Source organism: Actinocrispum wychmicini, from assembly GCF_004345645.1.
GTDB classification, from domain to species: Bacteria; Actinomycetota; Actinomycetes; order Mycobacteriales; family Pseudonocardiaceae; genus Kibdelosporangium; species Kibdelosporangium wychmicini.
In genome coordinates this window covers 1-229339 of record NZ_SLWS01000010.1, presented here as the reverse complement: position 1 = coordinate 229339, position 229339 = coordinate 1, and the positions used below count along the sequence as shown (strand labels likewise).

216 protein-coding genes, 2 tRNA genes, 3 pseudogenes and 1 other annotated feature (1 of these 222 cut by a window edge) are annotated in these 229339 nt (G+C 68.9%); of the genes and pseudogenes, 89 read left to right on the top strand and 132 right to left on the bottom strand.

From position 1 onward, the window contains the following. Positions 1-510 carry the 3' end of a cytochrome P450 family protein gene (locus EV192_RS38650; RefSeq protein WP_132123596.1) on the top strand. Its footprint begins 678 nt before the window's first position, so only the last 510 of its 1188 coding nucleotides appear in the window; its start codon lies off the left edge, out of view; the stop codon is at positions 508-510. A gap of 49 nt (positions 511-559) precedes the next feature. Here the strand turns inward: EV192_RS38650 and EV192_RS38645 are convergent, their stop codons facing one another. Continuing rightward, positions 560-1156 (bottom strand): phosphoribosylanthranilate isomerase, encoded by a 597-nt coding sequence (locus EV192_RS38645; RefSeq protein ID WP_132123595.1) that lies wholly within the window; start codon positions 1154-1156, stop codon positions 560-562. 62 nt (positions 1157-1218) lie between these two features. On the opposite strand from EV192_RS38645, the gene EV192_RS38640 reads away from it, so the two are divergent. Beyond that, positions 1219-1830 carry a LysE family translocator gene (locus EV192_RS38640; protein ID WP_132123594.1) on the top strand — a complete coding sequence of 204 codons (612 nt, stop codon included), beginning with the start codon at positions 1219-1221 and terminating at the stop codon, positions 1828-1830. On the opposite strand, the gene EV192_RS38635 is transcribed toward EV192_RS38640, so the two are convergent. Both EV192_RS38635 and EV192_RS38630 read right to left on the bottom strand, forming a co-directional pair. Further along, positions 1827-2150, bottom strand: a complete 324-nt coding sequence (locus EV192_RS38635; protein WP_132123593.1) for a putative quinol monooxygenase — start codon at positions 2148-2150, stop codon at positions 1827-1829. The genes EV192_RS38640 and EV192_RS38635 overlap by 4 nt on opposite strands. 4 nt (positions 2151-2154) lie before the next feature. Further along, the gene (locus EV192_RS38630) at positions 2155-3354 is read right to left on the bottom strand and encodes an MFS transporter (protein ID WP_132123592.1); all 1200 of its coding nucleotides are present in this window, start codon (positions 3352-3354) and stop codon (positions 2155-2157) included. A gap of 76 nt (positions 3355-3430) precedes the next feature. Between EV192_RS38630 and EV192_RS38625 the strand changes: the two genes are divergently transcribed. Beyond that, positions 3431-3979 carry a TetR/AcrR family transcriptional regulator gene (locus EV192_RS38625; RefSeq protein ID WP_132123591.1) on the top strand — a complete coding sequence of 183 codons (549 nt, stop codon included), beginning with the start codon at positions 3431-3433 and terminating at the stop codon, positions 3977-3979. A gap of 9 nt (positions 3980-3988) precedes the next feature. After that, positions 3989-4648: a peptidylprolyl isomerase gene (locus tag EV192_RS38620; RefSeq protein WP_132123590.1), complete on the top strand. Its 660-nt coding sequence runs from the start codon at positions 3989-3991 to the stop codon at positions 4646-4648. Here EV192_RS38620 and EV192_RS38615 read toward each other — a convergent pair. The 4 genes from EV192_RS38615 to EV192_RS38600 are packed head-to-tail and all read right to left on the bottom strand — an operon-like array spanning position 4638 to position 8070. Beyond that, positions 4638-5546: a ribonuclease Z gene (locus EV192_RS38615; RefSeq protein ID WP_132123589.1), complete on the bottom strand. Its 909-nt coding sequence runs from the start codon at positions 5544-5546 to the stop codon at positions 4638-4640. The genes EV192_RS38620 and EV192_RS38615 overlap by 11 nt on opposite strands. A 9-nt stretch (positions 5547-5555) precedes the next feature. After that, on the bottom strand, positions 5556-6173 hold the full coding sequence (locus EV192_RS38610) for a TetR/AcrR family transcriptional regulator (RefSeq protein WP_341770958.1): 618 nt from the start codon (positions 6171-6173) through the stop codon (positions 5556-5558). A gap of 11 nt (positions 6174-6184) precedes the next feature. Further along, positions 6185-7222: a PDR/VanB family oxidoreductase gene (locus tag EV192_RS38605; protein ID WP_132123588.1), complete on the bottom strand. Its 1038-nt coding sequence runs from the start codon at positions 7220-7222 to the stop codon at positions 6185-6187. Further along, positions 7222-8070 carry a metal-dependent hydrolase gene (locus tag EV192_RS38600; protein ID WP_132123587.1) on the bottom strand — a complete coding sequence of 283 codons (849 nt, stop codon included), beginning with the start codon at positions 8068-8070 and terminating at the stop codon, positions 7222-7224. Before EV192_RS38600 ends, EV192_RS38605 begins: the two co-directional genes overlap by 1 nt. 109 nt (positions 8071-8179) lie before the next feature. Here EV192_RS38600 and EV192_RS38595 point away from each other — a divergent pair, with 109 nt between their 5' ends. Further along, positions 8180-8545 (top strand): VOC family protein, encoded by a 366-nt coding sequence (locus EV192_RS38595; protein WP_132123586.1) that lies wholly within the window; start codon positions 8180-8182, stop codon positions 8543-8545. 134 nt (positions 8546-8679) lie between these two features. Beyond that, complete coding sequence (locus tag EV192_RS38590) at positions 8680-9513, top strand: alpha/beta fold hydrolase (RefSeq protein WP_132123585.1); 834 nt, start codon at positions 8680-8682, stop codon at positions 9511-9513. Between the two features lie 95 nt (positions 9514-9608). On the opposite strand, the gene EV192_RS38585 is transcribed toward EV192_RS38590, so the two are convergent. Beyond that, complete coding sequence (locus EV192_RS38585; RefSeq protein ID WP_132123584.1) at positions 9609-11819, bottom strand: SPFH domain-containing protein; 2211 nt, start codon at positions 11817-11819, stop codon at positions 9609-9611. Between the two features lie 131 nt (positions 11820-11950). Here EV192_RS38585 and EV192_RS38580 point away from each other — a divergent pair, with 131 nt between their 5' ends. Further along, a complete protein-coding gene (locus EV192_RS38580) occupies positions 11951-12364 on the top strand; it encodes a hypothetical protein (RefSeq protein ID WP_132123583.1) in 414 nt (137 codons plus the stop codon). Between the two features lie 13 nt (positions 12365-12377). Here EV192_RS38580 and EV192_RS38575 read toward each other — a convergent pair whose 3' ends face one another. Beyond that, positions 12378-13820: a PucR family transcriptional regulator gene (locus EV192_RS38575; RefSeq protein WP_132123582.1), complete on the bottom strand. Its 1443-nt coding sequence runs from the start codon at positions 13818-13820 to the stop codon at positions 12378-12380. A 145-nt stretch (positions 13821-13965) separates the two neighbouring features. Here EV192_RS38575 and pucL point away from each other — a divergent pair, with 145 nt between their 5' ends. The 8 genes from pucL to alc are packed head-to-tail and all read left to right on the top strand — an operon-like array spanning position 13966 to position 21715. After that, on the top strand, positions 13966-14790 hold the full coding sequence (gene pucL / locus EV192_RS38570; RefSeq protein ID WP_132123581.1) for a factor-independent urate hydroxylase: 825 nt from the start codon (positions 13966-13968) through the stop codon (positions 14788-14790). After that, complete coding sequence (locus EV192_RS38565) at positions 14791-15657, top strand: FAD binding domain-containing protein (RefSeq protein ID WP_132123580.1); 867 nt, start codon at positions 14791-14793, stop codon at positions 15655-15657. After that, positions 15648-16121: a (2Fe-2S)-binding protein gene (locus tag EV192_RS38560; protein WP_132123761.1), complete on the top strand. Its 474-nt coding sequence runs from the start codon at positions 15648-15650 to the stop codon at positions 16119-16121. The genes EV192_RS38565 and EV192_RS38560 overlap by 10 nt, the downstream gene beginning before the upstream one ends. Continuing rightward, on the top strand, positions 16118-18379 hold the full coding sequence (gene pucD, locus EV192_RS38555) for a xanthine dehydrogenase subunit D (RefSeq protein ID WP_132123579.1): 2262 nt from the start codon (positions 16118-16120) through the stop codon (positions 18377-18379). The genes EV192_RS38560 and pucD overlap by 4 nt, the downstream gene beginning before the upstream one ends. Before the next feature lie 5 nt (positions 18380-18384). Further along, positions 18385-18849, top strand: a complete 465-nt coding sequence (locus EV192_RS38550) for a nucleoside deaminase (RefSeq protein ID WP_132123578.1) — start codon at positions 18385-18387, stop codon at positions 18847-18849. A gap of 32 nt (positions 18850-18881) precedes the next feature. Further along, positions 18882-20300: an NCS2 family permease gene (locus tag EV192_RS38545; RefSeq protein ID WP_132123577.1), complete on the top strand. Its 1419-nt coding sequence runs from the start codon at positions 18882-18884 to the stop codon at positions 20298-20300. Positions 20301-20309: 9 nt separating this feature from the next. Further along, positions 20310-20720 (top strand): allophanate hydrolase-related protein, encoded by a 411-nt coding sequence (locus EV192_RS38540; protein ID WP_132123576.1) that lies wholly within the window; start codon positions 20310-20312, stop codon positions 20718-20720. After that, positions 20717-21715 (top strand): allantoicase, encoded by a 999-nt coding sequence (gene alc, locus EV192_RS38535; protein WP_132123575.1) that lies wholly within the window; start codon positions 20717-20719, stop codon positions 21713-21715. The genes EV192_RS38540 and alc overlap by 4 nt, the downstream gene beginning before the upstream one ends. Here alc and EV192_RS38530 read toward each other — a convergent pair. Both EV192_RS38530 and EV192_RS38525 read right to left on the bottom strand, forming a co-directional pair. After that, positions 21702-23861: an RICIN domain-containing protein gene (locus EV192_RS38530; protein WP_207926540.1), complete on the bottom strand. Its 2160-nt coding sequence runs from the start codon at positions 23859-23861 to the stop codon at positions 21702-21704. The genes alc and EV192_RS38530 overlap by 14 nt on opposite strands. 67 nt (positions 23862-23928) lie before the next feature. Further along, positions 23929-24816, bottom strand: coding sequence for an NAD(+)/NADH kinase (locus EV192_RS38525; RefSeq protein WP_132123573.1), 888 nt, complete (start codon positions 24814-24816; stop codon positions 23929-23931). 110 nt (positions 24817-24926) lie between these two features. Between EV192_RS38525 and EV192_RS38520 the strand changes: the two genes are divergently transcribed. Both EV192_RS38520 and EV192_RS38515 read left to right on the top strand, forming a co-directional pair. After that, on the top strand, positions 24927-25472 hold the full coding sequence (locus EV192_RS38520; RefSeq protein ID WP_132123572.1) for an ATP-binding protein: 546 nt from the start codon (positions 24927-24929) through the stop codon (positions 25470-25472). A 9-nt stretch (positions 25473-25481) separates the two neighbouring features. Beyond that, positions 25482-25838: an STAS domain-containing protein gene (locus tag EV192_RS38515; protein WP_243727346.1), complete on the top strand. Its 357-nt coding sequence runs from the start codon at positions 25482-25484 to the stop codon at positions 25836-25838. Here the strand turns inward: EV192_RS38515 and EV192_RS38510 are convergent. The 3 genes from EV192_RS38510 to EV192_RS38500 are packed head-to-tail and all read right to left on the bottom strand — an operon-like array spanning position 25835 to position 28014. Then, positions 25835-26572, bottom strand: a complete 738-nt coding sequence (locus EV192_RS38510) for an SIS domain-containing protein (protein WP_132123571.1) — start codon at positions 26570-26572, stop codon at positions 25835-25837. The genes EV192_RS38515 and EV192_RS38510 overlap by 4 nt on opposite strands. Positions 26573-26624: 52 nt before the next feature. Further along, positions 26625-27185 (bottom strand): nucleotidyltransferase family protein, encoded by a 561-nt coding sequence (locus EV192_RS38505; RefSeq protein ID WP_132123570.1) that lies wholly within the window; start codon positions 27183-27185, stop codon positions 26625-26627. Further along, positions 27178-28014: an alpha/beta fold hydrolase gene (locus tag EV192_RS38500; RefSeq protein ID WP_132123569.1), complete on the bottom strand. Its 837-nt coding sequence runs from the start codon at positions 28012-28014 to the stop codon at positions 27178-27180. The genes EV192_RS38505 and EV192_RS38500 overlap by 8 nt, the downstream gene beginning before the upstream one ends. A gap of 18 nt (positions 28015-28032) precedes the next feature. Between EV192_RS38500 and EV192_RS38495 the strand changes: the two genes are divergently transcribed. Next, positions 28033-28638: an alpha/beta hydrolase gene (locus EV192_RS38495; protein ID WP_207926539.1), complete on the top strand. Its 606-nt coding sequence runs from the start codon at positions 28033-28035 to the stop codon at positions 28636-28638. 91 nt (positions 28639-28729) lie between these two features. Next, complete coding sequence (locus EV192_RS38490) at positions 28730-29914, top strand: LCP family protein (protein ID WP_132123568.1); 1185 nt, start codon at positions 28730-28732, stop codon at positions 29912-29914. On the opposite strand, the gene EV192_RS38485 is transcribed toward EV192_RS38490, so the two are convergent. Beyond that, positions 29909-31780, bottom strand: a complete 1872-nt coding sequence (locus EV192_RS38485) for an ABC transporter ATP-binding protein (protein WP_132123567.1) — start codon at positions 31778-31780, stop codon at positions 29909-29911. The two genes, EV192_RS38490 and EV192_RS38485, sit on opposite strands and share 6 nt — an antisense overlap. Before the next feature lie 104 nt (positions 31781-31884). Between EV192_RS38485 and EV192_RS38480 the strand changes: the two genes are divergently transcribed. Further along, complete coding sequence (locus EV192_RS38480) at positions 31885-33156, top strand: glycosyltransferase 87 family protein (RefSeq protein ID WP_165960850.1); 1272 nt, start codon at positions 31885-31887, stop codon at positions 33154-33156. Positions 33157-33191: 35 nt separating this feature from the next. Here EV192_RS38480 and EV192_RS38475 read toward each other — a convergent pair whose 3' ends face one another. After that, positions 33192-33401 carry a helix-turn-helix domain-containing protein gene (locus EV192_RS38475; protein WP_033391619.1) on the bottom strand — a complete coding sequence of 70 codons (210 nt, stop codon included), beginning with the start codon at positions 33399-33401 and terminating at the stop codon, positions 33192-33194. Positions 33402-33575: 174 nt separating this feature from the next. Next, complete coding sequence (locus EV192_RS38470) at positions 33576-35204, bottom strand: ABC-F family ATP-binding cassette domain-containing protein (protein WP_132123566.1); 1629 nt, start codon at positions 35202-35204, stop codon at positions 33576-33578. A 344-nt stretch (positions 35205-35548) separates the two neighbouring features. Here EV192_RS38470 and EV192_RS38465 point away from each other — a divergent pair, with 344 nt between their 5' ends. Together EV192_RS38465 and EV192_RS55075 are read left to right on the top strand one after the other, a co-directional pair. Continuing rightward, positions 35549-37096: a serine/threonine-protein kinase gene (locus EV192_RS38465; protein WP_132123565.1), complete on the top strand. Its 1548-nt coding sequence runs from the start codon at positions 35549-35551 to the stop codon at positions 37094-37096. A 3-nt stretch (positions 37097-37099) separates the two neighbouring features. Continuing rightward, positions 37100-38683 carry a serine/threonine-protein kinase gene (locus tag EV192_RS55075; RefSeq protein WP_243727345.1) on the top strand — a complete coding sequence of 528 codons (1584 nt, stop codon included), beginning with the start codon at positions 37100-37102 and terminating at the stop codon, positions 38681-38683. A 46-nt stretch (positions 38684-38729) separates the two neighbouring features. Here EV192_RS55075 and EV192_RS38455 read toward each other — a convergent pair whose 3' ends face one another. Together EV192_RS38455 and EV192_RS38450 are read right to left on the bottom strand one after the other, a co-directional pair. Continuing rightward, positions 38730-41549, bottom strand: coding sequence for a S8 family serine peptidase (locus tag EV192_RS38455; protein WP_243727344.1), 2820 nt, complete (start codon positions 41547-41549; stop codon positions 38730-38732). A 150-nt stretch (positions 41550-41699) separates the two neighbouring features. Continuing rightward, positions 41700-43247 carry a deoxyguanosinetriphosphate triphosphohydrolase family protein gene (locus EV192_RS38450; protein WP_132123563.1) on the bottom strand — a complete coding sequence of 516 codons (1548 nt, stop codon included), beginning with the start codon at positions 43245-43247 and terminating at the stop codon, positions 41700-41702. A 34-nt stretch (positions 43248-43281) separates the two neighbouring features. Here EV192_RS38450 and EV192_RS38445 point away from each other — a divergent pair, with 34 nt between their 5' ends. From EV192_RS38445 to EV192_RS38435, 3 genes are all read left to right on the top strand, one after another. Beyond that, a complete protein-coding gene (locus tag EV192_RS38445; protein ID WP_132123562.1) occupies positions 43282-44376 on the top strand; it encodes a lycopene cyclase family protein in 1095 nt (364 codons plus the stop codon). A gap of 41 nt (positions 44377-44417) precedes the next feature. After that, a complete protein-coding gene (locus tag EV192_RS38440) occupies positions 44418-46109 on the top strand; it encodes a GGDEF domain-containing protein (RefSeq protein ID WP_132123561.1) in 1692 nt (563 codons plus the stop codon). A gap of 192 nt (positions 46110-46301) precedes the next feature. Continuing rightward, positions 46302-47738: an aminotransferase-like domain-containing protein gene (locus EV192_RS38435; RefSeq protein ID WP_243727343.1), complete on the top strand. Its 1437-nt coding sequence runs from the start codon at positions 46302-46304 to the stop codon at positions 47736-47738. Between the two features lie 3 nt (positions 47739-47741). Here EV192_RS38435 and EV192_RS38430 read toward each other — a convergent pair whose 3' ends face one another. Beyond that, the gene (locus EV192_RS38430) at positions 47742-48593 is read right to left on the bottom strand and encodes a LysR family transcriptional regulator (RefSeq protein ID WP_132123559.1); all 852 of its coding nucleotides are present in this window, start codon (positions 48591-48593) and stop codon (positions 47742-47744) included. An 82-nt stretch (positions 48594-48675) separates the two neighbouring features. On the opposite strand from EV192_RS38430, the gene EV192_RS38425 reads away from it, so the two are divergent. After that, a complete protein-coding gene (locus tag EV192_RS38425; protein WP_132123558.1) occupies positions 48676-49575 on the top strand; it encodes an MBL fold metallo-hydrolase in 900 nt (299 codons plus the stop codon). Here the strand turns inward: EV192_RS38425 and EV192_RS38420 are convergent. Continuing rightward, a complete protein-coding gene (locus tag EV192_RS38420) occupies positions 49562-50206 on the bottom strand; it encodes a response regulator transcription factor (protein ID WP_132123557.1) in 645 nt (214 codons plus the stop codon). The genes EV192_RS38425 and EV192_RS38420 overlap by 14 nt on opposite strands. A 3-nt stretch (positions 50207-50209) precedes the next feature. Then, complete coding sequence (locus EV192_RS38415; protein ID WP_243727342.1) at positions 50210-51469, bottom strand: sensor histidine kinase; 1260 nt, start codon at positions 51467-51469, stop codon at positions 50210-50212. Between the two features lie 116 nt (positions 51470-51585). On the opposite strand from EV192_RS38415, the gene EV192_RS38410 reads away from it, so the two are divergent. Continuing rightward, positions 51586-53547, top strand: coding sequence for an ABC1 kinase family protein (locus tag EV192_RS38410; protein WP_132123556.1), 1962 nt, complete (start codon positions 51586-51588; stop codon positions 53545-53547). A gap of 579 nt (positions 53548-54126) precedes the next feature. Here EV192_RS38410 and EV192_RS38405 read toward each other — a convergent pair. Both EV192_RS38405 and EV192_RS38400 read right to left on the bottom strand, forming a co-directional pair. Then, positions 54127-56808, bottom strand: coding sequence for an FAD-binding and (Fe-S)-binding domain-containing protein (locus EV192_RS38405; protein ID WP_132123555.1), 2682 nt, complete (start codon positions 56806-56808; stop codon positions 54127-54129). Between the two features lie 11 nt (positions 56809-56819). Beyond that, complete coding sequence (locus EV192_RS38400) at positions 56820-57797, bottom strand: LLM class flavin-dependent oxidoreductase (protein WP_132123554.1); 978 nt, start codon at positions 57795-57797, stop codon at positions 56820-56822. Between the two features lie 35 nt (positions 57798-57832). Here EV192_RS38400 and EV192_RS38395 point away from each other — a divergent pair, with 35 nt between their 5' ends. Beyond that, positions 57833-58507: a FadR/GntR family transcriptional regulator gene (locus EV192_RS38395; RefSeq protein WP_132123756.1), complete on the top strand. Its 675-nt coding sequence runs from the start codon at positions 57833-57835 to the stop codon at positions 58505-58507. On the opposite strand, the gene EV192_RS38390 is transcribed toward EV192_RS38395, so the two are convergent. Both EV192_RS38390 and EV192_RS38385 read right to left on the bottom strand, forming a co-directional pair. Next, positions 58508-59698: a cytochrome P450 gene (locus EV192_RS38390; protein ID WP_132123553.1), complete on the bottom strand. Its 1191-nt coding sequence runs from the start codon at positions 59696-59698 to the stop codon at positions 58508-58510. Then, entirely contained in the window at positions 59695-60903 is a 1209-nt protein-coding gene (locus EV192_RS38385) for a cytochrome P450 (RefSeq protein WP_132123552.1), read from the bottom strand. The genes EV192_RS38390 and EV192_RS38385 overlap by 4 nt, the downstream gene beginning before the upstream one ends. A gap of 225 nt (positions 60904-61128) precedes the next feature. Here EV192_RS38385 and EV192_RS38380 point away from each other — a divergent pair, with 225 nt between their 5' ends. Continuing rightward, complete coding sequence (locus EV192_RS38380; RefSeq protein ID WP_132123551.1) at positions 61129-63123, top strand: ATP-binding protein; 1995 nt, start codon at positions 61129-61131, stop codon at positions 63121-63123. A 1-nt stretch (position 63124) separates the two neighbouring features. Here the strand turns inward: EV192_RS38380 and EV192_RS38375 are convergent, their stop codons facing one another. Genes EV192_RS38375 through EV192_RS38365 form a run of 3 tightly spaced genes read right to left on the bottom strand, consistent with a single transcriptional unit; the run spans position 63125 to position 64770 of the window. After that, positions 63125-63616, bottom strand: a complete 492-nt coding sequence (locus EV192_RS38375) for a methylated-DNA--[protein]-cysteine S-methyltransferase (RefSeq protein ID WP_132123550.1) — start codon at positions 63614-63616, stop codon at positions 63125-63127. Between the two features lies 1 nt (position 63617). Beyond that, positions 63618-63971, bottom strand: a complete 354-nt coding sequence (locus EV192_RS38370; protein ID WP_132123549.1) for a VOC family protein — start codon at positions 63969-63971, stop codon at positions 63618-63620. A gap of 4 nt (positions 63972-63975) precedes the next feature. Then, the gene (locus EV192_RS38365) at positions 63976-64770 is read right to left on the bottom strand and encodes a helix-turn-helix domain-containing protein (RefSeq protein ID WP_132123548.1); all 795 of its coding nucleotides are present in this window, start codon (positions 64768-64770) and stop codon (positions 63976-63978) included. A gap of 557 nt (positions 64771-65327) precedes the next feature. Between EV192_RS38365 and EV192_RS38360 the strand changes: the two genes are divergently transcribed. Together EV192_RS38360 and EV192_RS38355 are read left to right on the top strand one after the other, a co-directional pair. After that, positions 65328-66824 carry a DUF7405 family protein gene (locus EV192_RS38360; RefSeq protein WP_207926537.1) on the top strand — a complete coding sequence of 499 codons (1497 nt, stop codon included), beginning with the start codon at positions 65328-65330 and terminating at the stop codon, positions 66822-66824. Between the two features lie 93 nt (positions 66825-66917). After that, positions 66918-67382: an NUDIX hydrolase gene (locus EV192_RS38355; protein WP_132123547.1), complete on the top strand. Its 465-nt coding sequence runs from the start codon at positions 66918-66920 to the stop codon at positions 67380-67382. A gap of 29 nt (positions 67383-67411) precedes the next feature. Here the strand turns inward: EV192_RS38355 and EV192_RS38350 are convergent, their stop codons facing one another. The 3 genes from EV192_RS38350 to EV192_RS38340 all read right to left on the bottom strand — a co-directional run bounded on the left by EV192_RS38350 (position 67412) and on the right by EV192_RS38340 (position 71145). Then, positions 67412-69244 carry a SpoIIE family protein phosphatase gene (locus EV192_RS38350; protein WP_132123546.1) on the bottom strand — a complete coding sequence of 611 codons (1833 nt, stop codon included), beginning with the start codon at positions 69242-69244 and terminating at the stop codon, positions 67412-67414. Positions 69245-69311: 67 nt separating this feature from the next. After that, positions 69312-69830 carry a metallophosphoesterase family protein gene (locus EV192_RS38345; RefSeq protein ID WP_132123545.1) on the bottom strand — a complete coding sequence of 173 codons (519 nt, stop codon included), beginning with the start codon at positions 69828-69830 and terminating at the stop codon, positions 69312-69314. A 13-nt stretch (positions 69831-69843) separates the two neighbouring features. Next, the gene (locus tag EV192_RS38340; RefSeq protein ID WP_132123544.1) at positions 69844-71145 is read right to left on the bottom strand and encodes an LVIVD repeat-containing protein; all 1302 of its coding nucleotides are present in this window, start codon (positions 71143-71145) and stop codon (positions 69844-69846) included. Between the two features lie 53 nt (positions 71146-71198). On the opposite strand from EV192_RS38340, the gene EV192_RS38335 reads away from it, so the two are divergent. Genes EV192_RS38335 through EV192_RS38325 form a run of 3 tightly spaced genes read left to right on the top strand, consistent with a single transcriptional unit; the run spans position 71199 to position 73848 of the window. Continuing rightward, positions 71199-72491, top strand: coding sequence for a peptide ABC transporter substrate-binding protein (locus tag EV192_RS38335; RefSeq protein ID WP_132123543.1), 1293 nt, complete (start codon positions 71199-71201; stop codon positions 72489-72491). 48 nt (positions 72492-72539) lie between these two features. Next, entirely contained in the window at positions 72540-73085 is a 546-nt protein-coding gene (locus tag EV192_RS38330) for a TetR/AcrR family transcriptional regulator (protein ID WP_132123542.1), read from the top strand. Positions 73086-73110: 25 nt separating this feature from the next. After that, a complete protein-coding gene (locus EV192_RS38325) occupies positions 73111-73848 on the top strand; it encodes a thioesterase II family protein (RefSeq protein ID WP_132123541.1) in 738 nt (245 codons plus the stop codon). Here the strand turns inward: EV192_RS38325 and EV192_RS38320 are convergent. After that, a complete protein-coding gene (locus EV192_RS38320; protein ID WP_132123540.1) occupies positions 73838-74437 on the bottom strand; it encodes a hypothetical protein in 600 nt (199 codons plus the stop codon). The two genes, EV192_RS38325 and EV192_RS38320, sit on opposite strands and share 11 nt — an antisense overlap. A gap of 262 nt (positions 74438-74699) precedes the next feature. Between EV192_RS38320 and EV192_RS38315 the strand changes: the two genes are divergently transcribed. Next, on the top strand, positions 74700-75791 hold the full coding sequence (locus tag EV192_RS38315; protein ID WP_243727341.1) for an XRE family transcriptional regulator: 1092 nt from the start codon (positions 74700-74702) through the stop codon (positions 75789-75791). An 8-nt stretch (positions 75792-75799) separates the two neighbouring features. Continuing rightward, positions 75800-76924 carry a hypothetical protein gene (locus EV192_RS38310; protein WP_132123539.1) on the top strand — a complete coding sequence of 375 codons (1125 nt, stop codon included), beginning with the start codon at positions 75800-75802 and terminating at the stop codon, positions 76922-76924. Here EV192_RS38310 and EV192_RS38305 read toward each other — a convergent pair. Continuing rightward, complete coding sequence (locus EV192_RS38305) at positions 76896-77408, bottom strand: GNAT family N-acetyltransferase (RefSeq protein WP_132123538.1); 513 nt, start codon at positions 77406-77408, stop codon at positions 76896-76898. The two genes, EV192_RS38310 and EV192_RS38305, sit on opposite strands and share 29 nt — an antisense overlap. An 80-nt stretch (positions 77409-77488) precedes the next feature. On the opposite strand from EV192_RS38305, the gene EV192_RS38300 reads away from it, so the two are divergent. Then, positions 77489-78559 (top strand): GDSL-type esterase/lipase family protein, encoded by a 1071-nt coding sequence (locus tag EV192_RS38300; protein WP_132123537.1) that lies wholly within the window; start codon positions 77489-77491, stop codon positions 78557-78559. Here EV192_RS38300 and EV192_RS38295 read toward each other — a convergent pair. The 4 genes from EV192_RS38295 to EV192_RS38280 are packed head-to-tail and all read right to left on the bottom strand — an operon-like array spanning position 78531 to position 82677. Further along, positions 78531-79844 (bottom strand): nucleobase:cation symporter-2 family protein, encoded by a 1314-nt coding sequence (locus tag EV192_RS38295; protein WP_243727340.1) that lies wholly within the window; start codon positions 79842-79844, stop codon positions 78531-78533. The genes EV192_RS38300 and EV192_RS38295 overlap by 29 nt on opposite strands. 10 nt (positions 79845-79854) lie before the next feature. Next, a complete protein-coding gene (locus EV192_RS38290; RefSeq protein WP_132123536.1) occupies positions 79855-80313 on the bottom strand; it encodes an Lrp/AsnC family transcriptional regulator in 459 nt (152 codons plus the stop codon). Continuing rightward, complete coding sequence (locus EV192_RS38285; protein WP_132123535.1) at positions 80310-81443, bottom strand: M24 family metallopeptidase; 1134 nt, start codon at positions 81441-81443, stop codon at positions 80310-80312. The genes EV192_RS38290 and EV192_RS38285 overlap by 4 nt, the downstream gene beginning before the upstream one ends. 10 nt (positions 81444-81453) lie before the next feature. Beyond that, positions 81454-82677 carry an MFS transporter gene (locus EV192_RS38280; RefSeq protein WP_132123534.1) on the bottom strand — a complete coding sequence of 408 codons (1224 nt, stop codon included), beginning with the start codon at positions 82675-82677 and terminating at the stop codon, positions 81454-81456. Positions 82678-82831: 154 nt separating this feature from the next. Here EV192_RS38280 and araD point away from each other — a divergent pair, with 154 nt between their 5' ends. Continuing rightward, a complete protein-coding gene (araD, locus tag EV192_RS38275; RefSeq protein WP_132123533.1) occupies positions 82832-84553 on the top strand; it encodes an L-arabinonate dehydratase in 1722 nt (573 codons plus the stop codon). 150 nt (positions 84554-84703) lie between these two features. Here the strand turns inward: araD and EV192_RS38270 are convergent, their stop codons facing one another. Then, positions 84704-85924, bottom strand: coding sequence for an HNH endonuclease signature motif containing protein (locus tag EV192_RS38270; RefSeq protein ID WP_207926535.1), 1221 nt, complete (start codon positions 85922-85924; stop codon positions 84704-84706). Between the two features lie 218 nt (positions 85925-86142). Between EV192_RS38270 and EV192_RS38265 the strand changes: the two genes are divergently transcribed. Continuing rightward, positions 86143-86565, top strand: coding sequence for a TOBE domain-containing protein (locus EV192_RS38265; RefSeq protein WP_132123531.1), 423 nt, complete (start codon positions 86143-86145; stop codon positions 86563-86565). Here the strand turns inward: EV192_RS38265 and EV192_RS38260 are convergent. Continuing rightward, a complete protein-coding gene (locus EV192_RS38260; protein WP_132123530.1) occupies positions 86548-87489 on the bottom strand; it encodes a 5'-3' exonuclease in 942 nt (313 codons plus the stop codon). The genes EV192_RS38265 and EV192_RS38260 overlap by 18 nt on opposite strands. Positions 87490-87499: 10 nt before the next feature. After that, on the bottom strand, positions 87500-88483 hold the full coding sequence (locus EV192_RS38255) for a LacI family DNA-binding transcriptional regulator (RefSeq protein WP_132123529.1): 984 nt from the start codon (positions 88481-88483) through the stop codon (positions 87500-87502). Positions 88484-88656: 173 nt separating this feature from the next. Here EV192_RS38255 and EV192_RS38250 point away from each other — a divergent pair, with 173 nt between their 5' ends. Continuing rightward, positions 88657-89556 carry a dihydrodipicolinate synthase family protein gene (locus tag EV192_RS38250; RefSeq protein ID WP_132123528.1) on the top strand — a complete coding sequence of 300 codons (900 nt, stop codon included), beginning with the start codon at positions 88657-88659 and terminating at the stop codon, positions 89554-89556. Between the two features lie 21 nt (positions 89557-89577). Here the strand turns inward: EV192_RS38250 and EV192_RS38245 are convergent, their stop codons facing one another. The 10 genes from EV192_RS38245 to EV192_RS38200 all read right to left on the bottom strand — a co-directional run bounded on the left by EV192_RS38245 (position 89578) and on the right by EV192_RS38200 (position 99796). Continuing rightward, positions 89578-90384 carry an SAM-dependent methyltransferase gene (locus EV192_RS38245; protein ID WP_132123527.1) on the bottom strand — a complete coding sequence of 269 codons (807 nt, stop codon included), beginning with the start codon at positions 90382-90384 and terminating at the stop codon, positions 89578-89580. A gap of 116 nt (positions 90385-90500) precedes the next feature. Then, on the bottom strand, positions 90501-91688 hold the full coding sequence (locus EV192_RS38240; RefSeq protein WP_132123526.1) for a GNAT family N-acetyltransferase: 1188 nt from the start codon (positions 91686-91688) through the stop codon (positions 90501-90503). 80 nt (positions 91689-91768) lie between these two features. After that, positions 91769-92458: a DUF4333 domain-containing protein gene (locus tag EV192_RS38235; RefSeq protein ID WP_132123525.1), complete on the bottom strand. Its 690-nt coding sequence runs from the start codon at positions 92456-92458 to the stop codon at positions 91769-91771. A gap of 142 nt (positions 92459-92600) precedes the next feature. Continuing rightward, positions 92601-95381 (bottom strand): DEAD/DEAH box helicase, encoded by a 2781-nt coding sequence (locus EV192_RS38230; protein ID WP_132123524.1) that lies wholly within the window; start codon positions 95379-95381, stop codon positions 92601-92603. 9 nt (positions 95382-95390) lie between these two features. Further along, entirely contained in the window at positions 95391-96278 is an 888-nt protein-coding gene (locus tag EV192_RS38225) for a diacylglycerol/lipid kinase family protein (RefSeq protein ID WP_132123523.1), read from the bottom strand. Further along, a complete protein-coding gene (gene tatC / locus EV192_RS38220) occupies positions 96278-97150 on the bottom strand; it encodes a twin-arginine translocase subunit TatC (protein ID WP_132123522.1) in 873 nt (290 codons plus the stop codon). The genes EV192_RS38225 and tatC overlap by 1 nt, the downstream gene beginning before the upstream one ends. A 92-nt stretch (positions 97151-97242) precedes the next feature. Then, a complete protein-coding gene (tatA, locus tag EV192_RS38215) occupies positions 97243-97575 on the bottom strand; it encodes a Sec-independent protein translocase subunit TatA (protein WP_132123521.1) in 333 nt (110 codons plus the stop codon). 47 nt (positions 97576-97622) lie between these two features. After that, the gene (locus tag EV192_RS38210) at positions 97623-97850 is read right to left on the bottom strand and encodes a bacteriophage holin (protein WP_132123520.1); all 228 of its coding nucleotides are present in this window, start codon (positions 97848-97850) and stop codon (positions 97623-97625) included. Positions 97851-97868: 18 nt separating this feature from the next. Then, entirely contained in the window at positions 97869-98831 is a 963-nt protein-coding gene (locus EV192_RS38205) for a helix-turn-helix transcriptional regulator (protein WP_132123519.1), read from the bottom strand. Beyond that, positions 98828-99796, bottom strand: a complete 969-nt coding sequence (locus tag EV192_RS38200; RefSeq protein WP_132123518.1) for a helix-turn-helix transcriptional regulator — start codon at positions 99794-99796, stop codon at positions 98828-98830. The genes EV192_RS38205 and EV192_RS38200 overlap by 4 nt, the downstream gene beginning before the upstream one ends. A 139-nt stretch (positions 99797-99935) precedes the next feature. Between EV192_RS38200 and EV192_RS38195 the strand changes: the two genes are divergently transcribed. Beyond that, positions 99936-100181 carry a hypothetical protein gene (locus EV192_RS38195; RefSeq protein WP_132123517.1) on the top strand — a complete coding sequence of 82 codons (246 nt, stop codon included), beginning with the start codon at positions 99936-99938 and terminating at the stop codon, positions 100179-100181. Beyond that, positions 100178-100567, top strand: a complete 390-nt coding sequence (locus EV192_RS38190) for a type II toxin-antitoxin system VapC family toxin (RefSeq protein ID WP_165960848.1) — start codon at positions 100178-100180, stop codon at positions 100565-100567. Before EV192_RS38195 ends, EV192_RS38190 begins: the two co-directional genes overlap by 4 nt. 350 nt (positions 100568-100917) lie before the next feature. Here the strand turns inward: EV192_RS38190 and pafA are convergent, their stop codons facing one another. Next, positions 100918-102276, bottom strand: a complete 1359-nt coding sequence (pafA, locus tag EV192_RS38185; protein ID WP_132123515.1) for a Pup--protein ligase — start codon at positions 102274-102276, stop codon at positions 100918-100920. 109 nt (positions 102277-102385) lie between these two features. Here pafA and EV192_RS38180 point away from each other — a divergent pair, with 109 nt between their 5' ends. After that, positions 102386-103852, top strand: coding sequence for a bifunctional phosphatase PAP2/diacylglycerol kinase family protein (locus tag EV192_RS38180; RefSeq protein ID WP_132123514.1), 1467 nt, complete (start codon positions 102386-102388; stop codon positions 103850-103852). Positions 103853-104067: 215 nt separating this feature from the next. Here EV192_RS38180 and prcA read toward each other — a convergent pair whose 3' ends face one another. The 7 genes from prcA to arc all read right to left on the bottom strand — a co-directional run bounded on the left by prcA (position 104068) and on the right by arc (position 111083). Beyond that, positions 104068-104838, bottom strand: a complete 771-nt coding sequence (gene prcA / locus EV192_RS38175) for a proteasome subunit alpha (protein WP_132123513.1) — start codon at positions 104836-104838, stop codon at positions 104068-104070. A gap of 39 nt (positions 104839-104877) precedes the next feature. Continuing rightward, positions 104878-105738, bottom strand: coding sequence for a proteasome subunit beta (gene prcB / locus EV192_RS38170; RefSeq protein ID WP_132123512.1), 861 nt, complete (start codon positions 105736-105738; stop codon positions 104878-104880). A 47-nt stretch (positions 105739-105785) separates the two neighbouring features. Beyond that, positions 105786-105980 (bottom strand): ubiquitin-like protein Pup, encoded by a 195-nt coding sequence (locus EV192_RS38165; RefSeq protein WP_132123511.1) that lies wholly within the window; start codon positions 105978-105980, stop codon positions 105786-105788. A gap of 95 nt (positions 105981-106075) precedes the next feature. Beyond that, positions 106076-107584 (bottom strand): depupylase/deamidase Dop, encoded by a 1509-nt coding sequence (dop, locus tag EV192_RS38160; RefSeq protein ID WP_132123510.1) that lies wholly within the window; start codon positions 107582-107584, stop codon positions 106076-106078. A 10-nt stretch (positions 107585-107594) separates the two neighbouring features. Next, positions 107595-108257, bottom strand: coding sequence for a hypothetical protein (locus tag EV192_RS38155; RefSeq protein ID WP_132123509.1), 663 nt, complete (start codon positions 108255-108257; stop codon positions 107595-107597). A 51-nt stretch (positions 108258-108308) separates the two neighbouring features. Beyond that, on the bottom strand, positions 108309-109214 hold the full coding sequence (locus EV192_RS38150) for an aldo/keto reductase (protein WP_243727339.1): 906 nt from the start codon (positions 109212-109214) through the stop codon (positions 108309-108311). A 63-nt stretch (positions 109215-109277) separates the two neighbouring features. Then, complete coding sequence (gene arc / locus EV192_RS38145; RefSeq protein ID WP_132123507.1) at positions 109278-111083, bottom strand: proteasome ATPase; 1806 nt, start codon at positions 111081-111083, stop codon at positions 109278-109280. Between the two features lie 250 nt (positions 111084-111333). On the opposite strand from arc, the gene EV192_RS38140 reads away from it, so the two are divergent. The 5 genes from EV192_RS38140 to EV192_RS38120 all read left to right on the top strand — a co-directional run bounded on the left by EV192_RS38140 (position 111334) and on the right by EV192_RS38120 (position 114581). Continuing rightward, positions 111334-112056 carry an Rv0361 family membrane protein gene (locus EV192_RS38140; protein ID WP_132123506.1) on the top strand — a complete coding sequence of 241 codons (723 nt, stop codon included), beginning with the start codon at positions 111334-111336 and terminating at the stop codon, positions 112054-112056. A 169-nt stretch (positions 112057-112225) separates the two neighbouring features. Continuing rightward, positions 112226-112927 carry a hypothetical protein gene (locus EV192_RS38135; protein WP_132123505.1) on the top strand — a complete coding sequence of 234 codons (702 nt, stop codon included), beginning with the start codon at positions 112226-112228 and terminating at the stop codon, positions 112925-112927. Positions 112928-112940: 13 nt separating this feature from the next. After that, positions 112941-113423, top strand: coding sequence for a hypothetical protein (locus EV192_RS38130; RefSeq protein WP_132123504.1), 483 nt, complete (start codon positions 112941-112943; stop codon positions 113421-113423). 34 nt (positions 113424-113457) lie between these two features. After that, positions 113458-114129 (top strand): Rv0361 family membrane protein, encoded by a 672-nt coding sequence (locus tag EV192_RS38125; protein WP_132123503.1) that lies wholly within the window; start codon positions 113458-113460, stop codon positions 114127-114129. Next, positions 114126-114581, top strand: coding sequence for an Rv0361 family membrane protein (locus EV192_RS38120; RefSeq protein ID WP_132123502.1), 456 nt, complete (start codon positions 114126-114128; stop codon positions 114579-114581). The genes EV192_RS38125 and EV192_RS38120 overlap by 4 nt, the downstream gene beginning before the upstream one ends. On the opposite strand, the gene EV192_RS38115 is transcribed toward EV192_RS38120, so the two are convergent. The 5 genes from EV192_RS38115 to EV192_RS38095 form a co-directional block, all read right to left on the bottom strand. Next, positions 114578-115405, bottom strand: coding sequence for a tRNA (adenine-N1)-methyltransferase (locus EV192_RS38115; protein WP_132123501.1), 828 nt, complete (start codon positions 115403-115405; stop codon positions 114578-114580). The genes EV192_RS38120 and EV192_RS38115 overlap by 4 nt on opposite strands. A gap of 64 nt (positions 115406-115469) precedes the next feature. Beyond that, positions 115470-116597: a site-2 protease family protein gene (locus EV192_RS38110; protein ID WP_132123500.1), complete on the bottom strand. Its 1128-nt coding sequence runs from the start codon at positions 116595-116597 to the stop codon at positions 115470-115472. Between the two features lie 49 nt (positions 116598-116646). Next, the gene (locus EV192_RS38105; protein ID WP_207926533.1) at positions 116647-117423 is read right to left on the bottom strand and encodes an MHYT domain-containing protein; all 777 of its coding nucleotides are present in this window, start codon (positions 117421-117423) and stop codon (positions 116647-116649) included. Positions 117424-117636: 213 nt separating this feature from the next. Then, entirely contained in the window at positions 117637-118197 is a 561-nt protein-coding gene (locus EV192_RS38100) for a TIGR03086 family metal-binding protein (RefSeq protein WP_207926531.1), read from the bottom strand. Between the two features lie 60 nt (positions 118198-118257). Continuing rightward, the gene (locus tag EV192_RS38095) at positions 118258-119139 is read right to left on the bottom strand and encodes a RecB family exonuclease (protein ID WP_207926530.1); all 882 of its coding nucleotides are present in this window, start codon (positions 119137-119139) and stop codon (positions 118258-118260) included. 358 nt (positions 119140-119497) lie between these two features. On the opposite strand from EV192_RS38095, the gene EV192_RS38090 reads away from it, so the two are divergent. Then, a complete protein-coding gene (locus EV192_RS38090) occupies positions 119498-120460 on the top strand; it encodes an AraC family transcriptional regulator (RefSeq protein ID WP_132123497.1) in 963 nt (320 codons plus the stop codon). A 205-nt stretch (positions 120461-120665) separates the two neighbouring features. Here the strand turns inward: EV192_RS38090 and hisG are convergent, their stop codons facing one another. After that, a complete protein-coding gene (gene hisG / locus EV192_RS38085; RefSeq protein ID WP_132123496.1) occupies positions 120666-121511 on the bottom strand; it encodes an ATP phosphoribosyltransferase in 846 nt (281 codons plus the stop codon). A 174-nt stretch (positions 121512-121685) separates the two neighbouring features. After that, on the bottom strand, positions 121686-121949 hold the full coding sequence (locus EV192_RS38080; protein ID WP_132123495.1) for a phosphoribosyl-ATP diphosphatase: 264 nt from the start codon (positions 121947-121949) through the stop codon (positions 121686-121688). A 308-nt stretch (positions 121950-122257) separates the two neighbouring features. Between EV192_RS38080 and EV192_RS38075 the strand changes: the two genes are divergently transcribed. Genes EV192_RS38075 through EV192_RS38065 form a run of 3 tightly spaced genes read left to right on the top strand, consistent with a single transcriptional unit; the run spans position 122258 to position 126200 of the window. Next, on the top strand, positions 122258-122974 hold the full coding sequence (locus EV192_RS38075; RefSeq protein WP_132123494.1) for a hypothetical protein: 717 nt from the start codon (positions 122258-122260) through the stop codon (positions 122972-122974). Then, entirely contained in the window at positions 122971-123906 is a 936-nt protein-coding gene (locus EV192_RS38070; protein ID WP_132123493.1) for a hypothetical protein, read from the top strand. The genes EV192_RS38075 and EV192_RS38070 overlap by 4 nt, the downstream gene beginning before the upstream one ends. Beyond that, positions 123903-126200 carry a hypothetical protein gene (locus EV192_RS38065; protein ID WP_132123492.1) on the top strand — a complete coding sequence of 766 codons (2298 nt, stop codon included), beginning with the start codon at positions 123903-123905 and terminating at the stop codon, positions 126198-126200. The genes EV192_RS38070 and EV192_RS38065 overlap by 4 nt, the downstream gene beginning before the upstream one ends. Here the strand turns inward: EV192_RS38065 and EV192_RS38060 are convergent. From EV192_RS38060 to fxsA, 4 genes are all read right to left on the bottom strand, one after another. Beyond that, entirely contained in the window at positions 126145-127293 is a 1149-nt protein-coding gene (locus EV192_RS38060) for a cation:proton antiporter (RefSeq protein WP_132123491.1), read from the bottom strand. The genes EV192_RS38065 and EV192_RS38060 overlap by 56 nt on opposite strands. A gap of 85 nt (positions 127294-127378) precedes the next feature. Beyond that, the gene (locus tag EV192_RS38055; protein ID WP_132123490.1) at positions 127379-128365 is read right to left on the bottom strand and encodes a hypothetical protein; all 987 of its coding nucleotides are present in this window, start codon (positions 128363-128365) and stop codon (positions 127379-127381) included. Next, positions 128343-132110, bottom strand: a complete 3768-nt coding sequence (gene fxsT / locus EV192_RS38050; RefSeq protein WP_132123489.1) for an FxSxx-COOH system tetratricopeptide repeat protein — start codon at positions 132108-132110, stop codon at positions 128343-128345. Before fxsT ends, EV192_RS38055 begins: the two co-directional genes overlap by 23 nt. A gap of 112 nt (positions 132111-132222) precedes the next feature. Next, positions 132223-132444, bottom strand: a complete 222-nt coding sequence (gene fxsA, locus EV192_RS38045; RefSeq protein WP_243727363.1) for an FxSxx-COOH cyclophane-containing RiPP peptide — start codon at positions 132442-132444, stop codon at positions 132223-132225. Between the two features lie 109 nt (positions 132445-132553). Here fxsA and EV192_RS38040 point away from each other — a divergent pair, with 109 nt between their 5' ends. Next, a complete protein-coding gene (locus tag EV192_RS38040) occupies positions 132554-133660 on the top strand; it encodes an FxsB family cyclophane-forming radical SAM/SPASM peptide maturase (protein ID WP_243727338.1) in 1107 nt (368 codons plus the stop codon). After that, a complete protein-coding gene (locus tag EV192_RS38035) occupies positions 133657-134835 on the top strand; it encodes an aKG-HExxH-type peptide beta-hydroxylase (RefSeq protein ID WP_132123487.1) in 1179 nt (392 codons plus the stop codon). The genes EV192_RS38040 and EV192_RS38035 overlap by 4 nt, the downstream gene beginning before the upstream one ends. Here EV192_RS38035 and EV192_RS38030 read toward each other — a convergent pair. Then, positions 134811-135470, bottom strand: coding sequence for an HAD family hydrolase (locus tag EV192_RS38030; RefSeq protein ID WP_132123486.1), 660 nt, complete (start codon positions 135468-135470; stop codon positions 134811-134813). The genes EV192_RS38035 and EV192_RS38030 overlap by 25 nt on opposite strands. A 133-nt stretch (positions 135471-135603) precedes the next feature. Here EV192_RS38030 and EV192_RS38025 point away from each other — a divergent pair, with 133 nt between their 5' ends. The 5 genes from EV192_RS38025 to EV192_RS38005 all read left to right on the top strand — a co-directional run bounded on the left by EV192_RS38025 (position 135604) and on the right by EV192_RS38005 (position 140596). Then, entirely contained in the window at positions 135604-136452 is an 849-nt protein-coding gene (locus EV192_RS38025) for a PAC2 family protein (protein WP_132123750.1), read from the top strand. A gap of 543 nt (positions 136453-136995) precedes the next feature. Beyond that, positions 136996-137535, top strand: a complete 540-nt coding sequence (locus EV192_RS38020; RefSeq protein WP_132123485.1) for a DUF222 domain-containing protein — start codon at positions 136996-136998, stop codon at positions 137533-137535. Positions 137536-138036: 501 nt separating this feature from the next. After that, positions 138037-139539, top strand: a complete 1503-nt coding sequence (locus tag EV192_RS38015) for a helix-turn-helix transcriptional regulator (RefSeq protein ID WP_132123484.1) — start codon at positions 138037-138039, stop codon at positions 139537-139539. Then, complete coding sequence (locus EV192_RS38010; RefSeq protein WP_132123483.1) at positions 139539-140009, top strand: NUDIX domain-containing protein; 471 nt, start codon at positions 139539-139541, stop codon at positions 140007-140009. The genes EV192_RS38015 and EV192_RS38010 overlap by 1 nt, the downstream gene beginning before the upstream one ends. 320 nt (positions 140010-140329) lie before the next feature. After that, the gene (locus EV192_RS38005) at positions 140330-140596 is read left to right on the top strand and encodes a hypothetical protein (protein WP_132123482.1); all 267 of its coding nucleotides are present in this window, start codon (positions 140330-140332) and stop codon (positions 140594-140596) included. A 485-nt stretch (positions 140597-141081) separates the two neighbouring features. On the opposite strand, the gene EV192_RS38000 is transcribed toward EV192_RS38005, so the two are convergent. Both EV192_RS38000 and mshC read right to left on the bottom strand, forming a co-directional pair. Beyond that, complete coding sequence (locus EV192_RS38000) at positions 141082-142614, bottom strand: recombinase family protein (RefSeq protein WP_132123481.1); 1533 nt, start codon at positions 142612-142614, stop codon at positions 141082-141084. A 542-nt stretch (positions 142615-143156) separates the two neighbouring features. Then, on the bottom strand, positions 143157-144395 hold the full coding sequence (gene mshC, locus EV192_RS37990; RefSeq protein ID WP_132123479.1) for a cysteine--1-D-myo-inosityl 2-amino-2-deoxy-alpha-D-glucopyranoside ligase: 1239 nt from the start codon (positions 144393-144395) through the stop codon (positions 143157-143159). Between the two features lie 103 nt (positions 144396-144498). On the opposite strand from mshC, the gene EV192_RS37985 reads away from it, so the two are divergent. Beyond that, a complete protein-coding gene (locus EV192_RS37985; RefSeq protein ID WP_207926527.1) occupies positions 144499-145167 on the top strand; it encodes a cytochrome P450 family protein in 669 nt (222 codons plus the stop codon). Here EV192_RS37985 and EV192_RS37980 read toward each other — a convergent pair. From EV192_RS37980 to EV192_RS37970, 3 genes are read right to left on the bottom strand one after another with little or no spacing between them, the layout of a single operon-like run. After that, positions 145148-145921, bottom strand: a complete 774-nt coding sequence (locus EV192_RS37980) for an alpha/beta fold hydrolase (protein WP_243727337.1) — start codon at positions 145919-145921, stop codon at positions 145148-145150. The two genes, EV192_RS37985 and EV192_RS37980, sit on opposite strands and share 20 nt — an antisense overlap. Positions 145922-145930: 9 nt before the next feature. Further along, positions 145931-147112, bottom strand: coding sequence for a cytochrome P450 (locus EV192_RS37975; RefSeq protein WP_132123478.1), 1182 nt, complete (start codon positions 147110-147112; stop codon positions 145931-145933). A gap of 48 nt (positions 147113-147160) precedes the next feature. Next, positions 147161-147859 carry a TetR/AcrR family transcriptional regulator gene (locus EV192_RS37970; RefSeq protein ID WP_132123477.1) on the bottom strand — a complete coding sequence of 233 codons (699 nt, stop codon included), beginning with the start codon at positions 147857-147859 and terminating at the stop codon, positions 147161-147163. A 132-nt stretch (positions 147860-147991) separates the two neighbouring features. Here EV192_RS37970 and EV192_RS37965 point away from each other — a divergent pair, with 132 nt between their 5' ends. After that, positions 147992-148441, top strand: a complete 450-nt coding sequence (locus EV192_RS37965) for a nitroreductase/quinone reductase family protein (RefSeq protein ID WP_132123476.1) — start codon at positions 147992-147994, stop codon at positions 148439-148441. On the opposite strand, the gene EV192_RS37960 is transcribed toward EV192_RS37965, so the two are convergent. The 3 genes from EV192_RS37960 to EV192_RS55070 are packed head-to-tail and all read right to left on the bottom strand — an operon-like array spanning position 148428 to position 149877. Next, positions 148428-148772, bottom strand: a complete 345-nt coding sequence (locus EV192_RS37960) for a hypothetical protein (protein WP_132123475.1) — start codon at positions 148770-148772, stop codon at positions 148428-148430. The genes EV192_RS37965 and EV192_RS37960 overlap by 14 nt on opposite strands. Continuing rightward, entirely contained in the window at positions 148769-149275 is a 507-nt protein-coding gene (locus tag EV192_RS37955) for a hypothetical protein (protein ID WP_132123474.1), read from the bottom strand. Before EV192_RS37955 ends, EV192_RS37960 begins: the two co-directional genes overlap by 4 nt. Continuing rightward, complete coding sequence (locus tag EV192_RS55070) at positions 149272-149877, bottom strand: class I SAM-dependent methyltransferase (RefSeq protein WP_207926525.1); 606 nt, start codon at positions 149875-149877, stop codon at positions 149272-149274. Before EV192_RS55070 ends, EV192_RS37955 begins: the two co-directional genes overlap by 4 nt. 72 nt (positions 149878-149949) lie before the next feature. On the opposite strand from EV192_RS55070, the gene EV192_RS37945 reads away from it, so the two are divergent. Further along, on the top strand, positions 149950-150417 hold the full coding sequence (locus EV192_RS37945; RefSeq protein ID WP_165960846.1) for a MarR family winged helix-turn-helix transcriptional regulator: 468 nt from the start codon (positions 149950-149952) through the stop codon (positions 150415-150417). A gap of 1 nt (position 150418) precedes the next feature. Here the strand turns inward: EV192_RS37945 and EV192_RS37940 are convergent, their stop codons facing one another. After that, positions 150419-150904: a GNAT family N-acetyltransferase gene (locus tag EV192_RS37940; protein ID WP_132123472.1), complete on the bottom strand. Its 486-nt coding sequence runs from the start codon at positions 150902-150904 to the stop codon at positions 150419-150421. A gap of 93 nt (positions 150905-150997) precedes the next feature. Between EV192_RS37940 and EV192_RS37935 the strand changes: the two genes are divergently transcribed. Then, a complete protein-coding gene (locus EV192_RS37935) occupies positions 150998-151228 on the top strand; it encodes a DUF6289 family protein (RefSeq protein WP_132123471.1) in 231 nt (76 codons plus the stop codon). Here the strand turns inward: EV192_RS37935 and EV192_RS37930 are convergent, their stop codons facing one another. Genes EV192_RS37930 through EV192_RS37920 form a run of 3 tightly spaced genes read right to left on the bottom strand, consistent with a single transcriptional unit; the run spans position 151229 to position 155454 of the window. Continuing rightward, a complete protein-coding gene (locus tag EV192_RS37930; RefSeq protein ID WP_132123470.1) occupies positions 151229-153169 on the bottom strand; it encodes a vWA domain-containing protein in 1941 nt (646 codons plus the stop codon). Then, positions 153166-154557, bottom strand: coding sequence for an ATP-binding protein (locus tag EV192_RS37925; RefSeq protein WP_132123469.1), 1392 nt, complete (start codon positions 154555-154557; stop codon positions 153166-153168). Before EV192_RS37925 ends, EV192_RS37930 begins: the two co-directional genes overlap by 4 nt. Before the next feature lie 48 nt (positions 154558-154605). Beyond that, positions 154606-155454, bottom strand: a complete 849-nt coding sequence (locus EV192_RS37920) for an oxidoreductase (RefSeq protein ID WP_132123468.1) — start codon at positions 155452-155454, stop codon at positions 154606-154608. A 37-nt stretch (positions 155455-155491) separates the two neighbouring features. Here EV192_RS37920 and EV192_RS37915 point away from each other — a divergent pair, with 37 nt between their 5' ends. Continuing rightward, positions 155492-156286, top strand: coding sequence for a hypothetical protein (locus EV192_RS37915; protein ID WP_132123467.1), 795 nt, complete (start codon positions 155492-155494; stop codon positions 156284-156286). Here the strand turns inward: EV192_RS37915 and EV192_RS37910 are convergent. The 10 genes from EV192_RS37910 to fabG form a co-directional block, all read right to left on the bottom strand. Further along, the gene (locus EV192_RS37910; RefSeq protein ID WP_132123466.1) at positions 156176-157261 is read right to left on the bottom strand and encodes an N-acetylglucosamine kinase; all 1086 of its coding nucleotides are present in this window, start codon (positions 157259-157261) and stop codon (positions 156176-156178) included. The two genes, EV192_RS37915 and EV192_RS37910, sit on opposite strands and share 111 nt — an antisense overlap. Beyond that, entirely contained in the window at positions 157258-158535 is a 1278-nt protein-coding gene (locus EV192_RS37905; RefSeq protein WP_132123465.1) for a 6-phospho-beta-glucosidase, read from the bottom strand. The genes EV192_RS37910 and EV192_RS37905 overlap by 4 nt, the downstream gene beginning before the upstream one ends. A 2-nt stretch (positions 158536-158537) precedes the next feature. Then, positions 158538-159311 carry a carbohydrate ABC transporter permease gene (locus EV192_RS37900; RefSeq protein ID WP_132123747.1) on the bottom strand — a complete coding sequence of 258 codons (774 nt, stop codon included), beginning with the start codon at positions 159309-159311 and terminating at the stop codon, positions 158538-158540. A 113-nt stretch (positions 159312-159424) separates the two neighbouring features. Beyond that, the gene (locus tag EV192_RS37895) at positions 159425-160411 is read right to left on the bottom strand and encodes a carbohydrate ABC transporter permease (RefSeq protein WP_132123464.1); all 987 of its coding nucleotides are present in this window, start codon (positions 160409-160411) and stop codon (positions 159425-159427) included. A gap of 11 nt (positions 160412-160422) precedes the next feature. Further along, the gene (locus EV192_RS37890) at positions 160423-161772 is read right to left on the bottom strand and encodes an ABC transporter substrate-binding protein (RefSeq protein WP_132123463.1); all 1350 of its coding nucleotides are present in this window, start codon (positions 161770-161772) and stop codon (positions 160423-160425) included. Positions 161773-161805: 33 nt separating this feature from the next. Next, a complete protein-coding gene (locus EV192_RS37885) occupies positions 161806-163038 on the bottom strand; it encodes an ROK family transcriptional regulator (RefSeq protein ID WP_424923420.1) in 1233 nt (410 codons plus the stop codon). Positions 163039-163183: 145 nt separating this feature from the next. Continuing rightward, on the bottom strand, positions 163184-163717 hold the full coding sequence (locus EV192_RS37880; RefSeq protein WP_132123462.1) for an AAA family ATPase: 534 nt from the start codon (positions 163715-163717) through the stop codon (positions 163184-163186). Next, a complete protein-coding gene (locus EV192_RS37875; protein ID WP_132123461.1) occupies positions 163714-164742 on the bottom strand; it encodes a ferrochelatase in 1029 nt (342 codons plus the stop codon). The genes EV192_RS37880 and EV192_RS37875 overlap by 4 nt, the downstream gene beginning before the upstream one ends. A gap of 20 nt (positions 164743-164762) precedes the next feature. Next, entirely contained in the window at positions 164763-165530 is a 768-nt protein-coding gene (gene fabI, locus EV192_RS37870) for an enoyl-ACP reductase FabI (protein WP_132123460.1), read from the bottom strand. Positions 165531-165554: 24 nt separating this feature from the next. Then, complete coding sequence (gene fabG / locus EV192_RS37865) at positions 165555-166259, bottom strand: 3-oxoacyl-[acyl-carrier-protein] reductase (RefSeq protein ID WP_132123459.1); 705 nt, start codon at positions 166257-166259, stop codon at positions 165555-165557. A 169-nt stretch (positions 166260-166428) separates the two neighbouring features. On the opposite strand from fabG, the gene EV192_RS37860 reads away from it, so the two are divergent. After that, on the top strand, positions 166429-168870 hold the full coding sequence (locus EV192_RS37860) for an FtsX-like permease family protein (protein WP_132123458.1): 2442 nt from the start codon (positions 166429-166431) through the stop codon (positions 168868-168870). Positions 168871-168918: 48 nt separating this feature from the next. On the opposite strand, the gene EV192_RS37855 is transcribed toward EV192_RS37860, so the two are convergent. From EV192_RS37855 to EV192_RS37790, 14 genes are all read right to left on the bottom strand, one after another. Beyond that, positions 168919-169194, bottom strand: coding sequence for a GlsB/YeaQ/YmgE family stress response membrane protein (locus EV192_RS37855; protein WP_132123457.1), 276 nt, complete (start codon positions 169192-169194; stop codon positions 168919-168921). A gap of 84 nt (positions 169195-169278) precedes the next feature. Continuing rightward, a complete protein-coding gene (locus EV192_RS37850) occupies positions 169279-170211 on the bottom strand; it encodes a TAXI family TRAP transporter solute-binding subunit (RefSeq protein ID WP_132123745.1) in 933 nt (310 codons plus the stop codon). 2 nt (positions 170212-170213) lie between these two features. Beyond that, on the bottom strand, positions 170214-171587 hold the full coding sequence (locus EV192_RS37845) for a sensor histidine kinase (RefSeq protein WP_132123456.1): 1374 nt from the start codon (positions 171585-171587) through the stop codon (positions 170214-170216). 1 nt (position 171588) lies between these two features. After that, a complete protein-coding gene (locus EV192_RS37840) occupies positions 171589-172251 on the bottom strand; it encodes a response regulator transcription factor (protein WP_132123455.1) in 663 nt (220 codons plus the stop codon). Then, a complete protein-coding gene (locus EV192_RS37835) occupies positions 172226-173530 on the bottom strand; it encodes an MFS transporter (protein ID WP_132123454.1) in 1305 nt (434 codons plus the stop codon). The genes EV192_RS37840 and EV192_RS37835 overlap by 26 nt, the downstream gene beginning before the upstream one ends. Positions 173531-173623: 93 nt before the next feature. Next, positions 173624-174586: a pentapeptide repeat-containing protein gene (locus tag EV192_RS37830; protein WP_132123453.1), complete on the bottom strand. Its 963-nt coding sequence runs from the start codon at positions 174584-174586 to the stop codon at positions 173624-173626. A 54-nt stretch (positions 174587-174640) separates the two neighbouring features. After that, a complete protein-coding gene (locus EV192_RS37825; protein ID WP_132123452.1) occupies positions 174641-175237 on the bottom strand; it encodes a DUF5655 domain-containing protein in 597 nt (198 codons plus the stop codon). Positions 175238-175252: 15 nt separating this feature from the next. Next, entirely contained in the window at positions 175253-176245 is a 993-nt protein-coding gene (locus tag EV192_RS37820) for a VWA domain-containing protein (RefSeq protein ID WP_132123451.1), read from the bottom strand. Next, entirely contained in the window at positions 176245-177129 is an 885-nt protein-coding gene (locus tag EV192_RS37815; protein ID WP_132123744.1) for a DUF58 domain-containing protein, read from the bottom strand. The genes EV192_RS37820 and EV192_RS37815 overlap by 1 nt, the downstream gene beginning before the upstream one ends. A 65-nt stretch (positions 177130-177194) precedes the next feature. Then, positions 177195-178271, bottom strand: a complete 1077-nt coding sequence (locus EV192_RS37810) for an AAA family ATPase (RefSeq protein ID WP_132123450.1) — start codon at positions 178269-178271, stop codon at positions 177195-177197. 103 nt (positions 178272-178374) lie between these two features. Next, positions 178375-178926, bottom strand: coding sequence for a molybdenum cofactor guanylyltransferase (mobA, locus tag EV192_RS37805; protein WP_132123449.1), 552 nt, complete (start codon positions 178924-178926; stop codon positions 178375-178377). A 16-nt stretch (positions 178927-178942) separates the two neighbouring features. Then, complete coding sequence (locus EV192_RS37800; RefSeq protein ID WP_132123448.1) at positions 178943-179218, bottom strand: YggT family protein; 276 nt, start codon at positions 179216-179218, stop codon at positions 178943-178945. Positions 179219-179296: 78 nt separating this feature from the next. Then, the gene (locus tag EV192_RS37795; RefSeq protein WP_132123447.1) at positions 179297-180196 is read right to left on the bottom strand and encodes a DUF4419 domain-containing protein; all 900 of its coding nucleotides are present in this window, start codon (positions 180194-180196) and stop codon (positions 179297-179299) included. Between the two features lie 21 nt (positions 180197-180217). Next, positions 180218-180799, bottom strand: coding sequence for a TetR/AcrR family transcriptional regulator (locus EV192_RS37790; protein ID WP_132123446.1), 582 nt, complete (start codon positions 180797-180799; stop codon positions 180218-180220). 29 nt (positions 180800-180828) lie between these two features. Between EV192_RS37790 and EV192_RS37785 the strand changes: the two genes are divergently transcribed. Beyond that, a complete protein-coding gene (locus EV192_RS37785; RefSeq protein WP_279495085.1) occupies positions 180829-182046 on the top strand; it encodes a saccharopine dehydrogenase family protein in 1218 nt (405 codons plus the stop codon). A gap of 2 nt (positions 182047-182048) precedes the next feature. On the opposite strand, the gene EV192_RS37780 is transcribed toward EV192_RS37785, so the two are convergent. The 4 genes from EV192_RS37780 to EV192_RS37765 form a co-directional block, all read right to left on the bottom strand. Further along, entirely contained in the window at positions 182049-183203 is a 1155-nt protein-coding gene (locus EV192_RS37780; protein ID WP_481730257.1) for an HNH endonuclease, read from the bottom strand. A 96-nt stretch (positions 183204-183299) separates the two neighbouring features. After that, positions 183300-184190, bottom strand: a complete 891-nt coding sequence (locus tag EV192_RS37775) for a hypothetical protein (protein WP_132123443.1) — start codon at positions 184188-184190, stop codon at positions 183300-183302. 67 nt (positions 184191-184257) lie between these two features. Beyond that, positions 184258-184707, bottom strand: coding sequence for a hypothetical protein (locus EV192_RS37770; RefSeq protein WP_132123442.1), 450 nt, complete (start codon positions 184705-184707; stop codon positions 184258-184260). 111 nt (positions 184708-184818) lie between these two features. After that, positions 184819-185271, bottom strand: a complete 453-nt coding sequence (locus EV192_RS37765; RefSeq protein ID WP_132123441.1) for an Lrp/AsnC family transcriptional regulator — start codon at positions 185269-185271, stop codon at positions 184819-184821. A 93-nt stretch (positions 185272-185364) separates the two neighbouring features. Between EV192_RS37765 and EV192_RS37760 the strand changes: the two genes are divergently transcribed. Beyond that, entirely contained in the window at positions 185365-186165 is an 801-nt protein-coding gene (locus tag EV192_RS37760) for an LLM class flavin-dependent oxidoreductase (RefSeq protein WP_132123440.1), read from the top strand. Then, positions 186165-186593: a nucleoside deaminase gene (locus tag EV192_RS37755; RefSeq protein WP_207926563.1), complete on the top strand. Its 429-nt coding sequence runs from the start codon at positions 186165-186167 to the stop codon at positions 186591-186593. Before EV192_RS37760 ends, EV192_RS37755 begins: the two co-directional genes overlap by 1 nt. Before the next feature lie 35 nt (positions 186594-186628). On the opposite strand, the gene EV192_RS37750 is transcribed toward EV192_RS37755, so the two are convergent. Next, positions 186629-187009, bottom strand: coding sequence for a cupin domain-containing protein (locus EV192_RS37750; protein ID WP_243727335.1), 381 nt, complete (start codon positions 187007-187009; stop codon positions 186629-186631). A 157-nt stretch (positions 187010-187166) separates the two neighbouring features. On the opposite strand from EV192_RS37750, the gene EV192_RS37745 reads away from it, so the two are divergent. Further along, the gene (locus tag EV192_RS37745; RefSeq protein ID WP_207926521.1) at positions 187167-187709 is read left to right on the top strand and encodes a ferredoxin; all 543 of its coding nucleotides are present in this window, start codon (positions 187167-187169) and stop codon (positions 187707-187709) included. 103 nt (positions 187710-187812) lie between these two features. Continuing rightward, positions 187813-188172 (top strand): hypothetical protein, encoded by a 360-nt coding sequence (locus EV192_RS37740; RefSeq protein WP_132123438.1) that lies wholly within the window; start codon positions 187813-187815, stop codon positions 188170-188172. Between the two features lie 228 nt (positions 188173-188400). On the opposite strand, the gene EV192_RS37735 is transcribed toward EV192_RS37740, so the two are convergent. After that, positions 188401-189222, bottom strand: a complete 822-nt coding sequence (locus tag EV192_RS37735; protein WP_243727334.1) for a TetR/AcrR family transcriptional regulator — start codon at positions 189220-189222, stop codon at positions 188401-188403. Positions 189223-189299: 77 nt separating this feature from the next. On the opposite strand from EV192_RS37735, the gene EV192_RS37730 reads away from it, so the two are divergent. Further along, entirely contained in the window at positions 189300-190049 is a 750-nt protein-coding gene (locus tag EV192_RS37730) for a DUF2306 domain-containing protein (RefSeq protein ID WP_132123437.1), read from the top strand. Between the two features lie 195 nt (positions 190050-190244). Here EV192_RS37730 and EV192_RS37725 read toward each other — a convergent pair whose 3' ends face one another. Together EV192_RS37725 and EV192_RS37720 are read right to left on the bottom strand one after the other, a co-directional pair. Next, positions 190245-190976, bottom strand: a complete 732-nt coding sequence (locus tag EV192_RS37725) for a MerR family transcriptional regulator (RefSeq protein ID WP_132123436.1) — start codon at positions 190974-190976, stop codon at positions 190245-190247. Between the two features lie 102 nt (positions 190977-191078). Next, a complete protein-coding gene (locus EV192_RS37720) occupies positions 191079-192392 on the bottom strand; it encodes an NlpC/P60 family protein (protein ID WP_132123435.1) in 1314 nt (437 codons plus the stop codon). A gap of 123 nt (positions 192393-192515) precedes the next feature. Between EV192_RS37720 and EV192_RS37715 the strand changes: the two genes are divergently transcribed. Together EV192_RS37715 and EV192_RS37710 are read left to right on the top strand one after the other, a co-directional pair. Continuing rightward, positions 192516-192956, top strand: coding sequence for a hypothetical protein (locus tag EV192_RS37715; RefSeq protein WP_132123434.1), 441 nt, complete (start codon positions 192516-192518; stop codon positions 192954-192956). After that, positions 192953-194413, top strand: coding sequence for a flagellar basal body protein FliL (locus EV192_RS37710; RefSeq protein WP_132123433.1), 1461 nt, complete (start codon positions 192953-192955; stop codon positions 194411-194413). The genes EV192_RS37715 and EV192_RS37710 overlap by 4 nt, the downstream gene beginning before the upstream one ends. On the opposite strand, the gene EV192_RS37705 is transcribed toward EV192_RS37710, so the two are convergent. After that, entirely contained in the window at positions 194410-194775 is a 366-nt protein-coding gene (locus EV192_RS37705) for a VOC family protein (RefSeq protein ID WP_132123432.1), read from the bottom strand. The genes EV192_RS37710 and EV192_RS37705 overlap by 4 nt on opposite strands. Positions 194776-194934: 159 nt before the next feature. Between EV192_RS37705 and EV192_RS37700 the strand changes: the two genes are divergently transcribed. Both EV192_RS37700 and EV192_RS37695 read left to right on the top strand, forming a co-directional pair. Then, a complete protein-coding gene (locus EV192_RS37700; RefSeq protein WP_132123431.1) occupies positions 194935-197763 on the top strand; it encodes an aconitate hydratase in 2829 nt (942 codons plus the stop codon). Positions 197764-197957: 194 nt separating this feature from the next. Then, positions 197958-198137, top strand: coding sequence for a hypothetical protein (locus tag EV192_RS37695; protein WP_132123430.1), 180 nt, complete (start codon positions 197958-197960; stop codon positions 198135-198137). Here EV192_RS37695 and EV192_RS37690 read toward each other — a convergent pair. Together EV192_RS37690 and EV192_RS37685 are read right to left on the bottom strand one after the other, a co-directional pair. Beyond that, the gene (locus EV192_RS37690) at positions 198126-199070 is read right to left on the bottom strand and encodes a DNA-3-methyladenine glycosylase family protein (RefSeq protein WP_132123429.1); all 945 of its coding nucleotides are present in this window, start codon (positions 199068-199070) and stop codon (positions 198126-198128) included. The two genes, EV192_RS37695 and EV192_RS37690, sit on opposite strands and share 12 nt — an antisense overlap. 66 nt (positions 199071-199136) lie before the next feature. Then, positions 199137-200468 (bottom strand): serine/threonine-protein kinase, encoded by a 1332-nt coding sequence (locus EV192_RS37685; RefSeq protein ID WP_132123428.1) that lies wholly within the window; start codon positions 200466-200468, stop codon positions 199137-199139. Positions 200469-200569: 101 nt separating this feature from the next. Between EV192_RS37685 and EV192_RS37680 the strand changes: the two genes are divergently transcribed. Next, positions 200570-201649 (top strand): hypothetical protein, encoded by a 1080-nt coding sequence (locus EV192_RS37680; RefSeq protein ID WP_132123427.1) that lies wholly within the window; start codon positions 200570-200572, stop codon positions 201647-201649. A gap of 3 nt (positions 201650-201652) precedes the next feature. On the opposite strand, the gene EV192_RS37675 is transcribed toward EV192_RS37680, so the two are convergent. The 6 genes and pseudogenes from EV192_RS37675 to EV192_RS57525 form a co-directional block, all read right to left on the bottom strand. After that, positions 201653-202234 carry a TetR/AcrR family transcriptional regulator gene (locus tag EV192_RS37675; RefSeq protein ID WP_165960844.1) on the bottom strand — a complete coding sequence of 194 codons (582 nt, stop codon included), beginning with the start codon at positions 202232-202234 and terminating at the stop codon, positions 201653-201655. A gap of 91 nt (positions 202235-202325) precedes the next feature. After that, complete coding sequence (gene egtD / locus EV192_RS37670) at positions 202326-203297, bottom strand: L-histidine N(alpha)-methyltransferase (RefSeq protein ID WP_132123425.1); 972 nt, start codon at positions 203295-203297, stop codon at positions 202326-202328. Next, positions 203290-204066: an ergothioneine biosynthesis protein EgtC gene (egtC, locus tag EV192_RS37665; RefSeq protein ID WP_132123424.1), complete on the bottom strand. Its 777-nt coding sequence runs from the start codon at positions 204064-204066 to the stop codon at positions 203290-203292. Before egtC ends, egtD begins: the two co-directional genes overlap by 8 nt. 3 nt (positions 204067-204069) lie before the next feature. Beyond that, positions 204070-205413 carry an ergothioneine biosynthesis protein EgtB gene (gene egtB, locus EV192_RS37660; protein WP_132123423.1) on the bottom strand — a complete coding sequence of 448 codons (1344 nt, stop codon included), beginning with the start codon at positions 205411-205413 and terminating at the stop codon, positions 204070-204072. After that, positions 205410-206651, bottom strand: coding sequence for an ergothioneine biosynthesis glutamate--cysteine ligase EgtA (gene egtA, locus EV192_RS37655; RefSeq protein ID WP_341770955.1), 1242 nt, complete (start codon positions 206649-206651; stop codon positions 205410-205412). The genes egtB and egtA overlap by 4 nt, the downstream gene beginning before the upstream one ends. Positions 206652-206820: 169 nt before the next feature. Beyond that, positions 206821-207168: pseudogene (locus EV192_RS57525) on the bottom strand (FAD-dependent monooxygenase); the annotation flags it as partial. A 152-nt stretch (positions 207169-207320) separates the two neighbouring features. On the opposite strand from EV192_RS57525, the gene EV192_RS37645 reads away from it, so the two are divergent. Continuing rightward, positions 207321-207881 (top strand): TetR/AcrR family transcriptional regulator, encoded by a 561-nt coding sequence (locus EV192_RS37645; protein ID WP_132123421.1) that lies wholly within the window; start codon positions 207321-207323, stop codon positions 207879-207881. Between the two features lie 320 nt (positions 207882-208201). On the opposite strand, the pseudogene EV192_RS37640 reads toward EV192_RS37645, so the two are convergent. Then, positions 208202-211021: pseudogene (locus tag EV192_RS37640) on the bottom strand (PQQ-dependent sugar dehydrogenase); the annotation flags it as partial. A gap of 306 nt (positions 211022-211327) precedes the next feature. Here EV192_RS37640 and EV192_RS37635 point away from each other — a divergent pair. Then, a complete protein-coding gene (locus EV192_RS37635; protein WP_132123420.1) occupies positions 211328-211909 on the top strand; it encodes a TetR/AcrR family transcriptional regulator in 582 nt (193 codons plus the stop codon). Here the strand turns inward: EV192_RS37635 and EV192_RS37630 are convergent. The 3 genes from EV192_RS37630 to EV192_RS37620 form a co-directional block, all read right to left on the bottom strand. Continuing rightward, a complete protein-coding gene (locus tag EV192_RS37630) occupies positions 211906-214113 on the bottom strand; it encodes a molybdopterin-dependent oxidoreductase (RefSeq protein ID WP_132123419.1) in 2208 nt (735 codons plus the stop codon). The genes EV192_RS37635 and EV192_RS37630 overlap by 4 nt on opposite strands. A 51-nt stretch (positions 214114-214164) precedes the next feature. Beyond that, positions 214165-214698, bottom strand: a complete 534-nt coding sequence (locus EV192_RS37625; RefSeq protein ID WP_132123418.1) for a DUF1707 SHOCT-like domain-containing protein — start codon at positions 214696-214698, stop codon at positions 214165-214167. Between the two features lie 63 nt (positions 214699-214761). Beyond that, positions 214762-215214, bottom strand: coding sequence for a MarR family winged helix-turn-helix transcriptional regulator (locus EV192_RS37620; protein WP_243727332.1), 453 nt, complete (start codon positions 215212-215214; stop codon positions 214762-214764). An 86-nt stretch (positions 215215-215300) separates the two neighbouring features. On the opposite strand from EV192_RS37620, the gene EV192_RS37615 reads away from it, so the two are divergent. The 6 genes from EV192_RS37615 to EV192_RS37590 all read left to right on the top strand — a co-directional run bounded on the left by EV192_RS37615 (position 215301) and on the right by EV192_RS37590 (position 221624). After that, a complete protein-coding gene (locus tag EV192_RS37615) occupies positions 215301-215675 on the top strand; it encodes a cupin domain-containing protein (protein WP_132123417.1) in 375 nt (124 codons plus the stop codon). 41 nt (positions 215676-215716) lie between these two features. Then, positions 215717-216280, top strand: coding sequence for a TIGR03086 family metal-binding protein (locus tag EV192_RS37610; protein WP_132123416.1), 564 nt, complete (start codon positions 215717-215719; stop codon positions 216278-216280). A gap of 171 nt (positions 216281-216451) precedes the next feature. Continuing rightward, positions 216452-217807: a hemolysin family protein gene (locus EV192_RS37605; RefSeq protein ID WP_207926519.1), complete on the top strand. Its 1356-nt coding sequence runs from the start codon at positions 216452-216454 to the stop codon at positions 217805-217807. Further along, complete coding sequence (locus EV192_RS37600) at positions 217807-218850, top strand: hemolysin family protein (RefSeq protein WP_132123415.1); 1044 nt, start codon at positions 217807-217809, stop codon at positions 218848-218850. The genes EV192_RS37605 and EV192_RS37600 overlap by 1 nt, the downstream gene beginning before the upstream one ends. Beyond that, positions 218850-219698, top strand: a complete 849-nt coding sequence (locus EV192_RS37595; RefSeq protein WP_132123414.1) for a 3-methyladenine DNA glycosylase — start codon at positions 218850-218852, stop codon at positions 219696-219698. The genes EV192_RS37600 and EV192_RS37595 overlap by 1 nt, the downstream gene beginning before the upstream one ends. Positions 219699-219857: 159 nt before the next feature. Next, positions 219858-221624 carry a substrate-binding domain-containing protein gene (locus tag EV192_RS37590; protein ID WP_132123413.1) on the top strand — a complete coding sequence of 589 codons (1767 nt, stop codon included), beginning with the start codon at positions 219858-219860 and terminating at the stop codon, positions 221622-221624. Between the two features lie 32 nt (positions 221625-221656). Here EV192_RS37590 and EV192_RS37585 read toward each other — a convergent pair whose 3' ends face one another. Beyond that, positions 221657-222424, bottom strand: a complete 768-nt coding sequence (locus tag EV192_RS37585) for an SGNH/GDSL hydrolase family protein (protein WP_132123412.1) — start codon at positions 222422-222424, stop codon at positions 221657-221659. A 234-nt stretch (positions 222425-222658) separates the two neighbouring features. Continuing rightward, on the bottom strand, positions 222659-222889 hold the full coding sequence (locus EV192_RS37580; RefSeq protein ID WP_132123411.1) for a hypothetical protein: 231 nt from the start codon (positions 222887-222889) through the stop codon (positions 222659-222661). Positions 222890-223078: 189 nt separating this feature from the next. On the opposite strand from EV192_RS37580, the gene EV192_RS37575 reads away from it, so the two are divergent. Continuing rightward, positions 223079-224584: a peptide deformylase gene (locus tag EV192_RS37575; RefSeq protein ID WP_132123410.1), complete on the top strand. Its 1506-nt coding sequence runs from the start codon at positions 223079-223081 to the stop codon at positions 224582-224584. A 193-nt stretch (positions 224585-224777) separates the two neighbouring features. Here the strand turns inward: EV192_RS37575 and EV192_RS37570 are convergent, their stop codons facing one another. Further along, positions 224778-225053, bottom strand: a complete 276-nt coding sequence (locus EV192_RS37570; protein ID WP_207926517.1) for a SemiSWEET family sugar transporter — start codon at positions 225051-225053, stop codon at positions 224778-224780. Positions 225054-225100: 47 nt separating this feature from the next. Between EV192_RS37570 and EV192_RS37565 the strand changes: the two genes are divergently transcribed. The 4 genes from EV192_RS37565 (at position 225101) to EV192_RS37550 (ending at position 228275) form a co-directional block, all read left to right on the top strand. Then, positions 225101-226261: an ROK family protein gene (locus tag EV192_RS37565; protein WP_132123409.1), complete on the top strand. Its 1161-nt coding sequence runs from the start codon at positions 225101-225103 to the stop codon at positions 226259-226261. A 25-nt stretch (positions 226262-226286) separates the two neighbouring features. Next, positions 226287-226496, top strand: a binding site (T-box leader). A 34-nt stretch (positions 226497-226530) separates the two neighbouring features. Continuing rightward, entirely contained in the window at positions 226531-227793 is a 1263-nt protein-coding gene (aspS, locus tag EV192_RS37560) for an aspartate--tRNA(Asn) ligase (RefSeq protein ID WP_132123408.1), read from the top strand. Positions 227794-228128: 335 nt separating this feature from the next. After that, positions 228129-228201: transfer RNA gene (locus EV192_RS37555), tRNA-Leu, on the top strand. A 1-nt stretch (position 228202) separates the two neighbouring features. Further along, a tRNA-Leu gene (locus EV192_RS37550) sits at positions 228203-228275 on the top strand. Here EV192_RS37550 and EV192_RS37545 read toward each other — a convergent pair. Then, positions 228257-229339: pseudogene (locus tag EV192_RS37545) on the bottom strand (recombinase family protein); the annotation flags it as partial. The gene EV192_RS37550 and the pseudogene EV192_RS37545 sit on opposite strands and share 19 nt — an antisense overlap.

The following is a 229339-nucleotide window of genomic DNA, read 5'->3' as shown; positions in this document are numbered from 1 at the left end:
TTCCTGTTGGTGGCGGCCGGCCACGAGACCACGGTCAACCTGATCACGACCGCCACGTACACCCTGCTGAAGTTCCCCGACCAGCTGGCCAAGCTCCGCGCGGATCTCACCCTGGTCCCGCGCGCGGTCGAGGAGGTCCTCCGGTACGACGGCCCGGCCATGGTCACCGTTCCGGCGCAGACAGCCGGGGACGTGCACGTCGGCGGGACCACCATCCCGGCGGGCCAGATCGTCGTGCCGGTGGTGTGGACCGCCAACCACGACCCGGCCCGGTTCGAGGGCGCCACGGACTTCGACATCACCCGCGCGGACACATCGCACCTGGGTTTCGGCCACGGCATCCACCACTGTCTCGGCGCCCCGCTGGCCCGTCTGGAGGCCCAGGTCGCGCTCGGCCACCTGGTCACCCGGTTCCCCGCGCTGCGGCTGGCCGACCCGGACAACGACCCGGAGCGGAGCGTCAGCCTGCTGCTCAACGGCATGAGCCAGTTGATGGTCCGGATCGACTGAGGCCGTTACCGATCCTCGACGCCGCGGTCCAGGACCGGTTCGATGACGATCAGGCCTGTTCCTTCGCGATCGCCACGAACTCACGGATCAGCCCGTGGTCCTTGACGCCCCGGCTGGACTCGACGCCACTGGACACGTCCACACCCCACGGCCGGGCGCCGGCGATGGCCGCGGCCACGTTGTCCGGGGTCAGTCCGCCGGACAGCAACCACTTGCCCCGCGGCCGTTCCCGCGCCAGCAACCCGAGGTCCCACCGCTCCCCCGACCCGGGCATCGGCGAGTCCAGCAGCAGCATCTCCTCGCCGTACGCGCCGACAGCCAGCTCGGTGTCGTCCCGCAACGCCGTGGCCCGGATCAGCCGCATCCCCGTCAGCTCGGCGAACGCCTCCGGCGGGTAGTCCCCGTGTAGCTGGACAGCGTCCACCCCGGCCGCCAGCGCGATCTCCCCCGCCTCCGCCGCCGGCACCCACGCGAACACCCCGACGCTCAACACGTGCGACGGAACGGCGGCGACCAGCCGCTTGGCGACGTCGACCTCAACCCGGCGGGCACTTTCGGCGAAGATGAACCCCACCGCGTCCGCGCCCGCGTCGACCGCCGCGGCGACGTCACCTTCGGTCCGCAGGCCGCAGACTTTGACGAACATGCCGTCGACAGTAACGGGTACCGTGCGGTGCACCACCGCGACCAGGCCTGGGGGTCCTTCCGATGAGTCTCGACTTCCTGCTGACATCCCTGATCATCGTGATCACCCCGGGCGCCGGCGTGGTCTACACGATCGCGGCCGGCCTGCAACGAGGCGCCCGCGCGGGCATGATCGCCTCAGTGGGGTGCACGCTCGGCATCGTGCCGCACATGGTCGCGGCCATCACCGGCGCCGCGGCCCTGCTGCACACCAGCGCGGTCGCCTTCCAGACCCTGAAGTACGCCGGCATCGCCTACCTGCTCTACATGGCCTGGGCGACCTGGCGCGACAAGAGCGAACTCACTGTGGACAGGACGAACACCCAACCGCGCCCGGCCCTCAAGGTGATCGTCTCGGGCATCGTGATGAACCTGCTCAACCCGAAGCTGACCATCTTCTTCTTCGCGTTCCTGCCCCAGTTCGTCAGCACCGCCGCGCCGGGCGCGGTTCTCAAGATGATCGAACTGAGCGCGGTCTTCATGCTGATGACGTTCGTGGTGTTCGTCGGCTACGGCGCCTTCGCGGCCGCGATCCGCAACCACGTCATCTCCCGTCCCAAGATCGTCGCCTGGATGCGCCGCGTGTTCGCCGGTGCTTTCGTCGGCCTGGCCGGGTATCTGGTGGCGGACAGCTAGTCGACGGCCATCTCGCCCAGCAGGGACCAGTCGTCCTGGTCGAGTGTGGTGTTCACGATTCGCGGGGTTTCCGCGAGGTGGGGCGGCAGGGTCTGGCGGGCGTTCTTGAAGTGGTCGGACTGGACGTGGGCGGCGCCCGCGTCGCCGTCCCGGAACGCCTCGACGAGGACGTACTCGGTGGGGTCGTCGAGGCTGCGGGACCAGTCGAACCAGAGGCAGCCGGGTTCGGCGCGGGTGGCCTCGGTGAAGGAGCGGGAGATCTCGGGCCAGCGGTCGGCGTCTTCCGGGCGGATCCGGAACTTGGCCGTGATGAAGATCATCCACTCATCGTAGTGCGAGCCGGCGTGCGCCCAGCAGGGCCATCAGGCCGAGCAGGATCACCGCCGCGCTGTACACGACGGTCGTCGAGTGCAGGCCGAAGGACGTGGTGGCGAGGCCCGCGACGACGGCCGGGACGCTGAACGCGACGTACGAGATCGTGTAGGCGACGGCGAACAGTTCGCCTCGTTCGGCGGGCGCGGCGATCCGGGCCAGGGTGGCGAAGCTCGCCAACGCGGACGCCCCGAACCCGATTCCGGCCACGGCCGTCCCCAGAATCCCAAGGGCGACAACGCTGGAAAGCACGCCGACCAGCGTGACGGCCGTCCCCAGGGCCAACAGCGAAGCGCCGAACCGGAGCACGAAGTCCATGGGCCGCTTGCGAAGCGCGTACGCGGTCGCCGCGCCCGTTCCGCACAGCAAGGTGACGACGAGACCGCCGATGAGGTGGTTGGTGAGTCCGAACTCGACGGCCGCCACCGACGGTCCCAGCGACAGGTACAGGCCGCCCAGGGCCCAACTGGCCACCAGGATCGGCACCAGCGCGACGAGTTCGGCCCGCAGCCGGGGCGGCACGCCGAGCTTGGGTGTGAGCGACGCCAGGCCACCCGGTCGGCGGACGGAGGTCTCCGGCATGACCACCACGACCACTGCCGCAAGGACCATGCCGGCCAGCAGCAGCGCCCAGACGAAGTGGGTCGGCGCGGGCGCGTACTGCACGAGGGCGCCGCAGCCGAGCGCGCCTACGGCGAGGCCGCTAAGCGGCACCACGCCGTTGACGACTCCCGCTCGGCCAGGCGCGTGCGGTGGGTTGAGGTCGACGAGGGTCGCGCCGAGCGTGGTCATCGCTGTGCCGGTCGCGACGCCTTGGATCAAGCGTGCGATGAACAGGGTCGACACGTCTCCGGCGGTGACGAACAGGACGAGGGCGACGGCTTCCAACGCGATCGCGGCGCCGAGCACGGGTCGCCTGCCGACGTGGTCGGACAGTGCGCCGAGGACCAGCAGCGCGGCGATCAGGCCCAGCACGTACACCGCGAAGATCCCGGTCAGCGTAGTCGCCGAGAACCCCCATTTCTGCTGGTAGACGACGTACAACGGCGATGGGGCGCTGGAGGCCGCGGCGAACAGCACGAAAATCACGGCGACGGCCACGAACGACGTCGCGTGCGACAGCCGCCTGGTACGGGCGGTGACGGAAACCATGACGCTCCTCTAATGCAAAGATCAGTGCTTTAGCGACCCTACCCCTAACGCAACGATCAATGCGATAAGATGAACTATGCCCGTCACCACACGACCTGGCGGCCGGTCCGCCCGAGTCCGCGCCGCGGTCCACCGCGCCGTGCAGGACCTCGTGGCCGACGGCCAGCCCGAAGCGTTGACGTTGCCCGCGATCGCGGCGCGCGCGGGCGTCCACCCGACGACGCTGTACCGCCGCTGGGGGTCGCTGGCCGACCTGCTCGGCGAGGTCGCCACCAGCCGGTTCAGCGGTGACGTGGTCGTGCCGGACACCGGCTCGCTGCGCGGCGACCTGGCACGCTGGGCCAACGACGTGGCCACCGACCTGGCCGACCCGGACGTCGTCGCCCTGATGCGCGCGAACGTCGGGGCGGGACCAGGCGGCGGATACGTGTGCGTCTCGGACCGGCAGGAGCAACTCGCGGCGATGCTGGAACGTGAACAGTCCCGCGGCGGCAGGGTGCCGACCGTGGACCGCGCCGCCGACGCCCTGCTCGGCCCGCTGTACTACCGGGCGGTGTTCACCGGCGGCCCGACCGGCCCCGAGTGGGTCCGTGACCTGGTCGACGGTTTGCTGTGCCGCCAGTAGTGTGCCCCCATGAAAACGCGCTGGGTGTTCGCCGCTGTCGCTTCCGTGTTCGTCGGGCTTTTCACCGCCGCGCCCGCGCAGGCGTCACCAAGCCTGCCGATTGTGCGCTGTGACTTCACGCCGACGCCGGAGAACCCGGCGGCACGGCCGGTTCTGCGGCCGCTGCCGTTCGCGTTGACGGTCGGGACCGCGCGGGTCACGTTCCGCACCAACTACGGTCCGGTCGTCATCGAGCTGAACCGGGCCGGCGCGGCCCCGTGCGCCGTGCACAACATGCTGAGCCTTGTGGTCCAACGGTTCTACAACCACAGCCAGTGCTGGCGGCTGACCAACTCGGCCCGGCTGGGCGTGCTGCAGTGCGGGGACATCTTCGAGGTGGAGAAGGGCGGGCCGGGCTACAAGTTCCCGGACGAGGTCAGCGGCAAGGAGACGTACGAGCGCGGCACGTTCGCCATGGGCAACCAGGGTCCGGGCACGAACGGCAGCGAGTGGTTCATCGTGCACTCCTTCGCGCACATCCCGGCGAACTACTCGGTGATGGGCAAGGTGGTGCGCGGCATGGACGTGCTGGACCGGATCGTCGCGGCCGGCATCATCCCGAGCGAGCGCGGACCGCTCGACGGCGCGCCCGCGAAGCCGGTGAAGATCCTGAGCGCCTTCATAGGCTGAGGCGTTTGGGCACCGGGATCCGCATCAGGTCCTCGGCCACGATGATCTCGCCGTCGAACACCTCGGCGGCCTCGGCGTGGAACCGGGACGGATCCCGGTAACGCTGGGAGAAGTGCGTCAACACGAGCTGTCGGACGCCGCACTCGGCCGCCACCCGCGCGGCCTGTGCGGCGGTGAGGTGTCCGTGTGCGACGGCCAGTTCGGTGTCCTCGGCCAGGAACGTCGACTCGATCACGAGCACGTCCACACCGTCGGCGAGGGCGAACACGCCGTCGCACAGCCGGGTGTCCATGACGAACGCGAACTTCTGCCCGCGCCGCACCACGCTCACGTCCGCCACTCGCACGTCCCCCAGGACGCCTTCGCGCAGCAGCGTTCCCACGTCCGGCCCGGCGATGCCGAACTCGCGGAGGCGTTCCTGGATCATCTGCCGACCGTCCGGCTCGACCAGCCGGTACCCGACCGCGTCGATCCCGTGGTCCAACGCGCGCGCTTCGAGCACGCCGAACGTGCCGGTGGCGACCGGACCGTCCGCGGACACGGGTTCCTGGCGGATCGTCGCCGTCTCGTAGAACGAGGACGCGTTGCGCAGCCGCTCGAAGAACTGTTGGCCGGAGGCCGGGTAGTGGGCGGCGACAGGGTGTCGCACGCGGTCGAGCGACAGGCGCTGCACGATGCCGGGCAGGCCAAGGCAGTGGTCGCCGTGGAAGTGGGTGACGCAGATCCGGGTGATGTCGGTGGCCGCCACCCCGGCCAGCAGCATCTGCCGCTGGGTGCCCTCGCCGGGGTCGAACAGGATCCCTTCCTGGTCCCAGCGCAGCAGGTACCCGTTGTGGTTGCGGTGCCGGGTGGGCACCTGGCTCGCGGTCCCCAGGACCACCAGTTCACGAAGTGACACAGGGTGACTCTAGAGAGACCGCAGCGTGCGGGCCACGTCTGGATCCCGGTTCGCGGTCACCGTCACCATCGCCACGAGCTGGTCCACCAACCAGTCCTCGAGTTCGTCGCGTGGGAGATCGCGTTCCTGCAGCCAGGTCAGCGTCGTGCCCTCCACGACCGCGGTCCAGCAGTTCAACGTCAGCAACGCGAGCGGCGACGGCTCGGTGACGCCGGTCCGTGTGAGGATCTCGGCGACGGCGTGCCGGCGGACGTCGTCCACCACCGCGCCCGTCTCGGCCGTCGCGACCACTGAACCGCCGCGCAGCAGGGCGATGAACGCGGCCGAGTGGGCCTCGGCGAACGCGATGAACTCGCCGATCAGGGACCGCAGCTGGGCCAGTAGCGGCCCCTCGGCCGGGGCGGCGAACTTGGCGATCAGCCCGTCCGCGGCGAACCGCAGCGCGGCCACGTAGATCTCGCTCGGGCCGGAGAAGTAGCGGTAGAACAACGGCCGGGACACGTCCGCGGCCGCCACGATGTCGTCGACCGACACCTGCTCGTAGGGACGCTGGCCGTACAGCGAGATGGCGGCTTCCAGTAGCTGTCGGCGCCGTTGCTCCGGCGTCATCCGGCGTGCGGTCCTCACCTGGGTCATCTTCACAGGTCCAGCACCAGGGTGCCGGTTGACCGGGACACGCAGATGGCCATCGAGTGCCGGCGTTCGTCGTCGGTGAGCACGCTGTCGTGATGCTGGACGTCACCACCGAGCAGCCCGACCCGGCACGTGCCGCAGAAGCCCTGCCGGCACGAGTACGCCACCGACGGGATCGCGTCCCGGATGACGTCCAGCGCGGACCGGTCGGCCGGGATGTCCAGGGTGCGTCCGCTGCGGCGGAGTTCGACCGTGAACGGCTTGCCGTCGCGGATCGGCGGCGGGGAGAACCGCTCGTAGTGCAGGCCCGAGGCGCGGTCGACGCGGACGCTCGCGATCATCGGCGGCGGGCCGCAGCAGTAGACCCGGGTGTCCGGCACAGCGTCGGTGAGCAGTTCCGCGCCGCTGACCGGGACGCCGAACTCGGTGTCCGGCCGGATCCACACCCGGTCGGCGTCGAGGTCGGCGATCTCGTCCAGGAACGGCATGGAATCCCGCGATCGTCCACAGTAGACGAGGTGCCAGTCGGCGCCGCGCGCGGCGGCCAGCCGGACCATCGGCAGGATCGGCGTGATCCCGATACCGCCGGCGACGAACAGGTACCGGGGCGCCCTGATGAACGGGAACGCGTTGCGCGGCCCGCGAATCCGGACCTCGTCCCCGACCGCGAGCCGGTGCACCTCCTGCGAGCCCGTGCCCAGCCGGCGGACCGCGATCCGGTACGTGAACGGGTCGCCTGGGTCGCCGCACAGCGAGTACTGCCGGACAGTGCCGGACGGCAGTTCCAGGTCGACGTGGCAGCCGGGCTGCCAGGTCGGCAGCGGCGAGGTGTCCGGGGCGGACAGGTGCAGGCTCACCACGTCCGTGGCCTGCGGAACGACCCGGCGGACAACCAGCGCGCACTTTCGGTCGTTCACCGGCCGGACGACCGGTTCGAGGGCGAAGCGGCCCATCACGACCTCGAACCCGGCCAGTGCCTTGGCGAACACGCGCCAGCTCCGGTCCAGGCGACGCCGGCCGTACAGGTCGGGCGGCAGGGTCATCAGCCGGCCGCCAACGCCGCGGGTGACGTGGCCAGGTAGGCGACGGCCTGGCTGGTCGACCCTTCCTGCGACGGATGGTACTTCCGCGAGAAGTACGCGACCGTCGACCGCGCGAGCCGCTTCGGGCTCGGCACGATGCCGGCCTTGCCGGCCCGGAAGAAGTCCCGCCAGCGCGCTTTCGCCGCGACGCGCGGGTCGTTGGCCATCAGGAACCGCACACCCCGGGTCCACTGCCACATCAGGAACGGCACCGCGATGGCCATCGCGACCACGCGGGTGCCGTACCGGCCGTTGATGTGCATGAACAGATCGAACGCTACGGAGCGGTGCTCCACTTCCTCGGCACCGTGCCAGCGCAGCAGGTCGAGCATGGTGGGATCGGCGCCGGCCTCGTCCAGGGCCGTCGAGTCGAGCACCCACTGGCCGAGGAACGCGGTCATGTGCTCGACCGCGGCGATCACCGCCAGCCGCGCCACCAGCCAGTCGTAGCCGCCGTCCGGGCGGTTCAGCCGATGCCGGAACAGCCACTCGAGTTGGTGCACGTACGGCCCCGGGTCGAGCCCCTGGCGCTCCAAGTGGTCCTGCGCGCCCTGATGGGCGGACGCGTGCATGGCCTCCTGGCCGATGAACCCGACGACCTCCTCCCGCAGCCGGTCGTCGGTGATCAGCGGCAGCGCCTCCTTGAAGACCTCGACGAACCAGCGTTCGCCCTCGGGCAGCAAGAGGTGCATCACGTTGAAGACGTGCGTGGCGAACGGCTCGCCGGGAATCCAGTGCGGCGGCAGCTCGGCCCAGTCGAACCGCACGTCACGCGGGCGAAGCACCAGGTTCTCGGGCTCATCACGCATGTCGACCTCCGCATGAAGAGACACAGGGACTCTCATCTTGATATATGCACTGTCATGATAGACAAAGTGTCAACAGCTGTCGCGCCCTGATCGGCAATAGGCTTCGATCATGGTCACACGCATCCGTAACATCGTTCTGGACACCCGAAAGCCCCTTGAGCTGGCCGAGTTCTGGGCCGCGGTGCTCGGCGGCACGATCTCCGTCAACGACGATACGTGGGTGGTGGTCACCGACCCCGCCGGTCGACGGCTGGTCTGCCAGCTCGCCCCGGACCACGAGCCGCCGGCGTTCCCCGACCCCAAAGGCTCCCAGCAGGTCCATCTCGACCTGGACGTGGACGACATCGACGAGGTCGAACGTCAGGTGCTGGCCCTGGGCGCCACCCGGGTGACCGCGCCACACGTGGAGACCGACTTCCGGGTGTTCCGCGACCCGGCCGGCCACCCTTTCTGTCTGATCGTCCCTGCGGTATAATTTCGACGAGGCCAAGCGTAGGCTATTTCAAGCCTACAATTTTCCAGCATTTCCGAGTACCTTTTCGGGCGATTTCCGCCGCCCTTTGGTGCGATTCGGCCAATTGTCGACGATGTCTGGCCATACTCGGCGACATGACACCGACATACGTTCTCGTCCACGGATCGACCTCGAATTCCCGCTCCTGGGCGCCGATGCAACGGGAATTGGCGTTCCGCGGGCACCGGTCGCTCGCGGTCGACCTGCCGGGTCGCGGCGCCGGCTTCTCCGCCGCCTACTACCAGCAGAATCTGGCGGTGTTCGCGGCGGAGCCGTCGCCGACGGCGGACATCACGGCCGCCGACACCATCGGCCATGTCGTGGACACGATCCGGCGGGTTCGCGAACACGGACCGGTGATCCTGGTCGGCCACAGCCTCGGCGGGATGGCGATTTCCGGTGCCGGCAACGAAATCCCGGAGCTGATCGACCGAATCGTCTACATCGCGGCCATCGTCCCGGTCCGACCGGCGACCGAATACCTGCCCGAATACCTGAAAGGCGGTTTCCTGCCGGCCGTCGCCCCGCTGCACGTCGGCGACCCGGCCAAGCAGGGCCACGTGCGGGTGAACTGGCGGGGCGCGACGCCGGACGTGCTCTTCGCACTGAAGGCGGTCGTCAATCCCGAGGCGTCCGACGCGGGCTGGCTGGCCACCATGGCCGGCAACCAGCCGGACGAGACGCTCGGCCAGTGGGACCCCGGCTACGGCACGGTCGGCGCGGACACCTGGGGCCGGATCCCCCGCACGTTCCTGAAAACCGTCGACGACAAGGCATGCCCGCCCGCGGTCCAGGACATGTTCATCGAGGAGGGCGACGCGCTCACGCCGGACAACCCGTGGGATGTGCGTCCGATCCGGAGCAGCCACGGGGGCTTCCTGACCAACAGCACCGAGGTCGCCGACATCCTCGCCGGCCTGGGCGTGTGACCACGGTCACATTCGCCTGAGGCGTGGCGGCCGGTATTCCGGCTGCTACGTCTCAGGCATGAACTTCGCCGCCATCATCACAGCCATCGCCCTGATCATTGTGGTGCGTTCGGGTCCGGCGCGTCGGTCAACGTGGGCCGTTGAGCGCCGGGCAGGTCCGGCACCTGGCCGTTCGCCGGTGGGTTGGCCATCTTCTCCAGGGCGTCGAGCACTTGCTCCGGGTCCTTCAGCACGGTCTGGTTCCGCCCCAGGAAGGCCATTTCCCGCGGCGTCAGGTTCCGTACCACGAGTCGTTGGCCCACTTTGATCAGGAACAGCGAGCCGACCTGGATGCACGCGTCGGACTGCTTGTCCAGCGCACCGATCAGGCGAGCCACCGCCTCGGCTTGTTTGGCGTCGATGTCGGCCTGCGGCTGGTCGAGCAGCCTGGCTTGCAGGGCGCGTTCGACCCGGGCGGTCACCTCCCCCGCCTCCGTGGCGGTGACATGCCGCCTGAACCGGCCGAGCCGCAGACCCAGCCACGAGCCCACAATGGCCGGCTTGCTCTCGGTGATGTCGATACCGGCCTCGTCGAGCAGATCCAGCACAGCGGCCTCGACCGCTTCGGCATCGACATCGGACGCGAGGTAGATCGAGACCGGGACGGCACGGAGGATCGCCGCGGCCGGATCGCCGTCCCCCGACAAGGTCAGGACGATGTGCGCCTGGCCGTTGATGTTCTGCCGGTATGCGGCGTCGAGCTCGACCGGTGCCGGATCCGGCCGTTTCGCTGGAACCGCGGACGCGAGCATTTCCCGGATCCGGGTCAGCGGCAGGGCCTGGAGTACCGCGTTCAGGGAACCTTCCGCCACCCGGTACGGGACCTGGATGTCGGCGGCCTGGCTGAGCGCCCGTTCCAGCACGACTTCGTTCGTGCCGAGCAGCTCCATCAGCACCTTCGCCTCGATGGCCTCGAGTTCCCGGCGTTCCTCGTCCACCTTCGCCTGCTGTTGCTCGATATCCACGCGGACTCGCGCGTTCGCTCGCTGCGCTTCCAGCTCCTGGAGCCGGGCCGCCGCCAGCTCGACTCGTTCCCGCTGGACAGCGATCTGGCGACGGATCATGTTGAACTCGGGCTCGTCGGCGGTGAACTCCAACAACGTCGTGGTGCGGGCGACAATCCCCAGCGACGCCAGCGACGCCTGTATCTCAGCCGCCAGGTCCAGGCGGATGTAGTCGTAGTCACGGATGAAGTCCCGAAAGGTGAAGGACGCCGAAACCCGCCGGAAATGGGCGTCGACGGTCGTGCCCAGCACCTGGGCGGCGAACCGCTGGATCGGGAGGGCCGGGTCGTTTCCGACACCGAACCGCTTGACCAGCCCGGGCGCCGCCGCCACCGGAATCTGCAGGGTCTGCAGCATGTCGAACCTGATGACATGCCCCTGCACGTCGATCACGATCTGGTCGAGACCGAAATCGAAGCTGTCGGCCGACTTGGTCGCCCTCGACCATTCGAAGATCAGCTCCCGGATGGGTACCAGCACCACCCGCGCGAACCAGGGGTTGATCGCGTATCGGCCACCTTCGGCCAGAGTTTCCCGCTGGACCCCGAGCTCGCCACCTGCCTCGAGGAACACCCAGGGCCGCTGGAAACTCTCGTGCCCGGCCACCCGTTCTCCCGGCATGGTGGCGTCGGCCGGGATGACTCCCAGGTGGGTGATCACGACGCCGGTCATGCCGACCGGGATCTCGACCTCGCGCAGATCGTCCGCGGTCAGGCCCACCTGTTCCATCGCGTGGGTCGTGAGCACGGTGATCACGTCGAACAGAGCGGGATTGATCGCGTAGAGCCCGCCGGTGAGCACCGCCAGCTGGCGCCCTTGCTCGCCACCCTCGCTCAGAAACCGCGTCCCGTCCCGGAAATGATCACAGTCGACGTGCCGGGCCATCGACTGCCCGGGAGGCAGCACCGCTCCCGCTCGCGCCACCACCAGTCCGATGGTCCCGCTCGGCACCCGAACCATCGGGAAGTACCGGACAAGGAACAAAACGCTGGGCCGCCACCACACCGTGTCCGGTGGCAATATCGCTGCCTGTGGCCCGGCCGAACCCGGGCGGCTCATCAGTGGATCGTCATCCTGGCGCCGAGGCCCGAATCGCTTGACGACGACGCCGACCATGTCAGGCGGGACAGACCGGATCCCCGTGCCCACCACAAGTGCGACGGCGGCGAGAACGATCAGCACGATCCCCCACCACACCATGTCGGCCACCTCGCTCGGCTGCTCGAACGGACGGCGCTCATAGTTGCCCCCTCCGGAGCACATCGGTACCGCCGCCCAGGGGCCTCAGGAATGGCCCTGCGCCAGGTAGACGGCCGATGATCTTTTTCCCGCACGTGTGTGTTCGCCGCTATCGTGGGCCGATCTGGGTGGCACAGAACGCACAGGGGGACGCCATGACTGATCCAATCCTGCTGACAATGGCCGCTGCGCTGGCCGGCGACGTGCAGGTCGGCGACGATGCCGCGTGGGCGGCGTTGTCGGACATCGTCGATACGAAGCCACAAATCGCCGCTGCCCTCGCTGAAGTGCGCGAACAGCGGAGTTCGGCGGAATCGATCGACTCGCTCGCCCAACGGCTACAGGAGGCGTCCACGGACGATGCCGACTTCGCCGGCCGGTTGTCGGACGCCTGGACGACGGCCGCCCGAGGGCCCCGGGTGGAGGAGCGGGGCAACTTCGTGGTCGGACCTGGGCCAATCGCCAACCTGGTCCAGGCCAATGAGATCACCGGTCTGACCCTTGGCCGAGACACGGAGCCAACCAGTTGGCTCGGGCGCTTTCGCCGAGGCTCCCCCGACCCGAAGTAGCGTCAGGACGCTCTTAGGAGTGGTCCAGCGCCAAATAGAGATCGACCCGGTCGGGGAACCGGGTGAGGTCGCGGCCGGTCAGCTCGGAGATCCGGCTTATCCGGTACCGCAACGTGTTCACGTGCACGTGCAGGGCCGCCGCCGTCTGCGCCCACGACCCCGAGTGCTCCAGGAACACCCGCAACGTCCGCAGAAGCTCCGACTTGTGGGCATGGTCGTAGGCGATCAACGGTCCCAGCACCCGGGCCCGGAACGACCGGCGGAGTTCGTCCGGGACAGCCGCGAGCAGCAAGAGGTGCGACGCGACCTCGTCGCCCACCACCACGGCGGTCCGCGCCGCCGACAACTCCGCCAACTTCCGCGCGTGCCGCGCCTCCTGCATGGCTGTCCGCAGGCTTGTCTCGTCCGCGCACTGGCTCATTCCCAAGGAGATCTCGGGCGACAGGATCCGGAGCGTCTCCTTGATCTCCCCCACCACCGCCGCCGGGTCGGGGATGCCGATCAGGCCGTGCACCTCGCCGCCCACCTCGGCCGTGAACGCGGGTCCGGGGAACGCCGCCAGGAGGTCCTTGACCACGGCCAACGACGCCCCGCCCGCGGACAGGACCACGACCGGCGGCGTCAGGTCCGTGGCCGCGAGCCGGGAGGTGATGTCCGCCTGGGTGGCGTCCTCGGACAGCAGGACGCGCAGCAAGGGCACGGCGGCGCGGCTTTCGATCCGGCGTGCTTCGTCCAGCCGGGACCGTTCCAGCCCCACCAAGGTCGCGAACTCGGCCGCCACGGCCTGCTGGTCCACGTCCCAGTGCCGGTGGTCGCCGTCGACCACCAGGTACCAGCCCCGGCTGAAGAACACCGAGTGCCGGGACACCACGATCGGCAGCCGGTCCGCCCGCAGCACCCGGCGCACCACGGCCGTCCGCAGGTCCGCCGGCAGCGCCGGCCCGGCGAGCACCCGCCCGGCCGCGGTGAGTACCCAGCACGACGCGTCCAGTTCCGCGGCGCCCGCGGCCACCAGGTCGGCCAGTCCGCCGCCGGACGTCACCGCCGCGACCAGGCGGCGATGCCGGTCCACACCCCGGGCCGACGCCAGCGCGAGGATCACCCACTCGCTGACGGTCGCGAACGACACGTCCACCGAGACCGACAACAACGGCACGCCATGGCGCCGGCAGGCAGCCACCACGTGGTCCGGGACCGGTCCGCCGCCCGCCTCGGCCGTCCCCGCGACCAGCGCCGTCACTCCCGCCGCGGCCAGGGCGGACACGAATCCGTCCGAGTCGTCCGGACCGCGCCACCACTCCATGCCGCTCAGCACCAGCTCGCCGCCGGTCAGGTAGCGACTGGGGTCCCGCAGCGTCGCGGTGAGCACCCGGGAAACGGTGCGGTCCAGCGCCTCGGCACCGACAAGGAGGGTCAGGCCGAGATCCGCGGTCTCTAACAGTGTTCGAAGGCGCACTGGGTCCCACCGTAGACCAGGTGTGTTTGGAGGAATCTACAAAATCCCCGGCCGGGTGAACATCGGGTTTCATCGATTTCGTCGCTGGTTCAGCCCGGTGACCCGGCTGTTTACTGCATCACATCCGCCGAAGTGAGGAGAACCGATGGCGATCGTGCTCGGGGCGAACCGGTACGGAAAGGCCGAGACCCGTCTCGTCCGCGTCGACCGGGACGGCGACATGCACCGGCTCGTCGACCTGAACGTCAGCACCGCCCTGTCCGGCGACATGGCCGACACGCACCTGACCGGGGCGAACGACAAGGTTCTCGCCACCGACACGCAGAAGAACACCGTGCTGGCGTTCGCCCGGGACGGCGTCGGCCAGATCGAGGACTTCGGGCTGCGGCTGGCCCGGCGGTTCGTCGACACGCAGGACGCCATCCACCACGCCAGGGTCGACATCGAGCAGTACCCGTGGACACGGCACGGCCCGCACTCGTTCAGCCGGTCCGGCGAGGGCACCCGGCTCGCGGTCGTCAAGTACGACGGCACGGACACCCAGATCACCGGCGGGATCAAGGACCTCACGGTCCTCAACACCACGGACTCCGAGTTCTGGGGCTTCCCGCGCGAGGAGTACACCACGCTCCCCGAGACCAAGGACCGCATTCTGGCCACCGCCGTCACCGCGAAGTGGAAGTTCAACGGCGAAGCGGACTGGGGCCGAGCGTACGAGACCGCGCGGGACAGTCTGCTGGAGGCGTTCGTGGACACGTACAGCTATTCGTTGCAGCAGACGCTGTACGCGATGGGTGAACGCGTGCTGAAGGCCGTGCCGGAGATCAAGGAGGTCCGGTTGAGCCTGCCGAACAAGCACCACTACCTCTGCGACCTGTCGCCGTTCGGACTGGACAACCCCGGCGAGGTGTTCCAGGTCGGTGACCGGCCGTACGGGCTGATCCAGGGCACTGTCGTGCGGGAGGACTGAGTGGACGTCATCAGCCCGGACACGTTCGCCGAGGCGCTCGACGCCAAGGCCGCCACCCCCGAGGCCGTGCCGATCGCGGGCGGCACGGACGTGATGGTGGAACTCAACTTCGACCGTCGTCGGCCGCACACCCTGCTCAACCTCAACCGGATCGCCGACCTGCACGACCACTCCGAAGTGGACGGTCGGATCAGGATCGGCGCGAGCATGCCGTACACCCGGATCATCGCGGACCTCGGCGACCGGCTGCCCGGCCTGGCGATGGCGTCGCGGACCGTGGGCTCGCCGCAGATCCGCAACCGGGGCAGTGTCGGCGGCAACCTCGGCGCCTCCTCCCCCGCCGGCGACGCGCACCCGGCGCTGCTCGCGGCCGATGCGGAGATCGAGATCGCGTCGGTCAGAGGTACCCGGATGGTCGCCGTACGCGACTTCTACACCGGGGTGAAACGCAACGTGCTCCAGCCGGACGAGCTGATCGCGGCGATCCACGTCCAACCGGCGACCGGGCCGCAACAGTTCAGCAAGGTCGGCACGCGCAACGCGATGGTGATCGCGGTATGTTCGTTCGCGATCGCACTGCACCCGCTGTCACGCCGCGTCGGCACTGGTTTCGGCTCCGCGGCAACGACTCCACGCCGCGCGTACGACGCCGAGGACTTCCTGGGCACCGAGCTGCCGTGGGGCGCGCCGGCGCCACTGAAGGACTCATTGGTGCGGCACTTCGGGCAACTGGTGGCGGACGCGGCGTCGCCGATCGATGATGTTCGGGGCAGTGCTGCCTATCGCAAGCACGCGCTGTCGGTGATGGCCCGGCGCGCGTTGGGGTGGGCGTGGAACGACTACAGGAGGTCATCACAGTGCGCGTGAACGTGACGGTCAACGGCGAGCAGCGTCAGGCCGACGACGTGTGGGCCGGTGAGAGCCTGCTGTACATGCTGCGCGAGCGCCTCGGCCTGCCGGGCTCGAAGAACGCCTGCGAACAGGGCGAATGCGGATCATGCACGGTGTACCTGGACGGTGTGCCGGTGTGTTCGTGCCTGGTCGCGGCCCCGCAGACCGAGGGACGCGAGGTCCGCACGGTCGAAGGCCTGGCCGACGGCGACGAGCTCGATCCGGTGCAGCAGGCGTTCGTCGAGCGCGGGGCCGTGCAGTGCGGCTTCTGCACCCCGGGGCTGATCGTGGCCGCGCACGACCTGATCGAGCGGGTCGAGAAGCCGAGCGACGCGCAGATCCGGGAGGCACTGGCCGGAAACCTGTGCCGGTGCACGGGGTACGAGAAGATCCTGGACGCCGTCCGGCTCGCGGCGGACCGCAAGGCTGGCCCGGTATGAGTGCCCCGGCCCGGTCGCCGCAGGACCTCAAGGACAGCATCGCCGGCGGGATCGGGGACAGTCCACTTCGGCCCGACGGGGTGCTCAAGGTCCGTGGCGAGTACGCGTACTCGTCGGACCTGTGGCTGGAGAACATGCTGTGGGGCGTGACCCTGCGCAGCCCGCACCCGTACGCGAGGGTCGTGTCGGTGGACTACGCGGAAGCGCTTGCGCATCCCGGGGTGTACGCCATCCTGACCTACAAGGACGTGCCCGGCGAGAACGTCTACGGCCTGAAGTACCAGGACACTCCGGTGTTGGCCGAGGATGTCGTGCGCTACCAGGGCGAACCCGTGGCGATCCTGGCCGCGGACCACCCGGAGACGGCCCGGCGGGCACGGCAGAAGATCAAGGTCGCCTACGACGTCCTCGAACCCGTCGTCGACCCGGAGCGCGCGGCGCACGACGACTCGCTGCCGAAGCTGCACCCGGACGGGAACTTGGTGCGGCACCAGCGAATCCTCAAGGGCGACCCGGACGCGACCGCGCCGGTGGTGGTCTCCGGCGTGTACGAGATCGGCATGCAGGACCAGGCTTTCCTCGGTCCGGAGTCCGGCCTGGCGGTTCCCGAGGAGGACGGCGGCGTCCACCTGTACCTGGCGACCCAGTGGTTGCACGTGGACCAGCGGCAGACCGCGAAGGCGCTGGGCCTGCCGCTGGAGAAGGTGAAGCTGACCCTGTCCGGCGTGGGCGGCGCGTTCGGCGGCCGGGAGGACCTGTCGATGCAGATCCACGCGTGCATGCTGGCGTTGCGCACGAACCGGCCGGTGAAGATGGTGTACGACCGGGAAGAGTCGTTCTTCGGACACGTCCACCGGCACCCGGCGAAGATGTACTACGAGCACGGCGCAGCCGAGGACGGCACGCTCATCTACGTGCGCGCCCGGCTGTACTTCGACGGGGGCGCGTACGCGTCGAAGACGCCGGTCGTGGTGGGCAACGGGACGACGTTGAGCGTGGGCCCGTACAACGTGCCGAACGCCAAGATCGAAGGCTGGGGTGTCTACACCAACAACCCGACCTGCGGCGCGATGCGCGGGCTGGGCGCCGTGCAGCCGACGTACGCCTACGAGTCCCAAATGGACAAACTGGCCACCGCGCTGCGGATGGACCCGGCGGAACTGCGGATCCACAACGCGCTGAGCGAGGGTTCGACGGTGGTCACCGGCCAGGTGGTCGATTTTCCGGCCCCGGTGGCGGATCTTGTGCGGCGTGTTCGAGACATCCCACTGCCGCCGGCCAGTACCAACCAGGACATCTTGCAACTGCCTGGCGGGGCGTCGAACACGACCCACGGCGAGGGTGTGGTCCGAGGCGTCGGCTACGGCGTGACCATCAAGAACATCTCGTACGCCGAGGGACTCGACGACTACTCGACCGCCCGGGTGACCTTGCAGAACATCGGCATGGAGCCGACCGCGACCGTGTACACCGCGGCCGCCGAGGTCGGCCAGGGCCTGGTGACGGTCGTCCAGCAGATCGCCCGCACCGAGCTCGGGGTCGAGCGGGTGGTGGTGCGGACCGCGGACACCGACATCGGCGACGCCGGCTCCAGCTCGGCCTCACGGCAGACGTACATCACCGGCGGCGCGGTGCGAAACGCTTGCGTGGCGGTGCGGGAACAGTTGCTGGCCAAGGCGGTCGACGTGCTCGGCTACGCGGTCGACGAGGTCTCACTCGGCGCGATGGTGTACGTGCTGGGCCATGACGTGATCGAGGAGACGCGGGAATACCACCACCGCAGGACGTATCCGCTGGACCCGGCGACCGGCCAGGGCAACGCCCATGTGCAGTACGGGTTCTCCGCGCACCGGGCGGTCGTCGACGTGGACCTGGACCTCGGCCTGGTGAAGGTCGTCCAGCTGGACTGCGCGCAGGACGTCGGCAAGGCCATCAACCCGGACGCGGTCGTCGGCCAGATCCACGGCGGCTCCGCGCAGGGCCTCGGGCTGGCGGTGATGGAGGAGATCCAGGTGACGAACGGGAAAGTGCGGAACCCGTCGTTCACCGACTACCTGATCCCGACCATCCTGGACATGCCGCCGATGACCGTGGACGTCATCGAACACGGCGACCCGCACGCCCCCTACGGCGTGCGTGGCGTGGGTGAGCCGCCGACGATCTCGTCGACGCCGGCCATCGCCAACGCGATCCGCGCCGCCACCGGACTGGAACTGCCCCGGGTGCCCATCCGCCCCGAACACATCACAGGAACGTGACCGCCATGGAACAGGACTGGCTCAGGCAGTGTGTCGACCTTGCCACGCGCAACGTCGCCGACGGCGGCGGACCGTTCGGCGCGCTCGTCGTCCGGGACGGGCAGGTCGTGGCCACCGGGGTGAACCAGGTGACACCGACGCTCGACCCGACCGCGCACGCCGAGGTCGTGGCGATTCGCAACGCCTGCAAGGCTTTGAACACCTTCAAGCTCGACGGCTGTGTGCTCGTCTCGTCGTGTGAGCCGTGTCCGATGTGCCTCGCGTCCGCGTTGTGGGCACGGGTCGACCGCATCGTGTACGCCGCTGACAGACATGACGCGGCCAAGGCGGGTTTCGACGACCGCGCGTTCTACGACCTGTTCGAACAACCTCGGGACTCCTGGCACGTACCCGTGCTCCAGCTGTCCGATGTGGATGGCTTCGGTCCGTTCACCGCCTGGCTCGAACGCCCTGACCGGGTCGAGTACTAGAAAACCCCTGCCCCATTCAAGGGATTTGGTCAATGACTCAAACGGACAATGACGCCCGTTTATCGTTCGATCGGTTCTTTTCCATCACCCGCAGGAATTCCACCGTAGGCCGGGAGGTCCGGGGCGGCGTCACCACGTTCTTCGCGATGGCCTATATCGTCCTGCTGAACCCGTTGATCCTCGGCGCGGCCGCCGACATCACCGGCGCCAAGCTCAACCCGGCGCAGGTCACGACCGCCACCGCGCTGGCCGCCGCGGTCATGACCATCCTCATGGGACTCGTCGGAAACGCCCCGCTGGCGCTGGCCGCCGGGCTGGGTGTGAATGGTGTCGTCGCCTTCCAGATGGCCCCGACCATGACGTGGCCGCAGGCTTTCGGGCTCGTTGTCCTGGAAGGCGTCTGCATTGTGCTGATGGCCGCCAGCGGGATCCGGGAACGGATCATGAACGCCATTCCGATGCCGTTGAAGACCGCCATCACGGTCGGGATCGGCCTGTACATCGCGTTGGTCGGCCTGGTGAGCGCGGGCTTCGTGACCCGGGTGCCGGACGCCGCCGGGTCGCCGGTGCCGGTTCGGTTGGGGGCGACCGGACACCTGTCGGGTTGGCCGATCGTGGTGTTCTGCCTCGGGTTGCTGCTGATGGTCGTGCTCGTGGCCCGCAAGGTGCCTGGGGCGCTGCTGATCAGCATCGTGGTGATGACCGTGGTGGCCGTCGTCCTGCATGACGGGTTCCATGTCGGCGGGTGGGGGCGGACCGATCCGACCCTGCCCGACCACGTGCTCAGCGCGCCTGATCTGGGATTGTTCGGGCACGTGTCGCTGTTCGGCGGGTTCGCGTCCGCCGGGCCGGTGGCGGCCACGGTCTTCCTGTTCACGTTGGTGCTGTCCGGGTTCTTCGACGCGATGGGCACGATCACCAGCGTCTCGGCCGAGGCCGGGTTGTTGTCCAAAGACGGCAAGGTGCCCGGAATGGGTCGGATCCTGCTGGTCGACGGCGCCGGAGCGGTGATGGGCGGGCTCGCCGGCTCGGCGCCGAACACGGTGTTCCTGGAGTCCGCGGCCGGGGTCGGCGAAGGCGCCCGGACCGGGTTGGCGAGCGTGGTCACCGGCGGGTTGTTCGCGGTGACGTTGCTGTTCACGCCGTTGACGACCGTGGTGCCTGCGCAGGCCGCCGCGCCCGCGCTCGTCGTGATCGGTGGGCTGATGATGGCCCAGTGCCGGGGAATTCCCTGGCAGGACAGCGACTACACGATCCCGGTGTTCCTGACCGCGGCGATCATCCCGTTCACCTACTCGATCACCAACGGGGTCGGCGCCGGGCTGATCTCGTTCGTGCTGCTCAAGACGTGCACCGGCCGGTGGCGCGAGGCCGGCTGGCTGCTGACGGTCCTGGCCGCGCTGTTCGCCGTGTACTTCGCCATCGACGGCGTGGAAGCGCTGCTGACGTAAGGAGATGTGATGGCCCTGATGTTCCTCAACGGCGGCGCGATGCGGGGCGGCCCCCTGCACCACCTGCTGGCCGGCGCACCCCTCGTCGCGACCACCACCACGGCCGCCAAGTACCGGTTCTACGCGATCGGGGACGTGTGCCCGGGGCTGTCGCCGGTCGCGCACGGCGGCGCCGCGATCGAAGGCGAGGTATACGACGTACACATGGACGTGCTGCGGGACCGGCTGCTGCCCGCCGAGCCGCCCGCACTGGAGCTCGGGGTGATCGAACTCGCCGACGGCAGCTCGTCGTTCGCGATGCTCCTGCGCCGGCCGCACGTGTCGTTTTCGCAGCTCAGGGACATCACCGAGTTCGGCTCGTGGGACGCCTTCGTTTCACGTGAATCCACAGTGGACGCACCGGCGGAGGTCACCCCATGATCGACATCGAGACTCTACCGGACCTCGCCGCGCGCCCCTTCGGCGGGACCGTCATGGCGGCGAGCGACGAGTTCTTCGCCGACAAGGAGAACCTGATCAAGCCCGAGCCGGCCACCTTCCAGCCGCACACGTTCACCCCGAAAGGCCAGCAGTACGACGGGTGGGAGACCCGGCGGCGGTACGGCCGCACGGACGGCCACGACTGGGTGGTGGTCCGGCTGGGCGCGCCGGCCATCGTCCGGGCGCTGGTCGTGGACACGTCGTTCTTCGTCGGCAACTTCCCGTCGCACTGCCGGATCGAAGGGCTGTTCGCCCCGGGTTACCCGTCGGCCGACGAGCTGACCGGCTGGTTCGAACTGCTGCCGGAAAGTCCCCTGGCCGGCGACAAAGCCAACGTGTTCACGGTGGACGTGCCGTGGCGGGTCACCCACGTCCGGCTGCACATCCTGCCGGACGGCGGGGTCGCACGACTTCGGGTGCACGGCGAGGCCGTGCCCGACCCGGCGGACCTGGTCGACCTGCCCGCCGACCTGGCGGCCACCCTGAACGGCGGGCTGGTCACCGGGTCGAGCGACGGCTTCTTCTCCCCGCCCAGCAATATCCTGCGGCCCGGCGAGTCCCAGGTGATGGCCGATGGCTGGGAGACCGCGCGCCGCCGGTCCCCCAGCCACGACTGGGTGACGATCCAACTCGCCTGCGAGTCCCGGTTGCGGGTCGCCGAGATCGCCACCACGCACTACCGCGGCAACAGTCCGGACCGGGTGGCGCTCTCGGGCAGCGCCGGCGGGGACTGGTTTCCCCTGCTGCCCGAGACCAAAGTCCAACCCGACACCACGCACCGCTTCCGGCTGCCGGCGGACCGGCCGGTCACGCACGTCCGGCTGGACAGCCACCCAGACGGCGGGATCGCCCGGCTACGGCTCTACGGCCGGCCCACCGACACGGGCCTCACCGCGGTCACCGAGCGTTGGACCAGTTCGGCTAGGGATAGCTGACGAGGTTCGCCACGTTGGAGCCGCTGTTGGACGGCCCGCCTGTGCTGTTGATGATGTGCGCGATGGTTCCGGTGCCGCCCAACGACACGGTCACCATGTCGTGGAACTTGACGCCGGCGGTGTTCGGGACCTCGAAGGAGCGGTCCGCGACCACACCGGGGTTGGCGTTGAAGAAGCAGTAGCTGCCCAGGCCCCACGCCTCGTGGCTGGTGACGTTGGCGCCGACCTTGTAGGCGGCCCAGCCGCGGGTCGAGCCGTTCATGTACGCGGCCTGGTTCGGCGGGTCGTAGGGCAGTTCGTTCTGGAAGAAGTACGTCCTGCCGCCGTTGCCGTTCCAGATCACGTTGTACTGCTGGAAATGCTCCACGAAGAGACCGTAGAACGTCACGTTGTCGCCGTTGACGACCAGGCCGTTCGCGGCGGTGTTCACGGTCCACCCGACGCCGTCGGTGTGGTCCGCCCGCCAGATCCAGGTGTGGTCGCCGATGACGTTGTCGCTGTTGATCACCAGGCTCTGGGTGGCCTTGCCGACGCCGTTGCCGCCGATCTGGAAGAACACGTCGTGCAGCGAGGTCGGGTCGGCGGAGTGGTCGGCGGTCGAGCCGGTCGGGCCGACCACCATCAGCGTCGGCGAGTTCACCGGACCTGCCTGGATCAGCAGCCCAGCGATCTGCACGCCGTCCACATCGGCCACGTTGACCGCGGTGATCCCGTTGTCCGGGACGAAGGTCGCCAGCCCGAGCCCGAGCACCACGGTGTCCGGCCGGGTGATGTTCAGGGGCTGGTTCAGGTGGTACACACCGGGTGTCACCAGCAGGTTCCTGCCCGCCGCCAGGGCGGCGTTGATCTGCGCGGCGGTCGCCCCTGGCCTGACCACGAAGAACTGGTCGATCGGCAGCGACGAACCCGGCTGCGTCCCGGCCCACGTGATGCCGCTGGAGTTGGTGCGCAGCGCGGGCACGAACACGTTGTAGGTGCCCCCGCCGTCCACGTACAGGAACGGCTTTTCCCGCACCACCGGTGTGGTCGCCACCCGGGTGTACGGCGGGCTCGGGAAGTTGCCGGACGGCGCGTTCTGCGCGCCTACGAACACCATGTTCCAGTTCGACCCGGTCCACGAGCCCCACTGGGTGTTGCGCGAGATCCACTGCTGCTGCGAACCGGACTGGACCTGACCGTCCACCTTGGTGTCCGACATCCAGCCGCCGGACGCCCAGCCGCCGTCGTCCAGCTTGAGGTTGCCGCGCACGTGCATCCGCCGGTACGGCGCCGCCTGGGACACCGCCCACTCGTCCGTGCCGCCGGCCGGGGTGACCGACAGGTTCTCCGCGGACCGCCAGAAGTTCTGGGTGGCGTTGTGCGGCGGGAACCAGTTCGCGTCGACGTGCACGCCGCCGTTGACCGTGACGTCGTCCGGGGACATGCCGAGGCCGGCGACCTGGGTGAAGAAGCCGACCTTGGCGGTCACGTTGTACGTGCCGGGCTTGAACAGCAGGGCGTACCGGTTGGTGCCGAACTGGTTGGTCTCCTGCTGGCCGAACACCGAGTCCAGCCGGCTCTGCACCGACGCGGACGACATCGACGGGTCGAACACGACCACGTTCGGCCCGAGGTCGACGCCGTTGCCCGGCGGGCTGCCCACCGCGGTCAGGGTGAACGACTGCGCCGCGGTGCCGTTGCACGCGAACTGCTGCAGCTGCTGACTGTCCGCTGTGGACGCTCCGGGCACGTCAAGGCACTTGCCGCTGTTGCGGCTGACGAAGTGGTACGCGCCGCTGGCCTCCTGGACGGGCATCCACTGCTGGTTGTCGCCGTTGCCGTAGGTCCACAGCTGGATCAGCCCGCCGTCCGCTGTGGACACGTTGGTGACGTCCCACGACAGCGCCGGGTTGTTGAACGTGTTGACCCGGTAGTACCCGCTGTCGGTGGGCTGCAGCTGCCACTGCTGCGAACCCGTGCCGTTGCACGTGAACTGCTGCACGACAGTGCCGTTCGCGGTGCCCGCGGCCCGCGCGTCCACACACTTGCCGCTGTTGGCGGCGGTGACGGTATACCAGGTGTTCGGATCGACGGACGCGGCCGCCGCCGGGGCCGGTACCACCACTGAGATCAGGATCGCGGACGCGACGACGACGCGCGGAATCATTGACATCCTCCCGTGCAGGGGTAGGAGGGACGCCCCAGATGCTACACGTATTAATTTAAGCTGCAAACTAACAGAGGCCCTCGATGTCCGGCTCGCTCGGCCGGGCCGAGCCGGTCAGCCGGAACTTGCGCTGGGTGCGCTGGTAGAAGGTGGTCCGGCCGAGCCGCACCACGCGGGCGGCGCCGGGCAACGCGGTGATGTCGATCATGGAGCCCGGGGCGACGGTGCCGATCAGCCGGCCGTCCGCCTCCACCGCCACCTCGCCGCTGGACGGCAGCACCTCCAGGGCCAGCTTCTCGCCGCTGGACAGGAACAGCGAGCGGTTGAAGGCCGAATGCGGGGCTGCCGGCGTCACCAGCAGGCCCTCGGCGCGTGGCGACACGATCGGCCCGCCCGCGGCGAAGTTGTACGCCGTGGAGCCCGTCGGGGTCGCCACGACCACCGCGTCCGCCGCGTAGTCCACGAACGGATGCCCCTCCACGTGCAGCAGCACCTCGGTCATCCCGTGGCCGGGCACCCGGACCAACGCGATGTCGTTGAACGCGATGGTTTCCTCGCCATTGATGACCGCGGCCAGGCCGGACCGGTTCTCCACGGTGAACCGGTGGTCGTCGATGGCGCTCAACGCGTCGCCGAGCTGCGGGATGTCCACCTCGGCCAGGAAGCCCAGCCGGCCGAGGTTGACGCCGAGCACCGGCGTCCGGTTGGCGACGCTGAGCCGGAACGCGCGCAGCATCGTGCCGTCGCCGCCGAGGCTGACCACCAGGTCGGCGCGCTTCGCCAGGTCGTCCGTGTCGACCGGCCGCACCAGCCCGTTCGCCCGGGTGGTGACCTCGTCGGCCAACCCGATCACATCGGTGTGCCTGGCCCGTGCCCACTCGGCGATCGTCTCGATCACCGCGACACAGTTGCGCTGCGGATGCAGCACCAGGCCGATCGCCCGAATCACGCCCATCACCTGACCTTTTCGCGGGCTGGCGCACTGCTCACCAAAGTCTGGCTACCGCTTGCCACATTATGTTGGCAAGATACGGCCGTTCGGGTGACGTGCGCAGGAGGTATCAGGTGGATCCGCAGACCACCCAGGTCGACGACCTACGGCTCGTCGCGTTACCCACGGCGGTGACCTGCGCCGACATGTTCGTCCGGTTCGCGCTGCGCGAATGGAACCTACGCCAGCTCCAGGACGAGACCAGCTTCGTGGCCCGTGAACTCGTGGCCAACGTTGTGGAACGCGACAGTGAGGTGGTGCCCGGCTTCCTGACCCTGCGGCTGCGCCTGCACGGCGACTGCCTGGTCGTGGAGGTCGAGGACACCGAGGTGCTGCCGCCGGTCGTGCCGGCGACGCTGGCCGGCCGGCAGGGCGGTGCGGTGGCCAACCCGTCCGGCGGGAACCTGATGTGGTGCGAGGTGGCGTTGCCGACGGGCGTGAACGCCTCGGCCGTGCCGCTGCCGCGCCGGGAGCGCCGCAAGCCGCCCACCACCGCCCCCAGCGGCTACCAGGACGAGACCGCGGACGTGGACGACGAGTTCTTCGAGCGGCTGCTGTCCAAGCTGCACCGCTCCCCCGAGCCACCCCCGGGCGGCGGCGACGTCCATGGCCTGATGTAGAACACGGTTGTGACTTCCGCGTCTGACCCGTTGCGCGTCTACCAGCGATTCGAAGGGCTGGCGGTGGTGCTGCGGACAACCGGCGAGATCGACATGAGCACAGCGCCCCTGCTGGCCGACGAGCTCACCCAGGCCATCACGGCCGCCACCGCGCCCGCCCCGGTCGTGGCCGACCTGTCCGACGTGACCTTCCTCAGTTCGGCCGGGCTCGCGGTCCTGCTGGACGCCCGCGAGAAATGCACCCGCGCCGGCTGTCCGCTGCGCCTGGTGGCCACCGGCCGCCCGGTCCTGCGCTCCCTGGAGGTCGCCGGCCTGCTGGAACTCCTGGACGTCTACCCGACCGTGACCGACGCCGTCACTCCCTAGAGCGGGGGGATCCTGGGCCCGTAGAGGTCGAAGTAGCGGTCGTTGGCCTCGTCGCCGCCGGGGACGTTCGAGCTGCGCCACAGCGGGACCTCGAAGGCCGCGGCGGTGGCCTTGTCGTGCAGACGGGCCAGGATCTGGTTCCACAGGAACGCGTTGGCCACAGTGGACAGCGCGGCGGTGACCGGGGCCGCCGCCGGATAGCTGGAGTCGCCCGGGGCCACCAGGGTGTCCAGGACATGGGTGCCGTTCTCGGCGAGGGTGGTGCCGGCGCGGCGGGGGGCGACCGCGTTGGCGGGGCTGGACGTGACCGCGACGACCGGGACACCGGCGGCGCGGGCGGTGACCGCCAGCTCGACCGGGTACGGGTTCACGCCGGAGGTGGAGAACACGACCAGCACGTCGTGGCCGCTCAGGCCGACCTTGCCGAACACCTCGGCGGCCAGCCCGGTCAGCCGTTCCGCGCTGGTGCTGGCCTTGGCGCCGTGCAACGGGAACACGTCCGGGTGGTACAGCGGGTAGACGCACGCCAGGCCGCCGGCCCGGTAGAAGGTCTCGGCGACGGCCGCGAGGGAGTGCCCCGCACCGGCGGTCAGCACCAGGCCGCCGGCCCGGATGCTCGCCAGGAACAGCTCGGCGACGTCGTCGACGGTGCTGCTGTTGTGCTGTTCCACCCGGGTGAGGTGGGCTCGGACCAGGTCTCCGTACTCGGACGTGGTCACGGCGTCGGCCGTCATGGTGGTGGTACCTCCTCGTTCCGGAATGGTCTATACCACTGTGCGGGAGCCGTCAAGAGGCCGGCAGGTCCCCCGGCACGTCCACGTCCCGGCCGTCGGAAACATCCCCACAGGGCACGATCTCCGGCGGGTGCCGCCGAAGGTAGTCCCGCGCGCCCGCGTCCCCCCTCGCCAGCTCGTACACCCCGGCCCAGTGGTCGTGGCCGATCAGCACCGGATGGCCCGGCTCGCCGTCGTATCCCGCCCGCAGCAACGCGTTGCGGGACGACAGGAGAATGAGCCGGCGGACCGCCTCGGCCGTGACGCCGGGCGTGTCGACCGGGAGCACCACCACGGACTCCTTGTCGGGCAACGCCTTCAGGCCGACCCGCAGCGAGGATCCCATCCCGGTCGGCCAATCCGGGTTGTCCACCGCGACCAGGTCCGGCAGTTCCTGACGAACCTCCGCCGCGCCCGCGCCGAGCACGGCGACGACCGGGGCGCAGCCGGCGTCCGCCAACACCCGCACCGCGCGGTCGACGAACAGCCGACCCTGGTAGCGGACCAACGCCTTGGGCATCCCGTACCGGCGGCCGGCGCCGGCCGCGAGGACCAGCCCGGCGACGTCAGGCATGCGCCGACAGGTGTTCCAGCAACAGCCGGCTCAGGCCCTCGTCGGCCTGCTCGGGCAGCCAGTGCGTGATGTCCTCGAACATCTCGAACCGGTATGGACCGGCCACCCACTCCTCGGTGGACAGTGCCGCCGTCGACCCGAAGGCGGTGTCCTCGGTGCCCCACACGTAAAGCGTCGGCACCGTCACCTTCCCGGTGTGGCCGCTGTATTTGATGCCCCGGTACCAGTTCAGCGCCGCGACCATCGCGCCCGGCTCGGACAGCCGCTCGACGTACTCCCGTACGTGACTGCGCGGCACCACGCCTTCGAACAACGCGCGCAACGCGCTCGCGTCGTCCGCCAGCAACCGTTTCTCCGCACCACGGACGTTCTGCAGGGTCGGGACGTACGACGACCGCTGCTGCTGGTCCTCGTCGGTCCGCACGGCACGTGCGTACGCGGCGGGATGCGGCGTGGAGACGGCGGTGAGCGTGCGTAGCCGTTCCGGGAACTCGGCCGCGACGTACCAGGCGACGCTGCCGCCCCAGTCGTGGCCGACCAGGTCGAACCTGGCCCAGCCGAACTCGTCCGCGATCGCCAGGACGTCGCCGGCCAGGTCCTCGATCCGGTAGTCCTCCGGGCGTTCCGGGCGTACCCCTGGGGAGTATCCGCGCTGGTCCGGGGCGACCGCGCGGTACCCGGCCGCGGACAGCGTGGCCAGCTGGTGCTCCCATTCGGTGGACGCCTGCGGGAAGCCGTGCAGCAGGAGCACCGGGCGGCCGTCGTCCGGCCCCGCGGCGAGTGCGTCGAACCGCCCGGCGGCGGTGCTGATCCCGATGTGCTCGATCACGAGGTTAGTGTGGCAAACGTGCCCGAACCTCATCTCCGCCAGCTCGGATCCCGCGCGCCCACCGCCGCCGCGCTGGTGTTGCACGGCGGAAGTGAGCACGGGTTCGCCCCAGTGCCGCCGCTCGCCCCGCCGTACCTGCGGATGGTCCCGTTCGCCCGCACCCTGGCCGCGCACCCCGACATGGCCGTGTTCCAGCTGCGGTACCAGGTCCGTGGCTGGAACTCGACGCGCCAGTCCCCGGTGGCGGACGGGCGCTGGGCGTTGGAGCGGATCCGGCGGACGTTCCCGGACGTGCCGGTGGCCCTGATCGGACACTCGATGGGCGGCCGGGTGGCGTTCCACGTGGCCGACGACCCCGCGGTGACTGCGGTGTGCGCGTTGGCGCCGTGGTGCCCGCCGACCGACCCGGTCGAGCAGCTCGCCGGCCGGCAGGTGCTGATCGCGCACGGCACGGACGACAAGACGACCAACCCGGCGGAATCCAAGGCCTACGCCGCACGAGCCAAGGATGTGACTGAGGTCACTTTGAAGTGGGTCGAGGGCGAGGGCCACGCGTTGTTACGCAAGCCACGCGTGTGGCGTGACCTGGTCCGAGGCTTCGTGCTCGGGCAGCTGGACCACTGACCCGGACAATCCCGACGCAACCCCGACCGGCGGTGTCACGTCTTCTTGGGCATCCTTAGGACAAGGTCGGGGGACACGGATGAGGACACCGATGAGCTACGGGCCACCGAGCGGACCCAGGGACGGCCGGACCAGGGCATACCCGGTACCCGGCCCGCCGAACACCTACGACCGCCAGGACCGGGGCGGCTACGGCCGCCGCGACCAAGGCGGGTACGGCCAGCGCGACCAGGGCGGGTACCGCCAGCCGCCACCGCACGACGGCGGCGGGGTCGGCCTGGCCGAGCAGCCGCGGGCGCCGCGTCGCCGGCGCCGGTGGGGCCGCATCGTGCTGATCGTGCTCCTGGTGCTGTTCCTGCTGGTCGCGGCGGCGTTCATCTACCTGGAGACGGCCATCAACCGGGTGTCGGCGTTGGGCGACTACCCAGGCCGGCCGGCGGCGGGCGCGGGCACGAACTGGCTCATCGTCGGCTCGGACAGCCGCGCCGGCCTGAACGTCGAGGACCAGGAGCGACTGTCCACCGGGGACGCGGCCGGCCAGCGCACGGACACCATGATCCTGCTGCACATCCCGGACAACAGCCAGAAGCCGACCATGGTCAGCCTGCTCCGTGACTCCTATGTGGACATTCCGGGGAAGGGCAAGAACAAGCTCAACGCGGCGTACGCGTTCGGCGGCCCCAAGCTGCTGGCCCAGACCGTGGAGACGGCCACCGGCCTGCGGCTCGACCACTACATCGAGATCGGCTTCGGCGGCTTCGCGAACATCGTCGACGCGGTCGGTGGCGTGGACGTGTGCCTGGACAAGCCGATGAACGACCCGCTGGCCGGGATCAACCTGCCGGCCGGCTGCCAGACCCTGGACGGCGCCAACAGTCTCGGTTACGTCCGCAGCCGGCACACCAGCGCCGGCTCGGACCTCGACCGGGTGGTGCACCAGCGCCAGTTCGTCGGCGCGCTGATGAAGAAGGCCACCAGCTTCGGCACGGTCATCAACCCGTTCCGGCTGGTGCCGCTGATCGCCGACATCCCGGACGCGATCACCCTGGACTCCGGCGACCACCTGTGGAACCTGCCCGCCCTGGGCTCGGCCATGTCCGGCGCCAGCAGCGGCTCGACCATCACCACCACCGTCCCGTTCAGCGGCAACAAGAGCGTGCCCAAGATCGGCTCGGTGATCCTGTGGAACGACACCAAGGCGAAGACCCTGTTCGACGCCCTGCGAACGGACGGCGCCGTCCCGGACAGCGTGATCGTCGCGCCGTCAGGGTCATAGAACGACGTCGTCCACCGGCCGAACTGTGTCGACCGCAGCCCTGCGGTACTGGGTGTTGTACAGCTCCGCGTAGCGGCCGTCCCGGTTGAGCAGTTCGCTGTGCGTGCCGCGTTCCACCACCTGGCCGGCCTCGACCACCAGGATCTGGTCGGCCGCCCGGATGGTGGACAGCCGGTGGGCGATCACCAGCGCGGTGCGGCCCTCCAGGGCGTACACCAGTGCCTCCTGGACGGCCGCCTCCGACTCGGAGTCCAGGTGGGCGGTGGCCTCGTCCAGGATCACCACGCGCTGGTTGGCCAGCAGCAGGCGGGCGATGGTCAGGCGTTGGCGTTCGCCGCCGGACAGGCGGTAGCCCCGCTCGCCCACGACCGTGTCCAGGCCGTCCGGCAAGGTGGCGATCAGGTCGCTCAGCCGGGCGCGCTCCAGCGCCTCCACGATCTCCGCCTCGCCTGCCTCCGGGCGGGCGTAGGCGACGTTGGCCCGGATCGTGTCGTGGAACAGGTGGCCGTCCTGGGTGACCACGCCGACCGTGTCCCTGATCGAGTCGAACGTCAGGTCCCGAACGTCCACACCGGACAGTCGGATCGCCCCACTGTCCACATCGTACAGTCGGGGGACGAGCGAAGCGATCGTCGACTTGCCGGCGCCGGACGACCCGACGAGCGCGACCATCTGGCCCGGCTCGGCGGTGAAGCTGATGCCGTGCAGCACTTCCTGGCCGCCGCGTTGGTCCAGCGAGGCCACGTCCTCCAGGGACGCCAGTGACACCTTGGCCGCCGCCGGGTAACCGAACCGGACGTCGTCGAACGACACCGACACACCGCCCGACGGCACAGTGCCCGCCGACGGTCGCTCCTTGATCATCGGCGGCAGGTCGAGCACCTCGAAGACCCGCTCGAACGACACCAGCGCGGTCATCACGTCGACCCGGACGTTCGCCAGCGCGGTCAACGGCGAGTACAGCCGGGTCAGCAGCAGGGCCAGCGCCACCACCGTGCCCGGCGCCAACTGTCCCCCGATCGCCAGCCAGCCGCCGAGTCCGTACACCAGCGCGGTGGCCAAGGCGGACACGAGCGTCAGGCTGGTCATGAACCAGCGGGTGGCCATCGCGTTCTTCACGCCGATGTCCCGTACCCGGCCGGCGCGGGCGGAGAACTCCTCGGCCTCGACCCGCGGCCGGCCGAAGAGCTTCACCAGGGTCGCGCCCGGCGCGGAGAACCGCTCGGTCATCTGGGTGGTCATCGCCGCGTTCAGGCCCGCCGCCTCCCGCTGCAGGTCCGCCAGCTTGCGCCCGACCCGGCGGGCGGGCAGCACGAAGATCGGCAACAGGACCAGCGCCAGCAACGTGACCTGCCACGACAACGTGATCATCACACCGAGCGACAGCACCAGTTGGATGACGTTCGCGACCAGACCGGACAACGTGGACGTGAACGCGCGCTGGGCGCCCATCACGTCGTTGTTCAGCCGGCTCACCAGCGCGCCGGTCCGGGTCCGGGTGAAGAACGCCACCGGCATCTGCTGGACGTGCTCGAACACCGCCCCGCGCAGGTCGTAGATGAGCCCCTCACCGATCCGCGCCGACTGCCACCGCTCCACCACCCCCAGCAGCGCGTCCAGAATGGCCAGGCCGGCGATCAGCACGGCCAGCCCGACCACCACACCCGCGTCGTGACCACCGACAATGGCGTCCACAACGCGTCCCGCCAACACCGGAGTCGTCACTGCGAGCACAGCCGACGCCACGGTGAGTATCAGAAAGGTGACCAGCAGAGACCGATGTGGCCGGGCGAACCGCAACACCCGGCGTACCGTCCCTTTCCGGACACCTTTCGGGGTGTCGGCGCCGCGCGCCGCACCCATCATCAGACTCCAGGCACCGTCCACCAACACACTCCTACCTAACAGCCATCTCCACTGACGTAACACCCCACAGCACCCGCTACTTCCCTGTCGGTAGTCTTTTCGCTGTGGGCGATCGGGGACATCGAGCGATACAGCTTGATATCGCCATTTATGTAGTCTGCGCCGGGTTCGCCGTCGGCACCGCGGTGTGGTCGGAGTTCTACGGCTACCGGATCTGGGGAAACTTCGCGACGGTCGCCTATCTGTTCGGCGCGGCCCACGCCGTCTGGCTGCTCGTCAGCCGGACCGGCGGCGGGTGGACGCGGTCGCGGTGGGTGCCGATCGCGGTGGTCGTCGGGATCGGCATGGTGCTCCCGCTGGGTGTGCTCGTGGTTCGCCGGCTCACCGGCACCGACTGGCTGATCACACCGTTTTCGTGGGCGGCGCAGCCCGAGGTGTGGGTGATCGAACGGTCCGCGCGGCTGCTGCTGGACACCGGAACGCCCTATGTGGACATTTCCGCGCTGACGAACCCGCAGGTCAACGACTACACGCCATACGGTCCGGTGATGACGGTCTTCGGGCTGCCGCGGGCTTTGCTCGGCGGCAGCCCGCTGACCGACGCCCGGATCATGTTCGCGCTCGCCACCGTCGGCACGGTCGCGCTGAGCCTGCGGCTGATCGGCTGGCCGAAGGTGCCGGTCCGGGCCGGACACCTGGCGATCGTGAGCCCGTTGACCGCGTTGACGTTCGCGGTCGCCGGGCCGGACCTGGCGATCATTGGTCTGATGATCCTCGCCTGCGCGCTCGCCGTGCGGGACCGGTACGCGTGGTCGGCGACCGTGCTCGCGATCGTGGTGAGCATGAAGCTGACCGCGCTGCCGGCAGTGGTGGCGATCGTGTTCTTCGTCGCCGTGCAGGCCGGCGGCCGGACGTTGGCCCGCGTGGTGGCCGTGATCGTCGCGGTTACCGCGGTGCTCAACATCCCGGTGATGATCGTCCAACCGGGAGCGTTCGTCGAACACGTGATCATGTTCCCAGCCGGTGCCGGGCGGGTCAGCTCCCCCGCGGGGAGCCCGTTGCCCGGCCACCTGATCGCGAGCGCCGGGCCGTTCGGGCACACGCTCGCGCTGGTTCTGGTCGGGCTCACCGCTGTCGCGCTGATCTGGTGGCTGATCCGGCGGCCACCGGCGACCGGATCCGCGGCACTGGCGAAAGCGGCCGTCGTGCTCGCCGCGGCACTGCTGGTCGTACCGGCCAGCCGGTACGGATATGTGGTGTACCCACTCGCGTTGTGGGGGGCCGCCTTGTCCTTCGCGGTGGCCGAGCGGGCCGCGTCCCGGCCGGCCACCTCGTGCGATCCCCTCCTCGGGGCCGAAGTCGGGGAGCCCCGTTGACGCGAGGGGTCAAGCTCAGAAGCAGAGATCAGTCGCTACTTCTTCTTGGTGCGAGTGGCGCCACCACGGCCGCGCAGCTGCACCCCGGACTCGGACAGGACCCGGTGCACGAATCCGTACGAGCGTCCCGTGGACTCCGCCAATGCGCGAATGCTGGCGCCCTTTTCGTACTTCTTCTTCAGATCAGCGGCTAGCTTGTCGCGCGTACTGCCGGTGATACGCGCGCCTTTCTTGAGGTCAGCCACGTCTCCGCCTTCCGTAGCGAGTAACAAGGGCGCGAATGCGACCCCTGCGACCGCAATGATCGAACACGGAAGCCCCGAACGCCAGGCGAGTCGACAAAATCATCATGAAGTCGCCCACTCGCACTACTCCATCCGAGTGGATCACCGAAGATCGCGGCCGAACCAATACGGTATTCAGGCCAACTGGACCAGCTCCAGATAGTCTGGCGACCAGTGGTCTTCGGTCCCGTCCGGAAGGAGGATCACGCGCTCGGGCTCCAACGCCTCGACCGCACCCGGGTCGTGGGTCACCAGCACGACCGCGCCCGAGTACCGGCGCAGGGCGTCCAACACCTGCTGGCGGCTGGCCGGATCGAGGTTGTTGGTGGGCTCGTCGAGCAGCAACACGTTGGCGGCGCTGGACACCAGGCCGGCCAACGCCAGCCGGGTCTTCTCGCCGCCGGACAGCGTGCCCGCCGGCTGGTCGAGCTGTTCGCCGCTGAACAGGAACGTGCCCAACAGGGTCCGCAGCTGCTGCTCCGGGGTGTCCGGAGCGGCGTGCCGGATGTTCGACCACACGCTGGCCTCGTGGTCCAGGGTCTCGTGCTCCTGCGCGTAGTAGCCCAACCGCAGACCGTGTCCCGGTTGGACACTGCCGGAGTCCGGGGTCTCCATGCCGCCGAGCAACCGCAGCAACGTGGTCTTGCCGGCGCCGTTCAGGCCGAGGACCACCACCTTCGTGCCGCGGTCGATGGCGAGGTCGACACCGGAGAACACCTCCAGCGACCCGTAGTACTTGCTCAGGTCCTCGGCGGTCAGCGGGGTTCGGCCGCAGGACGCCGGTTCGGGGAACTTGATCCGCGCGACCTTGTCGGCCTGGCGTTCGCTTTCCAAGCCGGCCAGCAACTTCTCGGCCCGTTTGGCCATGTTCTGCGCGGCGACCGCCTTGGTGGCCTTGGCGCGCATCTTGTCCGCCTGCGCCATCAGCGCGCCGGCCTTCTTCTCCGCGTTGGCCCGCTCGCGGCGGCGGCGCTTCTCGTCGGTGGCCCGCGCCTCGAGGTACTTCTTCCAGTTCATGTTGTACAGGTCAAGTTCGGACCGGTTGGCGTCCAGGAACCAGACCTTGTTGACCACGGCGTCAAGAAGTTCCACGTCGTGGCTGATCACCACCAGGCCGCCGTCGTGCGACTTCAGGAAGCCGCGCAGCCAGGTGACCGAGTCCGCGTCCAGGTGGTTGGTGGGCTCGTCGAGCAACAGGACTGTGCTCGACTTGCCGCCAGCGCCCGCGTCCGAGGCGGCGAACAGGATCCGGGACAGCTCGACCCGTCGCCGTTGGCCGCCGGACAACGTGCTGAGCGGCTGGGCGAGCACCCGGTCGGCCAGCCCGAGGTTGCTGCAGATCCGCGCCGCCTCGCTCTCCGCGGCGTACCCGCCGAGCGCGGCGAACCGCTCCTCCAGCCGGCCGTACTTGACCACCGCGGCCTCCCGGGCCCGGTCGTCCACCAGCTCGGCCATGGCCGTCTGCGCCTTCTCCATCTCGCGCAGCAACTGGTCCAGGCCACGCGCGGACAGCACCCGGTCCTTGGCGGTGACCGACAGATCACCTTCGCGGGGGTCCTGCGGCAGGTAGCCGACCTCGCTGGTGCGCCGGACCGCGCCGGCGTACGGCTCGCCCTCCCCGGCCAGCACCCGCAGCGAGGTGGTCTTGCCGGCGCCGTTCCGGCCGACCAGGCCGATCCGGTCGCCCGGCTGGACGCGCAGCGTCACCTCGGACAACAGGATTCGCGAGCCAGCGCGCAGCTCCAAGTCGATAGCAGTGATCACCAGTGGTCTCCATGGACGGGTGGCTCGCAGGTGGCGACCACAGCCAAGAGTGTACTGACCCGTGCGAACCAGTTTCCTATCCAGGCTCACTGATGGTGATCTCCACCATACGGGCCGGCACAGCGGCCTCGTCGAGCGTCCACTTCGGATAGTCGGGAAACAGGCGACCGGCACACGGGTTCGCGGGCTGTGCCGTCACCCGCGGTGATCATCACCGGCGCACTCTCGAACAGTGTTAGAGAGATGCCCCGTGCCTGGTGCGGCTCACCCTGGCCACAATAAGGTCCCGTTGGCCGCCCGCGAGGGCGATCACGACCGACACGACTCCGCGAAACTGGTGCGTCATGCGACTTCTCCGTGAGGGGCGGTACACCTTTGTCAGCGAGCTGGGCCGGGGCGGCATGGGCGTGGTGTGGCTGGCCAAGGACACGGTGCTCGGCCGCGACGTCGCGATCAAGGAGCTGATGGTCCCCGGTGGCATCCCGGTCGACCAACGCGCCGAGTACCAGGAACGGGTGTTACGCGAGGCGCGGATCGCCAGCCGGCTGGCCAACCCCGGCATCGTCACCATCCACGACCTGATCACCGAGCACGGCCAGATGTACATCGTGATGGAGCTGGTCAAGGCCCCGTCGCTGACCGAGTGGGTGGAGCGGCACGGGCCGATGCCGGTCCCGCGGGCGGCCAAGCTGGCCGAACAGGTGCTCGGCGCGCTGGAGGCGGCGCACGAGGCGGGCGTGGTGCACCGGGACGTCAAGCCGAGCAACGTGATGGTGCCGGACAAGGGCACCGCCAAGCTCGCCGACTTCGGCATCGCGCAGTCGTACGACGACACCAGGATCACGTCCACCGGGATGATCATCGGCTCGCCCGCGTACATGTCGCCCGAACGCCTGTCCAGCGGCGACGCGTCGCCCGCGTGGGATCTCTGGGCGTTAGGCGCCACCTTGTACTACGCCGTCGAAGGTCGCGGCGCGTACGAACGGCAGACCACGACCGAGACCATCCTCGCGGTGATGACCGACCGCCCCCAGTTGCGGCTGGCCCAGGGGCCGATGGCGGAGCTGATCACCGGCCTGCTCGACCACGACCCGTCCCGACGGATCAGCCCGGCCCGCGCGCACAAGCTGATCGAGCAGGCGCTGCAGTCCGACAACGAGACCACCACCCGATTCGCGCCGGTGCAGGACGTCCCGCCGCCGATGCCCGCGCCTGTGCCTGTGCCTGTGCCTGTGCCACCGGTCCAGTACACCTACCGGCCGCCGGGCGCGGTGGACTACGGGCGGCGGCGCCCGGTCCTCCAGGGGGTGATCTGGCTGGCCATCCTCGGGTTGCTGGCGGCGGGCGTCATCTTCGTCCCGCGGCTGATCGCCAAGATCGCGGAGGCCAGCGCCACCGACTCGGCAACCGGCGACACAGGCGGCGCCACGAAGGCACCGAAGACGTCGAAGGCCACCCAGCCGGTGCTGACGTTCGGGCCTGGCGGCGACATCACCTCGGAGTACCTGACCGTCGGCGCCGAGGACTGCTACAAGTGGCTGCCGACCAAGGGCAAGCCCGGCCCCAAGACCGACAACGAGGTGGGGTGTTACGCCCCGTACGACACACAGTCCCTCTGGGGCGGTGTGCTGACCAGCGACCAGGGCGACATCCCCTACCCGAGCGCCGAGCAGCTCACCGCCGTCGGCGCAGGCGGCTGCACGGAACGGTTCCTGGACAAGGTCACCTATCCCGACAAGGAGAACGCCCTGAAGGTCTGGACGTTGGTACCCACCGCGGAGGCGTGGAAAGTCAAGGTCAAGAACGGGTACCGCCAGTCGACCCGGACCTACTCCTGCTTCGTCAGCAAGGCGGACGGCTCGAAGCTGACCGCGCCCGTCTGGGAGCTGTGACCCGTGCGACAGATCGGCAACGGGCGATACAACCTCGTCCGCGAACTGGGCCGGGGCGGGATGGGTGTGGTGTGGCTCGCGCAGGACACGATGCTCGGCCGCCACGTCGCCATCAAGGAACTGATGGTTCCCGGGGGAATCCCCGCGGGCGAACGGGACGCGTACCGGGAGCGGGTGCTGCGCGAGGCGCGCATCGCGAGCCGGTTATCCGATCCTGGCGTGGTCACCGTGTACGACCTGCTTGTCGACGACGGCGAAACCTACATCGTGATGGAGCTGATCGAGGCGCCGACGCTGCAGGAGTACGTCGAACAGCGCGGCCCGATGCCGGCTCCCGAGGTCGCCCGGCTGGCCGGGCAGCTGCTGACCGCGCTGGAGGTCGCGCACGACGCGGGTGTGGTCCACCGGGACATCAAGCCGGGCAACATCATGGTCCCGGCGAAGGGGCCGGTGAAACTCACCGACTTCGGCATCGCACAGTCCTATGAGGACTCCAGGATCACGTCGACCGGCACCATCGTCGGCTCGCCCGCCTACATGTCCCCGGAACGGCTGGAAGGCGGCGACGCCGCACCCGCGTGGGACCTGTGGGCGTTGGGCGCCACGCTGTTCTACGCGGTCGAAGGGCACGGCGCGTTCGAACGCCCCACGACGACGGCGACCATCCTCGCGGTCATGACCGTGCAGCCACAACTACGGTCATGTACGGGACCGCTGGCGGACCTGATCAACGGACTGCTCGAACGCGACCCGGCCCGGCGGATCGGGGCGATCGCAGCCCGTGACCTGGCCGACCGGGCACTGCATCCGGAACCGAGCGCCCCGCTCGCACCAGCGACGACGACCGCGAGACTGCCATCCCCGCCCAACATTCCACCGCCGTACGACATTCCACCGCCGTACAGCATTCCACCGCGCTTCGTTCCCGAGCGGCGGAAGAGACGCCCGGTGGGCGTTCTGGTGGGGATCGTCGTGGCCGTGGCGGTCATCGGGGCAGCCGTGTTCATCATCCCCGAGCTGGGCCGGGCCGGTACGCCATCCGGCCAGGCGCAGACCACGCCGACACCCTCCACCAGCACACCCCCGCCCAGCGTCGCCATGGGCGACCCGCCGACCACCACCTCGACGTCGAGTACGCCGCCGGCCGGCACCCCGACCGCGCGGCAGTTGATGACGTTCGGCAAGGGCGGCGACATCGCCGACTCGGGGTTCGCCTCCGCCCATGGCTGCTTCAAATGGCTGCCGACCAAAGGCGGCAAGGGGCCCACGACCAAGAGCTTCGTCGGCTGCTACGGACCGTACGACGTGCAGTTGTTCGACTCGGGTGGCTGGCCGGGCAACGACAAGGACATCCCCTATCCGAGCCCGGACGAACTGATGGCGAAAGCCGGCGGGCAGTGCGCGGAGACCCTGAGCAAGATCGACTACCCGGACAAGGCGACCGCGCTGCGGTACTGGGTGCTGGTGCCGTCCGAGGAGGACTGGAAGCTCAAGGTCGTCGACGGGTACCAGCGGTCCACCCGGTTCTTCGACTGCTACGCAGGCCGGGTCGACGGCTCGAAGCTGTCCCAGCCGCTCGTCAAATAGCGAACGGCCGGTGGGACGGGTCCCACCGGCCGTTCACCCACAACAGCTAGCTACCGCCGCCCGCGGTCACGTAGCCCGACACGTGCAGCGAGACCGCACGAACCGAGCCGGTGTCCGCGCCGGCGGTGTCGACCACCTTGAACGTCCACGTGCCGTCGGCCGGGCCGAGCAGCGCGTTCAGCGACTGGGCCGGCCGCCAGGTGCCGGTGAACGGCGCCTTGTCGGAACCGACGCCCTTGAACGGCAACGCGGCACTGTCGTCGAACACGACCTTGCACAGGTTGTTTCCGGTGCCGCCGCTGTTGGCGAACAGCACGGCCGAGGCGCCCGACGGCGACGTCAGGGTGCCGACCAGGTCACCGACGAAGGTGTGGTCGATGCCGACGGTCGTCGAGCCGATGTCGGTCGAGCAGGTGGTGCCGTCGACCGAGAACGACAGCTTCGACGCCCGGCCGATTCCGCTGACGGCCAACGGGACCGTCACGCCGGTCGGGTCGTTGTCCGGGATCGCCAGCGGCCCGCCCGTCGAGGCGAAGTCGTGCACCACTGTGGACGGTTGGCCGATCGGGACGGACAGGTGCGTGGTCCGCGGCGACAGCGAGCCGGCGAACGTCACCCGGGCGTCCAGTTGGACCGGCACGCCGAGCTGCTGGCTGGCCGGCACCGACACGGTGAACGTGTTGATCCCGGTCTGGCCGTGGCCGATCGTGCCGTAGAACTTCGAGCGCGGGGTCACGACCACGCCCGGTGTCGAGGAGGTCAGCACGACGCTGGTGGACACCGCGTCGCCGTCGCCCCGGTTGGTCACCGGCAGCAGCACCCTGGCGGTGTCGCCGGGGTTGACGAACGGGCTTCCGTTGGCCCCGCTGACGATCGGCGCCTGCGCCTCGGCCAGCGGCTGCGGGCTGGCGCCGGTGTAGCCGAGGATCCGGTCACCGAGCAGGATGCCGGCACCTGTCACGTTGTCCACACCGGACTGTCCGATGTCGACGGCGGTGTTGGTGAGCGCGGCCCGGACGTCCGTGGGCGCGAGACCGGGGTTGCCGGACAGGATCAGGCCGGCCAGGGCCGCCGCGTGCGGCGCCGCCGCCGACGTGCCGAAGAACGGGCTGAAGCCAGGCGCGGTCGTGTGCACGCCGTCAGCCGCGGTGATGTCGGGCTTCTGCCGGACCGTGCCGCCGGTCGACGAGAAGTTGCCTGGGGTCACCGGGGTGCCGTCCGCGTTGAAGTAGATCTTGCGCGGACCGTCCGAAGTGAACCGTTCCGGCTTCTGCGCCGAGCCGAACGCGCCCGGGAACGGGCCACGCGGGTTCGGCGGGTCGCCCGGCTCCAGGTCGAACGGCAGCGGGTCGTTGGCCGGCGCGGCGGCCACGCTGAACGCGTCCTTCGCCGCCGAGTGGCCGAACGTCTCGCCGTTCGTCACGTACGCCTTGAGGCCGTCGGACGAGTCCTTGTATCGGCCGCCGAGCGAGCTCAGCGTCAGGTACCGGTTGTCGCCCTTGAACTTCACGATCGCCAGTCGCAGGTTGTGGCCGCCGAACGGGGACGTGTTGACCCGCTCGTACGGGTCCTGCGTGCCGGTCTGGAAGCTCTGGCTGGCCTGGAGCACGTTTCCGTTGCCGTCCAACAGGTACAGGTCGTAGTCGTTGGTGGACGCGCCGAGCGGGTCGGCCCACTTGAGCACGTTCACCACGCCGAAGCTGGACTGATCCGAGATGGGCTCGTAGATCTGGGTGCGGCCGCCGGTGGCGAAGTTGTTGGCGGTGCCGGCGAACTTGCCGATGCTCACACCGGAGTCGACGAAGTCGCCCTCCCAGTGCGCGGCCGTGCCGTCGACGGTGTTGCCCTCGTTGCCGGCCGACGAGAAGTACAGCGCGCCGGACGCGGTGACGTCGTTGACCGCGCGGGCGATCGGGCCGTCCTGGAAGGCGCCTTCGTTGAAGTAGACGACATCGTCGACGATGATGTCGCAGTGCCCCTGGGTCCGCAGGGCGCGGATGTTGTCGGCGAAGCTGGCGTCGGAGATGAACGCCGTGGCGAAGCCGAGGTCGGCGCCGGGTGCGACGTCGTGCACGATCTCCAGCATGGCCGTGCCCTCGTCGCCGCTGCCGGCCTGGCCGGGCAGGACGTCCACAGTGGGCAGTTCACCCGCGGCCTGCGAAGCCGGCACGGAGTCGACGCCGTCGGAGAGCACGCAGATCTTCACACCGACGCCTGTCACACCGAACTGTTGGCGTGCGCCGTCAGCGTTGTGTGCGCGGTCGCCTTCGCTGGTGGTCGCCGCGGCGGCCTTGGCCGAAAGAGCGCGCTTGGTGGCCGCTTCGACCTGCTTGGCCTTGTCCTCCTTGCTGGGTCCGGCCTTCCCGGGCGGACCGGGCGGCGTGTTCACCTCGCGCGAGGTCTTGGCCCCCACGGCGGGTTCGACGAAGCGGACATCGGAACGCGCGGCGATGCCTTCGATCGCGGCGAGCGGCAGCTCGGCGCGGATCGAGCCCACGGTGGGCGAGACGTACCGGATGCCGGCACCGGCCTTGCGCAGGTCGTTGACGAGACCGTCGGACACGGTGGCGCGGATGTCCACGGTGACCCGGGCGGCCGGGTCGGCCTTGACCGGCGTCTGCAGCTGCGGCACGGCCGCGGCCAGCCGCCGGTCGGACGTCTCCCGCTTGGCCACCACCAGCGAGCTGTCCATCTTGGACTCGGACTTCGACTGGGAGACCTTCAGGTCCTGCAGAGCGGCGATCTGCCGCTTGGCGTTGTCGGCGGCGGCCGCCTGCGGGTCACGCAGCGGCGCGGCGGTCGCGGGCGTGACGACGCCGAGACCGAGTAGAACGCCCGCCGATAACGCGACAACTCTTCGACTCACCCGTTTGGGTGCACGCACTAGTCCCCTCCAGCGATACAGAGCGTGCCCCGACACACGCTGCCTGTTACCGGAAACCCGGTTCGCTGAACGTACGGTTCTCTTTACCTGGGGTACATCAGCCGTTTGAGGGACGACGTTCCCACACCGCCATCACAGTACGAAAGCATCTGACCATGGCTGGCCGCTCCGACCGGACAAAGCCTCCATTAGGGACACGGCTTGCTTGTCGGTCAGTGACGCTACGAAATCGATCACCGCCCGTCCCCGGGCGAGGGCGTGCACCTCGTCCCGCCCGTGCGGCGCGTCCCCGGTGGCACCGACCAGCACGCCTGGCTCCGAACGGGCCAACGCCTCGTACTCCACTGTGGCCAGCTCGACCAGGTCGTGCAGCCGGCGCGGCAGCCGATCGGCCTCATGCCGATCCCCCAGCCACTGGTCGAGCGCCTCCACCAGGCTCGTGATCAACCGCGCCTGGCCGCGCTGGTGCATCGCCAGGTCCGGGCGCAGCAGCACGAACCGGCGGTGCACGAACTTCAGCACCTGCACCTCGTGCCACTGCTCGCCGCCGAGCACGACGTGCCCCGACCGGGTGGACGGCTCCGGGACCACCGTCATACCCTCGACCAGCCGCGCGGTCCACCGCGCCGAGAACCGCGCGACCGCCTGTTCGGCCTCCACCGACCCGTCGAACGGGGTCGCCAGCAGCTCGTCCACCAGCTCGGCGCGGACCCGGGCCACGGCCGAGTGGAACGCGTCGTCACTGAAGATCCACGCGTCCTTCGCGTGCAGCCGACGGCGCACCAGCTCCAGCGAATGGCCCGGTCCGCGCTCGTGCACCTCCGCGTCGGACAACCAGCCCAGCTCCGCCGCGCTGGACTGCCACCGGCTCAGCTCGGCGGCCACCGGCGCGTGCTGCAACACCCCGATCCGGTGGAAGTCCTGCAGGTCGTGGATGGCGTACGCGATGTCGTCCGCGGTGTCCATCACGGACGCCTCCACGGTCTGCTGCCAGTCCGCGAGGCGGCCCGTGAACGCCTCGCGGGCCTGCGCGAGGTCGTCCAACTCCGTGACGTACGCGGAGAATTTGCCGGATCCGGTGCCCGGCGCCTCGGGCGGTTCGGTGGCGCCACGCGGCGGCACGGACATGAAGCGCGGATGCGGGTCCGGGTGGTGCAGGCGCGTCCACGGGTACTTCAGCATCGCCGCCCGGACGGCCGCGGTGAGGTCCAGGCCGACCGCGGACGGCCCGCCGGTGTCGGTCGTGGTGACGATCCGGAACGACTGCGCGTTGCCCTCGAACCCGTCGGCCAGCGCGAACCGGTGCCGGGCCAGCCGGTCCAGCACCTGCTCGCCGAGGTGCCCGAACGGCGGGTGGCCGAGGTCGTGCGCGAGCGCGGCGGCCTCGACCACGTCCGGGTCACAGCCGCCCAACTCGTCCAGCGACTCGACGAACCGCTGGTCGGCCCGCAGCCGTTCGGCGATCGCGCGGGCCACCTGGGCGACCTTCACGCTGTGTGTGAGGCGGTTGTGCAGCAGACCCGAGCCGCTGGCCGACACCACCTGGGTGACACCCCCCAGGCGGGCGAAGAACGGCGACGTGGCGATCCGGTCGCGATCGACTCGGAAAGGGCTCGCGGCCAGGTCGAACGAGCTCGCAGGGGCACCAAGGGACCGCCGCTCCTCCCGAGGATCACTCATGGACGAAACGTAGTCGTATGGTCCAATCGCACGCATGCCCGATGTCCTGATCGCGGGCGCCGGTCCGGCGGGGTGGGCGCTCGCCGCGCACTGTGCCCGGCTCGGGCTGGAGACGGCCGTCGTAGCGCCGCACCCGCTGCGGCCGTGGCGGCCGACGTACGGGCTGTGGGGTGACGAGCTCGCGATGCTGCCACCGAACGTGACCGCGGCGGAGCCCGCGGTGATTCGCGCGTACACCACCAAGGCACATGTCATCCCCCGCCGTTACGCCATTCTCAGTAACGAGCGTCTGCTGGCCGCACTCACCAAGAATGTGACGGCGATCACCGGAAAGGTCGTCCGGACCGGACCGGATTCCGTCGATCTTGCCGACGGCCGGACAATTGCCGCCAGAACTGTTGTCAACGCCACCGGATCACGCGGCGGAACAGCGGAACAAACGGCTTTCGGGATCATCGTGCCGGCGGAGGTCGCCGCGCCGCTCGTCCCGCCCGGCGAGGCGGTCTTCATGGACTGGAGGTCACGGCACAACACCTTCCTGTACGCCGTGCCGTTGGGCGAAGGCCGTGTCCTGCTTGAGGAAACGTCGCTGGCGCGGCGCCCGGCGCAGGACTTCCGGATCCTGCGCCAGGCGTTGGCCGAACGGCTCGAACCGTACGGGATCCCATTGCTGCACAACGAATCTGAGCGGGTCCGCTTCCCGCTGGACGTGCCGCGGCCGCGGCGGGCCAAGGTGCTGCCGTTCGGTGCCGCCGCCGGATTCGTCCATCCGGCCGCCGGCTACAGCGTCGGCGAGGCTTTCCGGCTGGCACCAAGGATCGCGGCCGCGATCGCCGCCGGTGACGATCCGTGGCCGGCGCTGTGGCCGGCGCGGGCGAAACTCGTGCACTCGTTGCGGCACTGGGGACTGGAGGCGCTGTTGTCACTGTCCGCGGTCGAGACGCGACAGTTCTTCGAGCTGTTCTTCGATCTTCCGCCGGACGCCCAGCGTGGGTACCTTTCCGGCCGGGACGACCCAGGGGGCACAGCCGCCGCGATGCTGTCGATTTTCCGCCGGGCGTCCGGCCGGTTGCGGCTGGTCTGCGCCAAATCGGTGATTGTCAGAGTCCGGCACGTGAACAGATGGTGACGGATTTTTCGAAACGGCTACCCGTTCGGCAGTATTGACCTGTGTCCGCGTCGCAAGAAGTGAGCTTCGCGTTCCAGCCGTTGCTCAGCACCCGCACCGGCCGAATGGTCGCCGTCGAGGCCCTGGCCCGACCCGGCCAAGGCGGCATCCACGCCCTGTACCGCGCCGCGAGCAGGGCCGGCCAACTGGTCCAGACCGATATCGCCCTGGTCGGCCACGCCTTGCTGGCCGCCGAGGACAGCCATACCCTCTCGCAGGACCGGTCGGTTCCGCTGCACGTGAACGTGCTCGCGGCCACCGCCGCCCGGCCGGACGAGATCATGCACTACATCACGCCCGTGCTGCGGCACACCGGCCGGGTGTCCAGCAGCGTGGTGCTGGAGATCGGCACGCCGTTCTGTCAGGTGCGCCGCAAGGACCTGCTGGCCGGCATCGACAAGCTGCGCGCCGAGGGCTTCCGGATCGCGCTCGACGGCATCGGTGACGGCGACGTCCCGCTCGCGCTGCTGGCCGAAGTCGCGCCGGACATGTACAAGGTCGACTCGCACCTGTTGGCGGGCCTGCCGGACGACCCGGCCGCGCTCGCCATGTTCGAGGCGTTGGCGCAGTTGGCCAACCGGACCGACGGTCGGCTCGCGGCCGTCGGCGTGGACAACAACGCGCAACTGCTCGCCCTGTCCCGCCTCGGTGTCCGCGTGGCGCAGGGCCGTGGACTGGCCGACGCGGTCCAGGAACCGGAGCTGTTGCAGGCGATGGCGGAGGCGGCGACGCAGCGCGTCACGGCCGTGAAACCGCCGCGCGTCACCGACTTCCTGCACCCGGCCGTGATGCTGCCGGTGAACGCGACCGCGGACGACGTCCGGTCCACGCTCGCCGAGCGCCCGGACGTCAACGGTGTCGTGCTCGTCGACGACAAGTGGATGCCGCGGTATTCGATCGACCGCAGCAGGTTCCTGCTCATCGTGGCCGGACCGTACGGGCACGCGCTGCACGCCAAACGCGCCGCGTCCCGGCACGCCGACCCGCCGTTGCTGATCGACCGCGAGGCCACCGGCATCGAACTGCTGGAACTGGTCGGCGACACGGACTGGGAACGCACCGCGGACGACGTCGTGGTGACCGACGAGGCCGGCAGGTGTGTCGGCGTCGTGCGGATCACGGAGGTCATCCGTGGCGTCGCGGACATGAAGGTGGAGCAGGCCGCCGCGCTGAACCCGCTCACCAGACTGCCCGGAACGGACGCGGTCGCCCGCGAGGTGGACCGGCGGATCGCCGACGGGCACATGTTCGTGATCTCGTGGCTGGACATCGACTCGTTCAAGAAAGTGAACGACACCATGGGTTTCGCCACCGGCGACGACTTGATCCGGTCGTTCGGCCGGTCGTTGGTGGAGGGGTCCGCCAGCATGCCGGGCGTCGTGGTCGGGCATGTCGGCGGCGACGACTTCCTAGTGGTCAGCGACCTGGACGAGATCTCCCCGCTGGCCGGCACCCTGCTGGACACGCCGTGGTCGGCGGAGGGCATGCCGGTCGCGGTGTCGCTCGCGTCGCTGATCTGCGGAGTGCGGACCGTGTCGTCCTACCGCGAGGCGTCTCGCCTGCTGGCGCCGTTGAAAACGCAGGCCAAAGCCGTTCCCGGGTCCAGTTGGGTGCTCGGCCGGCCCGGGTCCGACCGGGTCGACGTCCTGCGTGGCCGAAGCGCCCCCGGCCCCGCCGAGGCCGCCACCGCCTGACTGTCCACTTCGGATCCTTTCGCCCCAGGTCGAAAAGTCCTCGACCAATAGGTAACCCCTGACCTGCGTGTACACACACGTAAGCAATTTGCTCACGCTGGGTGCTAACGAACGGCCACCGAGCAACCGATCAGTGTGGAAAAGGTTGGCGGCCATCAGGGGGAGAGCATGGCTGGACAACGGCCACTAGGAATGGATCGATTGACCGACGGGTCCGATCTGGTCGACGTTCTTGGCGACTGGACGAGCACGTCCGGTGGGCGGGCACCGCTGTATCGGCGGCTGGCGGAAGCAGTCCGCCGCGCGATTCACGCGGGTGACCTGCACGCCGGTGAACGACTACCGTCCGAACGTGATCTGGCGCGGGCACTCGCGGTCAGCAGGGCGACTGTCGTGTCCGCCTACGACGAACTGCGGTCGATCGGCCTGGTCGACAGCCGCAGGGGCAGCGGCACCAGAGTGGTGCGCCCACCGAACTTCCGGCCCAGCGGGGACGGGCGGTTGCGGGCGGCGAACCCGATCATCAACCGGGCGTCGGAGCATCCGGGCGACGTGATCTCACTCGCCCGCGCGATCGACCCGGGCGCACCGCACCTGCGTGGCGCCCTGCTCGACCTGGTGCACGCGGACCTGCCGGCGCTGCTGGCCGGCTCCGGGTACCACCCGGCCGGGCTGCCCGAACTGCGGCAGGCGGTCGCGTCGTACCTGACCGCGACCGGCCTGCAGACCGAACCGAAACAGGTGGTGATCACCACCGGCGCCCAACAGGCGATCGGCCTGATCACCCAGATGTACCTGCGGCGCGGCTGGACCGCGGTGGTGGAGTCACCGTCGTGGCCGGGCTGCCTGGACGTGTTCCGGGCCACCGGGGTGCGGCTGGTCGGCGTCGAACTGGACGCCGAGGGCATCCGGGCGGACCTGTTGGCCAAGGCCATGGCCGAGCACGGGCCGGACCTGCTGTACGTGATGCCGACGTACCACAACCCGACCGGCGTGCTGATGTCGGCGAACCGGCGCAGGCGGATCGCCGAGCTGGCCGCCCGCTACGCCGTCCCGGTGGTGGAGGACCACGCGTACACCGTCGGCGCGGCCGAGGGCGCGCCGCCACCGATCGGGGCGTTCGCCAGCACCGGCGCCGAAGTGCTCACAGTCGGGTCGCTGGCCAAGTCGGTGTGGGCCGGCCTGCGGATCGGCTGGGTGCGCGGCTCGATCGAAACCGCCGAACGCCTGGCCCGGCACAAGGCACTCGCCGACCTGGGCAGCCCGATCCTGGACCAGGCCCTGGCCGCGCGGCTGCTGCCACAACTGGCCGAGCTGGGCGCCACCCGCGCGATGGAACTACGGGAACGCCTGGGCCGCGCCCGGGAACTGCTCACCCAGTACATCCCGGAGTGGCGCTGGCGAACCCCGGACGGCGGGTCGGCGCTCTGGATCGAACTGCCCAACACCGACGCCCGCGTCTTCGCGCAGGTCGCGTTGCGCCACGGCGTCGAAGTCGTCCCAGGCGCCGCCACCGACCCGACCGGCGCCCACGACAACTTCATCCGCTTCCCCTTCGGTTTCCAGGACGAAACGCTCACCGAACTCGTCCACCGCCTGTCCCGGGCGTGGGGCGAGTCCCGGCGCTGATCGTCAGGCGCGGTAGGCGGCGGTCGCGGTCTGGACGAACGACTGGACCAACGGGTTCGGGTCCCCCTCGTTCCAGACCGCCACCACGCGGCTCGGCGCCATGTCGGTGAGCGGGACCACGGCCAGCTCGCCGGCCATGGTGTGGCCGAGCGGGGTCATTCCGACCGTGCCGTTCCAGAGCACGGCTTGCACACATTCCTGAACGGCACGCACCACTGGCCCCTCGCGTGGTACGCCGCCGTTCCAGTACTCCTGCCAGATCGGGTCGGTGCCGGCCGGGAACTGGAACCAGCGTCGGCCGGCCAGGTCGGCCAGCTGGAGACGGTCCCGGCGGGCCAACGGATCGTCGGCGCGCAGCACCGCGCCCACCGGGTCGGCCCGCAGCTCCCGCACAGTCAGGCCGGTCTCGTCGAAGGGTCCACGGGTCAGGGCGACGTCGACCAGTCCGGCGCGCATCCCGCAGGTCGGGTCGGTCAGATCGGTCTCGCGGACGTGGACCTCGATGCCCGGGTGCTGCCGGCGAAACTCGGCGGCCAGCCGAGTCACGTCACGGTCGGCGCTGTCGGCCAGGATGCCGACGGTGATGGTCGCGGCGCCGGCCGCCGCGGCGACGCGCACACGCACACGGTCGGCGTGGTCGAGCAGCGTGCGCGCCTCTTCCAGCAGCGCCGCCCCGGCCGGGGTGAGCGTGACGCCCGCGGCGGAGCGGTACAACAACGCGGCGCCGACGTCGGTCTCCAGTTGCTTGATCGCCCGGCTCAGCGGCGGCTGGCTCATGTGCAGGCGCGCGGCGGCCCGACCGAAATGGAGTTCCTCGGCGACGGCCACGAAGTACCGAAGCGTGCGCAACTCCATGACCGGCGACGATATCCGTACGGTATCGCCACCACCTAATCGGTCTTGGACGGCCGTGGTGCCTCGGTGGTGCGATCGGGTCATGACCGACGAGCCCATGCCCGACCCCGCCGTGCGGGTGGCCGGCGCCCAGGAAATCGCCCCCGACCTGCTGGTCATCCCGAACCACCACGTCGGGCTGGTACCCAACATCGGCATCGTCGGCGGGACACGGGCCGTGCTCGTCGTCGAGACCGGCATCGGTAACGCCAACGCCGAGCAGGTCCTGGCCTTCGCCGCCGAGGTGGCGAAGGGCCGACAGTTGTACCTGACCACGACGCACTTCCACCCCGAGCACGCGTTCGGCGCACAGGTGTTCGCCCGCCAGGCCACCTACCTGGTCAACCGCGCCCAGGCGGCCGACCTGACCGCGAAAGGACCAGGCTACCTGGAGATGTTCCGGAGTTTCGGCGGATCGATCGCCGACCGGCTGGACGGCGTCCGGTTGCCCACCCCGGACGTGGTCTACGACGACGGGTACGACCTGGACCTCGGCGGACGGACCGTCCGGCTGCGGCCCACCGGCCGCGGGCACACCCAGGGCGACCAGGTGGTCGAAGTACCCGACGCCGGTGTGCTGTTCACCGGCGACCTGGCCGAGACCGGGCAGTTCGCCATCTTCCCGTGGTTTCCGCCGTACGACACGGATGTCTCCGGCGTGCGCTGGCTGGCGGTGATGGACCAACTGGCCGCCACCGCACCCCGTGTGGTGGTGCCCGGTCACGGCGACATCGGCGGGCCGCAGGTGCTCACGGACGTCAGCGACTACCTGCGCGAACTGCGTGACGAGACCTGGCGGCGGCGGGACTCGGCGATGGGCGAGGACGAGGTCGTCGCCGAGGTCCGGGCGGTGCTGATCGAGCGGCATCCCGAGTGGGCGGGCCAGGAGTGGATCGAGCGAGGCGTCGGCTGCCTGTGCGCCGAACACGTCAGTGCGGGGTGACGAAGCCGGACTCGTAGGCGGTGATCACGGCCTGGGTCCGGTCGCGGGCCTGTAGTTTGGCGAGCACGTTGCCCACGTGGGTCTTGACCGTCTGCACGCTCACGAAAAGCTCGGTCGATATCTCCACATTGGACAGTCCGGTGGCCATCAGGCGCAGCACTTCGGCTTCGCGCTCGGTCAGGCCCGCGTCCGCCAACGCGGGCCGTTGCGGCTGGCCGCGGTTGGCCGCGAGGGTTCGGATGGCCGCCGGGAACAGCAGTGACTCGCCCGCCACCACCACCCGGATCGCGCGGACGATCTCAGCCGGCCGGGCCCGCTTCAACAGAAAACCGCTGGCGCCGGCACGCAGGGCGTCGTACACGTAGTCGTCGTTCTCGAACGTCGTCACCACGATGATCTTCGGCGCCGGGTCCATGCGTTCGACGATGTGCCGGGTCGCCTGGATGCCGTCCACCACGGGCATCCGGACGTCCATCAGCACCACGTCCGGGGCCAGCGCGGTGACCGACGACAGCACCGCGGCGCCGTCCTCCGCTTCGCCGACCACCTCCAGGTCGTCCTCGGCGTTGATGATCGCCCGCAGGCCGGCGCGGATCAGCTCCTCGTCGTCGACCAGCAGCACCTTGACCATCGTTCAGCCCCCTGTCCGCAGCGGGATCGCGGCCCGCACCCGCCATGTCCCGTCGACCGGCCCGGCCGTGATCTGTCCACGCAGGACGGTGACGCGTTCCCGCATCCCCTCGATCCCCCGGCCGCCACCGCTCGTCGACACCCGCTCCCCCAACGGGTTCACCGCCTCGACCGTGAGCGTTTCGGCCTCGGCGGTCACGACCAGTGTGACACTCGCCCCTTCGGCGTGCCGCAGGGCATTGGTGAGACATTCCTGGACGATCCGGTACGCCTCTGTGGACACCGCGAACGGCACGGCGGCGAGGTCGCCCTTGATCCGCGCGTCGATCTCGACACCCGCGTCCCGCATTGTGCCTATCAGGCCGTCCATATCAGTCATGGTGTGGTGTGGCGAGGTCGACGGGACATCTTCGCGCAGCAAGCCGAGGACGTGATCCAGGTCGGCCAACGCACCCCGCGCCGCGTCCTCGATCGCCGCCAGCGCCTTGTGCGCGAACCGCGGGTCCGTGTCCAGTACCCGACCCGCGGCGCCGGCCTGGATCGTCACCACGCTCAGCGCGTGTCCGACGGAGTCGTGCAACTCCCGGGCAAGCCGGTTGCGCTCGGCCAACTGCTCGGTGCGGCGTTGCAGGGCGGCCAGGCGGTCGGCCGGCGTGGCGCCCAACAACATCGGCCCCAGCCTGGTCAGCGCCGCGCCGAACAGGTTGATGAGGTGGACGAGCAACAGAGCGGCGCCGACGCTCGCCAACGGCACCCACGCCGAGCGCCACCCGACCGGCACCGTCAGCTGGGTGTCGCCAAACCGGAACCAGACCCCGGTGAACGGCGCCGTGACCGACAGCACCAGCCCGAACGGCACGACAAGCGTCAACGCGCCGATGACGGCGCCGAGCACCACGTGCACCAGGAACCATTGGCACGTCTTCCACCGCGCCTCCAAGTTCGTGGCCCGCGCGGACGCCTGCTCGGGGATGCCGTGGCCGAGCAGTTCCCGCGCGGCGGTCCCGTCGACCACGCGCAACGCCGGGATGAACGACGTGGCCGCGGCCAGGCCGAGGATCATCACGGCCATCGCGACCGCCACCACAAGCGGCGCCCGCGCCGCGTCCCTGGGCAGCACGCCGTCCAGCACCGGCGGCACGAGCAGGACCGCCGCCAGGACGAACGGGACGATCAAGGCGGCCCCGAGGACCAGGTACGTCCAGCGGCGATAGGTCAGCCGCCGAACCACCGGGCCGAACACCCGTACCGCCACCGCTGCCACGCCCTGATCCTCACATGGACACCCAGAGGACGGGATCACTCCCGGGCGGGACGCGTGTCCACCTCGGGTTGGACACGTTCATGCGCCCGTTCGGTGGATCTGGTTGGGTTGCGTCCATGGGCTTCATCTTGATCGTCCTGACCGCGGTCTCACTGTTCCTGGTGACATGGATCCTGGTGGTGGGCGCCCGCCGCGTGCTCGGCGTCAAGGTCGGGGCGATCCGCGCGCTGGTCGCGTCCGCCGTGGGCTGGACCGGGGCCGGGCTGATCGCCGCCCGGATCCCGCAGTTCGACCAGGACAACTCGCCGGGCTTCCTGCTGTTCGTGATCCCGCTGTTCGGCGGGGCGCTGCTGGTGTCGGTGGCTGTCCTGTTCGTGCTGGAGGTGATCCGGCCGAGCGGCACCGGGCTGTGGTTCGTCGGCGGGATCAAGTCGATCCGCGGCCGGCTGTCCCGGGCCCGGCGGTACTCGAAGATCACCGGGATCGCCCTGCGGCACGGCCTCGGGCCGGCGTTGCGCGGCCGGATCAAGTCCGGGGACGACGCGCCACAACGGCGCGCGCAGTTGGCCCGCTCGCTGCGCGAGGCCCTGGAGGACGCGGGGGTGACGTTCGTCAAGCTCGGTCAGGTGCTGTCCACCCGGTCCGACCTGTTGGGGCCGGAGTTCATCCAGGAGCTGAGCAAACTCCAGGACAGCGTGTCACCGGCGCCCGCGGGCGAGATCGAGCGGGTCCTGCTCGCCGAACTCGGCGGGCCACCCACGGAGGTGTTCGAGTCGTTCGACGCCACTCCCCTGGCCTCGGCCTCGATCGCCCAGGTGTACCGGGCGACGCTGCCGACCGGGTCGGATGTGGTGGTGAAGGTGCAGCGGCCGGGAATCCGGGCCGTGGTCGAACGCGACCTGGACATCATGTACCGGCTCGCGCGGACGTTGGAGGAACGGACCAAATGGGCGCGGCGGCTCGGTGTCGTGTCGCTCGCCGACGGTTTCGCCGCCGCGTTGCTGGAGGAACTGGACTTCCGGGTGGAGGCCAAGAACATCGCCGCGGTCACCGCCGCGTCCACTAAGGACGGTGAGGTGAAGCTGCCCGGCCTGTACATGTCGTTGTGCACCGAACGGGTCCTGGTGATGGACCGGCTGGTCGGGGTGCCGCTGGGGGCCGCCGCCGGCCAGATCGAGGCCCGCGGCCTTGACCGGGCCGGGCTGGCCCGGTCACTGCTGCACACGTTGCTGCGCCAGGTGATGAGCGACGGCATCTTCCACGCCGACCCACATCCCGGCAACGTCATGCTGCTCGACGACGGCACACTCGGGCTGTTGGACTTCGGCTCGGTCGGCCGGCTCGGCGGCGCGATGCGGGCCGGCCTGATGACCCTGCTCGTGGCCATCGACCGAGGCGACGCGGCCGGTCTGCGGGACGGCCTGCTGGAGATCGTCGAACGCCCGGACGAGATCGACGAGCAACGCCTGGAACGCGCGCTCGGCCAGTTCATGGCCAAACACCTGGCCGGCGGGGCCGCGCCGGACGTGGAGATGTTCACCGACCTGTTCAAGATCGTCACCGGGTACGGGCTGGCGATCCCGCCGGAAATCGCGGCCGTGTTCCGCGCGCTGGCCACCATGGAAGGCACCCTCGCGGGCCTGGCGCCCGGGTTCAACATCGTGGTGGAGTCGCGGGCGTACGCGTCCATCCAGTTCACCGGGCAGATGGACCCGGGCTCACTGAAGCAGACCGCGACCCAGGAGCTGATGGCGTTGCTCCCGGTGCTGCGCCGGCTCCCGCGCCGGATCGACCGGATCGGCGGCGCGCTGGAGGAAGGCCGGCTGTCGGTGAACATCCGGCTGTTCGCCGACGAACGCGACCGGGAAGTGGTGAACAACATCGTCCACCAGGTCCTGCTGGCGTTCATCGGCGCCACCACGGGCATCATGTCCGTGCTGCTGCTCGGCACCACCGGCGGGCCACGGCTGGTCGCGGACGTCACGCTGTACCAGGTGATCGGCTACAACCTGCTGGTAATCAGTGTCCTCATCGGACTCCGACTGCTGTTCATGATCTTCCGAAACCAACGGATCTAACCCAACGCGCCCAGCGCATGAGAACGCGCCTAGCGCATAGGTGTGGCTGGCGCGCCCAGCGCATGGGTGTGGCTGGCGTGTTCTCTCTCCCGCCCGACCTGGGCGCAGCCCAACCACACGTGTCAAGAGGTCCGCCTACGCGACGTGAGTCGAGCGGCGGCGATACGGACCTCTTGACACGTGTGGTTGCCTCTGGCAGGTCGGGCGGGAGAGAGGACGCGCCCCCAACCAGCCCCCCACCAAAGCCGAATGCCCCATCAATGGGGCGACCCCTCTCTCCTGATCGATCTGCCGCCCGGCGAGGGCAGTCTTTGCATAACGAGCACTCGTTGTGAAAAGAGATGCCTTCGCCAGGCAGGCAGATCGACCAGGAGAGGAGGGGGACCGCGCCCTCTCTCCCGGCCAACCTGCCCGGAGGGAACCATGGGCGTCAAGGAGTGCGTATGGCTCCCGCTCGACTCGCGCCGCGTAGGCGCACCCCTTGACACCCATGGTTTGCAAAGCACAGGTCGGCCGGGAGAGAGGACACGAACCGCAGGTCTGTTGCGCGAGCACGCCCGATCTGCAGGACCTACTCATCTAGAGATGCTCGGCCAGTAGCTCCGCCAGGTGCTTCGCGCGGCGGCCGGCGAGGTGGTCCAGTTGGGTACGGCAGGAGAAGCCGTCGGCCAGGATCTCCTCGGCGTTCCGCACGGCTGGCAACAGCTTGCTGCGCGCGATCGACACTGAGACGTCGTAGTGTCCTTTCTCGACACCGAAGTTCCCCGCCATGCCACAGCATCCGCTGACGGACTGGACGTTCGCGCCGGCTTGTGCGAGCAGTTGGGCGTCCTTGTCCCATCCCATCACGGCGTGCTGGTGGCAGTGCGGTTGGGCGACCGCTTCGACGTGGTCGAGGCGTCCCGCCCAACCGTTGTCGGTCAGGAACTCGGCCAGGGTGTGCACGTCCACTTTCCGCGTGCGGACCAGGTCCCGGGCGTCTGACCGGAAGACCGCGGTACAGGACGGTTCGAGGCCGACGATCGGCACACCTTCCTGGCTCAACGACTTGACGGAGCGGTTGACGATCCGCCGGGCCGCGGTCAGCTGGCCGGTGGAGATCCAGGTCAGCCCGCAGCACAGGCCCTTGGCCGACAGCCGGACCTCGAACCCCGCGGCCTCCAGCACCGCGACCGCGGCCTTGCCGACCTCGGGGGTGAAGTGTTCGGTGAACGTGTCCACCCACAACACCACCGGCTGGCCGGGGTGCGCGGGGCGTTGCGCGAACCACTGTCGGAAGGTCTGGTTGGCGAACGCGGGCAGCGGCCGGCGGCGGTCGATCCCGGCCATCCGTTTGAGCGGTCCGGCCAGCGGTCCGCTCAGGATCCTGTTGGCGAGTCCCGGATTCCGGGACGCGAGCCGGGCCCATCGGGGCAACCAGCCGAGCGCGTAGTGCGCGGGCGGCCGTAGCCGTCCTTTGTAGGCGCGGTGCAGGACTTCGGCTTTGTAGGCGGCCATGTCCACGCCGGTGGGGCAGTCGACCGAGCATCCTTTGCAGGACAGGCACAGGTCAAGGGACTCTTTGAGCTCCGGCGCCCGCCAGCCGCCGGGTAGGGTGCCGTTCACCATCTCCTGCAGGACCCTGGCGCGGCCGCGGGTCGAGTCCTTCTCGTCCAAAGTGGCCAGATAGGACGGGCACATCACGGTGCCCGGGGTGTCCGCCCGGCACTTGCCCACCCCGTTGCAGCGGTGGATCTCACTGGCGAAGTCGTTGCCGTACGCCAGTTTCAGCACCGGCCGCGGGCCCGGCCGCAGGTCGGCGTCGAGCGGCCTCGGCCGGACGGCCACCCCCGGGTTCAGCACCTCGCCCGGGTCGAACACGGCCTTGACCGCGGCGAACGCGGCGATCGCCCGGGTGGAGTACATCAGCGGCAGCAACTCTCCCCTGGCCCGGCCGTCGCCGTGTTCGCCGGACATGGACCCGCCGTAGGACGCGACCAGCTTGGCCGCGTCCGTCAGGAACCTGCGGAAGACCCGCTTTCCTTGCCGCTCATGGAAAGGGAAGTCGATCCGGGCGTGCACACAGCCGTCGCCGAAGTGGCCGTACGGCATGCTGGCCAGGTTGTTGTCGCTCATCAGCCGTTCGAAGTCCCTGAGGTACTCGCCGAGCCGTTCGGGCGGGACAGCCGCGTCCTCCCAGCCCGAGTACGCCCGATGCCCCTGAACCGACTGGGACGACAACCCCGCGCCTTCCTCCCGGATCCGCCAGAGCGCGCTCGCGTGGCCGGGATCGGTGACCACCATGCTGTCCAACGCGGCCGAGTCGGCGATCACCCTGGCCGGGTCGGCGTCGGTGACCTCCACAAAAAGCCATCCGCGGCCGTCCGGAAGGTCCGGCACGGTCCCGCGCCGGGACCGCACCACGTCGACGATCCTGGCGTCCAAACCCTCGACGGCGATCGGGCGATGCGGCAGCAGCGCCGGAACCGCGTCGGCGGACGTGGCCATGTCCGGGTACCCGAGGACGATCAACGTGGTCTTGGCAGGCGCGACAACGAGGTTCACCGTCGCGCCGAGGACCATCGCGCACGTCCCCTCGGTGCCCACAAGCATCCTGGCCATGTTGAAACCGTTCTCCGGCAACAGGTGTTCCAGCGAGTAGCCGGACACCTGCCGGGAGAACCGGCCCAGTTCGGTCCGGATCACCCCCAGATGCGCGTTCACCACCTCGTTCAGCGCCGGCAACGGATCCGATGTGGACATTCGGCGGCCGGCGCCGGTCACGATGTCCATCGCCACCACGTTGTCCGCGGTCCGCCCGTACCCCAACGCCCGCGACCCGCACGCGTTGTTGCCGATCATCCCCCCGAGCGTGCACCGGCTGTGACTGGACGGGTCCGGCCCGAACCGCAGCCCGTGCCGATTCGCGGCGCGCTGCAACGTGTCCAGGACCACACCGGGCTCGACCACCGCGGTCCGGCCGGCCGGGTCGATCGACGTGACCGCCCCCAGATGCCGGGAGAAGTCCACCACCAGCCCCGTTCCCACGGCGTTGCCGGCAATCGACGTGCCCCCACCCCTGGACGTCACCGGCACCCCGTACGTCCGGCACACCTCCAGCGCGGCCACAGCCTCATCCACCGAACGCGGAAATGCCACCGCGAGCGGCGGAACCCGGTAGAGCGACGCGTCCGACGAGTACTCCGCCCGGCGGCGAGGCGACCCATCAACCTCGTCCACGTCTGCCCGCCGCAAAGCCGCGACCAACTCACCGCCGTCCATACCCACCGACGTTACCGAAGGTGAGGCAGCACCTCGGCGCCCAATCGCTGGATTGTCCGGCGGGTGATCTTGGGCTCACCGCAGCCGTCGACCATCAGGATGAAGTGGTCGATGCCGGAACAGCGGATGGTGTCCCGGAGGGTCGTGACGCAGTGTTCCGGGGTGCCGACCGGATGCATGCCGATCAGTTGTTCGGTGTACGCGACCGGATCGAGGTTACGTCTCGGTCGGCCGTCCACCGTTACGTAACCGGCCAGTCCCGGCCCCAGCCAGTCGGGCATTCGGGCGCGGACCTCCTCGACGTCGCCGACGTGGGCGAGCGCCGCCCCGATGTGCGCCGCCGGACCGCCGCCCGACTCGACGTAGTGGCTGATCATCGCAGCTTTGTCGGCGGCGGACAGGTCCATGCCCAGCAGCATCGGCAAGCCCAGCGAAGCCGCCACGGCGACCGTCGCGCGTGAGGTGCACGCGACCGTCACGGGCGGCCGTCCGGTTGGCGCCGGGACCAGGGGGACTTCACGGAACGTGAACCGGCCGGTGCCGCTGACGGTCGGTGAGCCGAGGGATTCCAGCAGGAGCCGGAGGCTTTCGGCGAACCCGTTCCGCCAGCGGTCCAGGCCGGTGCCGAACACCTCCAGGTCCTGCCACGGCCCGCCGCGGCCGACGCCGAGGTGCAGCCGGCCGCCGGACAGCTGGGTCAGCATGGTCACCTGCTCGGCCAACTGGACCGGATGGGTGGTCGACAGGACCGTCACGGCTGTGCCGACGGTGATCCGGCTCGTCCGGGCCAGGGCATGGGCGGCGAACGTGATCGCGGACGGGCAGACGCCGTAGGACATGAAGTGGTGCTCGGCGATCCACGCGTCGTCGAAGCCCGCGTCCTCGGCCCAGGTGACCGCGTCCGAGGCGCGCCGCAGGGCGTCCGCGTCGGTCTGTCCGGGGAAACGACCCGCCAGCAGGAACACACCGAACCGCCTGATGTACCGCATACTGGAGACCTCCGATGTCTAGCGAGGGGGTGGCCGTGGCCGTAACCGACGACGCGATCCTGCGGGTCCGGGAAATGATCATGTCCGGCGAGCTGAAACCGGGCGACCGGCTGCCGCGGGAGGCCGACCTGGCCGACCGGTTGGGGCTGTCCCGGAACTCACTGCGGGAGGCTGTTCGCGCGTTGTCCCTGGTCCGGGTGCTGGACGTGCGACAGGGCGACGGCACGTACGTCTCCAGCCTGCGGGCCAGCGAGCTGCAGGGCGCGCTGTCGTTCGTCCTCGACCTGCACCGCAGCGAGGAGTCGGTGCTGGAGATGCTGGAGGTCCGGCGGATCCTGGAGCCGGCCGCCACCGCGTCCGCGGCGCTCGGCGTGACCGACGAGGACATCGACGAACTGCGCAAACTGTGCGACGCCACCGAACAGGCCGAGTCGGTGGAGGAACTGGTCGAACACGACCTGCAGTTCCACCGGCGGATCGTGGCGGCGGCCGGCAACTCCTACCTCGTCCAGCTGTTGGACACCCTGGCGGGCCCGACCGTGCGGGTACGGATCTGGCGCGGCATCTCGCAGGCGGGTGTGGTCGACCGGACCGTGGCCGAGCACCGGGCGATCGTGGCCGCGTTGGCGGCCCGCCAGCCCGACCTGGCCCGCTCCTGGGCGACCGTGCACGTCGCCGGGGTCGAGCAGTGGCTGCGCGACCTGGGCTGACTACCAGGTCACCAGCAGCGTGCTGAGGCCGCCGGCCATGGTCCGCGGGTTCCAGTCCGGCTCCGCGTCCGGGTCGGCCAGGCGGAGCGTGGGCAGGAGGGTGACCAGGGCGGTGAGCGCGACCCGCAGCTGAAGCCTGGCCAGTGGGGCGCCGAGGCAGAAGTGGATGCCCCGGCCGAACGACAGGTGCAGGCCGGCGTCCGCGCGGGTCACGTCGAACCGGTCCGGGTCCGGGAACACGACCGGATCCCGGTTCGCCACGCCCAGCACGGGGAAGATCGCCTCCCCCGGTCGGACCGCGACGCCGGACAGCTCCAGCCCGGCCGACGCCATCCGGGGGAACGCGGCGTGCCCGAGGCCGACGTACCGCAGCAGCTCGTCGATCGCCCGCGGCACCAGCCCCGGGTCGGCCACCAGCCGGTCCCACTGGTCCGGGTGCCGGCCGAGCACCAGCACGGACTTGGCCAGCTGGCTGGACGTGGTTTCCTGCCCGGCGCCGAACAGCGACAGCATGGTCATCAGCAGCTCGGGCTCGGTCAGCCGGTCGGTGCCGTCCCGTACGTCCACCAGCGCGGTCAGCAGGTCGTCGGCCGGGTCGGCACGTTTGCGTTCGATCAGGTCCAGCAAGTACGTGGACGCCTCGGTCGTCGCCGCGTCCAGGTCGAGCGCCTCGGGATCGGTGGCCGCGTGCAGCCACGCATATAGCAGGTCCCGTTCGGGGAACGGCACCCCGAGCAGGTCGCAGAGGACGATCGCCGGCAACGGGTCGGCCAGCGACGCCACCAGGTCGGCCGGCGCGCCCTTGACCACCATGTCGCAGAGCAACTCGTCCACGACCTGCGCCAGCCGGGGTCGCAGCAGTTCGACGTGACCCGCGGTGAACGCCTTGGCCACCAGTCGACGCAGCCGGGTGTGCCTCGGTGGGTCCATATTGGACAACAGGTCCCCAGAGATCGACCCGGACATCGCCCCTGGGACGATCGTGGGCGCGCCCGGCCCGACACACCCCGCCCGGCTCAACGCCGAGTCGGTCAGCACCCGCCGGACGTCGTCGTAGCGGGTGGCCAGCCGGACCTGGCGCCCGCTGGCCAGCCGGACCCGGGGCACGGGATCGACGGCCTGCATCTGGACCGCCTGCGGCGCCGGATCCACCGAGCGAGGACCCTCGAACGGGAACAACGGAAGGGTCATGAGAACTCCACGGGTAAGGCGTCCAGCCCGCGCAGCGCGTGGCCGGTGCGCCAGGACAGTTCGTCTTCCGGTACCGCGAACCGCAGGTCCGGCAGCCGATCCAGCAGCACGCTCAACGCGACCTGCAGTTCCAGGCGCGCCAGCTGCGCGCCCAGGCAGTGGTGGATGCCGTACCCGAACCCGACATGCGGGTTGGGCTGCCGGGTGATGTCCAGTTCGTCCGGCCTGCGGAACACCCGCGGATCCCGGTTCGCCGAGTTGCGGTCCGCGTACACCGGGTCGCCCGCCTGGATCGTGCCGCCACTCAACTGCACGTCCGCCACGGCCCAGCGGGGGATGCCGACGGTCGCGGTGAGTGGCACGAACCGCATCAGCTCCTCCACCGCGCTGGGCAGCAACTGCGGCCGCTCCCTCAACAGCGCGAGCTGCTTGGGGTGGGTCAGCAGGGTGTGGACGAAGTTGGGGATCTGGGTCGCGGTCGTCTCGTAGCCGGCCGCCAGCAGGCCCGCGGCCAGGAACAGCAACTCCTCCTCGGTCAGCTTGCCGTGCCCGTCGCGGGCCACGACCAGCGCGCCCAGCAGGTCGTCCGTGGGCTCCGCCCGACGCTGGTGGACCAGTTCGTCCATGTACACCATGGCCGCGCCGGTGTGGGCGTCCCGCTCGGCCTGGGTCATCTCCGCGGTGGACAGGAACGCCCGCGCCCACAGCTCGAAGTCCGTCCGGTCGGCCGCCGGCACCCCCAGCAGCTCGCAGATCATGATCACCGGCAGCGGCAGCCCGAAGTCCGCGACCAGGTCCGCGGGCGACCCCTTCGCGACGATCCGGTCCGCCAGCTCAGTCGCGACGGCCAACGCGCGGGTCCGCAGTCGCTCCACGCGCCGCGCGGTGAACGCGCCCGCCACGAGCCTGCGTAGGCGCGTGAGGTTCGGCGGATCCAGGTCCATCAGGCCGCGCGTCTGGATGTACTCGGTCACCCGCGGTTCGTCGCGTCCCAGGCCGGCCGCCCGGCTGAACCGGGGATCGACCATGACCGTCCGGACATCCTCGTGTCGCGTCACGAGCCACGCGTCCCCGCCGTACGGCAGTCGCACCCGACACAGCGGATCGCGTTCCCTGAGGTCTTCGTACCTCGGGTCGAGCTCAAGGCCACGAGGGTCGCCGAACGGGTACGCCTGAACTGGGCAGTCATGCTGCACGGCCCGCATTACTGTCCTTCCTGATCGGGTCGGTTCGCCCGGCTAGCCTTGCCAATCCGGGGGCCGGTAGTAAAGCCAGTTGTAACGTGCCGTAACGCTGGTGTCGGCAAAACCGGCCTGTTACGTTCGGATGCTGTGGTCGACCGGTGCGCGGTGTGTGCGAACGCGCTCCCGGACGGGGCCGTGCGCGCATATTGCTCGAACGCGTGCCGGCAACGGGCGTATCGGCGCAGAATGGCCCAGCCGGCGACAAAACCGGCACGGCCGACCGCCCGGATCGTGCACAACCTGCCCGCCGAACGGGACAGTTTCATCGGCCGCCAGCATGAGCTCGCCAAGGTCGCGCGGCTGTTGCGAAAACACCGGCTGCTGACCGTGATGGGCAGCGCGGGCGCCGGCAAGACCCGCTTGGCGATCGCCGCGGCCGGCCGGGTGGAACGGGCCGACACCGACCGGGTTCTGTTGGTGGAACTCGGATCCGTCACCGACGAACAATTGCTCGTGCAGACCGTGGCGGCCGCCGCCGGACTGAATGAACACAGCGACGAGCCGATCTTGGAAACGGTCGTCGCCACCCTGAAGACCATGCGTGTCCTGGTGGTTCTGGACAACTGCGAGCATCTGCTGGAAGCGTGCGCGAAACTGGCCGACACTGTGCTGTCGCGGTGTCCGGACATGCGCATCCTGGCCACCAGCCGAGAGGCGCTGCGGATCACCGGCGAGGTGACCGTGCGGCTGGACGGGCTCGCGGTCCCGGACACCGGCCGGGACGTCAGCGTCAACAGCCTGCGCCGGTACGACTCGATCCGCCTGTTCGTCGACCGGGCCAAGGAGATCCTCCCGGACTTCCGGCTGCCGCCGGCCGAGATCCACGCGGTCGGCGCGCTGTGCACCCGGCTCGACGGGATCCCGCTGGCGATCGAACTGGCCGCACGGTGGGTGCCGGTGCTCACTGTCGGCGAGATCTGCGCCCGGCTGGACAGCCGGTTCGACCTGCTCGTGCTGGGCGGCCGGGCCACCCCGAACCGGCAGCGCAGCCTGCGGGAGGCGATCGACTGGAGCTACCACCTGCTGGCGCCGAGCGAGCAACGGGTGTTACGGCGGCTGTCGGTCTTCGTCGGCGCCTTCGACCTGGACGCCGCCAACGCGGTCTGCGCGGCGGACGGCCTCGACCCGGTCACCACCCTGGACATGCTGTCCCGGCTGCGGGCCAAGTCGCTGCTGACCCCGGTCGGCACCACCACGGACTTCCGGCTGCTGGAGTCGATCCGCCTGTACGCCCGGCAGCGGCTCGCCGAGGCGGGCGAGGAGGACAGCACGTTCGAGGCGTTGACGTCCTGGCTCGCCGGCCTGGCCGAACCGTTCGTGACCGCGCCGCTGGCCGTGCCGCGCAACATCCGGGTCCAGGCCGCGGAACAGGCCGGCAGCCTGCGGATCGCGTGCGACTGGACCAGCACCCGGCACGACGACCGGCACGTGCTGCTCGCGACCGCGTTGTCCATCGCGGACGCCAACCAAGGATTCCTCGCCGACGCCCGCAAAGTGCTGCACGACGCGCTGAGCCAGCCGCAGGGCTCACCTCGGGACCGGTGCGCGGCGATCGACCGCGCTGGCTGGTACGCGGGATTCCAGGGCGACTTCACCGAAGGTGTGCACGCCGCCGAAGAGGCCCTGGCCATCGCCCGTGAGCTCGACGACCCGGCGTTGATCACGAACTGTCTCCGCACGCTCGCCTGCGTGCAGCAGATGGCCGGCGACTTCGAGCCGGCGTTGGCCAACCGGACCGAGTGCGTCCGGATGGTCCGTGAACTGGGCGACCCGATGGCCACCGCGACCTGCCTCGTGCACCTGGCGTGGTCGCTTTCGCTGCTCGGCGACCAGGAGCGGGCGCGCGTGCTCGCCGAGGAGAGCCTGGCGGCCTGTCGGGAGCACCGGGCGGTCAGCCGGGCCGCCGAGGCGTTGAACGTGCTCGGCGGGATCGCGATCGCCGACGACCGGCTCGACGAGGCCGAGAACAGGTTCCGGGAAGTCCTGCACACCGACGCCAAGTACCCGCACAACCGGCCCACCGCGATCGAGGGACTGGCCATCGTCGCCGCCCGGCGCGGTCAACAGAAGCGCGCATTACGCCTCTACCATGAGGCTCAGCCGATGCGCCGCGCCACCGGCCTGGTCGGCGACCCGCACTGGCTGCGAAAGGTCACCGACGCCCTTGCACTGTCCACATAGCTCACTGGATGCCGTCCGGGCTCCAGTCCAGGGTGGGCGGCAACGCGCCTTCCATGGTCAGCAGCCAGCGTTTCACCTCCAGGCGGTCTCGGCCGGTGCCGCCGCTGTACCCGCCCAGCCCGTCGTGGGCGACCACCCGGTGGCACGGCACCACGATCGGGATCGGGTTGGCGCCCATGATCGACCCGATCCCCCGGGCGGGCACCCCGGTCCCGCTGCGGGCGGCCAACTCGCCATACGTGACCGACGCACCATAGTCCACAGTGGAGTACAGGGTCTTCAGGATCTCCTGCTGCAGACCGGTTGTGTGCGTCCAGTCGATGTCCAGGTCGAACCGGTGGCGCTCGCCGCGGAAGTACTCCCGCAGCTGCGCCACCGCGGGCGAGTCGGCAGGCGGTGTGGTCGGCTTCGCGGTCCAGCCCACGGCCGCGAGACCGGCGTCGGTCTCGGTCACGCTCAACCGGCCGACCGGCGTGTCCAGCACCGCCCGCATGTCACTCTCCTCCTGGTACCAAACAGAAAACGTGCCCCTCCGGGTCGGCGAGCACGGTCCAGTCGCCACCGCCCGGCTGGAAGTCCGGTTTGGTCGCGCCGAGCGCGAGCAGCTCCTTCTCGGCCACGGCCACGTCCGACACCTCGATGTCCACATGGGACTGTTTCGCGCCGGACGGCCACTGCGGCGCCTGGAACCCGTCGATCTGCTGGAACGCCAGCTGGACCGAGCCGTTGGTCAGCGCGGCGTAGTCGTCCCCGGTGGACTGCACCGACCAGCCGGTGGCGGTCTGGTAGAACGCGGCCAGTTCGGCCGGCCGGGCACAGTCGATCACGAAAGCGGTGAGCTTGGTCATGAGATCAGCTTCGCCCGCCCGCCGTCGGCGGTCTTGAAGATTCTTGCAGCAGCGCCCGCGGCGTTTCCCCGACATGCTCCCGAACCGTTCGGGTCAGGTGCGCCTGGTCGGCGAAACCCAGGTCGGCGGCGAGCACAGCCAAGTTCCGCTCCCCCGCCTCCAGCCGGTCCAACGCGCGCCCCACTCGCACCCGGTTACGGTACCGCGTCAACGACACCCCGAGCGAGCGCGTGAAGGCCCGGCTCAACCTGTACGGCGAGACACCTAGGGACGCGGCCAGCGGCAGCAGTCCCTCGGCGACGGAGTCGAAGTTCAGGATCGCCTCCCGCGCGTCCGCCACGAGCACACGGTCCCGCGCCACCGGAAGCACCGGTGACCGGGACGCCACCGTCAGTAATCGCAACATCTCCTCGGCCACCCCGAAGTCCACGTCCTGCCCGCGAACCGCCCGAAGCAGCCGCCGGTGCGCCAGATCCAGCCGGGCGTCCACATAGATCGCGGGCCGGGCCGGCGCCCCCGAACGCCACAGCTCCGGGCCGAACGACACCGCCGTACACACGTCCCCGCCGGCCGGATGCGCGAACTGCTCGGCCGATCCAGGGACGCTGACATACCCCACGGTCGGGTCCACGTCAACCCGCTGTCCGCGCGACCGCCAGCCGAATCTGCCGCGGCGGGCCAACACCACGCCGAAGTCCGACCGGACCTCCGGCGGCGACCAACCCGCGTGGTCGTCCCGGCAGGTCACCACCCGGATGTCAAAACCCGGGCGGGCCGCTCGAAGTTCGGTCGTCAACATGTTCCGCACGCTAGCCGAAGGGTCCGACAGTGTTGGATTGTCCTCGCTCCGCTCGGACGGGCTTGGCCGCCTTCAGCCGACCATTTCCACCGCGCCCCACGCGACCGACATCTTCGCTCTGAGCTGGCCGCCGCTGTGCCTGGGGCGATGTCGGGCGTGTTGCGCGGCGTAAATGATCGGCGCGGCCAAGCAGGGGCTGGTGCGGCCCGGCCAAGCCAGTGCTGGTGTCGGCGGCCAAGTCGGGGCTGGTGTCGCGCGGCCGAGTCGGGCTGGTGTTGGGGGCCAGGTCGGGGGCTGGTGTGGCGTGGCCAAGCAGGTGACTCATGGCCGGCGCGGCCGGGCGGGCAACTCTGACCGATGTGGCTGGGTGGGCTACCGCTGACCGGCGCGGGCCAAGCGGGCAGTCCCCGCCGTCCGTTAGGAACTTGGTTCTGGTTCGTCCGGCCCTAGGTGTATTAGCCCACACCTAGGTCTTATTCGTCATGGCCACCCGGTCGGCCTAGCCCTACCTTGATCACAAATGGGCGCGAACCCCGTAACCCTGCGCGGAGGTGCTCGTGGCACAGAACTCAGGCTCACCCCTGTCCCGACGATCGCTGTTCAAGGTCGGTGGAGCCGTCGCGGGTGCTGTCGGCACGTTGTCCATGCTGGAGAAGCTGGCATGGATCCCGGAGCGGGTAGCGCTCGCCGACGCAACTGCCACCGCTTTCCCCGACGTCCAGTTCGACATCGGCGCGTTCACCCAGCCGGCTCGCACGTTCGACAACGTCACGGTCGCCATGCCGCCGGTGAACACCACGTTCCTGACCGCCAGCCTGGCCCGCGGACCGTCCAAAGCGGACCAGGGCAGGATGGAGAACGCGCTGCGGACGATCGAGGCCAACTACCCGTACTCGGCCGGCGGCGTCATGACGCACGTGTCGTACAGCAACACGTACTTCAACCGGCTGCCCGCGGCGGTGGTCAACGCGAACATGCCGCGCACCCTGTCGGGCAACCAGCCGGTGCTCAAGCCGGCCGTGGCCGGCCCCACCGATGTCGCACCCGGCAACCGGGTGATGGAGCTGCGCCGGGCGGAGTTCAACGTCCCGGTTCGGATCGAGACCAACGACATCCTGTTCACCATCCGCGGCGACGACTCCAGCTTCGTGGCCGACGTCGTGCGGTGGCTGTCCGGCAGCAATGTCCTGAAGGGCAATCCCGTCGCGTCGCCACGGTTCGACGCGGGCATGACGGCCACGTCCAGCCGGTCCCACTTCATCCAGGAAGGCCTCCCGCACAAGATCGCGAGCAACAACGGGTTGCCGTTCACGAACTTCATGAACCCGTTCTCCCCGATGTGGATGGGCTTCGCCGACCAGCAGGTCAACGCCAGCTCCGCGCCCGCGGAGGTGACGTTCCTCGGCGCCAACGGGATCAAGCTGACGAACGCCACGGCCGGCAGCTACTTCGACAGGGGATCCATGCAGCACCTGTCGCACGTACTGCTCGACCTGCAGCAGTTCTTCCTCGACGGCAACGAGCCCGACGACCCGGAAGCCGACCACCGGGAACCGTTCGAGGAGCGGGTGCAGTACATGTTCGAGTCCCCGCCGCAGGTGGCCCAGAACGAGGCCGACCCGTTCAGCAACGGCGGCGGCCCGACGAATCTCGGCACCATCGGCGCGTTCCTGCCGAACGTGTTCCGTGGCGCGAACTACGCCCAGCAGAGCGCGCAGCAGTTCGACCGGATCGGCCACATCTCCCAGCTTCACCGGTCCGGCCGCACGTCCGACGGACGGCCGATCCACCTGCGCATCGACGGCCCCGGCTTCAACACCATGGACACGACCACCGGCCGCAACACGCCGACGCTGGAGTTCTCCGGCTTCTTCACCAGCGCGGACTTCTTCGCCGACCTGCGCCGCAACCAGGGGTCGGTGGACCTGCTGCAACAGTTCAGCCTGCCCGAGGAAGACCACGGGCTGGAGCGGTTCATCACCACGACCCGGCGGCAGAACTACCTGATCCCGCCGCGCCGGCACCGCTCCTTCCCGTTGATCGAACTCACCTGATCGGCCGGGCTGAAGGCGACCGCCACGCCCGCCTTCAGCCCGTGCCTCTAAACCCGACAGGGTGCAAGCGGCGATGGCGCTAGATTCAGTGCCGTGGATACGCCTCGGTACCGGCCCGCTTCCCGGATCGTGTGTGTGGACACGTCAGCGAACATCCTGTTGCTGCGCTGGCGTGACCCGTTCGACGGCTCCCACCTGTGGGAGCCGCCCGGCGGTGGGATCGAGGCCGGCGAGACACCGTTGCAGACGGCCCGGCGGGAGTTGTTCGAGGAGACCGGGCTACCGTCATCGGCCGTGCTCGACCGGTCGGTGACGGTGGACCGGGACGTCCGGTTCAACAACAGGCGGTTCGTCGGCCCCGAGCATTTCTTCCTGGCCAGGCTCGACACCGAACGGCCGGCACCGGTGCGGTCCGGCCTGCTGCCGGACGAACAGGTGAACCTTCGCGACTACGCCTGGGTCTCCTGGGCCGCGATCGCCGACCTCCCCGACCGCCTGCAACCCCCACAGCTGATGTCGTTACTCGCGACCCTGGACCCGGACGGCCCGTGGAGCTAGGCCGTGTTTCAGGTGTCTTGAAACACGACCTAGGCGTGTGGGCGCACGTCCAGGATCATGTCCGCGCCGCTCATCGCCAGCACGTTGCCCGCCGGGGAGGTGGGCCGGGCGACGACCCGCAGCGGACGTCCCGCGTCCGCCAGCCGACGGCCCTGTTCGATCAGCACCCGGAGGCCGGCGCTGCCGAGGACCGTGACTTCGTTGAGCACCAAGGTGATCGGCATCCGCCCGCCGCGGGCCGCCTCCAGGATCGCGCTGCGCAGCCGCGGCGCGGTCGTGGTGTCCAGCCAGCCGGCGACGGTGATGTGCACTGTCCCGGGCTCCGAGGTGGTCTCGATCCGCACCGTGGTGGCGTCGCGCAGCGGGACCAGCCGGCCGGTGTGGGCACGGACCGGCCGCCGGACGATCTTGGCCATCTCCACCTCGGTCCCCACCGACGTGGTCGACAATCGCATCTCGTCCATGGACTCCCGCATCATCAGCAGGCCACGGCCACGGAAGCCGGGTTCGGCGTCCGGCGGCTTCCAGACCCCGGTGTCCGACACGGTGATCCGGATCCGGCCCCGGTCGTCCAGTGCCGCCTTGACGTGCACGGTGCCACGGCCGTCGGGGTAGGCGTGCTCGATGCTGTTCGTCACCGCCTCGATCACGCTCAGCTCGACCGCGACCAGGTCGTCCTCGGTGAGCTGCAACGACATCAGCCACTGGCCCAGCTGGTGGCGCACCTCGGTGAGCTGGGCGGCCTTGGCGGGCGCCGCCAGCTCCAGCGGCTGCACGGACGGCAGCAGCACGGTCACCGCGAGCAGGCTGGCGTCGTCGCGCAGGAACCGGCCGCCGTCGACCAGGTCGACCGCGGTCTGGCAGACCCGGTCGGCGGCGTTGCGCGGGTGGGTCCCGTTGCGTCGCACGGCCGCGCCCGCGGCGGCCACCAGGGTGTCGATACCGTCCACAATGGTCTTGCTGGGCCGCTCGACCATGCCGTTGGAGTACAGCACGACGGTCTCGCCCGGCCACAGCGTCTCCTCCGCGGCCATGAAGTCGCCGTCCCCGAACGCCAGCGGCGGGAGGCTCGGCTGCGGCAGGACCCGCGCGTCACCGCCCGCGCTGACGACCACCGGCGGTGGGTGGCCGCGCGTGCAGTACTCCAGCCGGCCCGTGTTCCGGTCCACAACGGCCACGCACACGGTCGCCCCCCTGGCGTCGGGCGCGGTGCTGGCGAACGCGTCCAGGGCGTCCATGACCTCGCTCAGCTCGTCGCCCAACGACAGCCGTGACGTCGTGATCGCCCGCAGCTGCCCCATCACCGCGGACGCGGTGGTGCCGTTGCCGACCACGTCGCCGACGACCAGACCGAGCCGCCGGCCGGGCATGGGCACGACCTCGAACCAGTCGCCGCCCGCGGCGTCCTCGGCGGCCGCCGGCAGGTACGCGGCGGCCATACTGACCTCCGGCAGCACCGGCAGCCCCTCGGGCAGGACCACCCGTTGCAGGTCGAGGGTGACCTCGCGGTCGGTGCGCCGCGCGGGCTGGGACATGTCCATCACCTGCACGACCAGACCGGTCACCGTGTCGTCCTTGGTCACCGGGCGGACACTCGTCAGGGCGTCCGGCTCCACGATGGACCCGGGTTCGCCGGAGTGGTACACCTCGTCGAGCACGTGCAGCAGACGGGTTCCCGGCAGGACCGGACCGGCCAACCGGATCGGCATCCCCAGCAGGTCGAGGCCGCCCACGCTGGCCCTGGCCGCGCGGTTCGCCGCGACCACCACGTGGTCGGCTCCCTCGACCAGCCAGACCAGCGCCGGCAGGTGCTCGAAGGCGAGCTCGGCGGCCGACAGGTCGCCCCCCAACGGATGTCCCACTAGAGGATCGCCTCCTCGCAGCGAGGCGGTACGTACGCCCCCGGGCTCGGGTGTACCCCAACTCGGCTCACCGTAAACAAGCCCGCGGGACAGCGCCCGGCAGGGTGTGCAAGGTGACGTCCACGACCATGCCGTCGGCCACGTCGGCCGTGAGATAGGTGCACGCCGGCTGGCGGCGGCGGTCGGTCGGCGACCCGGGGTTGAGCAGCCGGAGCCCGCCCGGCACGGTGGTGTCCCAGGGGATATGACTGTGGCCGAACACCAGCACGTCGACGTCCGGATACGCCCGCGCGCAGCGTTCCTCCCGGCCCTTGGCAGGGCCGGTCTCGTGCACCATGGCCCACCGCGTGCCGGCCAGGTCGACCCGCGCCACCTCGGGCAGCCGGGCGCGCAGGTCGGGACCGTCGTTGTTGCCGTACACGCCGATCACCCGGGCTCGCCGCTCCAGCGCGTCCAGCAGGTCCACGTGCACCCAGTCGCCGGCGTGCAGCACCACGTCCGCCTCGTCCACCGCCCGCCACACCTGGTCGGGCATGTCCTTGGCGCGCTTGGGAACGTGGGTGTCCGCGACGATCAGCAGGCGCACACCCGCACTGTACTCACGCGCCCAGTTTGAGCACGTCCACGCCACGGACGTTGTCGGCGACGTACACCAGGCCGCGGTGCCAGACCGGCTGCCACGACTTGGCGTCCGCCGGCCGGTAGTAGGCGATCTGCCGCGGGTTGGTCGGGTCGCTGACGTCCAGGAACCGGGTGCCCTGCGAGTAGAACGACTGGACCAGCACGTGCCCGTTCACGTCGAAGTAGTGCGCGGAGCAGTCGTCCGACGCCGGGTCGCTGCCCTCCTGGCCGGCCACCCCCCAGCTGGAGACCGAGGTGAGCCGGAACGGCTGCTGCGGCGTCGAGCGCCAGCCCTCGCCGTTGAACGAGCCCTTCAGCGAGGCGATCACGAGCACGCCGTCGGTGGCGCAGCCGTCGTTGAAGCTCTCCTCGGTGATGTACAGCAGGTTCGTGCCGGGCGGGCGGTAGCTGTTGTGCATGAACGTGGACGGCGCGGTCAGCTCGGAGATCTTGCCGCCGGCGTACGGCACCGGGTTGTTCGCGGTGGCCCGACGGAACTTGCCGGTCACCGGGTCGCGGTGCACGCCGTTGGTCCAGTAGCCGCGGACACCGCCCCGGCCGGACGCCCACGCGACCCCCTGGCTGTCGACCTGGACGTCGTGCACGTAGTCGGTCTTGCCGTCGTTGCGGGCCAGCTCGATCGGGTTCGGGTTCACCTTGGGGTGCTTGGGGTCCCGCACGTCGGTGACCCAGATCGGCCGGCCGCCCCACTCGGCGGGCTGGTTGTCGGCCTTGGCCGGGCCGCCGGTCCACAGGAACTGGCAGTCGTTGATACAGCTCGTGGTGTGACCGGCGGGGACGTCGACGAAGCTGAGCACCGACAACTTCTCGGGCCGGCGCGCGTCCACGACGTAGATGCCGGACTCGCCGGTGTGCGTGTTGCCGCCGAACGCCCTCGGGTCGCGGGACAGGAACACCAGCTTGCGGTGCTGGTCGACCTCGGTGTTCTCGGTCTCCCACATGCCCGGGATGTTCAGCTCGCCGACGAGTTTGGGCTTGGCCGGGTTGGCCAGGTCGTACGCCTTGAGCCCGAACTGGCCGGACACCATCATCACGTCCCGCCAGCCGTACTGCAGGAAGCTGATCGAGATGGCGCCCTGGGCCTCAGGCAGGTTGGCCAGCAGCTTGACGTTCTTGACGGCGTCGGGCGCACCGGCGATCTTCGCCTGGGCGGCGGGTTTCGCGCCCGGCATGTCGTCCTCTCCGCAGGCCATGGCGGACGTGGACGCGAAGGTCAGCACGGCGGTGGACACGGCGACCGTGGACAGCCATTTACGCACGAACCTCACCCTAGAGTTACCTGTCAACCACGGACAACGTACTTTCGTCTTCTGTGCGCCTCGGAATGGTCCTGATCGCCGCCGTACTCGCGGCGAGCGCCTGCAGTTCGACCGACAAGCCCGCGCCGGAACCGGGTGTGCTCTCGGTGGGCATCCCCAATCCGGTGATCCCCGGCGACCGGATGCTGTCCGAGCTGCTGTTCACCCCGTTGGTCGACTACGACCCGACGAACGGCAAGGTCACGCCGCGCGCGGCCCAGTCGGTGACGTCCACCGACCTGATCACGTGGACGGTGAAGCTCAGTCCAGGCACGTACAGCGACGGCCGGCCGGTCACCGCGCAGTCCTATGTGGACGCCTGGCAGCGAGGGCTCGGGCTGCCGGTCAAGCAGCTCACGGCGGTGGACGAGCAGACCGTGCAGATCGTGCTCACGCAGGCGTTCAGCGAGGTGCCGGCGTATCTCGCCGCCCCGCTGGCCCTGCCGTACCGGGCCGACGACCCGATGGTCGGCAACGGCCCGTACCGGTTGGCATCCCCTTGGCAGCCGGGCAAAGGCGGCCGGCTGGTCCCGCTGCACGAGCGGCCGGGCAAGCCGACGGCGATCGACCTGCGCGTGTACACCGACCCGGCCGCGGCCTACGACGCGGTCAAGGCCGGCACGTTGGACATGACGGTCGAGGTTCCCGGGTCACGACACGACGCCATGCACGCGGACTTCGCCAACAGCCACCTGATCTGGGCCGAACCGGCCCTCGGCTACCTCGCGTTCGGCGACGACCTGCCCGAGGCCGCCGCGCGGTTCGCGATCTCGATGTCGGTCGACCGCAAGGGACTCGCCGCGGGCGCGATGGACAACCAGGTCGACCCGGCCACCGCGCTGATCCCGCCGGCGATCGCGCCGGGCGAGCGGTCCGGCGCGTGCCGGGCCTGCAACAACGACGTCGCCGCGGCGAAGTCGTTGCGGGAACAGGCAGGTCTCACCGCGGCCAGGTTCGACGGCGAGCCGCGGGCGCTGGCCGACCAGGTGCACGCCGCGCTGGGGGTGGACATCGCGGCCGGGCCGACGGTCACGATCCAGACCGTGCAGCTGCGGACGCTCAGCCCGTACGAGCTGTTGCAGCAGCTGAAGGTGCCCGCGGTGCAGCAGTTCCTTGACGCGGCGGCGACTTCGGGCGACTTCACCGAACGCGCCCAGCAGTACCGGTTGGCCGAGAACCAGATTCTGCGCGACCTGCCGGTCGCCCCGCTGTGGTCGGCGCACGGGCACGCGGTGTGGGGACCTCGGGTGAAGGACGTGATCGTGACCGCGGCGCACGGAATCGATCTGGCCGCAACAACCCTGTAAGGACGCGATACTCCAACCGGATCAGCGGAAACCGCTACTGTCGGACGCATGATGGCGCTACCGCACCGGCCTCGGTCACGTAACGGCGCGGGCCTGCCGGCGGTCACGCCCGAGCGGATCGTCGACGCGGCGATCCGGCTGACCGGCCGGGTAGGGCTGGAGAACTGGACGCTGCGGCAACTCGCGGCCGAGATCGAGGCGTCGCCCGCGGTCGTCTACCACCATGTCGGCGACCGGGAGGCCGTTGTCGCCCAGGTGATCGAGCGGGTGACGAGCCGGATCCCGACACCGCCGGAGTCACTGCCGTGGCGCGAGTGGTTCGCCACCATGCTGGACAACCACAGGCAGGTCCTGCGCGCGTACCCGGGGATCGCGTACCGCCTGGCCCGGTCCGGACCGGCGGCCGCCACCGGCCAGCTCGGCGTCAGCCTGTTGGCGGAGGCCGGCTTCGGCACCGAGAGCGTGATCGCCCACACCGTGCTGATGACCACGGCCTGCCAGTACATCGCGCTGGCCGACGACGACATCTTCACGTACGGGATCCAGCGCTGCCTTGACGGCCTGGAACACCGGCTGGCGGACCTGGCACGATAGTGGGGACATCTGGGGAAGGGACACGATGACCACCAGCGACGCCTGGATCCGCCGGTTCAACCCGGCACCGCAAGCGCCGACCCGGCTGGTCTGCCTGCCGCACGCGGGCGGCGCGGCCAGCTACTACCTGCCGGTGGCCAAGGCACTGGGCCCGGACGTCGAAGTGCTCTCGATCCAGTACCCGGGACGGCAGGACCGCAGGCACGAGCCGTTCATCAGGACCGTCGCCGGACTGGCCGACGAGCTGTTCGAGGTGCTGCGGCCGCTGTCGGACAAGCCGATCGCCCTGTTCGGGCACAGCATGGGCGCCTCGGTGGGTTTCGAGGTGGCGACCCGCCTTGAGGCCGCGGGGGTCGGGCCGACCACGTTGTTCGCGTCCGGCCGGCGCGCGCCCAGCCTGAACGTCGACGACGGGGTGCACCTGCTCGACGACGCCGGCCTGATCGCCGAGGTGAAGAAGCTCGGCGGCGCGGGCTCGCAACTCCTGGACGACCCGGAGATCCTGCAGCTGGTGCTGCCCGCCATCCGGGCCGACTACACGGCCGCGGAGACCTACCGGTCCGCTCCGGGCCGGACCGTGTCCTGCCCGGTCCACGCCCTGTGCGGGGACGCGGACCCGAAGGTGTCGGTGGACGAGGCCCGCGCGTGGAGCGCGCACACCACCGGCGCCTTCGACCTGAAGGTCTTCCCAGGCGACCACTTCTACATCGACGACAACGCCCCGGCCGTGCTCGACCACATGCGGGCCCACCTCACGCGGTGAGCGCCGCCGGCACCTGGACGTATCCACGCAGCCGCTGACCGGCGATGTGCACCTGGACGACCGGTTGGAACGTGCGGTCGTCGATGCCGTCGTACCCGTGCCGGATCACCGACCGGTAGATGTCCTGGGACACCACCAGGACCAGTGGCGCACTGGTCTGCTTGAGCCTGCGTTTCACCTCGGGGGCGTCCAGCAGCCGGAACGTGATGTCCAGGTCCTCGCCGTACCAGCCGCGTTCGTCGGAGTGCACCTCCCCCGCGTGCATGGCCGCGCGCAGCCGGAAGCTGTGCTCGGGCCGGTCGGACTCGAGCTGCACGAGCAGGTCGTGCAGGGTGGGGATGACCGAGTTCAGGAGCTTGGTCTTCGGCAGGGCGTCCACCGGGTGGACCAGGACGAGCACGCCGTCGCCCCGGTCGATGAGGTCGCGGTGGCCCTCCTCGATGCCACTGAGCAGCAGGGCTTCCTCGAGCAGGTCGTACATGGCGTTGCGGAACATCGCCCGCTCGAAGTTTGTCCTGGTGGTCGACCCCTCGATGTCCACCGCGAAGATGGTCCGGTGCCGGGGTTGCACCGGGATCGCTGTACTCATGACGACCCCCTCTTTACGGATTCGTGTGCGGATCGTTGGCTGCGCGCCCTGAGTGCCTTCCTCTGGTCGGGCTGACTAAGTTTCAATTTCAGAAACTTCAGTGAACTTAGATTGAGTTTGGCAGGTTTCAGCGTAATCCTTGAACCCATGCCGCACAACACTCGAAGGTGGTTCCACCAGGCGAGATCTTGAGTCGCCCACCCAGGTGATGGGCGGCTACACTCGTTCCGTTAAGCTTGACTGAAGTTCACTGAAAGGTTGAGTGGCTGTGTACCCGACCGAGGACCCGCGCCAAGCGCTCGCCCGCCGCCTCCGTGCGCTGCGCGAGTTGCACTGGCCTGGCCAGGGCATCACACAGCACCAACTCGGCCAGGCGCTCGGCGGCCGCAAGGCACTGAGCGCGCCCCTGATCTCGTCGTGGGAGAGCCCGACGAACCCGGCCGTTCCGCCGGCCAGCCGACTGCACGCGTACGCGACCTTCTTCGCGACTGCCCAATCCGTCGCCGCCGAGCCGTACCGGGTGCTCCCGCTGAGCACGTTGAGCGACGACGAACTGCGCACCCGCACGGACCTGTTGCGCGAGCTGCTTCAGTTGCGGGACGCGGCCGTGCGGGAACCCGTCGCGCGGCCGATGTCGGCCGAGCCGACCGGCGGCGGGCTGTGGCACTTCCCGGACCTGCGCACGATCACGGTCGTCTGCGCGCTGCTGCCGGCCGAACTGCGCAACAAGTTCCCCTACGCCGACCCGGACAGCCCGGACTACATCGCCCTGTACACGTACGCCGACCTGGACGCGCTGATCGAGCTGTACGGCCATCTCCGCGCCACCAACCCGGCGACCGAGGTGCGGTTCAAGACCGCCGAGGAGCTGCTGCCCGACGACTACACCACCCACCTGGTGCTGCTCGGCGGCGTGGACTGGAACCTGGTGACCAGGGACGTGCTGCGGCCCGGCCGGGTCGAACTGCCGGTCCGCCAGGAGGCCAGGGACGAGGGCGACCCGGAGCCCAACGGGTTCAAGGTGCTCGAGAACGGGTCGGTGAAGTACTTCACGCCGCAATTGGACGAGGCTGGGCAACTGATCGAGGACGTCGCACACTTCTACCGCGGTCCCAATCCGTTCAACTCCAAGCGGACTGTGACGATCTGCAACGGCATGTACGGGCGGGGGACGCTCGGTGCCGTGCGGGCGCTGACCGACATCAGGTTCCGTGACCGCAACGACGCCTACATCAGCCGGCGGTTCGCGACCGAGCACGAGTTCAGCGTGCTCAGCCGCATCCTGGTGGTGCGGGGACAGGTCGTCACCCCGGACTGGACGGCGCCGGAGATCCGGCTCCACGAGTGGCCCTAGGAGCAGGATTGACCGCCGCACCCGTCCGCCAGACCACGAATCACCATGGCACGCACCGAAAACTGGTGGAGACTGTCAGCGACCCCACACCGGCCAAGGTGGACGCGATCATCGTGCCGACCGCGCGCCCGGCGCGGCATCTCGACCAGGCCTTGAAACTGGCCAAGCACCACGACTGCACGCTCGTGGCGCTCTGCAGCAAGCACGCGTCCGCGAACCGCACGATGGAAGCCGCCGGTGACTTGGGTGTCGAGGTCGTCGCCGTGAACACCAGCGTCCAGCGGGCCGACCTGCTGCCGCAGTTCGCGACCACCGACCTGTTGGCGAACACCAAGTTCGAGCGGTACACCGACACCAGCTACAAACGCAACCTGGGGCTGCTGCTGTCCTGGATGGCGGGCTGGAAGCGGGTCGCGTTCCTGGACGACGACATCCAGATCCCCGAGATGGCCGACCTCGGCGGCGCGATGGGGTCGGTCGGCCATTTCGCCAGCGTCGGCCTCACCATCACCGGCCAGCCGGACAACTCCGTGGTCTGCCACGCCTTTCGGGACGCCGGCGGGGAACAGGACACCTTCATCGGCGGCGGCGCGCTGGCGGTCGGCGAGGAGTCCTTCAACTCGTTCTTCCCGAACATCTACAACGAGGACTGGTTCTTCCTGCTCAACGACCACGGCCTGCGTCCCTCCGCGCTCACCACCGGCGTGGTCATGCAACAACCGTACGATCCGTACCGCACCCCGATGCGGGCCCGGATGGAGGAATTAGGCGACTCGTTGGCCGAAGGCCTGTTCTGGCTGCTGGACAACAACCGGCCGCTGGCCGACGCGGATCACACGTCCTACTGGGACGAGTTCCTCAACAAGCGCAGGCGGTTCATCGACGAGGTCATCGCGATGGTCGACCGGGCCCCGCGCACCGGGGCCGACCGGGCCAGGATGACCGAGTCGCTGAAGGCCGCGCGGGGACGCAACTGGGTGATCGAGTCGCAGCTGTGCGTGGACTACATGGCCGCGTGGCGGGCCGACCGGGAACTGTGGCGCGACAAGATCCACTCCACCAGACGGTGGCACGATCTGGAGAAGGCACTGGCCCAGCTCGGCCTCAACCACTGCCACCTGGCAGCTCCTTGACCAGCATGTAGCAGGTCTCGAAGTCGCGCTTGCGGGTTCCGTCGGGCAGCCTGATCTCGTACATGCACTCGACTGGCGGGTGATTCCAGATCTCGTAGTCGAGGCGGGCGTACAGCCGGTACGCGTCGGTGTTGTCGATCCGAACAGCCAGGGCGACTCTCTGGTGGCCGAGCCCCGCCAGCAGCCGTTCGGCCGAATGGACCAGTTCGGTGCCGACCCCGCTGTTTCGGTGATCGGAACGCACTTCCACGTGGTTGAGCAACGGCACGCCGGGCAGGTGGTCGCGAACCTCCTGTTCGTCGGCCTGTTCCAGCCACACGTACAGGCCACCGATGGGATCACCCGCGTGCCACGCGGTCAGTAACACGCCCAGACCGTCCTGCTGGCGGGCCAGCCGGTCGGTGAAGAAGTCCTCGTCGCCGAGGGACGCCACGAGCGCGGCCAGGTCGGCCGGGTCCGCCTGTCTGATCACCACGTCGCGCATGGGCTCCCCTCCCTTCGAGACGTGCGTCATGATCGTGCCCGGGGCGGACGGGCCGGGCCGTAAGACTAGAATTACCAGGGATGCGTAGATGGCGCTGGCACCTGACTGCTCTGGCCGGTCTGCTCGTGGTCGCTGTCGTGGTGTTCTTCGTGTTCGGCGGGGATCAGCAGCAGACGCCGACGCCGCAGGCCAGGCCGCCGGAGAACGTGCCGAGGGTGCTTGTCGCCCTGGGTGACAGCACCGTCTCCGGCGAGGGCGCCGGGGACTACGAGCCGGGCACCAACGGGGAGAACGGCGACTGGTGCCACCGGTCCCGGGACGCGTCGATCCACCACACCGACGTGCCCGACGTCGACGCGACCATCAGCCTGGCGTGTTCGGGCGCGAACAGCGCGCAGATCGGGCTCGGCGACGTCAAGCAGTACACCGAGCCGTCGCAGGCGGGGCGGCTCGGCGTGGTCGCCCGGCAGAACCGGGTGGTGGCCGTGCAGGTGGCGGTGGGGGCGAACGACGACCCGTCGTTCGCGCACTCCCTGGACGACTGCGTCACGGCGTGGTTCGACCGGGGGAAGGACTCCTGCAGCAGGACCTTGGGCGCCCAGTGGCAGGGCCGGGTGGACGCGATGGTGCCGAAGGTCACGAAAGTGTTGGCGGACATCAGGAAGGTGATGACGGCCGCCGGTTACGAGAACTCCGACTACCGGCTGGTGTTGCAGTCGTACGCCTCGCCGATCGCCCCGGACATCGCCGGCGGGCTGCAGAACCTGTCCGGTTGTCCGTTTAGGACTGAGGATCTGCGGTGGGTCAGGGAGACCGCCGTGCCGACCCTCACCGCCGGCCTCAGGAAGGCCGCGGAGCAGGCCGGGGCGAACTTCCTGGACCTGTCCCAGGCCGGTGCGGGGCACGAGGCGTGTTCGTCGACCGATCCCGGCAAGGAGTGGTTCCGCCGGCTCGCGGTGCAGTGGAGCGACCTCAGGGCACAGGAACGGGCCGATCACGCGTTACAGGAGTCGTTCCATCCCAACGGCGCCGGGTACGCGCAGATCGGCCGCTGCTTCGGGCTGTTCGTGCGGATCCCGGGGCTGCGGGCGGCCTCGTGTGTCGCCGGGCCGGACGGGAACCTCACGCCCGTCTTGCCTTCAGGTGGTTGAACAGCAGGTTCAGCAGCACGGCCGACAGGCAGCCCGCGCTGATCCCGGACTCCATGATCGTCCGGAACCAGGTGGGGAAGTGCTCGTAGATGTTCGGCACCGCGGTCGGCACCAGGCCGACACCGAGGGACACCGCCACGACCATCAGGTTCCCGTTGTCCGCGAACGCCACCTTGGCGAGCATCCGGATGCCGATCGCCGCGACAGTCCCGAACATCACGATCCCCGCACCGCCGAGCACCGGCGCCGGGATCCGGGCGACCACCTCGCCGAGCACCGGGAACAGGCCGAGCAGCACCAGGATCCCGCCGCCCAGCGCGACCACGAACCGGCTGTACACCTTGGTCAGTCCGACCAGGCCGGCGTTCTGCCCGAACGCAGTGTACGGGAACGTGTTGAACACCCCACCGAGCACAGTGGACAGTCCGTCCGCGCGCAGGCCGTCGGCCAGCCGGTGGCCGTCCACCGGGCGGCCGACCATCTCCCCCACCGCCAGGATGTCCCCGGTGGTCTCGGTCATCGTCACCAGCATGACTACCACCATCGCCACGATCGCGGCGACGTCGAACGTGGGCAGCCCGAAGTGGAACGGCGTGCTCACACCGAACACGGCCGCGTCACTCAGCCCGGAGAAGTCGGTGAACCCCAACGGGATCGCGACCACCGTGCCAAGCACAATGGCCACCAGCACCGAGATCCGGCTCAACGCGGGCGGCGCGAACCGTTGCACCACAAGCACAAGCAGCAGCACCCCCAACGCGAGTGCGAGGTTCTTCGGCGCCCCGAACGAGGGTGCGCCGACCCCGCCGGCGGCCCAGTTCACCGCGACCGGGATCAACGCGAGCCCGATGATCGTGATCACGGTCCCGGTGACCAGTGGCGGGAAGAACCGCAGCAGCCGTCCCCACAGCGGCGCCAGCAGCACCATCAACGCGCCGGACACGATCACCGCGCCGTAGATCGCGGTCAGCCCGCCGCCTTTGGTGCCGATGAACACCATGGGTGTCACGGCCGCGAACGTACAGCCCTGCATCAGCGGCAGCCGGGCGCCGAACCGCCAGAACCCCAGGCACTGGATCAGCGTGGCCACCCCGGACACCAGCAGGTCCGCGTTGATCAGGTAGCCGATGTCCGCCCTGGACATCCCCATCGCGCCGCCCACGATGAGCGGCACGGCCACCGCGCCCGCGTACATCGCCAACACGTGCTGCAGGCCCAACGCGGCCATCTGCCCGGCCGGCAGCATCTGGTCGACCTGGTGAACGTCGTTCCTGACCTTGGCCACCGGCCCTCCTCTACAACGCTGGCGGCCGCCCCTCGTACGGGGTGGACAGGACGACCGTGGTGCGAGTGGACACTTTGGCCGCTTCCCGGACCTGCCGCAAGAGGTCTTCCAGGCCGGCCGGGGACGCGACCCGGACCAACAGGATGTACGACTCGTCACCGGCCACCGAGTAGCAGGCCTCGATCGCCGAGATGTGCGACAGCCGCTGCGGGTAGTCGTCGGGCGCGGCCGGGTCGATCGGGGTCAGCGACACGAACGCGGTCAGCGGCAGGCCGATCGACTCGGTGTCCAGGCGGGTCGTGTAACCACGGATCACGCCGCGCTGTTCCAGCCGGCGGACACGCTGGTGCACGGCCGAAACGCTGAGCCCGACGCGTTCGGCGAGGTCGGTGTAGCTGCGCCGGCCGTCCTCCGCGAGCTCGCGGACGATGGCCTGGTCGAGCGGTTCGAGGGTGTGCGGTGCGGTCACTCGCCGAGCACCACCAGTTCGTGTGGCTGGTTGTTCATGGACTCGACGCCGTCGGCGGTCACCACGACGATGTCCTCGATCCGCGCGCCCCACCGGCCGGGCTGGTAGATCCCGGGCTCGACGCTGAACGCCATCCCCGCTTCAAGGGGAATGGCGTTGCCGTCCACTATGTACGGGTCCTCGTGCACGTCCAGGCCGATGCCGTGGCCGGTGCGGTGGATGAAGTAGTCGCCGAACCCGGCGGCCGCGATCACCTGCCGCGCGGCCTGGTCGACCTCCTCGGCAGTGATGCCGGGCCGGACCGCGTTCACCGCCGCCGCCTGCGCCTCCTGCAGAACCGCGTACGTGTTGGCCACGTCCGCGTCCCGTGGGGTCCCGACGGCGTACACCCGGGTGGAGTCGGAGTTGTAGCCGGCGGCGACCGGGCCGCCGATGTCGATCACCACCACGTCGCCCTGCTCGATCACCCGGTCGGACGCGCTGTGGTGCGGGCTGGCGCCGTTCGACCCGGACCCGACGATCACGAACTCGGCGCGCGTGTGGCCCTCTTCGACGATCGCGGCGGCGATGTCGGCGGCGACCTCGTTCTCGGTCCGTCCGGCGCGCAGGAACTCCGCCATCCGGGCGTGCACCCGGTCGATCGCCGCGCCCGCCTCGCGCAGCGCCTCGATCTCGCTGGCGTCCTTGCGCATCCGCAGCTGCCCGATGACCGGGCCGGCCAGGTGTTGCTCGACGTCCACGAGCGCGTCGCGCAGCCCGAACACGTGCAGCGCCGGGGTGAAGTCGCTGACGCCGACCCGCTTCGGGTTCGACAGCAGGCCCGCGACGAGCTTGGCCGGGTTCTCGCCGTCCACCCAGGTCGCGGCCTGCACACCGAGGTCGTCGACGAGCACGTCGCGGTACCCGGGGAACTCCAGCTTGGGCACGACCAGCGTGGCGGTGCCGTCGGCGGCGAGCACCAGACAGGTGAGCCGTTCGAACGAGCCACCGACCGCACCGGTCAGGTAACGCAGGTCGGAGCCGGGTGTGATCAACAGGGCGTCGAGGCCGGCCGCACCGGCGGCTTCGGCCGCCCGGTCGAGGCGGGAACGGAGAATCTCGGGCGCGGGCAACCAGGCGGCAGACGACATGGCCATCAGCCTAAACTGGGACCGGTGCCGGCGCGGGGACCGGGAGGCGCTCATCCATCTGGCGCCACACCCGGAACGCCACCGGGCACAGGGTCGTGACCGCGTACACCCCGGCGAACGCCAGCAGGGTGGCCGGCAGCCCGATCCGGTCGAGCAGCACACCGGCGACGAGCGCGCCCACGGGCATCATCGCGAGCACCCCGGCCTCGCTCGCGCCGATCACCCGGGCGCGCAGGTGCGCGGGCACCCGGTCGTACTCGACGGTCAGCAGCAGCGGGTTGAGGCTGCCGGCGGCGAGCCCGAACAGGAAGAAACCGATCAGCAGCACCGGCACCGCCGGCCCCATCCACAGCAACGCGAACCGCGGCGCGCCGGCGAGCACCGCGCATCCGGCGAACGTGGTCCATCGGCACCACTGTGATCCGAACCAGCCGTACAGCACGCTGCCCGCCGCGGCGCCGAGCCCGAAGACGCCCATCAGCTCGCCGAGCACGACGCTGCTGTGCAGCTCCGCGGCGAACGCCGGCTGCAGGACCGTGGACAGGCCGGCGTCGAGCGCGTTCATCACGGTGACCGTGCAGATCATCGCCAGGATCAGCCGGTCCTTGCGGACGTACCGGAAACCTTCGGCGAGCCGCCCGAAGTAGCCGGACCTGATCGGGGTGGGGTCGTTTCGGACGACTACGAATCCACCGACGAGGACGGCGGCCACGAGGAAGGTCGTGGCGTCGAGTAACAGCACCCCGGGCGCGCCGACGACCGTGATCAACAACCCGGCCAGGGGCGCGCCGAAGGTCCGGCCGGCTCGGATCACCGCGTCCGCGATGCCTGATCCGCGTTCCAGGGACGTCCGGGCGACCCGGACCGCGCCGGGCAGCAGCACCCGCTTCGCCGTGTCCCCAGGCGCTCGCGTCAGTCCGGCCAGCCCGGCGAGCGCCGCCAGCAACGGCAGGGACATGCCGACCGTGGTGAACGCGAACGGTATGGCGCCGACGGCGATGGCGGCGGCGAGGTCGGCGACGACGCTCATCCCCCGCGCGCCGAACCGGTCGATCACCGGGCCGGACAGGAGGGAGGAGGCGAGCAGCCCGACGGTTTCGGTGGCGGTGACCGCGCCGGTCTGTGCGCCGCTGCCGGTCGTCTGGAGCACGAACCACGGGATGGCGAGCAGCGTCATCACCGAACCCGCGTGCGACACACCCAGAGCACAGAACAGCGCCAGCAGCGATCTCATCCGTATCAATCTGTTCGGCGTCCTTCCCAGACAACGGTCCACCACACCACGGCGGGCACCTCGCGGCAAGGAGTTCACCCGAACGCTCCAGGCGTGCTAGACAGTGGGTTACAGAAAACTTGTAAACGTTTTCGATGATCGTCGGAGGTACGCGATGGCGCGCAAATCACCCGGACAGCTGCGCAGCGCACGGTGGTACACCGGCGAAGGTTTGCGTTCGTTCAGCCACCGCACCCGGACCCGGCAGCTGGGCGTCGGCGCCGACGAGCATCTCGGCAAGCCGGTCATCGGGATCGTCAACACGTGGAGCGAGATCAACCCGTGCCACATCCACCTGCGGGAACGCGCCGAGGCGGTGAAACGGGGCGTGTGGCAGGCCGGCGGCTACCCGATCGAGTTACCGGCGGGCGCGTTGTGCGGGGAGACGTTCCAGAAGCCCACCGCGATGCTCTACCGCAACCTGCTCGCCATGGAGGTGGAGGAGCTGCTGCGGTCGTACCCGGTCGACGGAGCCGTGCTGATGGGCGGCTGTGACAAGACCACGCCCGCGTTGCTGATGGGCGCGACAAGCGCGGGCTACCCGGCGATCTTCGTGCCGGCCGGGCCGATGCTGCGCGGCAACTACCACGGCCGGGTGTTGGCCAGCGGCAGCGACATGTGGCGCGCCTGGGACGACAAACGCGCCGGGCTGATGGGCTCCGACGAACTCGCGGGCTTCGAGGAGGGCTTGGCGCGTTCGCCGGGCCACTGCATGACCATGGGTACGGCGTCCACGATGACGTCGGTCGCCGAGGTCCTCGGCATGACACTGCCCGGCGCCGCCTCCATCCCCGCCGTCGACTCCGCGCACAGCCGGATGGCCGCGGCTTCGGGGGCGCGGATCGTGGAGATGGTGTGGGAGGACCTCACACCAAGCGCGTTGCTCTCCCCCGAGGCGTTCGAGGACGCGGTGGTGGCCGTCCTCGCCCTCGGCGGCTCGACGAACGCGGTGATCCACCTGATCGCGATGGCCCGCCGCGCCGGGGTCGCACTGTCCCTTTCGGACTTCGACACCCTGGCCCGCGCAGTGCCGGTGCTGGCCGACATCCAACCCGGCGGCCGGTTCCTGATGGAGGACTTCTACTACGCGGGCGGGCTGCGCGGCCTGCTGTCCCGACTGCGCGACCGCCTGCACCTGGACCGGCGGGTGGCCAGCGGCTGGACCCTCGGCGAAACCCTGACCGGCGCCGAGGTCTACAACGACGACGTCATCCGCCCCCTGGACAACCCACTGTCCACCGAGGGCGGCCTGGCCGTGCTGACCGGAAATCTCGCCCCAGCCGGCGCCGTGATCAAACACATCGCCGCCGACCCACGCCTGCTGAAGCACACCGGCCCCGCAGTGGTCTTCTCGGACTACGCGGACATGCGCCGCCGAATCGACACCGTGCCGGCAACCCCTGACTCAGTGCTGGTGCTGCGCGGCTCAGGCCCCCTCGGCGGCCCCGGCATGCCCGAACACGGCATGCTCCCCATCCCGGAGTCCCTGCTGCGCCAAGGAATCCGCGACATGGTCCGAATCTCCGACGCCCGGATGAGCGGCACCAGCTTCGGCACATGTGTCCTGCACATCGCCCCCGAATCCCACGTCGGCGGCCCCCTCGCAGTGGTCCACGACGGCGACCTGATCACCTTGGACGTCCCCGGCCGCCGCCTGGACCTGGAAATCTCCCCAGAAGACCTGGCCGCCCGCCTGGCCATCTGGACCTACCCACCAGAGCGCTATTCCCGCGGCTACGCGGCCTTGCACGCCGAGCACATTCTCCAGGCTGATGAGGGCTGCGATTTCGATTTCCTGGCTGAGGGGGGCTCTATTCCTGAACCTGACGCTGATTGACTCAGGTATCTAGCGTCGGCGTGAAAAGACGAATAGTGCTGGGCGCGAAACGTTGTTTGGTCACCTTGGAGTGCGGCTTCCAGCCTCGGGTCCCTGTTCCAGCGCTGGTTACCCTTCTGTGGTTCCATTCCAGCCAAAGACAACAGATCCTCACCCAACCAGCGCTGGAGGCGTGGTCTGATACCGGCGACCCTCAGGACTGGTAAACACCAACACACCCTCACTCGGCTGATAAATATCCCACTCGCTCCGCTCGCGGAGCAGATTGTGATACTTACACAACGCGGCGAGATTGTCCGTGCTGCTGAGCCCCTGATCGCAATGCCGAACAGTGTGATCGATCTCCGACCGGTGGGCGGTGGTGGTACAGCCCGGCATGCGACAGTGCTGGTCACGCAACCGGACATGCTCGGCCATCGCCGGTGAGGGGAACCGGCGTGGACTGGCCTCCAACAGATGCCCAGCCGGGTCGGTCAGAATCCGCCGCCAGGTCGCATCACGCGCCAACTCCCGGGCATGCTCAGCCGTGATCGGCCCATACCCCGACAGCACACCCGGCCGCTCATTCAAGCCCATCAACGTGGTAGCCGGGACAGTCACATTCACCTGGACCTTCACCCGCTCCCGCTGCTCACCCAAGATCATGTCCAACAACACGTCCGCCCGACACTGCCCCAACGTCCGATCCGGGGTCTTGGCCTTCCGAGCCAGCTTGTCGATCTGCTGATGGGCAGCCAACGCCTGCTCAGCAGTCAAGACAGCACCCAGATGCCCCACCCCATCCTCGCCCGCCATATACGTGACATCCCGCTCCTCCCGAGCAGCCACCCGACGCCGCTCCGCCGACCCAGGATCCACCTTGATCACGTGATACCGAATGGAGTCCCGGAACCGACTGGGGTTAGTGCGGCCTCCGGAGGCCAACACCCGCCGTTCCACCCGCCCCGCATCCGCCACCGACAACACCTCGGTCAGATCATCCATCGCCAGCGCCCGCTTGAAGTCAATGTCCCCGGCAGCCAACGCATCCACGGTCGCCGGCAGCCGAGTCGCCAGGCGCTGCGCCCGCAGAATCTGTGTGGCGGCGGCTTGCGGGCTGACTCCGATCTCGATGGCCACTTCTTCCCGAGCGCCATCGGCCAACTCGGCGTGGCGTCGAGTCGGTGGCCGCAACACGGCGAACCGAGCCAATGCGCGCACCTTGGCGGCCTCTGCCTCAGCGATAACCCGTTCGGCGGCGGTCAGGACATCCAAGCATTCTGACGCGGACATCTCCTCCACAGGAATGTTCGCTGGCGGAAGCGGTGTACGAAAGAGAGATAGTTCCCCACCCATGCCCCTATGATACCGAAGAATGAAGCCAGCGGCCAATCAAAATTGAACGAGGGAGGGTCTTTGGCTGGAATGGAACCACAGAAGGGTAACCAGCGCCGGAACCGAAACCCGAGGCTGGAAGATGCACTCCAAGGTGACCAAACAACGTTTCGCGCCCAGCACAATCATTCTTTTCGAAAGGTCCGAAAAAGGGTTCACGGAATGCAACCAGTCGAAGATGCGAAGACCCCAAAAGACACCTACAGTCCCAAAGCATGCGACTGAGTATCCGAAACCAGCTCACCGGCACCGTCAGCGCGATCAGCGAAGGCGAGGTGATGGCGACGGTGAAGACCCGCCTCCCCGGCGGTCAGGAAGTCACCGCCGCCATCACCCGCGAAGCCGTCCAAGAGCTCGGCATCGAAGCCGGCACCGAGGTCCAGGTCCTGATCAAGTCCACCGAGGTGTCCCTGGCCACCGAACGCGTCGAAGGCATCAGCATCCGCAACCAACTGCCCGGCACGGTCACCGCCATCACCACCGGCGGGGCCATGGCGAGCGTGAAGGTCGCGGTCGACGGCAACGGCGAACTGACGTCGGCCATCACCGCCGAAGCAGTGCGGGATCTCGGGCTGGCTGTTGGTGCGACGGTTGTCGCCCTGGTCAAGTCGACCGAGATCTCATTGGCGACCGGGTAGGGCCGCCAGCAGGCGGTCGACGGACGTGCCGAGGTCCCAGCGCTTCTTGAGGTCCAGCACCCGGTTCAGGTCCACGGGCGCGTCAGGGACCCGGTCGTCGCGGTCGAGCACCACGGGGGCGTCCACGGCCACGGCGACGACAGTGGGTGCGGCGGCGAGGTAGTCCGCCGAGGCGAGGATGCTGGTTTGGGCGCGTTTCGGGATCCGCTTGTCGCCCGCTGAAGCCGCCGAGATCAACGCCGTCAATGTGCCGAACTCGCGGATCAGTTTGGCGGCGGTCTTCTCGCCGATTCCGGGGACGCCGGGCAGGCCGTCGGAGGGGTCGCCGCGCAGCACGGCCATGTCGGCGTAGCGCGGGCCGGTGTCCGCCAAGGGAAGTTCGTATTTGGCGGCGAGTTCGGCCGGGCCGATCACTTCCACCCTGTTCCACCCACGGCCGACGTACCAGACCGTGGCCGGGGTGGGTTCGTGCCGGACGACCTGGAACATGTCCCGGTCGCCGGAGATGACTTCCACCGGGTCGGTCTTCTCGCGGGCCACCAGGGCGCCGATCACGTCGTCGGCCTCGTAGCCGATCGCCTCCGCGGTGCACAGCCCGACCGCGTCCAGCAGGTCCAGGATGATCGGGACCTGGGGGCTCAGGTTGTCCGGGACGTCCTCCTCGATGCCGTCGCCTTCGGCCGCGACCCGGTGCGCCTTGTAGGTCGGCAGTGCCTGGACCCGGAAATCGGGCCGCCAGTCGGCGTCCAGGCACGCGACGAGCCGGCTGGGGCGGCGGTCGGTGAGGATCCGCGCGACTGTGTCGGTGAAGCCGCGGACGGCGTTCACGGGCGTGCCGTCGGGTGCTGTCATCGAGTCCGGCAGCGCGTAGAACGCCCGGAAGTACAGGCTCGCGGAGTCCAGGAGGGCGAGAGGAGCGGTCACGGACGTGAGCTTAGGCGGGTGGCGGCGCTGTCGTGGCGCGGACGATCAGCTGCGTGTCGAGATCGACCTGGCGGATGTCGGTGGTGCCCGAGTTCAGGCCGTCGAGCAGCAGGTCGACGGCCAGCGTGCCGGCCGGCATCAACGGCATCGCGACGGTGGTCAGCGGCGGCGAGCACAGCGCGGCGAACATGAGGTCGTCGAAGCCGGTGACGCTCACGTCTGTCGGCACCTGCACGCCACGGTCACGCAACCGAGCCAACACGCCGAGCGCCATGATGTCGTTGTACGCGATGATCGCGGTCGGCTCGGCCGCCAACGCCAGGTCGCACGCTTGCAGACCGCCTTCGTAGCGCGGCGGGAACGGCCCGAGCTCCACGAGGTCCACGCCGTGCTGCTGGGTAGCCAGCCGCAGCCCGCGCCGACGTTCCTTGTTCGACCACGACGTTCGCGGGCCGTTGAGGTACACGAGCCTGCGGTGGCCGAGGGCGACCAGGTGCTCGACGATCTGCCTCATGCCCGACGCGCTGTTCATCAACGCCGCCGGCACGCCCCGCAGGCGCCGGTTGAGCATCACGAGCGACGTGATGCCCGCGGCCTCGTACAGCTGGGTGTCGTCGATGCCCGGCGAGCACACGATGACGCCGTCGACCTGCTTCGCCATCGCCCGAAGCAGCTGCTCTTCGGTCGCCCGATCCTCGTCACTGTCAGCAACGAAAACCGAGTAGTCAGCCTGCCGCGCCCGAGCCTGTACGCCCTTGAGAACGCCGGTGAAGAACGGGTTGTTGAGGTCCGGCACGACGATGCCCAGATTGCCGGTCCGACCGGTGATCAGGCCCCTGGCCGCGCGATTGGGCTGGTAGCCGAGCTGCGCGGCGGCCGTCAGCACCCGGTCGCGGGTGGCCGGCCGGACCAGATCCGGTGACGAGAGCGCACGGGAGACCGTGGCCACCGACACCTGCGCCTCACGTGCGACGTCGCGGATGGTAACCGCCACCGGGCACACCTCCACTTGTCGCTTCGGTTGGGATCCTACCGATCGATGTAACGCGGTAGCGGTATCGGGCGGCCAGCGCGGCCGGCCGGACGTGCGACTGATTGACCTTTCCAGCCCGTGGATGGAAACATAACGAAAACGTTTACATCGTTCGGCGGTGAAAGGGAAGAGGCATGGACGGGCTTCGCTCGGTAGTGTTGATCAACGCGACACCGTTCGACTCGCGGGGCGCGCTCGCCGAGGACGACTACGCCCGGGTGCTCGACCACGCGGTGACCGCGGGGATCGGCACGGTCACCCCCAACGGCAACACCAGCGAGTTCTACTCGTTGACCCCCGAGGAGATCGACCGCGCCCTGGCCATCACCGTCGACACGGTCAAAGGTCGCGCGAAGGTCATCGCCGGCGTCGGCCACGAACTCGACCGAGCGGTACGGACGGCACAGGCCGCGCAGGATGCCGGGGCCGACGCGGTTATGGTGCACCAGCCCGTGCACCCGTACCTGTCCGACGAGGGCTGGGTGAACTACCACAAGGCGATCGCAGACGCTGTGCCGTCGTTGAAGGTCGTGTGCTACCTGCGCAGCCCACACATCAGCGGCACGGCCGTGCGGCGGCTCGCGGTCGCGTGCCCCAACGTGGCCGGCGTGAAGTACGCGGTCCCGGACGTGCTCGCGTTCGCGGACATGTTGACGGAGACCGGTTTCGGCGGCGCCGAACGGCTGGTGTGGGTGTGCGGGCTGGCCGAGGCGTGGGCGCCGTTCTTCTGGGTGGCCGGCGCCGAGGGGTTCACGTCCGGGCTCGCCGGCGTCGCGCCCGAGCTGTCGCTGCAGCTGTTCGACGAGCTCGACGCCGGCAATCCCGGCTCGGCCATGCGGGTGTGGCGCCGCCTCAAGCCGTTCGAGGACCTGCGTGCCCGGCACGGCAACGCGTACAACGTCTCGGCCGTGAAGGAAGCCTTGGCGCAGCTGGACCTGTGCCGCCGCGACGTCCGGCCGCCGATCAGCGAGCTGCCGCCGTTCGAGCGCGATGAGGTCGGCAAGATCCTGCGCGACTGGGGAATCGGCGGCTAGCCAGTGTCCTTTGTGGAGTGATCAGCGCTTGACGCCGACCCCGGCGTACAGGTTCGACCTGGACGCGTCGCTCGGCGAGACCGGCCGGTCCGGGCGCCATTCCGGGGTGTACACCAGGCCGGGGTCGACCAGGTCGAAGTCGCCGAACATACGCAGCAGGTCCGCGTGGGTCCGCGGGTAGATCGGGTCGCGGCTGTTCTTGAAGACCTCGATCGCCGCCTGCATCCCCTCGGGCGCGTTGTCGAAGGTGAACGCGGACAACGCGAGATAGCTGCCGGACGCCAGCTTGTTCCGGTATTCCTCGGCCATCCGCCACGGGTCGTCGTCGTCCGGGACGAACTGGACGACACCGACCATCAGCAGGCCCAACGGCTGGGAGAAGTCCAGCAGCCTGCGGACCTCGGGATTGTTGAAGATGGTCACGGGCGCACGCATGTCGGCCATGATCGCGGCGGCGTTCTGGTTGTCCCGCAGCAGCAGCTCGCTGTGTGCCACCGCGACCGCCTCGTTGTCCACGTACACCACGCGGGCCGCCGGGTTGATCTTCTGGGCGACCTCGTGCACGTTGCCGACGGTCGGGATGCCGGAGCCGAGGTCGAGGAACTGGGTGATGCCCTGGCTGATTAGGTACCGCACGACCCGGTCGAGGTACTGCCGGTTCAGCCGGGCCATGTCCCGGGCGGGCAGCACCTTCAGCAGGTTCTCGGCCAGTCCCCGGTCGGCGCTGAAGTTGTGCCCGCCGCCCAGCAGGTAGTCGTAGACCCGGGCCGCGCTCGGCACTTCCTCGTCCACACCGGTCGGTACCCATTCGATCGCCGCTTCGGTCACGCGGTCCTCCCGTCGGTCGACATCCCGGCCAGGCTAGCCAGTCCACCCGGCCAATAGGGGCCACGAACCGGCGATTAACTCGATCGCGCTACCCGGGTGTAGGAACTCCCGCAGCATCAGAAAGGCGTGCCACACCAGGCAATCTGTTCACAGGCGAACAACTTGTCCGCACGCGCCACACTGTCGGCGTCGACGACCCGCACGCGGCCCGCGTCCGCCAGCGCGGACGGCCGCACCGAGCCGAAGTAGATCATGGCCAAACTGTCCACGTCCATCACCAGCGCCGGCTGTCCGGTCACCCGGACCGCCCCGGACGACGCGATTCCGTACGTCCCGCTGTTCTCCGGCAGGAACCGGTCCTCGACCTGGATCACGACCGGATCGGCGTCCCCGTACGACCGCGCGGCCAACGCGTCGGGCACGTCCACCAGGCGAACCCACAGCTCGTCAGCCACGTTGCCCCGGCATTTGCGCGGATCCGCCAGCAGCAGCCCGACCGGATTGTCCGTCGGCAGGCTGTGCGCCTGGATCTCGCCGACCAGGTCGACCCCGAGCAGATACCGCCACATGCCATTGGTCGCCGCCGGATTGGCGGCGTGCATATCCACCACGACCAGCCTGTTGTCGTGGTCGGGGTTGTCCGCGTTGGCCATCGGCTCGTTGGTGTAGACGACGAACCCGTCGTCACCTGCCGGCCCGGTGTGCACGACCACCCACGGGTTCTTCCACCGGCCGAACGTCGGCCACCAGTCGGCGCCGCGGCTCATCATGCCCGGCCGGTGCAGGCCGATCCGCTCGTAGAGGCCCGGCAGGGTTTTGATGGCCTCGTCCGCGTCCAGCAGCCGGACATGGCCCGCCTTCGGCACCTCGGGCCGGAGCGAGCCGCGCCGAACAGTCAGTTCGCTGGCGAACGTGCTGATGCCATAGCCGAACCGACTGTAGATACTGGTCTCGCTCGCGTGCAGGGTCGCGATGCTCTCGCCGTGCTGCCGCGCGTCCGCGAACTGGAGCCGCATCAACTCGGTGAGGATGCCCCTGCGCCTGTGATCCGCACGGACACCCACCCGGGACACGGCCGACATGGGGACGACGTTGCCACCCGGTACGGCGATCGACGACGGGAACGTGTACGTGGTACCGACAACCGACCCATCGGACACCGCGCCGAGATAGCGATCGGGTGCGAAGGTCAGACCCGCCCACTCCTCGTCCGTCGGCGCCGTGTTGAACAACGCACGACGGACCAACGTCTGCGCTTCGCGCAGCTGGTCGGGGGCGAGCACGCGGACGTCGAAGTCGGTCACGCCGTGATCATCGCAGGCTCAACGGCCCGTAACGACCGAATTACCCCCGCGCGCGGCGCACGCGGGGGCACTCGGTCAGGTCACTCGCCGCGGGACTGGCTGACCTCGTACTCAGCCTTGTCCTCGGACTTGACGGTGATGGTCACCTTGCGGTTCTCGCCGTTGACCTTCAACGTGCAGTCGAACTTGTTGCCGACCTTGACTTCCTGGTTGGCCGGGCAGTTCACGTCGGTCGCGGTCTCGCCGTACTTGTCCTTGAGGATCTGCACGACGCCCTGCTGCACGGCGGACTGGTCGAGCACCTTCTTGTTCAGGAAGCCCGGCGTGACGAACGCGGTGACCACGAACGCGGCGGCCGCCAGCACGACCACGACGATGATGATCCAGATCGTCGCGTTGCCCTTCTTCTGCGGCTGCTGGCCGCCATAGGGCTGCTGCTGCTGCTGTTGCTGGCCGTAGCCGCCGTACTGCTCGGTCGGCTGCTGGCCGTAGCCGGGGTACTGCTGCTGTTGTGGTTGGCCGTAAGGCTGCTGCTGCTGCGGGTATCCTCCGCCGGCCGGGTCCTGCGGCTGCTGGCCGTACTGCGGTTGGCCATACTGCGGCTGCTGCTGCGGGTAGCCGCCGTACTGCGGCTGGCCCGGCTGCTGGCCGTAGCCCGGCTGTTGGGCCGGGAAACCGCCGGACGGGGTGCCGTAGGGCGGCTGCGGTTGCTGCTGCTGTCCCCACTGCTGCGGATCGTTCCCGCCGGGTGGCCCGTACGGGCTGCTCATGCTTTGCCTCCGGTGTCCTGGTGCAGCCGTTCCGCGCGATCAAACCACAGCCGCACGTGATTTCCCCACTCGACCCGGCCAGCGTGTCCCAGCCGTGTCGATGCTCGACCCTGCAAGCAGGTCTTCGGTGTCGCGTGACTCACTACAAAGTTCCCATCGCGACCACACCGCGACGAATGTCCGCCACGGCCCGTGCCGCGGTGGCGCCGACCTCGTCGCCGGCGCCCACCACGTCCTTGATCTGGTCAAGCAGGTCGATGACCTGGCGGCACCACCGGACGAAGTCGCCGGCGGACAGCTCCTGGCCGGCCGACTCGGCCGCGGTGAGCACCCGTTCGAGTGATTCGCCACGGGCCCAGCGGAACACCGGCCACGCGAACCCGGCGTCCGGCTGCCGGGTCCGGTCCAGCTTGTGCCGGCGTTCGTCCTCGTCCAGCCCGGCCCACAGGCGCGCGGTCGCGGTCAGCGCGTCCGACACCGCGCCCGGGGGCACCCGCGCCTCCATCGGCCCGTCCCGCCGTGCCTCGTACACCAGTGCCGACACGACCGCCGCCAGCTCGGCCGGGCCGAGGCCCTGCCAGATCTCGTTGCGCAGGCACTCCGCGGCGAGCAGGTCGGACTCGCCGTACAGTCGCGCGAGCCGCCGGCCGTGCTGGGTGACCTGCTCGTTTCCGTTGCGCGCCAAGTAGTCCCGCTCGGTCAGCAGCGCCCGGATCCGGTCGAAGCTGCGGGCCAACGAGTGGGTGGTCGCCGCGACTTTCTGTGCCAGCTGCTCGGTTTCCGACTTCAGCCGGTGGTACCGCTCACCCCACCGCGCGTGCGCTTCCCTGTCCTGGCAACCATGACAGGGGTGGGCACGCAACGCCCGGCGCAGCGCCGCGAGGTCGGCGTCGTCGTCCGGCCCGGACCGGCGCCTGTCCCGGGTGGGCACGCTGATCCCGGCGTTGCGCAGGGTGGCCGCCAGGTCGCGGCGGGACCGCGGCGACCTGGTGTCGACCTGCTTGGGCAGCCGGACCCGGCCGAGCGCCTCGACCGGCTGGGAGAAGTCCGCGACCGACAGCCGGCCGGCCCAGCGGTCCTCGGTGATCACCAGCGGCCGGGGCTCGCCCATCGGGTCGATGCCCGGGTCGATCACGATCGCCAGCCCGGACCGGCGGCCGGTCGGCACCGCGATCACGTCACCCTTGCGCAGCCGTTGAAGCGACGCGGCCGCCTCGGCCCGCCGAGCCGAGGAGTTCTGCCTGGCCAGCGCCTTCTCCCGGTCGGAGAGCTTGCGCCGCAGCTCGGCGTACTCGGCGAAGTCGCCGAGATGGCACGTCATCGACTCGGCGTAGCCCGCCAGGGCCTCCTTGTTGCGTTCGATCCGGCGGGACACGCCGACCACCGACCGGTCCGCCTGGAACTGCGCGAACGACTGCTCCAGCAGGCCGCGGGCGGCCTCGGCGCCGAGCCGGGCGACCAGGTTGACGGTCATGTTGTAGCTGGCGCGGAACGACGAGCGCAGCGGGTACGTCCGGGTGGACGCCAGCCCGCCGACCACCTTCGGGTCCACGCCGGGCTGCCACACCACGACCGCGTGGCCCTCCACGTCGATCCCGCGCCGGCCGGCGCGCCCGGTGAGCTGCGTGTACTCCCCCGCGGTCAGGTCGACGTGTGCCTCGCCGTTGTACTTCACCAGGCGTTCCAGCACGACCGTCCGGGCCGGCATGTTGATGCCCAGCGCCAGCGTCTCGGTCGCGAACACGACCTTGACCAGGCCGCGTACGAACAGCTCCTCCACGGTCTCCTTGAACATCGGCAGCAGCCCGGCGTGGTGGCTGGCGAACCCGCGCTCCAGCGCGTCCCGCCACTCCCAGTAGCCGAGCACACCCAGGTCGCCCTCGGGCAGGTCGCGGGTCCGGGCGTTGACCACCCGCCGGATCTCGGTGACCTCGGCCTCGGTGTTCAACCGGACGCCGGACCGGGCGCACTGCACGACGGCCGCGTCGCAGCCGGCCCGGCTGAACACGAACACGATCGCGGGCAGCAGACCGGCCGCGTCCAGCCGTTGGATGGTGTCGATCCGGGACGGCGGGCGGAACCGCGTCCCGCCGCTGCGGCCCGGGATCCGGTTCCGGCCGTTGCCCCGCCCACGCGGCCCCTGCCAGGCGTGCATCCGGCCGACTTCCTCGATCCGGCGGAGCAGGTGCGGGTTGATCCGGGCCTCGCCGGCGGTGTCGTCGCCCGTGGCGTACTCACCGACGAACAGGTCCATCATCCGCGGCCCGACCAGCATGTGCTGCCACAACGGCACGGGCCGGTGCTCGTCCACCACCACCGTGGTGTCGCCGCGGACCTCGACCAGCCACTCGCCGAACTCCTCGGCGTTGCTCACCGTCGCGGACAGGCTGACCAGGCGGACGTGGTCGGGCAGGTGCAGGATGACCTCCTCCCACACCGCGCCCCGGAACCGGTCGGCCAGGTAGTGCACCTCGTCCATGACCACGTAGGCCAGGCCCTTCAGGGCGCTGGACCCGGCGTAGAGCATGTTGCGGAGCACCTCGGTGGTCATCACCACGATCGGCGCGTCCCCGTTCACCGAGGTGTCGCCGGTCAGCAGGCCGACCTTGCCGGCGCCGTACCGGGCCGTCAGGTCCGCGTGCTTCTGGTTGGACAACGCCTTGATCGGCGTGGTGTAGAAACACTTGCGGCCCTCGGCGAGGGCCAGGTGTACGGCGAACTCGCCGACGACGGTCTTGCCTGCGCCGGTCGGCGCGCAGACGAGCACCGCGTGCCCGCCTTCGAGCGCCTCGCACGCCTGTTGTTGGAACGGGTCGAGCTCGAACGAGAGCCCGGAAATGAACTCGGCCAGCTCAGGGCTTTCCGCACGGCGCAGAGCCGCCTGGTAAGCCTCAGCCGGCGTACGCGAAGGGCGTGCGGCCACGTGTCAACACTAACCTGCCCCGACGACTGACAACGCACCTGGAACACATCGCACGTCAAGGGGCAACTGCCGGATGCGCTCCCCATCGGCGTAACCGATCCAGCCGCCGTCCACGGCGAGGCTCACCTCACGCGCACGCAGCGTGGTCACCGCAGCGTGGTCGACGTGCGCGCCGGTCCGCACGCTCGGCAGGATCCGGAGCAGGTCCAGCCGGGCCGCGTCGCCGACGATGGTCACGTCGAACAGGCCGTCGGTGTGGTCGGCCCCCGGACAGACCGGGATTCCGCCGCCGTAGAACGGGGTGTTCCCGACGGCCACCGAGTTCGCCCGCAGCTCGACCGTCTCACCCTCGGTCCGGACCACCAGCCTGGCCGGTTTCAACAGGGCGAGTTGGGCGACGATCGCCAGGTCGTAGCGGCGCCGGCCGCGGGGCCACCGCATCCGGTTGACCCGCTCGTTGACCGCGGAGTCGAAGCCCGCGCACAGCACGGTCGCGAACCAGGCGCCGTCTTCGACCCGCCCCAAGTCCATCCGCCGGGTCACGCCCTCGCCCAGCGCGTCGGCGACGACCGCCGCGGCCTCGACGGGGTCGCCCGGCAGGCCTAACGCGCGAGCCAGGTCGTTGCCAGTGCCCGCGGGGATGATCGCCAACGCGGTGTTCGTCTGCGCGCACGCCTGCACGGCCGCGTGCGCGGCACCGTCTCCGCCGACGACCACCACGGCGTCCACGTCCGCGTCGACGAGCGCGCGCAACGTCGCGTCCGTGTCCTCAGGCGAGGTCGGCACGTGATGGTCGAGATGGTCGACCGACTCACGCAGCCGCGCGGCCACCGCGCCCGCCACGCGCGCGGCGGTGCCCAGCCCGGAGGACGGGACCACGACCAGAGCTGTCTTCATCAAGTGACGTCGTCGTAGCTGGTCGGCTTCGCACTGGGCTGTTCGGCCTCCGGCGTGCCCAGCGGCGAGACCTCGTCGTCGTCGAGGTGCGAGTAGTCCTCGCCCGACGCGGCCACCCTCGCGGCCTTACGTCTGTCGTGGACTCTGGACACCTGCACGGCTACCTCGAACAGCACGCACATGGTCACCGACAGGACGATCATCGACACCGGGTCCGTGCCGGGGGTGGCGAACGCGCCGAACACGAACAGGGCGAAGAAGATGCCCCGGCGCCAGCGTTTGAGCTTGTCGTACGTCAGCACGCCGACCTGGTTGAGCATGATGATCACCAGCGGCAGCTCGAAGCTCACCCCGAAGATCGCCAGCATCACCAGCAGGAATGAGAAGTAGTCATCGGCTTTGAAGAACGTGGTGAAGTAGCCGTCGCCGAAGCTGACCAGCACCTTCAGGGCCTGGGGCACGACGAAGTACGCCAGGGCCGCGCCCGCGAGGAACAGACCCGTCGCGAAGAGCACGAATCGGCGGGCGAACTTGCGTTCCTTCACGTACAGGCCAGGCGCGATGAACGCCCAGATCTGGTAGAGCCAGAGCGGGCTGGTGATGACCGCGCCGACACCGAGACCCATCTTCATGCGGACCATGAAGGCCTCGAACGGGGTGGTCGCCAACAGCGTGCACTTGCCGCCGGGCGTGCCGCCCCGGGCCTCCTCGGGCAGCCCGCAGTACGGCCGCAACATGAGGTCGGCGAGCGTGGGACCGCCGCCGATATGCCAGCCCCACCAGATGTAGCCGAACACGCCGCCGAGGACGAGGAACAAGACCGCAAGGGCAAGCCGATGCCTGAGCTCGTACAGGTGCTCTCTCAGGCTCATGGTGCCGTCGGGATTGCCCCGGCGGCTATGGGACCGCCGTGACTCCCGGCGGTCCGGGTCGCGGGCCACCGTGGAAACCGTCTTCCTCTAGGTCAGCTGGCGTTCTTCTGCGCCTGCGACGGTTCGGTCGAGTTGTGCTGCGACTTGAGTTGGGCCTGCAGCTCGTCGATCTGCTTCTGCATCTTGTCGATGTCCGACGGCTGCTGGGCCTCGGGCAACTGGGCGGGCGGCGCCGGCGCGGCCTTGGCGACCGGGGCGTCTTGCTCCCCGTCCTGCCCGTCCTGACGCAGGCCCTTGGTCTCGGCCTTGATGATCCGCATCGATCGCCCGAGCGAACGGGCCATGTCCGGCATCTTCTTCGCTCCGAAGAGCAGAATGACCACCACAGCGATGATGATCAGCTCGGTGGCTCCGAGGTTAGGCACAGGACTTCCTCCTCCGCTGCCGTACTAAGCAGCATGTTACCTGTGAATCATGCTTTGGTGACTTCGCCGATCGTCTTGTTCTGCAGCCGGTCACGGACGGCTATCCGGAGCGCCGCGGTCCGGGCCCGAAGCATCCCTTTCGCGTCGTTCACCTCGCCGGTCACCTCCGTCCGCGTGACAGCGAGCCGACGCGCGGACCGAGCCACCTTCAGCAGCGTCAGGGCCGCGATCACCAGGCCGACCACCATCAGGGCCGCGACCAGTACGAACGACATGATCAAAGCGTAGTGTCCTCAGGTTGACGGTAGGTTGCGGGCCAGCTGGAGCGCCGCCAACGCCCGGTTCCGCAGTTGGTCCGCCAGCTCGTCCGGGGACTCCACGGTCACCTCGCCGCCCAGGCCGAGCAGCAGCCGGACCATCCAGGACCGGTCGGCGTACCGCATCCGCACCCGGACCCGGCCGCCGTCCAGCTCCTCGGCGCTCTCCACCGGGTAGTACTCGGCCACCCAACGCGCGTCCGGCTCCAGGACGAGCGTGGCGAACCGCTGCTCCGGCCGCGGCTGGAACAGGCCCTCGGACACGTCCGTCGGCACAGCGTACGGCGGCGGTAGGGCGCGCTCGGCCAGCTCGGTGATCTCGTCGATCCGGTCGAGCCGGAACAGCCGCACCGCGTCCGCCCGGCGGCACCACGCCTCCAGGTAGCCACGCCCTTCGACGAGCAGCAGCCGCATCGGGTCGACCGTGCGCTCGGTCATCTCGTCCTTGGAGGCGGTGTAGTACGTGATCCGGAGCGCCCGTTGGGTCCGCAGCGCGCGCTGGATGATCTCGCGGACCTCGGCATCGGACTCGCGGACGCCGAGCCCGACCACCACCCCGGCCGGCTGCGCCTGCCCGGCCGCCGCCTCGATCTTGGCGACCGCGCGGCGCACCGCCTCACCGTCGGCCAGCCCCGGCGTCTCCCCCAACGCCCTGAGCGCGACCAGCAGTGCGGTGGCCTCGGCGCCGGTCAGCCTCAGCGGGCGGCGCATGCCGGCGTCGAAGGCGACGGTGATGGTGTCACCCTCGAAGGACAGGTCGATCAGGTCACCCGGGCCGTACCCCGGCAGGCCGCACATCCACAGCAGTTCGAGGTCCTTGCGCAGCTGCTTCTCGTTGACGCCGAAGTCCGCCGCGGCCTCGTCGATCCTGATCCCGGGCCGGGCGAGCAGATACGGCACCAACGCCAGCAGTCGCGGCAAACGCTCCGGCGTGCTCATGACTCGGACACCGCGAGGAGGCGTTCGAACACCGACTTGCGCAGCACATCCGGTTCCAGGACAAGGACATCCGGCCCGAACCCGGCCAGCCAGCTGGCCGCCGACTCGGGGTAGTGCAGCTCCAGTTCCAGCTCGTCCCCGGCGACGCCGGCGACCGATCTGGTGCCGATGTGCTTGGCGCGCCGCCGAACCCCGGCCGCCTTGCCCCGCGCCACCCACACCTTGGCGTACGACGTGCCCATGGGTTCGCTGCCGGTCCTGGCGACGAACTCCAGCAGGTCCACCTTGTCCGGCCGGGACACGCTGCCCGGCGGCCCGACCGGCTCGACCTCGCCGACGATCCGGGACAGCCGGAAACACCTGGGGGCGGCGCGGTCCCGGTCGTGCCCGACCACGTACCACCGGCCCCGCGACCAGATGACACCCCACGGCTCGATGGTCCGCCGGCGCAACTCGGTGGGACTCGGCCGGCGGTAGTCGAACGTGACAGCCTGCCCGCCCTGGACAGCCGCGAGCAACGGCGCGAACGCCGGCTCGGTCGTGCGCACCTTGGGCTCTATCAACGCGGGCGACGACTGGTCCACATCCACCCCGGCGGCCCGAAGCTTCAGCAGCGCCCCGTGCGCCGCGCCGGTCAGTTCCGGCGAATCCCAGAGCCGCACCGCGAGCGCGACCGCGGCGGCCTCGTCCGGCTCAAGGTCGATGTCCCCCAGCTCGTAGTCGCGGCGGGCGATCCGGTACCCGTCGGGCAGCCCGGAACTGATGTCCCGCCCCACTTCCAGCGGCACCCCGAGCTCGCGAAGCTCGGTCTTGTCGCGCTCGAACATCCGGAAGAACGCGTCCTCGCTGGGCGCGTCAGCGTATCCAGGCACGATCTCCCTGATCCGGTCAGCGGACAGATACTGCCTGGTGGACAACAGACAGAGCACCAGGTTGACCAAGCGCTCCGCACGGGCAACGGACACCCCGAAACCCTAACCCCAATCACACCCCCGACACGCCGACAACCCGGAGTGAGTCCGCGCGAACGGACCGTTCGCGCGGGTGTTGCACTAATGAGCGGGTGATACACTCCCGACCATGCCAACTACACGTCCGCGTCACATGATCACCGAGACCGACGAGATCGCAAGCGCGCTGAACTACGCCGCGGACCAGTGGCCCGATGAGCGGAACAGCCGCGGGAAACTGCTCGTCCACCTGATCGAAGAAGGACATCGCGCCCTGCGCAAGCAGCGGGAAGCCGCTGCCGCCAAGCGCCGCGAGGCAATTCGCCGCAGCAGCGGCAAGTACGACGATGTCTACGAGGAGGGCTACCTCGAAAAGCTTCGCGAGGACTGGCCGGCGTGATCATTTTCGACGCTTGCGTCCTGATCGCACATTTTCGCACCAGCGACGCACATCATGAGGACGCCGACCGGATACTGTTGGACTCCGCCGAGACACCGATAGGCGCCAGCACGATCACGCTGGCAGAAGTGTTCACCGGCCCGTCCCGACACCCGGAGCGGCTTCACGCCGTCCAGGCCGAAGTGCGGGATATGGAACTTCAAGAGATCCATCTGGACCGCAACTCGGCCACACAGCTGGCTCAGCTGCGTGTGGAGACTGGGCTGAAACTTCCGGACTGTTGCGTCCTGCTCGCTGCGACACAAGTCTCCGCGGACACTGTCGCCACCTTTGACGACCGACTTGCTAAGGCCGCCCGTGACCGGGGCCTGACCGTCCTGGGCTGACACGGCCGCTCACACGATTGTGTGACGTGTGGGGCATGTGGGGCTGATGTGATTCAGGCTACTGCCCGTGTGGATCTGTGTGGTGATCATGTTGGGTCTCACCGCGCTCGCGGCAAGGGCGCGGCGACGGACTCACCGGCGGGTGGCGCGACCGATCAGGCCGCGCCCGCCCGTGCCGGAGTGCGTGGTGGTCCACGGGTCCGCGTTTACCGCGATGACCCGGCGTTGTGACCGCCACCCAAGCCGCAACCGACCGCATCGACAACGAGTCCCCGCCCGACGACGCTAAGCCTCCACCACTGCAACCCCGGAACGCGCGACACACCGTCCGGGAACGCGCGACACGGCGCTCAGAGGGAGGCGATGAGGCGTTCGACTCGTTCGTCGACTGCTCGGAAGGGGTCCTTGCACAGGACTGTGCGCTGGGCTTGGTCGTTCAGTTTCAGGTGCACCCAGTCGACGGTGAAGTCGCGGCCGGCTTCTTGGGCGGCGGCGATGAAGTCGCCTCGGAGTTTCGCCCGGGTGGTCTGCGGTGGGGTGTCCTTGGCGGCCTCGATCTCGCCGTCGTCGGTCACCCTGGCCACCAGGTCCTTGCGCTGCAACAGGTCGAAGATGCCGCGGCCGCGCCGGATGTCGTGGTACGCCAGGTCGAGTTGGGCCACCCGGGCGCTGGACAGCTCCAGGCCGTGCTTGGCCTGGTAGCGCTCGACCAGCCGGTGCTTGATCGCCCAGTCGATCTCCCGGTCGATCCGGCCGAGGTCCTCCTGCTCGACCGCTTCCAGCGTGCGGCCCCACAGCTCGATCACCCGGTTGGTCACCGGGTCGGCGCCCCGCCGCTCGACGTGCTCCACCGCCTTGGCGAAGTACTCCCGCTGGATGTCCAGCGCGGACGCCTCCCGGCCGCCGGCCAACCGGACCAGCCGCCGGCCGGTCAGGTCGTGGCTGATCTCGCGGATCGCCCGGATCGGGTTGTCCAGGCTGAAGTCCCGGAACTGGACGCCGTCCTCGATCATCTCCAGCACCAGGTTGGCGCTGCCGACCTTGAGCAGGGTCGTCGACTCCGACATGTTCGAGTCGCCGACGATCACGTGCAGCCTGCGGTAGCGCTCGGCGTCCGCGTGCGGCTCGTCGCGGGTGTTGATGATCGGCCGGGACCGGGTGGTCGCGCTGGAGACGCCTTCCCAGATGTGCTCGGCGCGTTGTGACAGGCAGTACACGGCGCCGCGCGGCGTCTGCAGGACCTTCCCGGCGCCGCAGATCAGCTGCCGGGTCACCAGGAACGGCAGCAGCACGTCGGCGATCCTGGAGAACTCGCCGGCCCTGGTGACCAGGTAGTTCTCGTGGCAGCCGTACGAGTTGCCGGCCGAGTCGGTGTTGTTCTTGAACAGGAAGATGTCGCCGCCGATGCCCTCGTCGGCCAGCCGCCGCTCGGCGTCGACGAGCAGGTCCTCCAGGATCCGCTCCCCCGCCTTGTCGTGGGTGACCAACTGCACCAGGTCGTCGCATTCCGCCGTGGCGTACTCCGGGTGCGACCCGACGTCCAGGTAGAGGCGCGAGCCGTTACGCAGGAAGACATTTGAGGAACGCCCCCACGACACGACCCGCCGGAAGAGGTACCTCGCCACCTCGTCCGGGCTGAGCCTGCGCTGCCCGTGGAAGGTGCAGGTCACCCCGAACTCGGTCTCGATGCCGAAGATCCGCCGCTGCATCCCTTCAGCCTAGGCGGTCCGGGTCACGAAGGCCGTGCGCCGTTCGGGGTTAGATCGGTATTCGCCCAGTAATCAGCGGCCGAACGGCTCTGACGCTAGCGTTCGAGGTGTGTTCCGACGTGTGCGAACCCGCCTGCGGGATGTCAGCCAGGTGGACAAATGGCTGGTCCGGCGCAGCGCCGACCTGCCCGAGACCGCGGTCGACCGGGCGCTGAAGGCGCTGAGCTGGTCGGCTGACCACGGGAAACTCTGGTTCGGTGTGGCGGCGTTGTTCGCGTTGCGGAAAGGCGGGTCCAGGCGCGCCGCGTTGCGTGGTGTCGCCGCGATCGCCGGCGCGAGCGTGAGCGCGAACCTGGTGGGCAAGCGCCTGTTCCCGCGCCGCCGCCCGGCCGCGGAGCTGCTGCCGACCCATCGGCGGCTGACAAAGCGGCCCGTGTCGTCGTCCTTTCCGTCCGGTCACTCAGCGTCAGCGGTGGCGTTCACCACAGCGGTCGCCATGGAAAGCCCGGTGTTGGCGGTCGCAGTGGCACCGCTCGCGGCAGCGGTCGCATATTCACGTGTCCACACCGGCGTGCACTGGCCCACTGACGTGGTCGCGGGCGCCGCGATCGGTGTCGCCGCCGGCCTCGCCACCCGCCATTGGTGGCCGACCAGCAGCGACGAGCCAGCCACCGCACACCAGCACTGGTCCCTGCCCGCGCTGCGGCACGGCGAGGGCCTGCTGATCCTGGTGAACCCGGGCTCGGGCGGGGCGGGCGAAGACCCCACCGACGACATCACCCGCCGCTGGCCCAAAGCCATCGTGCTGTCCCCGGAACCCGAACGTGACCTGATCGACCAACTCACCGAGGAGATCGACACCCGACAGCCACGGGCACTGGGCGTCGCGGGCGGCGACGGCACGGTCGCGGCGGTGTCGACACTCGCCGCCGAACGGGAACTACCCCTGGTCCTCGTCCCCGCCGGAACACTGAACCACTTCGCCCGGGACATCGGTGTCGACGGGATCGACAGCGTCGCCACCGCCCTGGAAACCGGCGACGGAGCCCGAGTCGACCTGACCACGGTCACCGTCGACGACGAACGCGCCCGCTGGTTCGTGAACACGGCCAGCATCGGCGGCTACCCGGACATGGTCCGACTGCGCGAAGAACTGCAGGACCGCTGGGGCAAATGGCCCGCGGCGGCCATCGCCCTGGTGAAGATCCTCAGCGAAGCCACCCCACTGCACCTGAAGATCAACGGGGAAACCCACCACGTCTGGATGGTCTTCGTCGGCAACGGCAGCTACCACCCCAAAGGCTTCGCACCCACGACCCGCCCCAGCCTGGACACCGGCCTGATGGACGTCCGATACATCCGAGCGGACATGAAACTGTCCCGGCTGCGTTTCATCACGGCCGCGATCACCGGAGCACTGCACCGCAGCAGAACCTACCGCCAGTTCGACACGGAACGACTGGAAGTCTCCGTAACCGGCAACCCGATCCACATAGCGACCGACGGAGAAGTAGGCCCAGCAGGCACAGAATTCAGCTTCCGCACCCACACAGCCGCCCTAGCCATCTACCGGTAACGGACCAGCGAGCCAGGCGAGCAAAGGGGCCGGAGGACGGGAGAAGAGGTTCGGTTTTACACGGGGCGTGGCGGCTTTAAGCTGGCTGCGGCGGCAGGCCTGAAAGCCACCCAAGAAGAAGCCTGGGGGTGGCAAACGGGAGATACATGGCCTGCCGGCGTAGTCGGCTTGCAGCCGCCGCGGGGGTCCCCGTGTCAAACCGAACCGGGTGGTGACTACTCAGCCTTGTCCTCAGGCTCCGACGACTCCTCAGGAGTCTCAGCAACCGGCAGGATGGCAGTCAACGCCTCCCCAGCAATCCGACGGAAAGCACGACGCGGCCGGGCGCGGTCAAGCACGGCCACTTCCAGCTTCTCGCGGTCCAGCAGCGGGTTGCCATTCCCGTTGTTGTTCGCGTTCGCCGCGCCGGGGGTGGTCGCCTTGCTCAGGGCACGCACCGCAACCTTGACCGCTTCCGCCAGGTCCAGGCCGTCGGTGTAGGTGTCCTTCAGGGCCGTGTTGATCGGGTCGGTGTTGCCGCCCATCACCATGTAGCGCGGTTCGTCCACAATGGACCCGTCGTAGGTGAGCCGGAACAGCTGGTCCTGGTCGGCCGAGGTGCCGACCTCGGCCACGCAGATCTCCACCTCGTACGGCTTGAAGTCCTGGGCGAAGATCCCGCTGAGGGCCTGGGCGTACACGTTGGCCAGCTGGCGCGCGGACACGTCCCGCCGGTCGAACGAGTAGCCCCACAACTCGGCGTGTTTGATGCCGGCGCGGCGCAGCCCCTCGAACTCGCTGTACCGGCCCGCGGCGGCGAAGCCGATCCGGTCGTACAGCTCGGACACCTTGCGCAGGGTGCTGCGCGGCGGGATCTCGGCCACGAACAGCACGCCACCGGCGTACTTGAGCACGACGACGCTGCGGCCCCTGGCAATGCCCTTGCGGGCGAGCTCGGACTTCTCGCGCACCAGCTGCTCGGGTGACGCGTACAGCGGCATGCTCACGGTGACGGCTCCTGGATGTCGATGGTGATGGTCTGCGCGTCAAGCACTGTGACGCTGGCTTCGGTCGGCGACAACGGCTTCGGCCACTGTGGCGGTCGTCGACTCCGGCAGGTGGATCGCGCCGTCGGCGGCGGTGATCGTGATGATGGTCGGGAAGATCCGCCGGGACAGGTCCGGACCGCCGGTCGCGGTGTCGTCGTCGGCGGCGTCGTACAGCGCCTCGACCGCCGCGCGGACGGCCGTGTCCTGGTCGCCGTCGGGGTCGTAGAGCTTCTTCAGCGCGGACTTGGCGAACAGCGAGCCCGATCCCACCGCGTGGTACCCGGCGCGCTCCTCGTAGCGGCCGCCGACGACGTCGTACGACACGATCCGGCCCTTCGGGCTGTCCGAGTCGATGTCGTAGCCGACGAACATCGGGACCACGGCGAGGCCCGCCATGGCCATCTCCAGGTTGTCCCGCACCATGGTGGCGAGCTGGTTCGTCTTGCCGTCCAGGGACAGCGGCACGCCTTCGATCTTCTCGTAGTGCGCCAACTGGACCGCGTACAGCCGGACCAACTCGACGGCCAGCCCGGCGGTGCCGGCGATGCCGACCGCCGAGTAGTCGTCGGTGACGAAGACCTTCTCCATGTCCCGCTGGGCGATCAGGTTGCCCGACGTGGCCCGGCGGTCACCGGCCAACAGCACGCCGCCGGCGTACGCGATCGCCACGATGGTGGTGCCGTGCGGGGCTTCCAGAACGGGGTTCGGCGCGCCGCCGCTCGTCCGCAACCGGTGCGCGCCCGGCAACAGGTCGGGCGCCTGCTCGCGCAGGAACTCGACGAACGACGACGACCTGGCCGACGTGTAGGCAGCCGGCAGCCCGGTGCCCGCCCCCGGGCGGGAGAAGGTGTGGTCCATGCCCTGCTTTCGTGCTCTAGTTCATCCGGTCACGTGCCAGCGGCAGGCTACTGCCCGCCCTTTTGCACATAGGCCCGGACGAAGTCCTCCGCGTTCTCCTCCAGGACGTCGTCGATCTCGTCGAGGATCGTGTCCACGTCCTCGCCGAGCTTCTCACGGCGTTCCTGACCGGCCGCGGTCGTGCCGTCGACATCCTCGTCGCCGTCGCCGCCGCCCTGGCGCTGCACTTGTTCCTGGGACATCTGGCCTCCCGGTCTTTCGTCTGGCCTACTTGAACATTACCCAGGAGCACCGACATTCGTCCCGCCGGTGCCCGGGTGTTCTTTTCCAGACCAGCTCAGCCGCGAGGCGCCCCGGTGAGCGCGTCGACCAGTTCCTCGGCCGTGGCCGAGGCCTCCAGCAGGGCTCCGACGTGCGCTTTTGTCCCGCGCAGCGGTTCAAGGGTGGGGATTCGGACCAGGGATTCGCGGCCCAGATCGAAGATCACCGAGTCCCAGGACGCGGCCGCGATCGCGTTCGGGTAACGCTCAAGGCACCGGCCCCGGAAGTAGGCCCGGGTGTCGCTCGGCGGCTCGGTGATCGCCGCCCGCACCTCCTCCTCGCTGACCAGGCGTTTCATCGAGCCACGGGCCACCAGGCGGTTGTACAGGCCCTTGTCCAGCCGGACGTCCGAGTACTGCAGGTCGACCAGGTGCAACCTCGGCGAGGACCACTGCAGGCCGTCCCGGGCCCGGAAGCCCTCCAGCAGCCGCAGCTTGGCCGGCCAGTCCAGCCGGTCGGCGCACTCCTGCGGGTCACGGGCCAACGCGTCCAGAATGTCCGCCCAGGTCCGCAGCACGTCCCGGGACACGGAGTCCTGGTCGGTCTTCTCGATGTGCTCGGCGGCCATCTCCAGGTACGCGGACTGGATGTCCAACCCGGTGAACTTGCGGCCGTTGGACAGCTCGACCGTGGTCTTCAGGGTCGGGTCGTGGCTGAGCGTGTGCACCGAGCGGACCGGGTCGGCGAGCTTGAGGTGGTCGAACCGGACCCCGGCCTCGATCATGTCGATGACCAGCGCGGTCGTGCCCAGCTTGAGGTACGTCGAGTACTCGGCGAGGTTGGCGTCGCCGATGATCACGTGCAGCCTGCGGTACTTGTCCGCGTCGGCGTGCGGCTCGTCGCGGGTGTTGATGATGCCGCGCTTGAGGGTGGTCTCCAGGCCGACCTCGACCTCGATGTAGTCGGACCGCTGCGAGAGCTGGAACCCGGCCTCCTCGCCGGCCACCCCGACGCCGACCCGGCCGGAGCCGCAGATCACCTGGCGGGACACGAAGAACGGCGTCAGCCCGGCGATCACGGACGTGAACGGCGTGCTCCGGCTCATCAGGTAGTTCTCGTGCGTGCCGTAGCTCGCGCCCTTGCCGTCGACGTTGTTCTTGTACAGCTGCAGGCGGGGCTGGCCGGGCACGGTCGCGGCGGTCATCGCCGCCTCCTCCATCACCCGCTCCCCCGCCTTGTCCCAGATGACCGCGTCGCGCGCGTTGGTCACCTCGGGCGCGGAGTACTCCGGATGCGCGTGGTCGACGTACAGGCGCGCGCCGTTGGTGAGGATGACGTTGGCGGCGCCCAGGTCCTCCACGTCCGGGTCGGACGGCGCCATGGTCGGCGCGCCGAGGTCGAACCCGCGCGCGTCCCGCAGCGGCGACTCCACCTCGTAGTCCCAGCGCGCACGGCGCGCCCGTGGGATGTCCGCGGCGGCCGCGTACGCCAGCACCACCTGGGTCGAAGTCAGTACCGGGTTGGCTGTGGCGTCGCCCGGAACAGCGATGCCGTACTCAACTTCAGTCCCCATGATCCGCCGCATGCGGTCAAGCCTAGGAGTTGCGTTCCAGGGCCGTTGCGGCGAGTGGTGCGATCCGTGTCACGGCCTGTTGCGCCTTGATCTCGGTCGCGGCGGTCACCGAGACCACGCTGAGCCGCTGACCATCGGCTTTGACGGCCGTGCAGATGTCCTGCTTGGTGCTCGTGGCACACCAGCTGACCTGCCCGTCGGCGGCCATCACCGGTTTACGGACGGTCATCTCCTTGTACTTGCCGCACTTGAGCCCGTCGTACACGGCGGCCACGACCCGGTCCGCCGGCCCGTCGAACTCCGCCACGTACTGCCGGACGGTTGCTCCGGTCGGGTAGGTCCAGGTGGTCTGGTAGCCGGCACGGGCCGAGCCCAGCGACACGTCGCAGTCCGGCAACCGGGCGAGCGTCGAGGTGTCGGCGGTGCCGGTGCGCTGTACGCCTTCGGTCGCGAGATCGGCCGCCGTCAACGCGAACTCGGCCAGGTCCCGCGGCTTCGGCGGCTCGGACAGCTTCGCCGCCGGCATCGGCGCCGGGCGCACGGCCGGCGGCTCGACGGAGGCCGAGGTGGCGGGGGTGTCGACGTCCTTGTAGTACCTGTTGTCCCGCAGGTCGTTGGGCCGGTTGGAGCAGCTGGCGAGGAGCAGCGCGGCTCCTGCGGTCGCCAGCACGCGCGCACGACGCAAGGTTGGCCTTTCCCTTGTCAGCCATGGATTCCGAGCGTGATCAAACCTAGCCTACGTCCACGGCAGGTCCGCGCGGTGGGCCCAGTACTCGCCGGGCGGTTCGGCCAGGTCGCCCATCAGCTCCCAGTCCACGTCGTCGAGCGGCACGGGCACGAGGTTGGTGTGCAGCTGCGGCACGCTCGCCGCGCCGCTGAGCACGATGTCCGCCCACGGCTGGGCGAGGGCGGCGGCCAGGGCGACCGCGTCCGGCCCGGCCATGTTGCGCATGGCGATGTCCGCCACCGCCCGTGGCGGGCGCACCGCGAGCCGCCCGTTCGCCATGGCCTCCTTCACCAGGACACGGGCACCGGAACCGTGCGCCTCGGCCAGCGCGGGGCCGGCGGAGGTCTCCAGGACGTTCCAGGTCGACTGGACGGCCGAGAACAGCCGCTGCCCGTTGGCCGTCAGGTCGAACGCGCGCCGGATCACGTCCGCCTGTTCCGGCCCGGAGGTGGAGAAACCCAGCGGAACGCCGATGTCGGCCATGGCGGACTGCAACGACTTGTCGGTGAACAGCGGGCTGTCCGCGGTGAGCGAGTGCACCTGGTAGAGGTCGGGAGTCAACAGCGCGCCGGTCTCGGCCCACTGGCGGGTGAAACGCGCCAGCGAGTGCTCCTTGACCTCGTGGACGTCCGCGTCCGCACGCCAGTCGGCCGTGTACTCGTAGCCCCACTTGCTCGACACCGTCACATCGGGCGGGGTCCGCGACGCCAGCCAGGCGCCCACGAACTCCTCCGCCCGCCCGTACGAACGGGCTGCGTCGACCCACCGGATCCCGGCCGCGTACGCGGCGTCCAGGACCTCGAAACAGGCTTCCCGCATGGCGTCGACCGTCCGCTCCGCGGGCAGTGCGCCGTCCCGGCCCAGGTTGATGTAAGCGGGCCGGCCGAGGGCCGCGGTGCCGATGGCGATGCGCATGACGCAGAACATAAACGGACGCCGCGACCATCACGTGGCCGCGGCGTCCGTGTCGGGCTGGGATCAGAGGTACTGACCGGTGTTGGTCGCCGTGTCGATCGCCCGGCCGGATTCCTGGTTCTTGCCGGTGACGAGCGTGCGGATGTACACGATCCGCTCGCCCTTCTTGCCGGAGATCCGGGCCCAGTCGTCCGGGTTGGTGGTGTTCGGCAGGTCCTCGTTCTCCGCGAACTCGTCCACGATCGCGTCCAGCAGGTGCTGCACGCGCAGACCCCGCTGCTTGGTCTCCAGGACCGACTTGATCGCCGCCTTCTTCGCCCGGTCGACGATGTTCTGGATCATCGCGCCGGAGTTGAAGTCGCGGAAGTACAGGACCTCCTTGTCCCCGTTGGCGTAGGTCACCTCGAGGAACCGGTTGTCCTCGCTCTCCTCGTACATCCGCTCGACCGTGTGCTGGATCATCGCCTCGATGCACGCCTTGGTGTCCCCGTTGAACTCAGCGAGGTCGTCAGCGTGGATCGGCAGCGTGCGGGTCAGGTACTTGGAGAAGATGTCCTGCGCCGCCTCGGCGTCCGGACGCTCGATCTTGATCTTCACGTCCAGCCGGCCCGGCCGAAGGATCGCCGGGTCGATCATGTCCTCGCGGTTGGAGGCACCGATCACGATCACGTTCTCGAGACCTTCGACCCCGTCGATCTCGCTCAACAGCTGCGGGACGATGGTGGTCTCCACGTCGGACGACACCCCGCTGCCGCGGGTCCGGAAGATCGAGTCCATCTCGTCGAAGAACACGATCACCGGGGTGCCCTCCGAGGCCTTCTCCCGGGCACGCTGGAAGATCAGCCGGATGTGGCGTTCGGTCTCGCCCACGAACTTGTTGAGCAGCTCGGGACCCTTGATGTTGAGGAAGTACGACTTGGCCTGGCCGTCGTCGTTCCCACGGGCCGCCGCGACCTGCTTGGCCAACGAGTTGGCCACGGCCTTGGCGATCAGCGTCTTGCCGCAGCCGGGCGGTCCGTAGAGCAGCACGCCCTTGGGCGGCCGCAGCTCGTACTCCCGGTACAGCTCGGCGTGCAGGAACGGCAGTTCCACCGCGTCGCGGATCTGCTCGATCTGCCGGAAGAGGCCGCCGATGTCGGCGTAGTCGACGTCCGGCACCTCCTCGAGCACGAGATCCTCGACCTCAGCCTTGGGCACCCGCTCGTAGGCGTACCCGGACTTGGTGTCGACCAGGAGCGAGTCTCCTGGTTTGAGCGGCGAGTCGGCCAGTGGATCGGCCAGCCAGACCACTCTCTCCTCATCGGCATGTCCGACCACCAGCGCGCGGATGGAAGCGCCGTCGGAACCCGCGGCGAGCAGCTCACGCAACGTGCAGACCTCGCCGGTCTGCTCGAACGTGCCGCCCTCCACCACGGTGAGCGCCTCGTTGAGACGCACCGACTGACCGCGCCTGAGCGTGTCGACCTCGACGGCGGGCGAAACAGCCACCCGCATCCGACGGCCCGCGGTGAACACGTCCACCGTGCCGTCCTCGTGACCGGCGAGATACACGCCGTAGCCGCTGGGCGGCTGCGCTAGCCGATCCACCTCCTCCCGCAACGCCAGCAACTGGCTTCGGGCCTCGCGCAGCGTGTCCACCAGCTTGGTGTTGCGCTCAGTGAGCTGTCCCACTCGTTCCGAGGCTTCCGCTAGCCTCTGCTCGAGCAGGCGCACATGGCGAGGCGATTCCGTCAACTTGCGGCGCAGCAGCGCGATTTCCTCTTCGAGGAATCGGATCTGCGCGGACTGACTAGTCTCACGGCCCGCGCCTTCATCGGCGCTGTGGTCGTCGGCCTCCTCAGGCCGACTGCCGGGACGGTCGTGCTGCATGGTCGGCACCTCCTCCCGAACTACGTACCCCATACGGTACCGGTGATCACTGACATTAGAAGCTCAACCAGATGTCGAGATCGGCGCGTCGATGTCAAGAAACCCCCGCTCGGAGGGATTCAATGCTCCATCCCGGTGTAGTAGGGAACCGGACACCGGCTACGGTGCGTCTAGTACTAGTCCAACGGCGTTCTGGGCGAACACCGGGGAAACGCGACATGTACACGATCGCCACAGCTAGGAGAACGTAATGTCCCAACCACCGCAGCAGCCGGGTGGATACGGCGAGCAGCCCGGCTATGGCCAGCAGCCGGGGTACGGCCAGCCCGGCGGTGGATACCCACAGCAGCCAGGCGGCTACCCGCAGCAACAGCCCGGCGGTTACCCGCAGCAGCCAGGCGGCGCGTTCCCCCCGTCCGGCCCGCAGCAGGCGCAGCCAGGGGGCGCGTTCCCGCAGTCCGGCCCGCAGCCGGTCCAGCCCGGTGGCTACCCGCAGGGCCAGCCCGGCGGCTACGGCCCGCCGCCCGGATTCCCGCCCGGCCAGGGCGGCTTCCCGCCGCCACCCGGCAAGAAGAGCCCGCTGCCGTGGATCCTGGTCGGCGGTGGCGTGGTGGTCGTCGCGGTCGTGGTCGTGCTGATCTTCGTCCTGGGCGGCGGTAGCACCAGCACCGCCAAGGGCGCCGCGCAGACCGCGGTCGACGCCCTGAACTCCAAGGACGTCGACGGGATGAAGAAGGTCAGCTGCAACCAGAACGGCGCCGCGGGCTCCTCCTCGATCATGGACCAGGCGCAGCTGGCCGGCATGCAGATCAAGGTCACGCTCGGTGACGTCACGGAGACCGGGGAAACCGCGAAGGCGAAGGTGAAGTACACCATCACCCAGGACGGCCAGACCGAGTCCGGCGACGGCGGGATGAACCTGAAGAAGCAGAACGGCAGTTGGTGTGTGTCCGGCCTGACCGGCGGCAACTGACGGTCGAACCACCAGAAGGCCCTGAACCGACGGTTCAGGGCCTTCTGTCACGGATCGTCACGTTTGGGTGAAGTTGCGTCAATCCGATGACTTTCTCAAAAAGTCCAAGTGCGGTCCAACCGTTTCGCCTAACGTCACCACGGCACACGACTTCTCACCGGGGACGAACATGACCTACCCGCCGCAGGATCCAGGCCCGTACGGCAACAACCCGTACGGGCAGCAGCCACCACAGCAGCCGGGCTGGGGGCAGCAGCCGCCACCACCACCCCAGCAGCAGCCGACGTACGGGGGGTACGACCAGACGTACGGCTACGGCGGGCAGCCGCAGGGGCCGCAGGGCTACGGCTATCCCCCGCAGCCGCCGAAGAAGACCGGGCTGATCGTCGCCCTGGTCGCGGCGGGCGTGCTGGTCGTGGGCGGCGGTGTCACCGCGATCGTGCTGCTCAGCGGCAACGGCAGCGACAACGGCGCCGGCGGCACGACCACGAGCAACTCCGCGGACGCCGGCATCGGCACGCCCGAGGACCTGGTCAACAAGGTGATCGACGCGGTCGAGAACAAGGACTCGCGGGCGGCCGAGGCGCTGCTGTGTGACAAGAAGTCGTCCACACCGGCGTTCGAACTGGACAAAGCGCCCAAGGACATCACCATCAAGGCCACGTTGGCCGGCAAGGTGACGCACTCCGGGACGTCGGCGGCGTCGGCCCGGCTGAACCTGAAGGTGACCGAAGCGAGCAGCGCCCGGTCCACCACGCTGCCGCTGAGCCTGCGGATGTCGGAGAAGGCGGGCAAGTGGTGCGTGGAGAACGCCAACATGGGGTCCTCGTCGAGTTCCAGCTCGCGGCCCACCACCCGGACGAGCTACTAGTACCTTGGGGCGGGTGCCGACACCCGCCAGACGCAGGACCACGGCCGTGACCGTGGTCATCGTGGGCATGGTGTTGGGCGGGGTGGGCGCCGCCGTGTACTTCCACACGTCCGGTCGCCAGATCCCACCCGATCCCGCGCCGCTGCCGGGCGCCGAAGGGTCGCCCGAGGCACTGGCCAGGACCGTGGTGGACCGGCTGAACGCCAAGGACCTGACCGGCGTGATCGACCTCACATGCACGCAGGGCAAGAACACCGGCCGGCGGGAACTGATCGCGGCGCTGCCACCGCTCGACCCGGCCGCGCCGCCGGGCACCCGGAGCACCCCGGTGGAGGTCACGCTCAACAGTGTCACCCCGTTCGCCGACGGGTACGTCGCCGCGATCCGGATCCGCTACCAGGGCGCCACGGGCGACGGGAAGATGCGCATCCAGCGCGGCGGCGACCAGTGGACGCTGTGCGGGCTGGACCCACCCCGGTTCGGCGGGGCGGGGTGACAGTGACTTCACAGCGTACGGATACGGTGTGCGCATGGTCCCGTCCGAGCCACCAGAGCCCAGCGACCAGCAGGAACCGCCCACGCCGGACGTCGGCCCGCCGGCCAGGCGCGGCAACCGGAAGCTGACGATCGCCATCGCCGCCGCCGTTGTCGTGGTGGTCGGCGGCGGTGTCACGCTGATCGCGGTCGCGTCGAACGGCAGCCCGCAGGAAGTGGCGCTGCGCAAGGACACGGCCGACGCGCGTGCCGTCTCCGAGAAGTTCGCGGTGCTTTTCGGGCAGGCGCGCAACGACGGCGTGTTCGCGCTGTCCGAGTCGGACGTCAAGGCGCTGCTGTGCACCCGCGAGCAGGACGCGCTGGACCAGGAATGGCAGGACCGGCAGAACAAGGAGATCAACCGACCCGTCACGCCGGTGCCGAACGCGCGGCTGCAGATGACCGTGCGGGACGTGCGGATCCACGGCGACAACGGGGTGGCCACGCTGACCGGCGCGATCGCCGACCGGCGCACCGACCAGGACTTCCAACTGCTCAAAGAGGACGGTCAGTGGAAGGTGTGCGACGTGGTGTTCCGGATCCCCAAGGCGTCCGGCACGAACACACTGTCACCGTCCACATCGGACGGCAGCACACCGCCGTCCTCGTCCTCGGAGGGCACGCCTGACACTTCGTCGACCACGTCGTCCTCAGGCATTCCGTCATGACGACCGAGGACAGCCGCCGCCGCAACGGCCGGATCCTGGTGATCGTCGCGGCCGCACTCATCGTGATCGTCGGCGGTGTCGGCATCCTGCTGCTGACCCGTGGCGACGGCGGCACCGACGACCCCAACCGGGCCGCCCAGTCCTTTGTGGACGTTTACCAGCGCGGCCTGAACTCGTCCGGCCGGGACGTGTCGGCGTCGGACTTCGCGCCGTTCGTGTGCGCGGCCGACATGGACGGCATCAAGGAGGCGTTCTCGGTCAAGGAGAACCCGGTCGACGGCGAGCCGCGGTTCCGGATGTCGGTCAAGGACGTCAAGACCGACGGCGACAAGGGCAGTTTCACCGTCGTCTCGCAGATCTCCGCGCCGGGCACGCAGCCGACGTCCGAGGACGAGAACTACTCCCTGGTCAAGGAAAGCGGCTCCTGGCGGGTCTGCGGACTGGGCGCCTAGCCCTTGCCCGACCGGCGCTGAACCCTTGGCGCCACAACGCCGTCCGCGAGCCGGCGGGCGGTCAGCAGGAACGCGGTGTGCGCGACCATCCGATGATCCGGGCGGACGGCCAGGCCGACCACGTGCCACGGGCGGTGCAGCGTCTCCCATGACTGCGGCTCGGTCCAGCATTGCTGTTCCCGCAACGCCTCCGTGACCCGGGACAGTTGGGTGACCGTGGCGACGTACACCACGAGCACCCCGCCGGGGATCAGGCTTTCCTTGACGATGTCCAGCATCTCCCACGGCGCCAACATGTCCAGCACCGCCCGGTCGACCTCGCCGGTGTGGGTGGCGAGATCCGCCACGGTCAGCGTCCAGTTCGGCGGCTGCTCACCGAAGAACTGCAGGACGTTGCGCTGCGCGTGCTCGGCGTGGTCGGCGCGGACCTCGTAGGACGTCACGCTGCCCGTCTCCCCCACCGCCCGCAGCAGCGAACACGTCAACGCGCCCGAGCCGGCGCCGGCCTCAAGCACCCGCGCGCCCGGGAAGATGTCGCCCCACATGACGATCTGGGCGGCGTCCTTGGGGTAGATCACCTGCGCGCCACGGGGCATCGACAGCACGTAGTCCGGCAGCAACGGCCGCAGCGCGAGGAAGGACGTGCCGCCGACGGACGTCACCACCGAGCCTTCGGGCGCGCCGATCAGGTCATCGTGGTTCAACGCGCCCCGATGGGTGTGGTACTGGCCGCCGTCCTCGAGGACCAGGGTGTAGTGCCTGCCCTTCGGGTCGGTCAGTTGTACCCGGTCACCCTTGCGGAACGGGCCACTCGCCCTGCTCACCGACACCTGCGCACGTCTCCTCTGACCCTCGTGATCCGGCCAGTATCGTGTCACCCGGCTGTGATCAGGCGTTACGCAGGGCCGCTTTCAGGTCCTCGCGGCGCAGCACACCGGACGGCCGGCCCTCCGCGTCCACGACCAGGAACTGCCACGCGGCGGTCTCGCTGACCCGGTCGATGATCTCCTCGCCGGGCTCGGAGTCGAGCAGCACGGTCTCCGGCCGGATCGGCTCGGCGGCCCGCTCGGCTGGCGCGAACGGGGAACTGAGGGCCAGCCGTTCGGCCGAGTCCCGGTCGAGCAGCCCGGCCGCCACCCCGTCGGCGCGCACGAGCACGACACCACGTCCGGCGGACGCGCCGAGCGCGTCCCTGACCGGGCTCTCCGCGGGCAGTTGCAGCACCGGCTGGACGAGATCGGCCAGCCGCAGCCCGTCCGGCCAGGTCCGGCGGTGTTCGGCGGCGAACTCGCCGGTGGCGCCGGCGACCACGAACCACGCGGTGATCAGGCAGACACCGAGCCGCAGCCACTTGTCCGTGCTGTCGTCGGCGAGCCCGAACAACGCCCACACCAGCAGGGCTCCGGCGACCAGACCGCCGCCGACGGCCGCCGCGGTGGTGCCCCGGGAACGTCGTCCGGTCAGCGCCCAGACGCCGGCCCGCAGCATGCGCCCGCCGTCCAGGGGAAGTCCGGGCAGCAGGTTGAACACGGCGACGGCGATGTTCGCGGCCGTGCATTCCAGCAGCAGCACCCAGAGCGCGCCGTCGTGCGGGATCACCAGGAGGGTCGCCCCGAACAGCGCGGCCAGGACGATCGACACCCCCGGCCCGGCCGCGGCCACCAGGCCTTCGTGTGCCGGCTTCCGTGGCGTTCTGGTCACTTCGGACAGCCCGCCGAGCAGGAACAGCCTGACCCGCCGCACCGGCAGTCCGAACCGGAGGGCCACCACGCAGTGGCCCAGTTCGTGCGCGAGGACGGACGCGCCGAGCAGCACCGCGAACGCGGCGGCGAGCAGGAACGCGCTGGTGTCGTTCACGCCCGGCAGCAGTCTGTTGACCAGCGGCGCGTACAGGAGCACCACCGCGAGCGACCCGATCCACCACGACGGCGCCAGCACCACGGGCACCCCGCCGACCCGGAACAGCAGCAGCCCACCGTCGCGAGAGGTGAGGCGCCCGCCCCGGATCGTCGTCATCCCCCGAGGGTAGGCGCATTGATGTTGAACCGCCGTATGCCAGGCTGGCTCAACGTGCGTTCGACCCGAGTGCGCGGGTGATGCGGTCCTGCAACGCCGCCTCCTCCGCCATTTCCTTCTCACTCGGCGACAGCACGACGATCGACAGCGTCACCATCGTGATGAAGCCGATGCCGGCGATCAGCGGGAACAGCAGGTCCTGTCCGGACATCCCGGTCAACGCACCCGTCGGGCTGTGCAGCTGCACGTGCGCCGCCGCCATCCCGGTGTGGTGCATGCCGTTCACGGCGATGCCCATGATCAGGGCGGCCACCAGGATCGCCCCGGCCCCCCGGATGTTGACCGTCGCCCACAGCGCGGCGGTCGCCGCCACCACACCGATCACCACCGAGGCGACCACCAGCCCCGCGCTGTAGTGAATTTCGCCGTACATGGTGATGGCGCTCATTCCGACGTAATGCATGATCGCCACGCCCGCGCCGGTGAACACGCCACCGACGACAATCCAGCCGAGCCCTTCGGTGAAACCGACCACGAACACCCCGACGGCCACCACGAGGACGGCCAGAATCATGCTCAGAACGGTGACCCGAACGTTATAGAGCAGTGGTGTGCCGTCCACCGTGGAACCGAGCATCGCGATGAAGTGCATCACCCAGATCCCGGTTCCGCCGATCGACAGGGCGGCCAGCACCAGCCACCGCGCCCGTGCGCTGCCCCGCACGATCCGGGCCCGTGACGTGCACAGCAGCCCGAGTGCGGACCCGACGACCGAAGCCACGTACGCGACGAACGCGGTGAGCGAGTTGAACGAAAAGCCAAGCACAGCGGCCTCCCCGAATTGCGCGCCACCCAGACAGGGAACCTTCCGCCCGAACCTACTCGGCGGTCGCCGGGGATCAAATTCATGTGTCCGGCGCATGTCATGTCGGTAAGAATCCAACAGCGACATGTCGCCTGAAATACCACTGTTTCCCTGGATTCGGCCGACAAGCCGGTGGCGATTATTTCCCCCGGGCGGGTGAATTCGTGGAGTACATCAACGGCCGAGAAAAGCCAGCAGCAGTTCGGCCGGGCCGCCGGGAGCGCGGACCGCGACCGGCGGCCCGAACCGGCCGGGCCGGTCGTCCTCGGTGACGATCGCCAACGCCAGGCGAAGCAACTCCTCGGCCAGCGCCGCCGGGATCGGCCGGTCCGCCCCGCACGCGCTGGCCACGTCCCACCCGTGCACGGCGATCTCCAGCGCGCCGGCCTGACCCACGACGACACTGGCCAGCATCCGGTCCGCGACCGACACCACCCGCCGCGACCCGTTCGTCCACGCGCCCAGCAACCGGCAGGCCCGGTTGCGCAGCGACAGCACCGGATCGTCCACGGGCTGCGCCGCCTCCAACGAGACGAACCCGCCTTCGACCGCCTCGTGCAACGCGGCCAACGAATCGTCCATGTGCCGTAGCAGGGCGGACAGGTCCCACTCCCGACACGGAGTCGGGCGGGCCATCGCGGCGGGCGTGACGAGGCGAAGGCTGCCGAGCGTGTACCCGATCGCCCGCTCCAGCAACCCAGCCTCCACGGACGGCGACTCAGCGAAAGGTGTCACACAGTTAAAGACCGTGTTCACCCCGAAAACTCATCGCCCCCACCCGCGCGGCCGCCAGTCCTAGTCGACGCGGTCGAGTGGGGTCTCGATGCCAGGGTCGGGCTCCGGCCAGCCTGGGTACTCCGGCGGTGTGCCGCCGAACTCCGGACAGAACGCCTTGTGGTCGCAGTAGTCGCAGAGGCGGCTCTTGCTCGGGCGGAAGTCGCCGGTCCTGGCCGCGCGCATGACCGCCTGCCAGATCGCGTCCAGGGTGCGTTCGAACCTGGTCAGCTCGGCCTCGTCCGGTTGGTAGGCCAGGGACTGCCGGTCGGACAGGTACATCAGGCGCAGCTGCCGGGGCACCACGCCACGCAGCTTCCACAGCACGAGCGCGTAGAACTTCATCTGGAACAACGCCTTGGCCTCGCCGATCTCCCGCGGCGCGGCCCCGGTCTTGTAGTCGACCACCCGGATCTCGCCGGTCGGCGCCACGTCCAGCCGGTCGATGTAGCCGCGCAGCAGCACACCGGACGGCAGCTCGGCCTCGACCAGCAGCTCGCACGCCTCGGGTTCGAGCCGGCGCGGGTCCTCCAGGCTGAAGTAGCCGTCGATCAGCTCGTCCGCGGAGGCCAGCCAGTCCTCCTCGCCGGCACCCTCGGCGAACAGTTCGGCCAGCTCGGGCAGCTCCTTGAGCTTCGCCCACGTCGGCTGCAGCAGCCGGTGCGCGGTCTCGGGGACACGTTCGGCCGCGGGCAGGGCGTACAACTGCTCGAGAACGGAGTGCACGACCGTGCCCCGCACCTGCGCCGGTCCCGGCCGCTCGGGCAGCCGGTCCACCGCTCGGAACCGGTAGAGCAGCGGGCACTGCTTGAAGTCGCTCGCCCTCGACGGCGACAACGCCGGCCGCCGCCGTGGAGCCGCAGCGCCTTCCGTGGCCTGGCCCTCTTCCTCAGTCACCGTCACAACCCGCACAGTAGGCCACGAGTAAGACAGTATTGGATTGTCCTCGCTCAGTGTTCGACTGTCCTCGCTCCGCTCGGACGGCTTGGCCGCCTTTAGCCGGCCATTTCCACCGCGCCCCACGCGACCGACATCTTCGCTCAGGGCTGGCCGCCGCTGTGCCTGGGGCGATGTCGGGCGTGTTGCGCGGCGTAAATGACCGGCGCGGCCAAGCGGGCACTGGCGGTCGACCCGGCATTTCACCCACGCGGAGCAATTTCGTCCGCCAAACCCACGAGTCGCGTCATTGGTGGCCGGCGTCGTCATGCCCACAGGAGGAAGCTGTCAGCCGCGAACCATCCGAGCACGTTGCGGAGACGTCATGAAAACGGTCTTCGAGAGCAGCGACCTGGATGAGGTCCAGGAGTTCATCAGCGCCGGGTACGCCTCGGTGCGGTTCAGGGCGAGCCGCCAAGGTCGGCACTGCTTCCGGCTCACCCGGCACCCGCTGGGGCCTATCAGCCTGGAACTGACCGACTGCAGTTTCGAGATGGGTTACGTGGCCCACTCGTTGGGTCGCGTCGGCGTGGCCTGGGTGGACACCGGCGCCTGGCTGACGTCCGAGGGAGTCGGGGGCGCGGCGGCGAGCCACGGCCCCGGTGACGTCTTCGTGCTCGGTCAGCCCGGTCACGGCTTCGCCGGCCGGGTGACCAACTTGCGCTGCGGCTACGTCTCCGTCGAGCCGTCGTTGCTGTCCAAGGTGGCCGCGACCGCGCCCGGCCGCACGGAGCAGCCGGTGCGGTTGACCGGCTACCGGCCGGTCTCCCCGGCCGCCGGCCAGCACCTCATGCGCACCATCGCCTTCCTTCGCGACCACGTCCTCACCGATCCGGCGATCCGGGACGCCCCGCTGGTCGCCTCCACCGCACCTCAACTGTTGGCCGCCACAGTGCTGACCGCGTTCCCCAACACCGCGCTGACCGAACCCACCATCGAGGATCGCCACGACGCGCACTCCGCCACCTTGCGGCGCGCCATGAGGTTCATCGACGACCATCCCGCGTCGGAAATCGGCGTCGCCGACATCGCCGCCGCGGTCCACGTCACCGTCCGCGCGGTGCAGTACGCCTTCCACCGCCAGGGCACCACGCCGATGGCATATGTCCGCCGGGTCCGTCTCGACCGCGCCCACCGGGACCTGCTGGCCGCCGACCCCACCACCGGCGTCACTGTCACCCAGATCGCCGCCCGCTGGGGTTTCTTCCACGCCGGCCGGTTCGCCGGCTACTACCGCGACGCGTATGGCCGTCCGCCCACCCAGACCCTCCTGCGCGACGCTCCCTAGCGTGGACTCCGGGCGTCAAGGGAGGACACCCGGAGTCCGCACCACAGGGTGGCCGGCTGAGGCGGATCGGCCCACCGGTTCGCCGCGGTGGCATAACACAACAGTGGCATAACGCAGTCTGCCCGCCGGTGCGGTGACGCACAGCACGCCGGACGAACTCACGTCGTCGCAGTTCAGCGTCCGATCCAGCCAGGAAACGAAAACCCTACAGGCGGCACGAGCGGATGTCGGACGCGAGAATCGCCTTGGCGCCGATCGCCCAGAGCGTGTCCATGACCGGATTGGCCTGTTTGCGGGGCACCATCGCGCGGACCGCCACCCAGTCCGGGTTGGCCAGCGGCGCCACGGTCGGCGACTCCAGGCCCGGCGTGACCTCCAGGGCCTTGTCCAGCAGCGCCTTCGGGCAGTCGTAGTCCAACATCATGTACTGCTGGGCGAAGACCACGCCCTGCAGCCGGGCCCTGAGCTGTTCGGCGTCCGGCGACGGGGTCGCTTCGGCCCGGTGCACGAGCACGGCCTCGGACACGCAGATCGGGTCGCCGAACGCCACCAGGTTGTGCTGGCGCAGGGTGCGGCCGGAGCCCACCACGTCCGCGATCGCGTCCGCCACGCCGAGCTGCACCGAGATCTCGACGGCCCCGTCGAGCCGGATCACGTCGGCTTTCACGCCGTGCCCGGCCAGGTCGTCCCGGACCAGCCGGGGGTACGCGGTGGCCAGGCGCTTGCCGTCCAGGTCCGCGACGGTCCACTCACGGCCGGCCGGGGCGGCGTACCGGAACGTCGACCCGCCGAACCCGAGCGCGAGCACCTCGGTCACCGGCGCGCCGGAGTCGCGCGCCAGGTCCCGCCCGGTGATGCCCAGGTCGAGCTCGCCGGACCCGACGTACACGGCGATGTCCTTGGGGCGCAGGAAGAAGAACTCGACCTCGTTGCTCGGGTCGAGCACGGTCAGGTCACGCTGCTCACCGCGTTGGCGGTAGCCGGCCTCGACCAGCATCTCGGACGCGGCGACCGCGAGCGCGCCCTTGTTCGGCACGGCGACACGCAACATGTGGGGCTCCTAGGTCGTGTTTCAGGTGTCCCGGTCGATGAGAGCCGGGATCGGGGCGGTTCCTGGCGTCGCCGGCGGGACGCCGCGAATACTGGTTGTCTTTGGGCGTTCCGGCGGTGGCGTCAGGGACCGCATCCGGCCCGGCTATCGCGATCGGGACACCTGAAACACGGCCTAGAGGTAGCGGTAGACGTCATCCAAGGTCAGGCCACGTCCGATCATCAGGACCTGAACCCGGTAGAGCAGCTGGGAGACCTCCTCCGCCAGATGCTCGTCGTCCTCATGCTCGGCCGCGATCCACACCTCGCCGGCCTCCTCCAGCACCTTCTTGCCCTGCGCGTGCACACCCGCATCCAGCGCCGCGACGGTCCCCGAGCCCTCAGGCCGGGTGCGCGCGCGGTCGCTGAGTTCGGCGAACAGCTCGTCGAACGTCTTCACCCCCCGATCCTTTCATCCCGGTGCCGGCCGCCGATCACTCGGTCGGCCGGGTGTGACCGGCGCCTCGGGCACCGGATTCGCCCAGTGAAAACCGCGAAAACGCGGAATTGGTCCATTTGGGTAGTGCGGCGCGCAGGGTTCTCACCCGCTGCGACTTTTCGTCGGTAGAGTTGAGGGTCGACAAAGATACGGGAGAAAGAATGGTCCGCAGGGGCTCTTCCGGCCGAGCCGGGCGAGTTCTCCTGTTCGTCCTGGTTGGCGTGCTGCTCCATTCAGGTGTCGCCCGTGCGAGCGCCGGAGATGACGCTATGGTCACCTTCTGCTTGGCTCCGGCGCAACGCGCCGATCTGGCCGATGCCGTGGTGGCCCTGGAGATCGACGACCGGACCGCGTTGACCGACCTACCCACATGGCGCAAGGCCCACCCGGACGGCTTCACGCGCGCCTGCACCGCGCTCTACGAGTCGGCGAAAGGCAGCGGGTCGTCCGGTTTCGCTTCCGTGCTGCCCTTTCTGACCGGGTTGTTCGGTGCCGTGCTCGCTTTCCTGGCCGCCGCATTCGTCGACCTGCGTGCCCGCGGGCGCGCACTCGGTGACAACCTGCGGACCGCGGTCACCGACTTCCATGAACGCGGCGACGTGTTCCTGCGTGGCATCAAGGTGGGCGCCGCCGACAGCGAGCTGGTGCGGGCCCGGCGGAAACTCGTCAACCAGCTCGCCGACGTGAAGGCACGGCACCCGAAGTGGCATCTGGTGACCACCGCGCTGGAGCCGCTCGACGACACCCTCGGACCGGCCATGGGCCAAGGCTGGGACGACAACGCCACGCGGTCCCGAGATCGGGTGCGGGACCTCACCGAAAGCCTGAACGAGCTGCGGGACAACGTGTTGACGATCGCCGCCGGGCTGGCCGTGGTGGTCGGCTCGCACAAAGCGGTCAAAGAGGTCAAAGGGGGCGGCGCGAAGGCTGTCGGGATCGCCACGACTGCCGAGACCGCCGCCGTGGCCGCCGAGGAGCGGCCATGAGCGCGATCAACCCGTTCACCGTAGAGCCGTTCGGTGCCAGCCCGATGCGGCCGTTACGGCCGTTCGACCATTCCCACCACCGCGCCTTCTACGTCCCGGTGGACAACAGCGAGGCCCAGTTCCAGAAGTTCCAGCGGCGGATGGGCGACCTGCGGGGGATGCTGGCCGACGGCGGCCTCACACTGGTCACCGGGGACACCGGCTGCGGCAAGTCCGCGCTGGTCAACCGGTGTGCGGACTGGGTCGTGGACGAGCTCAAGAAGAAGCACCAGATGGTCGGCAAGGTCATCGACGCCACCAGGACCGTGGGGCCGGCCGAGACGCACGGCGTGGACAAACGGATGTCCATCACGTGCGACCAGCTCTGTGACCTGGTCAAGAACAAGGGCGTGCTGCTGCCCGACGGCGCCACCAGTTTCGAACAACGGCGTGAGCACCCGAACCACGTGTACAACAACCTCCCGTTGTGGCTCGACGATCCGTACGCGTTGATCATTCTGTTGCCGTCGCCCGGCGACCTGGATCTGGAAGTGATGCGGTACGCGATGTTCGCCCGGCCGCGGGTGTTGTTCATGGCCGAGTCGGCACTGCTGACCGAACGGGACGCTTACACGATCGAAGGAAAACTCGAGGCGTGGATGCGGCCGGTCACGCTTCATGTCGGCCCGTTGGCAGAGGGCGACGTGCGGCGATTCACTCAGGACCGGTTGAACCGCAACGCAGACCAGGGCGCCTATCCACGGATGAGTGAGGAAACCATGACCGAACTCGACGGAGAGTTACACACGGTCGCGCAGCTGCAACGGGTTTTGCACAGTTCTTACGAGTTCCGGCTTGATCAGCCGATAGGGTACGAAAACGAAGACTGGGTGACCGTCGACGATATCCGCGCGGATCTGGCTCGGCGGCTGGCGAACGGGGCGGGATCATGAGTGCACACGAGTCGGACCCGTTACTTCGTAATCCGTTCTCGGCGATGGCCGTGGCCAGCCTCGCGGATTCCGGCGAAACCGGTGACGACATCACCATCGACACCGACGCGATCCGGCGCGCCACCGGCCACGTCCGCGGTTATCTGCTTTCCCAGCCGCCGCGGCCGCGCGCCCGGCCGGACGGAAATGTGCTGCTCATCCTGGGCGACTACGGAACGGGTAAGACACATTTGGCCGGCCGACTGGTACGGGTGGCGGCCGAGACGATGCACGACCCGTCGAGATCGCTGCATATCGAGGCCACCGCGGAGAATCCGCTGCGGATGTACCAGCGGTTCGCGCACAAACTCGGGCTCGACCGGGTGCGCGCCCGGATCAACGACTACTACGCCGACATCGTCGCCGCGCAGCTGCACCAGAGCGGAATCGCCGCGCAGGCCGCCGACGTGCTGCGGGACCCCGACCGCAGGCCCGGCGAGGTCATCGAACCGTTGCAGCTGATGGAGAGCGCGCTGCTCCGGGAAGTGCAGCGGACCCTGCAGGACGTGACCGACAACGCCGACTTCGGCAAGGCGCTCACCTTGTTGCTGCGGCCGGGTTTCGACGACGCCGTGTGGTCATGGCTGACCGGGGCGGAACCGACGCCGGTCCTGGTCGACCGCGGCATCACCGAGGCCATCTCGGCGACGCCGGACGTGTTCGAGGCGATGGGCGTGCTGGCGCTGCTGTTCGGCGGGCGGGAACGCCGACTGGTGCTGATCATCGACGAGTTCGACAAGATCTTCGCCGCCGCGGGCGACGACACCGGCAGCGTGCTCGCCGCGTTCCGCAAGATGCTGGAGGTGTTCACCAAGGCAGGCGCGTGCCTGGTGCTGTGCGGCCATCCGGACTTCGTCGGGACGCTGGACCCGAGCGCGGTCGAGCGGGTCACGCACTCGGTGGAGCTGGCCGGGCTGAGCGAAGGCCAGGTCCGTGAGCTGATCGAGCAGGCGCAGGCGCCGGAGCGGCGACTGGCGCCGTTCACTGTGCCGACAGTCGGCTACCTGGTCGCGTTGACCGGCGGCAACGCGCGCAAGGTGATCCGCATGTGCCACCGGCTGTTCCAGCTGTCCTGGGACGCCGGACAGACCGACATCACGGCTGACATGGTGCGGATGGTCGCGCGGGAGTTGCTGCGATCGTTGAGCTCGCAGGAGATCGGCTCGCGGGCGAGCCGGGAACTGGACGCGATCGGCTGGTCGTACGTGCGTGACCACCATTTCGGCGAGCACGGGCGGGCGGACTTCTGGATCCCACTGGACGGCGACAGCACCGGATGTGCCGTGCTGATCAGGGAATCGCTGCTCACCCGCGACGAGATCAACGAGGTCTCCCAGCGGCTCACGACTCTGCGTGCAGCCACCCCCTCGGTCAGGGTTGTCCTGGTCGTGAACGGCGTGATCGGGCCCAACCTCGTCGAGCCACTGCGCGAGCAGTTGCCGAACGAGCCGCTCGTGTACGTGGAACGTGACTTCGGCAAGGATTTCCGGGCGCTCATAGGTGCCGCGATGGGTGGGTTGAGAGGAGACGCGTCCGCCGATCCCGACCTGGACATGCGGCGACGAATCGACCACTTGAACGTGCAGCAGTCCAACATCCACGGGTTCATCGAGAAGCTGACGGACCACGTCGACAACGTTGGGTGGTCCGCCGACCTGCAACTGACCCTGATCCAGAAGACACTGAGTGCACTGAACAGCAAGGTCGCAGAGCTCGCCGGCACGGAGTCCGGCGACGTGCTGGTCCGCTCGCCGCTGCCACCCGAAGTGGACCGGCTGTTCGGCGACGCCGTCGCGGTGCTGGAGGACATCACCCAGTTCCGGCAGATGTTCGACGAGTCGATTGCCAGCGGCACCGAGGACATGCTGCGAGCGGTGCAACGGCGGCTGCGGGTCCAGGACTTCCTGCAGGCAGCAGGAGTCGCGACACTGATGCTGAAGGCCGTGCGGGGGTTCACCGAAGCCGTCCGGACGTGGTACCTCCCGGAGGAGGTGACCGGCGCGGGCGGCGAGTTGTCGCCACCTGCCGAACGCGCCCTCGACGAGATCTGTTGGGCCTACGACGCGACGACCGAGTACCTGCCGCTGTTCATGCTCGATCCGCTGGTGGCGTTGTCGCCGTGGAAGGCACGCTCCGGCAAGATCGACGACCTGGGCAAGGTGTCGCGCCGGACGCGGGTGCAGGACGCGCTGGACAACCTCAGCCCGCGGGTTCGACGTGCGGTTTTGCGATCGTTCTTGTATACCGAGAGCTGACCGGCACCGGGGCCGGGACCTTGACGACCGGCCGCTGGTGGCGGTCCCACAGGCCGTTGCACACCGCGTGCAGCACGTAGACGACCAGGATCGCCGGCGCGATGATCGCGGTCGCGCCGGGAAGTACCGGCTCCAGCAGCAACGCGAGCACGATCGCGGTGAGGCCGTTCTGCTGGCTCAACGCGAGCCGCATCCGGTCGCCGTGCCAGCGTTTCGGTGACGTCACCAGGAATCCCACGACGACCTGCGCCACATAGGCCGCGACGCCGAGTATCGCGCCTTCGAACAGCCGCACCCCGCCGACGAGGACGAGCCCGAGCGCGAAACACGCCACGTAAAGCGCGACCTGGGTGGCGCCGTCGATGAACCGGTCGAGCGCCGGCCGGAAGAACAAGCCGGTCAGGGCCAGGCCGAGCAACAGCGACTGGGACACCGCGACGAACGCGACCACCAGCACCACGACGACCAGCACCGCGGTGATCGCCTTCTGGGACCGGAAATGTCCGCGCACCCGCTGGAAGCCACGCCAGATCAGCCACATCACGCCGGCGAGCAGCAGATTCCACAGAATGTGCGCCGCGAACGAGCCGAGATCACCGTTCAACACCACCACGCCCGTCGCGGGATGCAGCACGAGCACGGTGAGATATGTGGTCAGCAGTACCGTGACCGGGTCGTCGAATGACGCCCACGCCAGCAGCAGCGATTTCGCCGCGGTGGACAGCTTCGATTTCTTCTGTACCGCGGCGACCGACACGGGGTCGATCTGCGCGACCGCGATTCCCAACACGATGAACGCGGGATTCTGGAAAGCCAGATACATGACCCCGGCGACGATCGCGGCTTTGCCGAGCACACCGGCCGTGACCGCGACGGCGACCGTGCCCAGTTCGTCCCGGAACTCACGCAGAGCTATCGCCCGGGTACTGGCGTAAAGTCCGAATCCGAGGACGGCGGTGACAAAATCCTGATATGCCATCGAGTTCTGCACATCGGTGACACCGAGCCATCGGGCGACCGCCCAGCCGCCGAGCACCGCCGCCAGCAGACTTGACGTACGTAACGCGGCAGCCACAGCGCCCCCAAAGGTCATTGGAGTGATCCGGGCTCGACCCACGTTAGCGGGCCGGGTACGGCCGGGCCACTGTCCAACGGGTGAAAGCAATATCGAAGGTGGGCTATCCGGGTGCGCACTCCACCGCGAGTCGCGCAATGCGTTCGTCCGCGCCGCGCACTCTGGCCTGATCGATCGTCACACCGACCAGATACGTGCCGACCGCCAACCGGTAGAAGTAGATCGCGCCCTGTTCGACGTCCAGCACGACCCGGACCAGCAGGCCACCCGGCTCGGCCGTGCCCACGGTGTGGTTCAGCCGGGTGATCACGCCGCCGAGCTCGCGGCTGAACATCCGGTAGAACGTCCGGCGCGCCTCGACCGAGATCTGGGTGAAGAACGGGGCCAGCGACGGATGGTCGAAGTGGTCGGCCATCACCGCCACCTCGCCGGCCGTGCAGTACGCGACGAACTGCAGGTCCTCCGGCCGCACCACGCCGACGCAAGCGTCCACGATCCGCGGGTCCGCGAACTCGTCCGCCACTTCGGCCCGGGGCGCGCCGGCCGGGTCGGTGGACGTCAGCACGCCGACGACGTCCGCGGACGCCCAGCCGCCCGGGTTGAGCGACGGCAGGCTGATCCTGGCCCGCATGTGCGTGGTCAGGTCGGACAACGCCTTGTCCATCGTCCGCACCTCGGGCGCGTCGGACAACGGCGCCCCGGGGTGGTCGACCGCCGTCCGGTCCACGCACAACCCGACGACGTTCTGTCTGGGCACAACGGATCCGCACATCACAGCGCCGTACTCGGTGTGCAGCACGGTACGGATCAGCGCGCCGGTACGCGCCTCCTGCAGCCGCCGGTCGAGCGCGCTCATCGTGAAGCCGAGCTGGCGCCCGAGGCGTTGCATGGCCGACCGGTCGTGGGACTCGATGTCGTGTGCGGCGTAGGAGAAGTCGAACGCGCCCTGGCTGTAGTGCGCCAGGTAACGCACCAGCTGGTGCTTCTGCACCACCTCGCCGCAGGCGCGCCGGGCCTCCGCGAACTGGTCGCCGAGGAACTCGGCGGTCTCGTGGACGTGACCCGGCTCAGGTTTGCGGGATGTCGACATCGATGTCCTTCCATCCTTGGTCGAACTCCGCCCGAGGGCCGCGGACGACGGCCAGGTTGCTCGCGGCGATCAGCGTGCTGGGGTGGTCGTCGCCGAGGTACTCGCGGTGGTCGGCGTACGCGAGGCCGACCAGGTCGCGGGCGCGCTCGATGTCACCGGCCGCCGCGACCACACGGGCCTGGGAGACCGAGGCGGCGAGCGTCCAGCGGTGGGTGCCGCCCAAGCGGTGACGCAGCACGTCCAGGCCCGCGGTGACGGTTCCGACGGCCTTCTCGACCTCGTAGGCGGCGCACAGGCTGAGCCCCAGGCACACCTGGGCGAGCCCGATGAACGGATGGTCGTCGGGCAGCGCGGCCGGACCGTGCAGACCCGCCAGGACGGACTCCGACAGCTCCACCGCCACACCCGAATCACCCACCGCGCGGTGGTCCATGGCGTAGCTGAGGGTGCACGCCAGCGTGTCCGGGTGATGCTCGCCGAGCAGCTCACGCAACGACGTCAACACCCGGGCCGTGTGATCCTTGGCCTCCCGGTGATAGGCCAACGCGCGTTCGGTGATCGCGTAGTGCCACATCGCCCGCAGCAGCGTCTCGTTCGTGTCCAGGCGAAGCTGGCGCAACCGGTCGCGGGCGGTGCGCAACGTGGTCAGCGCCCGGTCGTACTGGCCGAGTTCCCGTTGGTAGATCCCGATTCTGGTGCACGACCACCAGGTGTCCGGGTTGTCCTGGCCGAACATCCGCGTCCGCCTGGCGAAGTTGTCCTCCTCGATCTCCAGCGCGCCGGCCGGGTCGCCGGCCAGGTACATCGAGGAGGCCAGGTTGTTGGCGGCCGACCGGGTGTGCGGGTGGTCGTCGCCGAGTTCGGTGCGGAAGCCCTCCCAGGTGGCCTGGTCCTCGTCCAGCGCCTCCCAGAACAACCCGAGCCCGCGCAGGTCGCCCGCCCGGCCCCGGGCCGAGATGAGCACCTGCGGGTGGGTCCGGGTGAGCGTCCGGCGCTGCAGGGCCAACGCGGCGTCGTCCAGCCGCAGCGCGGTCGTGGGCCGGCCGAGGTGGCGTTCGACGTTGGCCAGCTGCGTGCCCAGCCGGGCGGACAACGGGTCCGCCGGCCCGTAGTGCGCCAGCCACGAGTCCAGCAGCTGGTGCGCGGGCCGGGTGGCCGCCTCGGCGATGCCGATGCCGCCGTCGGTGTACAGGAAGCGCAGCTGGTTGACCAGCCAGCGGCGGACCTGGTCGTCCCGGCTGGCCATCGCGCCCGACACGAAGACGTGCTTCTGCAGCTCCAGGAACCGCCGGACCCGGCCGGACGCGTCCTCGTCGACCTCGATCGGGGCGTACGCGGCCAGCACGGCGAGCACGTCCGCCCGCCGGTTCGCCTGCTCCACAGTGGACATGTCGGCGCGCAGCCGGGTCTGCACCAGGCGATGCAACCGCAGGCTGCTGTGCGTGCCCCAGTCGACCCGGAACAGGCCGAACCGGGTGCCGGTCCACAGCACCCGGTCGATCTCCCACGAGTCCAGCCGCAGGGCGGCGCCGTCCAGGCCGCCGCGCGCGACCAGCCGGTCGATCATCGCCGGCGACCGCACCAGGTGCAGCGCGACCCCTTGGGGGGAAAGGAAAGCGCACATCTGCGCGAGCAGCACGGCCAGCCGGCCGGGCGCGCCGCCCTTGAGCGACTCGACCAGCGTGCGCACGACCTGGACGACCGGCTCGTCGTCGGCCTCCGAGGAGACCTGTTCGAGGAACGCGCGGGTCGCCCAGGTCGCCGAGTCGACCCCGGTCGACCCGACCCGTCGTTCGTCCTCGACCGCCTCGACCAGCCAGTCCACGCTCAGCTGCAACGCGAGCGGCAGATGGCCGACCGCGTCCGCCACCAGGTCGGCGTCGGCCGGGCTCAGCTCGTTGACCCTGGTGGTGAGGAGTTTCGCGCTGTCCTGCGGGCGCATGTGCGGGACCGTGATGGCGGTGTCGTCGGCAGCGTTGAACGAAGTCACGAGAACGTGCCCCAGTCCACCGTCGGGCATGAGCCCGTCGAGCACCGCGGGGTCGTCGGCGTTGTCGTAGACGAGCAGCCAGCGGGCGAAGCGCTTGCCCTCGGCCAGTTGCTCGATCGGCACGGTCGTCCCGTACTCGTTGACCGGGTCCTCGGTCAGCTCCGGGTCGTGCATGCGGTCGCCGAGCTCGGCGACGCCGGCCACCGCGGTCTGCCGGTCGTGCGCGGAGAACCACCAGATCAGGTCGTAGTCGCTGGCGAACCGGTAGGCGTACTCCAGGGCCAGCTCGCTCTTGCCGACCCCGGGCGGCCCGGTGAGCGTGCACGCGGCGCGGCCACTGCCGAACGACAGCATCCGGTCGCGCAGCCGTTCGATCTCGTGGTCCCGGCCGACGAACTGCGGATTGCGGGGTGGGAGCGACACCAGTTGCGGGCGGGTGGCCGGGAACCGCGGCCACTGCACGGGGTCCACCTCCCAGCGGGGCGCCATCAGGCTGAAATGCGTGAGCAGCCGGGCCCGCGCCACCGCGTCATGCACGTCGACCAGGTCGACGACCTCACCGTCGTTCGGCGGCCCCTCCTCGGTCCGCTCCACCACCAGCCAGACCGGGCTCAACGATGGCAGGTCCGGCGGGGCGAGCCGGGACGAGCGGACCACGACAAGCTCGGGCGGCCGTGGCTGGTCAAGCCACTCGGAGGCGACTGTGTCCAACCTGCCCCCTGCGGGGGCAACACCCACCCCCGCCGCGGCGAGGGTTCGGGTCTCCGCGCCGCCGCGCTCCAGCACGGCACGCGCCCAGTCCGCCCAGGCGCGGTCCTCGGTCGCGTACGCCACGAGCACCCGCACAGGCGGCTCGAACGTGTCGACGCCGAAGATGCGCCGGTACCGCGACCGCACTTCGTCGCTGACGTCGGGAATGACGATGGCGTCGTCTTTGGTGATGGCGGCGGCTAATCGCCTGTACTGGGCGCGCACGCGGCTCGGATCGTTCGCGTCCTCGAACAGCACCGCGAGCAGCGGGTCGTACGCCTCGTAGGAACGGTACGGGATCCACACGATCGCACCGGACTGGTCGATCAAGGTCCCGAACTTCGCCCGGACGTTCGCCAGGCTGCGGGCCGCGCGCACGTCGCCGCCCATGTCGAACATGGTCACCACGGGCACGATGTCCAGCCGGTAGGGCATCTGGCGTTTCAGCTGCCGCGCCAGGGCGGCCGCGTCGTTGACCCCCTTGGGCGCGAAGCAGACCGCGGCCACGTCGGCGAGTTCGGCGATCAGCGCGACCACGGGACCGGCGGTTCCGGTCGGCGCGTCGATCAGGACCTGGTCGTACTGTTCGGTGGCGAGCTGCTCGCGCAACGTCGAGATGGCGCCGTGGCTGGCCTCCACCACGTCCAGGTAGAGCCGGCCGCCGCCGGCCGGCACCCGGGGGGCGAGCACGTCGATGTGCCCGGCCGCCCGCGGCAGGCTGTAACGCTCCACAGTGGACACCGGCTCGACGTGCGGCGGGGACAGCACGGCCAACACGGCGCGCCTGGTCCGTTCCGCCAGCTCAGCCTCGCCCACGTAGAACGGCGCCAGGTAGTCCGGCACGTGCGGCTGTTCGGATCCCAGGTCCACCACCAGAACACGGCGCCCCGCGCTGGCCAGTGCCCAGGCGAGGTTGGCGACGGCGCTGGTCCGGCCGGCACCGCCGGCGGCCGACAGGAACGCGACGACCGCGCTGCGCGCCGCGCCGCCAGATGGGTTGCTCATCACTGCTCCAAGTCGACCTCCCCGCTCGCGAAATTACACACAGCGGGAAGGCAGGGTGTGGCCGTCCGGCCAACGATTTGAGATTCACTCGAACGGCCCAGGTGACTGGCTCTTACAGAGCGCTTTGAAAGGCGGCGTATTGGTCCGGCAGCTCGGCGTTGGCCGCCAGGATCCGGCGCAACGCCGCGCCGAGCACCGACTCCGGCAATTCGGCCAGCTCATCCGGGTCGAGATCGGTCACGTCCAGAAGCACGGACTCTATGACGACGTCCTCCGGCATCCCGCTCAGCCCCTCCACCGAATCCGCACAAGTACGGATTTCCTTGTCACGCATGGTGCCCAAGTGGATATCCTAGGCTCACCGCGGCGGCGCGAATGCGGCACTTCGACACACAGCTTCGAGGGATGGGGTGGCGGCTGCGCGTTTACCGTTTCGTCAGTTCGTGATCAAGCTGCACGGCCGGTGCAACCTGGCCTGTGACTACTGCTACGTGTACGAGATGGCCGACCAACGCTGGCGCGCGCGGCCGAGGTCGATGGCGCCGGACGTGATCGACCGGACGGTCGCGCGGATCGCCGAACACGTTTCCGTCCACTCGCTGGAAAAAGTGGACATCGTCATTCACGGCGGTGAGCCGCTTTTGGCCGGTCCGGCCGCCGTCCGGCGTCTGGTGACAAGCGCGCGGACACAGGTGGACGCGTCCGTCCGGGTGAGCCTTCAGACGAATGGCGTGCTGCTGGACAGGACATTCCTCGAATTGCTGGGCGAACTCGATGTGCGGGTGAGCGTCAGCGTCGACGGCGGTCAAGTCGCCCATGACCGGCATCGTGTCACGGCCGACGGCAGAGGCAGTTATCAGTCCGTCGCCGCGGCATTACGTCAGCTGGGCGGGCCGGAGTTCCGTTCGCTGTACGCCGGGCTGCTGTGTGTCGTGGACCTGGCGAACGACCCGGTGGAAACATATGCCGCACTGCTGGCGTTCGACCCGCCGGCGATCGACTTGTTGCTGCCGCACGGGAACTGGTCCGCTCCCCCACCGGGCCGGGTCCCCGACGCGCCGGCGACACCGTACGCGGACTGGCTGATCGCGGTGTTCGACCACTGGGTCGCGCGACCCCGCCGGGAGACCAGGATCAGACTGTTCGAGGAGATCATCCACGTGCTGCTCGGCGGGCGGTCGCATGTCGAGGGTGTCGGCCTGGCCCCGACCCAGGTCGTCGTGGTCGAGACGGACGGCACGATCGAGCAGTCGGACATCCTCGCGTCGGCGTTCGACGGCGCCGCCGACACCGGACTGCACGTCGCCCGCGACAGTTTCGACGCGGTGCTGGACCTGCCGGACATGGTCGCCCAGCAGGCCGGCCTCGCCGCGCTCGGGCCAGTCTGCCAGGGGTGCGACCTGCGCGAGGTCTGCGGCGGAGGACTGCGGGCGCACCGGTTCGACCCGGCCAACGGTTTCGCCAACCCGTCGGTCTACTGCCTCGACTTGGACCGGCTGATCCGGCACATCCGGGCGACCGTGGCCGCCCGGCTGGCGGTGGCGCGGTGACCCCGGCCCGGCACACCTTGGCGATGGCGGATTTTGTCGCGCTCGCGCACGGCGGCGGCGGCCCGCGGGCGATCGGCACCCTCGTGTCCGCCCGCCGCAGCCGGACCTTGTTGCTGCTCAAGTACTTGCGTGAGCAGGCGCCGGCGGCCCGGCCGGCGCTGGACCTGCTGGCCGAGGCCCGCCGGGCGGCCCCGCAGGCGGTCGACGAGGTGCTCGACCATCCGTTCACCGGTGAGTGGGTGACGCGCACGGCCACGCTGCCCGACCGTGGGAGCGCGCTCATCACGTACGTCGCCGTCGCGGCCGCGATCCGGGCCGGTTTGTCCGCGACCGTCCGCGTGCCGCCGGTCGACCGGATGCCGTTGCCGTCCTTGGGAACCGTGTCCGGACCGGTCCGCGGCGAGGTCGACGTCCAAGGCCTGGAGTGGGCGCCCACCCCTCGGGTCACCCTGTCCGACGGCGTGTCGTTCGAACTGAGCCCGTGGCCGTCCGGGGGGCCGCTGTCCTGGTTGCGCACGGACGACGTCGACCTCGGCCGTTGGCGGGAGCGGATCGGATCAGGCTGGGATCTGCTTCGGCGGCACCACGCGGACGTGGCCGCCGAGTTCGCCGCGGCCATCCGGATGCTCACACCTCTCACAGCGGCACCGGACGGCACCAGCAGCGCCACCCACGCGGACGCCCTCGGCTGTGTCTTCCTGTCGTTGCCGCCGGACACGGAATCGGTCGCGGTGACGTTGACGCACGAGTTGCAGCACAACAAACTGGCCGCGCTACTGGATCTCTTCCCGTTGGCGACGGGAGACCAGGGAGCCACTTTCTACGCGCCGTGGCGCGACGAGCCCCGTCCGCTCGCCGGGCTGCTGCACGGCACGTACGCGCATCTGGGCATCGCCGGGTTCTGGCGGACGCAGACGGCACAAGGCTCGGCCAAGGCGCCGTTGGAGTTCGCCCGCTGGCGGGAGGCCGCGGTGGAGGCGGCCCGCGCCTTGCTGGCCGACGAGCGGCTCACCGACCTCGGCCGGATCTTCGTCGCCGGCATGATCGACGTGCTGGCCGGGTGGTGCGCCGAACCGGTGCCGGCGCAGGCCGTCGCGGCGGCCCGGCAACTGTCGGCCAGTCACCGTTCACGCTGGCAGGCGGCGCACGGTCAGCGGAGCCGGCCGAGGACGTAGGCGTCGACACCCACCAGGGAGTCCCGGACGGTCCAGCCGTCTCCCGTCGCGATCGGAACCTCCGCGGGGACCACCAGGACCGTGCATCCGGCCGCCACCGCCGACCGCATCCCCATCAACGAGTCCTCCACCGCCACGCACCGCTCCGCCGGGACACCCACCAAGGAGGCGCCCATCAGGTACGGCGTCGGGTCCGGTTTGTTCCTGCCGTCCACTTCGTCCCCGCATACCGAAGCGACGAAGAAATGCCGTCCGATGGAGTCCAGGGCGATCTCCGTCAACGAGCGTTCGGTCGACGTGACCAAGGCCATCGGCACGCCGTGCTCTCGTAACGACATGAGGGCCTCGCGGGCACCCGGTCGCCACGGCACCCCCTGACGGAACAGCTCAGCCGTGCGCTCGGTGAGCCACACTCCCGCCTTGTCCATCGCCGCCGGCTCCAGCTCCAAGCCCAGCTGGGTGAAGATCACCCGCATCGTGTTGTCCATGTTGGAGCCGACGACCGCGTCCCGGGTCCGCTGGGTGAGCCGCCCGCCGAGCTGCTCGGCCAGTTCCCGCAGGCCCACGTCCCAGAGTTTCTCCGAGTCGACCAGGGTGCCGTCCATGTCCCACAACACCGCCGCTGGAATCGACATACCCGCAGCCTACGGTCCGACACGCGGGCTTGACCGATCTACCACTGGTAGTCCGGGCAGGGCTGAAGGGTCGTAGGCTTGGCCGGTGACCGATCACGACTCGCAGGAACAGCCCCGACTGGTGGAGCCGGTGATGGTGGCCGCGTTCGAAGGCTGGAACGACGCCGGCGACGCCGCGAGTACTGCGGTCGAACATCTCCAACTCACCTGGGACGCCACCCCACTCGTGGACGTGGACCCGGACGACTACTACGACTTCCAGGTGACGAGGCCCACAGTCCGCATGGTCGACGGCGTCACCCGCAGGGTGGAATGGCCGACCACCAGGCTGCTGACCTGCCGCCCACCCGGCTCCACCCGCGACATCGTCCTCGTGCACGGCATCGAACCGAACATGCGGTGGCGAAAGTTCTGCGCCGAACTGCTGGAACACATCGAACGCCTCGGCGTGACCACAGTCGTCACCCTGGGTTCGATGCTCGCCGACGTGCCGCACACCCGCCCCGTCCCAGTCACCGGGACGGCCTACGACGCCACCTCCGCCGCCCGTTTCGGCCTGCAGAACTCCCGCTACCAAGGCCCCACCGGGATCATCGGAGTGCTGCAGGACGTGTGCGTCCAGGCCGGCATCCCGGCGATCACCCTCTGGGCCGCGGTCCCCCACTACGTGTCCCAGCCCCCGTCCCCCAAAGCCACCCTGGCCCTGCTGCACCGGGTCGAGGAGGTCCTGGACGTGGAGGTGCCGCTCGGCGCGCTGCCTGAGCAGGCCGAGGAGTGGCAGCGGACAGTCAGCGAGATGGCCGAGGAGGACGAGGACGTCAGCAACTACGTCCGCGCCCTGGAGGAACGCGGCGACGCCGACATGACGCTCAACGAGACCAGCGGCGACGCCATCGCCGCTGAGTTCGAGCGCTATCTCCGTCGCCGCCGGCACGGCGGCCCCGGCCCGGGGCCTGGCCGTGGTCCTCGCCCCTCTGGGTGATGTGCCAGTGTGGTCGGGCTTTGTCCGGGCTGTCATGGGGTCGACTTTGCACACTGTCACCCTTTTACGGACCGTTCGAAAAGAATGATGGTGCTGGGCGCGAAACGTTGTCTGGTCACCTTGGAGTGCGGTTTCCAGCCTCGGGTTCCGGTTCCAGCGCCGGTTACCCTTCTGTGGTTCCATTCCAGCCAAAAACCCCACTGGCCATTAGATCCCCCCTCTCTTGACTATTAACACCCTCCCTCCCATGCCTATTTTTCGAATGGCCACTTTCGCCATTCTTTGGTATCGCTGGGGCATGGGTGGGGAACTTTCTCTCTTTCGTACACCGCTTCCTGTGGTGGACATTCCTGTCGAGGAGATGTCCGCTTCGGAATGCCTGGATGTCCTGGCCGCTGCTGAACGGGTTATCGCCGAGGCAGAGGGCGTCAAGATTCGCGCGTTGGCTCGGTTTGCCGTGTTGCGGCCACCGACCCGGCGGCACGCTGAGCTGGCTGATGGCGCTCGCGAAGAGGTCGCTGTCGAGATCGGGGTCAGTCCGCAATGGACGACCTCACTGAGGTGTTGTCGGTGGTGGATGCTGGGCGGGTGGAACGACGGGTGTTGGCCTACGGGCGGCGGACCAACCCCAGTCGGTTCCGCGACTCCATCCGCTACCACGTGATCAAAATCGACCCCGCGTCGGCAGAACGGCGCCGTGCGGCTGCCCGGCAGGACCGCGATGTCACCTACATGGCGGGAGAAGACGGGGTCGGGCACCTCGGTGCCGCCCTGACCGCCGAAGAAGCCCTGGCCGCCCACCAACAGATCGACAAACTCGCCCGGAAGGCCAGGACCCCGGACCGGACGCTGGGGCAATGCCGGGCGGATGTGTTGCTGGGCTTGATCTTCGGTGAGCAGCGGGAGCGGGTGAAGGTCCAGGTGAACGTGACCGTCCCGGCCACCACTGTCAAGCGACGTTCACACATACACCCCTTGAACTGGGAAGATGTAGCCAGCCGCTACGGGGGAGTCAGGCGGGGAGGACAACGAAGTCGGGGGAGTCCTCCCCCGGCCACTCCCCGTGCCACAATCCCCGCGTGACCAGCGTAAACCCTGCGTCGGGGGAGGGTGGGGAGGCCGTTCACGTCTCATCAGCACGCCTCAAAATCCCAAGAACAGAGCCTAAGCACGTCACCAACCGGGCTCCCTCCCCCAGTGTCGTTTGTGGACGCCTTTTGCGGGACAGCAAGAGGCTATGACATGGTGTTTCTCCTGTACTGCAACAGTTTCAGTCCGTCTACAAGAGACTCCAGCGTCACGCCTCCAACGTACGGAACGACCAGGGAGGCAGACAGGGAGCCAGGGAGCGTTCCCTGGCGACTCCCTGTCCTCAACTCCCTGCTCTGACCTGGGCAAACACTGCTCAGGGAGGCGAACAACCACCTCACGCGGCGCACCGAAAACCCCAGGTCACAGGCTCATCTGAAGGTATCGAGTGGCCTCCCTCCCTGAACATGCTCGTGACTGCCGTCACATCTGCCTGTGACGGCCTGTACGCTGGATTAACGGAGATCAGCGCCGCCGAACTGGACAGGGGATCATATGAGCGCTCCCAGTCCGCAACAACGTCGTGCTTCCGGCACAGTCGGGGGCCGTCGGTGTTCGGGCTGCGGAACGGTGTTGGCTGCGGATAACACCGCGCACGTGTGCGGCAAGTGTCACCGGGAACAACGCGATCAACTCGGTAAGCCACCTCAGCTCAAGGATGATTTCTTCGAGACAGACGACTTCCGGGCGGCCTTCGCAAGCCAGCACATCGGTAAAGTCTTCAAAGCATATCGGATGCATCCTCATCACCTTCGAATGTACGGTAAGGCGCTAAATCAAGAACTCCTGGGGCGGTGGCTTGGACTCAATCAGGCACAAGTAAGTAAGATTGAAACCGGCAAGCCTGAGTATAACCTTGAAACACTGCGGAACTACGCCAAAATTTTGCACCTTCCGGAACGTCTTCTCTGGTTTGACTTTCCTGGACGAAGTCGCTTCAGAGTTCTGGAACGAACCAGTCCTGAGACGAATCAGCTTGACCTGCGACCATCACGGATAACCGAGACATGGCAAATTTCCCCTGCGATAGCTGACCTATGTGGAGTACTAGCCGACTACGGATTCAATGCTATTCAATTCGGCTCGCTACCGCCCGATAGATATCCATCGATAGGAAATCTTGAGAGCGACCTAAAAGTCGCTTTCGACGCCTATCAGCAGTCACGGTTCGCCATCGCGGCCGGACGAATTTCTACATTGCTAGCTGACGCTCAAGTGGCTTTCCGAGGGTGCCAAGAAACGGACCGCACGAGAGTATCCAGAGTACTCGCACTTGCATATCAAGCCGCCGCATCAGTGCTGGGCAAGGTCGGCCAGTCAGATCTAGCATGGATCGCTGCCGAACGAGGTATGGCCGCTGCCGAAAACGCCGACAGCCCTGCCATTCGAGGTTCGCTTATTCGATCGGTAGCGTTCTCGCTACATTCAACCGGCCGTTATGAGCCTGCTATGCGTTTGGTTGAGTCCGGCGCGGGTTACCTGGAAAGCGCAATCAGTGGAGACAATGCCGCGCTTTCTGTGTACGGAACTCTCTTTCTCGTCGGTTCCATGGCCGCTGCGCGTTTCGGCGACGGTTCCAAGAGTGCTGATTATCTAAACGAGGCAGGCGACGCGGCACAGCGACTAGGCGGGAACGCAAACCATCTATGGACCGCATTTGGTCCAACAAATGTGGCTATTCACCGCGTCAATACTGCCGTGGAACTTGGTGACTTTCAAACTGTCCTAGACTCCGGTCTTATTCTGAACATTGACGCCGTGCCAACCGAACGACGAGCACGCTACCTTCTAGACGTGGCTCGCACTTACAGCATGATCGGAAATCAAGAAGATGCCCTTGGCGCAATGATTACCGCTGAACGGATTGCGCCAGAGCAGGTACGTCAACACTATTTGAGCAGGAAAGTGGTCGCCGCCTTGGTTCGAAGTTCATCCGGGAAACCATCCATAGAACTCGACAAGCTTGCCAAGCGCGTGAATGTGACCGAGCAAATCTAATGGGTGACCCAACAGCCGATTTCGCTACACCCCGCCTCGCATCCGGTGCGCTCTTTGTTGACGGCGACAAGGTTCTACTTGTCCGAAAGACCTATGGCAATCGCTGGGACATCCCTGGCGGCTACGTCGATCGAGGCGAATCCCCGGCGGCAGCATGTGAACGCGAAGTGCGCGAAGAACTCGGACTTACCCGAACAGTCAATCGGCTACTGGTCCATGACTGGGCGCCCAACGAGGCAGAAGGCGACAAGATACTCTACGTGTTTGACTGCGGCGAGCTTGGGGAAGACGAGCACAGAATTCAGCTCGACGGAATCGAAGTCGATAAGACTGAATGGGTGAGAGTCGACAAACTTGCCGATTACGTGATCCCACGCCTCGTTCGTCGCCTGACTGCCGCCTACCGTTCACATGCATCCGGCGTGATCATGTATCTGGAACATGGCGAACCGTCCCTAAACAGTCTCTGACTTGTCGTTATTCTGGCGGAGAATATTATATTGCGAATTTGACATGGTTGTCTCGTCACGTTGCGTCTTTACTTGAGGTGACGGCTCGCAATCCTGCGAGTCGCAGCCGAGAGTAAGGACTCAACCGACATGATGACGACTGATGGTTCAAGACGTTCACGGACGGAGCTTGTGACGCGTTCCCTTGTGCTGCAACAGATCGAGGCCATCTACAAAGGATTGATAATGGTGGCCATTGAGGACACTGCTGGTGCCGGGAGCGTTCACGGCGTTCATGAGACCACAGGTCGTGAACGCTCGTGAACGGTTGCGCAGGTCACGTGAACACCGCCCTGTCATGGGTGGCGTTGGGCCGGAACCTGTACCGCACGACGTACAAAAACGACGTGTGGTGGCTGACAGCCACTCCCAAGGAAAAACACCCCTGGGTGCTCTACACCGAACGGAAACACAAGGGCCGCACGGTTCGAGACAAGGTACAAGAGATTGGTTCGTCCACGTTGGACGATGCCCGGCATGCTGCCGAACTATGGTTCAGCTTGGACAAGTTCTGTGGCACGAACGGGGGTGACGGCCGCGACCACTAACCCATCACTGAACATCACCTGCGTAACCGGGAAACGAGAAAGCAGCGATGATCACCACGTTGACGAGCTGGGAGCGGAACCGGAGACACGCCAGGACGCCGGACGGTCCGGCGCCGTAGGGCGGCCCCAGACGGCCGTACGGGGCAGGAATGGCCGTATGCGGTCCGATTACCCCGGTAGCGATGACGGCCCCGCAGGGGGCGCCTATGTCGGTTAGCTCGTCATCACGACAGCAACCGACGACACAGGAAGACACGAGAGAGACTGATGATCGGCCCACGATCGGTACGGATGAACCAGAACGCGGAGACTATGCCTATCACCTGGCGCGCGTATGTGCGCGCTTCCCGAAAAAGATCAGCCCGGAAGGGGCGCGTCGGCTGGCTCGGTTGCTTCGGCCACCCGAACCACCCACCACCGAATAGACAACAAGAAAACCGGCCGGGACTCAGACGAGTCCCGGCCGGTCTGTTGCGTGAGGCCCTTTACAACGGGTTGGGCTCTATCTCGATTCGAGAGTAGTCAAACTTGTTGCTGGGACCACGATGCTCATCGATAATCACAGCGGCGAACAGGAACCGAAGAACCGCGTTCATCCGTTCGTAGTCCTCACGGGCGACCAGTTCGTTCCACCTATCCCGTGCATGCTCACCGACAAGACCCGCAAGGACATCAGCAGTAGGACGAACAGCGGTTTTATGCCGAATCTTGCTGATCCGCTCCTCAACCGTTCGCCGCATCTCTCGATACTCACGCGTGGACACTTCGCGCTGCTTCCACATGTCTTTCAATTCGGCTAGTTCTTGCTCGTCCGCTGTGATCGCTTCCTTTTCCCGCTTCGTCAAGGTAACGGCCGCCGGACTCCCAGAAAGATCAAGAGTCGTCAGCAACTCAATCGCAGCGTCGACCACGAATTTCTCTAGGGGCGCTGCACCGATCCCACGAGCACACCGAACCTTTTTGTCGAAAACCGTGCTGCGCGTGCACCGGTACATCGGCCACCTTTTGCTTTTCCCTTGCCTTTCTTCAGGTGTGCTCGTGGTGCCGGAACCTGACATGTGCGTGGCACACTTGCGGCACATTACGAGGCCGCGCAGGAAGTAGTATCGGTTCGCGCGGATCTTGTACGCTGACGCGCGCATTGCGCGCCGTTCTTGAACCTCATTCCACGTCCCTCGATCGATAATCGCGGACCATGCGCCCTCACCGATCATTTCCCCCCGAAACACGAGAATGCCGGTCAGATACGGCGACGACAAGAGACGCCGAACAGTGGACGCCGACCATGCCGTATTGCCAAACACGGTCTTGAATCCACGTTCGGTAAGCATCGCGGAGATATCACGCGGAGACATGCCGTCAAGATAGGCCGAGTAGACATCCCGGATGACTTCCGCTTCATCTTCGATGATGGTCATCCCGTCTATCGTGTAGCCAAAGCGGCGCCTGCCTGGCGTATGTGGCAGGCCGTCAAGGGCTCGATCCGCCAACTTGTCCTTAATACGCCGAGACGTGTCATCGCTGGACCGGCACGCGTGCGCAACCTCGATCCGCAGAAAGAATCGATCATCCGGATCGGACAGATCACGCCGGTTCGCCTGCCCGTGCAACACAATCCCGTACTCGTCGGATATCGTCAGCAACTCTTCAAGATCCTTGGGCTGACGCATGAGCCGATCAGGATGATAAACAATCACATTCCTAAACCGACCATTCCGCATCGCATCAATCAACTTATCCCAACCGGGGCGCTTCCGGTCACGTTTCCACGCAGACCGATTCGGATCTACAAAAACGGAATCCGACGTGACCACAAGCCCCAACCGGTCGGCGACTTCCCGACACAGCCGCTCCTGACGGTCCACTCCGGTCTGATCATCATCATCCGCCTTCGAGATGCGGCAGTAGACAGCCGCCGGTTGACCAGCCACAGCCCCAGCGTTCAGCCGCTGGTCTCGACCGTCCCGACCAGCCCGGATAGCCTTGCTACGCCGCTCACGCTCCATCACAGCATCCATACCTCATACGCTATGAACGCGCAATGGCTACGTTGATGGGTCTCAATGAGCAGCCTGGTGTGTTGTCGGGGTATGGACCGATCACGGCTGAGCATGCCCGTGAGTTGGCCCAGCAGGCCACCTGGCGGCGGATTCTCACCGACCCGGCCGGGCATCTACTGGAAGCCAGTCCACGCCGGTTCCCATCACCGGCAATGGCCGAGCATGTTCGGTTGCGTGATCAGACTTGTCGCATGCCCGGCTGTACCACCACCGCCCACCGCGCCGAGATCGACCACACCGTTCGCCACTGCGATCAGGGACTGACCAGCACGGACAACCTCGCTGCATTGTGCCGATTTCACAATCTGATGAGGGAGCGAAGTGACTGGGATATCTGTCAGCCCAGTGCAGGCGTGTTGGTGTTCACCAGCCCTGAAGGTCGCAGATACCAGACCACGCCCCAGCCACTCGCCGGGTGAGAGCACTCTTTTGTCTTTCGCGCCCAGCACCATTCATCTTTTCGAACGGTCCATAAAAGAGCAATGCCCCGACCAGCCAGGCTAAAGGTCCACCCCCAACAATGCGTCGACAGCGTCCCGGAGGACGACCGGAGCGTCCGGGTCCTTGCCCCGGCCGGCGAGGGCGTCGTTGGCCCAGGCGTCGATCGCGAGCAGGGCGTTGGGGGTGTCCAGGTCGTTGGAGAGGTGGTCACGGAGGCGGGCGATGGTGTCCGTCGCGTCCGGGCCGGTTTCCAGCAGGGCCGCGTCGCGCCAGCGGCCGAGCCGGGTCAGGCCCGCTTCGAGCAGGTTGTTGGTCCAGGGGCGGTCGGTTCGGTAGTGGCCGGCTAGCAGGGCCAGCCGGACGGCCATCGGGTCGATCTGGTCGGCGCGCAGGCGGGAGACGAACACCAGGTTGCCCCGGGACTTGGACATTTTCTCGCCGTCCAGGCCGATCATGCCGGCGTGTACGTAGTGGCGGGCGAACGGGTGTTCGCCGGTGAGGGCTTCGGCGTGGGCCGCGCTGTTCTCATGGTGCGGGAACACCAGGTCGGAGCCGCCGCCCTGGACGTCGAAGGCGGTGCCGAGGCGGTTCAGGGCGATGACCGAGCACTCCACGTGCCAGCCGGGGCGGCCCGCGCCCAGTTCGCTCTCCCAGGATGGTTCGCCGGGCCGCTCGACCCGCCACAGCAGGGCGTCCAGTGGGTGGCGTTTGCCTGGGCGCGAAGGGTCGCCGCCGCGTTCGGCGAACAGGTCGACCATGGTCGACTCGGGGTAGCGGGACTCGTAGCCGAACCGGCCGGTCGCCGTGTGGTCGAAGTAGACGTCCGGGTACTCGGTGTCGGCCACCCGGTACGCCTTGCCGCTGGCGAGCAGCTTGGACACCGCTTCCACGATCTCCGGGATCGACTCCACCGCGCCGACGTACGACCGCGGCGGCAGCACGCGCAGGGCGACCATGTCCTCACGGAACAGTGCGGTCTCCCGCATGCCGAGAACGACCCAGTCGTCCTGGTCGCGTTCGGCGCGCTCCAGCAGTGGGTCGTCGATGTCGGTGACGTTCTGGACGTAGTTCACGTCGTGCCCGTTGTCCAGCCACTGCCGGTGCACCAGGTCGAAGGCCAGATACGTGGCGGCGTGGCCGAGGTGGGTCGCGTCGTACGGCGTGATCCCGCAGACGTACAGGCCGGCGGTCCTCCCGGGCGCGGTCGGCCGCACCTCACCGCCCGCGGTGTCGTAGAGCCGCAACGGACGCGGAGTCCCCGCGACCCGTGGAACCGGTGTCGATGCCCAAGTCTGCATGTCAGACAGGTTAATCGGCCACGTCCACGGCGGAAGAGCGCCCACAGGTTGGGAGTGTCACCTTTCGGCGACGGCCGAAAGACGGGGACGTTAGCGTCGGCACATGGACATCACCGGGGTCGCCGAAGTGCAGGCGATCATCGCGGATCCGCGGTTCGTGCCACCGCCGCCCGAGCCGGCCGGGCCCGTCGGGACCATGACGTGGCTACGGGCCTCGGTTGCGCGCTTCAGCAGCGGCGAGATCCACACCCGGCGGCGCGCGCTCGTCGAGTCCGAACTCGCCGGGCTCGACCCGGCCCGGCTCGGCGAACAAGCCGCAAAGTCCACAGTGGAGCAGACGTACGTCCCGGTGGCGGTACTCGCGGAAGCCTTGGGAATCAAGGACATTCTGGCAGCTGTCGCAGCCGTGCGCGAAGTCGCGAAGGCGTACCAGGGCGTCTACGACACGCCCCCGGACGCGGCCGTGACGAAGCTGGTCGACATGCTCGAACCCGACGACCCGGAAGTCGTCGCGAACCGGATCGGGCTGCTGGTGCAGGCGTGCGACGCCACCGCGGCGCTGATCAAGGAGCCGGACCAGCCGCCGGTACGGTTCACCCGCCGGCAGGCACTGGTCGACGTCCAGGTCGACGACAACACGATCCCCGCCGGAACCATTGTCCGACTGGACATCAGCGCCCTGCCGTTCGGCGGCGACGCCCGCCCCTGCCCCGGTCGGGCGCACGCCCTCGCGCTCGCCGACGGCGCCCGCGTCAGCCCAGGAACTCGGTGACCAGCTTGCCGAACTCCGCCGGTCGCTCCAGGTAGATCATGTGCCCGCAGTCCATCTCGCGGACTGTCAGGTCGTCGCCGAGCACGGCCCGGCAGTCCGCGACGAACGCCGGCTGTAAGTAGTCGGCGTCCAACGCCGGCGCCAGCAAAGTCGGTATTCCCGCCGGCGGGACGACGTGAGCGCGAGCCATCTCGCTCCACGCCACCACCCCCATCGCCGGCGAGTACCTGCGATGCCACACGCCTTCGTCGTCCTGGAAGAACCCGACGGCGAGCTCGTCGTCGACCTGATCGTCGGACGCGAACGACCACCGCTCGGCCTGGGACGCACGCGCCTGCTCGAACGTGGCGAACAGTTCCTCGGTCCGCGAATCCTCGGCGTCCTGGCCGGACGTCTCCGGGTCCAGGCCGAGCGCCGGGTCCACCAGCACCAGCCGGCTCACCCTGTCCGGCACCATGTTCGCCAGGTACAACGCGATGGCGCCGCCGTACGAGTGGCCCATCACGGGCACCCGGTCCAGGCCGCGGTCGTCCATCAGGGCGAGCACGTCCTCGGCGAACTGTTCCAGCCGCCACGGCGGATTCCACGTGGACCGGCCGTGTCCCCTGAGGTCCGGCGCGGTCACCCGGAAGCCGGCGAGCTGGGTCTCGGCGAAGCGCCGCCACCGGGCGCCGTGGCCGCTCAGGCCGTGCAACGCCAGCAGCGGGCGCCCGCCGGCCGGGCCGAACTCGTACGTGAACAGGGCCGTGGTCACGGCTGGAGGTTACTTGTCCCAGGCCACCGGCAGCGTGTGCACGCCGTAGATGGTCATCCTGGTGCGGAACCGGACACCGCCCGCCAGTCGCAGGGACGGGAACCGGCGCAGCAGCGCGGTGAACCCGATCCGCATCTCGATCCGGGCCAACTGCTGGCCGAGGCACTGGTGGATGCCGTGGCCGAACGCGACATGGCCGTGCGCGTCGCGGGTGACGTCCAGGGTGTCCGGGTCGGCGAACTTCTCCGGGTCACGGTTCGCGCCCGGCACCGAGATCGTCACGCACTGGCCGGCGCGGACCAGGTGCCCCTCGATCTCGACGTCCCGCAAGGCGCTCCGGACCGGCCCCAGGTGGATGATCGACAGGTAGCGAAGCAGTTCCTCCACGGCGGCCGCGGGATCGTTCAGCAGCGCGGCGCGTTGGTCCGGGTGCTGCAGGATCGTGTACGTGCCGAGGGCCAGCATGTTCGCCGTGGTCTCGTGCCCGGCGACGAGCAGGATCATCGCGATGGTGACCAGCTCCTCGTGGGTGAGCTGGCCTTCGGCGATGAGGCCGCCGAGGATGTCGTCCGGCGGGTTCGCGCGTTTGCCGTTCACGACCGACGACAAGGTCTGGCAGAGCGCCAGGTAGGCCGAGTTGATGTCCTCGGGTGGGGTGTCCAGGTTGAGCATCGTGGCCGAGTCCTGCTGGAACGTGCCCCGATACTCCTGCGGGATGCCGAGCAGTTCGCAGATCACCAGGGACGGGATGGGCAGCGCGAAGGACGTGACCAGGTCGGTCGGTGGGCCGGCGGCCTCGATCTCGTCCAGCCGGTCCTCGGCGATCTTGGCGATGCGCGGCTCAAGCGCGTGCATCCGGTGGACGGTGAACTGGCCGGTGAGCATGCGGCGGATCCGAGTGTGGTCTGGCGGGTCCATCCGGTTGAACATGCCCGGCGGGATCTCGAAGTTCATGTCCCGCACACCGGGACGTTCGACCGGCGAGTGCATCTTCGCCACCAGGTTGCTGAACGACGGGCTGGCCAGCACGGCACGGGCCGCGTGTTGGCTCGTCACCAGCCAGCCTTCATGGCCGTCCGGGTAGGTCATCGGCGAGATGGGGTCGTGGGTGCGGACGGCCGCGATCTCGTCAGGCGGGTCGAGCGGGCGCTGACGGTCCATCGGCAAGCCGTTGATGTACGAAGTCGTCATCCTTCGATAGCTACACTAGTTTCACAAAGTTGTGAAGTTAAGGAAGTATCAAGATGGCTCGACCAGTCCGACAAAGTCCGCCAACTGCCCGATCGCCCGAGCGAAGAACTCGTCGCTCGGGTCGACGCTGCCGACCAACTGGCCGAACAGCTCGAAGCTGAGCATCCCGAACAGCTGGGTCCAGACCACCAGGCCACGGGCGATCGCTTCGAACGGCAACTCCGGCGCGACCTGCAGGGCCACCTGCGCGATCTGCCCGGTCAGGCCTGGGGTCAGCGGCGGATCCGGGAACACGGGCTTGAGCGAGCCGTTCGCCCAGGCGTCCCGGAGTTGCTTGATCAGCAGCAACGGGACGCGGGTGCCGGCGGCGACGGTGTCGCGCGGGGCGACGTAGCCGGGGATCGGCGAGCCGTAGATCAGGGCGTACTCGTGCGGGTGTTTCCGGGCCCAGTGGCGGATCGCGTGACAGGCGGCGAGCCAGCCCGCTCGCGGGTCGCCGTTCTTCGCGGCCTTCTCGGCCACCTCGCCGACAGCGTCGTACGCGTCGATGATCAACGCGGTCAGCAGGTCGTCCCGACTCGGGAAGTACCGGTACAGCGCGGACGACACCACGCCGAGTTCCCTGGCCACCGACCGCAGCGACAGCTTGATCGCGCCTTCCTCGGCGAGCTGGCGGCGGGCCGCGTCCTTGATGGCCCTGGTCATCTCCTGCCTGGCGTGGTCCCGGGCGGTTCGGCTGGCGTTCATGACCCCGAGTGTGCCAGTACCGAGAGCAGTTGTCACTTCCGAGAGCACTGCTCTTGACAATGAGCGGCGGCCGGGTGTTGACTGGGGTCACCAACGAGAGCAGTGCTCTCCCAAGAGATCAGGGGTCACGACATGAACGACATCCGCAACATCCCCGCCACCCGCGGCGACCGGATCTTCAACGCGAGCGTCAAGTGGCTGGCCAAGATGGGTGTCAGCCTGATGGGCACCCGGCTGCTGGCGGTCCGCGGCCGCAAGACCGGCGAGTGGCGGACCACCGCGGTGAACGTGCTCACCTACGAGGGCGAGCAGTACCTGGTGGCGCCGCGCGGCCACACCCAGTGGGTGCGCAACATGCGGGTGGCCGGCGGCGGCGAGCTGCGGCTCGGCTGGCGCAAGCGGTCGTTCACCGCGGTCGAGCTGGCCGACGCCGACAAGCCGGGGGTGTTCCGGCTCTACCTGAAGAAGTGGGCCTGGGAGGTCGGCCGGTTCTTCGGCCCGGACGTGAGCGCCGAGTCGAGCGACGAGAAGCTGCTGGAGATCGCGCCCGACTTCCCGGTCTTCCGGCTCACGGTTGGGTGACCAGCCGTCGGCGGAGTACGACGAGCGCGGGGACCTGCAGGATCGCGTAGAGAACGTGGAACGAGTAGTGGTAGAGGGTCTGTTCCGGGTGGAACGGCAGGAACGGCAACGGCAGGACGCTGACGATCGCTCCACCCACCAGATTCAGCAGCACCCAGCCCAGCAGCACCCGCTCCACCACCCGCCGCGCCGATGTGAACCAGGCCGCGACGAGGGCCAGATAGAGGATCGTGGGATAGAGCGACTCCGGGCTGAGGATCGTCTGGCCGGGCAGGTCCGCCACATTGTGAACGAAGAAACCCAGCCAGGACAACGCGACCGCGAAGATCACCGTCCACTCCGGACGAACTGCCGGGCCGGTGTGAGCCACAGCGCGCATCCCCACGCCAAGAGGCCGACTGCCAGCGAGTCCCAGCCGTAGCCGGGTCCGAACAGGCCGCGGGGGTAGAGCGTCAGGGACGTCGCGAGCAGCGTGGCCGCGGTCAGGAACCAGCCGGCCGCAAGCACTTTGGCCGCCCATCGTTCGCCACGCAGGAACGCGGTCATCGCGATCCAGCCCATGAAGACGTACAGACCGAAGCCAAGGATCGCGGTGTCCATGACGTGCGTCTGGGCCGCGGTCGTGATCAGGCCCGACATGCCGTCCTTGTCGCCGCCCGGACCGATCAACGCCCAGAACCAGGTGAGCATCGGCTCCTCCCCGGCGAGCATGACCAGCCCGACGATGACGAGCCAGCCCCGCGCCTTCTCGACCCGGCGGGCCGCCACGACCAGGGCGATGGTGACGACGAGACCCAGTCCCGCCCACAGCGCGAAGATCTGCGGGTTCGTCATGGCAGATCCCTCCGGGTCATCAGGTAGGCGGCGAATCCGGGAATGAACCGCCACATGGCCGGCACCGCCGTCCCCGCGACGCGTTCGATCGCGAACCGGTCGCCGAAGCGGCGGTTCACCTCGCCCGGCTCCATCGTGCGCATCCCGACCCACCGCTCCCAGCGGCGCGGCGGCCATTCGAAACACCACAGCAGGAACTGCGAGTCGGGACGGGCCAGCGGGAGCACGTTCGCCAGGTACTGGTCGCGCCTTTCGGGCGACAGGTCGTCCAGCACGCCGTAGTCGACCAGGACGTCGAACGTGCCGTGGTCGTGCCGGAACGAGGTCAGGTCGTCCAGGACGAAGTGGACGTCCACTTCGGCTCGTTCCGCCGCCGCCCGCGCCTTGACCAGGGCAGCCGGCGCGAAGTCCACTCCGGTCACGTCGAATCCTTGCTGGGCGAGGAAAATCGAGTTGGCACCGGTGCCGCAGCCGAGGTCGATGGCGCGGCCACGGCGCAGCCGGCCGGACCGCACCAACCCGATCAGTTCGGCTCGGGCCCCGATCTCCCAGGGCATCCGGGCGTACCGGTAGCCCACGTTGTACAAGCTCTGCGAGTTCATCACCAGCCCCCTGTCGTTCTGGTGCTAGCCTTCACCCAAGCGATCTAATAGTCAAGTGATTTGAGTATCAAATTGTCGAACGAATCCGTGGACGGCCTGGCCCGCGAACTGACCAGCGAGCTGTTCGAGCTGAGCATCTCCCTCGACCTGATCGGCAACGCCGCGGCCAGCCGGATCGGGATCAACCAGACCGACCTGATCTGCCTGTTCCTGCTCGTCCGGCACGGCCCGATGAGTCCGGGCCAGATCGCGTCCTCGCTCGGCCTGACCACCGCCGCGATCAGCGCGATGGCCGCGCGCCTGGAAGCCGGCGGGTACGCCCACCGCGAGATCGACCCGAACGACCGCAGGCGGGTGCTGATGCACGCCTCCCCCACCGGCAGCCAGCAGGCCTTCAGCCTGTTCGACGACTTCTACCAGGCGATCATCGATCTGCTCGGCGCGGCCGACCGCGAGGACGTCGAGAAGCTCACCAGCCTGCTCGTCCAGTTCCGCGGCATCCTCGTCGAGCACGCCGCGACGATCCGCGGCAAGAAGTGAGTCACCGCAGGATCTTGACCATCGTGTCGGACTGCGCGCCGGCAGCCACAGTCTGGAACCCCAACCGGCGGTACAACTCCCGCGCGCGATTGGCCCGTTCGACACTCAACGAGACCCGGGTGTCAGTGGCGATCGCGAACAGCTCCGACAGCAACTCCGCACCGATCCCCTGTCCACGCCAGCCGGGCAGCACGGCGACAGACACCTCGGGCACGTCGTCCGCGACATAGCCGTACCCAGGCTCGTCGGCGGTGAACAACCGCAACCAGGCGGCCCCGACAGGCCCACCCCGCTCACCGACAACCCCTAGATCCCCGGACCGTGGCCACCCGGAGACGTAGCGGGCCAAGGTGGGATCGGCGAGGACCTGGGCACGGGTCAACGCCGCCCGCCCGTCGTCCCAATTGACTGCGGCACAAAGCATCTCGGTGAGGAAGCCGGCGTCGCTCGGCTCGGCCCGGCGGATCATTAAGGCGGACAGGGTCATCCTCCAAGCCGGTGTGATCGCCCGGGAGCACGCAACCGGATTAAGCTGAACGCCGCTCGCGTTTGTCCGATCCGCGCCCCTACACTGCGCTCCATGAGACTGCGGAACGTGCTGCTCGCGGGCCTGTTAGCCGGTGGCCTTGCCGTTGTACCCGTGGGCGCCGCGAGCGCCATCGGTGGTGGGAACACCCTCACTGTGATCGCCTACTTCAGCGACGGAAGCAAGCAGAACCTGGTCGGCCAGAAGTGGTGGGGATGCAGCGGCCAGGACGGCAACTGGGGCGCCACCACGCCGTACCTGACCTACTACTACCCGGCCTGCTGATCAGCCCCGCCGTTTCCGGAGGTAGTCGCTGACCACGGCGGCGCCCAACCCGTCCAGGTCCGGGTTGACCACCCGGCCGCCGCTGCGCCGGGCCACGATGTCCACAAAGGCCTCCAACTGGGGGTCCTCCCCCAACATGAACACCGACACCGACGCGCCCAGCCGGGCCAATTTGTCCACTTCGGACAGTGTCAGCCGCAGCGTCCGGGGCAGCGGCGGATAGTGGAACTCCGCTTCCCCGTCCGGTTCCAGGTGTGCGGTCGGCTCCCCGTCGGTCACCACGATCACCACCGGCTGGGCGTCCGGGTGCCGCCTGATGTGCCGCCCGGCCAACAACAACGCGTGGTGCAGGTTGGTGCCCTGCTCCCAGACACCTTCCATGGCGGTGAGTTCCGCGATGTCCACCGGCTGGGCGTGCCGGCCGAAGGTGATCAGCTCAAGGGCGTCGTTGCGGAACCGCGTCTGGACCAGGTGATGCAGGGCCAGCGCGGTTCGCTTCATCGGCAGCCAGCGGCCGTCCTGGACCATCGACCACGAGGTGTCCACGCACAACGCGACCGCCGCGCGCGATCGTTGTTCCGTCTCGACGACTTCCACGTCCTGCACGTCCAAAGTGACCGTGCCGCCGGCCGATGCCGTACGCAGCACGGCGTTCCGGACGGTACGGGAGACGTCCCACGGCTCGGTGTCGCCGAACTCCCAGGCGCGCGAGGAGCCCGTCGGTTCCCCGGCAGCGCCGGCGCGGGCTGTGTCCCGCTCGCCCCGACGTGCCGAGAGAGCGCGCACGACGTCCTTCAACGCCGTCTCACCCAGTCGACGCATCGCCTTGGGAGACAGGCGCAACGAGCCGTCCGGGGCTCGTTCCAGCAGGCCCTGGTTGCGCAGTTCCCGTTCCAGCTCGGCCAGGCGCCGGGCGTCGACCGCCGCCTCCGACCCCAGCTGGCGTTCCAGGGCCTCCAGGTCGATGTCCTCCAGGCGGGCACCGGGATACGACTGGGCCAGCTGCTCGGCCAACCCGTCCATCTCCGCGAGGTCCTGCATCACCTGCGCGGCTTCGCCCATTCCCAACGGGTTCTGGCCACGGAACCGGCCGGACGACGTCCAGTCCTCCCCCGGCCGCAACGCCTGCAACTGGGCGTCCAGCCGGGCGATCTCGCCGGCCAGGCGCGGGTCGCCGAACGCCTGCTGGATCAGTTCGCCCAGCTCGGCTCGTTGCTCCGCGGACATCGAGTTCATCATCCGCTGCGCCGCGGCCGCGCGGGCGGCCAGGGCGTCGATCAGCTCCTCGACGTTCCGCGGGTTCTCCGGGAAGAAGTCGCCGTGCTTGTTCATGAACTCGGTGAACTGGGCCTGGGTGTCGTCGCCTCGGGCGTGCGCGGCCAGCAGGTCGTTGAGATCCGACATCATCTCACGGATCCGCTCGACGTCCCGCGGGGTCGCGTTGGCCAGGGCCTGCTTCATGCCCTGGAACCGGGACTCCATCAGCTCCTGGCCCAGCAGGTCCTGGATCTTCTGGTACGCCTCCCGGGCCTGCGCCGACTGCCAGTCGTAGTTCGCCAGCTCCCGGACCTGGGCCGCGGTCCCGGTCGGCAGCGCGTCCAGCTGGGCCTCCCGGAACCGGGCGTCGTCCGACGGGTCCGGGAACAGCTGCCGTTTCTCCGCGTCCAGCGCCTCCTGCAGCAGCCGCTGGACCTCCTGCATCGTCCCGTCGAGACGGTTGCGCCGCTGCAGCCGCGACCGTTCCCGCCACAGTCGGCGCGTCATGTCGTCCAGGCCGCGGGTGCCGCGGACACCTTGGCGGAGCAACTCCTCCAGGGCGGATCGCGGCGACGAGCCCTCCATCACGTCCCGGCCGATCTGGTCGAGCGCCGCCCGGATGTCCACCGGCGGCGCCAGCGGATCCGGGCCGTCGTGCCAGGGGCGGTACTCGAAATTCGTCACGGCCCGTACACCGCCGTGCCGTCATCGGCGTCCTTCGCGACCCGCCGCGACAGGTACAACGACTCCAGAGCGAGCTCCACGGCCGCCGCTATCCGGCCCGGCGAGTCATGCGGGGACACCCCGAGCCGTTCCGCGACCTCGTGCAGCACAGGCAGTTCCGGCAACGCACCGAGGACCTCGGAGGCCGGGACCCGCTCGCCGGTGGTGACGATCCGGCCCTCGCTGATCGCGTCCTCCAACGGACCCAGATCCAGCCCGGCGAACGCGTTCCGGGCCGTCTCCGCGACCGCGACGCGTTGCAGGTGCACGAGATGGTCGATCTCGCGGCCTTCCTCGCCGGCCTCGAACTCCAGCTTGCCCTGCAGCACGGCGGGCACCGCGTCCAGGTCGATCGGCCGGGCCACCGCGGGCTCCTCGCCCGTGATCGCCGCCCGCCGAAGCGCCGCCGCCGCAAGGGTTTCCGCCGCCGCGACGGCGAACCGCGCGGACACGCCCGAGCGCTGGTCGATCGCGCTGGACTCACGGAGATTACGGACAAACCGGGCCACCACCTCGATCAGCGGGTCGCCCACCTCCGCCACCAGGTCGGCCTCCTGGCGGACCAGGTGCATCTCCGCGTTCACGTCCAGCGGGTAGTGCGTCCGGATCTCGGCGCCGAACCGGTCCTTCAGCGGCGTGATGATCCGGCCGCGGTTGGTGTAGTCCTCCGGGTTCGCGGTGGCGACCAGCAGCACGTCCAGCGGCAGCCGCATGGTGTAGCCGCGGATCTGGATGTCCCGCTCCTCCATCACGTTCAGCAGGCCGACCTGGATGCGCTCGGCCAGGTCCGGCAGCTCGTTCACGGCGATGATGCCGCGGTGCGCGCGCGGGACGAGTCCGAAGTGGATGGTCTCGGGGTCGCCGAGGCTGCGCCCCTGCGCGACCTTGACCGGGTCGACGTCGCCGATCAGGTCGCCGACCGACGTGTCCGGCGTGGCCAGCTTCTCGGTGTACCGCTCGCTGCGGTGGATCCAGCGGACCGGCAGGTCGTCGCCTTCCTCAGCGACCCGCCGGACGGACTCGGCGGTGATCGGCTCGAACGGGTGCTCGGCCAGTTCCGAGCCCTCGATCGCCGGCGTCCACTCGTCGAGCAGGCCGACAAGCGTCCGCAGCAGCCTGGTCTTGCCCTGGCCGCGCTCCCCCAGCAGAACGATGTCGTGCCCGGCCAGCAAGGCGCGCTCCAACTGGGGCAGCACAGTGCGGTCGAACCCGACGATCCCCGGCCACGGGTTGCGTCCCGCGCGCAACGCGGCCAGGAGGTTGTCCCTGATCTCGGCCTTGACGCCACGCACTCGACAGCCGGCGGCCCTGAGCTCACCGGCTGTGCGCGGCTGGTTCCCACGATTCACACGATCAAACTTACGTTGAAATCGTGTAATCGTCGATGTGGAGCAACTTCAGGTGCGATCCAGTTCGGCCATGGCCTCGGCCGGGAGTTCGAGGTCGGCGGCGGCGACGTTCTCACGCAGGTGCCCCACTGAAGACGTGCCCGGGATCAGCAGGATTGTCGGCGACCGCCGCAACAGCCAGGCCAACGCCACCTGCCGTGGTGTCGCATCCACACGCGCGGCCACGGCGTCGAGAACCTGGTGCTGCAGTGGCGAGAAACCGCCGAGCGGGAAGTACGGCACGTACGCGATGCCCTGCTCCGCGCAGATGTCCACGAGAGCGTCGTCTTCGCGGTGGGCGATGTTGTACTGGTTCTGCACGCACACGACCGGCGCGATGCGTTGTGCCTCGGCCAGGCGCAGCGCGCTCACCGTGCTGACCCCGAGGTGTCGGATCAGTCCTTTCTGCTGGAGTTCGGCGAGCGCGGTGAAGGATTCGGTGAGGGACTGGCCCGGGTCCATGATCCGCAGGTTGACGACGTCGAGCGCGTCCAGGCCGAGGTGGTCGAGGTTCTCGTGGACCGCGCTGACGAGCTCGTCCGGGGACAGCGCGGGCAGCCATGAGCGGTCCGGGCCGCGCAGGGCGCCGACCTTGGTCACGATGCGCAGGTCGTCCGGGTACGGGTGGAGGGCCTCCCGGATGAGCTCGTTCACGGTGTACGGGCCGTAGTAGTCGCTCGTGTCGATGTGGGTGATGCCCAGGTTCACCGCTTCGCGCAGGACCGCGACAGCCTCCTCGCGGTTGGTCGGCGGACCCCAGACGCCGGGGCCGGCCAACTGCATCGCGCCGAAGCCCATGCGGCTGAGCTGGAGGCCGTCCGCCATGGTCAGCGAGCCGCCGGGGTGTGCGTGGGACATGTGCTTCCTCTCCTGAGGCGGTCGGTACGCTTCGGGGGTGCCGTTTCCTTGTGCCACGTTCGCCGTGTGGGGGTCAGCATGGCTGCACGGCGTCGCCGCTCCTGATGATGCCCTCGACGCGCTCGCCGTGTGGGCCGAGGTACACGAGGTCGTCGCGGACGATGACGGCACCGCGACCGCCCTGGACCTGCCCGCGAAGGACGAGCGAGCCACGCAGCTCGCCGGCCTGCTGGCCGCGCTGCGCAAAGCCGGGGCGACCACCGCGCGGCTGGTGATCCCGGTCGCCGGGGACGTCCGCGGCCTCGGCGGTTCGCTGCCGCTGGCCCGTGAGGCCGTCCGCGCCGGCCAGGCCGTCGTGGTGGCCGAGGCGAACGTGGGAATCGTCCCGGACAACGTCGCCGAAGGCATCATCCGATGGACTGTTTTCGACCTGCCCAACCCGACGCCGGCCGAGCAGACGCCGTTGAGCGAGGCCGACCATGGCCTGTCGGCGGCGATGCGGGAGGCGGCGGGCACCCTCGCGTCGTTGGACCTGCACAGCAGCCGTCCCGGGGTACGTCAGGAGATCAAGGACCGGGCCGCCGTCGCCGCCCGCGCCCGGTGGCCGATCGGCATGCCGCAGAAGGCGTTGCGGGTGTTGCAGCGGGCCACCGAGGTCGCCGCCATCCTGGAGGTGGCGGCGGAGGACGACCCTGGTGGCGCGTTGTCGTCCTCCGCACAGCTACGACGCTCCGAAGCTCTCCGCCCGCTCGCCGACGCCGTCCGTGTCGCCCGGTGCGCCGCCATTGACGACGCCGTCCGTGCCCTGTCCGACCACGCCGGCCGGCACTGACGCCAGCCGCAGGCGGGTCTTGGCGACCTCGTCCGCGCCGATCGCGTCCAGGCCCAGCAGGGCAGCCCCGACGACCGGGGCGATGTCCACCACGCGGACCTGGGCCTGGGGCGCGACGGCGACACAGCGCTCGGCGATCTCGTCGATGACGGTGTGCCGTACGCCGGTGAGTACCCCACCGCCGAGCACGATAACCGGCGCCTCGGTGGTCATCTCCAACTTCCGCACGGTCACCGACGCCAACGTCACGACCTCGTCAACGAGGCGCTGCAGGATCTGCTCGGCCACCTCGTCACCCGTTTCAGCGACCTGGACCAGCACGGGTGACAGTTCGTGCAACACAGCCATGGGCAGGCCGCCGAAATGCAGCCGTTCGACGACCTCGAACAGGTCACGCACGCCGAAATGTTGCTCGATGGCCGGTTTCAGGGCCGTCGCGGGGCCGCGGCCGTCGGCGCAGCGGACCGCGGACCACAGTGCCTCCTCACCGAGATAACCCCCGCCGCCCCAGTCGCCGGAGATCCGGCCAAGCGCGGGAAACCGGTGGACCCGGCCGTCCGCGGCCACCCCGACGCAGTTGATCCCGGCGCCGCACACCACCGCCACCCCGACACCGTCGGACGTGCCGGCGCGCAGCAGCGCGAACGTGTCGTTGCCGACCACAATGGACTGCGACCAGCCGCGTTCGGTGATGGCCCGCTCGATGGCCTCCTCCTCTTTCGGCAGGTCGGCGCCAGCGAGGTAAGCCGCGGTGTGGGTGGCGAACGGCGGCGTCGCGGGCGCGCCCGCTTCCCTCGCCAGCTGTTCGAAGACCTCCAGACTCCGTTTCACGCCAACGGTCTGCGGCGACGCGCCGATGCCACGGGCATGGCCGAGGACCGCCCCCGAACCGTCAACAAGAAGGACATCCGTCTTGCTGTTACCACCGTCGATGGCGATGACAACGATGTCAGCGAAGTTCACACCCGCGTTCATACCCGCGCCCACGGCAGGTCGGCCCGGTTGGCGGCCACCAAGTCGTCGGCGAGCCGGTCGGCCGTGTCGTACTGGCCGATCAGCGGGTGCGCGAGCAGCGCGTCCGCGACCCGGTCCCGACCGCCCTTCAGCGCCGCCTCCAGCGCCAGGAACTCGTAGGCGGTGACGTGCGAGATCAGTCCGGAGAACCTCGGCTCGACCGGCCGGATCGGCAGCGGCCCCGCACCCGAACCGTCCACAGTGGCCGGTACCTCGATCACCGCGTCGTCCGGCAGGAACGGCATGGCGCCGTTGTTGCGCACGTTGACCACGTGCTCCTCCGGCTCGCCGCCCGCGGTCAGCGCGTGCACGAGCTGCACGGCCGCCTCCGAGTAGTACGCGCCGCCGCGCTTGGCCAGACTCTCCGGCTTGGTCACCACCGACGGATCGGCGTACAGCTTCAGCAGCTCGTTCTCCACCTCGATCACCACGTCGGCGCGCGGCGGGTTCTCCAGCTGCGACGCGTACACCTCGTCGTGCGCGTAGAAGTACCGCAGGTAGTACGAGGGAATCGCGTTCATCCGGCGCATCCACGGCAGCGGCGCGCCCAACTCCTCCGCGACCCGCTCGCCGAACTCGCCCAGCAGATCGCCAAGCCGCTCGACCGGACCGTCCGGAGTGGACACCGTGACCCCGCGCTCCCACGTGAGGTGGTTCAACCCCACGTGGTCCAGGCGGACGTCGTCGGTGCCCACCCCGAACCAGGCCGCGAACTTCCGCTGCAACCCGATGGCCACGTTGCACAGCCCGACCGCCTTGTGGCCGGCCTGCAGCAACGCCCGGGTGACGATGCCGACCGGGTTGGTGAAGTTGACGATCCAGGTGTCCGGCCCCGCCACCTCGCGGACGGTGTCGGCGATGTCGAGCACGACCGGGACCGTGCGCAGCGCCTTGGCCAGGCCGCCGGCCCCGGTCGTCTCCTGTCCGATGCAGCCGCACGCGTGCGGGAACGTCTCGTCCGACCGCCGGGCCTTCTGGCCGCCGACCCGCAACTGCAACAGCACGGCCGACGCGCCTTCCACGCCCTGCCGCAGATTGGACGTGGTCAGCACCTTCGCCGGGTGCCCGGCATGGTCCAGCAGCCGCTGGCAGAACGGGCCGACGACCCGCAACCGGTGGGTGTCCGGGTCGACCAGCACTATCTCGTCGACGTCCAGGCTGGCCCGGCGCCCGGCGATCCCGTCAACGAGCTCTGGCGTGTACGTGGACCCGCCACCCACGACGGTCAGTCTCATGCTTAACCCTTCACTCCCGTGAACGTGATGCCCTTGACGAACGACTTCTGCGCGAAGACGAACAACACGATCGCGGGCGCCATGGTGATCACCGTCGCCGCCATCGTGAGGTTCCACTCCACGTGGTGCATGCCCCGGAACGACGCGATCGCCAGTGACAACGTCCAGTTGTCCTGCACCTGGGCGGTGTACATCAACGGCCCGAAGTAGTCGTTCCAGGTGTAGAGGAAGCAGAACATCGCCGCGGCCGCGATGCCCGGCTTCGCCATCGGGACCAGCACCCGGTACAGCACCTGGAACTCCGAGCAGCCGTCCATCCGGGCCGCGTCCAGGTAGTCCTTGGGGATGGTCAGGAAGAACTGGCGCAGCAGGAAGATGCTGAACGCGTCGAACAGGAAGTACGGCGCGATCAACGGAACCAGCGTGCCGGTGAGGCCCATCCGGACCCACATGTCGAACAGCGGCACGATGACCACCTGCGGCGGCAGCATCATCGCCGCCACCACGGCCATGAACGCCCAACTCTGCCCGCGCCACTTGAGCTTCGCCAACGCGTACGCCGCCGGGATGGCCGACAGCAGCACGCCGAGGGTCGCCAGCAGCGAGTACGTCATGCTGTTGAGCAGGTACGACAGCATCGGCGCCTTCTCGAACACCTTGACGAAGTTCTCGAAGTGCCACTCGGTCGGCCACCAGCTCGACGTCATCGCCTGGTCGCTCTTCATCACCGACGTGAGCACCACGAAGATCACCGGCAGGGTGAACATGACGCCCATGGCCAGGCCGATGGCGTGCACGGCGACCCAGTTGAGGGTCTTGTTCCAGTTGCGCTTGCGGCGCGCGAGCACCGGCGAGCCGCCGGTGCGCTGGGGCGCGAGGGTGGCGGTGGTCACAGTTCCTCCACATGGGACGCTCGGCGCAGCTGCCGGACCAGGATCGCGGTGAACGCCAACGACACCACGAAGAGCAACACGGCCATCGCGGCCGCGTACCCCATGTTCGAGTACCGGAAGCCCTGCACGTACAGCCAGACCGGGTACGTCAGCGTCGAGTTCTGTGGCGCGCCGATGAACTTGGTGTTGCCGGCGACGTCCGCGTTGCCGGACGCGGCCGCGCCGGCGACCACGGCCTGCGTGAAGAACTGCAGCGCGAAGATCATCGAGTTGACGATCCCGAACAGCAGCACCGGCGAGATCGACGGCAGCGTGATGTGCCAGAACCGGCGGACCGGACCGGCGCCGTCCAGCGCCGCCGACTCGTGCAGCTCCGGCGGCACGTCCAGCAACGCCGCCAGGACGATGATCATCAGGTCGCCGGACGCCCACAGCACCAGCAGGGTCAGCGACGGCTTGGACATGCTCGGATCGTTGAACCACAGCCCGCCGTTGATGCCCAGCCAGCGCAGGAACCGGTTGACCGGCCCGAACTCCGGGTTGAACACGAACACGAACACCAGCGTCGCCGCGGCCGGCGGCGCCAGCGCGGGCAGGTAGCACAGGGTCCGGATCAGTCCGAGGCCCCGGCGCAGCCGGGCGATGACCGACGCGGTGCCGAGCGAGAAGATCACCCGGCACACCGTGAGCACGATGACCAGCCACAGCGTGTTGTACGCGGCCGTGCCGATCAGCGGCTCGGTGGTGAACATGCGGACGTAGTTGTCGAACCCGATCCACTGTGGAGCGTTGATCAGGTCGTACCGGGTGAACGAGAAGTACACCGTGGCGACGAGCGGGTAGCCGAAGAAGATCACGAACCCGAGAATCGCCGGGCTCAGGAACCCCAACACCACCCACTTGCGACGGGAGCGGACCCGTGCCAGCCCCTTGGCGGGGGCCGGCGACGAGTCCGTTCGCGTGGGTTGCAGCGTGGCAGTCATCGTGATGGCTCTTACTTGCCTTGCTTCTGTGCCAGCGCGTCGTTGATCTGCGCGTCGACCTGTTTCAGGCCGGCCTCGAGATCCGGCACGCTGCCGGCCACCCACTTCTCAGCGAAGTCGTTGACCGCCTTGAGGTGCGCGTCACCGATGGCCGTGGACGGCTTGGTGACCAGCTTGCCGCTGCCGTACAGGTCCAGGAACGTCTGGAACTGCGGCGACTTCTGCAGGTTCGGCGAGTTCAGCGACGCGAGCGTGCTGGGCAGGTTGTGGATGCCGTTGGCGATCTGCACCAGCACATCGGTGTCTAGGGCCATGTGCTTGACCAGTTCCCAGGACGCGCCGGGGTTCTTCACACCCTTGGGGATGGCGATGATGGTGCCGGTGACCAGGCCGCCGCCGTACATGCTGGCGTTCGAGGCGGACATGGGCGCGGGCGCGGTGCCGTAGTTCAGGTCCTTCGCCTGGTCGGCGATGAACGCGGTCCGGTACTCACCGTCGTACGCGATCGCCAGCTTGCCCTTCTGGAAGCCGTTGTCCGCCGAGTACTCGTCGCCGAGGCCGGACTTGAACTGCTCCAGCTTGTCCTTGCCGTAGAAGTCCACCAGCTTCTTCTGGAACTCGAACATTTCTTTCCACTGTGGACTGCCGGCCAGCCCGGACTTGCCGTCCGGACCGAGGAACTTCGCGCCGAACGACGGCGCCCACACCTCGGCCAGGTTGCCGTAGAACGGCATGGTCGGGATGAAGCCGGCCACCTTGATCGAGCCGTCCGGGTTGAACTTGGTCAGCTTCTTGGCGTCCTCGAACAACTCGTCCATGGTCTTCGGCGGGCCGGCGATACCGGCCGCGGCGAAGTAGTCCTTGTTGTAGTAGAGGCCGAACGCGTCCGCCAGCATCGGGAACGCGCAGCGCTTGCCGTTGAACTCGGTGTACTGCCTGACCGCCTCCGGCAGCTGGTTCAGGTCGACCTTGTCCCGGTCCACGTAGGGCTTGAGGTCCTGGAACGCGCCGCTCTGGCACCAGTTGCCCAGGTTGTCGGTGTAGAACGAGATCGCCACGTCCGGCGGGTTGCCCGCCTGGATGGACTGGGTCAGCTTGTCGTCGTCCTGGTTGCCCTGGTGGTCGATCTCGATGTTCGGGTACTTCTTGCTGAACGTCTTCATGGCGTCGGTGACCGCGTTGAACTCCCGGTCGGTGAACTTGGAGTACACCACGAGCTTGAGCTTGTCGTCCTTGCCAGGCGCGGCGCCGAGCTGCTCACCGCTGGCTCCACCACCACCCCCACCGCCGGCCGCGCCCGAACAGGACGCGACGAGTAACGCCACCGAGGCCAGCAGCACTCGAAGGGAGGTCTTGCGCATGAGCCCTCCTGGAACTCATCAGGGACACATTCTTTATGCGTCAGCGGGACTGACTACCTGCCGGCGCGACGGTTCGGTGATGTGGCCGGTGAGTCCGAACACCTGCTCCCGGACCACCGCGAGGGCGGAGTGCAACGCGCCCGCTCGTACGGCATTGACGCCGAGCGCGCTGAACGCCACGGGTGTGCGGGGTACCACCATGCTCCGCAGCTCCGTACTGATCAACCGGCACAGGGTCTCCCCGCCCGCGAGGCCGGTCTTTCCGCACAGCAGCACCAGTTCCGGGTCCATCACGCTGACCAGTCCGGCGACGCCGGTGGCGACCCGGCGGGCCAGGTCGGTGAGGAACGGTTCCCCCTGCTGCTGTCCGGAAGCCATGAGTTGGACCGCCCTGGTCACCGCGGTCCAGCCGTTGCGCGCGGCGATGCCGTGCGCCTTGGCCAGCTTCACCACCGACGGCGAGCTGACCAGGTCACCGAACCGGGTCCCGGTCGGTGGGATCCCGGTGTCGGCGGCGGCCCGGTCAGGCACGTACATCCAGTCGATCTCGCCCGCGCCGCCGGTGGCACCGCGCACCAGCTTGCGGTCCATCACGATCGCGCCACCGATGCCCTGGTCCAGCCAGACCATCACGAAGTTGCGCGTCTCGACCGCGATGCCGGCGGACATCTCCTCCAGTGCCACCAGGTTCACGTCGTTCTCGATGCTGACCGGCACCCCGATCTCGTCGGTGAGCCGGCCGGGCATGTCGAAGCCCTCCCACGCCGGCATGTGCGGCGCCAGCCACAGGTGCCCGGTGCGTGGGTTGACCGCGCCGGGCGCGCCGACAATGACGTGCGTCAGGTCTTCCACGGTCCGCCCGGCCATCTCGCACGCGGTGACCACAGCCTGGCGGAACCCGCCGACCACCTCGTCGGCGGTGCCCCGCGCGGACTGCGGGTGTAGGTACTCGGCCAGGGTCGCGCCGGACACGTCCGCGATCACGACGTCCAGGCCACGCGGGGTCAGGTCGACGGCGGCGATGTTCGCGATCGACCCGTTCACCGCCCACAGCTGAGCCCGCGGGCCACGGCCGCCGCCCCGCAGGCCCTCGCGGACGACGACACCCTCCTCCTCAAGCCGGGCCAACAGCTGCGCGGTCGCCGGCTTGGACAGGCCGATGGCGTACTCCAGCTCAGACCGCGTCAACGGACCATCACGCAACAGCGCGTCGATGGCCGCGCGATCGTTGATCTCGCGAAGCAGCCGCGGACTCCCGGCTCTCACTCGGCTCTCCCGGTCAATTGGGGCAAAATTAATCTGGTAACTTCCCAGACGATTTGAGGTGACGCTAGTCACCAGCATGAGATTGGTCAAGACCAGTAACCAAGGAGAGATCTGCCACCAGCGGCAACGGGCGCACCCGCCCGGGTTACGGCAAGTACTGGCGGACGAAGGCCACGCGTTCGGCGACGCTCACCTTCGGCAGGATGATCGGCTCGTAGCCGTGCTCGATGTACGCGCTCGCGATGGCTTCGTGGGTACGCAGGACCTCGTCGAAGCCGTGGGTGCGTTCCTCGTCGTTGACGTAGATCTCCGGCCACGGCGGCGCGACGAAGACACGCGTGTGGTAGCGGTACATGTTCGTCGCCGCGATGACGTACGGCGGTACCGACAGGCCGATCAGCCGGTGGTAGCCGATCAGGTCCGGGATGCCCCGGTCGAACAGCACCACCCCGGACAGCTGGGTGGCCTCGCGGTACGAGCGGACCTCCCAGGACAGCATGATCTCCGCGAACAGCTCGGGGTCGACCTGGTGCAACGCGCGGCCGCCGATGGTCATCTGGTCGCGGATGATCTCCCTGGCGGCCTCCGGGACGCAAGCGTAGCCCAGACTTCGCAACGCGTTGATCAGCGTCGTCTTGCCACCGCCCGCGACGCCGGTGATGATCACGAACCGGTTCAAGGGCGGGTGACTCGCTCGCAACAGCCCACCGCGCAGGGGGCGCCGTTGACCGTGCAGCCGGCGGCGGGCATGGTCGAGAGCTTGCGCGGCTCGACCCCGTCGGTGTGTTCGCGGACCAGTTCGACGACCAGGTCGGCGAACCTCGGGTCGCTGGACGGGGTGCCCGCGCGGGCGAACAGCATGCCCAGTTCGGCGGCTTTCTCGGCGGCCTCGTTGTCCAGGTCCCAGATCACTTCGAGGTGGTCGCTGACGAACCCGACCGGGCACACCGCGACCGCGCCGACCCCCTGGGCGCTCAGCGCCTCAATGTGGTCCACGATGTCCGGGTCGAGCCACGGGATCCGCGGCGGGCCGGACCGGGACTGCCACACCACGTCGTACTCGGCGACCCCGACCTTGCCAGCGACGAGCCGCGCCGCCTCGGCGATCTGACGCGAGTACCGCCTGCCGCCCTCGTCCGGCGGGCCGGCCGCGTTGTCCGCGGCAAGGGGCACGGAGTGCGCGGTGAACACCAGCCGGGCGTCGTCCGGCAAGGTCACGAGCGCGCCGCGTACAGCGTCTGCGAACGCCTCGACGAACAGCGGATGGTCGAAGAACTGGCGGACTTTCACCAGTTCAGGCGCATCGGGAACGGCCGCACGCGCGCGGATGATGTCCTCGTCGTACTGCCGACAGGCCGAGTAGCCGCCGTACGCGCTCGTCGGGAACACGAGCGCGCGCTTCACGCCGTCGGCCGCCATCCGCGCGACAGTGTCCTCCACCATCGGATGCCAGTTGCGGTTGCCGAAGTACACTGGGAGCTTCATGTCCCGGGCCGCCAACTCGCCCTCGACCGCGGCGATCGCGTCCCGGTTCAGCTCGTTGATCGGTGAGACGCCGCCGAAGTGCTGGTAGTGCTGCTCGACCTCGTCGAGCCGCTCCGGCGGCACACCCCGGCCACGGGTCACGTTCTCCAGGAACGGCCGGACATCCGCGGGCCCCTCCGGCCCACCGAAGGACAGCCACAGCAGTGCGTCGACGCTCACCCTGCCCATCCTGGCACCTGTCACATTCCTACGGCGTGGAAGCCTCCGTCAACCCAGACCATCGACCCCGTCGTGGCAGGCAGCCAGTCGGACAGCAAGGCGCACACCGACTTCCCCACCGGCTCCGGGTCGTCGACCTTCCAACCCAGCGGCGCGCGCGGGCCCCACTGCTCCTCGATGTCCTTGAACCCCGGGATCGACTTGGCCGCCATGGTCCGGACCGGGCCGGCCGCGACCAGGTTCACCCGCACGTGCTTCGGGCCGAGTTCCTTGGCCAGGTACCGGGTGGTGGACTCCAGGCCGGCCTTGGCCACGCCCATCCAGTTGTACGCGGGCCACGCCTGGCGTGCGTCGAAGTCCATGCCCACGACCGACGCGCCCTCGCTGAGCAGCGGCAGCACGGACTTGGTCAGCGACATGAACGAGTACGTGGAGACGTGCAGGGTCGTGGCCACGTCCTCCCACGGCGCCTCCAGGAACGGGTTGCCCAGGCAGGACGCGGGCGCGAACCCGATCGAGTGGACCACGCCGTCCAGGCCGTCCACGTGCTCGCGGACCTTGTCGGCCAGCCCGGCCAGGTGGTCGGAGTTGCTCACGTCCAGCTCGATCACCGGCGCCGGCTCGGGCAGCCGCTGGGCGATCCGCTCGACCAGGCTGAGCCGGCCGTACCCGGTCAGCACGACCTTCGCGCCCTGTTCCTGGGCGATCCTGGCCACGCTGAACGCGATGGAACTGTCGGTGATCACGCCCGTGATCAGCAGCCGCTTGCCTTCGAGCAGTCCGCTCACTCTTGTCTCCTCCAGAAAGTGGTGTCAGTGGCCCATGCCGAGGCCGCCGTCGACGGGGATCACGGCACCGGTGATGTACGCGGCGGCGTCCGAGGCCAGGAACGTGACCGCCCCGGCGATCTCCGCGGTGTCGGCGTACCGGCCGATCGGGACCTGCGCCAGGATCTCCTTCTTGCGGTCCTCGGACAGCACGGCCGTCATCTCGGTGGCCACGAAGCCGGGCGCGACCACGTTCGACGTGATGTTCCGGCTGCCCAGCTCGCGGGCCATCGACCGGGCGAACCCGACCAGGCCGGCCTTGCTGGCCGCGTAGTTCGCCTGCCCGGCGCTGCCCATCAGGCCGACGACCGACGAGACGAAGATCATCCGGCCCCAGCGCTTCTTCAGCATGCCGCGGGACGCCCGCTTGGCGACCCGGAACGCGCCCGTCAGGTTCGCGTCGAGCACCCGGGTGAACTGGTCCTCGCTCATCCGCATCAGCAGCGTGTCGTCGGTGATGCCGGCGTTGGACACCAGCACCTCCACCGGCCCGTGCGCCGCCTCGATGTCCGCGAACGCCTGGTCGACCTGTTCGGTGTCGGTGACGTCGCACTTGACGCCAAGCAACCCCTCGGGGACCTCGGCCCCCCGGTGGGTGACCGCCACCTTGTCGCCTTGGTCGGCGAACGCGCGGGCGATCGCCAGCCCGATGCCCCGGTTACCGCCAGTGATCAATACCGACCGTGCCACGCGTTTCTCCTCGCTGTCTCCCGCGCGCACAATCTACTGGCCCGCGTTCCCCAAGGTAGGGCTAGCCCCCCAACAAACTGGCTGTTCAGCACCATAGGGACAGCACCACCGCTGGCAATAGCGTCAGGACCAACAAACATGTGACCAAGGATTTGGGGACGGTGTAGTCATGGTGCGCCTGACGTTGCGGACGCTGCGCTACCGCAAGGGGGGTTTCGTCGCCACGTTCATCGCGTTGTTCCTCGGCGCGATGATCGTGATGGCGTGCGGTGGGCTGATGGAGACCGGCATCAGGACGGCCATTCCGACGCACCGGTTCGCCGGCGCGGACATCGTGGTGACCGGTGACCGGCACTACGAGCTGCCGAAGCGCGACCCCGCCGACGAGGAGGAGGACACCGAGAGGGCGTTGCTGTCCGAGCAGGTCGCGCTCGACCCCGGGCTGGTCGGGAAGCTGGCCGGGGTCTCCGGCGTGGCCCGTGCGGTCGGGGACGTGTCGTTCCCGGCGTACGTCAACGGGACGTCGACGACCGGGCACGGCTGGGAGTCGGCCCAGCTGGCGCAGGGGTCGTTGACCGGCGCCGAACCGCGGGCCGGGCAGGTCGTGCTGGGGTCCGGCCAGGTCGGCGACCAGGTGTCGATCTCGGTGCGCGGCGAGACGCGGCAGTACACCGTGTCCGGGGTCTTCCCCCAGGACGGGATCTACTTCGCCGCGTCGGACGCGACCCGGCTGGGCAAGCTGACGTCGATCGGGCTGACGGTGACCAACGGCACGGACGTGTCCGACCTGGCGTCACAGATCAAGAAGACGTTCACGGTCTCGGCGCTGACCGGTGAGGACCGCGGCGCGGCGGAGTACCCGGCGGCGTTGAAGAGCAGCGAGCTGCTGATCACGATCGCCGGCGTGTTCGGCGGGTTCGCCGTGATGGTCCTGATGATGGTCGTCGCCAGCACCCTCGGCCTGTCGATCCGCCAGCGCAAACGGGAGATCGCGCTGCTGCGGGCGATCGGGACGACGCCGCGGCAGGTCCGGCGGATGGTGTTCTTCGAGGCCCTGGTGCTGTCGGTGCTGGCGACGGCGGCGGCGTGGATCCCGGGCTCGCTGGTGGGCCGGTGGCTGTTCACGCAGTTCGCCGGCAAGGGCGTGGTCGACTCGGTGATCGAGTTCCACCAGGGCTGGATCCCGTCGGTCGTCGGGGTCGGCGCCGCCATCCTCACGTCCCAGGTCGCGGCCATGGCGGCGGCCCGACGCGCCGCACAGACCCGACCGACCGAGGCGCTCGCCGAGGCCGCCGTGCAGCGCAAGTGGCTCACGCCGTTCCGGGCCATCGCGGGAACGTTGTGCTGCCTGGGTGGGCTCGCGTTGGCGATCGTCACGGTCACGGCCATGCACGGCCCGATCGCCGCGTCCACCGCGGGCCCGGCAGTGCTGTTGTGGGCGTTCGCCTTCTCCCTGCTCGCTCCCGGTGTCAGCCGGGTGGTCCTGGCCGTGCTGAAGTGGCCGGTCCGTGCGCTGTCGTCGGTCCCCGGGTCGCTGGCGTTGAGCAACGCCAAGGTCCGCCGGATCCAGCTGGCCGCGGCGATCGCGCCGGTGATGCTCGCCTCCGGGTTCGCCCTGGCGCAGATCTACATCCAGACCACGTCCGTCAAAGCCTCTCAGGAGGCGTACGACCGGAGCCTGCGGGCGGACTTCGTGCTGCAGTCGACGTCTGGCGGCTTCTCCCCCGACGTCGTGGCGCAGCTGCGGGCCACGCCGGGAGTCACCGCGGCCTCGGCGTGGGTGACCAGCACGGGCTACGTGGACGCGCCGTACGACTCGAAGCAGGGTGACGACGGCCTGGCGCTGCAGGGCGTCACGGCCTCCGGCGCGTCCGCGCTGACCGCGGTCGACCTCGCCTCCGGGTCGCTGGACTCGTTGACCGGCAACACAGTCGCGCTGCCCGCCAGGCACGCGGAGGCGATGAAGCGGGGCATCGGCGACACGGTCACCATGCGGTTCGGGGACGGCCGGACGGTCGACACCAGGATCGTGGCCCTGCTCAACGAGGACCAGGCGTTCGAGACCGCGCTGCTCCCGGCGCAGCTCGTCGCCGAGCACACCGACACCGGCGCGGCCACCCGGATCATGGCCCGCGGCTCCGCCGCCAACGTGCACGTCCCGAACGCGCAGGTGGTGGACCGGTCGGTGCTGACCGCGAGTTACGCCGAGGACCAGCGGACCAGCGCGTGGATCAACTACCTGCTGGCCGGGCTGATCGTGCTGTACACGGCGATCACCGTGATCAACACCCTGGTGGTGGAGACCGCGGACCGGCGCCGCGAGTTCGGGCTGCTGCGGCTGTCCGGCGCCCGGCGCGGTCAGGTGATGCGGATGGCCGGCGTGGAGGGCGCGCTGATCGCGGTCACCGGCCTGGTGCTCGGCACCGCGATCTCGGCCGGCTCGCTGGTGCCGTTCGCCATCTCCGCCCGGGGTTCGGTGCTCCCGGACGGTCCACTGTGGATCTTCCTGGTGGTGGCCGGGGCGGTCGGTCTGCTCACCATGGCGGCCACCCTCGTGCCAGCCTGGATCGCCACCAGGCAACGACCGGTGGACACCGTCGTGGCCCCGTAGCGTTACGAGATCAGGCGGCCCGCCCGGAGTCCGGGCGGGCCGCCTGCCTCATTGATGCGACTTTCTGCTGCCGTACAGGCCGCCGACGATGCCGACCAGGACGACGGCGGTGCCCAACTGGAGCAACAGCTCGATCCAGTCGATGCCCTTGGTGTCCGCGACATGCAGCCACCGGGCGATCCCGGTGCCGATGAACGCGGCGACGACGCCGACCACGATGGTTAGCCAGATGGGGATGTTCTGCTTGCCGGGCAGGATCAGCCGGGCCAGCGCACCGATGATCAGGCCGATCACGATCGCGCCTATGACCGATTGGATCGTCATGCCACACGCTCCTGGGATACGGACCGCAACTGGTTCCTACGGTCTCAGGAATGCCCGTTTTCGGCACGTTGAAACCATCAAACATCACCCGTGCAGTTGCCGGTACCGGGCCGCGGCGCCCGGGTGCAGGGGGACGCCGACCGTACCGATCAGCGTCCTGGGGTCCAGGAACTGGGTGCCGACGGCCTGCTGGGGCACGAGCTGCGCGGCCCGCTTGACCAGCACGGACACCACCGACCCGGCCACGTCGTCGGGCAGGTTCGGGGTGCAGACCAGCAGGTTGGCCACGCCGGCGGTGCGGATGTCCCGCACCTGCTGGTACGCGCCAGGCGGCACCAGGACCGACTCGTAAACCGGGCCGTAGGCCAGCCGCAGCTTCTGGGTGACGTCCTCGAGGGACACCAGCAGGATGCCGATCCGGCTGTCCAGGTCGGCCAGGGCCGGCGTGGGCAGCCCACCCGACCAGAGCAGCGCGTCGATCCGCCGGGCGGTGAGCGCGGCGACCGCGTCGGCCAGCGGGAGGTGCTCCACCTGGGGCCGGCTGCCGGACGCGGCCAGCAGCCGCTCGCCGAACAAAGCGGCGCCCGATCCGGCGGCGCCGAACGACACTGTACGTCCGGCCAGGTCCGCGACTGTCCGAACGGGACCATCCTTTCGCACCACGAGCTGCATGTAGTTCTCGTACACCCGGCCAAGTGCCAGCAACGGCACGGGTGTCGTGAAGGGACGGCCACCGGCGATCGCCGTCAGGGCGGTGTCGGCAAGGACGAGCGCCAGGTCGGCCTTGCCGGTGCTGAGCATGCCCAGGTTCTCGACGCTGGCCTCGGTCGCGGCGGCCGTGCAGCGCAGCCCGACGTCCGCCTGGTTGACCTGATCGGCCAGGAGCTTGGCGAAGGCGAGGTAGAAGCCGCCTTCCTCGCCGGCCGCGACCGTGAGCGAACGGTCGTCGCCGGCGCCGCACGCGACCAGCGCGGGCACGCTGAGCAGCAGTGACCTTCTGGTGATCAAGCTTCTCATGGTCACGGCGCCTCCACCGGCAGCGACACGTGCACCACGAGGCCGTGCGGGTGCGCGGCCCCGATCGCGATCTTCCCGCCCCGGGCGGTGACCAGCCGTTCGGCGATCGCCAGCCCGAGACCGGTGCCGCCCGCGCCGGCCCGCGCGGACCGCCAGAACCGTTGGGTGGCACGCGCGCGGTCCTCCGGCGGCAGACCCGGACCACTGTCCGAGACCGTGATCGTCGCCGTCCCGTTCTCCACCCGTGCGGTCATCGCCACCCGCGCGCCCCGGCCCGCGTACTTGATCGCGTTGTCCAGCAACACGTCCAGCACCTGCGCCAGTTCGCCCTCGGGCATCGCGACCCGCGCTTCGTCCATAATGGACACCTGCGGGATGTCGACCCCGGCGGCCTCGGCGGACGCCTTCCACGCGTCGGCACGCTCCCACAGCAGGGCCGCCACATCACACCCGGAGTCGTCGGCCAGCCGCACGTTCTCCGCGGTGGCCAGCGCGAACAGGCCGTCCAGCAACGACTCCATCCGTTCGACCTCGGTCACGCAGCCGCGGTAGGTGGTCGTCCCGGCCGGCGTCACCTGGTCGGCCAGCGAGTCCACCCGCAGCCGCAACGCCGCCATCGGGTTGCGCATCTGGTGGGACGCGTCCGCCACGAGCCGTCGTTGCTGCTCGGCGGCCTCGTCGACCGCGTCGGACATACGGTTGAACGACGCCCCCAACGTCCGCAGCTCCTTCGGCCCCGCCTTCGCGGGCACGTGCGTCCGCCGCCTCCCCGCGGCCAGTGCGCGCACGCCGTGTTCCAACTGCGCCAACGGCTTCAGTACCCATCGGGACAGCACAAAAGCCAGCAGCACGAACAGGAACGCCGCGACCAACGCCCCCAGCACGATCACCAACCAGTCCTGCGCCACGGCCGCGGCGGCGGCCGAGACGGACGCGCGCATCACCACGGCGCCCGCGACCCGCGTGCCCGCGCCGACCGGACGCGTCAGCAGCACATATCCGCTGGACCAAGGCCGCAGTTCGGCGACCTCCGGACCTGGCTGGTTACGCAGCGCCCCGTCGATCAACGGCTCCAGCGCGGGGTCGTCCGCGCTCAGACCGCCCGCCGCGACGAGCTGCGTGCGCCGCGCGTCCACGACGAGCACAGCTTCGCCGTACAGGTTGCTGTACGCCTGCACCTCTGACGCCAGTTGCCCGAGGTCGCCGGATTCGCCGGCCTGTTGGGCCAGCGCGGCGAACCGGTCCATCTCGCTGGTCCGTTCGATCACCAGCGCCTGGGTGCGGGTCGACGCCGTGCTCGCCAGCAGCGGCCCGGCGAACGCGGCGACGGCGGCGGCGGACAGCACGAGCAGCACCACCAGCAGGCGTGTCCGCACGTCAGCCGTCCAGCCGGTATCCGAAGCCCCGGATGGTGGTCAACAGGCCGGGCCGGTCGAGCTTGCCACGCAGCGACGCGACGTGCACGTCCAACGCGCGGGACAGCCCGACGCCCACGTTGCCCCACACCTCGAACATCAACGTCTGCCGGCTGACCGCGGTGCCGGCCTGGCCGGCCAGCACCGCGAGCAGGTTGAACTCCATCGTGGTCAACGGCACGACCCGGTCGCCCGCGGTGACCCGCCGCGCGCCGAGGTCGATCTCCACATCGGACACCCGCACCACCCTCGTGTGGTGTTCCTCCTGGGCCTGGGCGGCCCGCCGGGTGATGGTGTCCATCCTCGCCAGCAGTTCGGCCAGCCGGACCGGCTTGACCATGTAGTCGTCCGCGCCGATCTTCAGCCCGCGGACCACTGACCGTTCGTCACCGCGCGCGGTGAGCACGAGGATCGGCACGTCCGCGATGGCCTTGAGCATCCGCAGCACGTCCATGCCGTCGTGGTCGGGCAACCCGAGGTCCAGCAGCACCACGTCGACGCCCTGATGCCTGGTCAACGCGTCCGCGCCCCTGGTCACCCTGGTCGGCACGTGCCCACGCGCGGCCAGCGCCTCGGTCAGCGCGTCACCCACACCGTCGTCATCCTCGACGAGCAGCACCCTCATGTTCCAACTCCGATGCAGAAGAAGTCTCGCGCATCGTCCAGTACACGACGAGCGAAACCAGGATGCACGCCGACACGTACCAGTAGAACAGTGTCTCGACCCCAGCCTGCTTCAACCCGAGCGCGACGTACTCCGCCGTCCCCCCGAATATGGCGACGGTCAGCCCGTACGGCAACCCCACCCCCAACGCGCGGATCCCGGTCGGGAACAGTTCGGCCTTCACGATCGCGTTGATCGACGTGTACCCGGTGACGATCGACAAGGCGACCGTCATCAGCAGGAACGCCACGACCGGGTTCTTCGTGTGCGACAGCAGGGTCAGCAGCGGCACGGTGACGACGGTGCCGGCGATCCCGAAGAACATCAACAGCGGACGTCGGCCGACCCGGTCGGACAGTTTGCCGGCGAGCGGCTGGATGCCCATGAACACGGCCAGCGCGATGAAGTTGATCCAGGTGACCGTGGTCTTGTCGATGTGGCTGGTGTTGACCATGAACTTCTGCAGGTAGGTGGTGTACGTGTAGAACGCGACCGTGCCGCCCAGGGTCAGCCCGAACACGATCAGGCATTCCTTCGGGTACTTGAGCAGCAGCCGCAGCGTGCCGTCCTCCGCAGTCCTGGTCCGGTTCTGGAAGCTCTCGGACTCGTCCATGGTGCGGCGCAACCACATGACGGCGACCGCGCCGACCGCGCCGACCCCGAACGCGATCCGCCATCCCCAGGTGGTCAGCTGATGGTCGGTCAACACCTGCTGCAACACGATCTGCAGGGCCAACGCGATGAGCTGCCCGGAGATGAGGGTGACGTACTGGAAGCTCGAGTAGTAGCCGCGTTTCCCCCGGCTGGCCACTTCGGACAGATAGGTGGCGGAGGTGGCGTACTCCCCACCGACCGAAAGCCCCTGCAACAACCGGGCGATCACCAGAATGACCGGCGCGGCCACCCCGATGGTCCCGTACCCGGGAGTGACCGTGATGATCAACGACCCGAGCGCCATCAGCGTGACGGACAACGTCAACGCGGTCCGGCGCCCGAACCGGTCGGCGAACCGGCCCAACACGTATCCACCGATCGGCCGCATGAGGAACCCGACCGCGAAGATCCCGGCCGTGTTGAGCAATTGTGCGGTCTGGTCACCGGACGGAAAGAACGTGCTGGCGAAGTAGATGCTGAACGCGGTGTAGGCGTACCAGTCGTACCATTCGATCAGGTTCCCGATCGACCCGCGAATGACGTTCCGGACAACCCGGCGCTCCCCGGACTGGGCGACAACTGCCATCGGACCTCCTTGTCACGTGACCCCACCACACTCCCGGCCACCCAGCGCCACGGACAAGACCAGTGCCCAACTCCTAACATCCGCTTAGGAAAGTCACCACCAGGCGCCGATCGTCGCCTGGTCCTTGTGGGTCTCCACGGTCACGGCACGCAGGTGATCCACGTCGGTGAGATCCGCGCCGCTGAAGTCCGCTCTGGAGAGATCCGCGCCGCTCAGCAGTGCGCCGTTGAGATGTGCGGCGTAAAGACTGGCGCCTTGCAGGAGTGCCTCGATGAGGTTCGCGTTTTCAAGGCGCGCCTCGCCGAGAGCGGCCTTGGACAGGTCCACCCGGAGCAGGCGGGCGTTGAGCAGGTTGGCACCGCTGAGTTTGGCGCCGGCGAGGTTGGCGCGCGTCAGGACCGCGTCCCGTAGGTCGGCGAATTCCATTGCCGCGCCGGACATGTGGGTGCGGACCAGGTTGGCTCCCACCAGGTTCGCGCCAGTCAGGTCGACCTTGTCCAGGCAGGTGTTGGCCAGGTCGATGTGGGCGTTACCGTCGTGAGTCGCATCACGGCGCCCCAGGACGGTCAGGGCGGCTTGCACGTCCGGCGCGACCGGCCGCTGCGGACAGGCGGCGCCCGGCCCCTGGGCCTCGACGGGGGTTTCCACGCTGGTGCGGACGAACGCACTGAGGACCTCGATGATCGTGGGCTGGTCCCGCGGCGAGTCGCGGGCCAGGCGTTCCAGCGCGTAGACGCCGCCCAGCCGGACCTGCAGGTGGTCGTCCCCGCGTTGGCCGATCTGCTCCACGGCCTTGCTGTAGCGGTCGGTGACCTGCCCTTGCTCGGCCACGGCGTTCTGCGCCTGCGCGATGCCCACCTGGTCCCGGGTCGCGTTGAGGGACAGGCCGGTGAAGATCAACGCACCGACCGCGGTCACCACGGTCACCGCCGAGGTGATGGCCGTCCAGTTCACCGGGCGCCGCTGTCGACGTGCCACAGGTCGCAGCCCGCGTCGCGCACGGCGCCCACCTACGAACACCCCGGTGGGCACGAGCCTGCGACGTGGCACAGTCATGCCGCCATCGTCGAGCGTGATCCCACGATTGTCACCCGTCGTTCCCAGGTGGACTCAGGTGTTCTGTTCGTACGCCACCGCGAGCCAGTAGCAGACCTCGTCGTCCACGTCCTCCAGCCGGGTCAACGGGATCCGGTGGGTCATCGTGTCGTCGCGCAGGACTTTGGCGGACTGCAGGCGCGCGGCGAACCGTTGGTGGCCGCTGTTCATGTCGACGATCCGCAGGCCCAGGTCGATCCGGGTCTTGGTGGTCGCCTTCACCACCGCGAACTTCCGGCGCCTGGTCCGCAGGGCCACGAACGTCTTGCGGGCCTGGACCTCCACCAGGCCCTGGTGGGCGATGCCGACACCGGCCTCGATCACCTCGTCGAACACCGGACGCAGGTGCCGCCGGTCGGCGAACTGCTCCTCGACCAGTTCCTCGGCCGTCTTGAGCAGGAACTCCGGGTAGCCGAACCGTTCCATGATCAGCAGTTGCTGGGCGTAGCCGTTGATGTTGCGGGTCTTCAGCCAGTCCTGCAGTTCGTCCCGGTTGGTGATCCCGGTCTCCCGGATGGTTCGGTTCCAGTCCTCCACGGTCTGGCCGGTCTGGCGCCTCAGCAGCTGGGCGGACCACTCATGCATCTCCCGCCAGTCCTTGGCGTCGACCATGGGCCCTCCCGCGTGTCACGGCAGGCGCTGTCCGATGAACAGCGCACTGGCCGCGGCGGTGACCGCCACGACGGTGCCCAGTATCAACCATGGACGGCTGGCATCGGCGTCTTTCACCTCATAACCGATTTGTTCACCCAAAGTGTCGTACACCTTACGCAGCTCGTCCGCGGTCGCCGCCTTGTAGAACTCGCCGCCGGACAGCCGGGCGACCTCACGCAGCGAATCGTCGTCCACCGGGACCTGGGTGTCCCGGCCGTCGATATTGACCGTGCCGGTGCTGGTGCCGAACGAAATCGTGGACACCGGGATCTTCGCGTCCGAGGCCGCGCGGGCGGCGGTGAACATACCGCGCGGGTCGTCCTGGTTGTCGGTGGGAATCGTTTGTTTGCCGTCACTCATCAACACGATGCGCGCCGGCGGTGGCCCTTCCGGACCGCCGACGACTTGGGAGAATCCCTCGATCGACTGCAGCGCCGAGAAAATCGCCTCACCGGTCGCGGTGGACTGGGCCAACCGGAGCGTGTCGATGGCCTTGATCACCCCTTGACGGGACGTGGTCGGCGACACGAGCACGGTCGCGGTGCCGGCGAACGAGATCAGACCCAGGTTGATGCCCGGGGTGAGGCCCTGCGCGAACGCGCGGGCGGCCGCCTGCGCGGCTTCCAGCCGGTTCGGCTTGACGTCGGTGGACTCCATCGACAGCGACACGTCGATCACCAGCAGCACGGTCGCCCGGTTGCGCGGCACCTTGGCCTCGGCGGTCGGGCCGGCCAGCGCGATGGTGAACAGGGCGAGCGCCGCCATCAGCAGCGCGATCGGCATATGCCGCCAGCGCCGGGAGCGCTTCGGCGCCACCCGTTCCAGCAGCGCCAGGTTGGTGAACCGCATGGTCTTCGTGCGGCGCTTGCGCTGCGTCCACACGTACCCGGCGACGAGCACGCCGACCAGGATGAGCAGCAGGAACCACCAACCGTCCACGAACCTGCTCAGGCTGAGGCCGAACATCAGGCCACACCCCCTCCGGACCAACGACGTTTGCGGGCGACGACGAACCGCACGGTGTCGGCCACCCAGTCCGAGTCGGTGCGCAGGACCAGATGGCCCGCGCCGGCTCGGCGGACGGCCGCGGCGACCTCGGCCCGGTGGTGCGCGGCGGCGGCCGCGAACTCCCGGCGCAGCACCGGGGTGGCCTCGATCTCCCGTTGCCGGCCGGCCTCCGGGTCGTAGAGCACGACCGAGCCGATGTCCGGCAGGTCGAGATCGCGGGGGTCGACCACCTCGATGGCGATCAGGTCGTGCCGGCCGGACAGGCCGCGCAGCGCGCGCTGCCAGTTGATCTCGCCGAGGAAGTCGGAGATCACCACGATGAGGCCGCGGCGGCGGGGCGGCCGGCGGAGCTGTTCCAGCAGCTCGGCCAGGTCGCCGGCGGTGCCGTCCGGGGCACTCGGCGTCTCCGCGACCTTACGGATCAGGCCGCGGGCGTAGGCAAGGCCGCCGCGCGCGGGGATGCGTGCGGAACGCGCACCTGTCGACACAACGGCACCGATGCGGTTGCCGCCGCCGCGCGTCAGATGCGCGACCGCGGCCACCGAGGCGACGACGAGGTCACGTTTCTCGCAGGCTGCCGTGCCGAATTCCAGGCTCGGTGACAGGTCGACCGCCAGCCACGTCTCCAGCTCACGGTCCGCGACCGTCTCCCGGATGTGCGGCGTGGTGGTGCGGGCCGTGACCGCCCAGTCCATCCGGCGCACGTCGTCGCCGGGCTGGTACGGCCGCGCCTCCCCCGGCTCGGTGCCCGGTCCGGGCACGAGGCCGAGGTGGTTGCCCTGCAACAGGCCGTCGAGCCGGCGGCGGACGTCCAGTTCGAGCAGCCGCAGCCCGGCTTCCATCCGCTCGCCCCGCAGGATCGGCGGCGCCCAGTTCGGGCGCTGCTCCTCGGGGGCCTTGGCCGGGCTCACGGCCGGGCGATCCCAGCCGGCGCGGGATGTCCGTGTTGCGGCGCGGTCTGCGGCCGCGCGGACACCTGTGGCAACGGAATGGTCTGCAGCACACGCGTGATGATGTGATCCAACGGCACCGCGTCGGCCAACGCGTCGTAGGACAGCACAAGGCGGTGCCGAAGCGCGTCCGGCACGACGTCCACGACATCCTGCGGGAGGACGTAGTCGCGGCCTCGTACCAACGCGAGCGCACGCGCGCCGGCCACGATGCCGAGGCTCGCGCGCGGCGAAGCGCCGTACGCGACCCAGCCGGCCACGTCGGCCATGCCGTGCTCGTTGGGCGTCCGGGTCGACAGCACCAGGCGAACGACGTAGTCGACCAGCGCGTGGTGCACGAAGACACGGGACGCGACCCCCTGCAGACGGGTCAGCTCGGCCGGGGTGAGCACCTCGCTCGGCACCGGGGCCTGCACGCCCATCCGGTAGACGATCTCACGCTCCTCCTCGGCCGTCGGGTACTCGACGATGATCTTGAAGAGGAACCGGTCGCGCTGCGCCTCGGGCAGCGGGTAGACACCCTCGTTCTCGATCGGGTTCTGCGTGGCCAACACCAGGAACGGGTCGGGCATCGGGAAGGTCTGGCCGCCGATCGACACGTGCCGCTCGGCCATCACCTCGAGCATCGCGGACTGGACCTTGGCCGGCGCGCGGTTGATCTCGTCGGCGAGCACGAAGTTGGCCACCACCGGGCCGAGTTCGACGTCGAACGACTCGCTGCCCTGCCGGTAGATCCGGGTGCCGAGGATGTCCGCGGGCACCAGGTCGGGGGTGAACTGCACGCGCGAGAACGACCCGCCGACCACCCGCGCGAACGTCTCCACCGCGAGGGTCTTGGCCACCCCGGGCACGCCCTCCAGCAGCAGGTGCCCCTTGGCCAGCAGCCCGACCAGCATCCGTTCGACCAGCCGGTCCTGCCCCACGATCACGCGCTTGACCTCGAACACAGTGCGTTCGAGCAGCTGCGCGTCGTGGGCCGGGGTGCTGCTGACCGCGCTACCGGCCTCAGCCATCCCCGCCTCGGGCTCCGTCACGGGCAAACCTCCTCGCAAACACACGTCGTCACCGACAATGCAATCCGATGCAGGGTGTGACCTCTGTGAAGGGTCGCCGAAGATCTGCTTGCAGGATCGAGCATCAACACCGCAGATCGTCCGGGGTGTCCACGTCGGCGGACTCCCCGGCCCGTTCCACGACCGTCACATGGGGCAACGCGCCCAGCACGGACTTGAGCGACCGGCCCTGCCCGGCGTTCCGCAACGCGTCGAGCCGCCACACGCCGTGCATCCACTGGACGTACCCCTCGCCGTCGACCAACACGGCCCCGGCCACCGCCGGCTTTTCGTCCAATGTGGACCTCAGGCGGGGCACGGTGTCGGCGGTGATCCCGATCAGGTCGCCGGCCAGCACCGCGACGTGGGCCTCGCCCGGCAGGTCGACAGCGTCGAGCGCGGCGACCCCGGCGGCCAACGCGGCAACCGGCCCGGCACCGGGCGGGTCCTCCCGCACCCACACGACCTCGGCGCGGATCACCCGCCGCGGACCGACGACAACGATCGGGTCGGCGCCGCTGACCGCGTTCAGCGAGCGCTCCAGCAGCGTCCGCCCGTCGACCTCGATCATGACCTTGTCGACACCACCGAGCCTGCTCGCCCGCCCACCCGCGAAGACGATCGCCGCAAACGCCACGCGCCCATTGTGCGTGTTATAAGCCGAACGCGACCGATCGCAGCACTAACGCGAGCAACAACACAGCGGTGAACGCCAAGTCGATCGCCATCCCGCCGGCCCGGACCGGCCGCAGCACCCGCCGCACCGGTGCGATCACCGGCTCAGTCAGGGCGTGGCTCACCGTGCGGGCCCGCCGAAGCCAATAGGGCCCGCCCGCGAGCACCCCGGTCCAGTCCAGCACCAGGCGCACCAGCATCACGAGCACGAACGCCGACAGGATCCACCCCAGCAGCGTTCCGATCACGCTCATCGCGTACTCCTCTGAATGGTCGTCCTCATCAGGAGAACGCCCGGGACCGGGTCAGAAGTGTCCGCTTCGCCGTATTTCTCAGCGGACTATCAGCTGATCAAGGCGGCCGGTCTCCAGGTGGGTGATGTCGCCGCCCGAGTCCAGGGCCGCGTCGAGCAGCATCGCCAGCGACGTACCCAGGACAGGGACGTCGGCGGGCTCGTCGACCAGGCGGTACTTCTGCCGGCCGTCCTCGGTGAACGCCTCGGCACGGCAGACGACCCAATGCGTCGTCTCCTGCTCGACGTCGTTGATCGCGCCGATGCACCGCCCATCGGCGAGGTCGATGGCGGCGACGACGCGATCCCAGCGGTCGCCGAACCACACGTTGCACTGCTCGACGAACGGCCGGATCCGCCAGGCGCCGTCGAACAGCGTCGCGGAACCGATCCGGTTGTACAGCGCGATGACATCACCGCTCGGACTGGTCCAACCCCAGCCCCAGTTCACCTCGGGCGGCGCCGGAGTGGTGACATGGTCGCGGACGATCCGGTCGATCACGTCGTCGATCTGGACCGGGGCCGAGGCGACGTGCCAGCCCGCGATCGGTCGCAGTGCCCCGTCGTCGTCCTGGGCGACGCCGACCAGCCCGGCGTGCAGCGCGACAGCCCGGTTCTCTCCCGCCACCTGGTCGTTGACGTTGACGATCACCTTCGACAGCGTGCCCGGCACCGAATGGCTGCGGATACCCGGAATGTCCGTGGTCATGTCGCGTGGTTCGCCGAGTCGCAGTTCGAGCAACGGGTTCGGCCGGTCGACAGTGCCATAGAGCTTGAGATACGGATAGAACCGAGCCGCCCAGCCGGTGATCTCCTTACCTCCGTACGCGTCGGCAGGGCTGTAGATGCGCTGCCAGAACGCGGTGTCCACGTCGCCCAATGGTTGTGTGGCAAGGGTTTCGGGAGCGGGCAGCACGTCGTCGACCGGAAAGGTCACCATTACGGAATTCTACCCGTTCAGTCACATGGTCAGCGTGGCCAGGAGAAGCCGGGCGCACGCCCGCGCATGCGCGGAGTTGTCCACGCCTTGCAGGGTGAACGCCCAGTACGCCTCCGACAGACAGGTCAACCCGTAAGCGACCTGCGAGATCTGTTCCTCGCTGGCAGTCGGCGCGACGAGAGCCAGTTGACGCTCCACTTCAGGCAGCCAGTGGTCGACCCACAGGGCACGCAGCCGGATTCGGATCGACGCGTCGCGGGCGGCAAACGCGACCAGTTCGATCCACACCACCAGGTCGTCCCGGCTGTCGTAGAAGCCGTACGCGAACGCGTGGTCGATCCTCGCCTGGATCGGCACGGTGTCGTCGCTCACCATGCGGCGGCCGTACTCGCCGACGACCTCGTCGATGAACGCCTCAAGCAGGCCCTGCCGGTCACCGAAGTAGTGGAGCACGAGGGTGCGCTGCATGCCGGCCTCGTCGGCGACCGCGGTGACGGTGGCGTTGTCCAGGCCGTCGCGGGAAACCACCCTGGCCATCGCCTCGAGGATCTCGGCCCGGCGCTCGGTGGCCTTGCTCGGTCGGCCAGGTTTGTTTACTGTCACGTCAGTAAATTAACTCAGGGAGGCCGACTGTGCGAGTCCTGGCTTTGGGTGGTGCCGGTGGGATGGGACGTCATCTGTGTCGCGCCGCACTGCACCTGAACGGCGTTGACGAGCTGATCGTGGCCGACCTGAACGCTCCGGCGGCGGATGCTTTCGCGCGCGAGTTGGGAGCACGCGGCATCGGTCTCGACGTGACCGACAGTCGTGCCTTGTCCGCCGCGCTGTCCGGCGTCGACGTGGTCGTCAACACCGTCGGTCCGTTCTTCCGGTTCGGTGTCCCGATCCTGACCGCGGCGATCGACGCCGGCTGCCACTACCTGGACATCTGTGACGACTGGGAACCCACGCTCGACATGCTGGGCCTCAACGACCGCGCGCGAGCCGCCGGCGTCACCGCGGTCATCGGCATGGGCGCCACACCAGGGCTGTCCAACCTGCTGGCCGTCCTCGCCGCCCGCGAACTCGACACCACCGACGAGGTGATCACCGGGTGGAACATCGAGGCCGGCGGACTCGACGACACACCCGGCCCCGAGGTCAGCGCGGCGGTGGTGCACGGAATCACGCAGATGACCGGCACCATCCGAGTCCTCCGCGGCGGCCGGATGGTCGACGAACCGCCGCTGCGCCGTACCGTCCTCGACTACCCCGGCCTCGGCCGCCGCACAGCCTGGACCTTCGGCCACCCCGAGCCCATCACCCTCCCCCACACCATCGACACGGCCACAACGAGCGTGAACGTCACCGTCGGCAGCCGTCCGTTCATCGCCTTCATACAAGCCATCCGCTGGGCGGTCGACCACGGCCTGATGTCACCCCGCAGCGCCGCCCGAATGGCCCAAACCGCCGAACACCGCTGGCCGTCCCCACCGATGCACAAACAGTTCACACCGGACCGACTACCCCCACTGTTCGCCCTGGCCAAAGGAATCCGCAACGGCCACCCCGCCGCGGCCGCCGTCGCCCTCCGCCACTACCCAGGCACCACCATGGGCGCGGTCACCGGCATCCCCCTCGCCGTCGCCCTCGAACTGTGCACCACCAACGCCCTGACCACACCAGGCGTGTTCGCCCCCGAAGCGATCATCGACCCCGACCAGTACCTGACCGCCCTCGCCACCCACTGCCCCACCAACCCCAGCCCACAGGACATGACGATCACCACCAGATCCTGGGACCCCAACGCGACGACAACATACCGAGACGGCATCCACAGCGCCCGCACAGCAGCCGCCCTGCACATCTGATTTCACTGTCCACGGACCAGTTCGCGCAGTTCGTCCACTGTCAACCACCGGGTGCCACGGTGGATCATGCGGTGACAGTTGGCACACAAGACGGCCAGATCACGCAGGCGGGTGACGGTCTCGCCGGACGCGTGCAACGGAATCACGTGGTGGCATTCGGCATAACCGGCCCCGCGCGGACCATAGGTGCGTTCGAAGTCGAAGCTGCACACCTCGCACTCCAGGCGTCCGTCACGGTCGAGGACCGCGCGAATCTTGCGCTCCCGGAGCCGAGGATCCCGCTCCCGACGCAGATGCCGACGTTCCAACAACCGGCCCTCCATCGCACGGGCATCGATGTCGTCCCTCGGCAACTCGTCGAACTCGTCGGTCTGCGCCCCGGTTCGGATCAACTCGGCGATGGCGTGCATCTCACCGGGGTGTTCGAGGAACGCGCCCAACACCTCCAGGTCGAGTTTTCCGCCGTTGGTGGGTCTGCGCCGAGAGTTCGGGTGCCGGGTGGCGATGTCGGCCATCTTGCGGCGCACGCTGTCCGGGCTCCGGAACCTCGGCCCCCGTAACGCCACCGGGTGGATTGGCAGCGAACGCAGCAGCTGCGACAAGCCGATCACTCGCGGGTCCTCGACCGGAAGCTCATGCCATCCGTTGTGCGCAACCAGATCGCACGCCAGAACCAACTCGTCCCACACCCAGGCCGGATCACGTCCCACGTCCCGCGCCATCCCGACGGCCGCCAGCACGTCGGCTGCCGGCTGGTCGTCGAAGAACCGGTCCAGCAGGGCCTGCACCACCCGGCCGCGCTCGACCGGGTCCGACCGCAGCCGGTCGTGGATCTCCCGGGGCAACCCGCCCAACGGATCGTGGGCTTCAAGCCACCTCAACGGCGTCGAACCATGCGCCCGCGGCACCGGACCAGGCGCGTCCGGCACCTCCCACCACCCTGTGCCCACCAAAGCCAAGAACGGATATTCCGGTGTCGGCCGGCTTCCCTGCCGACCTAACACCGCCAGCATCGACCGTAAGTCCTGGCGCGCATCCGACCACCGCACCAGCCTCGGACTCCCGCGCTCCGCCCGCCCGATCGCCCACAACAACAGCACCGCCTGATGGCGTACCGGGCGATCCCGCGGACCCCCAGGGGTCAACGCCGCCACCATCGCCACCAGATCGCCGTCACCCACCACGCGTCCCGCCCTCCTGAAGACAGAGCGGCATCATAGGTCCGGGACCGGTCCGAACGGTCATGGTTCGGGCTATTGCTTGTGGAGTGGATCGGCCAGTATGCGATTGGCGGTCAGAACGGCGTTTTCGCGTGCCTTTTTGACGGCCGCGAGTTCAGCGTTATGCGCCTGGATCTCTTTGTTCTGGTGCTCGATTTCGACAGTGTTCCAGGTTTCGATGAACTTGGCGCGCTGCTTGCAGACGACGTCGTCGGTGGCCGTGGCGATTTCGGAGCGGGACGGTGTGGGAGTGGCGAACCGGTCGTCGGTTGGTGGGTCTTCGGGCGCGGAGTACTGATGTCCGTACCTTGCCATGCATCTTGACCATGCGGCGGCCGCGTCGGTGACTCTGTGGTCCTGGCGTGAGCTTGTGAAGGTTTCGGCGCTTATCGTAGTGACGATCGGCGCGTCTCCGGGAGTTCCGCCGTTGCCGTAGAGCGTGCGATATGCCTCACCGGAGCAGCCGTGGTCAGGAATCTGCAGACCGTTGTGGAGTGGCCTTTCCTGCGGTGTGGGCGTCATGTCCGCGGCGGTCATCGGGTCTTGTCCGCCGTCGAGGACCAACTCTTCGGATTGGTCAACGGAAGGTGGTGCGACTTTGGTACCCGAAGGAGGATGGTGATAACCGTTATGGGCGGCCGCGTCCGGGTTCGATATGCCATAACGGAGAGCGAGGTTGGTCGCCGCCGGCGCACTGGCCGAGGCCTGTTTGAGGGTCGGTGGGTAGGTGTAGCCGAAGCGGCGCATGCAGTCGGAGACGAGCCATTCGTATGCGTTTCCCAGCGTCACCGAGTCCTGCCCGGTCAGCGTGTAGGTGTCGATCGGCAGACGCGTTTCCGTAGTCTGTTCGGAGGAACATCCGGAGAGCAGTAATGCCCCCGCCGCCGCCACTATGGCGGCCTGAGATCTCGCCGACATCGTCAAGAGCCATCCTGTTCGCCTCACGGGACGAGCCGGTGGTGGCGGCAACCACCACCGGCAGGTCAACGGATCACGGCCACAACTGGGAAACGTTGTTATTGGCGACCGGGCCGAGCGAGTCCACGTGCCAGTTCTTGGGCACCACGACGCACGTACCGCCGTAGTTGGCACCGCTGCAGACAACGGCATCCTGGTTGGTGGCGAAATTGTCGGCCGAGGCGGCGTTGTGGTATACGCCTTGACCCGCGCCCTTGCCGTTGTCGTTGTGCCCGAACTTCCAGGCGCCACCGCCGGGAGCGCCGGACCGGTAGTCGGGAATGTTCAACGGATAGGCAAGGAACGAGCCTTTGAGGTTGACGTCCCAGTGCACGCAGAGATCTCCGCCAAACCCTTGGTCAGAATGCCTGCAGTCGTTGTGCAGTACGAACGCGGGGCTCACCGCGGACGATTTGACATCCGCACTGGCGGGCGCGGCGAACGCGATGCCGCCGACTATCAGCGACACCACCGCGGCCAGCATCAGACCGATCGATTTCCTCATAGTAAAGCTCCCCTCTGCTCGGAATCGGCAGAGTGAGCGTCGCCCAGGTGATCCGGACACGCCGAGAACATTCGGCCGTGGCCGAAACACCTACTCGCCGGGCCGGCAGGGTCCGCGAAAAGGCAGCGTCCGGCTGTAGACCACGTTGGTGGTGGTGCTGCCGAAACCAGCCAACTGGTCCACAAGGGTCTCCAGGTGTTCCATGGAGGTCGCGGCCACTTTCAGCGTGTAGCAGTCGTCGCCGGTGGTGCGCAGGCACTCCAGGATCTCCCGCCGTTCCGCAAGCAGCCGGCGCAACGGTTCGTGCCGGTTGCCCGGATACTTCAGCCGGACCACGGCGAGGACGGGGTAACCGACCTTGGCCAGGTCGACCACGGCGTGGTAGCCGGTGATGACGCCCAGCGCCTCCAGGTGTCGCACCCGTTCCGTGGTCGCCGACGAGCTGAGTTTCACGCGCCGCCCCAGCTCGCTGATGGAGACGCGCGCGTCCTGCTGCAGCTGGTCGACGATCGCCCAGTCGACGTCGTCAAGATTCGCGGCCATCTCCCGATTCTACCGGCAAAATCACGGAAGAACGCGCACAGGACCGGGAGAAGACTGTTCCACTGGCCGTGATCGCCGGTATAGCCTCGGATCATGCGACTGGGGGTCAACGTACCCAACTTCGGGCCTGGAACCGATCCCGGCGTGCTGCGTGAGTGGGCGCGGACCGTCGAGGGGCTCGGCTACGACCTGCTCATGACGTCGGACCATGTAACCGTCACGCCGGACGTGGCGGAAAAGTACCCGGAGCCGTTCTACGAACCGTTCACCACGCTGTCCTGGCTGGCAGGCGTCACCACCAGGCTGCGACTGGGCACGACCGTGCTCGTGCTGCCCTACCGGCATCCGCTGTTGGTGGCGCGCATGGCCACCAACCTCAACCAGCTCAGCGGCGGCCGGTTCGTGCTCGGTGTGGGCGTCGGCTGGGCACGTCAGGAGTACGACGCGCTCGGCGTGCCGTTCGCGGCGCGCGGCAGGCTGACCGACGAGTACCTGACCACCCTGCGCAATGCCTGGCCCGAAGACGCTGTCCCCATCTGGGTCGGCGGCAACAGCGAGGCGGCGGTCCGGCGTGCCATCCGATTCGGCGACGCCTGGCATCCGTTGCGGGGCACCATGTCCTGGCTGCGCTCGGTCGTGGCGAACCAGTCACTGCCGGGGTTCGCGCCCCGCATCATCCTGCGGCTGACCACCACACCGGTCGACGATCCGGAACGGCACCCGGGCACCGGCACCATCGAACAGATCCTCGACGACCTCGACCAACTGCGCCACCTCGGCGCCGACACCGTCATTCTCGACCCCTACCACGGCGACCCGGAGGAGACCCGCCGGCCGGCCGCGGCCTGGCAGGCGCTCAGCGTGGTAGCGACCCACTGGAGAACAGCATCGTGATCACCACTGCCGACGAGACGCTCCTGCGGCGCGCGATCGAGATCGCGGCCAACGCCGTCACCCTGGGCGACGCGCCGTACGGCTCCCTACTGGCCGACCCGGACGGCAGGATTCTCATCGAAGCCCACAACACGGTGAAGCGCGACAACGACATCAGCGCCCACCCCGAACTGAAGCTCGCCCGCTGGGCCGCCCGCGAACTCGACCCGGAAACAGCCGCGCGCACCACCATGTACACCAGCTGCCAGCCATGCGGCATGTGCACCGGCGGCATCGTCCGCTCCGGACTCGGCCGCGTCGTCTACGCGCTGTCCACCGACCAACTCGTCGAACTCAACCCGCAGGGCGACTGGCCGACAGTGCCGCAGGACGGACCGGCCCTGTTCGACAACGCACGCCGCCCCATCGAGGAGTACTACCGGCGGTAAACGACGCGGCGCCACTGTTCGACCGCTTCGCCTTGTCAGACTTCCGGGAAGACAAGCTCGGCGTTCATCCCGTCGGCCAACAGAAAGTATCCGAGGAAGGTGACGCCATCGTCCCGCGCGTCGAAGCGCGCGATGCGCACCCCCTCAGGCTCGTAGAACACATCGCCGGCCTTAAGAACGGTCTCGGGCTCGCCCTCGATCTGGTAGACCACCGAGCCCGTCTCGATGCTGCCGAAGACCGGTCCATTGTGGACATGCAGCCCCGCAGCGTACCCGGGCGCGATGGTGATCCGCCGGATCTCGACACGCTGGGTGGCCAACGGCGCCGGCAGGTTCTGGTCCATGACGATCACACGGCTGAGCGGCGGCTGTTCTTCGCGGACGTCGCCGGTGACCCAACCGGACGACGCGGACACACCAGTGCGTGGAGCGCGGGAAATACGCATGTGCTTCCTCCGGTCTCGTGCCAATGCTGCGTACATACTAGTAGGTACAGCGGCTGGAGACGACGGTACCGTGGCCCCCGTGTACTGGGATCCTGGGCCGACTGTGGCGGCGTCGACACAACTGCCTGTGGCCAACTACGACGGCGACAGACCGTTGGGGCCACCGACGAACTACCTGCGAGGCGAGTGGGAACGGCGCGACTGGCGCAACGTGCCCGGTCCGTTCTACGGCGCGGCGACCGACTCCTGCTGGATGGGCCGCGAGATAGCGCCTCGGCACATCGTCTATGAAGACGAGTACGGCAGCGAGATCGTGTTTCGGCAGCCGCAAGATCGCCAGGAGGTCCTGCTGTTGCTGACGGCGGCGTGGAACGACCCTTTCCGCGCCTACGCCTGCGACGGCGACATCCACTGGACCCTCGCCCTGATCCGCGAGTGGTGGGCCGGCCGTGAGCGGATCGCCGCCTGGATCCAGGCCACCTGTCAGCGGATGGCGGCCAGCGAGCGCGAAGACGAGCGGGACAACGCATCGGGGCTGCGCGACTACGCCGGCTACCTCAGCAACGGACTCGAGGCCTACCTGCGACAGTACGGGTTCTGGCTCGACCACCACCGCCCGGCGTTGCCAGGCGAAACGCTTCCTGATCTCCGTTTGCCCTTTCCGCTTTGAGTTCGCGGCGGGCCAGAGCGATGCGGCGGCTTCTGGCGGTCGGATCCACGCTACGGTGCCGGTCGGTGTTCGTGAACGGTCTGTCGAGAGGACTGGAGGTCGCATGTTCGACTCTGGCCAGCAGGATGCTCTGGAGCGGCGGGTCGCCGAGTTGGAGCGTGCGGTCCAGATGTTGACCTCGCGGGCGCCCGGTGAGGGGTTCGAGGGCCAGATCGACACCCTGTACCGGGCGGAGGTCACCGGGTTCGTGGCGGTCTACTTCGTCACCGGCCGGACGGCGAAGGTGCAGCTCCTGGTTGGCCCCGGCAACCCGCCCGCGCGGGTGGTGGGTGTGGTGGACTCACGCGGCTCGCACGATTCCTACGCGGGCGGCATCGTGCGGGCGGGGGAATACTGGGTGGCGGCCTCCACCAGCAGGCGTCCGAACCTGAACTTCCGGGTGCACTTCACCCCGCTGTTCTGATGGCGGCTGAGATCCGCCGCGCGGCGAGGTCTGGTGTAGGTTCTCGCCGGAGCGGTGGTGGCGGAAGGGCTATTGGTGGGTGGCCTGCTCGAGTAGCTCCTCCGGCGGCGCGCTCTCGAACCGCGTGATGACCGGGTTCTGGCCGCCGAAGCGCGGGGTGCTGATCGGCTCTGGTGCTGCGGTCCCGTCCATCTGTGGTGGAAGAGGTAGCGCGAGAATGTGGGCTGCTTAGCTGTTGCCGGCATGGCGGGTCTTGGCCGCTACCCAGGCCTCGACGCCGTCCAGGAATCGGTCCACTCCGAAGCTGAGCTGGATGGGGAGTGCTTGCCCGTCGACCCGCTCGGGTTCGGAGTGGTCGCTGGTGGTTTCGGCGGTGTGGACGGCTGCCAGCGCGGGGTAGCCGTGCGGGTCGATGAGTTCGGCAAGTGCGTGTGCCAGTTCGGCTTCGCTGTGCGGCGATCCGTCGGCGGTCTTGTGTGCGCTGGTCATGTCCATGCTGATCTGTGCTGTGCCGCGCACGACCGCGGTCAGGTGCTGGGCCGCCGCCCGTGCCTCGCCACCGACCAGCCCGGCCGTCAGCAGGGGCTGCAGCAGGCGGTCGAGCCACGCGAGCTGGTTGGGCCCTATCGGTGCGTGGTCGAGCGGGACACGTAGGAGCCAGGGGCGGGTCTGGAAGCCGGCCCACAGGGCGCCGACCCAGTGCCGGACCGCGTGCCGGAAGTCTGCTGTGCTGTCGAGTTCGGGTGGTTGCCCGGCCGCGATGTCGGCCACGACCTCCAGCAGCAGGTCCTTGCTCGGGATGTGGTTGTAGATGGACATGGTCGAGTAGCCGAGGTCGGCGGCGATCCGCTGCATCGACAGTGCCTCCAGGCCGGCGGCGTCCGCGATCCGGACGGCGGCGTCCGCGATCTGCGCCACGGTGAGCTTTGGCCGGGGTCCGCGCTGGCCCCGGGAGCGTCCCGCCCACAGCAGCGTGAGGCTGCGTTGCAGGTCCGGGCCCTTGCTGTCGCGTGTCGCCATCTGCCATCCCGTCCGTGTCGTCGCTGTCATTCTAAAACTATGTACGACATACGTTCTTGTGTATGGTGTACATAGTTTCTGCCCGGCCTCATCACGAACGGATCGCCATGACCCAAACGACGAACGCACCTCCCGCGGCTCCGCCTCGCCGTGCCCAAGCCTGGTGGCGCCGCCCCTGGATCGTGCCGCTGCTGCTGCTGGTCACGGCATTCCTGGCCTTCTCCGTGCCGCCCTACCTCACCTTCGACCCGTCCCTCTCCCGGCTGGAACCGCCGGCTGGCAACCACCTCTACTACCCGTTGCTCGTCGCGCACGTCCTCTTCGGCACCGTCGCGATGGCGACTGCCTGCTTCCAGATCTGGCCCGCGTTCCGCACGCAACACCTGCGCGGACACCGGATCACCGGCCGGATCTACGTCTTCGGCGGGGCGCTACCCGCCGGACTACTCGGGCTGTACATCGGCTGGCACACCACGGGCGGCCCCTCCGTGCGGATAGCCAACCTCGTGGGCTCGGCGCTGTGGCTCACGGTCACGATCACCGGGCTGCGGATGGCCCGCCAGCGCCGCTACGGCGAACACCGCAAGTGGATGTCACGCAGCTTCGCGCTCGCCATGTCGATCGTTCTGAGCCGAGTCATCAACGTGGTGGCCACGATCGCGCTCATGCCACAGGTGGACACCACCTTCGGCGGCAGCAAAGAACTGATGAAGTACAGTGCCGCGAGCATCGGCGTCTGGCTCAGCCCCTTGCTCCTACTACTGCTCGCGGACTGGCTGCTGGAACGCCGCAAATCCGGTACCCGCCGTCCTGCCGCCCGCGGCGTGGATCCAGCTAGCCGAGCGCCGGCCCGCTGATCAGTTGGCTTCCCGCCTGTCCTACGAGCATGGACGATCCTGGTCGGTTCCTCTGCCATACATGGAACCTGTGATCGTCAGGCCAAGACACAGTTTGGGTGCCCAGACAGCCACACCGGATGGTGTCTGTTGGCCAAGCCGAGCACGCTCTCGGCGGCATGTGAGCGTGTGTTGGGCACTGATATCCGGAGGTGATCAGCCTTGGTAGAGCCAGATCCAGTTGCCACTGGGATCCTTGACCGCCGAACTGCGGGGCATGCCTTGCCTGTCGCGGGGTGCCACGACCTCGGTGGCTCCGGCGGCCAGCGCCCCTGAGTGTCGAGTGTCCACATCGTCGACCATGAGTCCGAAGGTCGTCGGTCCGGGTCGGTCGGTGTCGGCCGAGTCGTCCAGCAGGTGCAGCAGGAAGAAGTCGTCTTGGCCGTAGTCGCCGAACACGAACGACGAGTAGTCCGCGTCGTCGGTGTGGCGGGTCACGTCGTATCGCAGGTCGAACGCGGCCTGGTAGAACGCGATCGATGCGGCGCGGTCATCCACGGCGATCTTGATTTGGACGGGTCGGCACCCCGACAGCGGAGCGGACATGGTGAACCCTTTCTTCAGAAGACGATCGACGCTGTTGATCTGGGTGGTGAGCACACCGCGCTGGCGGTGTAGCCGCTGCCGGTGACCGGCCAGCACCGGACCGCCTCGGCCGGCGTTGGCGAGGATCTGCCGGATCTCGTCGATAGGCAGGTCGATCCACCGCAGCTCACGGATGAGGTGGGCCACCTGGATCTGGTCACGGCCGTAACGGCGGTAGCCGGTCTGCGGATCGGTATGGGCCGGGGTCAACAGGCCGACGTCGTCGTAGTGACGCAGCGCGTGGATCGACAACCCTGTCAGCCGGGCGAACCGCCCGATCGTCACCAGTTCTGTATCACCCACCTGGCCACTGTGCCGTCTCGGGCAACCCGAGAGTCAAACACCCGGCCTATCTCTCCGGTCTCTGCGACCAGCGGTGAGAAAAGCCAACTACGTCTGGCTGTCTTACAGCACCCGAGTCGCATAGGGGACGATCCCGCCGTAACGGACCGGCGCGATCCTGACCCGGGAGCCGGAGTACGGCGCCTCGATCATCTGGCCGTTGCCGATGTACAGCGCCACGTGGTGGATCTGGCCGCCGGTGGCCCAGAACAGCATGTCCCCCGGCTGCATCTGGGACAGCGGGACGCGTTGCCCGGAGGTCGCCTGGTAGCCGCTGTAGTGCGGCAGGGACACGCCCGCGCCGGCGAAGGCGTAGATCATCAGGCCGGAGCAGTCGAAGCCGATCTTGTTGAAGTCGCCGAACATGTCCGCCACACCACCGTCACGGATGCCGCGGGACGGCCCGTTGGCGTTGCCGCCGCCCCAGGCGTACGGCATACCGAGTTGGGCGAGGGCGCGGGCGATCACGAGTTGGACGGCGTTGGAGCCCACTGCCGGCCGGCCCGCGGATGGGCGGCTGGGGGCGGGACGGCCCGGGCGGTTGGCGTTCGCGGCAGCGGCCTGTTTGGCGCGTTCCTCGTCCTCTTTCTGCTTGGCCGCCTGCCAGTCGCGGTAGCGCTGCAACTGGGACTCCAGGTCGCCGACCTTGGCCTGGGCGTCCTGGAGTTGCTGCTCGGTGTTGGCCTTGTCGGCCTCGATCTTGGCGGCGTCCGCGGCCTGGGTCCGGCGGGCTTCCTCGGCGGCGCGGGTGGCCGCGTCGGCGACCTGCTTGGCGCGTTGCGCCTCGGCCTGTTTCTGGTCGGCCATCGCCAGGGCGGCCCGGGCCAGCGAGTCCTTGTTGGCCTGGTCGACCCGGGCGACCTGCATCCGGTCAAGGGCGTCGAGTTGGCTGCCGCTGACCGCGTTCAGCATCTGGGCGCGGTCGAGCAGGTCCTGTGGGCTCTTCGCGCCGAAGAACGCCGACATCGAGCCGATCGTGCTGCCCTGGCGGAAGCTCGCCGCGGCGAAGTCGTCGACGTCCTGCCGGATCCGGTCGATCACGGCCGCGGCGGCGTCCGCCTCCCGCCTGGTGGCCGCCGCGTCGTCCCTGGCCTTGTCGGCCGCCGCACGGGCGGTGTCGAGGTCGACGAGCGCCTTGTTGGCGTCCTCCATCTTCAGTTCGACGTTCGCCTGCAGGTCGGTCAGCTTGGTCTCGGCCGTGGCCAGCTGGTTGGTCAGCTCGCCGACCCGGCCGGCCTTGGTGTCCCGGTCCGTCTTGCTGTCCTGGACCTCCTGGTCGCTGGGCTTCGGCGGGGGCGGCGGCACGGCCACGGCCGGCGCGGCACAGGTGAGCACGAGCAGGGCCGCCACCAGCGCCGACCGCACTGTGCGCGTCATGACTCACCACTCCCGTAACAGCCATACCACTGGCAACTTGATCACCGTGCATCACAGATTCCTTTTTGGACACCCCTGACGTCGCGATTTGACCCGAACGAGGGATACCCAGAACATAGGGCGGTGCGTAAACGGCTGCCCTGGATCGGGGCTGGACTGGGGGCCGTCGGCCTGGTCGCGGTCATAATTGGCACGTTCCTGCCGTGGTCGCGGTCGGGCCTGACCTACCGGAACAGCTACGCGTCCCTCGGCGTGCTGCGTGAACTGGGGTTCGTCGGCTCGCTGGTGACCGTCTGGGTGGCGATGATCCCCCTGGCCGCGGTCACCATCGCGATCTACGCCCTCGGACTGCGCCGGTCGGCCGCGGGCGTTGCGGCCGTAATGTCCATAATCATGGGAACGATTTCGGGGGTGGCTGTCGTCGAACGGGGTGACGAGGGCAGCTTGATCGGCATCGCGAGCACTGGACCGACCACGGCGCTGGCCGGCGCGGCGCTGGGGGTGCTGGGGGCCGCGGTCGTCCTTGTCACCCAGCGCAAGCGCAGCTCAGGAGGGGAAGCGTGACCTACCCACCGCAGGGTGGCCAATGGCAGCCCAACGATCCGAACCAGTATCCGCAGGGGTATCCCCAGCAGGGACAGCCCAGCCAGCCGTTCCCCGCCCAGGGATACCCACAGGGCCAACCGAGCCAGCCGTTCCCCACTCAGGGGCAGCCCAGCCAGCCGTTCCCGGCCCAGTACGGCCACCCGCAGCAGCAGCCGTACCCGCAGTACGGCCAGCCGGTGGGCTACGGCTACCCGCAGCCGCCGAAGCGGAAGCGGACGGGTGTGATCGTGGCCGTGATCGCCGCGGTGGCGCTGGTCGCGGGCGGGGTCGTGACGTTCGTCGCGCTGAACCAGACAAGTGTCAACGAGGGCTCCGCCAACCCGCAGGACGCGGCGTTGAAGCTGGTCAGCGCGGTCGGCAACGCCGACGTCGCCGGTCTGCTCACGTCCTTGCCGCCGGCCGAGAGCGCGTTGCTGCGTGACCTCAACTCGCAGGCCACCGAGGAGTTCAAGCGGCTCGACGTGTTCAAGAAGGACGCCGACCCGGACAAGGTCGCCGGCCTGGGCCTCAAGGCCGACAACCTCAAGTTCGACGACGCGCAACGTCAGGAGGTCAACGACCACCTGGCCATCAACATGCTGGTCGACGGCCAGCTCACGATGAACTCGGACATGCGCCAACTGCCGTTCACGCAGAAGTTCATCGACCTGGCGTTCCCGGACGGGATGCCGGCCGCGACCAGGAAACCCGAGACCGTGGACATCGGCAAGCAGGTGCGCAAGAGCCACAAGCCGATCCGGATCGCGACGGTCAAGGTCGACGGCCAGTGGTACCCGAGCATCTTCTACACGGTCGCGGACTACGCGCTGCAGGGCGCGAAGAAGTCGTGGCCGAAGCAGTCCGTGCCGGCCAAGGGCGCCGACTCCCCCGGCAACGCCGTCCGGGCCATGGCGGACGCGGCGCTCAACGCCGACCTGGAGCGGGTGATCGAGCTGGCGCCGCCGGACGAGCTTGGCGCGCTGCACGACGCCGGTCCGGTGCTGCTGCAGGCGGTCACCGGCAAGCTCAAGCCGACCGGGGCGAAGATCACCCAGCTGCAGACGGACACCAACAGCGTCACCGGCGGCACCAAGGTCACCCTGAAGGAGCTGACGATCGAGGCCGACGGCGACAGCGTGCACATCGTCAAGAAGGGTGACTGCTACTCGGCCACCGCCGACGGCGAGACGCACGACATGTGCCCGGCGGACGCGGCCAAGGAGATGGGTGTCAGCAGCCGGATGCCCGCGCGCGCCCGCCAGGCCATCACCCACCTGATGGAGGGCCTGTTCAAGAACGGCCTCGGCGTCGTCACCACCAAGGTCGACGGCAAGTGGTACGTCAGCCCCGGCCGCAGCGTGTTCGAGATCGTGCTGACCGCGCTGCGCAGCCTGCAGCCCCAGGACATCGAGGCGATCTTCCAGGGTCGTCGCTAACCGTCCAGGAATTCGAGGCGGTTGCCGACCGGGTCGTAGGTGTGCAGGCGCCTGCGGCCCGGGATCTCGGCCTCATCCGCCCAGACAACCTCATGACCGGCCGCCGCGAGCGCGTCGGCCACCGCCGGGAGGTCCACCACGAACGCGGGGTGGGCCTTTCGGGCCGGCCGGAAGTCCTGCTCGACACCCGCGTGCAGCTCGCCGTCCGGTCCGCCGCGGCCGGGGACCTTGAACCAGCAGCCGCCGCGGGCCGCCAGCAGCGGCGGCTTCGGCAGTTCCGTCCAGCCCAGCACGCCGTGGTAGAACTCCCTGAGTCGATCTTCGCTGCCCGCCGGGACCGCGACCTGGACATGGTGAATCATGTCTCGCCCACCCCTCCTTGAGGTCTAATACAGGACAAGCGTACTGTTAACCGCGAGAGGGGTCCTGTCTGCGAACCCGGCCAGGGTGCGCGAGACTCGGCCATATCCCGAACTGACTTGTTGCCACCCGTTCACTGGCGCGCGAGATGGAGTTGCGACGTGACTGCACCTGCGAGCAAGGACAGCTTCGGTGCCCGCGGCACGCTGACTGTCGGTGACACCTCCTACGAGGTGTTCCGGCTCAGTGCGGTCGAGGGCGCCGGGCGCCTGCCGTACAGCCTGAAAATCCTGCTGGAGAACCTGCTGCGGACCGAGGACGGCGCGAACATCACCGCCGACCACGTGCGCGCGCTCGCCGGCTGGGATCCGAGCGCGGAGCCCGCGACGGAGATCCAGTTCACCCCCGCCCGGGTGGTGATGCAGGACTTCACCGGCGTTCCGTGCGTCGTCGACCTGGCCACCATGCGCGAGGCTGTCGCCCAGCTCGGCGGTGACCCGGACAAGGTCAACCCGCTGGCCCCGGCCGAGCTGGTGATCGACCACTCGGTGATCGCCGACGTCTTCGGCCGGCCGGACGCGTTCGAGCGCAACGTCGACCTGGAGTACCAGCGCAACAAGGAGCGCTACCAGTTCCTGCGCTGGGGCCAGAGCGCGTTCTCCGAGTTCAAGGTGGTGCCGCCGGGCACCGGCATCGTGCACCAGGTCAACATCGAGCACCTCGCGCGCGTGGTTTTCACCCGCAATGGTCAGGCGTACCCGGACACCCTGGTCGGCACCGACAGCCACACCACGATGGTCAACGGCATCGGCGTGCTCGGCTGGGGAGTCGGCGGCATCGAGGCCGAGGCCGCCATGCTCGGCCAGCCGGTGTCCATGCTGATCCCGCGCGTGGTCGGCTTCAAGCTGCACGGTGAGCTGCCCGCCGGCGCCACCGCGACCGACCTGGTGCTGACGATCACCGAGATGCTGCGCAAGCACGGCGTGGTCGGCAAGTTCGTCGAGTTCTACGGCTCAGGTGTGTCGGCCGTGCCGCTGGCCAACCGGGCCACGATCGGCAACATGAGCCCGGAGTTCGGCTCCACCTGCGCGATCTTCCCGATCGACGCGGAGACCATCGACTACCTGCGGCTGACCGGCCGGGACGACCAGCAGCTGGCGCTGGTCGAGGCGTACGCCAAGGAACAGGGCATGTGGCACGACCCGTCGGTCGAGCCCACGTACTCCGAGACGCTCGAACTGGATCTGTCCACTGTGGTCCCGTCGATCGCCGGCCCGAAGCGCCCGCAGGACCGGATCGAACTGGTGTCGGCGAAGCCGTCCTTCCGTGGCGCGCTGGGCGACTACGTGTCGCACACGCCGGCGCCCGCGCCGTCCATTGTGGACGAGGCGATCGACGAGACGTTCCCGGCCAGTGACCCGGTCGCCCTGCACGAGGGACAGAACGGCAACGGACGGCCGCGCGTCCAGTCCGCCGCCGAGGGCAGCGAGGGCCGTCCGTCCACGCCGACCACGGTCACAGTGGACGGCAACACGTTCGAACTGGACCACGGCGCGGTCGCCATCGCCGCGATCACGTCCTGCACCAACACGTCCAACCCGTCGGTGATGATCGGCGCGGCGCTGCTGGCCAAGAAGGCCGTCGAGCGCGGCCTGGAGCGCAAGCCGTGGGTGAAGACCACCCTGGCGCCGGGCTCCAAGGTCGTCATGGACTACTACGAGCGCGCCGGCCTGATGCCGTACCTGGAGAAGCTCGGTTTCCACCTGGTCGGCTACGGCTGCACCACCTGCATCGGCAACTCCGGCCCGCTACAGGAGGAGATCTCGCAGGCCGCGCAGGACAAGGACCTGGCGCTGGTGTCCGTGCTGTCCGGCAACCGGAACTTCGAGGGCCGGATCAACCCGGACATCAAGATGAACTACCTGGCCAGCCCGCCGCTGGTGGTCGCGTACGCGCTGGCCGGCTCGATGGACCTGGACATCGTCAAGGAGCCGCTTGGCACCGGCTCCGACGGCACCCCGGTGTACCTGGCCGACATCTGGCCGTCGCCGCAGGAGATCCAGGACGTGGTGGCGTCGGCCATCTCCTCGGAGATGTTCACCAACGACTACGCGGACGTGTTCCACGGCGACGACCGCTGGCGTTCGCTGCCCACGCCGACCGGCAACACCTTCGAGTGGGCCGCCGACTCGACGTACGTGCGCAAGCCACCGTACTTCGAGGGCATGGCCAACGAACCGGCGCCGGTCACGGACATCGCCGGCGCGCGGGTCCTGGCCCTGCTCGGCGACTCGGTGACCACGGACCACATCTCCCCCGCCGGGTCGATCAAGCTGGACTCGCCCGCCGGCAAGTACCTCACCGAGCACGGCGTGGAGCGCAAGGACTTCAACTCCTACGGCTCCCGGCGCGGCAACCACGAGGTGATGATCCGCGGCACGTTCGCCAACATCCGGCTGCGCAACCTGCTACTCGAGGACGTCCAGGGCGGTTTCACCCGCAACTTCCTCGAGGACGGCGCCCCGCAGACCACCATCTACGACGCCTCGGTGGCATACGCGTCGGCCGGCGTGCCGCTGGTCGTGTTGGCGGGCAAGGAATACGGCTCAGGTTCGTCCCGTGACTGGGCCGCCAAGGGCACGTCCCTGCTCGGGGTCCGCGCGGTCATCGCCGAGTCGTTCGAACGCATCCACCGGTCGAACCTGATCGGCATGGGCGTGGTGCCGCTGCAGTTCCCGGCCGGCGAAACGGCGTCGTCGCTCGGGTTGGACGGCACCGAGACGTTCGACATCGCCGGGATCACGGCGTTGAACGACGGCGACACCCCGCACACGGTCAAGGTCACGGCGACAAAAAACACAGCGACCAATGCCGACGGCGGCAAGGTCGAGTTCGACGCGGTCGTCCGGATCGACACACCCGGCGAGGCCGACTACTACCGCAACGGCGGGATCATGCAGTACGTGCTGCGCAAGATGGTCCGTTCCTGACCCGGTGGGCTTTTCACTGTGCTGGGCCTTTCACTGTGCTGGGCTTTCAGTCCGCCGCTGGATCACCGGTGTTCCAGCGGCGGGCTTGGGCTCACCAGGTTGTGCCCCACGCGCAGGGCCAACCCGATGGGGGTTGCCAAACCCGCCCCCGTGATGCGACGGTGAGTATTCACCAACAATCGGGGGGTTAGGTGATGAGCAGGCGCGGCTGGGCCATCCTGGTCGGGGCGGTCGGTTTCGTGCTTTCGGCGCTGCTCGGCACCGGGATCGGCATCTCCAACGCCGGCCGGTCGACCGGCAGCGAACGCGCGATCGAGGTCACCGACCACTGGGGTTCCATCGGCCCGTTCGGTAGTCACTTTTCAGTGCGCTGACATCTCCTCCCTGCGCGCCCGGAACATCACGGACACCCATGTGCGATACGGCCGCCACACGTCCGCCACTCGTTCGAGCTCGCTGACCGACGGCTCACGCAGCCCGTAGGCCGTGGTGATCGCCTCGTGCAGACGTGGCTCGGCTGTCGCGAAGACATCGGGATGACCGGCGCCGCGCAACAGGATGAGCTGCGCGGAGAACGGACCGATGCCCGGCAGCTTGGCGAGCGAACGTAACGCCTCCTCGGCGGGCATCGACCGGAGATGATCGGCGTCCAACTCGCCGGCCAACGCCGCCTCCGCGACCATCCGCAGGCGGCTGCTCTTCACTTCAGGCACCAACGGCACCCGCTCCAGGTCGACGAGTCGCCGTGGGGCCGGAAAACTGTCGAGCTGTATCCCCGGCAGCTCGACCTTTCCAGCCGGCACGGCGACTCTCCCTCCGACCCTACGCGCGATTTGCCCCTTCAACACAGCCGCTTGGCTCCGCCGAAGGCGTTGGCTCAGGATCGACCAGCACGCCGCCTCGTACGGCGACGGGAAAAGCACAGGTCGCATCCCGGGGAACCGGGCCTGCAACTCCCGCACCACCCGATCCCGGTCGGCGAGGGCCGCAAACCCCGTCCCGTCCACGTCCAGCGACAGGATCCGCCGCACGTGCCGGATCGCGTCGGCCACGTCCGCCGGATCAGCCGCCAACCGCACCCACACCGGGCCGTTCGGCTCCGCCTGACGGACCAGCGCCCCCACTGGCCGCCACGACGGAGCCGACGCGAACGCCAGCGGCACATCACCGTCCACCGCGATCTGTCTGGCCGGCGCGAACCCCTCGAGAAACCGCGCCGACGCGGCCAGGTCGAACGGCCCGTGGACGGGCAGCTCGATCCAGTCACTGTGTTCTCTCTGTTCTCCGTGTTCAGCCCTGTTGGTCATTCGTGTTCCCTCCTGCCAGACACTGTGACAGAGGGGTACGACAATTTTGGGTCCCCGCAGATCAGGCTAGTTCTGCCACTTCCCGGCGCGGCACGTGAGCGGGGTCCCGGTCGGGCTGTAGTCCCGGGTGTTCTCCGGGTCGCACGGCTCTCCGCCGAACGGGCCCGCCGGGTTGGACCGCGCCGGAAAGCCGCCGTGCGGTGCGGTGACCCAGGACTGGGCCGAGGCCGAGGTCCGCTGACAGCGCTGGGTGTCGTTCTGACGAAGGCGCCCGATGTCCACCCGGCTGCACGCCTCCAGCGGCTCCGGCGTCCAAGCCACCAAGGGAACGTCGCTTTCCCTGCCAGGACCGGATGTTGTGCCCGAGCCCGGGGTATTTCCGTTGCCCAGCAGAAGAATCAAGCCCGCGGCGGCCGCGGCCAGCACAGTCACGCCGGACGTGACCGCCCACGGGAACCGGCGTTTCCCGCGCCTGGGCACCGGTGGCTGCGGCGCGACGACCGACACTGGCCGAGAAGGTGTGCTCACCCGTTCAGTCGGGCCAGGTTCGGGCGTCGGGGCCGACATGAGCAGGTCCGGTGCCTCGACCGCGGTCAGGTCCTGGCGGACTTCGGGTGGATGGGCGTACCGGAGTGCTTCCCTGGCCGCCACACAGTCGGCGTACCGGCGGGCCGGATCGGGGTCGGCGATGCGGCGCAACACGTCGGCGAGGTGCCTGGGCAGCCCGTCCGGCAACGGGACCTGGTAGTCCCAGTCGGCCGAGAGGTCAGGCGTGGCGTTGCTCTGGTGGATCAGCCGGCGGCCGGACAGCAGCTCCGCCGCCAGGACGCCGACAGCGAACAAATCAGTCCGCGGCGAGGGTTGTGTGCCGTCGAGGTACTCCGGCGCCAGGTAGCCAAGCGTGCCGATCGCCGAGCCCGCGCCGGTCATCGACACGGTGCGCCATGCGGCGATGCCGAAGTCGCCGACCAGCACGTACGGCGCGACCATCCCGGCGTCCCGCAGGAGCAGGTTCGCGGGCTTGACGTCCCGGTGCACGACCCCGGCCGCGTGCAGGGCAGCGAGCGCGTCGAGGGTCTGGTCGACGATCTCCGTCACCCAGCCGACGGGTTGCGGGCCACGGTTGAGCATCGGCCGCAGCGACCCGCCGCGCGCCAACTCCGTGACCAGCCAGGCCTGGTCGTCCACCAGCCGGAACGCGACTGTACGCACCAGATGCGGGTGGGCGACGCGGATCCGCGACTCGATGACGAACCGCAGCAGGTCGAGCTCGTCCTGGCCGGTGAAGTGCTTGACGGCGACGTACCGCTGATCGGCCGTGTCCCACGCGAGGTGCACCTGCCCGAACGCACCCGAGCCGAGCACGTGAATGGGCTGCCACCTGGCCAGTTCCTCCACCCGGCCGAGCCTAGACGAGGCATTCGTGGGAACCTGTTGGGCACGGGGTGCGTCGGATGGTCCGTCGTGACCATGGAGAACACGTCGGAAGGTCTTGCGGTATGCCTCGCTGGGGAGTCCGGTCAGTCGCGTGCGCCGTCGCGGCAGCCGCGTCGTTGAGTGCCTGCTCGGGGAAGTCGGACGGCCTGCCGACCGGCCAGTCCGAACCGAGCGTCCCGTCGACCAGCAGGCCGCCGTTCACCGGAAAGACGCTGGCCAACGGCGATGTGCAGAAGGTGACCGACCTGGGTGGGGCCCGGATGCAGCCGGTGAGCGGCGCCGAGGTGCGCGGCCCAGGGGTCACGCTCAAGGTCGTCGAGTTCGGCACCGCGGACCAGATCGACGACTCCGGCAGCAGCTACCGCGCACCGGACAAGTCCACGCTGATCGCGTTTCGGACTTCGACGACCGTCGACAAGGACACCCAGAGCGGCGTCCTGGAGCAGCTCGCCTTCGGTGTCTCGGTCGACGGGACCCAGCGTTCCCTGCCCGACATCCTCAGCGGCCGGCCCACCTCGGGCTCGGCGACGGCGAGCTTCATCGTGGCCGTGCCCGAACAGCGCCGCACGGTCGAACTGCAGCTGAAGGCAGCCGGCCTGACCCAGGCGATCGACCTGTTGGAGGGCAAGCCCAAGGGTGACCGGCCGAAGGCGCTGTACCGCCCGGCCGAGGGCACGGTCCTGCGGCAGGAGTCGCTGCCGCCGGCGAACTTCCAGACCGCGATCTGGCCGAACCAGCCACCGGCCCAGCAGGTGGTCACCGTCAAGGAAGCCGACTTCAGCTACTTCAACGGGGTGACCCACAACGTCCCGTCCAGCCCCGACAAGGCGTGGCTGACATTCGTCGGCACGTCGGCCACTGGCGGCAACGGCGACATCTGCGTCACGCCGCTGGCCGCGCACAAGCTGGTCGACGACAAAGGCGCCACCATCTCACCGTCCGAGAGCGCCTCGAAGATGCCCGGCGAGGGGTACATCGCCGAGGAGGCCTTCACGGTGTCCTTCGAGGTGCCCGCCGACGTCAAGAGCGTCACCTTGGTCATCGCGCCCACCCAGATGCGCTGCCAGGTCAGCACCGGCAACTACCAGGCCCGCCAGTCCAGCGGCGAGGCGAAGATCGCGGTCACGATCCCGGAGAAATAGGGACTAGTCCGAGATGTCCAGCAGGTAGGCGCGTAGGACGCGCTTGAGTTCCAGGGTCATCTCCACTCGGGCGCGGCCGGCGGCGGCCAGGATGACGGGCAGCATCGCGGCGATGATCCGGACCGTGACGGTCGCGATCAGCCGGCGTCGGCTCGTGTCCAGCTCGGGTATCCGGTAGGCGATCAGCGCGTCCACCCGGGTGGTCACGGCCAGCCGCAGCCGTTCCGACCACGAGAACAGCGGTTCGAACCCGGGGTTCGCCAGGCAGACCTCGATGGCCGGGTCGACCATCGAGTCGATCACCACGTCCAGCGGCACCGCGCCCACGTCCACCTCGGCCGCCTGCTGCTGGGCCGCGGTCAGCGTGTCCAGGTACTTCTCGGCGAGCGCGTTCGCCATCGACTCCTTGTTCGGGAAGAACTGGTAGAGCGTGCCCGGGGAAACGCCGGCGTGCGCCGCCACCCCGTTCATGGTCGCGCCGACGTAGCCCTCGGCGGCGAACACGTGGGCCGCCGCGTCCAGCAGCTGGGCGATTCTGCGCTCACCGCGGGCCTGCCTGCGGCGGGGCTTGACAGTCTCGACCACGGCACCTCCAAGGGTGAAAGGCGAGCACCCACTCGCCTCGCACCCTAGCCAGGAGATCACGGTATGGCGATATCTGAATGGTTGCGGTCCACTACACGGCTTGGGACAGGGAGAGGCCGAACCGGTCCGCTGTGTCCGTCCACCAGCAGGTCATGTCGAAACCGGCGTCGGCCAGTTCGGCGGTGATTCCTTCCTTGCGGAACTTCGCGGAGATCTCGGTGTGGAGTTCTTCGTCCTTGTCGAAGGTGACGGTCAGGTCCAGGGCGGCGATGTGGACTTCCATCGCGCGCTCGGCCCGTAGCCGCATCTCGATCCACTCGTTTTCCGGGTCCCACATGGCTGTGTGGGTGAAGGCGTCGACGTCGAAGTCGGCGTTCAGTTCGCGGTTCAGGACGTGCAGGACGTTCTTGTTGAACTCGGCGGTCACACCGGCTGAGTCGTCGTAGGCGACGCGCACCGTCTCCGGGTCTTTGACCAGGTCGGTGCCGAGGAGGAGCCACTCGCCCGGGGCCAGGACGTCGCGAAGGGACGAGAGGAACTTCGCTCGTTCGGCGGGCAGCAGGTTGCCGATCGTGCCGCCGAGGAAGGCGACCATTCGGGGCGCTTCACCGGGCAGCAGGGACAGGTGTTCGGTGAAATCCCCGACCACGCCGTGGACCAGCAGCGACGGGTAGTCCTCGGCGAGGGCCGCGGCCGCGTCGAGCAGGGCTGTTCGGGACACGTCGAGCGGCACGAACTGGTGCAGTGTCCCGGCCGCACGCAGCGAGTCGAGCAGGAGACGGGTCTTCTCCGAGGAGCCGGAACCCAGTTCCACCAGGGTGTGGGCCTGGCTGGCGGCCGCGATCTCGGCGGCCCTGGCGCCCAGGATCTCGCGTTCCGCTCGGGTCGGGTAGTACTCGGGCAGGCGGGTGATCTGCTCGAACAGGTCACTGCCGCGGGCGTCGTAGAACCACTTGGGAGGCAACGTTTTCGGGGACGCGGACAGGCCCGCGCGGGCGTCGGCGGCGAGCGCGCGGGCGGCGTGGTCCTCGGCCAGGTGGATGTCGACCACCGGTTCAGTCATGGGTTCCCTGTTCGTCGGTACCGAGCCGGAGCACGGCGAGCGAAGGCGGGCCAGGCGGAGTTACGCCGGCCGTGACAATGTGGCGATCCGGGACGGGTGTCCAGCGCGGATCGGTGTCGTAGGGCTCCGACGCGACGACCACCGAGTCCTCGGTGAGCAGCGTCGAGAGCGAATGGGTCCAGGCCGTGGCCACGAGGGACCGGCCGTCGGTGAGCATCAGGTTCAGACGTGACTCAGGTGCGACCGCGTCGACGTCCAACACCACGGACGCCACGGCCTTCGCTGGGTCTTGGCCGTCGCGCAGACGCGCACGGACAAGCGCCCACAGCAAAGCCGCGTCGGTCGGCGCGTCCAACGTCATCAGGTCGGTCACGGGCAGCCGCGCGGCCAGCGACTCGACCGACTCCGGCCAGCCGCGGACCACCCCGTTGTGGCTGAACAGCCACCGGCCGTCGGTGAAGGGCGCGGACGCGGTCTCCACCACGGGCATGCCGACGGTCGCGGACCGGACCGCCGCGAGCACACCCGTGGCGTGCACCGGCCCCAGCAGCGCGCCCAAGGCCGGGTCCGTCCACATCGGACTTGACCGGCGGTACACCACCGGCGGGCCGCCCGCGAACCAGCCCACGCCGAACCCGTCGGCGTTGATCGTCCCGCCGTGCCGCATGTCCCGCGGCGCCCAACTCTGCCGCAGCAACGAATGCGGCGGATCGAGCACCAGACCGGACACGGGCACGGCGGGGCCGAGGTAACCCAGATGGCGGCACATCCGCTACTGGGATTCGTCCGGCCGGGCGTCCCGGGCGAGCCGTAAACCGGAGAAGATCTGTCGCCGGATCGGGTAGTCCCAGTTGCGGAACGTGCCCCGGCAGGCCGAGGCGTCCGCGCCGAACGACCCGCCGCGCAGCATCTTGTAGTCCGGCCCGAAGAACACCTCGGAGTACTCGCGGTAGGGGAACGCCACGAACCCCGGGTAGGCATGGAAGTCCGAGCTCGTCCACTCCCACACGTCCCCGATCAGCTGCGCGACCCCGAGCGGCGACTCCCCCGCCGGGTACGCGCCGATCCGCGCCGGTCGCAGGTGTCGCTGGCCCAGGTTGGCGTGCTGCGGCCCGGGATCCTCGTCGCCCCACGGGTATCTGCGGGACCGGCCGGTCGCCGGGTCGTGTCTGGCCGCTTTCTCCCACTCCACCTCGGTCGGCAGCCGCTTGCCGGCCCACGCCGCGAAGGCCTCGGCTTCGTAGAAGCACACATGCACCACGGGCTCGTCCGGGACGAGCGGCTCGACCAATCCGAAACCGTTGCGCAGCCAGCGATCCCCGTCCCGAAGCCAGAACCGGGGCGAGGTGAGGTTCGCCTTCTGGCGGTACGCCCAGCCGTCGGCCGACCACCACCGCTCCTGGTCATAGCCGCCCGCCGCGACGAACTCCAGGTACGCGCTGTTGGTCACCGGGTACTTGTCGATCACGAAGGCGGGCACGTCGACCTGGTGCGCCGGGCGTTCGTTGTCCAACGCCCACGGCTCCACGGACGTGCCCAAGGTGAACGGCCCGCCCGGCACCAGGATCTCCTCGTCGACCACCGGACCCGGCGGCGCTGGCGGGGAGTCCGCGTGCAGCACGGGCTCACCGGTACGCAACTGGTGGGTGGCGAGCATGGTCTCGTTGTGCTGCTGTTCGTGTTGCACGATCATGCCGAACGCGAAGGCGTTCTCCACCAGCCTGCGCCCTTCGAGCGGGGTGCTGGCGAGCACGTCCAGCACCTTGTCGCGCACTTCCCTCACGTACGAACGGGTCTCGACCGGTGACAGCAAAGGCAACGCCGGTCGGTCCGCGCGCGGATGCTGGAACGCGTCGTACATCTCGTCGATGTCGTGCCGCACCGGCTCGCGGCCGCCCACGTCCCGCACCAGCCAGAGTTCCTCCTGGTTGGCGATGTGCGCGAAGTCCCACACCAGCGGCGACATCAGCTTGGAGTGTTGCTTCACGAGGTCGTCGTCGTCCACCGCGTCGGTCAGCGCGGTGCTGCGGGCCCGCGAACGGGCCAGGTCCGCGGCCACCCGGTCGCGCAGTGTCTCGATACCGTCGAACATCTGGGTTTCGTCGGCGGCTGTCATCCCCTGGTCCTCCCGTCGTGCAGCCTGCGTTCGATGTCGCTGGTCACGGTCCGCGCCAGGTCCGGCGGCAGGCCGGTGGCGTCCAGGGCGTCCAGCCCGATGGCGACCACGTGGTCCACCACCCGGGCGATGTCCTGGTTGGCCATCCCGTGCCTGGCCGCTGTCATCCAGCGGTGGGCGACCGGGGCGCACGCGTCGATCACCGCGTCCACCCGGGCAGGCGTGGACATCAGCGCGACCAGCAACGCGGCGGGAGTGAGCCAGCGGTCGCCGGGTTGCGCGTCGATGTACCGGACTTCCAAGTACCCCTGCGCCCGCACCGGCGGGAACAGCGTGGAGATGTGGTATTCGAGGTCGTCGACGGTCGGCGTGCGGTCCAGTGCGCCACCGATCCAGTCGGCGAAGGTGACGCCGCGCGGCGCCTCCCAACGTCGACCTGCACGTCGCACGCACAGCAGCGGCGTGTCCAGCACGCGGCGGGCCCATGTGCCCGCTGGGTCGTCGTTGACCTTGCTGGGATACGTCCTGGTCGGGTCGGTGCCCATCACGGCCCGCGCCCGGTTGGACGCCCAGCCGGTGACCTCGCCGAGCCGGCGCGGCGAGTTGGCGAACAGGGCGACCATGGGCGGGCCGAGCGAGTGCACGGCCGCCCAACGGGCCGCGACGTCGGACCGTTCGCCGACATCCACACAGAGCTGGAACCCGGCCGTGTTGCACATCATGGTGATGCCGTGCGTGCCGATCGGCTCGAACGCCTTCTCCATGGCGGCGTAACGCGGCGTGTCCAGAATGCGCTGCGGTGTCCGGTACGGGTCGATCGCCGTGGTGCCGAACGTCAGCCCTTGCGCCGCGAGCATGTCACGGAGCTGGACGCTGTCGGCGGTGACGGTGGCGTACAGGTCGGTCAGGGAATCCTTCGGCAGAGCCGAGATCTCGACCTGACCACCCGGCTCCAAGCTGAGCGGGGAGCCACCGGAGAGCGGAAGGTGGGGACTGTCTTGGCGAAGTGTTCGCGGGGTGTGCGGTCCGAGCGCCTTCGCGAGATGCTCGGCCGTCAACGGTCGGAGTGGGTCGCCGACGTGGTGGACCGTCCATTCGAGTTCCACGCCGAACAGACGCGGTGGGCCGTGTTTGAAACACACCGAGGCGACGTAGGCCTCGGCTTCCACCCGCTGGCGCAGCGGGCGGAAGTCGGGCCCATCGTGTCCCTCGATGGGCGTGTCGTACAGGATCGTCACGCCGACCGACGCTACCCTCGACCACCGACAATTTCATTGCGACGAACTTACGGCCCCGGGCGCCCTGTCGTCGGTGACTCAGCGAAACCGCACGCAGGACGCCATCGCGCCCGCCGGCCAGCCCCGGCCGCATCGTGAACTGTCCCACCAACCGGGCGGCCCTGGCCACACGCTGGGAAGACTTTCGTCGGGCGGCTTCGTAGCGACGGAGCGCCTCGGCCGGCGGACGGCTCGTGAGACAGTCACCCAAGGTGATCCCGTCCAGCAAAGCCTGGCACGCGCCCTGGCCGAGATCCGGGGTCATGGCGTGAGCCGCGTCACCCAGGAGAGCAATCCTGCCACGGATGTAGCTCCGCAACGGCGGCGCCACGAAGGGCGGATCATGGCGAAGAATATCCGCTTTGTCCGTCCGCGCCAGGATCGCCGGAACCGGGTCACACCAGTCACGGAATCGCTCAAGCGGGTCCCCGCGCGGCGCCCAGACCGGCACGAACCAGTTGGTCCCGCCGCCCGCCATGGCGGTGATGCCGAACTTGGCGCCGTCCGCGCCCACCACGACATCGGCGTCGATATCGTCCACATCGGACACTTTGGCCCCGGTCCGCGGCACACCGTCGCCATTCGGCCAACCTACTACGGATATAGTTACCCTTGTAGTAATATCCGTGGGTGCCTACTCGACGGAACGAGATCCTGATCGGCGCGGTGTCCGTACTGGCCCGTGGCGGCCCCCGCGCGCTCACCCACCTGTCCGTGGACGCCGCTGCCGAACTGCCGAAAGGCAGCACCAGCAACCACTTCCGCACCCGGGACGCCCTGATCCAGGGAGTGCTCGGCCACCTGGTCAAGACCGAGCAGGCACTGCTCGCCGACCTGCTGGGGAAAGTCGAGGGCGTGATCGACCGGGACGGGTTCGCCCGCCGACTGGCCGACCTGGTGCTGTACATGACCGAACAGTCCAGGGAGCTGACCCTGGCCCGCCGGGCGATCTTCCTCGAGGCCGCGTGGCGCCCGGAGATCCGCGACCAGGTGCTGGGCTGGTCGGTCCGCTACTGGCAGCTCGGCGGGCGTTGGCTGGATCGGCTCGGGTCGGCGGATCCGGAGGGGCACGCGCGGATTCTGCTGGCTTGTCTGGACGGGTTGATCACGGAGGTGCTTTCCCGGCCGGTTCCGGCTTTGGATGTTCAGGGGGCTGTTCGGCTTGTTTTGGACGGGTTGCTCGGGGGGTAGCTTTGCCTGTCCCGCCGGTTCGGTTGACACGGGGACCCCCGCGGTGGGTGCAAGCCGACTACGCCGGCAGGCCAAGGGTTCTCCGGTTCATTCCCACAGGTCTTTCGCTGGGATGTCTTTGGGCCTGCCGCCGCAGCCAGCTTATACCCGCCGCGCCCCGTATAAACCGAACCTCTAAAGACGGATGGGGATCAACGGGTGGGGCCGGACGGGTGGAGAATGCCCAGCTACGTGGGTGCTTTGCTTGCTTTGTTTGCATGGGTGGGTGCTCGGGTGGCCGGATCGCCGCCAGTTGTCCGGCCACCCGAGCGACTTGGGGGTCAGGTACCCGCGTTGCTGTTTCCGGCCAGCTTCGCGTTGGCCGTGCTCGCGTTCTTGATCGCCGTTTCTATTTGGGCCATCGTGGAGTTCGCGGTCAGGCCGGGTACCGTCGTTGTGTTCTGTGCGTAGAGCGTGAATGTGTAGGGGTGGGTGGTTCCGCCTGGGCAGGGGCCGAAGAACTTCAGGGCGTCGTTTCCGCTGCCCATTGCTTTTTGTTTCGCGCCGGGGACGTTCGGGACGGTGAAGCCCGCGCCCAGGCCTTCGGCCAGTGTTGTTCCCGGTACGTCCCAGATGGCCCAGTGCAGTTTGTTGCCGCTGTTCGCTGTGTCCGCGAGGACGATCGCGTAGGCTTTCGCATTCGTGGTGCCGGCCGCCCAGGACAGCGGTGGGGATGTGTCCTGCCCGGCTTTGCCGTCGCCGGCGCAGGTGTACTTCGCTGGGATCGTTCCGTTGTTCTGGAAGGCCGAGCTGGTCAGGGCGAACGCACCGCCACCGGAGTAGTCGATGTGCACCAGCAGGATCTTGTCGTTGTTCGGGGTGCCGTCCTTGTCCGTGGTGGTGGTCATCCAGATGTCGCCGTCGTGGTCCACTTCGACTGTGCGCAGCCGGTTGAACGTTCCCTGGAAGTACTGCTGGGTGTCCACCAGATTGCTGTTCGCGTCGATCCGCATCCGGTAGACGCGCTGGCCCACGGTGGTGGCCACGAAGACGTAGTCGTTGATGATGGTGAGGCCGCTCGGCGACGCCTGCTTGGTCGACCAGGTCATCTTCGGCGGGATGAAGCCCGCGCAGTTACCGGTCGTGCCCTCGCACTTGTTCCAGCCGTAGTTGCCGCCCTTCTGGATCAGGTTGACCTCGTCCTGTGTGCTGTCACCGAACTCGGACTCCCACAGCCGACCCTTCGAGTCGAAGTCCAGGCCCTGCGGGTTGCGATGCCCCATGCTCCACACCGCGTTGCCGAACGGGTTGTCCGCCGGGATCGTGCCGTCCGGGTTGATCCGCAGGATCTTGCCGTTCAACGAGTTCTTGTTCTGCGGGTTGTTGTCCGGGTTCTCCGCGTCGCCCACTGAGACGTACAGTTTGCCGTCCGGGCCGAAGCGCAGCCGACCGCCGTTGTGGAACTGGTTCTTCTGGATGCCTTGCACCAGGATCTGGTACGTGTTCTGCACCAGGGCGCCGTTCTCGTACTTGATCCGGATGACCCGGTTGCCTTCGGACGCCGTGTGGTACACGTACAGCCAGTGGTCTCCTGTGAACGTCGGCGCGATCTCCAGGCCGAGCAGGCCACCTTCGCCGTTGGTGCCCACCGCCTGGCTGATCTTGCCCGCCAGCGTCTTCTGGCCGGACTTGGTCAACCGGGAGATGTTGAAGTTGTTGCGCTCGCTGAACAACGCCGAGCCGTCCGGCAGGAACACCAGGCCCCACGCGACATCCACGCCACTGGCCAGCGTGGTCACCGTGCCCGGGTTGGGCACGCCGGCCGGTCCGCCGGCGGTCGGCGTCACCGCGATCTCGTTGCTGAAGCCGGAGACGTTGCCCGCCTTGTCCCTGGCGCGCACCTTGAACTTGTACTCCTGGCCGGTGGTCAGGCCGGCGACGGTCGTCGTGGTGGCCGAACCGTCCGCGCTGCCGGACTGTGCGCCGTTCGTGAAGACGTCGTAGCTCGTGACCTTCACGTTGTCGGTCGACGCGCCCCAGGCGAGGTCCACTGTGGTCGCCGACTTGCCCGGCGAGGACAGCGTGCCCGGTGTGGTCGGCGCCTGGGTGTCCGGCGGGGCCGGATCAGTGTGCACGACAACGACATTGCTCGCCTGGGAGACGTTGTTGGCCGCGTCCCTGGCCACGACCGCCCACTCGTAGTCCGTGTCCGGGTCGAGCCCGTCGACGGTCGCGGCGAGCACGTTGCCGACCGACTTCATGTGCTGACCGTGCTGGTAGATCTCGTAACCGGCGATACCGACGTTGTCGGTCGCCGCGTCCCACGCGAGCGACGTGCTCGACGACGTGTGGCCGGTGGAGCGCAGGTTCTGCGGTGGCGACGGCGATTCGGAGTCCGTGTTCGACACGGACAGCTTGTCCACGTTCGGGCCGCCGTTCGCGGTCGTCGCGGTGGCACGGATCTTGTTCGGTCCGGACGTCAGCGTGGCGTGCACGGTCGCGGTCTGCCACTGATCCCACGTGCCCGTGCTGTTGAAGGCCATGTTCGCCGCGACCGTCGTGCCGTTGACCGCGATGTCCATCGGGCGGTTCACGGTGGTGCCGTTGGCGTACCGGATCACCAGGTCCGCCGCGCCCGGCCCGTTGACCGTCCACTCGACATAGCTGCCGGCCACGTTCGTGTAGTCGACGAAACCGCGGCCGGAGAACCCGGTGTGGTTGGCCGCCACGACACCCTGCACGATCGTCGCGTCCTCGGCCTCGAAGTCGTTGCCCGCGGGCGCGGCCACATCGGCCTGCAGGTAGTCCAGGTTCGGGCCGCCGTTGGCTGTGGTGGCGGTGGCTTTCACCTTGTTCGCGCCCGCGGTCAGGGTCGCGTTGACGGTGACGTCCTGCCAGGTGTCCCACGAACCCGTGCCGTTGAACGCCACAGCACTCGCGATGGTCGTGCCGTTGACAGCGATGTCCACCGGACGGTTCACGGTGGTGCCATTGGCGAAATGGAACGTGAGGGTCGCGGCGCCGGCCTGCGCGGCGGTCACGGTGAACTCGACGCTGCTGCCGGCGACATTGGTGTAGTCCACGAAACCGGTACCCGAGAACCCGGTGTGGTTGTTGGCCACCACGCCCTGGTCGATCGTCGCGTCCTCGGCTTCGTACTTCGTCGGCGCTGCCGCCGCGGGCATGGCGGCCGGCATGATCGCCAACGCCGTCACGCCAGCCGTGACCCAGGACAATGTCCTGCGCCATCGGGAACTGGGTGCCACTGAGGCCTCCTAGCAGGGTTTGTCGGGCGGAGGTACTGCGGCGGAGTTCCTGAATTAGATAAGAAAGTTTCCTATCTATGGGCCAGATCACACACCCTCGGACGTCGTCGTGTCAATCCCCGGCGGAATCCGTTACGCTGCGTGCAGGTCGGGGGCGCAACAATCCGTACGTACGGATTACAGCCCTGATATCATGGCCGGATGCCACGGGTCAGCCAGGACCACCTTGACGCCCGCCGCCGCCAGATCCTGGACGGCGCGCGGACCTGTTTCGCCCGGTTCGGCTACGAGGGCGCGACCGTCCGACGCCTCGAAGAGGCCACGGGCCTGTCCCGTGGCGCCATCTTCCACCATTTCCGGGACAAGGAGTCGCTTTTCCTCGCACTGGCCGAGGACGAGGCGCGCCGGATGGCTGACGTGGTCGCCGAGCAGGGCCTGGTCCAGGTGATGCGCGACCTGTTGTCCTCGCCGGCCGGCGAGGAGTCGCCCGCCGACTGGCTGGGCACCCGGCTGGAGGTCTCCCGGCGGCTGCGTACCGACCCGGACTTCCGCGGCCGCTGGGCGGAACGGTCCGAGGCGCTCACCGAGGCGACCCGGCAGCGCCTGTTGTGGCAGCGCGAAGCCGGCAACGTCCGCGACGACATCGACGTGAACGTGCTGACCGCGTACCTGGAGCTGGTGCTCGAGGGCCTGGTCTCGCACCTGGCGATGGGCCTGCCGGCGGACGACCTCGAACCCGTGTTGGACCTGGTCGAGCAGAGCGTCCGCCGGCACCGTCCCTAGGTCGCGCGGATCTCCACCGGGACGCCGTTGAACACGGCGTTCCCGGACAGTACGTCCACAATGGACGCGTCGGTCACCGCGTTCGCGTTGGCGCCGGGGACGGTGTGCGCCACCTTCATCTTGGTGCCCGGCGCGGTGTGCCCCCAGCCGTGCGGGAGGCTGACCACGCCGGGCATGATCTTCTCGGTGAGGTCGACCGGGACCTCGATGGTCCCGCTCTTGGAGCTGAGCCGGACCCGTTGCCCCGCGGTGACCGCCAGCCGCTTGGCGTCGTCCGGGTGGATGTGCAGGGTGCACGTGTTCGTCCCGCTCACCAACGCGGGCACGTTGTGCATCCAGCTGTTGTTGGACCGCAGGTGCCGGCGTCCGATGAGGACGAAACCGGGCCGCTGCTCGGCGAGCCAGCCCCTGAGCCGGGGCACGTCGGCCGCGAGCTCGGCCGGGCACAGCCGGACCTTGCCGTCCTCAGTGGACAACACCTCGGCCAGCCGGGGACGCAGCGGACCCAGGTCGATCCCGTGTGGGTTGGCCCGCAACACGTTCAGGGTGAGGCCGCCGGGGTTCGCGCCGAAGCCGTCGCCGTACGGGCCGAGCCGCACGGACATGTCCAGCCAGCGTTCCAGCGGGGTGTCGCCGTCGATCATCGCCCGCAGGGTGTCGACGTCCTGGCCCGCCACGGGTGAGCCGGGGGCGGCCACCGCCTTGGCGAGCAGTCCGCCGATCATCATCTCCTCAAGGCCGCCCGGTTCGGCCTCCGGGCCCTGGCCGGCGGCGATCAGGATCAGCCGGGCCAGGATCTCGGCCTCGCCGGGGCGGCCGGCCGGCAGCGGGAGGATCGGCGGCGAGTAGTTGGCGAAGTTCCGGACCCCGAAACCGGCCAGCGCCCAGTCGAAGTGCGGCGCCTGCAACACCCGGGGCGGCGGCAGGATCACGGTCGCGTGCCTGGTCGTCTCGTTGAGGTACGGGTCGACGCTGACCATGAACTCCAGCTCGGCCAGTGCCTCGCCGAGCCGGGGACCGTTCGGCGCGGACAGCGCCGGGTTGCCGGCGACGGTGAACAGCGCGCGGATCTGGTCCTGGCCCGGGGTGGTGATCTCGTCGGCCAGGGTCGCCACCGGCAGTTCGCCGGTGGCCTCCGGGAGTCCGCGGACCCGGCTGTGCCACCGGCCCATCCGGAACGGCCGGCGCCGGACGTACGTGGCGCGGCTGGCGGCGGCCGGGAACATGGCGCCACCGGGCCGGTCCAGGTTGCCGGTCAACACGTTCAGGGCGTCCACGAGCCAGCTCGACAACGTGCCGAACTCGGCTGTGGTCGTGCCGATGCGGCCGTAGACAGCGGCCGTCGGGGCTGCGGCGAGGTCGCGGGCCACCTGCCGGATCGTCTCGGCGTCGATGCCACACGCCTGGGCGACGGCGTCCGGCGGGAAGGACGCGGCGAGGGCTCGCAGCTCGTCCACACCGCTCACGACCGGGTCGAGCGGGGCGACGAGGTTCTCGTCGAACAAGGTGTGGACCAAGGCGAACAGCAGCACGGCGTCCGCGCCTGGGCGGATGAACAGGTGCTGGTCGGCCAGTTCGGCGGTCCGGGTCCGGCGCGGGTCCACCACCACGAACCGGCCGCCGCGGGCGCGCAGCTTCTTCAGCCGGCCGGGGAAGTCCGGGGCCGTGCAGAGACTTCCGTTGGACTCCAACGGGTTCGCGCCGAGCATCAGCAGGAAGTCGGTGCGGTCCAGGTCGGGCACCGGGATGGCGAACGGGTCGCCGAACACGTACCCGCAGGACACCTGCTTGGGCATCTGGTCGCTGGTGGACGCGCTGTAGATGTTCCGCGTGCCCAGGCTCTTGGCCAGCACGCCGTTGTAGACCGGGCCGGCCATCGTGTGCACGCTCGGATTGCCTAGATACAGCGCCACCGCGTTGGCGCCGTACTGAGCGCGCACGGCCGCGAGCCCGCGGTCGACCTCGGCGAACGCCTCCGCCCACGAGACCTCGACGAACTCGCCGTCCCGCTTGACCAACGGGGCTTTCAGGCGGTCCGGGTCCTCGTCGAGGTCACCGAGCTTGGCGCCTTTCGGGCAGATGAAGCCCAGGCTGAACACGTCGTCGCGATCGCCACGGATGTCCGTGACGTGGTCGCCGTCCATGGTGATCCGCAGGCCGCAGGTGGCCTCGCACAACGGGCAGGTCCGGAACGAGGTGGACATCCTCGCAAGATACCCGCTCGATGTGACAAAAAGCCATTATGTCTCAGGTAATCACCAGGCCGGGCCGGCCGAGCGGAACACCTTGATGTTGCCCATGGTGATCTTGCCGCCGATCCGCACGACCGGTCCGCCGCGCCCTTCGGACGTGCCGAAGACCTTGCGCTTGCCGAGCGCGACCGTGCCATCGTCGATGACGACCGCGTCGGTGGGGACGTAGAGGGCGATCTTGCCGCAGAACGAGTCGGCGATCACGCTGATCTGCTCCCCCGGCCGCATCGCCGACAGGTTCAGGATCACGGCGCCGAACGTCGCGTTCGCGTGCACCTCGCGGGTGTTCTCCGGGGTGCTGATGATCTTGCTGAAGGTGGCGACGACATCCTGCGACGGCTCGGTGGCCCCCTTCGCCGGGCCGAGATCCCGCAGCACCGGGTCCAGTTCGCCCTTGGTGCGCGCGGACCAGACCAGTTCGCTGCGCTCGGCGTGCTCCTCCCAGGTGATCCGCCCGTCGGCGACGGCCGCGTCCAGAACGCGGGTCGCCTCCCATCGCTCGTCGTCGGACAGCCGCATCGCCGTGTCACTGGACATGGAGACCCCTCAGGTACTGGTTGTCTTATTTCCATCGATATCTTAGCCCATGAGAGTCTTGGGTTACCACACCGGTCGCATCTTGACCCGGCTGTCGCCGTACCGGGAGTCCAGGTAGGCGGTGAGATCCTGCTTGATCGCCTCGATCCGGTCGGCGCCGACGAGCGCGGCCCAGTACTCCTCCACCTCGGTCCAGATCCGGTCGGCCAACCGGACGTAGTCCTGGCCGCGCCCGGTCAGCGCGAGCACGTGCGCGCGCCGGTCGGTCTCGTGCGGACGCCGTTCCACGTATCCCCATTCGACCAGCTCGGCGACGGTCTTCGACGCCGCCTGCTTGGTCACACCGAGCTGCGCGGCCAGTTCGACGACGGTCGCGGGCGTGGACACCAGGTAGCGGAACACGTACCCGTGCGCCGGCCGCAGCGGCTCGCGGCCCAGTTCCGCGAGGCGGTCGTGCATCTGGTCGGACATCGCCCGGTAGGTCATCGCGAACAGCAGTGGCACGGGTTCACTCACCCCCCATATGGTCAACCGAGTTGCCTACATCGTCAACTTCGCCCTAGAGTGTGGTCAACCAAGTTGACCATATCGGGAGTTGGCAGATGTCTCTTTCCACCCGCGCGGACGCACCGAGGTTCGAATCCGACGCGTACACGTTCTATCCACTGGCCGTGCCGTCGCGCGGCAGCAAGGAGCTGGCGATCTGGCACCTCGACGCGGGCGCCGGCGCGACCAGCCCGCCGCACCAGCACGACCGCGAGGTCGTGTTCGTGGTGAAGACCGGCCGGATGGCGGCCACCATCGGCGAGGAGGAGCTGGCCGCCGGCCCGGGGGACGCGTTCATCGTGCCGAGTCACACCATGTTCGCCCTGCGCAACGCGTCGGCGGTGGAACCCGCCACGCTGACCGTGATCACGACCGTCGGCATGCGGGCGATCATGGACGGGAACTCGTTCCCGCCGCCCTGGTCGCTGTAGCTGGGGGTGCGCGGCGCGGCCAGCAGTGGTCCACTGGACTGATGGAGCTGCTGGACGCACAGGGCAGCGCCCTGAGCGGGTTCGACTGGCTGGTCAAGGCGATCAGCCCGACCGACTGGGACGCGGCCACGCCGTGCCCCGAATGGACCGTGTACGACCTGCTCAACCACGTCGTGTCGGAGCTGCTGTGGGTGCCGCGCCTGCTGGCCGGCGCCACGGTCGACGAGGTCGGCGACCAGTTCGACGGGGACGTCCTGGCCGCCGACCCGGTGCTGGCGTGGATCGTCGCGGCCACCGACGCCCGCGAGGCGTGGCTGCGGCCGGGCATGGCCGACCGGCAGGTGGACATGAGCTACGGCCTGGCGCCGGCCGCCGAGTACGGCTGGCAGACCACGCTCGACCTGGCCGTCCACGGCTGGGACCTGGCGATGGGCATCGGCGAGGCGTCCCCGCTGCACGAGGAGCTGGCCGAGACGTTGCTCGAAGTGTTCGAACCGCAGGTGTGGCGGTGGCAGGGCACCGGCATCTTCGCGCCGCCGGTGCTGGTCCCGGCCGACGCCGGCGCCCCGGCCCGGCTGCTCGCGCTGCTCGGCCGACACCCCTGAGCGAAGAAACCGGGAGATCACCGGCCCGACGCCGCTACACTTGGGTGGGTCGATTGTGGACCTAGATCAGGAGTGATCACTTCTCGTGCGCGACGCACCGTCGCCCGGTGGCAGTAGCCAGCCGGGCGAGAGTCCCGGCTGCCATATTCGCCCGGCCATCGGAGACGTCCGGTGACCGGAATGTTACTCGACGTACTCGGCGTGCTCGCCGTTGTCGTCCTCACCCTCGGCACAGCCGTCTTCGTGGCCGCCGAGTTCTCGCTGACCGCCCTGGACCGCAGCCAGGTCGACAGCCACGTCCAGCGCCAGCCCGACCGTAGGGCGAACCGGGTCCAGCAGGCGCACCGGACCCTGTCGTTCCAGCTGTCCGGCGCCCAGGTGGGCATCACCATCACCACGTTGACCACCGGTTACCTGGCCGAGCCGCTGATCGCCGACTGGCTCAAGCCGGTGATGACGTGGATCGGCCTGCCCGAGGGCGCGGCGCACGGGCTCGCCGTGGCGATCGCGCTGCTGCTGGCCAACTTCATCTCGATGCTGTTCGGCGAGCTGGTGCCGAAGAACCTCGCGATCTCCAACCCGTTGGCGACCGCACGGCGCGTCGCCGGGTTCCAGATCGGGTTCACCCGCGCGCTGCGGTGGCTGATCAACGGGCTGAACAGGGCCGCGAACTGGCTGGTTCGACGGCTCGGCGTGGAACCAGCCGACGAACTGGCCTCCGCGCGCTCGCCGCAGGAACTGGGGTCGCTGGTCCGGACGAGCGCCGCGCACGGCACGTTGGACCTGGGGACAGCCCGGCTGTTGGACCGCTCGCTGCGGTTCGGCGACCGGACCGCGGACGAGCTGATGACACCGCGGGTGCAGGTTCAGGCGCTACGCGCGGACGCGACCGTGGACGAGCTCATCGACCTGGCCCGCCGGACCGGGTTCTCGCGTTTTCCGGTGTACGTCAACGATCTGGACGACGTGCAGGGCGTGGTGCACGTCAAGCAGGTCTTCGGGGTGCCCGTGGCCGAACGGGCGACCACGCCGATGTCGTCGCTGGCCAGGCCGGCGCCGACGGTGCCGGAGAGCCTGGACGGCGACGCGTTGCTGGACAGGCTGCGCGCGTCCGGGCTGCAGGTCGCGTTCGTGGTCGACGAGTACGGCGGCACGGCCGGCCTGGTCACGTTGGAGGACCTGATCGAGGAGATCGTCGGCGACGTCCGCGACGAGCACGACCGCGGCGAGGTCAGCCCGGTCCGGCCGCTCGGCAAGGACAGCTGGATGGTGTCCGGGCTGCTGCGGGACGACGAACTCGCCGAAGCCACCGGGTTCCGGATGCCGACGGGTGAGTACGAGACCCTGGCCGGCCTGGTGCTGAGCCGGCTCGGCCGGATCCCCGAGGTGAACGACGGGGTGGTGGTGAACGGCTGGCAGGTCACCGTGATGCGGATGGACCGGCACCGGATCGCCGAGCTGCGGGTGGCCAAGATCGACACCACCGCCAGTGCGGCCAAGGCCGAGAACGCCGGGGTGAACGCGTGATGACCGGCATCCCCGCGATCCTCGTGTCGATCTTGCTGCTCGGCCTGAACGCGTTCTTCGTCGGCGCGGAGTTCGCCCTGGTCAGCGCCAGGCGGGACCGGCTGGAGGCGATGGCCGACAGCGGTGTGGACCGGGCCAGGATGGTGATCCGCGCGGCCGAGCGGACGTCGATCATGATGGCCGGCGCGCAGTTCGGCATCACCCTGTGCACGATCGCGCTCGGTGCCCTGGGTGAGCCCGCGGTGGCGCACTACCTGGAGATGGTGCTCGACCCGTTGGGTGTCGTGCCGGCTGTGGTGCACGGCGTCTCGTTCGCGCTGTCACTGCTGATCGTGTCCGTGCTGCACGTGTTGCTGGGCGAGATGGTCACGAAGAACATCGCCATCGCCGCGCCGGAACGGACGGCGGTGTGGCTCACGCCTCTGCTCGTCGCCTGGGTCCGGTTGACGCGTCCGGTGATCAGCCTGTTGAACGTGATGGCCAACGGAATGCTGCGGCTGCTGGGAGTCACGCCCAAGGACGAGTTGGAAAGCGCGTACACGTCGGAGGAACTGGCCAGCCTGATCGCGGACTCCCGGCGGGAGGGCCTGCTCGACGACTCCGAGCACCGGCGGCTCACGCAGACGTTGTCGTCGGCCGACCGGACCGTGGCGGACGTGCTGCTGCCGATCGAGACGCTGACGACCGTGCCGTATCCGCCGAAGATCGGGGACATCGAGGCCGCGGTCTCGTCGACCGGGTTCTCCCGGTTCCCGGTCCGGCTGTCCGACGGCCGGCTGAACGGGTACGTGCACGTGAAGGACGTGCTCGACATGGCCGGCGCGGACGGGGACACGCCGTTGCCGTGGGCGCGCGTGCGAGGCCTGCCGCAACTGCCGGCGGACTCACGGCTCGACGAAGCGTTGGCGGCGTTGCGGCGGGTGCAGAGCCATCTGGCGAAGGCGGTCGCCGCGGACGGCACAGTCCTCGGCGTGGTCGCGCTTGAGGATCTCGTTGAGGAGTACGTGGGTACTGTGCGGGACAGTACGCACATTGGAGAGTGATGACGACAGTTCCCGAGCGGGAGTGGCTTGCCCGGCGGGAGGCGCACGAGGCGCGGATGCGCCAGTGGGTGACACCGCACCAGGAACGGAAGGCACGGGGTGAACCGCATCCCGTGCTGGACTTCCTGTTCAGCTACTACTCGTACCGGCCGACCCGGCTGCTGCGCTGGCATCCCGGCCCGGACGTGGTGCTGGCTGGCGGCTCCGCACTGTCCTATCTGGACTGGACCGGGTACGTCGAAGTGCCCGGCGGGGTGACGCTCGACCCGGCCGCGGTCCGCCGGGATACCACCGAGTTCGTGCTGACCTTGTTGCGTGCCACCGAGTCCCGGGCGCCAAGGCTGGGGTGCTTCGGGCTGCACGAGTGGGCCATGGTGTACCGGGCCGACTCCGCCCGGCACCCGGTTCCGCTGCGGCTGGGCGCCGCGGGCACGGACGCGGTGGTGGAGTCGTTGCCGATCAGGTGCGGGCACTTCGACGCGTTCCGCTTCTTCACTCCCCCGGCGCGCCCGCTGAACTCGCTGCGGCCGACCCGGGCCACCCAGGTGGACCTGGAACAGCCCGGCTGCCTGCACGCGAACATGGACCTGTTCAAGTGGGCGTACAAGCTGGCGCCCTGCACGCCGTCGGAACTGATGGCCGACTGCTTCGAACTGGCCGTGGACGTCCGCGAACTGGATATGCGGGCGAGCCCGTACGACCTGGCGGACATGGGCTACCCGCCGGTGCCGATCGAGTCGCCGGCCGGGCGGGCGGAGTACGCCCGCCAACAGGCCGAATTCGCCCGGCGGGCGGCCCCGTTGCGACGCCGGCTGATCGAACTGTGCGAGCGTCTACTCATCCGGTGATCCGTCCTTCGAATGGACTAACCAATAACGATTTGGCCATATTTTGCGACCGTACGTGTACGGAACGTAGTCACACTTGCACCTTAGCTGCCAACTGTTAGCGTTGAATTCGCCAAACTAAGGGGCTTCCGACTACGGACAGGCACGGAGGCGGGCTACATGGGCCGACACCGCGCGCTGGAGCGTGTCCGGCACGGCGTCGCTAAGTGGCCGATCCTGGCCATCGTCCTGGTAGCCCTGGTCGCCCTCGGCTGGGTCGGGGTGACGTGGGTGAACAGCGTCCAGGAACGCCGCGCCAGCGCGCAGTCCCACACCTGCCCCGCCGGCGAGTCCGTCCTCCAGCTCGCGGTCTCGCCCAGCGTCGCCACCCCCGTCCAGGACGCGGCGAAGCGGTGGAACGCGCTGGACACAGTCGTCTACGACCACTGCGGCCACGTCGCCGTGACCGCCCTGGACACCAGAGCGGTGTTCGACGGCATGACCGCGGGCTGGGACCCGGTGTCCGGCCCGACGCCGCAGGCGTGGCTGCCGGACTCGTCCTTCTGGGTCAACCGGTTGTCCGCCGTGGACAACACCCTGGTCACGTCCGCGCCGGAGTCCATCGCCACCAGCCCGGTCGTGCTGGCCGTGCCGCAGGAGGCGGAGAAGCCGATGAACGGCGGCGACTCGTTCCTGTTCGGGGACCTCGCCGCGTTGACGTCCGCGCCGAACGGCTGGGCGCGCTATGGGCGACCGGAATGGGGCCGGTTCACCGTCGCCATGCCCGACCCGATCGACAACACCGCCAGCGGCCTGGCCATCCAGTGCGCGATCGCCGGCGCCAGCCCGCTGCGCGCCGGCCCGGTCACGGTGGACATGTTGACGTTGCCGGCCGTCCAGCAGAACCTGGCCCAGCTGGCCGCGTCCCGCCCGGACCGCGTGCCGGGCACCACCCTGGACGCCCTGACCGCGCTCGGCTCGGCCGGGAAGGTGCAGAACGCGCCGTTCAGCGCGGTCCCGGTCACCGAAGTGGACCTGTACCGCCGAAACCTGGGCCTGGACGGCAAACCCGCGCCGGCCAAGCCGCTGTACGAGGTCGCCGCCCGCGGCCCGAGCCCGGCCGCGGACTTCCCGTTCGTCACGTTGACCAACGACACGACGCTGTTCCGGATCGCGCAGAAGTTCCGGGAGTTCCTCAAGGAACCCGCCCAGCAGGAAGACTTCAAACGAGCCGGGCTGCGCGCGGCCGGCGACGCCGAATACCCGCACGACGCCCCGGGAATCCTCTGGGGCAGCGCCACCACGAGCCTGGTCCCGGCGGACGCCAACACCACCCAGCAGATCTCCGCGACCTGGAGCAACACGGCCGACGGCGGCCAGGTGGTGACCGTGCTGGTGGACGTCTCCCGCTCGATGCTGGCCGACGCGGGCAACGGCAAGTCCCGGATCGACCTGGTCAAACAGGCCCTGAACGGCCTGACCGACCGGATGACCACGGGATCGCTCGGCGTCTGGGAGTTCTCCCGGAACCTGGACGGCGCCGTCCCGTACCGGCGGTTGGTCCAGACCGGTCCGGCCGCCGCCCAACGGACCGCGCTGCACGCCGGGATCGACGCCCTGGCACCGGCCAGCGCCACGTACCTGTACACCAGCCTGGACGCGGTGTACCGGTCCGCGCTGGACGGGTACGTGGACGGCAAGCACAACCGGGTGGTGGTGATCGTCGACGGCCCGAACGACGGCGGCCTGACCTTCGCCCAGATCCGCGACCGCCTGAAACCGGACGACAAGCGGAAACTCACGGTCAGCTTCATCGCGGTCGGCCCGGACCCGGACCGCGCCGAGCTGGCCAAGCTGGCCACGGCGACGGGCGGCACCGTGTCGGTGGTCGGCGACGCCACCGGGCTGGACGCCGCCCTCGGCCAGGTACTGTCAGCCCAGGGATAATGGGATCTTCGGATAGTCCGATGTGGACAATCCTAGAGCACACTCCGGTAGCCGGGGAGTTTGGCCACGATCCCGGCCGAGCCCGACTCCCGGCGCAGCCGCCGTTTCACCCACGGCACCAAGAACTGGCGGGCCCAGCGGTACTGGTCGGCCAGCGACGGCCGGCCCGGTTCGGCGCCGGCGATCTCAGTCACCGCCAGCCGGCGCGGCGGGACCCCGTCCAGCAGCCCGAGGCACGCCTCCGCGGCCGCGCGATGGCCGTCCGGCCCGGGGTGCAGGCGGTCCTCGCTCCAGCCGCCGATCCCAGGCGGCATCATCACCGCCAGGTCGAGACACAAGGCATTGTGGACGGCGGCGGTCCGGCGGGTGAACGCGTTCCACAGGCCCAGCCGCTTCACCAACTCGCGGCGCAGCGGCGTCGGCAGCGGGGTGCCCTGCGCGGGGGTGGGCAGGGTCGCGGTGACGACCTGGGCGCCGGTCGCGGCGAGCCCGCCGATCAGCGTGTCCAGGTTGGCCACCTGGGCCCGGATGTCCAGCTTGGGATGGATCAGGTCGTTCATGCCGACCACCGCGCTCACCAGGTTCGGCCGCAACGCCACCGCGGGCGCGAGCTGCGTGTCCAGGACCTGGCGGGTGGTGAGGCCACGGACGGCGAGGTTGGCATAGGAGACCGATTCGTGGCGGGCGCCGAGCATCTCGGCGAACCGGTCGGCCCAGCCGACGTAGGTGCCATCGGGACCAGGATCGCCCACGCCCTCGGTGAAGCTGTCGCCGACCGCGACATACCGGTACACGTTCACCGTTTCAGACTAGTGCTAGCGACGAACGAGGACGGGCCGCCGTCGGAGGCAGCGGCCCGTGCTCTCTTCCCCGTGGCACACGCATGGTCGCCGTTCCGATCCCACCGACACGGGGGCTGTCGGTCGGAAGGACCGGAACGGCACGCCGACCGCCCGACGTGTCGGGAGGGGTGCGGCATCAGCTCTTGGACAACAGGCGTCCAGCCGCGATGCGCCGGTAGGTCGGCGGGTCCGTTATCGGCTGTTGTTCGTGCCGCGGTCCCACAACAGGGTGGTGATGTCCAGTTCCGGCACCTCGTCGCGGGCTTGCACCGCAAGGGTGAACATCTGGGCCGCATCAGGGCCGTTGGTCCACACCACTCGGTAGCGACGGATCTGGCGGTCGTAGTAGATCCGGACAAAAGTGCCGGAATTGCTGGTCAGCAGGCTGGCGAGCCGCCGAGCACTGCGCGCTCGCTTGCTCATGACAAGTCCTTTGCCGCGCGACGGCGGGGGATTCGTAGTCCCTGGGGTCGTCGTGTACTGCACGGTCGGCGCCCTCCTGTGCTATCCCTGTGATACGAGGACACCAAGTGACCGGGTACGAATGGAAGACTCAGAGGTACTCACGGCGCGCTCACGCGTACTCACGGTCAGGTGGGTGGAGGCAGCAGGATGGCGACCCAGGACGAGGACTCCCCCGCGCACCAAGATGTGTTCGTGGGCGAACTCCGGCGCTGGCGGGAGGTACGCGGCATGTCGCGTACGGCCGTGGCTGTGGCCATGGGATACAGCCGTTCGTACGTCTCCAAGGTGGAGAGCGGGCATGAGCGCCCGTCCCGGGAGTTCGCCAAAGCCGCTGACGACGCGCTCAACGCGGGTGGCGCGCTGCGCCGTGCGTGGCGTGAACACGAGGCCAACAGGCCGGTCACGATCCGCGCCATCCAGCCGGAACGGTTGGCGCCCGAGCCGTCGACCGGGAGCCTGATCGTCGAGCACGACGACGCCGAACTCATCTACGACGGCCGGACTTACCGCGCGGTGATGCGTCGGCGCCTTGTCAACAACGGCGTCGACCCGATCACCCGGTACATGATCCGGATCTCGGTCGACCGGTTCCCCGGCGATCCGGAGCTGTCCAACCAGCTGTACCGGGACCGGCCGTTGACCTGGGAGGAACTGGACCTGCAGGCGTGGTGCGGGGAGGACCGCACCGAGACGATGCGGTGGGTCGCGCAGCACGACCGGGACGCGTTCAAGGAGGTGTGGCTGCAGTTCGCCAACGACAGCGGCCACTTCCCGCTGTATCCCGGGCAGAGCGTCTGGATCGAGTACACGTACACGGTCCGCGATGACAAGTGGGGCAACTGGTTCCAGCGCGCGGTCCGGCTGCCGACCCGACTGCTGTCGGTGCGGCTGGACTTCCCCGAGCACCTCGACCCGGCGGTCTGGGGCCTGCACACATCGATGACCGCGGAGTCGATGCCGTTCCGTACCGTGATCGACGAACAACGGGCCGGCGCGCGCCGGATCTTCTCGTGGACCACGGAAGAACCGCCCCTGCACGCCCGTTACCGACTGGAGTGGCATTTCCGGCGCCGCCCGCCGACCCACCGCGAACCCGAGGCGGAGAAGCCGAGCCAAGTGATGCGCGCGCTTGGCGTGGTGCAGTCGGATGATCCGATCCTGCACCGCCCCGCCAAGCCGTTCTCGCTACCGCGAGAATCCGAGGACGCCAAACGGGTGATCGCCGAACTCGTCTCGGCGGCCAAACGAGTGGCGCACGCGCACACGTTCGGCAAGGGAATCGGGTTGGCCGCCAACCAGATCGGCATCGACCGCGCCGCGGCGATCGTGTTCCCACCCGGCACCGACGACGTGATCATGTTGCTGAACGCGCGAATCATCGAGAACGGCGAACAGCACGACGAGCAGTACGAAGGCTGCCTGAGCTTCTTCGACGTGCGCGGCCTGGTCCCCCGCCCCCTCGTGCTGCACGTCGAACACCAGGACGTCAGTGGCGCGCGGAAGATCACGATCTTCGAGCGCGGAGTGGCCCGCCTGGTCGCCCACGAGATCGACCACCTGCACGGCAAGCTCTACACCGACCGGCTACCACCAGGCGCCAAGGCGATCCCCATCGAGCAGTACGGCGGCAGCGGCCTTAACTGGCAGTATTGATTTCCTCGCTCCGCTCGGAGGCTTGGCCGCCTTCAGCCGGTCATTTCCACCCCGCACCACGCGACCGACATCTTCGCTCAGGGCTGGCCACCGCTGGGGCTGGGGCGATGTCGGGCGTGTTGCGGGGCGTAAATGACCGGCGCGGCCAAGCGGGGACTCAGCTAGGCGTACTCGCCCCGTCACCGAGTCGCGGCTATTGACTGACTGGCTGGATGGCGGTCGTCCTGCCGTGCCTGGCTTTCAAGCCGGCCAGGGTGCCGACGAGCGTCAGGGCGATGACGTTCGCGACGAAGACTGGGACGTCTGTGCGCAGCAGGCCGTAGACACACCACGCGGTCATCCCGGCGGACATCATCAGCAGCCACATCCAGGACAGGTCATGCGCGCTGCGCGTGCGGATCGTTCGCAGCACTTGCGGCAGGAAGCTGAGCGTGGTGAGCGCGCCCGCGAACAGACCTAGGACCGTCACCGGTAGCCCCTCTATGTGCAGTGGCTGTACAAAGTTAGGATACGGCCATGCCCGGCGTAACACAAGACACGCTTGGCCAGCTGCTGCTCGCCCTGCACGAGGCCGGCGGCACCGCGAGCCGGGCGGAACTCACCGACCGGCTCGGGGTCGGCCGCAGCGTGATGGGCTACCTGCTGGGCGAGCTGACCGACCGCGACCTGGTCCGGATCGACCGGACCGGCGACCGGACCCCCAGCGGCGGCCGGCCCTCGCACCGGGTGATGGTCACCGACCACGCGCCGACCGTGGTCGCCGGGCAGATCAGCGCGGACACGTTCACCGTCGGCACGGTCAGCCTCGGCGGCCGCGTGCTCACCCGCGAGGAACACCCGTTGCCCAGCACCCGGGCGCCCGAACTCCTGGACGCGCTGTGCGCGGTGCTGACCGAGCACGTCCACAATGGACACAACGTGATCGGCGTCGGGGTGGCGGTGTCGTCGCCGGTCCGCAGTTCCGACGGGTACGCCCCGGCCGCGCTGCACATGGGCTGGCCGGGTGTGCCGGTCCGGGACATGATGTTCGACCGGATGCCGGACCTGCCGCTGGCGGTGGCCAACGACGCGAACCTCGCCGGGCTGGCCGAGTACCGGCACGGCGCCGGGCGCGGCGCCACCCAACTGCTGTACCTGACGACCGGGAACGTGGGGCTCGGCGGCGCCACGATCGGCGGCGGCCAAGTGTTCACCGGCGCGCACGGGTACGCCATCGAACCGGGGCACATCGCGGTCGACCCGGCCGGCGCGCCCTGCCCGTGCGGCTCGACCGGGTGCCTGGAGGTGGAGGCCGACCATCGCGGCCTGCTCCGGGTGCTCGGCCGGACGGACGTGCCGCTGCCCAAGGTCACGGCCGAGATCGAGGCCGTGCTGGCCGACCCCACGCCGCAGCTGATGGCCGCGGTCCGCGCGGTGAACAAGCGGCTGGCGATCGGGCTGGCCAGCCTGGCGAACATCGTGGACGCCGACCGGATCGTGCTGGGCGGCACGCTCGGCCGGCTGTACGCGCTCGAACCGGACGTGGTCCGGACCACCCTGGCCGCCCGCGCGTTCCTGACCGAGATGGCGCACACCCCGATCGTCGTCGGCGAACTGGCCGACGCGGTCCTCCTTGGCGCCGCCGAACTGGCGTTCCAGCCATTGCTGGACAACCCACGGGGTGTCGTCGGAAACTGACTTGCGCTAGTTGTTTATGCTGTGGGGCAACGCGTTGACGGAGACAAGTAGCCGTGGGCCGCGTGCGCCGAGAGAGTCGCCGGCAGCTGGAAAGGCGACCGCACGTTCCGCGGTGAAGACACTCCCGAGTGCGGGGAGGCAATGCCCCGCCGGCTCGCCCCGTCATAGGCTTGATGAGGCCGTCTTCGGACGGCGAAAGTGCGGTGGCACCGCGAGTTCCCTTCTCGCCCGCACTCCCAAGGGGTCATTCGAACTCGTCAGGAGTTGTGATGATCTCCCGTGTCATGGCCGTCGACCTGCGTGCGCACGTCGGCCGCCGGGTCCGAGTCGCCGGTTGGGTGCACCGCCGGCGTGAGTTGAAATCCGTTACCTTCCTTGTCGTCCGCGACCGGACCGGCGTGGCCCAGGTCGTCACGTCCGGGTCGGGCATGCCGGAGGAGACCGTGATCGAGGTGTGCGGCGACGTGGTCGCCAGCACACAGGCGCCGGGCGGCTCGGAGATCACGTCCCCAGAGATCACTGTGCTGTCCGCGCCGACCGCGGCACCGCCGTTCGACCTGTACCGGCCTGCCTTGTCGGCGACTCTGCCGACCATTTTGGACAACGCCGCGGTGGCACTGCGGCATCCTCGGCTGCGCGCCCAGTTCGAGATCGCCGCCGCCAGCGTCGCCGGTTTCCGGTCCACATTGGACTCGTTGGGCTTCACCGAGACGCACACACCGAAGATCGTCGCCTCGGCCACCGAGTCCGGGGCGAACGTGTTCGGCATCGACTACTTCGGCCAGCGCGCGTACCTGGCCCAGTCGCCGCAGTTCTACAAGCAGGCCATGGTCGGCGTGTTCGAGCGGGTGTACGAGGTGGGCCCGGTGTTCCGGGCCGAACCGCACGACACCGCCAGGCACCTCGCCCAGTACACCAGCCTGGACGCCGAACTGGGCTTCATCTCGTCGCACTTTGACGTGATGGCCGTGCTTCGGTCCGCGGTCGCCGGGATGCTGGCCGCGGCCGCGGCACGCACCCAGGCGCTGGCCACGCTGGAGGTGACGGTGCCGCAGGTGCCGTCGGAGATCCCGTGGATCCACTTCGCGGACGCCCAGCGACTGCTCGGCGTCGAGGACGAACCGGACCTGGCGCCGGAGCACGAACGCAGGCTGTCCGCGTGGGCGCTGGCCGAGCACGGCTCGGAGTTCCTGTTCGTGACGGGATATCCGATGGTGAAGCGGCCGTTCTACACCCACCCGGACCCGGCCCGGCCGGCCTACTCCAACAGCTTCGACCTGCTGTTCCGCGGCCTGGAACTGGTCACCGGCGGCCAACGCCTGCACACCCACTCGGCCTACCTCGAAGCACTGGCCGCCCGCGGCCTGCCGGCCGAGGCATACGCGTCATATCTGGACGTGTTCAAGTACGGGATGCCGCCCCACGGCGGATTCGCACTCGGCCTGGAACGGTGGACATCACGACTGTTGGGTGTCGCGAACATCCGGCAGACAACGCTGTTCCCCCGAGACCTGCACCGATTGAATCCGTAATTGCTATTGACGTCGTCCACGAGCTTGGGCATGATTGCGTTACACAGCCGATGAAGGAGCCAGTCATGACGGACATCACGCGCACGCGACGCACTGTCGCTGCTGTGCTGTCGTCGTCCTCCCTGCCGCTGCTGTGGCAATCGCTGCTGCTCAGCCGCGACTCCCCGCCGTGACGTGACGACGTCACCACCCGGGAGCCGCCCATCGGGAAACCGATCAGGGCGGCTTTCCTTATGCACGCACAAAGCCGGTGAGCTTCTGGAAGCGGAACGGATTCCAACCCCGTTTCCCGGGGGTTCGAATCCCTCCACCGGTGCGCCAAAAAACAATTCCACGCGGTTCTAGCCCAACGGTAGAGGCATCTGGTTGAGGGCCAGTCCAGTCGGGGTTCGAATCCCCGGAACCGTACGCCCCTGTAGCCCAACGGAAGAGGCAACGCGCTCAGAACGCGTCCAGTCCAGGTTCAAATCCTGGTAGGGGTACGTACAGCATCCACACAAGCGCCTGGGTCTCGCTGACCAGGCGTTTCTTGTGCGTCGGACATGGCGTTGGTGATCCTTTCTGTCGCGTGTGCGATGCGAAGTAGGTCGTCGGCCGGTAGCCGGATGCTGATGGTGACGTCGTCGCTGCTGTCATGTAGCTGGACGGCCAGGTGGGTGGTCTCGAACAGGCCCCGCAGTAGTGGTTCGGGCGCCTCAGCCAGCTTGAGTGTGAGGTAGGGCAGGGCGTCGAGCAATCCAGCATCCTCGGCTGTAGGCCGTGCCGGCGCGGCGTCCTCGGCGGCATCCAACTCGGCGAGGGCAGCGAGCATCGTGCGCCGCTGGGCTTCCAGCTCGTTGTAGGTCTGCCGTAGTCCTTGGGCGAACGGGTCGTCAGGTCCGCCGTCCTGAGCTTGGCGCATGACGTTGTCCTGTCGCCGGACGAGATCGGCGAGAGCACGCTGCAACCGGTCTCGTTCGACCTCTCGCTGGCGAGTCTCGCGGTCATCGACACCGGCGAGGTCAGCCGCGAGCAACTCTCGACGGTGCGGACCGAACACTCGGTCAGTGTAGAACGCCGAGACTGCGTCCAGGACCAAGTCCTCACGGATGCAACCCCCGCTCTCGTGCCCGGCGTAGTTGTCGGGGCGTCCGCGGTTGTTTGTCTTGGGATTGCACATGTAGTAAGTGGACTGGTGGCGATGGCTGCCGTTCATGCGCCGCCCGCACCCATGAAACACGATGCCCCGCAACACATATGTCCGCTTAGTCTGCGGATGCGTGTTGGGCTGGTTGCCGTCGCGCGAGCCGCGCTTGGCGGCACGACGGGCGGTGAGCTCGTCGTACATCCACTTGGGAATCAGCGGTTCATGCACTGGTTTGGGTGACCATACCCACTTGACCGGGTCGTTGAGCTGGCCACTTCGGGACCGGGTAGCGCGACGGTTGAACACCTGGTAGCCGGTGTACTTCGGGTTGCTCCGTTGACTGCACCAACTGGATGAGGGACTCAAGCTGCGGTCGGGGTTGCTCGATGTCGGGGCATGGATTTTGGTCATGGGGTCTCC

What these genes read in the sequence shown, in the direction of transcription:
- egtD (WP_132123425.1), bottom strand. Translation starts at nt 203,297, where the DNA reads ATGACTGAACCGGTGGTCGACATCCACCTGGCCGAGGACCACGCCGCC.
- EV192_RS37740 (WP_132123438.1), top strand. Translation starts at nt 187,813, where the DNA reads ATGTTCGACTCTGGCCAGCAGGATGCTCTGGAGCGGCGGGTCGCCGAG.
- EV192_RS37900 (WP_132123747.1), bottom strand. Translation starts at nt 159,311, where the DNA reads ATGGGCGTCATGTTCACCCTGCCGGTGATCTTCGTGGTGCTCACGTCG.
- EV192_RS38585 (WP_132123584.1), bottom strand. Translation starts at nt 11,819, where the DNA reads ATGTGCTCCGGAGGGGGCAACTATGAGCGCCGTCCGTTCGAGCAGCCG.
- EV192_RS37625 (WP_132123418.1), bottom strand. Translation starts at nt 214,698, where the DNA reads ATGTCCAGTGACACGGCGATGCGGCTGTCCGACGACGAGCGATGGGAG.
- EV192_RS38505 (WP_132123570.1), bottom strand. Translation starts at nt 27,185, where the DNA reads ATGCCTGACGTCGCCGGGCTGGTCCTCGCGGCCGGCGCCGGCCGCCGG.
- EV192_RS38140 (WP_132123506.1), top strand. Translation starts at nt 111,334, where the DNA reads ATGTCCCAACCACCGCAGCAGCCGGGTGGATACGGCGAGCAGCCCGGC.
- fxsA (WP_243727363.1), bottom strand. Translation starts at nt 132,444, where the DNA reads ATGCGTGACAAGGAAATCCGTACTTGTGCGGATTCGGTGGAGGGGCTG.
- EV192_RS37975 (WP_132123478.1), bottom strand. Translation starts at nt 147,112, where the DNA reads ATGACGACTTCGTACATCAACGGCTTGCCGATGGACCGTCAGCGCCCG.
- EV192_RS37600 (WP_132123415.1), top strand. Translation starts at nt 217,807, where the DNA reads ATGACCGGCATCCCCGCGATCCTCGTGTCGATCTTGCTGCTCGGCCTG.
- EV192_RS38425 (WP_132123558.1), top strand. Translation starts at nt 48,676, where the DNA reads ATGACCGACGAGCCCATGCCCGACCCCGCCGTGCGGGTGGCCGGCGCC.
- EV192_RS38365 (WP_132123548.1), bottom strand. Translation starts at nt 64,770, where the DNA reads ATGTTGACGACCGAACTTCGAGCGGCCCGCCCGGGTTTTGACATCCGG.
- EV192_RS38280 (WP_132123534.1), bottom strand. Translation starts at nt 82,677, where the DNA reads ATGAGATCGCTGCTGGCGCTGTTCTGTGCTCTGGGTGTGTCGCACGCG.
- EV192_RS38635 (WP_132123593.1), bottom strand. Translation starts at nt 2,150, where the DNA reads ATGATCTTCATCACGGCCAAGTTCCGGATCCGCCCGGAAGACGCCGAC.
- EV192_RS38325 (WP_132123541.1), top strand. Translation starts at nt 73,111, where the DNA reads ATGACCACCAGCGACGCCTGGATCCGCCGGTTCAACCCGGCACCGCAA.
- pucL (WP_132123581.1), top strand. Translation starts at nt 13,966, where the DNA reads ATGGCGATCGTGCTCGGGGCGAACCGGTACGGAAAGGCCGAGACCCGT.
- EV192_RS38030 (WP_132123486.1), bottom strand. Translation starts at nt 135,470, where the DNA reads ATGTCGATTCCAGCGGCGGTGTTGTGGGACATGGACGGCACCCTGGTC.
- EV192_RS37825 (WP_132123452.1), bottom strand. Translation starts at nt 175,237, where the DNA reads ATGGTCGACGCCAAGGACTGGCGGGAGATGCATGAGTGGTCCGCCCAG.
- EV192_RS37965 (WP_132123476.1), top strand. Translation starts at nt 147,992, where the DNA reads ATGAACGACATCCGCAACATCCCCGCCACCCGCGGCGACCGGATCTTC.
- EV192_RS38110 (WP_132123500.1), bottom strand. Translation starts at nt 116,597, where the DNA reads ATGACGACGATCCGGGGCGGGCGCCTCACCTCTCGCGACGGTGGGCTG.
- arc (WP_132123507.1), bottom strand. Translation starts at nt 111,083, where the DNA reads ATGCAGCACGACCGTCCCGGCAGTCGGCCTGAGGAGGCCGACGACCAC.
- EV192_RS37760 (WP_132123440.1), top strand. Translation starts at nt 185,365, where the DNA reads ATGCGACTGGGGGTCAACGTACCCAACTTCGGGCCTGGAACCGATCCC.
- EV192_RS37860 (WP_132123458.1), top strand. Translation starts at nt 166,429, where the DNA reads ATGGTGCGCCTGACGTTGCGGACGCTGCGCTACCGCAAGGGGGGTTTC.
- EV192_RS37910 (WP_132123466.1), bottom strand. Translation starts at nt 157,261, where the DNA reads ATGAACGCGGGTGTGAACTTCGCTGACATCGTTGTCATCGCCATCGAC.
- EV192_RS37615 (WP_132123417.1), top strand. Translation starts at nt 215,301, where the DNA reads ATGTCTCTTTCCACCCGCGCGGACGCACCGAGGTTCGAATCCGACGCG.
- EV192_RS37895 (WP_132123464.1), bottom strand. Translation starts at nt 160,411, where the DNA reads ATGACTGCCACGCTGCAACCCACGCGAACGGACTCGTCGCCGGCCCCC.
- EV192_RS38375 (WP_132123550.1), bottom strand. Translation starts at nt 63,616, where the DNA reads ATGCGGGCGGTGCTGGACACGCCGGTCGGCCGGTTGAGCGTGACCGAG.
- egtB (WP_132123423.1), bottom strand. Translation starts at nt 205,413, where the DNA reads ATGACAGCCGCCGACGAAACCCAGATGTTCGACGGTATCGAGACACTG.
- EV192_RS38545 (WP_132123577.1), top strand. Translation starts at nt 18,882, where the DNA reads ATGACTCAAACGGACAATGACGCCCGTTTATCGTTCGATCGGTTCTTT.
- mshC (WP_132123479.1), bottom strand. Translation starts at nt 144,395, where the DNA reads ATGCAGACTTGGGCATCGACACCGGTTCCACGGGTCGCGGGGACTCCG.
- EV192_RS37800 (WP_132123448.1), bottom strand. Translation starts at nt 179,218, where the DNA reads ATGAGCGTGATCGGAACGCTGCTGGGGTGGATCCTGTCGGCGTTCGTG.
- EV192_RS38445 (WP_132123562.1), top strand. Translation starts at nt 43,282, where the DNA reads ATGCCCGATGTCCTGATCGCGGGCGCCGGTCCGGCGGGGTGGGCGCTC.
- EV192_RS37905 (WP_132123465.1), bottom strand. Translation starts at nt 158,535, where the DNA reads ATGAGACTGACCGTCGTGGGTGGCGGGTCCACGTACACGCCAGAGCTC.
- EV192_RS38600 (WP_132123587.1), bottom strand. Translation starts at nt 8,070, where the DNA reads ATGCGTGATGAGCCCGAGAACCTGGTGCTTCGCCCGCGTGACGTGCGG.
- EV192_RS38625 (WP_132123591.1), top strand. Translation starts at nt 3,431, where the DNA reads ATGCCCGTCACCACACGACCTGGCGGCCGGTCCGCCCGAGTCCGCGCC.
- EV192_RS37780 (WP_481730257.1), bottom strand. Translation starts at nt 183,203, where the DNA reads ATGGTGGCGGCGTTGACCCCTGGGGGTCCGCGGGATCGCCCGGTACGC.
- EV192_RS37815 (WP_132123744.1), bottom strand. Translation starts at nt 177,129, where the DNA reads ATGGAAGCCGGGCTGCGGCTGCTCGAACTGGACGTCCGCCGCCGGCTC.
- EV192_RS38060 (WP_132123491.1), bottom strand. Translation starts at nt 127,293, where the DNA reads ATGACCTTTGGGGGCGCTGTGGCTGCCGCGTTACGTACGTCAAGTCTG.
- EV192_RS38225 (WP_132123523.1), bottom strand. Translation starts at nt 96,278, where the DNA reads ATGAAGACAGCTCTGGTCGTGGTCCCGTCCTCCGGGCTGGGCACCGCC.
- pafA (WP_132123515.1), bottom strand. Translation starts at nt 102,276, where the DNA reads ATGCAGCGGCGGATCTTCGGCATCGAGACCGAGTTCGGGGTGACCTGC.
- EV192_RS38550 (WP_132123578.1), top strand. Translation starts at nt 18,385, where the DNA reads ATGGAACAGGACTGGCTCAGGCAGTGTGTCGACCTTGCCACGCGCAAC.
- EV192_RS38025 (WP_132123750.1), top strand. Translation starts at nt 135,604, where the DNA reads ATGGTGGCCGCGTTCGAAGGCTGGAACGACGCCGGCGACGCCGCGAGT.
- EV192_RS37840 (WP_132123455.1), bottom strand. Translation starts at nt 172,251, where the DNA reads ATGAGGGTGCTGCTCGTCGAGGATGACGACGGTGTGGGTGACGCGCTG.
- EV192_RS38150 (WP_243727339.1), bottom strand. Translation starts at nt 109,214, where the DNA reads ATGCGCATCGCCATCGGCACCGCGGCCCTCGGCCGGCCCGCTTACATC.
- EV192_RS38055 (WP_132123490.1), bottom strand. Translation starts at nt 128,365, where the DNA reads ATGTCGACATCCCGCAAACCTGAGCCGGGTCACGTCCACGAGACCGCC.
- EV192_RS38580 (WP_132123583.1), top strand. Translation starts at nt 11,951, where the DNA reads ATGACTGATCCAATCCTGCTGACAATGGCCGCTGCGCTGGCCGGCGAC.
- EV192_RS38540 (WP_132123576.1), top strand. Translation starts at nt 20,310, where the DNA reads ATGGCCCTGATGTTCCTCAACGGCGGCGCGATGCGGGGCGGCCCCCTG.
- EV192_RS38390 (WP_132123553.1), bottom strand. Translation starts at nt 59,698, where the DNA reads ATGACCCTTCCGTTGTTCCCGTTCGAGGGTCCTCGCTCGGTGGATCCG.
- EV192_RS38195 (WP_132123517.1), top strand. Translation starts at nt 99,936, where the DNA reads ATGATCACCGAGACCGACGAGATCGCAAGCGCGCTGAACTACGCCGCG.
- EV192_RS37970 (WP_132123477.1), bottom strand. Translation starts at nt 147,859, where the DNA reads ATGAACGCCAGCCGAACCGCCCGGGACCACGCCAGGCAGGAGATGACC.
- EV192_RS37835 (WP_132123454.1), bottom strand. Translation starts at nt 173,530, where the DNA reads ATGGCAGTTGTCGCCCAGTCCGGGGAGCGCCGGGTTGTCCGGAACGTC.
- alc (WP_132123575.1), top strand. Translation starts at nt 20,717, where the DNA reads ATGATCGACATCGAGACTCTACCGGACCTCGCCGCGCGCCCCTTCGGC.
- EV192_RS37935 (WP_132123471.1), top strand. Translation starts at nt 150,998, where the DNA reads ATGAGACTGCGGAACGTGCTGCTCGCGGGCCTGTTAGCCGGTGGCCTT.
- EV192_RS37610 (WP_132123416.1), top strand. Translation starts at nt 215,717, where the DNA reads ATGGAGCTGCTGGACGCACAGGGCAGCGCCCTGAGCGGGTTCGACTGG.
- EV192_RS38645 (WP_132123595.1), bottom strand. Translation starts at nt 1,156, where the DNA reads ATGTTCGTCAAAGTCTGCGGCCTGCGGACCGAAGGTGACGTCGCCGCG.
- EV192_RS38075 (WP_132123494.1), top strand. Translation starts at nt 122,258, where the DNA reads ATGGTCACCTTCTGCTTGGCTCCGGCGCAACGCGCCGATCTGGCCGAT.
- EV192_RS37590 (WP_132123413.1), top strand. Translation starts at nt 219,858, where the DNA reads ATGGGCCGACACCGCGCGCTGGAGCGTGTCCGGCACGGCGTCGCTAAG.
- EV192_RS37770 (WP_132123442.1), bottom strand. Translation starts at nt 184,707, where the DNA reads ATGCTGGCCGCGGTGGTGTCGCTGATAGTCGGCGGCATCGCGTTCGCC.
- EV192_RS37630 (WP_132123419.1), bottom strand. Translation starts at nt 214,113, where the DNA reads ATGTCCACCTCGTTCCGGACCTGCCCGTTGTGCGAGGCCACCTGCGGC.
- EV192_RS38420 (WP_132123557.1), bottom strand. Translation starts at nt 50,206, where the DNA reads ATGGTCAAGGTGCTGCTGGTCGACGACGAGGAGCTGATCCGCGCCGGC.
- EV192_RS38210 (WP_132123520.1), bottom strand. Translation starts at nt 97,850, where the DNA reads ATGTCGTTCGTACTGGTCGCGGCCCTGATGGTGGTCGGCCTGGTGATC.
- EV192_RS38250 (WP_132123528.1), top strand. Translation starts at nt 88,657, where the DNA reads ATGGACGGGCTTCGCTCGGTAGTGTTGATCAACGCGACACCGTTCGAC.
- EV192_RS38385 (WP_132123552.1), bottom strand. Translation starts at nt 60,903, where the DNA reads ATGCGGGCCGTGCAGCATGACTGCCCAGTTCAGGCGTACCCGTTCGGC.
- EV192_RS38305 (WP_132123538.1), bottom strand. Translation starts at nt 77,408, where the DNA reads ATGCGCGACGTGGTGATCAGACAGGCGGACCCGGCCGACCTGGCCGCG.
- EV192_RS38125 (WP_132123503.1), top strand. Translation starts at nt 113,458, where the DNA reads ATGGTCCCGTCCGAGCCACCAGAGCCCAGCGACCAGCAGGAACCGCCC.
- EV192_RS38630 (WP_132123592.1), bottom strand. Translation starts at nt 3,354, where the DNA reads ATGGTTTCCGTCACCGCCCGTACCAGGCGGCTGTCGCACGCGACGTCG.
- EV192_RS38120 (WP_132123502.1), top strand. Translation starts at nt 114,126, where the DNA reads ATGACGACCGAGGACAGCCGCCGCCGCAACGGCCGGATCCTGGTGATC.
- EV192_RS37850 (WP_132123745.1), bottom strand. Translation starts at nt 170,211, where the DNA reads ATGAGAAGCTTGATCACCAGAAGGTCACTGCTGCTCAGCGTGCCCGCG.
- EV192_RS37735 (WP_243727334.1), bottom strand. Translation starts at nt 189,222, where the DNA reads ATGACAGCGACGACACGGACGGGATGGCAGATGGCGACACGCGACAGC.
- araD (WP_132123533.1), top strand. Translation starts at nt 82,832, where the DNA reads ATGGCGCGCAAATCACCCGGACAGCTGCGCAGCGCACGGTGGTACACC.
- pucD (WP_132123579.1), top strand. Translation starts at nt 16,118, where the DNA reads ATGAGTGCCCCGGCCCGGTCGCCGCAGGACCTCAAGGACAGCATCGCC.
- EV192_RS37795 (WP_132123447.1), bottom strand. Translation starts at nt 180,196, where the DNA reads ATGGTGACCTTTCCGGTCGACGACGTGCTGCCCGCTCCCGAAACCCTT.
- EV192_RS38285 (WP_132123535.1), bottom strand. Translation starts at nt 81,443, where the DNA reads ATGTCGTCTGCCGCCTGGTTGCCCGCGCCCGAGATTCTCCGTTCCCGC.
- EV192_RS38205 (WP_132123519.1), bottom strand. Translation starts at nt 98,831, where the DNA reads ATGAGCACGCCGGAGCGTTTGCCGCGACTGCTGGCGTTGGTGCCGTAT.
- EV192_RS38620 (WP_132123590.1), top strand. Translation starts at nt 3,989, where the DNA reads ATGAAAACGCGCTGGGTGTTCGCCGCTGTCGCTTCCGTGTTCGTCGGG.
- EV192_RS38165 (WP_132123511.1), bottom strand. Translation starts at nt 105,980, where the DNA reads ATGTCCCAGGAACAAGTGCAGCGCCAGGGCGGCGGCGACGGCGACGAG.
- EV192_RS38070 (WP_132123493.1), top strand. Translation starts at nt 122,971, where the DNA reads ATGAGCGCGATCAACCCGTTCACCGTAGAGCCGTTCGGTGCCAGCCCG.
- EV192_RS37575 (WP_132123410.1), top strand. Translation starts at nt 223,079, where the DNA reads ATGGCGACCCAGGACGAGGACTCCCCCGCGCACCAAGATGTGTTCGTG.
- tatC (WP_132123522.1), bottom strand. Translation starts at nt 97,150, where the DNA reads ATGAGCCTGAGAGAGCACCTGTACGAGCTCAGGCATCGGCTTGCCCTT.
- EV192_RS37830 (WP_132123453.1), bottom strand. Translation starts at nt 174,586, where the DNA reads ATGACTGTGCCACGTCGCAGGCTCGTGCCCACCGGGGTGTTCGTAGGT.
- EV192_RS38510 (WP_132123571.1), bottom strand. Translation starts at nt 26,572, where the DNA reads ATGACGGCCGACGCCGTGACCACGTCCGAGTACGGAGACCTGGTCCGA.
- EV192_RS38430 (WP_132123559.1), bottom strand. Translation starts at nt 48,593, where the DNA reads ATGGAGTTGCGCACGCTTCGGTACTTCGTGGCCGTCGCCGAGGAACTC.
- EV192_RS38320 (WP_132123540.1), bottom strand. Translation starts at nt 74,437, where the DNA reads ATGAGTACAGCGATCCCGGTGCAACCCCGGCACCGGACCATCTTCGCG.
- prcB (WP_132123512.1), bottom strand. Translation starts at nt 105,738, where the DNA reads ATGGACCACACCTTCTCCCGCCCGGGGGCGGGCACCGGGCTGCCGGCT.
- EV192_RS38020 (WP_132123485.1), top strand. Translation starts at nt 136,996, where the DNA reads ATGGACGACCTCACTGAGGTGTTGTCGGTGGTGGATGCTGGGCGGGTG.
- EV192_RS38405 (WP_132123555.1), bottom strand. Translation starts at nt 56,808, where the DNA reads ATGGACGGCGGTGAGTTGGTCGCGGCTTTGCGGCGGGCAGACGTGGAC.
- EV192_RS37705 (WP_132123432.1), bottom strand. Translation starts at nt 194,775, where the DNA reads ATGATTCACCATGTCCAGGTCGCGGTCCCGGCGGGCAGCGAAGATCGA.
- EV192_RS38235 (WP_132123525.1), bottom strand. Translation starts at nt 92,458, where the DNA reads ATGAGCAGCCCGTACGGGCCACCCGGCGGGAACGATCCGCAGCAGTGG.
- EV192_RS38135 (WP_132123505.1), top strand. Translation starts at nt 112,226, where the DNA reads ATGACCTACCCGCCGCAGGATCCAGGCCCGTACGGCAACAACCCGTAC.
- EV192_RS38015 (WP_132123484.1), top strand. Translation starts at nt 138,037, where the DNA reads ATGAGCGCTCCCAGTCCGCAACAACGTCGTGCTTCCGGCACAGTCGGG.
- EV192_RS37635 (WP_132123420.1), top strand. Translation starts at nt 211,328, where the DNA reads ATGCCACGGGTCAGCCAGGACCACCTTGACGCCCGCCGCCGCCAGATC.
- egtC (WP_132123424.1), bottom strand. Translation starts at nt 204,066, where the DNA reads ATGTGCCGCCATCTGGGTTACCTCGGCCCCGCCGTGCCCGTGTCCGGT.
- EV192_RS38490 (WP_132123568.1), top strand. Translation starts at nt 28,730, where the DNA reads ATGAGCTACGGGCCACCGAGCGGACCCAGGGACGGCCGGACCAGGGCA.
- EV192_RS38410 (WP_132123556.1), top strand. Translation starts at nt 51,586, where the DNA reads ATGGGCTTCATCTTGATCGTCCTGACCGCGGTCTCACTGTTCCTGGTG.
- EV192_RS38400 (WP_132123554.1), bottom strand. Translation starts at nt 57,797, where the DNA reads ATGCGGTACATCAGGCGGTTCGGTGTGTTCCTGCTGGCGGGTCGTTTC.
- EV192_RS38485 (WP_132123567.1), bottom strand. Translation starts at nt 31,780, where the DNA reads ATGATGGGTGCGGCGCGCGGCGCCGACACCCCGAAAGGTGTCCGGAAA.
- EV192_RS38330 (WP_132123542.1), top strand. Translation starts at nt 72,540, where the DNA reads ATGATGGCGCTACCGCACCGGCCTCGGTCACGTAACGGCGCGGGCCTG.
- EV192_RS37580 (WP_132123411.1), bottom strand. Translation starts at nt 222,889, where the DNA reads ATGAGCAAGCGAGCGCGCAGTGCTCGGCGGCTCGCCAGCCTGCTGACC.
- EV192_RS38590 (WP_132123585.1), top strand. Translation starts at nt 8,680, where the DNA reads ATGACACCGACATACGTTCTCGTCCACGGATCGACCTCGAATTCCCGC.
- EV192_RS38090 (WP_132123497.1), top strand. Translation starts at nt 119,498, where the DNA reads ATGAAAACGGTCTTCGAGAGCAGCGACCTGGATGAGGTCCAGGAGTTC.
- EV192_RS37595 (WP_132123414.1), top strand. Translation starts at nt 218,850, where the DNA reads ATGACGACAGTTCCCGAGCGGGAGTGGCTTGCCCGGCGGGAGGCGCAC.
- EV192_RS38380 (WP_132123551.1), top strand. Translation starts at nt 61,129, where the DNA reads ATGGCCCAGCCGGCGACAAAACCGGCACGGCCGACCGCCCGGATCGTG.
- EV192_RS55070 (WP_207926525.1), bottom strand. Translation starts at nt 149,877, where the DNA reads ATGAACTCGCAGAGCTTGTACAACGTGGGCTACCGGTACGCCCGGATG.
- hisG (WP_132123496.1), bottom strand. Translation starts at nt 121,511, where the DNA reads ATGTTGCGTGTCGCCGTGCCGAACAAGGGCGCGCTCGCGGTCGCCGCG.
- EV192_RS37855 (WP_132123457.1), bottom strand. Translation starts at nt 169,194, where the DNA reads ATGACGATCCAATCGGTCATAGGCGCGATCGTGATCGGCCTGATCATC.
- EV192_RS38065 (WP_132123492.1), top strand. Translation starts at nt 123,903, where the DNA reads ATGAGTGCACACGAGTCGGACCCGTTACTTCGTAATCCGTTCTCGGCG.
- EV192_RS37720 (WP_132123435.1), bottom strand. Translation starts at nt 192,392, where the DNA reads ATGACGCGCACAGTGCGGTCGGCGCTGGTGGCGGCCCTGCTCGTGCTC.
- EV192_RS38530 (WP_207926540.1), bottom strand. Translation starts at nt 23,861, where the DNA reads ATGATTCCGCGCGTCGTCGTCGCGTCCGCGATCCTGATCTCAGTGGTG.
- EV192_RS37565 (WP_132123409.1), top strand. Translation starts at nt 225,101, where the DNA reads ATGCCCGGCGTAACACAAGACACGCTTGGCCAGCTGCTGCTCGCCCTG.
- EV192_RS37690 (WP_132123429.1), bottom strand. Translation starts at nt 199,070, where the DNA reads ATGACCAACAGGGCTGAACACGGAGAACAGAGAGAACACAGTGACTGG.
- EV192_RS37695 (WP_132123430.1), top strand. Translation starts at nt 197,958, where the DNA reads ATGAGCAGGCGCGGCTGGGCCATCCTGGTCGGGGCGGTCGGTTTCGTG.
- aspS (WP_132123408.1), top strand. Translation starts at nt 226,531, where the DNA reads ATGATCTCCCGTGTCATGGCCGTCGACCTGCGTGCGCACGTCGGCCGC.
- EV192_RS38595 (WP_132123586.1), top strand. Translation starts at nt 8,180, where the DNA reads ATGGTCACACGCATCCGTAACATCGTTCTGGACACCCGAAAGCCCCTT.
- EV192_RS38465 (WP_132123565.1), top strand. Translation starts at nt 35,549, where the DNA reads ATGCGACTTCTCCGTGAGGGGCGGTACACCTTTGTCAGCGAGCTGGGC.
- EV192_RS37890 (WP_132123463.1), bottom strand. Translation starts at nt 161,772, where the DNA reads ATGCGCAAGACCTCCCTTCGAGTGCTGCTGGCCTCGGTGGCGTTACTC.
- EV192_RS38010 (WP_132123483.1), top strand. Translation starts at nt 139,539, where the DNA reads ATGGGTGACCCAACAGCCGATTTCGCTACACCCCGCCTCGCATCCGGT.
- EV192_RS37955 (WP_132123474.1), bottom strand. Translation starts at nt 149,275, where the DNA reads ATGACGAACCCGCAGATCTTCGCGCTGTGGGCGGGACTGGGTCTCGTC.
- EV192_RS37920 (WP_132123468.1), bottom strand. Translation starts at nt 155,454, where the DNA reads ATGTCCCACGCACACCCCGGCGGCTCGCTGACCATGGCGGACGGCCTC.
- EV192_RS38300 (WP_132123537.1), top strand. Translation starts at nt 77,489, where the DNA reads ATGCGTAGATGGCGCTGGCACCTGACTGCTCTGGCCGGTCTGCTCGTG.
- dop (WP_132123510.1), bottom strand. Translation starts at nt 107,584, where the DNA reads ATGCGGCGGATCATGGGGACTGAAGTTGAGTACGGCATCGCTGTTCCG.
- fxsT (WP_132123489.1), bottom strand. Translation starts at nt 132,110, where the DNA reads ATGAGCAACCCATCTGGCGGCGCGGCGCGCAGCGCGGTCGTCGCGTTC.
- EV192_RS37680 (WP_132123427.1), top strand. Translation starts at nt 200,570, where the DNA reads ATGCCTCGCTGGGGAGTCCGGTCAGTCGCGTGCGCCGTCGCGGCAGCC.
- EV192_RS38450 (WP_132123563.1), bottom strand. Translation starts at nt 43,247, where the DNA reads ATGAGTGATCCTCGGGAGGAGCGGCGGTCCCTTGGTGCCCCTGCGAGC.
- EV192_RS37820 (WP_132123451.1), bottom strand. Translation starts at nt 176,245, where the DNA reads ATGTTCGGCCTCAGCCTGAGCAGGTTCGTGGACGGTTGGTGGTTCCTG.
- EV192_RS38000 (WP_132123481.1), bottom strand. Translation starts at nt 142,614, where the DNA reads ATGGATGCTGTGATGGAGCGTGAGCGGCGTAGCAAGGCTATCCGGGCT.
- EV192_RS38370 (WP_132123549.1), bottom strand. Translation starts at nt 63,971, where the DNA reads ATGACCAAGCTCACCGCTTTCGTGATCGACTGTGCCCGGCCGGCCGAA.
- EV192_RS38605 (WP_132123588.1), bottom strand. Translation starts at nt 7,222, where the DNA reads ATGACCCTGCCGCCCGACCTGTACGGCCGGCGTCGCCTGGACCGGAGC.
- EV192_RS37940 (WP_132123472.1), bottom strand. Translation starts at nt 150,904, where the DNA reads ATGACCCTGTCCGCCTTAATGATCCGCCGGGCCGAGCCGAGCGACGCC.
- EV192_RS37985 (WP_207926527.1), top strand. Translation starts at nt 144,499, where the DNA reads ATGGACATCACCGGGGTCGCCGAAGTGCAGGCGATCATCGCGGATCCG.
- EV192_RS38640 (WP_132123594.1), top strand. Translation starts at nt 1,219, where the DNA reads ATGAGTCTCGACTTCCTGCTGACATCCCTGATCATCGTGATCACCCCG.
- EV192_RS38265 (WP_132123531.1), top strand. Translation starts at nt 86,143, where the DNA reads ATGCGACTGAGTATCCGAAACCAGCTCACCGGCACCGTCAGCGCGATC.
- EV192_RS38525 (WP_132123573.1), bottom strand. Translation starts at nt 24,816, where the DNA reads ATGGGCGTGATTCGGGCGATCGGCCTGGTGCTGCATCCGCAGCGCAAC.
- EV192_RS38435 (WP_243727343.1), top strand. Translation starts at nt 46,302, where the DNA reads ATGGATCGATTGACCGACGGGTCCGATCTGGTCGACGTTCTTGGCGAC.
- EV192_RS37730 (WP_132123437.1), top strand. Translation starts at nt 189,300, where the DNA reads ATGACCCAAACGACGAACGCACCTCCCGCGGCTCCGCCTCGCCGTGCC.
- EV192_RS37765 (WP_132123441.1), bottom strand. Translation starts at nt 185,271, where the DNA reads ATGGCCGCGAATCTTGACGACGTCGACTGGGCGATCGTCGACCAGCTG.